This is a genomic window from Pleomorphomonas sp. T1.2MG-36 (assembly GCF_950100655.1).
Classification (GTDB): domain Bacteria; phylum Pseudomonadota; class Alphaproteobacteria; order Rhizobiales; family Pleomorphomonadaceae; genus Pleomorphomonas.
Genome location: NZ_CATNLY010000051.1, coordinates 1 through 226,614 on the forward strand (window position 1 = coordinate 1; position 226,614 = coordinate 226,614).

The following is a 226,614-nucleotide window of genomic DNA, read 5'->3' on the forward strand; positions in this document are numbered from 1 at the left end:
CGTCAAGCTGTGCGGCCAGTCGCCCGGCATCGGCTACGGCGAACTCGGCCCCACCCACCATTCGATCGAGGACCTCGCCTGGCTGAGGCCGCTCGCCAACCTTCTCACCATCGTGCCGTCTGACCCTTGGGAAACCGAGCAGGCCATTCGCTTTGCCGCCGCCCATGAGGGGCCGGTGTTCATCCGCGTCAGCCGCTATCCGGTGCCGGCGCTCGCTCATCGCCTCGATCGCATCGAGCCGGGCAAGGCGGAGGTGATGCGCGAAGGCGCCGACGTCGCCATTCTCGCCAACGGCGTCATGCTGCACAAGGCGCTTGGGGCGGCCCAGGTGCTGGCCGAGAGCGGCGTGTCGGCCCGTGTCGTCAACATGGCCTGGATGAACCCGCTCGACGTCGAGGCGATCGTCGATGCCGCGTCGACCGGCGCGGTGGTCACCGTGGAAGAGGCCAGCGTGCGCGGCGGCCTCGGCGGCGCCGTGGCCGAGACCCTTGCCCTCCACCGGCCCGTTCCGATGGAGATGCTGGGCTTCCCGGGCTTCGTGCCAACAGGATCCGTCGACTTCCTGTTCGATCATTTCGGACTGACCGAAAACGGTATCGCAGACGCCGCCAACCGAGTCCTGAAGCGAAAATCGTGAGGACTTGCGGACATTGGCCGCGTGACGATTTGGCGAAAGACATGAAAGGGAGGTGGCGAGGAAAGACTAGACCGGAGGAATTGTTTTCGATCAAAGCGACTTAACGGAGGAAACAAATGTACGGTAAACTTCTTCTTCAGACTGCTCTTGGTGCATCTCTCTGCGTACTTGCCTCTTCAGCCTTTGCCGAGGGTGGATACGATCAGGGAAACCTGATCAAGCCCGTCGACAAGACTCTGGAAATCGTGTTCATCCCCAAGGTCATCCATCCTTGGTACGACGTGGTCGAGCAGGGCGCCAAGGCGTCCGTCGCGGAATTCGAGAAGCTCGGCGTCAAGGTCAATGTCCGCTTCGACGCGCCGCCGACCGCCGACATCAACGAGCACATCAAGAAGATCGAGAACAATAGCGCCGTGCATCCGGACGGCCTTGCCGTCGCCTGCCTCGACCCGGCGACCGACACCCAGGCCATCAACGATGCCATCGCCGCCGGCATCAAGGTCGCGACCTTCGATACCGATTGTCCCGACAGCAAGCGCATCATGTATGTCGGTCACAACAAGGACGAGCAGGACGGCTACGACCTTGGAAAGTTCCTGGCCGAGCGCGTCGGTGGCAAGGGCAAGGTCGGTATCCTCGCAGGCTCCTTGTCGGCCCCGAACCACAAGGCCCGCGTCGAAGGCTTCAAGAAAGCCATTGCCGAATATCCGGACATGAGCGTCGCTTTCGACCGGCCTGACAACGACAACCTGCAGGCCGCGATCGACCTGACGGAAAATGCCCTGCAAGGCAATCCCGACCTGGTCGGCATGTTCGGCTCCAACGCCTCCGCTCCGGTTGGCGCCGCCCGTGCCGTCGAAACCGCCGGCCTCGTCGGCAAGGTCCACATCGTCGGTATGGACGATCTGCCGGAAGCTATCGAGTTCGTGAAGAAGGGCGTCATCGACGCTCAGAAGGCCCAGCGCCAGTGGGAGATCGGCTACTGGACCGTCAAGTACTTCGTGGCGATGGCCCAGGGCCACACCTTCCCGAAGGAGCACGCGACGGGGTCGCAGCTGATCACCGCTGACTCGCTCAAGTAACGCGTCCTCGGCATTCGACGCAGAGCCGAATGCCATAACAGGATAGCGCGCCAGGAGCGTTCGCCGACCAGATTGAAAGATCTGGTCGGCAAGCAATGCTGCGGCTTCACACGTCGGGCGACCGCTTTTCGGTCAGGCCGTTCAACCTGATCGTCGACTGCTCCTGGGGTGCGCTGTCCGGTTGTCCTGCGGCCGAGGTTTTGTCATGCCCGATCTAACACCCAAGACGCCCGAAGCACGGCGCCCCCTTCTCGAACTTCGTGGGATTCGCAAGGCGTTTCCTGGCGTTCTGGCGCTCGATGACGTCGATCTAGCGGTATTCCCAGGGGCGATTCACAGTCTCGTCGGCGAAAACGGCGCCGGCAAAAGTACGCTGATCAATGTCATGGTCGGCCTTTTCCAGCCGGACGCGGGCGAGATCCGGATCGACGGCGTTGCCGCGCGATTTGGCCGACCGGCCGATGCCCGTGCCCTTGGCATCGGCTTGGTGCCGCAGGAACTCAACCTTGTTCCACATCTCACGGTGATGGAGAACATCCTGCTGGGCACGACGCCGCTGCGCTTCGGCAAAACCGCCGTCGACTGGCGTGCCATGCGCGAGCGTGCCGCGGAGGTTCTGGACCAGATCGGCGAGAGGATGGATCTCGATGCCGAGGCATCGGGCCTGTCGGTCGCCCATCAGCAACTGGTGCAGATCGCCCGCGCGCTTGCCCAGGACGCTCGCATCCTGATCCTGGACGAGCCAACGGCCAGTCTGTCGATCCCCGAGGCCGATCGGTTGCTGACCCTCGTGGAGCAACTGCGCGAGAAGGGCTGCGCCATCATCTACGTCTCCCATCGCTTGCCGGAAGTATTCCGCCTGTCCGACCAGATCACGGTCATGCGCAACGGTCGCAAGGTGACCCTGCTCGATCGGGCCGAGGCCAACGAAGCGGTGCTGGTCCGCCACATGATCGGCCGGGACGCTCAACAGCGCGATCATCGGCCGACGGCCGCCCTGCCGACCGGTCAGCCAGTTCTGGAAGTGTCCGGGCTGACGCGCGCGGGCGAGTTCGAGGGCATCAGCTTTTCCCTGCATCGCGGCGAAATACTCGGCATCGCCGGGTTGATCGGCGCGGGCCGCACGGAGCTTGCGCGCTGTCTCTTCGGTGATACCCGCCGCTCGTCCGGACGCGTGCTGCTCGACGGTCGGCCGATCGAGTTTCTGCATCCAAGCGAGGCAATCAAGCAGGGCATCGCCTACGTTCCTGAAGAGCGCAAGCGCCTCGGCATCTTTCCCGCCCTTGGCGTCGCCGAGAACATGACGCTGCCGATCCTGTCGCGCCTGTCCCGCCTCTTCCAGATCCGCTGGGGGAAGCAGCGCAGCGTCACGGACGAGTTCGTGCGCAAGTTCGCGATCAAGATCTCCAGCCAAGACCAGCTGATCCGAAATCTGTCCGGCGGCAACCAGCAGAAAGTCATCCTCGGGCGGTGGCTCGCCACCGGTTGCCGGGTGCTGCTTCTGGACGAACCGACGCGCGGCATCGACGTCAATGCCAAGTTCGAGATTCACCGGATTCTCAGGGAGCTTGCCGAGGCAGGACTGGCAATCCTGGTCATTTCCTCAGAGTTCGAGGAAGTCATCGGTCTCGCCGACCAGATCATCGTCATGCACGAGGGCAAGCTGAAGGGCCGCATTCCGGCGTCGGAAGCGACCCAGGAAAAGCTTCTCACCCTGTCCGTCGCCTAATCGGCTCATTCATCGTTCGAGGACACCATGGCAATCAACAACAACAGGCCGCCGGAGAAATCGGTTCTGGCGCGCGTCACCGGGATCAAGGAAAGCGGCATCATTCTAGCGATCATCCTCATGGGTTTGGTCATCACGATCGCCAACCCCAACTTCCTGACGCCTTATAATTTCCAGATCGTCGCGCGGCAGGTATCGTTCATCGCCATCGTGGCGGCCGGACAGACGCTGGTGCTGCTGCTCGGTGGCATCGATCTCTCCGTCGGCGCCATTGCCGGCCTGTCGGCCATCCTTGGCGCCATGATGATGACCAGTGGCGGCATCGATCCGTTCCTGTCGATGGGGCTCGCCGTGGTGTTCGGCCTGATGTGCGGCGCCATCAACGGCCTGCTGATCGCCAAGCTGAAACTCAACGCCTTCATCGTCACCCTGGCGACGGGCGAGGTGTTCGCCGGCGCCATCCTGGTTCTGACCAAGGGCTATGCGATCAACGGCATTCCCGAGATCTTCCAGGTGCTCGGCCAGGGCACCATAGGACCGGTTCCTGTTCCTGTTGCCATCATGCTGGTGATCTTCGCGATCTTGGCCTGGGTCACCACCAACACGCCGTTCGGCCGCAGCGTGTTCGCCGTCGGCGGCAACCGCGACGCATCGCGGTTTGCCGGCCTTCATTCGGAACGGATCGAGATCATCGTCTACGCCATCTCCGGTGGCGCCGCGGCGCTGGCCGGAATGATGTTCGTAAGCCGCATGAATGCCGGTCAACCAACCATTGGCGCCAGTTGGCTGATGCCGTCGATCACGGCGGCCATCATCGGCGGAACGTCGTTGAGCGGGGGCGTCGGCACCATGTTCGGCACGCTCTTGGGGGCGCTTTTCATGGCGTTGCTCGGCAACGGCATCGTGCTGATGAACGTGTCGTCCTATTGGGAGCGCGTCATCATCGGCCTGTTCGTCCTGATCGCCGTCATCGTCGATCTGATCCGTCGGCGGGGGAGCGGTGCGCCCTTCTTGCCGCGGTGGATGAACATCCGAAGGCGGAGCTGAGAGGGGCGGCACATCGGAAGGCGTGCGCGCCATGGCGGCGGGCATGCGGCAAGACGAGACAGATCGGCGGGGCGCCAGTTGGCGCCCCGTTCGCTTGTTTGTCAGATCCCCGACTTGCCGTCGGCGCCGATGGTGGCGATGCGCAGCAGGTTGGTCACGCCGGCCGAACCGAAAGGCACGCCAGCGGTGATGATGATGCGGTCGCCGGGCTTGGCGAAGCCTTCCTCGGCGGAGATGCGGCTGGCGCGCTGCACCAGGTCCATCAGCGAGCGGGCGTCGTCGGTCACCACCGAGTGGATGCCCCAGACCAGCGCCAGGCGGCGGGCCATCGAACGGTTGGGCGACAGCGCCAGGATCGGCGTCGACGGCCGCTCGCGGGCAGCCCGCAGGCCGGTGGCGCCGGAGGCGGTGAAGCAGACGAGGGCGGCGATGCCCAGCGTCTCGGCGATCTGGCGGGCCGAGGCGGAAATGGCGTCGGCGGGCGTTGCGTCCGGTTCGCCACGCTGGCCGGCCAGGATCGAGTGGAAGTGCTCGGAAGCCTCGACCTCCTCTGCGACGTGGCTCATGGTCTGAACCGCTTCGACGGGGTAGGCGCCGGCGGCCGATTCGGCCGACAGCATGACCGCATCGGCGCCTTCGAACACGGCGTTGGCGATGTCGGACACCTCGGCGCGGGTCGGCACCGGCGACTGGATCATCGATTCCAGCATCTGGGTGGCGACAACCACCGGCTTGCCGGCCTTGCGCGTGGTGCGGGTGATGCTCTTCTGAACGCTCGGCACCTGCTCGAGCGGCAGCTCGACGCCGAGATCGCCGCGCGCCACCATGATGGCGTCGCTGAGCTCGAGGATCTCGTTGAAGCGCTTGACGGCCTGCGGCTTCTCGATCTTGGCCATGACGCCGCACTTGCCGTCGACGATCTCATGCACTTCCCGAAGGTCGTCCGGCCCTTGCACGAAGGACAGCGCGATCCAGTCGACGTCGGCTTCGAGCGCGGCGGTGAGATCGGCGCGGTCCTTATCGGTCAGCGCCCCGGAGGTGAGCACGGTGTCGGGCAGGCTGACGCCCTTGCGGTCGGAGATCTTGCCGCCGACCTCGACCACGGCAACCGCCAGCTTGCGGTCGTTCTCGACGATGCGCAGCCTGAGGCGGCCGTCGTCGATCAGCAGGCGATGGCCGGGCTCGAGCGCGTCGATGATTTCCGGATGCGGCAGGGTGACGCCGGTGACGTCGCCGTCGAACTTCTCACGATGGAAGGCGAACTTAGCGCCGATCTCCAGGAAGACCGGACCGTTGGCGAAGGTGCCGACGCGCAGCTTGGGGCCCTGGAGATCGGCGAGGATGCCGATCGGACGGCCGGCCTCGGCCTCGACCTCGCGAATGGTCGACACGTAGTAGCGCAGCTTCTCGTGGTTGGTGTGGCTCATGTTGATGCGGAAGCAGTCCGCACCCGCCTGGTGGAGCCGGGCGATCATGTCCTTGTCGGAGGAGGAGGGGCCCAAAGTTGCAAGAATCTTGACCTTGCGGTTTCGTCTCATTTCGCCCCGTTTCCTTTTTGAGTCGGCTGGTAGAGGTGTACGGTCCAGCTGCGTTGCTCGGCAGTGTCGACCTCGAAGAATCCCGTCCGCTCATAGCCCCGGGCGACACAGTTCTCGACGCCGCCGATCGTGAACAACTTGCGCCTCGTACACATGAACGCCTTGCCGCCCCATTCGCCGCCGTGCTGACTGTCGACCGCGTAGAGGTAGTAATAGCGTGAGGTAAGAGCGCCGGAGAGCAGCGTTCCGCATTTCGATCCGCCGATGTTCCACCAGCCTTCGGAGCGCCAGCCGTCCTCGGCCTTGTAGCCGATCGCCACGGAGATGGTGCCGTCGGTCTTGTTGCAGAGCCTGAGATCGGCCTTCGCGGGGGTCGCCGCGGCGAGAGCGAGGAAAGACAGCGCCGCGGCTACAAGCGCCGGCCGCGTCCGTCGTACCGGTCCCTCATGTGCCGCCATCGGTATTCCGCCCGCCAACGATCCTTGTCCGGTGCTCATCGGAGAATGCCCCGCCTTATCGCGTGACCTACGGCAAAATGTCAACGTATAATTACGCAAGGCGCCGCGCCGTCCCGCAGTGTCCGGTCCCCGTTGAACATTAACACGCATCCTCAAAGGCTTACGCTCCAGTCTTTGGTCGCGTCCAAACAACGCGGGTCACGATCGCGGCCGGGCGATCCAGATGCCGCCGAGGATCATCAGGCCGCCCAGCCCCTGGCTCCAGCTTATCGCCTCGCCGAACACCAGGAAGGCAAGGGCGGCGGCGGCGATCACCTCCATGAAAATCACCAACGACGAGAAGGCGGCGGAAAGATAGCCGAGGGCGAAGGCGAGCAGGCCCTGACCGCCGATATGGCTGACATAGGCGAGGGCGGCGAGCGTCGCCACGCCGTAGAGCGAGGAGGGCAGCAGCTTCGGCTCGAAGGCGAAGGCGATGACGCCGAGGCAGAGCGCGGTCACCGCCGTGGCGCCGAAGGTGACGGTGCCGGTCCGGTGTTCGCGGCGTGCCGCCCGGACCGCCAGGAAGTAGGTGCCGAAGCCGAAGGAGGTGCCGATGCCGTAGATGTCGCCGATCAGCTTGTCGGAATCGAGCGTGTAGGACCCGCCGAGCAGCACGGCGCCGCCGAGGATGCAGACGACGACGCCACCCGCCTCGCGCCGACCGACCTTCTCGCCGATGAACAGGCCCGAGAACAGCAGCACCCAGATCGGCGCCATCGACGACAGGAAGGTGGCGTTGGCGATGGACGTGTTGAGGATGGAGAGGTGCCAGAAGAACAGGTCGATGGCGAAGAACAGGCCGGCGAGCCAGATGGCCTTCGAACGGAAGGCGGAGACCAGCGCCTTTGTGCCGCCTTCGCTCGCCGCCCAGATGGCCAGCACCGGCACCGCGAGCGCGACGCGCCAGAAGGCGCTGGCGAAGGGACCGACGTCGGCGAGGCGGACGAAAATCGGCGACACGCCCATGGCGACGGCGCCGAGGCAGAGGGCGAGGAAGGCCACGACCTCACCGGGGCGGGCGGACAGCGGCAACGATTTGGCGACGGACATGAACGGACCTGAAGGCGGCGCCGCCGGGCGGGCCGCGGCGAATGTGCAACGGTCGGCAGGTCGGTGGCGCCAATGGATGGATCTCGACTTTATCCGACCGATAGCAGCATTTAGGATTAATCGCCATGCAGGACCCAACCGACGACGCCCCTTTCACCTTTCTCCCCGGCAACGACGCGGGCGGCCTTCTGATCATCGCCGACCATGCGTCCAATCGGGTGCCGCCGCCCTATGGCGATCTTGGTCTGCCGCCGGCCGAGTTCCAGCGGCACATCGCCTATGACATCGGTACCGAATGGCTGGTTCATCGCCTTGCCGCCTTCACGGGCGCGCCGGCCCTGCTCACCCGCTTCTCGCGCCTCCTGATCGACGCCAACCGCGGCGAGGACGATCCGACGCTGGTGATGCGCCTCTCCGACGGGGCCGTCGTTCCGGGCAACGCCCGCGTCGACGCCGCCGAACGCCAGCGACGCATCGAACGCTTCCATCGCCCCTATCACCTGGCGGTCGCCGGGCAGATCGACCGGATGATCGCCACGGGCGTCGCGCCGGTCATCCTGTCCATCCATTCCTTCACACCGGCCTGGAAGGGCGTTCCCCGTCCCTGGGACATGGCGATCCTCTGGGACCGCGACGACCGCATGGTGGCGCCGGCGCTGGCCGCCTTCCGGGCGCGCGGCCTCGTTGTCGGTGACAACGAGCCCTATGACGGGGCGCTCAGGAACGACACGCTCTATCATCACGGCACGGCGCGCGGTCTTTCCCATCTCCTCGTCGAGGTGCGGCAGGATCACATCGCCAGCGAGGCCGGCGCAAACCACTGGGCCAAGACGATTTTCGAGGTGGTGGCGCCGCTGGCGGCGCGGCCGGAGATGCGCAAGACCGTCTTTTACGGATCGCGGGCCGGCGGACCGGGCGTGTGAACGGACGCTCGAAAACGGTTGACGGACCCATGAAGTTCGGACTTCATGCGCCCCGCACGGGCGGCGGCCCCGCCCGGACCCAATATCAAGATCGGCAGGACAATATCCCATGAGCATGGAATCGGCAGAATCGCAGGGCGGCGTCGCGGCGGGCGAGCTGCGGCAGTTCATCGAGCGCGTCGAGCGCCTCGAGGAAGAGAAGGCGGCGCTGCAGGACGACATCAAGGACGTGATGGCCGAACTCAAGGGCCGCGGCTACGACGTCAAGGCCGTCAGGGCCATCCTGAAGCTCAGGAAGCAGGACCCGGACGAGCGTCAGGAGGCCGAGGCCATCCTCGAACTCTACATGAACGCGCTCGGCATGGTGTGATGATGGGTCGCGGCGGCAAGCAACCTTCCGCCGCGAACGACGGCCGATGGCGAACGGCCCGTTTTCGGCGCCTCCGAGGCGACCTGAAGCGGGTGGCGGGATCCCCGGTTTTGCGCTCTGCGCAATGGCTCTGCCTCTTCTCCGTACTTGACAGGAGACGGGCGTCGGCCTAGCATTCTGTATCGTTTCAAGAAGGCGTCGTGCGCCCGCCGGTAACCGGTGGCGGAGGGCGCCTTCTTCGTGTGGATTTCATGACCGCCCCATCCAGCTCCCCGTCCGTTCCGGCGCCCATTCGGCGCGACCGGCTGACCTGGGCCGCCTATCTGGCGCTCGCCCAGTTCACCTTCTTCCTGAACATCCAGGGCAACATCATCCCCTTCCTGAAGGACGAGTTCGACCTCAGCTATCGGGTGGTGACGCTGCATCCGGCGGCGGTGGCGGCCGGTCTGATCGTGTCGGGGCTGTTCGGCGAGCGACTGACGCGTCGCTATGGCCGGAAGCTGTCGGTGTCGATCGGTCTGGTCGGCATGCTGGTCGGGGCGCTGGCCATCATCGCCGCGCCGCATCCGGCCGTCAGTATTTTCGGCTGCTTCCTGATGGGCGCCGTCGGCTGCCTGATCCTGATCATCGTGCCGACGCTCCTGGCCGAATGGCATGGCGCCAACCGCTCGGTGGCGATCGGCGAGGCCAACGGCATCTCCTATGTCGCCTCGCTGACGGCGGCGATGGCGGTCGGCCTGTTCGCGGCCATCGGGCTCGGATGGCGGGCGGCGCTGCTCCTCGGCGTCGTGCTGGCCGGCCTGCTCATCGTCTTCCTGCGTGGCGTTCCTGTGCCCGAGGCGGCCAAGCCCGTCGCGCCGACCGTGAACGGCAAGCCGGGCGGACGCCTGCCCGTGGTCTACTGGTTCTACTGGCTGACGATCATCGCCTTCGTCGGCGTCGAGCAGTCGGTCCTGGTATGGGCGACCGAGTTCATGACCCGCGTCAAAGGCCTGCCGGTCGCATCGTCGGCGGTGATTGCCGGCGCCTTCTCGTTCGGCATGCTGGTCGGCCGCCTGTCGTCCTCGTTGATCCTGAAGCGGATGACGGCGAGCCTTGCGCTCTATCTGTCGGCCATCGTCACGCTGCCGGCCTTCTTCCTGTTCTGGGGGGCGTCCAGCCTGCCGCTCGCCGTGTTCGGCCTGTTCGCGCTCGGTCTCGGCTGCTCGCTGCAATATCCGCTGACCCTGACCAAGGCGATCGTCACCGCCGGCCCTTATGGGGAGCTGGCAACGGCGCGCGCCTCGCTGGCCAGCGGCCTCTCCATCATGATCATTCCCTGGCTGGTGGGCGCCACGGCCGATCAGGTCGGCCTGTCGGGCGCCATCGCGCTGCTGCCGATCCTCACCGTCGTCGCCGTGGGCTTCCTGTTCGTCGGCGAACGGGTGGTTCGCCGCTGATACCTTTTCCGTCAGGTTTCGACCTTCCGGGCGGAAGCTTATGGAAGCGGAAGCGCCCGACCGGGCGCCGGCCGGTCAGGCCGAAACCCGCTTGAGCTGGATGAGTCCAGATCAAGCGGATCGGGTATGACGTCAGTTGCCGGCAAGGCCGAGCGCCGATTTGATCTCGGGTTCGAGGGTAAGGGCCTTGCCGTCGCCGATCACCGAAAAGCCCTGTCCGGCGCTGGTGAGTCCGGCCGAATAGATCGCCCAGGCAAAGCCCTTGTCGTCGGCGGCGGCGCGCGTCGCCTCGATGAGGGCGATGCGCGAGGCGGGATCGGCGGCATCCTGGAAGATGCCGAATTCGCCCAACAGGATGCGCTCGGCCGGAATTCCGTTCTCGTTGGCCCAGTTGCTGACCCGCTGGAAATCTGCGCCGATGGTGGCCGGGCCGGCCTCGGTGGAGCGATAGGCGTCGAGCGCTTCGCCCACCCCGATGTCGAGTTCCCTTCGGCGTTTCGGATCGGCCACCTGCTTGGCGATTCGGTTCTTCGCGTCTTGCAGAAGCCGCTTGCCTTCGGCGGCGTCGAGGTGGGCGGCCGGATAGGGCAGATGGGTGAGGTAGCGGCCGGGGTCGTCGACCCAGGGCCGGCCGGCGTGGCTGACGGCCATCGGTTCGTAATAGTGGAAGGTCCAGACGATGTTGGGATCGTCGGCGAAAGGGGCCGGGTCGAGGCGCGTCAGCCCGTCGATGAGGCCGCCCCGACCGCCGGTCAGCACCAGCGTCAGCGTCGGCGCCGCCTGACGGGCGGCCGATCTCAGCGCGGCGAGCTGGTCGGGCCAGCGGTCGGTCAGGGCGAGATAGGACCCCCAGTCCTGGTTGGGCTCGTTGATCGGTTCGAGCAGGGTCCGGTCGGGTGGCAGGGCGGCGAGGCGGCCGGCGAGGCGTGTGACGAGGCCGAGATAGCGGTCCCAGAGCAGCGGCGCATGGTCGTCGGTGCCGAGCACATCCTGCAACCCGTCGGGACGCTCCTCGTCGACCGGCAGCAGGTGCATGTCGACGATCACCGTGAAGCCGAGCGCCTGCAAGCGCTCGGTCGCCGCGACGATGCGGCCGATCAGCGGCCCGGCACCGTCGTCGCCCGCCCAGAGCAGGGCGGCGGCGTCGATGTTGAGGCGAACGAAATCGAAGCCCTCGGCCTTGAGGGTGGTGAGTTGCCGGTCGTCGATGCGGCCCATCCAGTCGGGGAAGTTGTCTCGATCGAAGCCGGGCGCCAGAAAGGCGTCGCGGGCGGTCCAGGTCTGCCAGACCTCGAAGTTGATGCCGCGCTTCAGGGCGGGGGTGGCGGCGGCCGGGAGCGCGGCGAGGAGCCCCAGGCAAAGCGCCGTGAGACGGGCGGCAAGGGTGGGGCGGTGCATCGGAACTCCTTCGGGAGGCTGCGCTGGGGGCGGTGGCCGATCATGCCGGGGCGGCGGCGCCGACGCAACGGACCCGTGCGGGAGTTGACGATCTTCCGTCCGGCGCGCCGACGTGAGAGAAGGCAGCCAGAAATCTCATGAACGCTGGCGCGGACCCGCCCGGCACTACCGGTAGACCCATCATGTTTCTCACCCTGGTCGATTTCGTCGGCTGCTTCGCCTTTGCCCTCAGCGGTGGTACGCGCGCCGTGGAGCGGCGGCTCGATCCGTTCGGCATCGTCTTTCTGGCCTTCGTCGCCGCCACCTTCGGCGGCATCATGCGCGATGTGGTGATCGGCGCCGTGCCGCCGGTGGCCTTCGTCACCTGGCACTACTTCGCCATTTCCTGCGCCGCCGGCTTCTGCTGCATCTTCGCCCACCACCTGATCGCGCGTCTTGCCGCGCCAGTGGCGGTGTTCGACGCGCTGGGGCTCGGGCTCTATGTGGTGGTGGGCACGCGCAAGGCCATGGATGCCGGCCTCTCGCCGCTGATGGCGGCCGTGGTCGGCATGATCACCGCCATCGGCGGCGGCATCGGCCGCGATATCCTGGCGGCGCAGACGCCGATGGTTCTGCACAAGGAGATCTACGCGCTGGCGGCGCTGATCGGCGCGCTGGTGGTCTCGGTCGGCGATTATTACCACCTGCCGGGCGTGCCCGTCGCCATCGTCGGCGGTGGCCTGTCCATCCTGCTCCGTCTCGCCGCCATGCGCTGGGACTGGAATCTGCCGCCGCCGGCCGGCCGCACGTAGGCGGGCGGTTCCTCCGGCGACGGCATGTGGAGTGCCGATCCGATCGAATCAGACCGGCGCTCCAGGCTCTTGTTTGTGAAGCATCATCTTCGCGGTCGTCGCTTCACGTCGGCCGGATGATGCTTTCGGCTCCTCAGCCGGTGCGAATGCCGGAGAGGAAGGTATCGACCTCGTTCCGCAGCGTGTCGGACTGGCGGGCGAGATTGTTGGCGGCGGCCAGAACCTGGCTCGCCGCGCCGGACGACTCGGTCGCCGCCTGGGTGATGCCCACCACATTCTGCGACACCTGGTGAGTGCCGATCGACGCCTGGCTGACGTTGCGGGCGATCTCGGCGGTGGCGGCGCCCTGCTGGTCGACGGCGGTGGCGATCGACGTGGCGATGCGGTTGAGGTGCTCGATCACGCCGGTGATGGTGACGATTGCCTCGGCCGACGACTGCGTCGACGACTGGATCTCTCCGATCTGCGACGAAATCTGCGACGTCGCCCGCGACGTCTGATCGGCAAGCTGCTTCACCTCGGCGGCAACGACGGCAAAGCCCTTGCCGGCTTCTCCCGCCCGCGCCGCCTCGATGGTGGCGTTGAGCGCCAGAAGGTTGGTCTGGCTGGCGATGCTGTCGATGAGGTTGACGACTTCGCCGATGCGATTGGCGCTTTCGGCCAGTTCGCGCACCCGCTCGGCCGTCAGCTGGGCATCCTTGCTGGCCTTCGAGGCGACCACGGTGCTCTCGTCGGCCTGGCGCTTGATCTCCGAGATGGAGGTCGCCAGCTCCTCGGCCGCCGCCGCCACGGTCTCGACGTTTGTGGAGGCCTCCTCGGCGGCGCTCGCCACGGTGACCGACTGGCTGGAGACTTCTTCGGCTGCGGCCGACATCGACTGCGCCGCCGCCTGCAACTGCGTCGAGGAGCCGACGACCGTCTCGACGACGCCGCCGACAGCCGTCTCGAACGCGTCGGCCATCTCCTTCATCTCGGCGCGGCGCTGCGTCTCGGCTTCCGCCTTGGCGTGCTCTTGCTCCACGCGCATGCGCTGGTTTTCCTCAAGCCCCTGCTTGAACACGTGGAGCGTCGCCGCCATCGTGCCCACCTCGTCGCCGCGCCCAAGGCCGGGCACGTCGACCGTAAGGTCGCCTTCGGAGATCCGCTGCATGGCCTGGGTGAGGGAGACGACGGGCCGCGACAGGCCGCGCCCGATCAGCACCGAGAGCACCGCTCCGAGCAGCAGTCCGCCGCCGGCAAAACTCCACAGGGTGGTGGTGGTCGAGGCCTGGCTCGCCTCGGTGTTGCTCTTCAATTCGGCTTGCGCGTCCTGGACGGCCGACTGGAAGCCCGCGAACTCGTCTGCGATCTTGGCGACGAAGGTCCGCATTTCTGTGGCCTGTTTCTCGATGTCGGACTCCAGCGCCAGGGACTTGTTGAACCCTTCGACATATTGCGCGATGTGACCGCGAACGGTGCCGAGCCGGCTGGCGAGCGCCGGAGGGGCGACGGCAATGGCCTCGTTCAGCGCGGCGTCGGCGTCCACGAAGGCCTTGAGGGCGTTCTTGTCGGCATCGGCTTCGCTTTTCGCCGTTGCCTTGGTGGCGAAGATGCGGCCGGTGAGGATGAAGCGAAGAGCTCGCTCGGAGTGCGCGGCCACCGGCGATCCCTGGCCTGCGTCGTCGATGATCGCTTCGAGATCGGTGCGGAGCTTCACGCCAAGCGGGTTGAGCGTCTCGGCGGACAGGCCGTTGACGTCGTGGCGGGTCTTGATGAGCGTCGCAAGCAGGCCGTCATAAGTCTCGAAACTGGCCTGCATGGCCTTGAGATGGTCGGTCTGCTCGGCGTCGCCGGTGGCTTTCAGACCGTCCTCGAGCGCGGCCCGCATGGCCGACGCCCGTTCCGTCACGGCGGCGTCTGCGTCGGGCAGTGTCGTGTAGATGACTTCCCGCGCGGCGCGGCGATATTCGAGGAAGGTGGTCTGGATCCTGTTTGCCTTGTCGGTGACATCGATTTGGGTGAACAGGGTTCCGATGACGTCGCCGATGCCCGAAAGGCTTTTGAGCGACATGCCGGCCGTAAAGGCCAGGATCACCAGAATGGCGGAAAAGCCGAGTCCGATGCGTGTGGAGATGTTCACGGATCGTCGGGACCCGGCGGTGTGGGGCTGCGTCTGCATATTCGTCGCTTCCTCCTGTCGGCCATTAGTGAGTCCAACCTCAGGTAGAGCGGCGATTAGTTTCGATTCGCCGCTGTTGGAACCTGCAATATTTCGATTTAGAATGGTTAAAACACTCATAACGCGAAATAATATCTGGTGAAGCGTGTGTATTAGAAGTTTGGAAAATGACCGTTGCTCTTTTATTTCGAACGGCTGGATCCGTAGTAGTTCCAAATTATATTTATAACTAGCTAGAATTGGCCGCAGATCAGCCGAAAATAACAGGCTGTCTATGAGAGAATTTACTTGGTTAAATATTAACTCGTTACTTATTTGATGCTGGTGTGGCCTCTATAGGCATCTTTAACAATGGCAGAATTGTTCTTTTTCCCGCCACATTCAAGTGGGTGGGACACCCATTCGCAACGTTTCCGACCGATAGGGCGCGCGGACAAATTTCGCTCGGCGGCCTGCCCGGCGGCGGGGCGGGCTCCAAGATTTCTGTTCGAGAGGGAGATTCGGGTCCGGAGATTTGGTGCGGCATGAGAGGCCGCTGCGGCTGTCGTCCCGGTGGATCGCGCGGTGGACGCTTCCGGGGCGCGAGCCCGCCTGAGCGCGGATGGCGCCGCCGGACATGCCGTTGCCGTAAACGCACTGAAGGCGCGGACACAAAATGTCCGCGCCTTCAGATGTCGATGCGATGGATGACGAATCCTACGGTGATCGGCTCAGTTGAGGGCCGTCTCGACCTGCCGCGCCGTGCGGGCGACAATCCTGCCGCCCTTCACCACGACGTTCCGATCGGGCAGGTCCAGGATCACGTCGGCGACGCGATGGGTGTCGAGCAGCACCATGTCGGCGCGGGCACCGACGAAGATGCCGTAGTCGGGGATGCGCAGCGCCTTGGCCGCGTTCACCGTCAGCATGTCGAGCACGGTTGCCTGATCGTCGGCGCCGCCGAGATGGCAGGCGGGAAGGGCCAGCGCGGCAATCTGCAGCAAGTCACCAGTGCCGTAGGGCGTGAAGGCATTGCGGATGTTGTTGGTGGCCAGGCAGACGTTGACCCCGCCATCGCGCAGCGCACGGACCGGCGCGATGGTCCGGCGGACGTTTTCCAGATCCTTTCGCCCACCAAGGTGCATGTCCGTCGCCGGCAGGGCCATGACCGAGATGCCGGCGTCTTTTATCAATGCGATGATCTCGCCGCGCCGTTCGTGGGGCACGGCCGCCAGCGCCGTCAGATGGCCAACCGAGACGCGTCCCTGCCAGCCCTCGGCAATGGTCTTTCGCGCCAGGTACTCGATGGACATCGCGTCCGCGTCGTCGCGGAAGTCCTGATGAAAATCGAGGTCCTTGTCGAAGTCCTTTGCCAGGCGGAAGACCCAGTCGATGTGAGCGTTGGCATCGGTGTCGTTGTACGGAATGCCGCCGACCACATCGGCGCCCCGTTTCATCGCCTCCACCATCATCGCGTCGGTGCCCGGGGCCTTGAGGATGCCTTCCTGAGGGAAGGCCACCACCTGGATGTCGATCAGGCCGCGATACTCCTCGCGCAGGGCGAGAACCGTGTCGAAGCCCGTGAAGCCCTGGGCCGGATCGAATTCGGCATGGGCGCGCACGTGCGTCGTGCCGGACGTGATGAGCTTCTTGAGCACCCGACGCGAGCGCGCTTCGATGTCGTCGCGCGTGAAGGTGGGCTTCAGTTCCGCGGTGACGGCGATCGCTTCCATCAGCGTGCCGGAGCGATTGGGCTTGCGGTCCATCACATAGGCCTTCTCCAGATGGAGATGGCTCTCGATCAGGCCCGGTATGAGGACGCGGCCGGCGGCGTCGATGTCTTCCTTGGCAGTGGCGGCGATGCCGGATTTGATCTCGACGATCTTGCCCCCGTCCACGCCGACGTCGGTGAGCTCGGCTGAATCGTCGATGCGAGTGTTGCGAAAGATCAGGTCCATGATGTGTTCACTCCGAGCGTTGATTAGACCATGGCGAAGGAGAGGATGACCAGCACCGCGACGCAGCCCAGGATGTAGGGCGCGTTCCCCTTGGAGACCTGGAGCACCGGGATTCTGAAGCCGGCGGAAAGGGCCTGCATGGTGATGTTGACCAGCGACACCTGGCTGCCGAAGCCGACGCCGATGGTGACGAAGCCCACGGCGAGCGGCGAGAAGCCCAGCGCCACGGCGATCGGCAGAACCAGCGTCAGGATCGAACCGACATAGGCGCCGGCCGGGAAGCCGATGGCGAAGCCGGCAATGACGGCCGCCGGTACGACCAGCGACGTGGGGGCCATGTTGACCAGGCCGGCGATGGTACCGAAGGCGCCGATCTTCTCGATCATGCCGATGAAGACGAGGAACAGGCCGACCTGCAGGAGGCGGGTGAGGATGTAGGAGGAGCCGTCGACCATCGCGTCGACCGATCCGTTCAGCGAGAAGTCGCTGCACAGCCAGACCAGCGCCAAGGTGATGATCGCGTAGCTGATCGGACCAAGCACCGGGATGCCCAGGGCGTTGTTGACGAAGGGGCCGGCAATGACCGCGAACATCAGGAATGCCGCGGGGATGGTCCGCCGCCAAAGCTGGGCGTTGGACATGTCGCGGAATTCTTCCGGCACCTCGCCGTGGAACAGCCCTTTCGCGCGCTTGGTGCCGATGAAGGCGATGGCAACCGCGATCACGACGAAGATCATCGTGTAAGGCTGCATCATCGAGACGTAGTCGGCGACCGGAACGCCGGTGAGCTTGGATACGACCGAAGACTCCAGTGACGCCGGCGACGTGGTGAAACAGGCGGCCGCGGCAATGGACATGCCTGCGATGACGGCGGGAATGGCGCCGACGGCGGCGAAGGCGAGCGGGGCGATGACCATGGCGCTGCCGCCGCCGATGCCCGACATGTAGGTTGCCGCCGCCTGCAGGATGACAATGAAGGCGCCGACATATTCAACCCGGTCGCCGATGTTGCGGCGGACCAGCGTCAGCGCGGAGGCGTAGCCACCGGCCTTGAACACCGCCATGGCGATCGCCGAATTCAGAATGGGCACGGTGATCGACAGCATCTTCGGCACGGTCTCGACGAGCCGCTGGTTGGCTTCGGCGAAGCCGATGTCGCCGATGATCATCGCCATGGCGCCGCCGGCGAGGGCGGCAACCAGCATGTTCACCTGGGCGAACAGCAAGCCGAGAATGAGCAGGATTGGTAGCACACCAATCATCGCGGCAGCGGACGTGGCTGGCGCGCTGCGTGCGACAAAGGCCAGTGCCAGGCACGCAACTACGGCGCCGACAATGATGATCGTGTTACGCCGCGCCCCGTCTGGTGCAGGGGTCGTCGCGGCAGAAGCCGACGGATTGGACATTCTGGTTCCCGTTCGTCTTTGTGGCGCCGGCGAGGTCTGGTCGCGGTGCGCTCAATGATGTGTGGCTCGGACCGGGGTGATGCCGGATGGCCACTCGTGTTCGTAAGCAACGGCTCGCTCTCGTCCCGCAGACGCTCCCGATGGGGAGGTGCCGCGAGCCGCCGGTAAGCCATGGGTGATGATGGTTGGAGCACCAAGTGGCGAAGTTGTCGCCGGGCATAGTCGATATACTCGTGGTCCACGCGAATGATATCGCCCAGTCTGGTCTATGTTTTTTGTATTATCTCCTTCTTCCTCTCTCGGTGCACATCTGACTACTTTATAAAATTGCCGGTTGTACGGTCGATGTGCATCTTTGATGTCCGATAGCCTTCGTTTCGATATCGATCGACGTCAAGTGCGTAAAAATGTTCAACGATTTTTGAGTGGAGCCCCGTATTTGACAGTTTTTCCCGCACGGATACTGGGGGTTCCGTCTGTTGCGCCAAGACGGGCGAACCTGATTGTTGAAAATATTGCGTCAATGGAAGGGTGTCTGGAGCGGCTGCGCATCCAGTTGTGGGGCGGAGGCTCCATGTGAAAGTCAAGTTTGGCCGTGATGTCGACCGTGCCGGCATCTGATGTGGCAAGGTTTCGAGGGCTCGTCCAATGCCTCGATGGTAGAATTACTGATTTAAAAATAATCGAATAGTCGGAGGTCCGCTGATTGAAAGATGGAGACGGAGAGCCCTGTCGTTCGTCGTCATTCAATAGTTTTTTTGGGCCTCTGTGCGCCTCGGTAAATCAAATTTACCTTTCGCGTCAGTCAAATGCCGTGTTGCTGCCGCCTGTTGAGCCAGCCGCCGAGCGCTTTTATGGCAGAGCCCCCGCCAAGATTGTTGCAAAGATTTGGAAAGATCCAGGCCGCCCCGGACCGTATCTTCGAAAGGTCATGTCTTAGGTGACTACATGAAGGGGCGGACCGATGTCCAATCGACCTGCGGCCTCTGCTGAGGCTCAATCGAAAGATAAAATACCATATAAATCAATAGATTGTGCCCTCGGCATGATTTCCGGGCCGGCCAGCTTTGGAAGGGCTGTTTGAGATGCTCTACGCTCAGATAATCAAAGGTAACTTCCAGGATTCAGTTACCTTGATGGTTCTCTCTCGCGACCTCTCGGCTCTACCTGAAGTGAGACGCGTCTCGGTCATGATGGGGACGCCTGCCAACAAGGATGTCTTTCGCGAGACCAACCTGTGGCACGACGTCCTGACGGAGGCCACTCCCAACGATCTGTGTATCGTGGTCGATAGCGAGGCCGCCAATCCCGACGTCGTCGATGCCGTCGCAGATCAGGTGCGCGAGCGCCTTGCGAACCTGGCCAAGGGCCGCCGCAAGGTCAGCTATCCGGTCGCTCGCAGTTGGCGGCGGGCGCGAGAGCTGAACCCGAAGGCGAACATCGCCTTGCTCTCGGTCGCAGGCCAGTACGCATATGGGTTGGCGCGCGATGCCCTTGAGAGCGGGCTGAACGTGATGATCTTCTCGGACAACGTCGACCTGGACCAGGAGCGCGATCTCAAGACCTTCGCTACCCAGCGCGGCTTGTTGGTGATGGGCCCGGATTGCGGCACCGCGATCGTCGATCGTGCCCCGCTGGCCTTTGCCAACCGCGTTCCGGCCGGACCCATCGCGGTTGTCGGTGCCTCAGGTACCGGTATCCAGGAGCTGACCTGTCAGATTGCCCGCCGCGGTTCGGGCGTCTTGCACGCCCTTGGTCTTGGTGGACGCGACCTTTCCGAGGCGATCGGCGGCCTATCCGCCGAGGCAGCGCTCGACCTTGTCGCCGCCGACGAAGCCTCGCGCGTCGTCGCCTTCGTCTCGAAGCCGCCGGCAGATGCCGTGCGGGCGCGACTGATCGAGAAGATGCAGCGGTTGGGCAAGCCGGTCGTCGCTCTCTTCCTTGGGGACCGGCCGAGCCGGCGCGACTTCGGAAACGTCCATCTTGCGCGAACCCTTGACGAGGCGGCGGCGCTGGCGGTCGACCTTGCGGAGGTCGAGGCCCTGGCGGCGACGGTTCCGGCTCCGGTCGGGCAGGGCCTGCGGGGGCTTTACACCGGTGGCACGCTTGCCGGCGAGGCCGCTTTGCTGGCTGCGGAGAGCCTCGACCTCGCTTTGGATGCGGGACATGCCGAAGGCTACATGTTGCGCACCGAACGGCACTCCATCATCGACCTCGGCGACGACATGTACACCCGGGGCCGTCCCCATCCGATGATCGACCCCTATGCCCGCACCGAGATGATCGTTGCGCTGGCGGACGACCCCGATGCCGGCGTGCTGCTGGTGGACGTGGTTCTCGGTTTCGGCGGGCATGCCGATCCCGCTGGGGCGCTGGTCGAAGCCGTCGAGCAGATGCGCGCCGCGCGGGGCGAAGCCTCTCCCGTCGCCGTCGTCGCGACGCTCACGGGTACGGCTGAAGACCCGCAGGACTACGAGGCTCAGGTCAGCAAGCTCAAGGCAGCCGGCATTCTGGTTGCGGGCAGCGTGCGGGTGGCGGTCCTCCTGGCGCTCAGGCTTCTCGCTCCGCAGCAGCCCGCACCGGGGGCAAGCCCGGCGCTGCTGTCGCAGCCCGCGGCCGTCATCAACATCGGACTGCGCAGCTTCGCCGACGACCTGAAGTCGAACGGCGTCGATGTCGTCCATCTGCAATGGGAACCGGTTGCCGAGGGCACCGCGCAGCTGCGGCGTCTCGCCGCGTCCCTTGTCTAATCCGGAGTTTCAACATGTTTGCGACTATCAACGAAGCCAACGCCGCCGTCATTGCGGAGATCCGCAAGGCCCGGCCTCACCTCGTCGACGTTCGTCCGGCCGGCGAGTGCATTCCGGCTCTGGCCGAAGGGCCGGTGCTCATGCATGCCGGCACGGACATCGAATGGTCTGCCATGACCGGCCCGATGAAGGGCGCGGTAATCGGGGCGTGCCTGTTCGAGGGGTGGGTCAAGACCGCGGCGGAAGCGGAGGTCTTCGCTGCCGAGAAAGTTCGTTTCGTGCTCTGTCACGACAACGCGGCGGTCGGTCCGATGGGCGGCATCACGTCGGCCCACATGCCGGTGCTTGTCGTCCGCAACGCCGTCCAGGGCAACGTTGCCTACTGCAATCTCAACGAGGGCATCGGGAAGGTGATGCGCTTCGGCGCTTTTGAGGGCGAGGTGCAGACCCGGCTCGCGTGGATGCGCGACGTGCTGGGGCCGGTGCTCTCAAGTGCCTTGCAGCGCAAGCCCGAGGGCGTCGACCTGACGGCCCTGATGGCCCAGGCCATCACGATGGGCGACGAGTTCCACCAGCGCAACATCGCGGCCTCGGCGCTCCTGATGCGGGCGCTGGCAGCCGACATCGCCGCCACGGACGCGACAAGCGGCGACAAGCAGGACGTCCTGCGCTTCCTTGAACGCACGGATCAGTTTTTCCTCAACGCGGCGATGGCGCATTGCAAGTGCGCCATGGATGCCGGTCACGCTGTCGGCGCCGGCTCCATCGTCACCGCGATGACGCGCAACGGCCGCGACTTCGGAATCCGCGTGGCAGGTCTTGGCGACCGCTGGTTCATCGCGCCGGTCAACACGCCGGTCGGCCTGTTCTTCACCGGCTATTCCCAGGATGATGCCAATCCCGACATGGGCGACAGCGCCATCACGGAAACCTTCGGCATCGGCGGGGCGGCCATGATCGCCGCGCCCGGCGTCACCAGGTTCGTCGGCTCGGGTGGCTTCTCGGACGCGCTTGAGACGTCCGAGGAGATGCGCGAGATCTACGTCGAAAGCAACACGACGCTGCAAATCCCGACGTGGGACTTCCAGGGCGCCTGCCTCGGCCTCGACGTCCGGCGCGTTGTGGAGACCGGCATCACGCCGGTTATCAACACGGGTATCGCCCACCGCCTGCCCGGTATCGGCCAGGTTGGAGCAGGCACGGTGCGGCCGCCGCTTGCCTGTTTCGAGCAGGCTCTGCTTGCCCTCGTTGAGGCACAGGGCAAGTCCGCCTGATCGAGGCGATATCCGGCCGAACCGACGCGCGGCGTTGGTTCGGCCACATTTCTTCGCGCTGGCGGCCGGCTGCGGCCATCGCGCATGTCCCAATCAAAAGCCCGTTTTGCAAGAGGTCGATATGAGCGCGGATATACCTGGCCGCCTGCTGATCGCCATTGGCGGCAATGCCATCCATCCGGAAGGCATTCGTGGCACCCCCGCCGAACAGTCGCAGGAGGCAGCCGCGCTCGGTCGCGCCCTCCTTCCCCTGATGGAGCTTGGTACCGAGCTGGTCATCACCCACGGCAATGGTCCGGTGGTCGGCAAAATCCTGTTGCGCAACACGCTGGCTCGCCATCGCGTCGCGCCGATGACGCTCGATATCTGCGTCGCTCACAGTCAGGGCGGCGTCGCCTACATGCTGATGCAGGCTCTGGAGAACACCCTTCGCGCCGCCGGCAGCCAGCGCGAGGTCGCCTGCCTGCTGACCCAGGTCGAAGTCGACCCCGATGACCCGGCCTTCGCCAACCCGACGAAGCCGATCGGCTATTTCTACAGCGAGGCGGAAGCCATCGCCCTTCGCGACGAACTCGGCTGGGAGATGCGCGAAGACTCCGGGCGCGGCTTCCGCTGTGTCGTGCCCTCGCCCATGCCGCGCCATATCGTCGAAACCGCGCTCATTTCCACGATAGCCGCCTCGGGAGCCGTCGTGATCGCCGGCGGTGGCGGCGGCATTCCGGTGGTGCGCGACGAGACGGGCTTTCGTCATGGCGTCGAGGCCGTTGTCGACAAGGATCGAACCTCCGCCCTGATGGCCAACCTCCTCGGCATCGAGGACCTGATCATCCTGACGTCAGTTCCTCATGTCGCGATCGACTTCGGCAAGCCGACCCAGAGTGCTCTCAAGCGGGTCACCCTCGCCGAAATCCGCCGTCACTATGCCGACGGACAGTTCCCGCCCGGCAGCATGGGCCCCAAAATCGAGGCCGCCATCCAGTTTCTCGAAGGTGGCGGCAAGCGCGTCTTTGTCGGCCGGCTGGAAGACGCGGTTCCGATGCTGCGCGGCGAGACGGGGACGCAAATCGTCATCGACTAGAGCGCGTCTGGCGAGCTTTGGTTCGCCAACTTGCTCTATCTCTTTGTTTTACGCAACTCCGGACGCAAAACCGGTTCCCACTTTTGCTGGAGTTTCTCTAGACCGAGCCTTTTGGGCTGAGACGGCAAACGCGGAGAGGACTGCAATCCCATGCGGACGAGACCCGCAACCGCGATCGGCGAAGCGGCGGCGCACATCCTTTCAGGGACCCGTGAAGGGCGTGTCGCTGCCGTCTTCGAGCGAAGCTTCTATGCCGCCTTTGCCGACGGGCTCGTGTGCATTGGCTCCGCCGAGTTCAGCGTTGGTCCCTCCAGCCTGCTGGCGGTGTTCGACGACATCGGCGCCTGGCGCGACAGGCTTGCTCAGGGAGATCCGGTTACCGTCCGCGATGGCGCAGTCTTTGCGGGCGGCATTGCGGTCGGTTTCTCCGGCCTGATGCCCTGGCGTGCTCCGCCGGTCTCCCCGCTTCGTACGATAGACATCGCCTGTGGCCTCGGCCAGATAGCCGAGGCGGTCGAGCGACGCGAGGCGGTTGGTCTCGGCGTGTTGGTGGGCGCGCTCTGCCATGGCCGGAGCCTGGCACCGAGCGGGATCGATCCGTTCCTCAAACGGTCGATTCCGGTGATCGCCGCCCTCGGCGACTGGGTGGAACGGGCGATGGAAGGCGAGGCCGGTCCGGTGCCGGACCCGACCCCGCTCATCGGTCTCGGACCCGGCCTGACCCCCTCCGGCGATGATTTCATCTCGGGCTTTCTGGTTGCGCTGCGGCGGCTGGGGCGAGGCGCCGTGGCCGACGCGCTGGCGGCCGTCGTCTTGCCCATCGCGGAACGGGCGACCAACACGATCAGCGCCGCGCATCTCACCCACGCGGCGTCGGGGCAGATTTCCGCCTGCCTGATCGAGGTCTTCGACCGGGTCGTCGCCGGCGATGGCTGTGAGGCGCTGCTCGATCAGGTCAGCTCCATCGGGCATACGTCGGGATGGGACTGCCTCGCCGGACTGATCGCGGCGGCGTCGGCGATCGAGCGGGGACGGAGGGTTCGTGAGGCGCTTTGACGCCTCCCTGCCGCCGCGTTAGGCTTGCGATCAGTTGTCTTTCTGCTCGTGCCCGGTCCAGTGAAGGGGTGCGGCGAACAGAGCTTATCGCCATGGAACCCCGTCTTTCCAATCTCGATCTAGAAGCCGTCCGGACGTTCGTCACCGTTGCGCGGCTCAAGAGTTTCTCGGCCGCCGCCCAACAGCTGCATCGCACGACGTCGGCCGTTAGCTACCGCATCAAGACGCTCGAGGGCGGCATTGGCACGCCGCTGTTTGTGCGCACCACCCGGACCGTATCTCTGACGCCGGCGGGCCAGGTCCTCCTGGACAAGGCGGGGCAGATTTTCGAATGGCTCCAGCAGCTACCGGACGAGCTGAGGCAGGTTGGCGAGAACGTCGAGCCGCGCTTCACGCTGGTGGTGAACAACCTTCTCTACGAGTCCGAGGCGGCGGCCCATCTTCTGGTGCATCTCAACCGCACCTTTCCCCACACCGAAATCGAGTTCAGATGCGCCGTCTACATGGGTGTCTGGGACGAGCTTCTGCAGAATGGTCTGCACATGGCGCTCGGCGCGCCGGGGTATCACACCATCAACGACGACTTCGACACCCATCCGCTCGGAGCCGTCCACTGGGTGTTCGTGATGGCGCCCGACCATCCTCTCGCCGACCATGCTGAGCCGCTGTCCAACGACGAGCTGCGGCGTTTCCCGTCCATCAACGTGCAGGATACCTCGACCCGTCTGGCCAAGCGCGTCGCCTGGAGGCTCGCCGGGCAGAAGGAAATGCTGGTTCCCGATCTCAAGACCAAGATCGTCGCCCACATCCAGGGAGCCGGCATCGGCTTCGTGCCGGCCACCTTGGCTCGCGAGCACATCGACGCTGGCCGGCTGGTCGAGCGTCGAGTGGTTCAGGGGCGCTCCCCCTCGCCGTTGTCTCTGGTCTGGCGGCGCAACCACAATGGCCGCGTGGCGACCCATCTGCGCGAGATGCTCCTGACGAAATCGGAATACTTCCCGTTCCTGGCCTCCCTGGTTGCCCCCGACGCGGGATCGCAAGAGGGCGACGAACGGTCGTCGTGAACGGGCGCCGGACGGCGTGGCTTCGCCGATCCCACCCGTCGTCCAGGCGCCAGCGGCGAGGCCGGCGTCGTGCGCGCCGCGTAGCCATGCAATGAAAACAGGAAGCAGAGGGGCGGGCTCGACTCGTTCGTGACGGAACCGCGAAGACGGTCCCCCAAAACGCCAAAGGGCTCAGCGATTGCTCGCTAAGCCCTTGGAAGAAATGGTGGGCGTGACAGGGATCGAACCTGTGACCCCTACGATGTCAACGTAGTGCTCTCCCGCTGAGCTACACGCCCATTTCCGTTTCGCGGGGCCGCCTCATCGGCGGCGTGGGCGGGGATATAGCGTCCTTTCCCTCCCCACGCAAGGGGCTTGAGACGCTTTTCCGAATTCCCCTTCAACCCTTTGACCCGAAACTGTTTTCCTTCCGGAAATCCGCCGATCGCCCTCAGGCGGCCGCCAGCATCTTCTCAACCTCGCGCACGAGATCCTTGAGATGGAAGGGCTTGGACAGCACCTTGGCGTCCTTGGGAGCCTGGCTGTCGGGATTGAGCGCCACCGCAGCGAAGCCGGTGATGAACATGATCTTCAAGTCGGGATCAAGCTCGGTGGCCCGGCGGGCCAGCTCGATGCCGTCCATCTCCGGCATGACGATGTCGGTGAGCAGAAGCGTGAAAGGCTCCTCGCGCAGCCGTTCGTAGGCGCTCCGGCCATTGTCGTAGGAGACGACGTCATAGCCGGCGTTGGCGAGAGCCTTGGCCAGGAAACGGCGCATGTCGTTGTCGTCTTCGGCCAGGAGAATACGGTTCATTTGCAAGTCCGGTCAGATGAGAAGCGGCGGCGGGTCGCGCGATGCTTCAACTATCTCACAAGAGCACCAGCACGGTAAACTTGTGGTTAGCAGGCCGCGTTTCAGGCCGTTCTTCCCTGTGTAGAACTTTTCAGGGGGGCGTTCAAACCCCGTAGTGGAGCGAATTTGACTTTTGGCAGGTCCGTGGGCCGAGGGCGCAAGCGTCCGCTCGGCACCGGCGGGGGGATGGTGGCGCTCCGGCCTCGCCCGGCGCGGCGCTCGGCGTGGCGGGCGGAGCGGTGGGGCAGGCGGCATGGCGCGCCGGCGTTCAGCCACGTTAACAATAGACAGGCTTGGCAAAACAGGGCAGATTCCAGAATCAGGAGTACAAAAGCCCTGTTTTCCGGCTGCCAGCGAGCCGGGTGGCAGGCTCCACGGACTGGAGAGGGATGCGCGTCGTCACCGATTTCCGCTCGGAACCGCCCTTCGAGATTCTGTCCCCCGTGGAGCAGACTCATCCTTTCGTCTTCAACTCGCCGCACTCCGGCACCGCCTATCCGGAAGACTTCCTTGCGGCGAGCCGGCTCGACAGCCGCCGCATCCGTCTGTCCGAGGACGCGCATGTGGACAAGCTGTTCATGCATGCCGTGACGACGGGCGCGCCGCTGCTCCGCGCGCATTTCCCGCGCGCCTATCTCGACGTCAACCGCGAGCCCTACGAGCTCGATCCGCGCATGTTCGACGGGCGCCTGCCGGCCTTCGCCAACGTCCGCTCCATCCGGGTGGCGGGCGGCCTCGGCACGGTGCCGCGCGTCATTTCCGAGAGCGAGGAGATCTATGCCGGTCCGCTGCCGATCGAGGCGGCGCTCGATCGCATCGAAACGCTCTACAAGCCCTATCACGCGGCGCTGACGCGGTTGCTCGCCCAGACGCACGTGCGGTTCGGTCGGGCCGTGCTGATCGACTGCCACTCGATGCCGTCGTCGGTCAGGGGGCAGGATGCCAAGGGGCGGTCCGACTTCGTGCTCGGCGACCGTCATGGCACGTCGGCATCGCGGGCTCTGATCGATCATGCCGCTGGCGCGCTCTCTGCGCTCGGCTACAAGGTAGCGATCAATCGGCCCTATGCCGGTGGCTTCATCACCGAGCACTACGGCCGCCCGGCCAAGGGGCTGCATGCCCTGCAGATCGAGATCAACCGGTCGCTCTACATGGACGAGAAGACGCTCGAACCGCATTCCGGCTTCGTGCGTCTCACCGCCGAGCTCGCCGAGTTCATCGAGGGGCTGACGCGCCTGCCGCTCGAGGTGGTCTGTCCGTCCCCCGGCCGCTTTGCGGCCGAGTGATTTTCCGGAAATTTCGCGGGCAAGCGAAACCGTCCGAGGCGGGGTCGGACACTGTCTTCGAATTTTTTGAAACGTTTTCAGAAAATCACGCCACTGGTGCCACCCGGCCCTGGGGGATAGGCTGAAACAAAAAAGGGGCCGTCGCAAATGCGGCGGCCCAAGTCTTAGGGAGGAAACGCCCAAGGAGGGCGGGCAGCGCGGAAACCCACGCTGCACCCCAATACAATGCCTACTTTCGTCTTACTGGTCAACCCCTCGCGGTAGAAACCTCGCCGTTAACTCGCGTTTTAGTGGGGATGACACCACTGGGTACAAAGAGCGCCGTGGACCGGAAAATTGCATTTCTTTGATTCCAAAAATAAAAACAATGGGATGAACCGGCTGGTAGAAACGAATCGCAACGTTGCCTCCCCTGCCGCATCATGTGGGAAACATATCGGATATGCAGATCACACCTATCTCCAAGGCCTTCTTCGACGCTCTGGCCGACGCGGCTTCAGCGGCGATCCTGCCGCATTTCCGCACCGCGCTTGCCGTCGAGAACAAGCTTGAAGGCGCCTTCGATCCCGTGACGATCGCCGACAAGGCCGGCGAGGTGGCGATGCGCAAGCTGATCGAGACCACCCATCCCGATCACGGCATCCTCGGCGAGGAGTTCGGCAACGTCGGTCTCGACCGCGAGCGGGTGTGGGTGCTCGACCCGGTGGACGGCACGCGGTCGTTCATCGCCGGCATTCCGCTCTGGGGTACCCTGATCGGCCTTCGCGCCGGTGGCCGGGCGGTTCAGGGCATGATGGCGCAGCCCTTCACCGGCGAGCGCTTCTATGGCGACGGCGTCACGGCCACCTACACGGGGCCGGGCGGCGAGCGGCCGCTCAGGACGCGTTCTTGCGCCGACATCTCCGAGGCGACGCTGTTCACCACGTCGCTCCGGCCGTTTTCCGACCGCGAGCGGGAGGCCTACCTTTCGGTCGAGGCGCAGGCGAAGCTCGTGCGCTACAGCGCCGACTGCTACGCCTATTGCATGGTGGCGGCCGGGCAGGTCGACCTCGTCATTGAGGCGGGGCTGCAACCCTACGACATCACGGCGCTGATTCCGGTGATCGAGGGGGCGGGCGGCGTCGTCACGTCGTGGACGGGCGGCAGCGCCGCCGACGGCGGCCGCGTGGTGGCGAGCGGCGACCGGCGCCTGCACGATCAGGTGCTGAAGCTCCTGGCTTCGGGAGTGTCGGGCGCGGCCAACGTGTCGGGCGTCATTCCGACGAGCCGGGGATGAAGGCGTCGAAGGCCGCCCAGAACTGGGCGGCATAGACCTCGCGTTCCATCATGATCTCGTGGCGGGCGCCATGGATCAGGATGTAGGCTGGATTGCGCAGGCGTCTTGCCATGGTCTCGATGGCAAGGCGGCTGACCACCGTATCGGCGCCCGAGTTGACCAGCATCACCGGGGCCGGAACCTTGTCGGCGATGTCGTGGGCCGACAGCAGATCGAACATGCGCGTCGCCGCCGCCACCCAGCCGAGCGTCGGGGCGGCCAGCCGGTAGACGGGTTGGGCGGCCGAGATCGCCTCGTTGATGCGGTAGCGGTCGGGGTCCGAGGTGAGCGGATTGCGCTCGAAGCTTCTTGCCTTGCTCGCCCGGCGACGCTGGCCGGGGATGTAGCGCGGACCGGCGCCACAGTAGACCGCGAGGCGCAGCAGCAGCCGGCGGAAGCCCGGCATGGTCGTCCGTTGCGGCAGGCCGAGCATCGGCGCGGTCAGCACAAGACGGTCGAAGGTGGGGGCGAGGAAACGGCCGGCAGCGAGAAGAATGCCGCCGCCCATCGAATGGCCGACCGCGAAATAGGGCGGCGGACAGTCCGGCAACACGACACGGCGGCGGAAGGCGTTGATGTCGCGCAGGTAATGGCGGAAGGAGCGGACGTGGCCCTTGCCGGGGTCGTCGGTGAGCCGGGTCGATCCGCCCTGGCCGCGCCACTCCATGATCGCCACGGCGAAGCCGCGTTGTCTCAGGCGCTCGACGACGTGGAAATACTTCTCGATCGTCTCCGACCAGCCCGGGAACAGGCAGACGGTGCCCTTGGCGCCGCCGGGCAAGGCAGGCCAGCGGGCGGTGCGCAGGCGCACGCCATCCGACGTCGAAATCATCTCCAGCCGGCAGCCGGAGGGAATCGGATTGTCGGCGAGGTCGAGAAGATCCATGGGCGCTCCCCGGCGACCACACCTGTCGCCGCCGCGCCGTTTCTAGCATGGAGGGGATGGCGGATGCCATCGTCGGAAGACGGTGAAAACGCATTGTCGACGCCTCTTGAAATGCCGTCCGGCCTTACCAAATCAAGGAACGCGGACGCCCCGGACGGGGGTCTGCGGCGACCGGAGGTTCCGCCTCGGAGAGGGGAACAGAAAGCCGGCCGGCCAACCCAAGACTGTCGCTCAACTGGAGGACATCATGCGTAATTTCGACCTTTCTCCGCTCTATCGCTCGACCATCGGCTTCGATCGCCTGTTCTCGCTGCTCGACCAGGTTTCGACCAGCGACGCGTCGGCCCAGTCCTATCCGCCCTACAATATCGAGCGCACCGGCGAGAATGCCTATCGCATCACCATCGCCGTGGCGGGCTTTGCCGAGGATGAGCTGACGATCGAGGCGCGCGAAGCCGTGCTGACGGTCAAGGGCGAGAAGAAGGCGGAAGCCGAGGACAACGGTCGCGAGATGCTCTATCGCGGCATCGCCGCCCGCGCCTTCGAGCGCCGCTTCCAGCTTGCCGATCACGTCGAGGTGAAGGGCGCCTCGCTCGAGCACGGCCTTCTGCACGTCGATCTCGTGCGCGACATTCCCGAAAGCAAGCGGGCGCGCACCATTCCGATCGGCAAGGGTGAGACCCCGCAGATCGAGGCGACCATCAACTGATCGGTCGACGATTAAGCTGATCGGCCTGGCGAGCGGAGACCGCTTCGCTCGCCAAGCGGCCAAATGACGAAGGGCGCCCCGCAAGGGACGCCCTTTTTGCATGTTCGGCCGGTGGTGATGGTTACGATGGCGGTTACTTGCCGAGCGCCTTGAGGAAGTGGTCGACCTCGTGGGCGGCGGTGGCGAACGAGGTGACGAGGCGGACGAGGTCCTCGTCGTCGCGCGGCTTCTCGTCCTCGGACAGGCCGTCCGGATTCCACTCGTGGAACTGTCCGCCGGCTGCCTTCAGGCGGGCGCTGACCGCCTTCGGCCAGATGGCGAACACTTCGTTGGCTTCCGGTTCCCACAGGATGCGGGCGGTGGACAGCTGGCCGATGCCGGTGGCGAGACGCTTGGCCATGGTGTTGGCGTGGAAGGCGTTGTCCAGCCAGTGGCCGCGATCGAAATAGCCCTGGAACTGGGCGGCGACGAAGCGGCTCTTGGAGAACAGCTGGCCGGCGCGCTTCCTGATGTAGCCGAAATCCTCGGCCTTCTTGGTGTTGAAGAAGACGACGGCCTCGGCGCACCAGCAGCCGTTCTTGGTGCCGCCGAAGGACAGCACGTCGACGCCGGCCTTCCAGGTGATGTCGGCCGGCTGGCAGCCGAGGAAGGCGAGGGCATTGGCAAGGCGTGCGCCGTCCATGTGCACCTTGAGGCCATAGGCGTGGGCGACGGCGGCGAGCGCGGTCACTTCCTCCACCGTGTAGACGGTGCCCCATTCGGTCGACTGGCTGAGCGAGACGGCGACCGGCCGGCCGTGATGCACGGCGGCGGGGAAGTAGCGGCCGATCGCCGCTTCGAGCGCGTCCGGCGTCAGCTTGCCGCGGGCGCCGGGAATGCTGACCAGGCGACCGCCCGACAGGAATTCCGGTGCGCCGGCCTCGTCGCAGGCGATGTGCGCCACGTCGTGGCAGAGCACGATGCCGGCCGGCTTCATCACCGAGGCGAGCGACAGCGAGTTGGCCGCCGTGCCGGTTGCTACGAAGAAGACGGAAACGTCGTGCTCGAACACCTCCGAGAACCAGTCGACGGCAACGCGCGTCTGGTCGTCGGCGCCATAGGCGGGAACGGAGCCGTTTCCGGCATTCATGAGGGCATTGGCCACTTGCGCCGAAGCGCCGGCCCAGTTGTCGCTGGCAAAGTACATGGAGCCGAGTTTAGCCTTGTCGAACCCGCGCGACAGCCGCCGAGTTTGCGCACCACCCATGCAGGCCGTTCATGCCGGCGTCAATCCGGATTTCGCCCCCAAATTAATGGGTCAGGATGGTTGACGGGACCGCAAGGTTATGCAAATAACGCATCGCGCATTCGGGACCGCGATAGTTTGGTTCCAAATGAGCGGATTTCGGGGTTCGGGCCTGCTTTTCGGAGGGGAAGAAGGCCAGCGCATTTCTCGAAATCCACCGGCCGCGCTTTTCGCTTGCCTCGCCGAGGCAACGGGTGCAAAGCGCGAAACGGGGGATTTCCGGGGAGGAGTGAGCTTCGGGATCATCTGGCGAAACGGCTATCGAAGCTGTCTCCTTGTTCCGGTTTGACGGGATGGGGACGACGGCTGTCGCTGTCGCGCCGTCCGGCGAAAAGGCCGCGACGTCGTCGCCAAAGAGGACGGGCGGTCCATAGCGCGGTCGCAAGCGGGTATAAGGAACATACCGCTCCTCGCGTGCAGTCGTCCGGAACAGAGACACCCTTCGGCGGGCCGTGGGTCTGCCGCACACTGATGAGGACTTCGCCATGAAGACGCTCGACGAACCGATGCCGCACCTCGCGCCAGCCGCGCCGAATGCCGCAACGAGCGCCACGCGCACGCCGGCCGACGCGATCGCCGATATCCGCGCGAAAGCCGGGGCGGAGGGCCTCTACAGCGCCCAGCACGAGCACGACGCCTGCGGCGTCGGCTTCGTTGCCGACATCAAGGGCCGCAAGAGCCACCAGACCGTGGCCGACGCCCTCTACGTTCTTGAAAACCTCGAGCATCGCGGCGCCGTCGGCGCCGACCCGCTGATGGGCGACGGCGCCGGCATCCTGGTGCAGATCCCGCATCGGTTCTTTGCCGAGGAGTGTCTGAAGCTCGGCTTCGAGCTGCCGGACGCCGGCCGCTATGGCGTTGCCCAGTTTTTCCTGCCGCAGGACGAGGCCGAGCGGACCCGCGCCGTCGAGATCGTCGAGCGGTCGGTGAAGGGCCAGGGGCTTGCCATTCTCGGCTGGCGCACCGTGCCGGTCGACAATTCGGCCCTGTCCGAGGGCGTCAAGGCCACCGAGCCGGTGCATCGCCAGCTGTTCGTCATGCTGCCGGGCACCTCCGACCAGGAGGCGCTGGAGCGCAAGCTCTACATCGCGCGCAAGGTGCTGTCCGGCGACGTCTACGAAGCCGACTGGAACGGCGCGACCAAGCGCGACCAGGACGCCTTCTACGTGGTGTCCTTCTCCTCGCGCACCGTCGTCTACAAGGGCATGTTCCTGTCCTATCAGGTCAAGCGCTACTATCCCGACCTGTCGGACCCCCGGTTCGAGTCGGCGCTGGCGCTCGTCCACCAGCGGTTCTCGACCAACACCTTTCCGTCCTGGAAGCTGGCGCACCCCTATCGCATGGTCGCCCACAACGGCGAGATCAACACTCTGCGCGGCAACGTCAACTGGATGTATGCCCGCCAGGCGACCACCACCTCCAAGGTGCTCGGCGAAGACATCGAGAAGATCTGGCCGATCTCCTACGAGGGCCAGTCGGACACCGCCTGCTTCGACAACGCGCTGGAGTTCCTGCTGCGCGGCGGCTACTCGCTGCCGCATGCGGTGATGACGCTCATCCCCGAGGCCTGGGCCGGCAACGAGAGCATGGATGCCGAGCGCAAGGCGTTCTATGAGTATCACGCCGCGATCATGGAGCCGTGGGACGGACCGGCCGCCGTGGCCTTCACCGACGGTCGCCAGATCGGCGCCACGCTCGACCGCAACGGCCTGCGTCCGGCCCGCTATGTCGTCACCGACGACGACCGGGTGATCCTCGCCTCCGAGAGCGGCACCCTGCCGATCCCCGAGGAGAAGATCGTCCAGAAGTGGCGCCTGCAGCCGGGCAAGATGCTGCTGATCGACCTCGTCGAGGGGCGCATCATCTCCGACGACGAGATCAAGAAGTCGATCTCGACGGCGCAGCCCTATGCCCAGTGGATCGACGACACCCAGCTGGTCCTCGAAGACCTGCCGGCGGTGCGCGCCCGCGCGCCCAAGTCGGCCGAGAACCTCCTCGACCTGCAGCAGGCCTTCGGTTACAGCCAGGAAGACCTCAAGGTGCTGATGGTGCCGATGGCCTCCACCGGCATGGAAGCCACCGGCTCGATGGGCACCGACACGCCGATCTCGGTGCTGTCGTCCAAGTCCAAGCTGCTCTACACCTACTTCAAGCAGAACTTCGCCCAGGTGACCAACCCGCCGATCGATCCGATCCGCGAGGAACTGGTCATGAGCCTCGTCTCGTTCATCGGCCCGCGTCCGAACCTGTTCGACCGGGGCGGCGACGACGCGCACAAGCGGCTTGAAGTGCGTCAGCCGATCCTGACCAACGAGGATCTCGAAAAGATCCGGTCGATCGAGACCATCGAGGACTCCGGCTTCAAGACCATCACCATCGACATCACCTATCCGGCGGCCAACGGTCCCTCCGGCATGCGGCCGGCCCTCGAGGCCATCTGCATCCAGGCCGAGGCGGCGGTTCGCATGTCGGCGGCCGGGCAGGTCTACAACATCATCATCCTCTCCGACCGTGGCGTCGGGGGCGAGCGCATCGCCATTCCGGCGCTGCTCGCCACGGCGGCCGTGCATCACCATCTCATCCGCAAGGGTCTCAGGACCCAGGCCGGTCTGGTGGTGGAATCGGGCGAGCCGCGCGAGGTGCACCACTTCGCCTGTCTCGCCGGCTACGGCGCCGAGGCGATCAACCCGTATCTCGCCTTCGATACGCTGATCGCCATGAAGGACAAGCTGCCCAAGGGGCTGGACGAGCACAAGATCGTCTACAGCTACATCAAGTCGATCGGCAAGGGTCTCCTGAAGATCATGTCGAAGATGGGCATCTCGACCTATCAGTCCTACTGCGGCGCCCAGATCTTCGACGCCGTCGGCCTGTCGTCGCGCTTCGTGCAGAAGTACTTCTTCGGCACGGCGACCCGCATCGAAGGTGTCGGTCTCGACGAGATCGCCAAGGAAACCGTGGCCCGTCATGCTCGCGCCTTCGGCAGCGACCCGACGCTCACCAGCATGCTGGAAGTGGGCGGCGAGTATGCCCAGCGCATGCGCGGCGAGGCACACGTGTGGAATGCTGGCGTCATCGCCGGTCTGCAGCATGCCGTGCGCGCCAACTCCTTCGAGCAGTTCCAGAAGGAATTCTCGGAACCGATCAACGCCCAGAGCGAACAGACGATGACCATCCGCGGTCTGTTCCGCATCAAGTCCGCCGAGGAAATCGGCCGGACGCCGGTGGCGCTGGACGAGGTCGAGCCGGCCCAGGACATTGTGCGCAAGTTCGCCACCGGTGCCATGAGCTACGGCTCGATCAGCCGCGAGGCGCACACCAACCTCGCCATCGCCATGAACCGGATCGGCGGACGCTCGAACACCGGCGAGGGCGGCGAGGAGGCCGATCGCTTCAAGCCGCTGCCCTCGGGTGACAGCCTCAGGTCGGCGATCAAGCAGGTCGCCTCGGGCCGCTTCGGCGTCACCACCGAGTATCTGGTCAACTCCGACCAGATGCAGATCAAGATGGCGCAAGGGGCGAAGCCCGGCGAAGGCGGCCAGCTGCCCGGCCACAAGGTCGACGCGGTCATCGGCAAGGTGCGTCACGCCACCCCCGGCGTGCAGCTCATCTCGCCGCCGCCGCACCATGACATCTACTCGATCGAGGATCTGGCCCAGCTGATCTTCGACCTGAAGAACGTCAACCCGACCGGCGAAGTGTCGGTGAAGCTCGTCTCGGAAGTCGGCGTCGGCACGGTTGCCGCCGGCGTCGCCAAGGCGCGCGCCGATCACATCACCATCTCGGGCTTTGAGGGCGGCACCGGCGCTTCGCCGCTGACCTCCATCAAGCACGCGGGCTCCCCGTGGGAGATCGGTCTCGCCGAAACGCAGCAGACCCTGGTGATCAACGGCCTCCGCAGCCGCGTCGAGCTTCAGGTCGACGGTGGTGTCCGCACCGGCCGCGACGTGGTGGTCGGCGCCCTGCTCGGCGCCGACGGCTTCGGCTTCGCCACTGCGCCGCTGATCGCCTCGGGCTGCCTGATGATGCGCAAGTGCCACCTCAACACCTGCCCGGTCGGCATTGCCACCCAGGATCCGGTGCTCAGGAAGCGTTTCGTCGGCCAGCCGGAACACGTGATCAACTACTTCTTCTTCGTCGCCGAGGAAGTGCGCCGCTATCTCGCTGCGCTCGGCTTCCGCAAGCTCGAGGAACTCACCGGTCGTACCGACATCCTCGACAAGCAGGCCGGCATTGCTCACTGGAAGGCCAAGGGGCTCGACTTCTCGCGCCTGTTCTACCTGCCGAAGGCGGACCCGGCCGAGATGCGCCACACCACGGTGCAGAAGCATCCGATCGATGATATTCTCGACCGGAAGCTGATCGCCGAGGCCATGCCGGCGCTCGAAAGCGGCAAGCCGGTGAAGATCGAGACGGCGGTCATCAACGTCAACCGCTCGGTGGGCGCCATGCTCTCGGGCGAGATCGCCAAGCGCTACGGTCACGTCGGCCTGCCCGACGACACCATCCGCGTGACGCTGACCGGCACCGCCGGCCAGTCGTTCGGCGCCTGGGGCGCCCATGGCCTGACGCTCGATCTGATCGGCGACGGCAACGACTATGTCGGCAAGGGCCTGTCGGGCGGCCGTCTGGTGGTTCGCCCGAGCCCGAAGTCGAAGATCGTGCCGGAGAAGTCGATCATCGTCGGCAACACCGTGCTCTACGGTGCCATCGCCGGTGAGTGCTACTTCCGCGGTGTGGCCGGCGAGCGCTTCGCGGTTCGCAACTCCGGCGCCATCGCCGTCGTCGAAGGCGTGGGCGATCACGGCTGCGAATACATGACAGGCGGTATCGTCGTCGTGCTCGGCAGCACCGGCCGCAACTTCGCGGCCGGCATGTCCGGCGGCATTGCCTACGTGCTCGATGAGGACGGCAGCTTCAACCGGCGCTGCAACATGTCGATGGTCGAGTTCGAGGAGATGGTCGAGGACGAACTGGCGCTGCCGATCGGCGTCGACGGCAAGGTCGACGTTCGCGGCGACATGACGCGCCACGACTGCGAGCGCCTCAGGGCCCTGATCGAACGGCACCATGCCTGGACCGGTTCGCCGCGTGCCAAGGCGATCCTCGACGATTGGGCCGCCTGGCGCGGCAAGTTCGTCAAGGTGATGCCGACCGAGTACCGCAAGGCGCTGGAAGCCATGACGGCGAGCCGCATCGCCGCCGAGTAACCGAGAGGGACGGCCGAAGGGCCGTCCCGCCCCACCGAGACAGGAAAGGGTTCCGATAGATTGCCCCCGCGAGCGGCGCCAAAGGAAGGCGCCCGTGGCCGGCGACAGGACCCCGCAAAGACGAGACGGAGTGAAAGATGGGCAAGGCTACCGGCTTTCTCGAGTTCGAGCGTCAGGAGCTCAAGTACCAGAAGGTGGACGACCGCGTTCGCCACTACAACGAATTCACCGTTCCGCCGCTGGAAAGCGACATGCAGACCCAGGGCGCCCGCTGCATGGAGTGCGGCGTGCCCTACTGCCATCGCGGCTGCCCGGTGAACAACCAGATCCCGGACTGGAACGACCTCGTCTACAACGGCGACTGGGAGACGGCCGCGCGCAATCTCCACTCGACCAACAACTTCCCGGAGTTCACCGGCCGCGTCTGCCCCGCGCCCTGCGAGGCGGCCTGCACGCTGAACCTGTTCGAAGCGCCGGTGACGATCAAGCAGATCGAATACACCATCGCCGAGCGGGCCTGGAAGGATGGCCGGGTGCAGCCGGAGATCGCCAAGGTCAAGACCGGCAAGAAGGTGGCGGTGATCGGTTCGGGTCCGGCCGGCCTTGCCGCCGCCCAGCAGCTCGTCCGCGTCGGCCATGACGTGCACGTCTACGAGAAGAGCGCCCGTGCCGGCGGCCTTCTTCGCTACGGCATTCCCGACTTCAAGCTCGACAAGCATATCGTCGAGCGGCGCGTGCAGCAGATGGTCGCCGAGGGCGTCGTCTTCCACTTCAACGCCCATGTCGGCGTCGACGTGAAGATCGAGGACCTCAAGGCCGAGTATGATGCCATCCTGCTGGCCGGCGGTTCGGAAAAGTCGCGCGATCTGCCGGTGCCCGGCCGCGAGCTCAGGGGCGTTCACTTCGCCATGGAGTTTCTGCCGCAGCAGAACCGCCGCGTCGGCGGCGAGCCGCTCGGCTCCGTCGATCCGATTTCGGCGCTCGGCAAGCGCGTCGTCGTCATCGGCGGCGGCGACACCGGCTCGGACTGCATCGGCACCTCGAACCGCCAGGGCGCGACCGGCGTCGTTCAGCTGGAAATCATGCCGAAGCCGCCGGAGAAGGAAGACAAGCTGCTGACCTGGCCGAACTGGCCGCTGAAGCTCAGGACCTCGTCGAGCCACGAGGAAGGGGCCGAGCGTCTGTTCGGCGTCACCGCCGTGTCCTTCGAGGGCCAGAACGGCGTCGTCAACAAGGTCAACTGCGTCAAGGTCGATGCCAAGTTCCAGCCGATCCCCGGCTCGGAATTCAGCATCGATGCCGATCTGGTGCTGTTCGCCATGGGCTTCGTGCATCCGGTGCACGAGGGCATGATCAACGATCTCGGTGTCGACAAGGACGGCCGTGGCAACGTCAAGGCGACCGAGGTCGACTATCGTACCTCGATCGACAAGGTGTTCGCGGCCGGCGACATGCGGCGCGGCCAGAGCCTCGTCGTCTGGGCGATCCGCGAGGGCCGTCAGGCGGCGCGTGCCATCGACGAGTTCCTGATGGGCGCAAGCGTGCTGCCGCGCTGAGCGAACATTGGCAAGACTGTCAAGCGGCCGGATTCCCAAGGGAGCCCGGCCGTTGTCGTTTGGGGTGAGATTCCGTCAGCCTACTTCAGCGCCGCCGCGTCGAAACGCCCGGCGACCGGTTCCAGCGGCAGGCCCTCGATGACGAGGCGATGGAGGACGGTGCCGGGTTTCGGGGGGGCGAGGTCGGTGGCGGCGATCAGCTTGTCCTCGCCGGAGGCGGCCGGGTCGTTCAACACCAGCACCGGACCGTCCCCCGACACCTGCTGCATCAGGTTGGCCGTGTGGTCGGCGACGTTGAGGGCGGGGCCGAGGCTCTGCTGGACGTAGAAGGCTAGCTTGCGGGCGCCCGAGCGGGTGAACCCGACGCCGTCCTTGAGGCGGAGCTGACGCACCTGTCCGTCGAGATCGGGGCCGCTCGCCACGAAGGCGCCGTTCTGGGAGAAGGGCTCCCAGACGTCGATATAGGTCGCGCCCTTTTCGGCCGCCTCGTCGCGGATGACGCCGTCGATATAGGTGACGTCGTTGGTCGCCTGCTGGCTGGCCACCGGAACGAGACCGACCCAGAGCAGCGGCACGGCGCGCTCGCGGGCGACGCGGGTGAGCTCGTTGAGCCGGGCCTTGTAGATGGTTTCCCAATCGGGGGTGGGAAAGTCCACCGTGCGGTCGGGCAGCTCGATCGGTCGGCCGTCGGCGCGGCCGATCATGGCCACCACGGCCGTCGGTCGCGGCTTGTCGGTCAGGCGCTTTTCAAGGAAGGCCTTCCAATCCATGTCGCCGGTGGCGGCGAGGCCGGCCTCGTCGACGGTCTTGGTCTCGATGCGTACATCCGGCCGGTCGGCATAGGCGACGTCGAGGCCGCGTCCGAGGTCGGCGGCCAGCCGGTCGCCGATCACCAGAACGACGCGCGCGTCGTCGTTCTTGGGGTTCTGCGGCTTGACGACGGCCGCCGGGGGGCGGGCCGCCTTGCGCTGCTGCTGGCCGGGGGGCGGCACCTTGATGACGCGTGCGCCCGGCGGCGGCTGGGCCGGCTGCTGTTCCCCCCATCCGAACAGACGCATCAGGAAGGGCCGGTTGTCGCGTTGCGGCTCGACGACCTGCGTCTGGTTTCCGCGCTGCACGATGACCTGCTGGGCGTGCAGGGGCAGGCCCGCCGCGATCAGCGTGGCGACGACGACAACCGTCAGGGCCTTTGCCCGGCGGAGCGGCATGTGGCGAGCCTCCAGACACCCGTCGCGTCAGCCATCCGGCTGGCTTCAGCCGCCCCGAAGCAGCGTCAGGAGTTCGAGCGACGCGTTGCCTGTGACGGCGAGGCCGCGTTGTGCCTGATAGGCGCGAATGGCGGCGACGGTTTGAGGGCCGACCTTACCATCGATCTTGTCGAGAGGGAATCCGATCGCCTTGAGGCGGGACTGCAACTCGGCGCGGCCGGCTTCGTCGAGCGGCGTGTAGCCGCGCGGCCAGGGGGTGACGAAGGGACCGCCGCCGGCGAGGCGGTCGGCGAGGTGGCCGACGCCGAGGGCGTAGGCGTTGGCGTTGTTGTAGCGCTTGATGGCCTGGAAGTTCCTGAGCGTCAGGAAGGCCGGGCCGCCGGGGCCGGCCGGCAGCAGCAGGGTGGCCTGATCGTCGGGCCGGGGGAAGGCGGCGCCGGAGGCGCGGATGAACCCGCGCGCCGTCCAGTCGGCGAGCGTCGCCGAGCGACCTTCCAGCGAGCTGTCGAAGCCGGGCGGCAGCACCACCTCGTAGCCCCAGGTGGCACCGGGCTGCCAGCCGGACTTCCGGAGATAGTTGGCGGTGGAAGCCAGTGCGTCTGGGACCGAGGTCCAGATGTTGCGCCGTCCGTCGCCGTCGAAGTCGACGGCATAGGTGAGATAGGTGGTGGGAATGAACTGGGTCTGGCCCATGGCGCCGGCCCAGGAGCCGGTCATGTGGCGGGCGTCGACGTCGTGGTGTTCCAGAATGCGCAGGACGGCGTTGAGCTGCTGCCGTCCGTAGGCGGCGCGCGAGCCGCCGCGCCAGCCGAGCGTCGCCAGCGCGCGCACCACGTTCTTCACCTTGGTCGGATCGCGCAGGATGGCGCCGTAGCTGCTTTCCATGCCCCAGATGGCGACGACGATCTCGCGGTTGACGCCGTAGGTTGCCTCGATGCTGTCGAGCAGCGCGCGATGGCGGACCAGCATCTCCCGGCCGGTGGCGATGCGGCTTTCCGCCGCCATGTCGTCGAGATAGTCCCAGATGGCGCGCGAGAATTCGGGTTGGCTCGTCGCCCTGGCGAGCACGTCGTTGTCGGGGCCGACGCCCCCGAAGGCGGCATTGAAGGTGGCGCGCGAGACGCCGCGCGCCTCGGCGGCCGGCCACTGGCTTTCGACGAAGGCGGTGAAGGCGGGCGGGATCGGCCCGTCGGCGAGCGGCGGCAGACCGGATCGGTCGGTGGCGTCGAAGTCGCCGCCGAGGATGGCGCAGGCACCGAGAAGGGCGGCGAGCGTGAGGGCGGCGGCACACCGGACGGCCCGTGATACGTTCGTCATGATGCGCTCCTCTCTTCGGTCTCTGTTGTCTTTTCAGAGACGGGACTTATGGTAAACGATAGGTTAAGTTCCGTAGCGTTTCGTCTGGAGGATCCGCTGGCGGATATTTCTCGAGGGAATTTTCTCGACCGGCCCGACATTTCCAAAATTAAACATTTTTCCGCTATTGATGATCCCGCCCACGCGGCAGACGTCCAGACGTTCGGATCGTCACCAGAGTTGCCGCTCAGGAGTGCTTCATGTCCAAACGCATTCGTAAAGCCGTCTTTCCCGTCGCCGGCCTCGGCACCCGCTTCCTTCCCGCCACCAAGGCCGTGCCGAAGGAGATGATGACCGTCGTCGACCGGCCGGCCCTTCAATATGTCGTCGACGAGGCCAAGGCGGCCGGCATCGAGCATTTCATCTTCGTCACCGGCCGTGGCAAGGAAGTGATCGAGAATCACTTCGACCTCGCCTTCGAGCTTGAGGCGACGCTCGCCGCCCGCAACAAGACGGCCGCCCTCGAAGAGCTGCGCGCCGAGCGGCCGGCCGCCGGCACCACCTCCTTCACGCGCCAGCAGGAGCCGCTCGGTCTCGGCCATGCCGTCTGGTGCGCCCGCGACATCGTCGGCGACGAGCCTTTCGCGGTGCTGTTGCCCGACATGCTGATGAAGCACACGACGCCCTGCCTGAAGAGCATGGTCGATGCCTATCAGGTCAGTGGCGGCAACATCGTCAGCCTCGAGGAGTGCGATCCGGCCCAGACCTCGTCCTACGGCATCGTCGCCCTCGGCAAGACGCTGGCGCCCGACGTCCATGAAGTGACCGACATGGTCGAGAAGCCCAAGCCGGCCGACGCGCCGTCCAACTTCTTCATCTCGGGCCGCTACATCCTGCAGCCGCGCATTTTCGAGCTTCTGGGCAACCAGGAGAAGGGCGCCGGCGGCGAGATCCAGCTTACCGACTCCATGCTGCGCCTTGCCAAGGAACAGCCCTTCAGCGGCGTACGCTTCCGCGGCACCACCTTCGACACCGGCACCAAGCTCGGCTTCCTCAAGGCCAACATCGCCTATGGCAGCGAGCGGACCGATATCGATCCGAACATCGTCAACGAGCTGAAGAGCGTTCTGGGCTGATTTCGAAGCCGCCGAGCCTTCGGCCCTTCGGTTCACGTTCCGTCAGACGCATTCGAGGCGATTGATTGTCGCCTCGAATGCCACTCTCCGTACCCGCTTTGCGCCGAAGCCGCCCTCGGGCGGCTTTTGTGTTTCTGCCTGGGCTCGCGTTCCGTGTTTCGTCACAGCGGCCGTTGCGACAGGGCTAGGCGAAGGCCGAAGCCGACCAACAGCGCGGCGAAGGCCCATCGCTGGAGATGCTGGGCAAGAGGGTACTGGCCAGCCCATCGGCTGAGCGTCGCGCCCGCGCCGGCATAGACGAAATCAAACATGAGGCCGATCGCGACGAGGATCGTTCCCAACACCGCAAACTGCCCCGGCACGCTTCCACTTTCCGGCCTGACGAACTGCGGCAGGAGAACCGAGCAGAACAGCAGCGCCTTGGGATTGAGCAGATTGGTCAGCAGGCCGCGCATTGCGGCGCGCGACCAGGATCGCTCCTCATCGCTGGCCGCCGGCCCGGAGAGGCCCGATGCGGATGACGAAGAGCGGAGGATGTCCAGGCCGAGCCACACGAGATAGGCGGCGCCGGCAACCCGGACCACGTCGAAGGCGGCCGGCATCGTCCTGAGGAGCGCCGCCAGTCCGGCCGCCGCGAGAAGCACGTGGGTCGCGCGAGCCGCGGCCAGCCCGGCCGCGACGGCGAGGGCGTGCGCCCGCCCCCTGAGCAGGCCGGTTTGCAGGATCAGCACCATGTCCGGTCCAGGGACGAGATAGGCGATGGCGAGCGCGCCGGCAAACATCCAGAAATCGACCAGCCCCATGCGTTCCTCCTCGCGCCTTCTCGCCTGAAAGCTAGCGCTTGAAGTCGCGGCATGTCCTTGCGTGTTGCACTTCGGTTGGGAGCCGGATTAGCATGTTGTGCCAAGACAAGATCCGAGGCCTGCCGATCATGCCAACATTGAAGCTTGACGCCATAGATCGCCGGATTCTGGCCGCGCTGCAACGGGACGCGCGTCTCACCAACGTGGAGTTGGCCGAGGAGGTCGGGCTATCGCCGTCGCCGTGCCTGCGCCGGGTTCGAATTCTGGAGAAGGCCGGGGTGATTGGCGGCTATCATGCCGCCCTGGATCGCGGCGGCGTCGGTCTCGACCTGACCGTCTTCGTCGGGATCAAGGTCGAGCGCCATCACGACGATACGGCGGCGGCCTTCATGGACGCCGTGCGCGCCTTGCCCGAGGTCGTGTCCTGCCATCTGGTTTCGGGAGAGTCCGATTTCCTGTTGCAGGTCGTCCTGCCCAATCTCGCCACTTACGAACGCTTCCTGCTCGGCACGCTTCTCAAGCTGCCGGGCGTCAGCGACATACGCAGCAACTTCGCCATCCAGACCGTGAAGGCGCAAGCGCCGCTGCCGCTCGATCATCTGCCGGCGGACGGCGCGTAGCGGGCCACAACGAAAAAGGGGCGCTTCGGGGCGCCCCTTCCTCATGGATGTGTCTCAGCGATGTCGATCAGAACTTCAGCGCCTTGACTTGGCGGACAACCGGCATGGCCTTCACCTTGTCGAGCACTTCGGCCGGCACGTCGCCGTCGACTTCGACGAGACAGATGGCGTCGGCGCCCTGCTCCAGGCGGCCGAGCGCGAAGGTGGCGATGTTGATGCCGGCGTCGCCCAGAAGGCTGGCGAACTTGCCGATGAAGCCCGGCTTGTCCTCGTTGGTGACGTAGATCATCGACGGCGCGAACTCGGCATCCATCTTGATGCCCTTGATCTCGACGATGCGCGGATGGGCATCGGCGAAGACGGTACCGGCGATCGAGCGTTCCTGGCGGTCGGTGGTGAGCGTCAGGCGGATCAGGCTTTCGAAGTTGGCCGAGGCGTTGTTGCGCACCTCGGCGACGGCAATGCCGCGCTCCTTGGCCATCACCGGCGCCGACACCATGTTGACGGACTGCAGGAGCGGCTTCAGCACGCCGGTGATCGCGGCGGCGCTGAGCGCGCGGATGTTCATGCCGGCGACTTCGCCCTCATACTCGATGCGGATCGACTTGAGGCCGGTCTCGGTGAGCTGGCCGGCGAAGGAGCCCAGGAGCTCGGCGAGCTTGACGAAGGGCGTCAGACGCGGCGCTTCCTCGGCGGTGATCGACGGCATGTTGAGGGCGTTGGTGACGGCGCCCTTCATCAGGTAGTCCGACATCTGCTCGGCGACCTGCAAGGCGACGTTCTCCTGCGCTTCCGTGGTGGAGGCGCCGAGATGCGGCGTGCAGACCACCTTGGGATGGCCGAACAGCGGATGGGCGGTGGCCGGCTCGGTCTCGAACACGTCGAGCGCGGCACCGGCGACATGGCCGGAATCGAGCGCGGCCTTGAGGTCGGCCTCGACGATCAGGCCGCCACGGGCGCAGTTGATGATGCGCACGCCCTTCTTCATCTTCAGGATGGCGGAGATGTCGATGATGTTGCGCGTCTTTTCGATCAGCGGCACGTGCAGCGTGATGAAGTCGGCGCGGCGGAACAGGTCGTCGAGCTCGACCTTCTCGACGCCGAGTTCGACGGCGCGTTCGTTGGACAGGAACGGGTCGTAGGCGATGACGCGCATCTTCAGGCCGACGGCGCGGTCGGCGACGATGGAGCCGATGTTGCCGCAGCCGATGACGCCGAGCGTCTTGTTGGTCAGCTCGACACCCATGAAGCGGTTCTTTTCCCACTTGCCGGCGTGCGTCGAGGCATTGGCCTCGGGAAGCTCGCGGGCGAGGGCGAACATCAGGGCGATGGCGTGTTCGGCCGTGGTGATCGAGTTGCCGAAGGGAGTGTTCATGACGATGATGCCGCGCGCCGTGGCGGCGGGCACCTCGACGTTGTCGACGCCGATGCCGGCGCGGCCGATCACCTTGAGATTCTTGGCGTTGGCGAGCAGCTTCTCGGTGACCTTGGTGGTCGACCGGATGGCGAGTCCGTCATAGTTGCCGATGATTTCGGCCAGCTTTTCCTTGTTCTTGCCGAGATCGGGCTGGTAGTCGACTTCGACGCCGTGGTCCTTGAAGATCTGGACGGCGGTGGCGGACAGCTTGTCGGAAATGAGAACGCGAGGAGCCATGGGAGTCATCCTGGTTGGATGGCGCCTGCACCTTGCCCTTGTGCCGCCCCTCGGAAGGGGATGCGGAAAGAGCCCGGTGGCGCCGGATGGAATGTCACTGCGGCTAAAGGGATTTGCCTTCCCGCTTCAGGGGAGGGCAGGGAGGAGGGCAAGCAGGGCTCGCCCTCTCCAAAAGATCCGAGATCAGGCGGCCTTCAGGCCGGCCAGCGCCTTCTGGAAGGCCCAGTCGATCCACGGCGTCAGGGCGGCGACGTCGGCGGTTTCGACGGTGGCGCCGCACCAGATGCGCAGGCCCGGAGGGGCATCGCGGTAGGAGGCGATGTCGAAGGCGACGCCTTCCTTCTCCAGAAGACCGGTCAGCGTCTTGACGAAGGCCTGCTGGCCCTCGACGTCGAGCGCGGCGACCTGCGGGTGGACGAACGACAGGCAGACCGAGGTGTTCGAGCGGATGGCTTCGGTCTTGGCCAGGAAGGCGACCGACGGTGTCTTGGCGACCCAGTCGGCGATGGCCTTGGTGTTGGCGTTGGCGCGGGCGATCAGCGCGTCGAGGCCGCCGATGGCGTCGGCCCACTTCAGCGCGTCGATGTAGTCCTCGACGGCGATCATCGAGGGCGTGTTGATGGTGTCGCCCTTGAAGATGCCTTCGATCAGCTTGCCGCCGGAGGTGAGGCGGAAGATCTTCGGCAGCGGCCAGGCCGGCTTGTAGCTCTCAAGACGCTCGACGGCGCGCGGGGAGAGGATCAGCATGCCGTGACCGCCCTCGCCGCCCAGCACCTTCTGCCAGGAGAAGGTGACGACGTCGAGCTTGTCGAAGGGCAGGGGCTGCGCAAAGGCGGCTGACGTGGCGTCGCAGATGGTGAGGCCCTGGCGGTTCGCCGGGATCGCGTCGCCGTTCGGCACGCGCACGCCGGAGGTGGTGCCGTTCCAGGTGAACACCACGTCGTGGTCGAAATCGACCTTGGCGAAATCGACGATGTCGCCATAGGGCGCCTCGAAGACGCGGGCGTCGAGCTTCAGCTGCTTGACGACGTCGGTCACCCAGCCGGAGCCGAAGGACTCCCAGGCCAGCATGTCGACGGGGCGCTGCCCGAGCAGCGACCACAGCGCCATCTCGACGGCGCCGGTATCGGACGCGGGAACGATGCCGATGCGATAATCGGCGGGCACGCGCAGCACCTTGCGGGTGAGATCAATCGCCTCGGCTAGCTTGGTCTTGCCGATCTTGGCGCGATGGGAGCGGCCGACCGGCGCTCCCGAGAGAGCCTCGACGGTCCAACCTGGGCGCTTGGCGCAGGGGCCGGAGGAAAAACGGGGATTAGCCGGCTTCAAAGCCGGCGCGGCGGTCGCGTCAGTCATGTAACTATCCTTTCAGATAGGTGCTCCTCGGTGGGGAGGAGTGTCCCGCCGCCTGAGCTATCGGAAAGGCCGTGCGTCGTCAAGATGGGCCGAAGCGGCTCGATCAAAGGTGTTGCCAAAAAGACGAACGGCGGGAAATGACTTCCCGCCGTTCGCCGAAACCCGGTTCGTCTGGCTTCAGTTGAGATAGTAACGCAGGCCGACACGCACCTCGTGGGCGGTGATGTCCTTGTAGTCCATGCGGGTGGAAACGCCCTGGCCATCAGTCACATAGCCGGACCTGGCGTCGCCAAGGTTGAGGTAGCGATAGCCGAGGTCGAGGCTGAGGCTGTCGCTGATCGGGTACTCGACACCGGCCATCAGCGCCCAGGCGAAGTTCCACTTGCCGGCGCCATCGGGGTTCTTGCCGCTGGTGGCGTCTTTGGCGGAGCCGTTGATTTCGCTGGTGCGCAGATAGGACGCGCCGATACCGCCGCCGATGTAGGGGATCACGCCGTGGAAGTTGCCGAGGTCCGCGTAGAGGTTGGCAAGCGCGCTGTAGGCCTCGATCTTGACGGTCTGGGTCTCGTAGGCGCCACCGCAAGGCGAAGCCGTCGGGCACCACAGCGAGCCCTTGAACTTGGCGGGCGTCTCGTAGTCGAGCACCACGTCGGACCGGAGATAGTCGTTGAACTTGTAGCCGGCGCCGACGCCGACATCCAAGGCGCCGAGCATCTTCTCGTTGACCATCTGGTCGTAGTTGTTGGTGGTGTACGGCCAGGTGTCCGCCGCACCTGCGCCGCCGCCGTTCTTGTAGCCGCCCCAGCGGTTGTTGCCGAGCGAGCCCTTGGGCGCCTGATACAGCTTGTAGCCGATATCGCCCCGAAGATACCAGCCGCCGACGGCCGCCAGCGGCATCGGTTCGGGCGCTTCGATGATCGGCGGATATTCCACCGGCATGTCGGCCGCGCGGGCGACACCGGAGAGGGCCGTGAGGCCGAACGTCGCAGCCACGGCCAGTGAAAGGTTGATTGTGAGACTGCGCATGGGACGATCCTTCCGCTGAAGCATGATCGCAGGGCGGTTGACCGCCGTTCATCATCGCTTTCGGAGGATTTTTAGAGCAAGTCGGTTAATCTCGACTTAACTACGTTGCTTAACCTTGATGATCGATGAAAAAGATCGATCGACGGCCGGAGCCCATGAAAACGCCCCGGCCGCGTCGTGCGGTCGGGGCGTTTTTCGAAGCGGAACGGGTGTCGGAGATCAGGCGGCGACGTTGCCGATGGCATCGACGATCTCGCCGACGGCCGCCGCGACCAGATCGGCATTGTCGCCTTCGCCCATCACCCGGATCAACGGTTCGGTGCCGGAGGCGCGGACCAGGATGCGCCCGCCGACGCCAAGCCGGCCCTCGGCAGCGGCGATCGCCGCCTTGACGCCCTCGTCCTCCAGCGGCTTGCCGCCCTTGAAGCGAACGTTCCTGAGGAGCTGCGGCACCGGGTCGAATCTGTGGCAGACCTCGCTCACCGGCTTGCCCGAGCGCTTGACGACGGCCAGCACCTGCAAGGCGGCGACGAGGCCGTCACCGGTGGTGGCGTAGTCGGAGAGCACGATATGGCCGGACTGCTCGCCGCCGACGTTGTAGCCGCCGGCGCGCATCGCCTCGACGACGTAGCGGTCGCCGACCTTGGTGCGGACGAGTTCGAGGCCGATGCCCTGGAGATAGCGCTCAAGACCGAGGTTGGACATGACGGTTGCGACGATGCCCGGCCGGGCAAGGCGCCCGTCTTCCTGGAACGAGGCGGCGACGACGGCCATCAGCTGATCGCCGTCGACCACTTGGCCCTTCTCGTCGATGATGATGACGCGGTCGGCGTCGCCGTCGAGCGCGATGCCGATGTCGGCCCTGACCTCGCGCACCTTCTCGGTGATGGTGGCAAGACTGGTCGAACCGCAGTCGCGGTTGATGTTGAGGCCGTTGGGATCGACGCCGAGCGCCACCACTTCGGCGCCCAGTTCCCATAGCACTTCCGGGGCGACCTTGTAGGCGGCGCCATTGGCGCAGTCGACCACCACGCGAAGACCTTCGAAGGACATGTGGCGGCTGAGCGTGCGCTTGGCCGACTCGACGTAGCGGGCGCGTTCGCCATCGACGCGCTTGGCGCGGCCGAGATCGGCGGGGGCGGCGAGGCGGCCGGTGAAGTCGCCCTCCAGCATCTCCTCGATGGCCAGCTCCACCTCGTCGCTGAGCTTGTAGCCGTCAGGGCCGAACAGCTTGATGCCGTTGTCGGCGAAGGGATTGTGCGAGGCGGAGATCATCACGCCGAGGTCGGCCCGGAGGCTGCGCGTCAGCATGGCGACGGCCGGCGTCGGCACCGGGCCGGTCAGGAAGACGTCGACGCCGACGGCGGTGAAGCCGGCGGTCAGGGCCGGCTCGATCATGTAGCCGGAGAGACGGGTGTCCTTGCCGATGACGACGCGATGGCGGTGGTCGCCGCGGTGGAAGGCGAGGCCGGCGGCCATGCCGACCTTGAGGGCGATCTCCGGGGTGATGGGCCAGGTGTTGGCCGTGCCGCGGATGCCATCGGTTCCGAAAAATCTGCGTGCCATGTCGTTCGTCCGCGCTTTCCACATGAAGGGCGCACGTCCGGCGCCTCGGTCTCTTCTGAAGCCCGGATGATAAACGGCCGGTGAACGGAAAAGGGTCAAAAATTGTGAACGACTGTTACGGCTTGGCGCCGCCATCGGCGACGCCTCCCGTCTTCGGCATCCGTGCCGTCAGCGTTCGGTCAGCTTCAGCTCGATGCGGCGGTTCTTGGCGTTGGCCTCGTCGCTGTCGCCCTCTTCGAGCGGCTGGAACTCGCCGAAGCCGGCCGCCACCAGGTGGTTCGGCGAAATGCCCTTGCTGATCAGATACTTGACGACGGATATGGCGCGGGCCGACGAAAGCTCCCAGTTGTCGCGGAAGCGGCCGGTGCCAGACAGCGGACGGGCGTCGGTATGGCCGTCGACGCGCAGCACCCAGGCGATCTCCGGCGGGATCTGCCCTTCGAGCTGCAACACCGCATCGGCCAGCTTGTCGAGTTCGCCACGGCCGGCCGGGTTGACCTCGTCGTTGCCGGAATCGAACAGCACTTCCGACTGGAAGACGAAGCGGTCGCCGACCACGCGGATGTCGGAGCGCTGCGACAGGATTTCCCTCAGGCGCCCGAAGAAGTCGGAGCGATAGCGTGCCAGCTCCTGCACGCGCTGGGCCAGTGCCACGTTGAGACGGCGGCCGAGGTCGGCGATCTTGGCCGAGCTTTCCCGGTCACGCGATTCGGAGGCGTTGAGGGCATCTTCCAGGGCGGCGATCTGTCGCCTCAGCGCGGCGATCTGCTGGTTGAGCAGTTCCACCTGGGCCAGCGCCCGCTGACTGACGCGCTTCTCGTCGGTGAGCTGGGAGGTCAGCGCCTGCACCTTGCTGTCGGCGACGTCGGCCGCGCCCGACTGGTTGGCGATCAGGCCCTGAAGGCTGTCGCGGGCGGCCAGCGCGTCCTTGAGGTTCGACTCCAGCAGCGACACGTTGTCCTGGAGGTCGCGGTTGGAGGCGCGCTCCATGGCGAGCAGTTCGGTCAGCTCGGCGATCTGGGCATTGAGGCGGCCCAGCACGGTGTCCTTGTCGGTGATCTGCTGGCTCAGGAAGAACTGGGCGAGCGAAAAGACCGACAACAGGAAGATGATCGACAGCACCAGCGTGGTGAGCATGTCGACGAAGGCCGGCCAATAGTCCTGCTGGGTCGAAAACCGGCGGCGTCCGAGAGCCATGTCGGTCGAACTCCCGTTCTGTCTTAGCCGCGTTCCGAACGCTCGACGGCGCCGGTCAGGAGTTCGAGCAGCCGGCGGATTTCCTTCTGCTGCTCGCCCTGGCTTTCGGCCCAGGCCCGCACCAGCTGCTGCTCGGCGCGCATGTGCTGGACGAGGCCCTGGATGCCCTCGGCGAGGTTGGCCATCGCCTGGCTGGAGCGACCGCCGGACCCGCCTTCGTGGATCTGCTTGGACAGGTGGTCGAGGGCGCCTCGAAGATCGTCGAGGTTCTTGGCGTCGCGGATGCTGGCGCCCACGTCACCGGCCGAGTCGAGCTCGGCCTGGGTGGACAGCCAGTCTTCGAGGTCGAGGTAGAAGCGGTTCTGCGCCTGCCCGGCCTGAAGATCGAGGAAGCCGACGATCAGCGAGCCGGCAAGACCGAACAGCGAGGACGAGAAGGCGGTGCCCATGCCGCCGAGCGGCGCCTGCAAGCCGCTCTTCAGGTCCTCGAAGATGACGCTAGCCGTGCCCGAGCCGACGTCGAGCCCCTGGATGGTGGCGCCGACCGAGTTCACGGTGGAGATCAGGCCGTAGAAGGTGCCGAGCAGGCCGAGGAAGACCAGGAGGCCAGTCATGTAGCGCGAAATGTCGCGCGCCTCGTCGAGACGGGTGGCGATCGATTCGAGCAGTGAGCGCATGGCCGAGGTGGAAATCGCCCGCTGCCCCAGCCGGTCGCCGAGCAGCGTCGCCATCGGCGCGAGCAGCACCGGCTGCTTGCGCACTTCGAGGCCGGGCTCGCCGTAGCGGTAGGAGTTGACCCAGCGCACCTCGGGGAACAAGCGGATCACCTGCCGGAAAATCAGCAGGATTCCGACAAGGGCCACCGAGAAGATCAACCCGTTGAGGCCGGGGTTGGCCATGAAGGCGGTCTTCAGCTGCCGTGACAGCAGCAGGCCGACGAAGGCGGCTATGACCAGGAACACCGCCATCCGCCAGAGATACACCTGGGGACTGGTGAGCTTTATACCGGACGCGTCTTTGGCCATGGCTCTCGTCGCTTGCTCTATCTGATCGCGGCATACAGTAAACGCGATTTACGGCGAAAAGAGCAAGGCGCACGGCCAGTTCCCCCGAATATTTCGGGGGAAGCCGTCCGCTTCGGGTCGTGTCGCGCCGTCAGGCCTTCTTGAGCGTGGCGAGAAGCTGGGCGTGGATCGCCTCGTTGCCGGCCACCAGCGTGCGGGAGGCGTGCATGTCGTCCTTGCCGGCCTTGTCGGTGACGAAGCCGCCGGCCTCCTTGATCATCAGCCAGCCGGCCGAGGTATCCCACGGATTGAGGTCGTCTTCCCAGAAGCCGTCCAGCTTGCCGGCGGCGACGTAGCAGAGGTCGAGGGCGGCCGAGCCGAGGCGGCGGATGCCGGCGCAATTGGCCATCACCTGCCGGAGCTCATTGAGATAACGGGGGTGATTGCCGCGGCCGAGATGCGGCACGCCGGTGCCGATCACGCAGTCGGGCATTTCGCGGCGGGCGGAAACGCGCAGGCGGCGATCGTTGACGAAGGCGCCGGCGCCGCGCTCGGCGGTGTAGAGCTCGTCGGTGGCCGGGTTGAAGACGACACCGGCGATCGGCACGCCATTGCGCTCCAGCGACAGTGAGATGGAGAAGATCGGAATGGAGTGCAGGAAGTTGGCCGTTCCGTCGAGCGGATCGACCACCCAGCGGTGGTGCTCGTCCTCGCCGGCCACCTCGCCGCGTTCTTCCATCAGGAAGCCGTAGGTGGGACGAACCCGCTTCAGTTCCTCATAGAGCACCTGCTCAGAACGCTTGTCGGCGGCCGAGACGAAATCGCCGGGGCCTTTCATCGACACCTGCAGATTCTCGACCTCGCCGAAATCGCGCGAAAGGCCTCGCCCGGCCTTGCGGACGGCCTGGACCATGACGTTGAGGAGGGCGGAACGAGCCATTTTCGGGGGATCCTTCAGGAAAAACGCTGGCTGCGTAGCCATCACAAACGGCCGCCGAGCGCAAGCCCTAACCGGGCATTCGCTTAAAAGCGATCGCCCGGTTAGGGCTTGTTTGTTGTCTGCCTCCTTCGACGGCGGGCGTCCGGCCCTTATGATTCCGCTCCGCTAGACGCCTTCGAGACGCTTCGTGTCTCGAAGGCCGCTCCGCGCGGCGCCGCTTGGCGCCGGAAAGTGGAGTGTCGCATCAGTCGCCGGCGAGCATTGGGTGCCGGAGGCCGCCGATGGCGGCGTCCGGCTGGTTGGTCAGCGCGTCAGGCGCATGTGGGCGTTCTCGAACGGCTGGCCTTCGTCGTCCTCGGCTCGGCGGGACTGCTCAATGAAGCCCAGGCTTCTGTAGAAGCCGAAGGCTTGGGCGTTGCCCGTGTAGACCTCAAGTTCGAGTTCGCCCTTCAGAGCCAGCGCGTGGGCGACCAGGGCTCGCCCGATGCCGAGGCCTTGACGGTCAGGCGCGACGAAGAGCCCGCCGATGAAGGTGTCGAGCAGGCTGATGAAGCCGACGGGAGCGCCGTCAAGAGAGGCCACCCAGGTCTCGGCGTTGGGAAGATACTTTTGCTCGATGAGGATGCGCTGCTCGCTGAGGCGCTGTTCGCCGATGAAGGCGTGCGCCAGACGGGAAGCCTCGAACCAGATGGCCGAGAGCGCGTGGAGATCCTTGGCCTCGTCATAGGCGCGGATCGACAGATTTTCGATTTTCATGATGTATCCAGAGAAAATGCAACAAAGACAGCGCCGACGCGGGCGCTACGAAAACCGCCTTCGGCGGGTTCAATTGAAGTCTCTGCGCATAAATCTCCTTCTGCTGGGGACAGACATACAACAGGCGTCCGTCCGCTTCAACGATCGCTCGCCGTCAGTTTCCGGCATCGACGCCGGGCAGGGCCGGCGGCTTCTCGGCGGTCTTCTGCGCCTCGGGCGCCAGCGTCTGTTCGAGCCAGTCGTCGACGAGGCCGGCCGCCTTGGCATAGCCGTACCAGTGGCGGGCGGCGTCGAGGTCGCGCGGCAGGCCTTCGCCGACCGCGTACAGGCGGGCAAGACGGCTCTGGGCGACCGGGTTGCCCGCTTCGGCCGCTACCTTGAACCAGGCGGCGGCGATTTTCTGGTCGCGGACGACGCCGGTGCCGTTGAACATCATGATGGCGTATTCGACCTGGGCGGCAAGGTGGCCGGCGCGGGCCGCTTCGCCCATCAGCCGGGCGGCTTCCGTCTCGTTCTTCTCCACGCCCTGGCCCTCGCGGTAGAGGGCGGCCAGCGCGTAGATGGCGTCGATGTTGCCCTCGTCGGCGGCCGCCTTGAACAGGGCGGCGGCGCGGGCGTAGTCGAGGATGCCCGACGACGGATCGATGCACAGCAGGCCGAGCCAGTAGTTGGCCTCGACGACGCCCTTGCCGAGCGCTTCCTCCAGGTAGGTCGCCGCCTTTTTCTTGTCGACCGGCATGCCGACGCCGAGCGCGGCGAGGTTGGCGAGCTCGACGAGCGCCTGCGGATCGCCGTTCCTGGCCGCGAGCTGGTACCAGATGACCGCTTCGTCGGGCTTTTTCGGCAGTCCCAGGCCGTTGGCGTAGAGGTAGCCGATCAGGCTCTGCGCCTTGGCGTCGCCGAGCTTGGCGCGCTCGACGGCGATCTCGAACGCGGTGAGGTAGAAGCCGCGCTGGAAAGCGCCGAAGGCATAGTCGATCTTGTCGCTGTCGGGCAGCGAGGCGAGCAGGTCCGGAACCGCCGACGCGGCGTTGGCCGCCGCCAGAGGTTTCGGCGGGGTCGGCGCGGACTCGACGGCGCCTGCCGGTCCGGCGAGAAGAGCGAGGCCGAACACGGCGGCAAGGCAGGCAGCGCGGACTTCGGGCATCGGCATTGCGCTTCGGCTCAGATGGGAACGTGCGGCAGCGTTAGCGGCCAAGTTGGCCGGCAATGCGGCGGCTACTCGGTGTCGGGCAGCTCGAGCGCGACGCGATCGAGGATGGCATTGGCTTGGGCGATGGCGGCGGCCGGCCCCTCGGGGTGCTCCCAGACGGCGGCGCGGACGGCGACGAAGTCGGCGCCGGTACGGGCGCAGGCTTCGACCGATTCCATCGAACGACCGGACAGCAGCACGCAAGGCGGCTCGAACAGATCTGCCCACCAAGCGCCGAGATCGATGGTCTTGCGGTGCGTTTCCTCGCCTTCCTCAAGGTCGAGCAGGCCGAAGAAGATGTAGTCGGCGCCCGCCTCGCCGGCCTCCATCGCCTCGTGGCGAACGCGGATGTTGCCGGCGCCGACGATGGACTTCGGCTGCAACGCCTCGATCGCCTCCTTCAGCGCCGTCTCGCCGGCTTCGATGTGAATGCCGTCGGCGCGCGCGCGGCCCATGACGCGGCTGTTGCCGAGGACCAGCGCGGCGACGTCGTGCTTCTGGGCGATCGGCACCAGCGTCTCGGCGATGGCCTGAAGGTCGTTCTCCGTCACGGGGTCGGGAGCGATCAGGAGCGAGGCAACGTCGCCGGCAGCCAGCGCCGCTTCGAGCTGGGGCGCAAGGGCGGCGACATCGACGACGCGTGGCGTGATCAGAAACAGGCGGGCGCGCAAGGAAACCTCCGGCAACAAGAAACCCCGTGCCCGGGAAGGGGCACGGGGCGCTTCATATCACAAAGACGTTCAACAAGAACTAGCAGTCCCAGACAGACCTCCTGAAGCCGCGTCAGCGGCTTCCGGCGACAAGCGGCGCCCGCGCGAAGCGCGAAAGCCAAGGCCGGAGGCCGCCGGCGACTGAGGAAGTCAAAACCACTTCCGGCGCCAAGCGGCGCCCGCGCGGAGCGCGAGAGCCAAGGTGACGGATGTCACCGCCGGCGACTGAGGCTTAGCTTTCCAGCGCCTTCACGCCGGGCAGCTCCTTGCCTTCCATCCACTCGAGGAAGGCGCCGCCGGCCGTCGAGATGTAGGTGAAGGTGTCGGCAGCGCCAGCGTGGTTGAGCGCCGAGACGGTATCGCCACCACCGGCGACCGTCAGGAGCTTGCCGGCCTTGGTGGCGGCGGCGGCGTACTGGGCGGCGGCCACGGTGGCCTTGTCGAAGGGCTCGATCTCGAAGGCGCCGAGCGGGCCGTTCCAGACCAGCGTCTTGGCCTTGTCGATGGCGGCCTTGACGGCGTCGATCGACTTCGGACCGGCGTCGAGGATCATGGCGTCGGCCGGAACGGCGTTGACGGACACGACTTCGTTGGCGGCGCCAGCCTTGAACTCACGGGCGATGACGGCGTCGACCGGCAGCACGATCTCGCACTTGGTCTCCTTGGCCTTGGCCAGGATGCGGCGGGCGGTGTCGGCGAGGTCATGCTCGCAGAGCGACTTGCCGACGTTGATGCCCTGGGCGGCCAGGAAGGTGTTGGCCATGCCGCCACCGATCACCAGGATGTCGACCTTGGCGACGAGGTTTTCGAGCAGGTCGATCTTGGTGGAGACCTTGGCACCGCCGACGACGGCGAGCACCGGCCGCTTCGGCGTGCCGAGGGCGGCGCCGAGGGCGGTCAGCTCGGCCTGCATGGTGCGGCCGGCATAGGCCGGAAGCTTGTGGGCGAGGCCTTCGGTGGTGGCGTGGGCCCGGTGGGCGGCCGAGAAGGCGTCGTTGACGTAGATGTCGCCGAGCTTGGCAAGAGCGTCGACCAGCGCCGGGTCGTTCTTCTCTTCGCCCTTGTAGTAGCGGGTGTTCTCAAGCAGCAGGATGTCGCCGTTCGACAGGGCGGCGATGGCCTTCTCGGCGACGTCGCCGATGCAGTCGTCTGCGAAGGCGACGGGCTTGCCGATGGCCTTGGCCAGCGGGGCGACGATCGGCTTCAGGCTGTCCTCGGCCTTGCGCTCGCCCTTCGGGCGGCCGAAGTGGGCCAGCAGGATGACCTTGGCGCCCTTCTTGGCGAGGTCGAGAATGGTGGGGACGATACGGTCGATGCGGGTGGTGTCGGTGACGACGCCATTCTCCATCGGAACGTTCAGGTCGACGCGGACGAGGGCGCGTTTGCCGGCGACGTCGGCGTCATCAATGGTCTTGAAGCTGCTCATGGGGTGGTCCTCGCTTCGTGCGCCGCCACTCCGGTGTGCGCGGGGTCGCGCTTGCGGTGGATGGCGGTCGGCCGCGGTAAGAGCGGTCGAGCCCGCCTCCGGTCAGACCCCATGACGGGGTCCTCCAGAGAGCGGGCTCGGCCTTGTCGGTTTAGATCAGAGGGTCTTGGCGATGGCGACGGCGGTGTCGGCCATGCGGTTGGAGAAGCCCCACTCGTTGTCGTACCAGGAAAGGATACGGACGAGGGTGCCGTTCATGACCTTGGTCTGGTCGAGGTGGAAGATCGACGAATGCGGGTCGTGGTTGAAGTCCGACGACACGTTCGGCTGATCGGTGTAGCCGAGGACGCCCTTGAGCGGGCCGGAGGTCGCGGCGGCCTTGATGGCCTCGTTGATCTCGGCGACCGAGGTGGCGCGCTTGGCATTGAAGACCAGGTCGACGACCGACACGTTGGGGGTCGGCACGCGGATGGCGACGCCGTCGAGCTTGCCCTTGAGTTCCGGCAGCACCAGGCCGACGGCCTTGGCGGCGCCGGTGGAGGTCGGGATCATGGACAGGGCAGCGGCGCGGGCGCGGTAGAGGTCCTTGTGCAGCGTGTCGAGCGTCGGCTGGTCGCCCGTGTAGCTGTGGATCGTCGTCATGAAGCCGGTGTCGATACCGATGACGTCGTTCAGAACCTTGGCGACCGGCGACAGGCAGTTGGTCGTGCACGAGGCGTTCGACAGGACGATGTGGTCCTTGGTGATCTTGTCGTGGTTGACGCCGTAGACGACGGTGAGGTCGGCGCCGTCGGCCGGGGCCGAGACCAGAACGCGCTTGGCGCCGGCCGTCAGATGCATCGACGCCTTGTCCTTGGCGGTGAAGATGCCGGTGCACTCAAGCGCAACGTCGACGCCCAGCTCGCCCCACGGCAGCGTGGTCGGGTCCTTGATGGCGGTGACCTTGATCTTGCCGGTGCCGACGTCGATCCAGTCGGCGCCAGTCGTCACTTCATGCGGGAAGCGGCCGTGAACGCTGTCGAAGCGGATCAGGTGGGCGTTGGTCTCGACCGGACCCAGGTCGTTGATGCCGACGACCTCGATGTCCTTGCGACCGGACTCGACGATCGCGCGCAGAACGTTACGACCGATACGACCAAAGCCGTTGATGGCGACCTTTACTGCCATTGTCTGTCTCCTGATGCTGAGGCGGGCGTCTTCAGGCCCGATCCTCGTTTGGAACGGAGGACGGCCGGCGCTTCCGGACCTTTCCCCCAACTTTCCTCACCCGGTGGGAAAGACGGGAGAGCCCGCCGTTCCCATCGGGCAATGCCGTCAACCCAACTTGACCGAGGCGAGCTCGGCGATGCGGCTCGCGGAGATGCCGAACTTCTCGTAGAGCAGCTCGATCGGAGCGGAGGCGCCGAAGCCGGTCATGCCGACGAAGATGCCGTCCGAACCGATGATCTCGTCCCAGCCCATGCGAAGGGCGGCTTCGACACCGACCTTCACCTTGGCGCCACCGATGACCTCGGCGCGGTAGGCATCGGACTGAGCGCGGAAGTTCTCGAAGCTGGGCACCGAGACGACGCGGGTCGGGTGGCCGGCGGCGTCGAGCAGCTTCTTGGCGTCGAGGGCGATGGCGACCTCGGAGCCGGTGGCGAAGATCGACACTTCCGCCCGACCCTCGGCCGCGGCGACTTCATAGGCGCCCTTGGCGACCTTGTTGTCGGCGCTGACCTCGAAGCGGACCGCCGGCAGGTTCTGGCGCGACAGCGCCAGCGTCGTCGGGCCCTTCTTGTGGGTGAGCGCGAACTCCCAGGCTTCGGCCGTCTCGTAGGCGTCGGCCGGGCGGATCACCGTCATGTTCGGGATGGCGCGCAGCGAGGCCAGATGCTCGATCGGCTGGTGCGTCGGGCCGTCCTCGCCGAGACCGATGGAGTCATGGGTCATGACGTAGACGACGCGCTGGTGCATCAGGGCCGACAGGCGCATGGCCGGACGGGCGTAGTCGGAGAACACCAGGAAGGTGCCGCCGTAAGGGATGAAGCCGCCGTGCAGAGCGATGCCATTCATGGCGGCGCTCATGCCGAACTCGCGGATGCCGTAGTGGATGTAGCTGCCCTTATAGTCGGGCGCCTTCACCGCTTCCTGGCCCTTGGTCTTGGTCAGGTTGGAGCCGGTGAGGTCGGCCGAGCCGCCGGCCATCTCGGGGATGGAACCGTTGACGACTTCGAGGGCCATCTCGGAGGCCTTGCGCGAGGCGACCTTCGGCAGTTCGGCAACCAGCTTGGCCTTGTAGGCAGCCAGGGCGTCGAAGAAGGCGGTCGGCAGGTCGCCGTTGATGCGGCGATCGAACTCGGCGCGCGTCTTGGCGTCGAGGGCGTTGTAGCGGGCGGTCCAGGCGTCGCGGTCCTTGGCGGCACGCTTGCCGGCGGCGCGCCAGTCGGCGAGGATGTTCGCCGGAACCTCGAAGGGCGCGTAGGGCCAGCCGAGCTTCTCGCGGGCGCCGGCGATTTCGGCGGCACCGAGCGGAGCGCCGTGGACGGCGTGGGTGCCGGCCTTGGTGGGCGCGCCGAAGCCGATGGTCGTCTTGGCGGCGATCAGCACCGGCTTGTCGGACGTCTTGGCGCGCTCGAGGGCGGCGAGGATCGCCACGGGATCATGGCCGTCGACGGCCTCGGTGTTCCAGCCGGCGGCGCGGAAGCGGGCCGGGATGTCGCCGCTCTCGGAAACCGAGATGGGTCCATCGATTGAAATACCGTTGTCGTCCCAGATCAGCACGAGCTTGTTGAGCTTGAGGTGGCCGGCCAGCGAGATCGCCTCGTGGCTGATGCCCTCCATCAGGCAGCCGTCACCGGCCAGCACGTAGGTGCGGTGGTCGACGAGGTCGTCGCCGAACTGGGCGTTCAGCATGCGCTCGGCAAGCGCGAAGCCGACCGACATGGCAAGGCCCTGGCCGAGCGGACCGGTGGTGGTCTCGATGCCCTGGGCGTAGCCGTATTCCGGGTGGCCGGCGCACTTGGAGCCCCACTGCCGGAAGGTCTTGAGGTCGTCCATGCTGATGTCCTCGACACCGATCAGGTGGAGGACGGAGTAGAGCAGCATGGAGCCATGGCCGGCCGACAGGATGAAGCGGTCGCGGTCGGGCCAGGTGGGAGCGGCGGCGTCGAACTTCATGACGTCGCCGAAAAGAACAGTGGCGATGTCCGCGGTGCCCATGGGCATGCCGGGGTGGCCGGACTTGGCCTTTTCGACAGCATCCATCGCAAGCGCGCGGATGGCGTTGGCCATATTCTTGTACCGGGCAGAGTCAGTCATTGTTATTTCCTGACAGGATTTGGCCGGAAAACTCCTTGGGCAAGCCAAACGACGGACAAATACGTATCTTCCGGCAGATACGACGCGCCATTACGTCTTTCGGCTAAAGCGGCCGATCAATAGCAGGGCGGTATCATCTGTCAATGACAACAGGCCCCAGCCAAAGCGCTCGCGGGCCAAAAAAGGGGAAAGCTGGTATTTTCCCAGATCGCACCCCCAACGGACCGTTGTCACGTCTTTATCTTTGTGGCAACCAGACCTGAGACACCGTCTTGAAATCCGACTTCAGCGGCCGTCTGGCATGGCTTTCACCCGCTCCGGTTCTCGCAAGCCCTGCCAGTCGATCTCGGAACGCGATTTCAGAACGATCTCTGACAAGCGATGAGTTCTCCGGCCGATCTTCTGTCGACCCGGTGGAGCATCCGGAGGCGGTCATGGCCGGAGTTGCGTCTTTGGACGCGGCCTTTGAAAGGCTCGACCAGGCATTGGGGCGCCTGGAACTTGCGGTGGAGCGGCGGCTAGCCGGCGAGCGCACCATTTCCGGTCTCGAGGACGAGTTGTTCCGTCTCGGGGAGGATCGGTCGCGTCTGGCCGGCGACCTCGACGACGCACTGGCCAAGGCCGGTCGCCTCGAGGACGCCAATCGCGAAGTGTCGCGCCGCCTTGTCGCCGCCATGGAGTCGATCCGCTCCGTTCTCGATACCCACGGAGGCTGATCTCTTGAGCCAGGTGACGGTGACGATTGCCGGCAAGACCTACCGCATGGCCTGCGACGACGGCCAGGAGGAGCATCTCTACGGGCTCGCCAGCCGTCTCGACGCTATCATCAACGAGATCCGTGGCGTGTTCGGGGAAATCGGCGACCAGCGGCTGACCGTGATGAGCGCCATCACCGTGCTCGACCAGCTGTCGGAGACCGAACGGCGCCTCAAGGGGCTTGAGGCAGAGGTGCGCTCGTTGCGCGAGAGCCGCGACGCGCTGCTCGAACGACAGGGCGAGGTGGAGCGCCGCCTTGCCGAGAAGGTGGTCGAGGTCGCCGCCCGCATCGAGGCCGCTGCCGAAAAGATGGTATGAGCGGAAGTCTGCGGCCCGACCTATCGCCGGGGGGATATCGGCTTTCGTCTACTGGTGGCAGAGACGAAATAGAGGCACCCTATTCATTGGAATGGCTTGGCATTTCCCCCGGGGCTCCATGCAGATGATGCAGGGCTGATGCGGCGAAAGCACCGTTGCCTCGCTACGGATAATTCCATATATGGGGCGCGACAGGATTTTTCGGAGGACTTTCATGGCCAGTCACGAGTCGGCAGCAGAAGATCGGGGCATCAGCGCCTGGAAGATGCTGGTGGCGATGGTCGTGCTCCTCCTGGTCGGCATCGGAGCGGTGGCGCTGTTCGGCTACCCCGCTCTCATCGTGATTGCCCTGGCGGGAACGGCCGCAGCACTCATCATGCTGGTGGCCATCTCCGCCGGTCGGTAACGGCTACTGCGATCCGCGCAGCGACTGGGGCGGTGGGCTTTCCTGCCGCCCCTTCTTTTTGCCCGAAGCTATCTTGTTGCCCGAAGCTATCTTGACGTTTTTTGTCGACGTTAGGCTCTTTGCCGGATCGCCGGTCTCGCCTATATAGGGGAGGTGGCGTAGCTGCGCTTCTCGTTAGGAATCAATATCCCCGGGGCCTTAATGATCCTGAAGGGAGCTGTCCCCGCCCAAACCCCTGGGTTTGGGCACACGGCGCCCACCTACGTTGTAGGTTTCCCGGGATCACACTTCCGACGGTCGTTCGCGGGCGCCACACCCTCTTTTCGACCGGCTTCGGCTTTTCAGAGTTCCCGGAGGCGTGCCATTCCCATCGATGCCGATCCTCCCCGTGCTCTCGTCGTCACCGAGAAGGCGCGCGTGCGCGGTCTGGCGCTCACCCGCCGTGACGGGCTCGACGCCGTGGAACGGGCGAGCGGATCGGCGGCCATCGTCGCGTCCGTGCTGGCCCTCGATCTCGCGCCGGGCGCGTCCGTTTCCGCCTTTTTGCCGATCCTGAGCGAAGTCGACCTCACAAAGGCCATCGCCGGACTGGACGGGCGGGGCCATCCGGTCGGCTTGCCGGTGATGGTGGAAAGCGGCCTCGTGTTCCGCCGCGTCCGGCCCGGCGACAGGCTGGTGCCGCTCGGCTTCGGCACGCGCGGCCCAGGCCCCGACGCTCCGGAAATCCTGCCGGACGTTCTGCTGATGCCGCTCACCGCCTTCGACCGCGAGGGTGGGCGCGTCGGCTACGGGCGTGGCTATTACGACCGCGCCGTCGCAGGTTTGCGTGCCGCCGGCCGTTTTCCCCGCTTGATCGGCATTGCCTTCTCGGTGCAGGAAGTGGCGGCGGTGCCCATGGAGCCCCATGACGCGCCGCTCGACATGATCGTCACCGAGCGGGACGTCTTCCGCTTCGCTCCGTGAACGCTAGAGCGCGTCCGGCGAACTTTGGTTCGCCAACGTGCTCTATCTCTTTATTCGTACGCAACTCCGGACGCAAAACCGGTTCCCACTTTTGCTGGAGTTGCTCTAGAGGGCCTGGGGAGTACGCCGGACGATGCGACTGCTGTTCGTGGGTGATGTGGTCGGCCGATCAGGCCGCAATGCCATTTCCGACATCCTGCCCGGTCTCATCGCCGACTACGGCCTCGATCTGGTGGTGGTCAACGGCGAGAACGCCGCCGGCGGCTTCGGCATCACCGAGGAGATCTGCCAGGACTTCCTCGACGCCGGCGCCGACGTGGTGACCACGGGCAACCACGCCTGGGACCAGCGCGAGGCGCTGGTGTTCATCGAACGCCAGCCGCAGCTTCTCCGCCCGGCCAACTATCCGCCGGGAACGCCGGGGCGCGGCGCCACCGTGGCCATCGCCCGCAATGGCGCGCGGGTTCTGGTGGTCAACGTCATGGGTCGCGTCTACATGGATGCGCTCGACGATCCCTTCGCCGCCGCCGACCGCGAGCTCAACGCCTGCCCGCTCGGCAGCATGGTCGATGCCGTGGTGGTGGACATGCACGCCGAGGCGACCAGCGAGAAGCAGGCGATGGGCCATTATCTCGACGGCCGGGCCTCGCTGGTGGTCGGTACCCACACTCACGTGCCGACGGCCGATTACCAGATCTTCGACGGCGGCACGGCCTACCTGTCCGACGCCGGCATGACCGGCGACTACGACAGCGTGCTCGGCATGGAGAAGGACGAGCCGGTCAACCGCTTCCTGCGCAAGATCCCAACGGCCCGCTTCCAGCCGGCGCTGGGCGAGCCGACGCTGTGCGGCGTCGCCGTGGAGGTGAACGATTCCACCGGTCTCGCCGAGGCGATCGAGCCGGTCAGGATCGGCGGCCGTCTTGCCGAGGCACTCCCGACGTTTTGGTAGGAGCCCCGGCTGGATTTAGGGCCAACAAACGCCTATAAGGCGGCCCATTCGTGGATATGTGCCGTGATCGATGGTCCCGGGAGGCGTGTGCATGCGCCCCGCGCCCTTTCGCGGTTCTCTCAGGAGGCACTATGGCCGGTCATTCACAGTTCAAGAATATCATGCACCGCAAGGGCGCTCAGGACGCCAAGCGGTCGAAGATCTTCGCGAAGCTCGCCCGCGAAGTCACGGTGGCGGCCAAGATCGGCGGCCTGGATCCGGCGATGAACGCCCGTCTGCGTCTCGCCATCCTCAACGCCCGCGCCGAGAACATGCCCAAGGACAACATCGACCGGGCGATCAAGAAGGCGGCCGGCGCCGACACGGCCAATTTCGACGAAGTGCGCTACGAGGGCTACGGCCCGGGTGGCACCGCCGTCATCGTCGAAGCGCTGACCGACAATCGCAACCGCACCGCCTCGGTCGTCCGCTCGATCTTCACCAAGGCCGGTGGCGCGCTGGGCGAAACCGGTACGGTCGGCTTCATGTTCGATCGCCTGGGCGAGGTCAGCTATCCGCTCAGCGTCGGCTCCAACGACGCCGTACTGGAGGCCGCCATCGAGGCCGGCGCCGACGATGTCGAGTCCGACGAGGAAGGCCATTTCATCTACTTTGCCTTCGAATCGATGGGCGAAGTGACCAAGGCGCTGGAAGCCACGCTCGGCGCCGCCGCGTCGATCAAGTCGATCTGGAAGCCGAAGACCATGTCGAACCTCGACGAGGAAAAGGCGACGAGCCTGATGAAGATGGTCGATCTGCTGGAAGACGACGACGACGTGCAGAACGTCTACACCAACATGGAAATCTCCGACGAAGTGGCGGCCAAGCTCGCCGGCTGACGCCGATTTCGTTTCCTAGAGCAGCTCCAGCAAAAGTGGGTGCCGGTTTTGCGTCCGGAGCTGCGTCTCAATAACGAGATAGAGTTTTCTGGCGAACCGGAGTTCGCCGGAAAAGCTCTGGGTTTGCGCCCGCCGTCGCCTTCGGGATGACGGCGGGCGTTTTCTTTCCGGCCGCGACGGTGCCGGCGCCGTGCTATTCTGCCGCCGGAGGTGCGAGATGAGCGAAGACGGTCATTCCGGCGGTTGCCAGTGCGGACGGGTGCGTTTCCGGGTCGACGGGCCGCTCGGGCGCGCCAGCATCTGCCATTGCCGCATGTGCCAGAAGGCCTTCGGCTCGTTCTTCGGCCCGCTGGTGTCGGCGCCGAACGATCGCCTCGCCTGGACGCGCGGCGAGCCCTCGTGGTTCCAGAGCTCCAACAAGGTGCGGCGCGGCTTCTGCAACCACTGCGGCACGCCGCTCGCCTACGACTGGGGCGGGCCGGCGCTGGAGCTTTCCATCGGCGCGCTGGACGATCCCGAATCCGTGCCGCCAGTGCTGCAGGTCGGGCTCGAGCATCGGATGAGCTGGTTTGCCCGTCTCGCCGACCTGCCGACGCGGACGGCCGAGGAGCAGGAAAAGGTCGGCCGCTTCCAGGCGGACATCGTCTCCTACCAGCATCCCGACCGGGACACCTGACGCGGAGCGCGCGGTGCCGGCCGTGCCGTCAAGTCTTTGATAAACGGTCATCTTTTCGATATCACGGAAATGTTCACGGCGGAGGGCTAGGCAGCCGGCGCGGCGGTCACTAGAAAAAGCGTGCATATACCCCTACTTTTTGTCGGTCCCCTCTCTGCCCCAGCATCTCCGCCAGGAGCCTTTCATGCCCACACTCTTCGACCCCGTGCGCCTCGGCGCTCTCGAACTCCGCAATCGCATCGTCATGGCGCCGTTGACGCGGGCGCGCGCCACCGCCGACCGCATCCCCACCGACGTGATGCGCGAGTATTACGAGCAGCGGGCGTCGGCCGGCCTCATCCTCACCGAGGCGACTATCGTCACGCCCAAGGGCGCCGGCTATGCCGCGACGCCCGGCATCTACTCCGACGCCCAGGTCGAGGCCTGGAAGCCGATCACCGAGGCGGTGCACCGCAAGGGCGGCAAGATCGTCATGCAGCTCTGGCACGTCGGCCGCATCTCCGATCCGTCGCTGCTCGACGGCGACCTGCCGGTGGCGCCGAGCGCCCTCCAGCCGGCCGGCCACGTCAGCCTGCTCCGGCCGATGCGCCCCTATCCGACGCCACGCGCCCTCGACATCGACGAGTTGCCCGGCATCATCGAGGCCTATCGCAAGGGCGCGGAAAACGCCCGCGAGGCTGGCTTCGACGGCGTCGAGATCCATGGTGCCAACGGCTACCTGCTCGACCAGTTCCTGCAGGACGGGACCAACAAGCGTACCGACGCCTACGGCGGCCCGGTCGAGAATCGCGCCCGGCTGATGCTGGAGGCGGTGGATGCGGCCGTCGGCGTCTGGGGCGCCAGCCGCGTCGGCCTGCACCTCGCCCCGCGCGGCGACAGCCATGACATGAGCGACAGCGACCCGAAGGCCACATTCGGCTATGTCGCCCGCGAAGCCGGCAAGCGCGGCCTCGCCTTCATCTTCACCCGCGAGCACCTTGGCGACGATCGCCTGACGCCGCACCTCAAGGAACAGTTCGGCGGTGCGTTCATCGCCAACGAGGGCTTCACCTTCGATCAGGCGATGGCGGAAGTCGCCGCCGGGCGGGCCGACGCGGTCGCCTGGGGCAAGGAGTTCATCGCCAACCCCGATCTCGTCGAGCGCTTCCGGGCCGGCTCGGTTCGCAACCCGCTGGTGCCCGAGACCATCTATGCCGAGGGGGCGCTCGGCTACACCGATTATCCGGCGCTCGAAACCGTCCCGGCCTGAGGGCTGCCCAATCGGCTGTCATGAAAGCGCCCCGCGGCGAGACCGTCGCGGGGCGTTTGTCGTGTTCGGCGAGGCCGGTCAGGCGTCCTCCGCCTCGCGCCGGGATTGCCGCCGACGATCGCCCTTTCCATGTCCAGACCGTCGGGTTGCAGGATCGTCGAGGTCTTGCGGCGGAGAGCGGCAAGCTCGAAGGCGGGGCGGCGGCGTTCGGTCCAGGGTTGGTGCGGTCGGGTCACGCTTCGATCGGAGGCTGGCTGGGCGGTGCGTCTTCCGTCTGTACAAACCATGAACGCATGGATAGCGTGGCGCCATGACCACTGTCACGCGAATCATCGGCATCGACCCCGGGCTCCGCCATACGGGCTGGGGCGTCATCGACAGCCTCGGCAACTCCGTACGCTTCGTCGCCTCCGGCTCGGTCAACTCCGACGGCGATCTCGACCTCGCGTCGCGGCTCGTTCAGATCCACGATGGGCTCGATGCGGTGCTGCACCAGTACCAGCCGGACGAGGCGGCCATCGAGCAGACCTTCGTCAACAAGGATGCCGGCGCGACGCTGAAGCTCGGCCAGGCGCGTGGCGTCGCGCTTTTGGTGCCGGCCCGGCGCGGCCTGCCGGTCGCCGAATACGCGCCCAACGCGGTGAAGAAGGCGATCGTCGGCGCGGGGCACGCGGAGAAGGGGCAGATCCGCGTCATGGTCAAGGTGCTGATGCCGAAGGCGACTTTCGAGAGCGATGACGCGGCCGACGCGCTGGCCATCGCGTTGACGCATGCCCATCATCGGAGTTCGGTGGTGGGGCGGCTCGCCAAGCTGGCGGCCGGGTGACGAGCGGAGGGCAGGGCAGCATGATCGGCAAGCTCAAGGGCGTGGTGGACAGCTTCGGCGACGACTGGATGATCCTCGACGTTCACGGCGTTGGCTATCAGGTCTATTGCTCGTCGCGGACCTTGCAGCGCCTGCCCAAGGCCGGCGAGGCGGCGACGCTCGCCATCGAGACCATGGTCCGCGAGGACATGATCCGCCTCTACGGCTTTTCCAACGACATCGAGCGCGAGTGGTTTCGCCTGCTGATGACGGTGCAGGGCGTCGGCGCCAAGGTGGCGCTCGCCGTGCTGTCGGTGCTCGATCCCGGCCAGCTCGCCACCGCCATCGCCATGCGCGACCTGACGGCCATCTCGCGGGCGCCGGGCGTCGGCAAGCGCGTGGCCGAGCGCATCGCCACCGAACTCAAGGACAAGGCGCCGGCCTTCGCCGATGCCGACCCGTCGGTGATCCGCGTCGCCGTCGACGTCGCCGAGGCGCGCGTCTCCGGCCCGGTGGCCGAGGCGGTGTCGGCGCTGGTCAACCTCGGCTATGCGCAGTTGCAGGCCGCCGCCGCCGTTCAGGCCGCGGCCAAGTCGATCGGCAGCGAGGCGACCACCACCCAACTGATCCGCCAGGGTCTCAAGGAACTGGCGCGCTGACCCAATGGCGGCGGTCGCCGCTTTCAGTCTACGGACAACCAGGAGGCCATCATGGCCGATGACATCATCACAACGGGCAAGGTCGCGGTGATCACCGGAGCGGCGCGCGGCATCGGCCGGGCGGCGGCGCTGCGGCTCGCCCAAAAGGGCATGAAGCTGGTTCTGGCCGACGTCGTCGGCGGCGAACTGGCCGCCACCGCCTCGGCGGCCAAGGCGGCCGGCAGTCCCGACACCATTGCCGTGCCGACCGACGTCGGCGATGCCTCGGCGGTGGAAGCGCTGGCCGCTGCCGCCTTCGAACGCTTCGGCTGTGTCGACCTCCTGATGAACAATGCCGCCATCGGCGAAGGCGGCGGCGTGCTCGAAAATCCCGACAATTGGCGCAAGCTGATGGACGTCAATTTCTGGGGTGTCGTCAACGGCGTCCAGGCCTTCGTGCCGCGCATGATCGAGGGCGGCAGGCCTGGCTACGTCGTCAACACCGGCTCCAAGCAGGGCATCACCACGCCGCCGGGCAATGCCGCCTACAACACGTCGAAGGCGGCGGTGAAGGTGGTGACCGAGCAACTCGCCCACGAGCTGCGCAGCCGTGGCAGCCGGCTCAGCGCCCACCTGCTGATCCCAGGCTGGACGTTCACCGGCTTGACGGCGTCCGATCCCGCGGCCGAAAAGCCAGCCGGCGCCTGGCATGCGGTGGAGGTGGTGGACTTCATGCTGGCAGGGCTCGCCAAGGGCGATTTCTACATTCTCTGCCCGGACAACGAGACGCCGCGCCGCCTCGACGAGAAGCGCATGGCCTGGGCGATCGGCGACGTCATTCACAACCGCCCGGCGCTGTCGCGCTGGCACCCCGACTTCAAGGACGCCTTCACCCGCTACATCGAGGAATGAGGCCGGCTTCGGAGCCGGTTTCGCGGTTCGGCAAGGGATGGTTTGGGCGATACCGGTCACCGGCAATGCTCCATGGCCGATGGGCAGCGCCCATGGTCGGCCATGGATGGTGATGACTCGCATGAGTCCCGCTGGCTCGCGCTGAACCGGCATGGACTCCGATGAGTCCCTTGCCATCGCTCAGTTGGTGAGCGTCTCGCTGCCCTTCGCCAACACCTCGACGTCGGCGTTCTCGCCCGAGACGACGCTGACCACGCGCTGGAACTGACCGTCCTCGTGGTTGGCGATGACGGTGTAGTCGCCCTCGGCGAGGACGAAGGAGGGGAAGGCGCCGACGCCGGTGGTGACGAGGTCGCCGGCCTGGGTCAGGATCGACCAGCGAGTGTTGGCGATGGCCTCGCCGCCTTCGCTGCTCACGAGCTTAAGCGTGATCTTGGCGGCCTTCTCCGTCAGCGTGATGTCGGTGAGCTTGCCGGCCTTGACGTCGATGTCGGCGGTGGTGCGCGCGTTGGCGTCGCCGTAGTTGGCGATGACGTTGTAGACCTGGGCCGGCAGGCGCACGATCTGGCCGGGGGCGACGTCGAGGGCGACCGCCTTGGGCTCACCATGCGAATCCAGCTCCTGGGCGAAGATGTCGAAGCTGAGGTCGTTGCTGTCGAGCGGCGGGCGGTCCTTGCCGGTCACCGCCGCAAGGCGGACGCCGCCGGCGTTGAGAATGATCGATTCCGCCTTGAGGCCGGTGCCGACCACGACGTGCTCGGTGGTGCCGGCATAGCCGAAGCCGCAATAGACGAAATAGCCGCCCGGTTTCAGCACGAAATCGGCCGAGCCGCCGTGCCGTTCGGCCACCAGCTCGCGGCTGCCGTCCGGACCCTGCGCCTCGCCGAACACCCGCCAGACGACGCCGGCGCCGAGCGGCGGACCGTCGGGCGTGAGGCGGGCCGTCAGCGCTAGCGTCGCCGTCTCGCGCGGCGCGACGGTGGCGAGCGGCTTCGTCTCGACGGCCGGGGCGGTGCTGGGCGCGTAGGGCGTGGCGGCCTCGGGCAGCGGCGCCGTCGAAGGGCTACCGGGCGCCGGCAGAAGATGCAGCGGACCTGATCCGGGCTGCATGAAGCCCGGCATCGGCTCATCGCTGGGGCCTCCGATCGGCGGCGGCTCCTGGGCAAGGGCGGGTGTCGCAACCACGGTTGCCAGGGCGATGGCCACAGCCATCCAACCGTCGCGGGCAACGGTCCACCATGCCATGCGTCGCACTCTCGCGTCAGCCAAGCTCTTCATGGTCGCCAGTTTTGGCCGATCATCGTGTTGATTTCAAGTCCGGGCTCAGGGTTGTGGGCTAGCCCATCGGCGGGTGCTCTCGATCTTGTCGGGACGCGGGTTCGGACGCAAAACAGGTATCCGCTTTTGCTGGACCTGCTCTAGGTATTTCCATGCAGGTCGAACGGAGCTATGCCGGTTCGGCCAACGCAAATCCTTCCGGAGTTCTCCGTTCATGAACGCCACCCTCGACCTGCTGCTCACCCGCCGCTCCGTTCCGGCCCAGATGCTCGCTGCGCCCGGCCCGAGCGCCGACGAGCTGCGGACGCTGCTCACCATCGCCTCGCGGGTGCCCGACCACGGCAAGCTCGCGCCGTGGCGCTTCATCGTCTTCGAGGGCGAGGCGCGGGTCGAGGCCGGGCGGCGGCTGAGCGAGATCGCCGCGGTGCGTCGGCCGGACATATCCGAGGCAAGGCTTGAGGAGGAGCGGCGTCGGTTGTCCATGGCGCCGTTGGTCATCGCGGTGGTCGGCCGGGCGGCCGAGCATGTCAAGATTCCGGTGATCGAGCAGATCTATTCGGCTGGCGCCGTCTGCCTCAACCTGGAGATCGCCGCCCACGCCATGGGGTATGCGGCCTGCTGGCTGACCGACTGGCCGGCCTATGACGCCGAGGCGCGCGCAGCTCTCGGGCTGGCCGAAAGCGAGACCCTCGTCGGCTTCATCCACATCGGCACGCCCACCATCACGCCGACCGATCGGCCGCGCCCGGCGCTGGACGATATCGTCAGCCGCTTCGGCGACTGAGCTCCGGACTGCCAATCGGGTCACCCGGCCGCGCGGCGCCGCAAGATCACAGGCGCCGCGATCGCGCCGACCGACGCCTTGGCGCAGGGACGGGCTTCCGCCCTGGACCTCGAAATGGGGGACGAGATCGGCTTGCCGCGTGGCAGTCCGAATTGCCGGCCCTTGACGTCGTTCGTTGTTCATGTAGGTATACCGACCTACCTACTTTAGAGAGGTGTTGGTCATGAAGTCCGATGGTCAGAGCGCCCGGGAGCGGCTGCTAAACGCGGCGCAGGTGCTGTTCTACAACGACGGCATCGGCGCCACTGGCATCGATGCCATCGTCGAACGGGCCGGCGTGGCCAAGAAGAGCCTCTACAACAACTTCGCCTCCAAGGCCGATCTGGTGAACCAGTATATCGAGGCGCGCCATGCCGAATGGCTGGCGCTCTACGAGGCGCGGCTTGCCGGGGCGTCGAGCCCCAAGGAGGGCGTGCTCGCCGTGTTCGACGCCTACCAGGATCACGCGGAATTCGCCTATGAGCGCGGGTTTCGCGGCTGCGGCCTGCTCAACGCGGCGGCCGAACTGGCGACCGGCGACGCCGGCCGGCAGGCGGTCCGGCGGCACAAGCAGGAGGTCGAGGCCATCCTCGCCGGGCATCTCCACAAGGTGTTGCCCGACGACAGGGCCGCGACGATCGCCAAGCACATCTCCTTCCTGTTGGAAGGGGCGATGGCGAGGGCCGGACTGGACGGCACCGGCGCCAATGTCGCCACCGCCCGTGCGATGGCCTCCGACATGATCGATGCGCTATGAGCGGAACCCCAAGGGATCACCTTCTGGGTGTCGCTGCGGTGCTGTTTGCCTCCATCGTCTGGGGCACCACCGGCACCGCCGCGACGTTCGCTCCTGACGTGGGATCCGCCGCCATCGGCTCGGCGGCCATGGGGCTCGGCGGATTGATGCAGGCCTTGCGCGCTGGCGGCAGCATCGCCCGCTCGCTCCGCCTGCTGATGCGATATCGCGCCCTGCTGCTGCTCGGCGGCGCCTCCGTCGCCGTCTATCCGTTGGCCTTCTACGGATCGATGCGCCTTGCCGGCGTCGCCATCGGAACGGTGGTCACCATCGGGTCGGCGCCGGTGTTCTCGGCACTGATCGAGCTGGCTTTCGACCGAACGCCGCTGACCCGGCGGTGGATGGCCGGCGCGCTGGTCGGTGTCGTCGGCATTGCGCTGCTCGCCTCGGCCAAGGGCCTGCCGGGCGGCCCTGTCGGTGGCGACGTCGTCGTCGCCGGCATCCTCTGCGGTATCGTCGGCGGCCTGACCTATGCCCTCTACTCGTGGGTGGCGCGGCGCCTGATGCTGCGCGGCGTGCCGTCGCCGGCCGCCATGGGGGCGACGTTCGGCATCGGGGGAGTTCTGCTGATGCCGGTGCTGATCGTCACGGGAGGCCCGTTCCTCGCCTCCTGGACCAATCTAGCAGTGGGCGCCTACATGGCCGTCATCCCGATGTTCATGGGCTATGTCGCCTTCGGCTTCGCCCTGGCGCGCATTCCGGCCAGCATGGCGATCACCATCACGCTGGTCGAGCCGGTGATCGCCGCCGTTCTGGCCGTTGCGATCGTCGGCGAGCGGATGCAGCCGTCCGGCTGGCTCGGCGCGCTGCTGGTGATTTCCTGCCTGGTGTTCGTCACGCTGCCGGTGCGACCGCGCGCCGTTCGCCGTGCCGAGGCCGCCGCCGGAGAATGAACGGCAAACGGCGCCGTTTTGGCACGACGCCGAAGACATGGGTCAGATCTCGGCAAGCATCGGCCATCGCTGGAAAACGAAATCGCCGTGCGTCCATCGGGCGCACGGCGATTCGAACCGTTGACCGATCAGCCCCGGGCGAGGCTCGCAAGCGCCGAGAAGCGCGGCGCCGGCTGCGCGATGGCGGCAGCGGGAACGTAGAGGCCGCGCCGGTCGGGAGCCGGCTTGAAGGCGTCGGTGAGGCCGACCACCGTTTCGGCGGCGCCCAGAACCAGATAGCCGTCCGGCGTCATGGTCTTGGCGATGCGGCCGAGGATGTCCACCTTGGTCGTCTGGTCGAAATAGATCAGCACGTTGCGGCAGAAGACGATGTCGAACTGTCCGAAACCGGCGAAGCTTTCGAGCAGATTGAACTTCTTCCATTGCACCATGGAGCGGAGCTGCGGCGCGATGGTCCAGCTTTCGCCCTGCTGGGTGAAGTATTTCAGCAGCAGCTGGATCGGCAGGCCGCGCTGCACCTCGAACTGGGTGTAGGTGCCGGCCTTGGCGCGGTCCAGCACCTCGTTGGAGATGTCGGTGCCGAGGATCTCTATCCGCCAGCCAGCGAGCTTGCTCTCCATCTCCTTGAGGCACATGGCGAGCGTGTAGGGCTCCTGGCCGGTGGAGGCGGCGGCGCACCAGATGCGGATCTTCTTTTGCGATGCGCGAGCCTTCAGAAGCTCCGGCATCATCATCTGGGTGAAATGCTCGAACGGCGTCTTGTCGCGGTAGAAGAAGCTCTCGTTGGTGGTCATCGCCTCGACGACGGCCTCGGCGAGAACCGTTTCGCGCGGCTCCTTCAGCTTGGCGACCAGCGCGGCGATCGACTGCAGACCGGCCTTGCGGGCCACCGGCAGAAGGCGGCTTTCGATGAGATACTGCTTCTCGTTCGACAGGACGAGGCCGGAACGGCTCTTCAGGAACTGACGCAGGTAGTCGTATTCCGCCGGACTCATGGACGGCCTCCGAGCAGGATCTTGGACACCTTCCGGCCGATCTCGTTGAGCGGGAGAACGTCGGAGCACATTCCGGTATGGGCGGCGGCGCCGGGCATGCCCCAGACGACCGACGTTTCCTCATCCTGGGCGATGGCGCTGCCGCCGATCTCGCCGATCTTGCGCACGCCCTCGGCGCCGTCGGACCCCATGCCGGTCAGCACGACGGCCAGCGTCGCGGTGCCGTAGATTTCCGCCACAGACTTGAACAGCGGGTCGACGGCCGGCTTGCAGAAGTTGACCGGCGGTGCGTCGGAGAGCTTGACGATGACGTCGTTGCCGTTCTTGACAAGCAGCATGTGCTTGCCGCCGGGCGCCACGTAGATGTGGCCGGGCTGGATCACCTCGCCGTCGCGACCTTCGCTGGCCGGGCGGCCGGCCGCCTTGGTGATGTGCTCGGCCAGGATGGCGGTGAAGGTCGGCGGCATGTGCTGGGTGATCACCACCGGCACCATGCCGATGGACGACCCGATCTCGCCGAACAGCGTATTGAGTGCCTGCGGGCCGCCCGTGGACGAGCCGATGGCGAGGATGCGCGGACGCACCGAGGAATAGGAGCGGATGGTGAAGCTGGTGGGACGCGAGGCGCGCAACGCGCTCGGCGCGGCGGCGCCCGGCTGCATCGCATTGGTCAGCGACCGCGCCATCGGCCGGCCGCCGGGGATCGCGCCGGGCATGCCGCGCTTCCTGGCGCGCTGTCCGAGGTTGACCACCTTCTCGATGAGCTCGCGGCGGAATTCGGCCGATGTGGTGACGCCGGAGTTGGACTCGGGCTTCGGCACGTAGTCGGCGGCGCCGAGCGACAGGGCCTTCAGCGAGATTTCGGCATTGCGGCGCGTCAGCGTCGAGGCGACCACCACGACGAGGTTCTTCTTCTTCTCGATGAGAAGGGGCAGGGCGGTGAGCCCGTCCATGTCGGGCATCTCGATGTCGAGGATCACGACGTCGGGATTGGACCGGAGGACGTCGTCCACGGCGAGGCGGCCGTTGCGATGGCTGGCCACCACGGCGAGGTTGGGCTCTTCGTCGAGCCAGCGGCCGACGAGGCCGCGAATGACAACGGAGTCGTCGACGACCATCACGCGGATGGGGTCGGTCACGGTTCCGGAAGATGAGGGCGCGCGCGCGATGGCCGACATTAGATCGGGCTCCAATTTCGCATCGATCTGTGAACCGTCAGAGAAGCCCGACTTCCTGGAACTTGGCTTCGACAATTTCCCGATCAAAGGGCTTCATGATGTATTCGTTGGCGCCGGCCCGGATGGCGCGGGCGATGTGGCCCACGTCGTTCTCGGTGGTGCAGAACACCACCTTGGGCGTGTCGCCGCCGTCCAGCTTGCGAAGCTGGGCGAGGAACTCCAGGCCATCCATCACCGGCATGTTCCAGTCGAGCAGGATGGCGTCCGGCATCGTCTCCTGACACTTTTCAAGCGCCTGCTGGCCATCCTCGGCCTCGAGGATGGTGAAGGACAGGTCCTCGAGAATGCGCCGGGCCACCTTGCGGATGACGCTCGAGTCGTCGACCACGAGACAGGTCTTCATTGTTTCACTCCTCACGGCGGTGACGCCGGCTTTCTTGAGCGGTCACGTCAGGCGGCCATGTCGCCCTGCATGCGGCCGAGCACGCGCTCGACATCCAGGATGACCATCAGCTGTCCCGACAGGCGGTGGACACCACCGGAGATTTCGGCCCAGCGACCATCGAGGTTGGCCGGGTTGGCTTCGCGTCCGGAGGCGTCGAGGTTGAGCACCTCACCGACCTCGTCGATGATGAGGCCGTAGGACTCGCCGCGATACTCGATGCCGACGGCCATGATGCCGTGGTTGCCTTCGCGCTGCGGCAGGCCGAGGCGGCGGCGCATGTTGATCGCCGTCACGATGCGGCCACGCAGGTTGAGCACGCCGGCCACTTCCGGGGCCGACAGCGGCACGCGCGTCATGCTCTCCGGCACGAAGACGTCATGCACCTTGTGGATGGGCAGGCCGAACAACTGGCCGCCGATGAACACGGTCACGTACTGGATCTGGCCGGAGTGGCTGTCGTTGGCGGCAGCGCCCGGGGTGTGGCTGGTGGCGGTCATGCTGCAATCCCATAGTCAGCGCTGGTGATTTCCTTGAGGGCGGCGATCAGGCCCGGACGGTCGAACTTGGCGACGTACTCGTCGAAGCCCGACTGGCGGCCGCGCTCGATCGAGGCCGGCGTGCAGAGAGCCGACAGGGCGATGATCGGCGTCTGCCGGAAGCGGGCGTCGCGGCGCAACATCTCGGCGAACTCGAAGCCGTTGACCACCGGCATCTCGATGTCGGAGACGATGACGTCGAAGGTGGCGCCCTCGCCGAGGAGGCGCATGGCCTCGGTGGCCGACGAGCAGACCGTCACGTCGAAGCCGGCAGCCTTCATCACCGGTCCCAGCATGTTGCGGAAGAAGGCGCTGTCGTCGATGAAGAGGAGCTTGCGCGTCAGCGCGGCGGAGGAGATCTCCTTGCGCTTGAACCAGTCCTCGAAGGCCAGCGGCAGGTAGTGGCCGATGTCGAGGATCTCGGTAGCCTTGCCCTTGATCACCGCCGAACCGAGCACGCCCGGCACGTCGGAGCCGACCTGGATGTTGAGCGACTCCTCGACGATGTCGACGATCTCGTCGACGACGAGGCCCATCGAGCGGCCAGCGTCGGAGAACACCAGCATCGGCTGGGTGCCTTCCTCGCGGCGGCGCACTTCGTAGTTCGGGTAGACCAGCGGCATCAGCGAGCCGCGGTACTGCACGAGGTCGCGGCCGTTGGAATGCTCGATCTTCTCGATCTCGAACTCCTCCAGGCGGGTGACCAGCGACAGCGGCACCGCCTTGGGCTCGGGCGAGCCGGCGCGGAACAGCAGCATGGAGATCTTGGCGTCGTTGTCGATACCGCGCGCGGCGTCGGCGTCGGCGTGGTTGTCGAGCGCGTCGGCGGCGACGGCCGTGCCGATGGCGCTGGCAACGCCGTTGGGATCGACGATCATGATCACCGAGCCGTCACCGAGGATGGTGTTGCCGGAGAACATGGTGATGTGGCGCAGCATCTTCGACATCGGCTTGACGACGATTTCCTCCGTGTGGAAGACGCCGTCGACCACCAGGCCGAAGGTGACGTTACCGACCTGCATGACGACGATGAAGCCCTCGTCCTCGCTCTTCTCGGACGACACCTCGACCTTGAGGAGACCGGCGAGCGGCACCAGCGGCAACAGCTTGTTGCGCAGGCGAAGGACCGGGGTGTCCTTGATGCGCTCGATGCGGTGCTCGGAGTTGTTCTGCACGCGCACCAGCTCGACCACGGAGAGCTGCGGGATGGCGAAGCGGTCGCCACAGCTTTCGACGATCAGCGTCGAGACGATGGCCAGCGTCAGCGGGATCTTGATGGTGAAGGTGGTACCCTTGCCCTGCACCGACTTGAGGTCGACGGTGCCGCCGATGGTCTCGATGTTGGTGCGGACGACGTCCATGCCGACGCCGCGGCCGGACACCGACGTCACCTTGGCGGCGGTCGAGAAGCCGGGGGCGAAGATGTACTTGTAGATCTGGCTTTCGGTCATCTTCTCGAGTTCGGCTTCGCTGGCGAGGCCGTTCTCGACGATCTTCTGCTTGATGCGATCGAGGTTGAGGCCGCGACCGTCGTCGGCGATCTCGATGATGATGTGACCGCCCTCGTGATAGGCGGCGAGGCGGATGGTGCCCTTCTCGGTCTTGCCGGACTTGCGGCGATCATCGGGACGCTCGAGGCCATGGTCGGCCGAGTTGCGGACCATGTGGGTGAGCGGGTCCTTGATGAGCTCCAGCACCTGGCGGTCGAGTTCGGTGTCGGCACCGACCATCTCGAGCTCGATCTGCTTGTTCAGTTCCTGGGCTAGATCGCGGACGATGCGGGGCAGCTTCTGCCAGGCGTTGCCGATCGGCTGCATGCGCGTCTTCATGACGCCTTCCTGCAGCTCGGCGGTGACATTGGAAAGGCGCTGCAGCGGCACCTTGAATTCGCTGTCCTCATGACGGCGGACGATCTCCAACAGCTGGTTGCGGGTCAGCACCAGCTCGGAGACCATGGTCATCAGGTGTTCGAGCGTCTCGACGTTGACGCGGATCGACTGGCTGGACACCGAGCCCTTTTCGCTCTTGGCCTCGGCCTCGGCTTCGCCTTCCTCGGCGGACTTGGCCTTGCCCAGCTTGTCGTCGGGGCTGGCCTGCTTCATGCGCGCTTCGATCTCGGCGGCAACGCGGGCAAAGTCGATGCCGACCGGGGCGGGAGCGGGCGCTTCCTCGGCGGCCGGCTCCTCGGCGGTGACTGCCACCTCGACTTCCGTTTCGCGGAAGGCGCGCTCAAGCTCGTCGAGCGACACTTCGCCGGGGCGAAGCTCGCGCTCCAGCACCTGGGCCACCAGCGTGCCGGCGGTTTCCTTCTTGTCCTTCTTGGGCGGTTCCTTGCGGGGGACGGCTTCGGCCATCGACATGGCCTCCAGCAGCGAGATCAGGTCGCGGTCCTCGCCCTTGGGCTCTTCGCCCTCGTTGGCTTCGAGCTCGGCCAGGATGCCCTTGATGCGGTCGATGGTCTGCAGGACGAGGCTGACCGCCTCCTCGGTGACGGCAGCGCCTTCGCGGAACTTGCCCATCAGCGTCTCGGCGGCATGGGCCAGCGCCTCAAGGCGCGGCAGGCCGAGGAAACCGCAGGTTCCCTTGATCGTATGGACGAGGCGGAAGATGTTATCGAGAATGCGGGCGTTGTTCGGCTCTTGCTCGAACTTCACCAATTCCACGTCTACGGTATCGAGCGACTCGTTTGTCTCGGTGAGGAATTCACGCAAAAGGTCGTCCATACTTCACCCCCAGGGAAGGCCGAACCGGAAGCGCCGCATTCCTTTTGGGGCGCTCGCTCTACCAGCCGCTTTGGGAGGAAGTGTCCCGTCAAACTGTTAATATTGATTGAAGTGTCGGCTTCAAACATGTGTTTGCGACGCACATGTCGAAGCACGTCGACATGCGGCACGTGGCATGATCCTCAAGGATATGTCGCGACTATCAGTAATTGTGGAGGCGGTTAACGCTTTATTCAGCTCGCTCGACCGGAAGGGCTGAGGCCGTCGCCTTCGCCTCGAAGATGACGGTGTCGCCATCCTTGGAGATTTCGATGGCAAGACCGGCCTCTCGGGCGAGCGCTCCGGCGTAGTACGGCTGAATGGCGTGGGCATCGACATGGTCGCCGAGATCGCCGGCCAGAAGCTCCGCGACGCGGGGCGGAATGCGCGAGGCGGCGCCGGTGGCCTCGATGCGCTGGACCGGGAAGGGCAGGTCGCCCTCGACGCGGACCACCACCTTGCCGCCACGGGGAATGGCCTGCAGCGAGATGAGCAGCACGTTGAGAAGCAGCTTGACCTGGTTCTTGGGCAGAAGACGGCGGGTGGCCTGCCAGTCGAGGTCGGCCTTTTCGCTTTCCATGTAGCGCTTGGCCACCGTCTCGGCATCGCCGAGGTCGACCTCGGCGCCGACCGAGCCGGCGGCGCCGAAGGCGAGGCGGGCGAACTGCAGCTTGGAGGAGGCGGTGCGGGCGCTCTTGCGGATGAGGTCGAAGGCGAACGCCTTCATTTCCTCGTTGTTTTCCTCGTCGAGAACCTCGAGGCCGTTGGTGATGGCGCCGACCGGCGAGATGATGTCATGGCAGACGCGCGAGCAGAGCAGGGCGGCAAAATCCAGGGCTTCCAGCTTGGCCAGGTCGGACATGGGCGGTTCCATTGGGTTCAGGGCCGACGACGGGCAAGGCCCACCGACGAATCGGGCGATTGTTTGGGCTCATGGATAACGCCCGCTGCCGGTGGTCACAAGCACGGGAAGCCGCCGAACACCGCAAAGATCGATGACATATTGGTAAGGAAAGACCGGTTTGCGGCGGCGTCATGCGCCGACATGCGTCTTTCCGGCCCGGACAGCCGCGCAAAAGACGGGCAAACCCCGCGCCTTCAGTAGGCGAGCACCTTCAGCACTTCGGGCCAGCGGGCGGCGGCGGCGGCGATCATCGCTTCGGGGTCGGCAAGGAACGTCTGCCGTTCGTTCTCGGAAGCGAAGAGATAGAGGCGGTTGCGGTGGATGGCGAACACCGTCGGATTGCCGGGCTGGGCGACGCCGCGCCCCACGGCTGCCAGGGCGTAGCCGCCAAAGCCGGGAATGTAGGCGGCCGGTGAGGCACGGAAGGCGGCGGCGTTGCCTTCGGTGGCGAAATGCCAGTAGGTATCGCCGTAGACGACCTCGTAGTCGGGAAGGCCGGCCATGGCCGCGCCGTTGACGAAGTAGGCCACCGGGTCGTATCCGCCGAGCGACAATCCGGTGTATGGATCGAACACTATCCTTTCGTCTAGTGCGTTTACCGGCTGGCAAGGGATGAGGAGAAACAGCGACAAGACAATGGCGCGGGCGATAAAACTCACCCAATCTTGCCGCTGTGATGTCTGATTCGTCTGTATGCTCATGATGTCACCGGCCGACCCTCGCGTTTCATCTTGGCAGGGCGGGGTGTCGGCGAGGTTAATGTTCGGAAGGTCTCGTCGCTCCGCCATGTCGAGCGGTTGGCGGGCGGGACATGGAGGGAATGCCGATGTCGTTGCGTCTGTCGGCGCTGAAAGCGCTGCCGTTCCTCCTGCTGGCCTTCGTTGTTTCGGCGGCAATGCCCGCCGTCGCCCAGCAGGCTCCGCAGACCTACTCGTCGTCGGAACTGGTGGATACCGGCCACAAGTTCTTTGGCGAAATGTCGAGCGGCCTCGCTTCGGCGATCGAGCGGTCGGCGTCCGAGTATGGCCAGCCCAATGGCTACATCCTTGGCCAGGAAGGCTCGGGCGCCTTTCTCGGCGGACTTCGCTACGGCGAGGGCGTCCTCTACACCCGCAACGCCGGCAACTCGCGTGTCTACTGGCAGGGGCCGAGCTTCGGCATCGACTTCGGCGGCGACGGCGCCCGCACCATGATCCTCGTCTACAATCTGCCCTCGGTGCAGTCGATCTACCAACGGTTCGGGGGCGTCAACGGTTCGGCCTACCTGGTTGGTGGCTTCGGCATCACCGCGCTGCGCCAGGGCGATATCACGCTGGTGCCGGTGCGGACCGGCGTCGGCGCCCGTCTCGGGGTCAACGTCGGCTATCTCAAGTTCACGCCGCAGGCCACCTGGAACCCATTCTGACGGCTTGATGATACGCAATAACGGCTTTCGCCATTTTTTTCGTCATCGGAAAGGCGTGGACGCCGGTCCGCCCTTGACCGTTTCGTTACCAATGCGCGACAAATGGTGGTCTGGGACTGATCTGCCGCGGGATGGCATGACGTGATCGAGACGGTGCTGATCTTTCTGGCGGGGATGTTGACGGCGGGGCTCGGCGCGTTGCTGCTGATGCCGGCGATCAACTCGCGCGCCGTGCGTCTCTATCGGCGTCGGCTCGACCAGCAATTGCCCCGTTCGGTCGCCGAAATGGCGGCGGCCAAGGACGCGATCAGGGCCGAGATGGCGGCGCGCATGGCGCGGGTCGAGGTCGAACTCGACGCGGCGCGGCAGGCGGTTGCCACGGCCCAGCTCCAGAGTTCCAAGGATCGCCATCTGGCCCGGGCGCTTGAAGCGGAAAAGGTCAGTTTCGAGGCGACCATCGCCGACTACGAGAAGCGCCTCGACGAGGCGCACTCCATTGCCCGCTATGCCCACGAGGCGGTGGCGCGGGTCGACGCCGAGCGGCGCGACCTGCAGCGCCAGGTCAGCGTCCGGGCCATGGAGGCCGAAACCAGCCGTGACGAGGCGGAATCGCTCGCGGCCGACATGAAGATGGCGCTGGTCGAGGCCGAAGCGCGTATCGCCGTGTTGTCCGAGACCATCGCCGACCTCACCCACACGCCGCCGCTGATCCATCCGCCGGTCGTTTCCAGCGGACCGGCGGCGCCCGTCATCCATGTGGATTTCGGTGCGAAGACCGAGCGGCAGCCGGAGCGGCAGAGCGCGAAGGGTGGGGAAGAGGACGTTGACGACGAGGCTCGCATCGACGATCTCGCCAACCGCCTGAAGCTGCTGCGCGCCCGCAACGCGGTCGCCCGCCAGCGCATCGAATCGGCGCTGGCCAAGGGAACCGAGCCGTCGGGAGACGCGCCGAAGTCGGGCTCGTCCTGATCCCCCGGATTTTCCGCATCCGTTCGAAAGCGATCTCATACGCGTTCCGCTTGATCCGGACTCCTCCGGCTCAAAACGGGCGGCTCAAGCGGGTTTCGGCCTGACCGGCCGGCGCCCGGTCGGGCGCTTCCGCTTCCGTCAGGTTCCGCCCGAAAGGTCGAAACCCGACGGAAACGGTATCAGCCGGTGCGGTGGCGCACCGGGCGCAGCCGCGCGATCAGGCCGCCGGTGGGGCCGAAGGCGACGGACAGCGCATAGAGGATGCCGGCGGCGACGATGATCGCCGGGCCAGACGGCAGGTTGGCGGCGAAGGAGGCGGTCAGGCCGGCGACCGACGACAATGCGGCGAAGGCCATGGCGAGCGCCGTCATGGCGCCGAGCGAGCGCGTCCAGAAGCGGGCGCTGGCGGCCGGCAGCATCATCAGGCCGACCGACAGCAGCGTGCCGAGCGCCTGGAAGCCGGCGATGAGGTTCAGCACCATCACCAGCATGAAGGCGACGTGGATCGCCGCGCCGCGTCCGCCGACCGCCTTCAGGAAGCCGGGGTCGACGCATTCGAGCACCAGCGGCCGCCACAGGACCGCGAAGGCGACGACGGTGATGGAGGCGACGATGCCGATGAAGATGAGGGCGGTGTCGTCGATGGCCAGCACCGAGCCGAACAGCAGGTGCATCACGTCGACCGCCGAGCCGCGTGCCGAGATCAGGATGACGCCGAGCGCCAGCGACACCAGATAGAGGGTGGCGAGCGAGGCGTCTTCCCGGAGCGGCGTCAGACGGGTGATGGCGCTCGCCAGCAAGGCGATGGCGAGGCCGGCGGCGAGACCGCCCGCCGTCATGGCCCAGAGGTTGAGTCCGGCGAGGAGGTAGCCCGCCGCGACGCCCGGCAGGATGGCGTGGGCCATGGCGTCGCCGGTTAGCGACAGGCGGCGCAGCATCAGGAACACGCCGACCGGCGCGGCGGCCACCGAAAGCACCAGGCAGCCGGCAAGCGCCCTGCGCATGAAGGCGAAGTCGGAGAAGGCGGCGAGAAGATCGACAAGGGTCATCGGGCGGCCTCGGCCTCGCAGTACGGGGCGGCTTCGTCCCAGGCTTCGATGTGGTGGCGGGCGGCGGCGAGGGCCTCGGCCGTCAGCACGTCGTCGGTGTCGCCCTCGGCGATCAGCCGGCGGGCGACGAGCAGCGTTCGGGGAAAGCGCCTGCGTACCAGTTCAAGGTCGTGCAGTACGGCCACCACGGTGCGTCCCTCGGCATTCCAGCGGGCAACCACGTCCATCAGTTCGCCGATGGTGCGGTCGTCGACGGCGGTGAACGGCTCGTCCAGCAGAATCAGCGGTGCATCCTGAAGGGCAAGGCGGGCGAACAGCACGCGCTGAAGCTGGCCGCCGGACAGCGTGTCGAGCGGGCGTTGCTCGAAGCCGACGAGGCCGACGCCGGCCAGCGCCCGCGCCACGTCCTCGTCGTCGTCGCGGCTGAAGCCGCCGAAGGCGCCGCGTCGCTGCCAGAGGCCCATGGCCACGAAGTCGAACACCGGCAGCGGGAAACCGCGGTCGATCTCGGAAAGTTGCGGCAGGTAGGCGATCTCGGTCCGCCGGCAGCCACCGATGGCGATCTCGCCACCGATCGGCCGGATATGCCCGATCGCCGCCTTGAGCAGGGTGGATTTGCCGGCGCCGTTGGGACCGACGACGGCCGTCATGCTGCCGGCGGGAAAGCTGGCCGACAGATGGTGCAGCGCCGGGTGGCCGTCGTAGCCGATGGTGGCGTTCCGGAAGGCCAGCGAGGCGCCGCCGTCCGATCGACCCTGTCGAGCGAAGTCCATTATCGCAGCACCCAACCGATGGTCGCCCAGATGCCGGCGACGAGAATGCCGGCGCCGGCGAGGCGGGCGGCGAGACCGAAACGCAGCACCGACGGCCGTATGACGACGGTGACCGATCGGCCGGCGTCGGTGGACGGGGAGGGCGACGAATGAAGGGGATGTTGCGGCATGGCAGCTCGGCGGCGACGATCAAGGCGGAAACCGTTATAGTATAACGTTACCTCGGTCAACCGCCATCGTTGTCAGTGGCCGCGTACTTTAAAACGCGTCGAGACTGATATGTTCAAATCTTATTTATCGGGCAAGAACACTCATATGCATTCCCTTGTGTAAATGTAATTACGTAAGCGCTTAGGAAACAATTTTCATAGATAGTTCGGTTAATGGAAACTTGTCGGAAGACTTTGCCGGAGATTGGCTATTCGCGCCATATGCGAGGTGCATGCTTGAAGTCTCAGTCATTATTGTTTAGTAGGTATAAAAGGCACACGATTCTCCCAAGGTCGCAGCAAAGTGGTCACTAGCATTCTCCTTTCCTCCGTCCGGCAAAATGCCGGGGAGGCAGCCGACACGGTCGAGCCCGACCTCATGAAAACCTTTCTGCTCGCCTATGAGTCGGTGATCGAGACTCTCCGGCCGAGCATGAAGGTGGCCGGCCTCACCGAGCCGCAATGGCGGGTGCTGCACGAGCTGAGAGCGCGGTCGCCGATGATCGCCTCCGAGCTCGCCGCCAACACCTTCGTCAGGGCGTCGAGCCTGTCGCGCATTCTGCGCGATCTTGAAGCGCGCGACCTGATCGCCAGGGCGCAGCAGTTCGAGGATCTCAGGAAGACGCTGGTGTCGCTCACCGACTATGGCCGCAAGACCATCGCGCCGATCGAGGCGACCTATGCCGAACTCGGCCAGCGCCTCGCCGACGCCGTCGGCCGCGAGGCGGTCGACGCCTGCGCCGCCGCCTGTTCCGGCATCGTCGAGCAGATCGGCGCACAGCCCGGCGACGACTGAAAGCCGTTTCACTGTCGAATTGCGTGATGCACCGCCGGAGGGCGCCGCGTTGGCGGCTCCTCCGGCGGTTTCGTATCATCCCGCTTCCGCTTGAGCTGGATGCAACCAGATCAAGCGGAACGGGTATCAACCCTGAGACTGTGCCGGCGCGGTGACCAGCACCTTGTCGATGCGGCGCCCGTCCATGTCGACGATCTCGAACCGCCAGCCGCGCCAGTCGACGATGTCGCCGGTCGATGGGATGGCCTTGGTCACCGACAGCACGAAGCCGGCCAGCGTTTCGTAGTCGCGCTCGGGGTCGTCGAGACCCTTGCAGTCGATCTTCTCGGCCACGAGGTCCACGCCGAGGTCGGCGTCGATCAGCCAGCTTCCGTCGGCGCGCTGGACGATCTCGCTGAGCTCCTCGTCGGCTTCGCCGCCGAGGTTGCCGACGATGGCGGTCAGGATGTCGGCAGCGGTGACCATGCCCTCGACCGAGCCGTATTCGTCGATCACCATCACCATCTGCAACGGCGAGCGGCGCAGCGTGTCGAGCACGTCGAGGGCCGAGGCGGTGTCGGGCACCATGTCGACCTGACGGATGCGGCTCCGGAGGTCGAGCGCTTCACCCTTCAGGTGCTGGTCGAGAAGATCCTTGGCCTGGATGACGCCCTGCACCATGTCGATCGAGCCGGTGAAAACCGGATAGCGCGAGTGGGACGAGGAGGCGATCGCCTCGACGATGCGCCGGTCGTCCCAGTCGAGATCGATGCCGGTGATGTCGGGGCGCGGGATCATGACGGCGCGGATGGAGCGGTCGCTGAAGCGCATGACGCCGGCCATCAGCTCCTTTTCCTCGGGCTCCAGGATGCCGGAGTTGGTGCCCTCGGCGATCACCGCCTTGATCTCTTCCTCGGTGACGGTGCTTTCTCCGGTTGCCTTCAGGCCAAGGGCGCCGATGATGAGACGGCTGGACCGTTCGAGGACGAAGGCGACCGGCGTGGCGACGAAGGCAACGCCCAGCATTGGTCGGGCCATGATCGAGGCGACCGCCTCGGGGTTGGCGAGCGCGATCTGCTTGGGGACCAGCTCGCCGATCACCAGCGAGAAATAGGTGATCAGGCCGACCACCACGGCGATGGACAGCGCGGAGGCGAAGGCGGTGGGAACGCCTTCGGCAACCAGGAACAGGGCGAAGGGCTCCGACAGGGTGGCGCCGGAATAGGCGCCGGCCAGGATGCCGACCAGGGTGATGCCGATCTGCACCGAGGACAGGAAACGACCGGGATTGGCCGCGAGCTTCAACACCGTCGCGGCGCCCTTCGAGCCCTTGGCGGCCAAAGCCTCGAGGCGCGGGCGGCGGGAGGAAACCACCGCCAGCTCGGACATCGCAAAAAGACCGTTCAATATAAGGAGGATGAAGATAACGCCGATTTCAAAGAGGTAGCCCATGGGGTGCGGGGGTGACCCGGCTGCTCCGTAGCAAGTTGCACGTCGGGGAAAAATACAGGCTGTTCGGTTTTCTCGCTAGAGGCGCGCCCGAAAAGTTGCGACGCCGCCAGCCGGCGAACTCCTGGGAAGGAGCCCGCTGGCGAAGCGCGTCCAAAGCGTCGGCTCCGATGGGAATCCCGCTGCCCATCAAGGTTGCCTTGCGGCGACCGGCTTCGGCTCACCGATGCGCGATACCGGCGTCCGTTTGGGAAGGGCCGGTCTCAGGCGAAGCGAGTTGCGATCCTTCCGATATCGGTGACCTCGACCTCCAGCTCCTGCCCTGGCAGAACCTGTAGCAGTATCGGAGCCAGCGCGCCGGTCGAGACGATGTCCCCGGCGCGGAGTCGGCGATCCCGCTTGATCAGGTCGTTGACAAGCCAGACCGCCGAGGCGACCGGGTCGGCCGGCCGACCATCCGCTTGCGTGTCGAGCACCGTTCTGCCGTCAATCGACGCGCGGATAGCCAGCCTGGCGAGGGTCTGCGGGTCGGGCATGTCGCGGCGTTTGCCGACAAATGTCGCGATATGCAGCGCGAAGTCCGCGATGGCGGCGAGACGGGGCTGGTCCGACAGATGTCCGCGCCGGCCAAGGAGGACGATTGCCGGCTGGCAGGTCAGTGCCGCAGCACAGAACATGTTGCGCGTTACGGGCTGATGATCGTCACCGAGCGGTGCACCCATGGTGAAGACCAGGTCGCACTGAGCGCCGATGATCCCGCTGGGCAGCCGGAACGGATGGTCGGACGCCATGTAGCGGGTGCCGGCGGGGATGGGGCCGTAGATCGGCGCATCGATGCCAAGGCTGCGGCAGACGGCAGGGCTACCGCCGACGATGGCGTACCCGACCGCGTCGTCGGCAAAAGCCGAAATCGCGTCTGCCTGGACCGACAGAGCCTCATCCTCGGTTTGCAGCATGTCGAGCGGTAGGGCAGAAATCGTTCCATTCTGGCGGTTCTTCGCCAGAAGTCTAGCAAGACGTTGCAGTTCTTCCTGAAACATATCCGTGGAACCTCGAGGCGAAAGGGCGCCTGTTCCGATGTCATGTCAAATAAAATATTTCAGTATAAAGACTTTTATATCTCTTCGACGGGTTTTTTTATGGAAAAACTATGCCGAGTGTAGGGCGACGGTCGTCGAAAACAAATGCTCGGCTTTCTAACTTCCTGATGCTGACGGCGTTGGCCCGTGCAAACTCGCCGGCGAGGGCTCGAAAGTGGTGGAGAATGGCCCCCGCCTTCTCCCCGCAACTCCCGGCTCGGCGATCCTGGGCGCCGCATGAGGGCTCTCCAGCACTTCGGCAGACGCGACAGCGAAACGGAAGGATCGAGTAACATGACACCCATCAACGGAGGGATCTCGCTCGGAGGCGTGATAACGGCTCTCATCACGCCATTTCGCGATGATGGCGTCGACCTCAACGCCTTGGCAGACCTCGTGGACTGGCAGATAGGTCAAGGCGTGCAGGGACTCGTTGCCTGCGGCACCACGGCGGAGTCGCCGACGCTGTCGCACTCGGAGTGGAGGGAGGCGATCCGCCTCTGCGCCGACGTTGCCAGAGGGCGCGTTCCGGTGATTGCCGGATCGGGCGTGAACGATACTCGGCGTACCATCGAGCTGACCAACGAGGCCGCCCGCCTTGGGGCCGACGCGGCGCTAGTGGTGACGCCGTACTACAACAGACCGCCCCAGGAAGGCCTGTTCCGGCATTTCGATGCCGTCGCGCGCTCAGTCGATCTCCCGATCATTCTCTACAACGTCCCCGCCCGAACGGCCGTCGATCTCGAGCTCGACACTCTGGAGCGGCTGGCGGAGCGGTCCGGCATCATCGGAATCAAGGATGCGACCGGCGATCTGACGCGGGTGGGCGCCACCTTGGATCGGTTCGGCGATCGCTTTATCCAGCTGTCCGGGCACGACCGGTCCATGTCGGGCTTCGTGGCGGTCGGTGGCAACGGCGCCATTTCCGTCATCTCGAACGTTGCGCCAATGCTGAGTGTGGCGATGATCGACGCAATAGGTCGTGGCGACCTCGCGGAAGCGCGGCGCATTCAGAGGCACCTTCTTCCATTGCAACAGGCGCTCGATCTGGAGGTCAATCCCGGTCCGATCAAGTTCGCGCTTCATTGCCTGCGCGGCTACTCGCCCCACCCGCGCCTTCCATTGGTCGACGTGGAGAGCGCAACGGCACGAGCCATCCGCGAAACCATCGCTCTTGCCGATACGCCGAGCGTCGACAGCTCCGCGGTTCGCCAGACGCCCGTGAGCGCACTGTCCACTGCCGGCTCCCGGCAGCGTAGTCGGCCGTTTATGTCGGCCGTGCGAACCTGAATGAAAATACTATGACATTCCTCCCGACCCAGAATGGAGAACATATCCGAGGATTCGTAGATTTGAGGCGTCGGCGGATAGTCCCGGCGAAGACCACCGAAGAAAATAAGATGCTCGGAAAGGGTTCCAATGATGCCTCCCTATGGTCATTTCCTCTACGCTCAGCAGCGCAAACCGGACGCAGCGAAGCAGCGTCCCGAAGGACAGGCCAAGGCCACCGTCCGGACGAGAAAGCCGTCTGGTGATCTGTGGTCGTTTCTGCAGTTGGTGGCCATGACCATCGTCATCATCGCGGCGGTGTTCGTCCTGACCTCTCTGGGCCGCTGATCGCCCTCGTTTTTGCCCGCAACAGAACAATCGGATCATTGATCATGGCCAGTGCACTTCGACTGCAAGAGCCCGCTCGCCTCAACCATTTCCTGGTTCGGTGCGATAGCCGGGGACGCTGGACGGTTCGCGACGAACGCAATCTCGTTGGCGGAACCTTCGTCAGCGAGGAGGCGGCGATCCATTTTGCCCGCCGCGAAAGCAATTACCTCCCCGGTGCGGTGATCCGTCGGTGAGGAGCCTGTCGCTTCCCTGCGGTCCCCCATGCTGGTGAAATGGGTCAGGTCGATGGCTCTGGCGAGCGACCAGGCCGCCGAGGCCTACCGCGCCCCCTATGCGGGAGAGCAGGCTTTGCCGTCGCCATCGACCAGCAGATGGGTGAAGCCGGCGATGGCCGGCTTGCCGGCCGGCGATAGACTGCCATCGCCGGTGAGGTAGACCGGCAGGCGCAGGGCCGCACCCGCGAGCGCCACGAGGCCGGCAGCGACGGAGCGCGGGGCGTCGATGCCGCCGGGGGCGCCCAGGGCGAAACCGTCGAGATCGATGCCCATGGCGGCGAGCCGGCGCGAGGTGGGCCTGTCGCGGCCGAGCCGGAGCGCGGCCGCCGGGCCGGCGATTTCCAGGATCAGCGACACGGCGCCGTCGGCGAGGCCGAGCTCCGCCTCGGTGACCGACAGCGCCACCGCCATCCGGTCGGCCGGGGCGAAGTCGTCGTCGACCGGGACGAGGATTGCCCGGGCGCCGGCGGTGACGGCGGCGCGGGCAGCGTCGGGATCGGATGTGGCAACCGAGAAGGTGACGCCCGGCGCATCGTCGCCGTCGGCGATCAGCGGCCACAGCAGAGCGGGCCGATTTACCAAGTCTTTTCTGATGTTTCTGCTGAGTAACTGGAAGATGAACGACATTTACCAATCCTTAACCATTCTTGATGAGAATGATTAACAAATGACTAAACGAGGCTGGAGAGCCTCGCCCTCCGATTTGCTGGAGTTCCTGGAGGGCTCTTGCTGGTGAAACGCCCATGAATCCGGTTTTCCAATGGGTCTACGGGACGCCGGCGCAGAAGACGACGGCGCCGCCGACCGCGTCAACAAGCATTTCGGGCCGCATCGAGCAGGCGTTCGACGCGGCAAGCGACACCACCGGCACATCCTTCCAGTATCTCCTCGACACCGCTCAGCGGGAGTCCTCGCTGCAACCGGACGCCAAGGCCTCGACATCGTCGGCCGCCGGCCTGTTCCAGTTCGTCGAGGGCACCTGGCTGCAGACGCTGAAGGAAGAGGGGCCATCGCTGGGGCTCGGACAGTATAGCGCCCAGATCGCCAAGACCGCCAGCGGCCGCTATCAGGTGGCGGACCCGGCCATGCGGGAGAAGATCCTGGCACTGCGCGAGGACCCGGACGTCTCGGCGCTGGTGGCCGGCGCCTTCACCCGCCGCAACGCCCAGTCGCTGCGCGACGATATCGGCCGGGATGCGACGGCGGGCGAGCTCTACATCGCCCACTTCCTCGGGGCCAAGGGCGCCTCCTCGCTGATCGGCGCCGCCGGCAGCGAGCCGACGTCGAGCGCCGCCGACCTGTTCCCGCAGGCCGCCAGATCCAACCCGACCATCTTCTACGACGGCGGGCGCGAACGCACCGTCGCCGAGGTCTACGCCAACCTGACCGGCAAGCATGGCGGCTCGTCGCCGGTTGCCGTCGATGCCGGCCATATCGTCGCCCGGCTGGACAGGCCGGACGAGCCGGTCTCCACCCGCTGGGACCCGGCACTCGGCTATACGGATGCCGAGACCGGCGGCGGCGCGTCGCGGCGCATCGCCGAGGCGGAATCGGCGCTGACCGCGCTCACCTCGACGGACAGCGCCCCCCGTTCCGGCTGGACGGCGACCGAGCCGACCGACGCCTTTTCGGCGATCTACCGCAGCGACGGCACCACCACCGCCAATGCCGCCGCCGCCTTCTGGCAGGGCTTCAGCCTGTCGCCGAACCTGTTCCACACCGCCGTCGCCGACGATGCCGGTGGCCTCTCCACGGCCGCTGCCCAGGCGGCCGACACCAGCGCGGCGCTGAGGGCCAGCCGGCCGGGCCAGATCCTGGATCGCGGCTTCAAGGCGAGCGGACCGCTGGATCTCGCCGCCTTCCTCCACGACAGCTGACGCATTGACCGTTCGCCGCCCAACCGTTCGAACCGTGCCTTTTCTCTCGAAGGCGGCGGCATGATCGACCTTGCCGTCTATGCCGGGCTGTTCCTGGCGGCGCTGATGGCCGCCACCATCCTGCCGTTGCAGTCGGAGGCGGCGCTGGTCGCGCTTCTTGTCGCCGGCGGCCAGCCGGCCTGGCTTCTGGTGGCGGTGGCTGGACTTGGGAACGTGCTCGGGTCGGTCGTCAACTGGCTGATCGGCCGGGGCATCGAGCGGTTTCGGGATCGCCCGTGGTTTCCGGTGAAGCCCTCCGCTCTCGACCGGGCGCAGGGGTGGTACCGGCGCTATGGCAAGTGGTCGCTGCTGTTGAGCTGGGCGCCCGTCGTCGGCGATCCGCTGACCGTGGTGGCCGGTCTGGCGCGCGAACCGCTTCCGATCTTTCTGCTCCTCGTCACCATCGCCAAGCTGGGGCGCTACATGGTGCTGGCGGCGCTGACGCTCAGCGTAACGTGACGGCGCCATTGCCAAATATCATGGTGAACCAATCCTTAAGGGTCGGCATGGGATCATCCTGTAGATGATCGCTGGCGCGTGAGGCCGGCGCTTGAGTGCAACGGGGCAGGGGCATGGGGCGGTTTCGGCTCATCGACTGGATGGACAATGCACCGGCTCCGGCTCGGGCCTCGGCGGTGCCGGCGCTGGTCAGGAGCTACGTCCACGGCGACCTCACGCCCGACGCGCGGGACATGATCGAGGCGGCGCTGACGATCATTGCCGACGATCCGTCGCCCGACGTCCGCCGGGCGTTGGCCGAGGCGCTGTCGATCCACGAGACGGCGCCGCGCCACCTGATCGTGGCGCTATCGCAGGATCTGCCGGCCGTCGCCGAGCCGATCTTTCGCCGTTCGCCCTGCCTGATCGACAGCGAACTCACGGCGGCCGTGGCGCTCGGCACGCCGTCGATCGCCAGGGCCATCGCCAGCCGGCCGTGGATTTCCTTCGAGGTGGCCGACGCCATCGCCGCCGAGGGCGACCGCGAGGCCGTGCTCGCCATGCTCGCCAACCCCGGCGCCGATCTCGACGGCGAAGCCTTCGCCGCCATCGCCGACCGTCTGGGCACCGATGGCGACGTCCGCGAGGCGCTGTTCGCCCGCAGCGACCTGCCGCTCGCCGTGCGGCAATCCCTGATTTCGGCGCTTGGCGAGAAGCTCGGCCGCTTCCTGGTTGGGCGCGCCTGGATCGCGCCCAAGCGGGCGGGCGTGGTGCTGCGCGAGGCCTGCGACAAGGCCACGGTGTTCCTCGCCGGCTCCGCCGACGAAGCCGAACTGTCCGCGCTGGTGGAACATCTCCGGTCGTCGGGCCAGTTGACGACCGCGCTGCTCATCCGCTCGATGTGCGAGGGGCACATCCGTTTTCTCGAAGCGGCACTCGCCCGGCTGTCGGGCCTGCCGGCGCCCCGCGTCTACGCCCTGCTGATGGATGGCCGGGTCGGTGCGCTGCGGGCGCTGTTCACCCGGGCCGGCTTGCCGGAGCGCAGCCACGCCGCCTTTCTCGCGGCGCTGGAGGTCTGGCGCGAGCTGGACTATGACGGCCGCGAGGGCGACAAGCCACGCTTCGGCCGCCGCATGATCGAGCGCATCCTCACCCGCTATCAGGAATTTGCGCCGGGCGAGGTGGACGACATGCTCGCCATGCTGAGGCGGCTTGCCGCAGAAAGTGCTCGCACGGCCGCACGCGAGATCCTGGCCGCCCGGCGCGAGGGCCGGCGGGCCGCCTGATCCGACCTTTTCAGTTCATCCGAGAGCCACCGGCTCCCTGGCTATGACGCCGGGGCCGATGTCCTGTCCGCAGGACTGCCGGAGCCGTACATTTGACTATGGCAAAAGCTCTAGGGAATGGCGACATATGCCTGAAGCATCATCCTTCAGGCGAAAGCCGATCCCGGAACGATGATGCCCTTTGAATCATCACCGAGAGCATCGGCCCGGCTCCATCGGGCCGGCTGCGCTCTGGCGGGCTGGGGGCGGTCGATGCCTCCGGCCCGGTAACGTCGTTTGGAAGGAAAGGCGCTGGCAATGCGGGGTAGGTCGAAGTCCGTCGTGGGGCAGAGTGAAGCCGACAAGCTGATGGATGACGTCCTGGCCTTGCGGGTGGCCGTCCTCGATGAGGCGTCGGGCCTCATCGAGCGCTTCGGCGGTGCCGCCGCCTCTCCGGCGATCGTCAACCTCGCGCATTACCTTTGTCTGCGGCACCACGATCTGCGCGCCATGCAGCGCCGGCTGATGCGGCACGGCCTGTCGTCGCTGGGCGGGCTGGAAAGCCGGACCCTGCCGACCATCGATGCCGTGCTGGCGATGCTCGGCTCACTCACGGGTCGCCCTCCGCCGGCCCCCATGACCGACGAGGCGGAGTTCTTTGCCGGCGAGACGCGCTTGGTGCAGGCCACCGACACCCTGTTCGGGCCGGAGCCGCCCCATCGCCGGGGCCGGATCATGGTGACGCTGCCCACCGAGGCCGCCGGGGACCGGGCGTTTGTCGACGATCTCGCCCGCTACGGCATGGACGTGGCGCGGATAAACTGCGCCCATGACGATCCCGCCACATGGCGGGCCATGGCAGCCAACGCGCGGACGGCCGGCGAAGCGCTCGGGCGGCGGATTTCCGTTCTCATGGACATTGCCGGTCCCAAGATCCGCACCGGAGCGGTGGCCGTGGCCGACGGCCGGCCGCGTCTGCGGATCGGAGATGCCTTCCGCCTATGCGCCGAGGGGGAGCCGCGCCTTGATGCCGATGCATCCTACGCGGCGGGCGTGTCGCTGGCCGAGATGGTCAACCGCCTGACGGTCGGCGACCGCGTGCTCTACAACGACAGCAAGCTCGAAGGCGTCGTCGAGAGCTGCGGCGGCGGCGAGGCGTTGATCCGGGTGCGGCGGGTCAAGGCCGGCGGCTTGCGCCTCAAGCCCGACAAGGGCCTCAACCTGCCGGACACGGCGCTCGGCCTGTCGCCGCTCACCGGCAAGGACCACAGGGACCTGGAGACGGCGATCGAGTGCGCCGACATGATCGGCTACTCCTTCGTCAGCCACCCCGACGACATCGACCTTCTGGAGGGATTGCTGCCGAAGGTCGTGGCCGAGCGTCGCTCGCTCGGTCTGGTGGCCAAGATCGAGCGGCCCGAGGCGGTGCGCAACCTGCCCGACCTGATCGCCAGGGCCAGCGGACGGCGGCCGCTGGGCGTGATGATCGCGCGCGGCGACCTGGCCGCCGAGATCGGATTCGAGCGTCTGGCCGAGATGCAGGAACAGATCCTGTGGGTGTGCGAGGCCGCCGCCGTGCCGGTGATATGGGCCACGCAGGTGCTGGAAAGCCTGGTTCGCGACGGAACGCCGTCACGCGCCGAAATGACCGACGCGGCGATGGCCGCCCGCGCCGAATGCGTCATGCTGAACAAGGGGCCGGCCGTCTGCCTGGGCGTTCAGGTGCTCGACGGTCTGCTGTCGCGGATGGACGAGCACATGTTCAAGAAGACGCCGACGTTGCGGGCGCTGAAGTCCTGGTGATCGCGGGCATGGTGTCGCGGCCGCCGCGGCACCGCGTCGGGCGGGTGCTCACAAATCGCGGATGATGACGCCGTCGTCTTCCTCGTCAATGTGGCCGTGGCGGGCGATATAGGCTTCGGTCACGTCGAGGAGCGTCTGCGTCAGTGCCGAGCCGACGCGGTTCTGCTCGTCCTTGGCGCGCTCGCGGACGATGGCGCGGATGGCGTCGACGTGCTGGTTGACGAGATCGACCGGCGTCAGGGCGCGCTCGGTGATGCGTTCGAGCAGCGCGCACAGGCTGCCGGCGACACGGGTCGCCAGGGGAAAGCCGAGCGTGGTCGACTGGCCCTTGATGTCGTGGACGGCGCGATGGAAGGCGCGCTTCTCCTCGCCCTCGCGATAGTCGGCGGCGGCCCAGGCGTCGCGCGTCGCGAACATCGTCTTGACCTCGTCGAGCATCCAGTCGTCGAAATGCGTCGACAGGATCTGCAACGCCGCCTCGGCGCGCTTCACCGGATCATCGGCCGGCGAGCGACGACGGATCTCCCGCACCTTCTTGCGCAGGTCGTTCTTGGCCTCGATGTATTCGGGAGCGTCGGAAGGCTTGGACATCGGCGTTGATTCCGTCGATTGCACGGCGAGAAACCGCGAGGGGCGATTGTCGTCTTCCTCGCTTAAGGAAACGTAACGGATCTCAAGTCCGGAATTGCTCCGTCAGAACGCGCTCTTCCCAGCCGTGATTACGGTCGAACAGGATGAGGCTGCGCTGGCGCACGTCGGCCTTGACGGCGACGCGCAGCACGTCGCGCACCTCCTGATGATCGGCGGCAACCGAGACCGGCCGCTTCTGGTGTTCCAGCACGTCGATGACGATCGAGCAGCGATCGGGAATGACGGCGCCGCGCCAGCCGCGCGGACGGAAGGCGCTGATCGGCGTCACCGCCAAAAGCGGCACGTGAATCGGCAGGATGGGGCCGTGGGCGGACAGATTGTAGGCGGTCGAGCCGGCCGGCGTCGCCACCAGCACGCCGTCGCAGCTCATCTCCTCGAGACGCACCGTGTCGTCGATGGAGATCCTGAGCTTGGCCGCCTGATACGTCTGCCGCATCATCGACACTTCGTTGAAGGCGTGGGCGAGGTGCGTGTCGCCGAACACCGTCTTCGCCTCCATGGCGAGCGGGTGCAGGGCGGTGACCACCGAATCGACCAGACGCTCCCTGAGACCCTCGACGCGGAACTCGTTCATCAGGAAGCCGACCGAACCGCAGTTGAGCCCGTAGATCGGCTTGTCGGAGTTGATGAAGCGGTGCAGCGTCTGGAGCATCAGCCCGTCGCCGCCGAGCGCCACGATGGCGTCGGCGTCCTCGGCGTCCACGTTGCCGTATTCGGCGATAAGCCGGGTCCTGGCTTCCTGGGCCTCTGGCGTGTCGCTGGCAACGAAGGAAAGGTGCTCGAAGGAAGGGCGTCCGTTATGCGGCATCAGGTCCGTCGCGTCACTCGTCCAGCGGTTCAACCGCTTCGGCCGGCCGCCATCGTCCCCTGCCAAACGCGACATACGGACGATGCGCCCGCCGCAATTGGGGGTCCACTTTCGTAGGATATGATCTAGCATGGCGCCGTTGAAAAGGAAACGTGCCGCGCCGGCCGCGATTCTCGCCGGCCCCGGCAACCTCCGGAAGCTGCGGGAGAAGCCATGTCGAAATCCGTCGACGACCTGCGTATCGTCAGCGTCACCTGTCCGGACGAGGCAACGGCGCTTGCCATCGCCCGACTCGTCGTGGACCGGCGCCTCGCCGCCTGCGCCAACATCGTGCCGGGCGTGCGCAGCATCTATCGCTGGATGGGCGAGATCAGCGAGGACAACGAGGTGCTCCTCACCATGAAGACGCGCGAGGATTTCGTGGAGTCGCTGTTCACGGCTATCGTCGCCAACCATCCCTTCCAGCAGCCGGCCATCGAAGTGGTGGCACTGGCCGGCGCCGGGCGCGGCGTCGCCGCCTGGATCCGGGCGGAGACCGGTGGCGAAAGCAGCACGACGCTGCCGAAGGGTTTCAAATCCGTCGAATAGAACAGGCGACGGACGTGGGGTCGCACGGGGTGTTGCCGGGACGATTTTCCCGGCAAACGAAGCATATTCGGTCTTAAAATCACTCTAGACAAAATTTGCGGCTTGATGACCATGCGGAGAGGGCGGGCGATGCCGGTGCCTTATTCCGCGAGGGCGACATAGATCCAGATCAGAACGGCCGATTGCTCCGGTTCATCCGGGATAACTTTGCGGTGGGGCCCGTTCCGACCCTGCCGGAGATCCGTCTGCACACGGCTGGTCCACGGAGCGGGTTGTGGCGGCTTGCCAAGCGGGACGAGGCTTTCGGTCCGCCTTATTGGGCGCACACCTGGGGTGGCGGCCTGGCGCTGGCAAGGTACCTCCTCGACACTCCCGACATCGTCGCCGGCCGTCGCGTGCTCGACATGGGCGCCGGTTCCGGCGTCGTCGGCATCGCCGCGGCCAGGGCGGGGGCGAGAGACGTCGTGGCGGCCGACATCGATCCCTATGCCATGGCGGCGATAGAGCTCAACGCCGAGACGAACGCCGTCGACGTCCTGCCGCTCCTCGCCGATCCGACGGCGGGTCCGGTTCCGGAGGTCGACGTCGTCCTGGTCGGCGACCTCTACTACGAGCCCGAACTTGCGGTGCGGGTCACCGCCTTTCTCGACAGGTGCCTCGCGTCGAATGTCGGCGTCCTGATCGGCGATCCCTGGCGCGACTTCCTGCCCCGCTCCCGCTTGCGGCTTCTGGCCGAGTATCCGGGGCCGGACTTTTCGGCGATCGGCCGGCGCGAGCGGTCGACGAACGCCGTGTTCTCGTTCGAGCCGCCCGGCCGTCCACCTCAGTAGGGCTCCGCGCGGTGTCGCGCCCGGAGCCCTCGCGGCGTCTATTCCGGGATCATGCCGGCCGTCAGGTTGACGTAGGCGGCCGTCATCGAGCGGGCCTTGTCGGACACCAGGAACGCGGCGGTCTCCGCGACGTCGTCGAGCGTCGGCAGCCGCCCCAGGAAGGTGGTCTGCGCGCCGCCGGCCAGCCACTGGTCGACGGAAAGCCCCATGGCCGCCGCCTTCGGCTGAAAGAGCTCCCGCGTGTAGGATCCGGCGGCCGGCGCGTCCGAGATGGCATGCGGGCCAAGGCAGACGACGCGGATGTTGCGCGGTCCGAGTTCGGCCGCCAGCACGCGCGAGAAGGCCTCGACGCCGGCGCAGGTGACGCTGTAGCCGAGATGGCCCGGAGGCGCCGAACGTCCCGCCGGTGTGGACAGCGTGAGGATGACGCCCTGCCGCGACTTGCCCATGTGGGGCACGACGGCCTTGGTGCTGTTGAACAGCGAGCGCAGGAAGTTGTCGACCGGGCTCATGAAGGTGTCGAGGTCGAGGTCGTCGATGAAGCTGCCCTGATCGTGCATGAAGCTGGTGGCGTTGATGGCGACGTCGATCTCGCCGATGCGCTCGACGAGCGCCTCCACGGCGCGCCGGGTGGCGCCCTCGTCGAGGCAGTCGACGGAGAACACCTCGGCAGTGCCGCCGGCCGACCGTACGGCCTCGGCGGTGACGGCCAGCCTGTGTGCGCCGCGCGCGCCGAGATAGACCTTGGCGCCCTCCGCCGCGAAGGCCTTGGCCATTGCCGTTCCGATGGCGCCGCTGCCACCCATGATGACGATGCGTTTGCCGTTCAGTATCATGTCTGTTCCCCTGGTCGGGACATGCGGCGACCCGATGCGCGCGTTACGGCATCGGCCGTCCGAGGACGTCCCCTATGTTGACTGGATGATCAGCCGGTTTCCGGTAAGGCGCGTTCGCCCGAGGGGCGAGGTCTCCGGAAAGCGGAAAAGGCATGGCCGGCTTGGGCCGCCTTTGTTGATCGCGAGATCGATAGCTGCTATCTGTCAACCGATCGGTTGACATGTAATCTCTAGCCTGTCTCAGAAAGGACGTCAACCATTTGGTTGACGGGTTTCCATGATTTCGACGGAAGAGCGCCTCGACGCGGTGTTTCACGCCTTGTCCAACCGGACGCGGCGGCAGCTGATCGCCGATCTGGCCCGGTGTCCCGCCCGGGTCAACGAGCTGGCCCGCCCCTACGACATGTCCGTCAACGCCATCTCCAAGCATCTTTTCGTGCTGGAGAAGGCCGGGCTGCTGGAACGGCGTCAGGATGGCGGCACGCAGAGCTGTGCGTTGACGCCGTTCGCCCTGTCCGAAGCCAGCCAGTGGATCGAGCACTATCGGCACTACTGGACGAGCCAGCTGGACGGATTGGCCGGCTTCGTCGAAGGACAGGCGGACGAGGAATGAAGGCAACGGAACTCTTCACGTCCCGCGTCGTCAAGGCCGGGCGGGACCGCGTGTTCGCCGCCTGGACCTTACCCAATCTGGTGAAGCAGTGGTGGGGCCCGCCGCCCTATACCTGCCCGCATGCCGAGATCGACCTCCGGGTCGGCGGCACCTACCGGCTGGCCAATCTGGGGCCCGACGGCGAGACGATCTGGATCAGCGGCGTGTTCACCCGCGTCGATGTGCCCACCGCGCTCAGCTACACCTGGAAGCTCAGCACGCGCACGACCGAGCCGTCGCTCGTTCACGTGTCCTTCGTCGATCATCCCGAGGGAACCGAGGTGCGCATCCATCACGAGCGCTTCGCCGATGTCGCCGTGCGCGACGAACATGCGCTGGGCTGGCAAGGATGCATCGGTCGCCTCTGCGAGCTGGCGTTCGACTGAACGAGGCGTCGGGCGGCCTCCGCCAAGGATGGCGGGCGTCAATCGCCCATCCGGGCAACAAAAAACCCCGGCGAGGCCGGGGCGAAGCCGAGCGCGGCGCGAAAAGGGGAAACGCGCCGCAGCTCGCTGGGTTCGATCGTTCAGACCGCTTCCTGGATCTCGTCCGGCTCGCGCAGCACGTAGCCACGGCCCCAGACGGTCTCGATGTAGTTGCGGCCATCGGTGGCATTCGCCAGCTTCTTGCGCAGCTTGCAGATGAACACGTCGATGATCTTCAGTTCCGGCTCGTCCATGCCGCCGTAGAGATGGTTGAGGAACATCTCCTTGGTGAGCGTCGTTCCCTTGCGCAGGGAAAGCAGCTCCAGCATCTGGTATTCCTTGCCGGTCAGATGCACGCGGTTGCCATTGACCTCGACGGTCTTGGTGTCGAGGTTGACCACTAGGTCGCCCGTGACGATGACCGACTGGGCATGACCCTTGGACCGGCGAACGATCGCATGAATGCGGGCGATCAGCTCGTCCTTGTGGAACGGCTTGGTCATGTAGTCGTCGGCGCCGAAGCCGAGACCGCGCACCTTGTCCTCGATGTTGCCCAAACCGGACAGAATGAGGATAGGCGTCTTGACCTTCGACACGCGCAGCGTCCGAAGCACTTCATAACCCGACATGTCCGGCAGGTTGAGATCCAGCAGGATGATATCGTAGTCATAGAGCTTGCCGAGGTCGATGCCTTCCTCGCCAAGATCCGTCGTGTAGACATTGAAGCTCTCGGACTTCAGCATCAATTCGATGCTTTGTGCGGTCGCGCTGTCGTCCTCGATCAGCAAAACTCGCATTCCGTTATCCCCTTTTTCTAGGGCCTCGGGCCCGACCTTCTGTCGGAAGCGTGTCCGGTCTTCCGCCGGACATGGGCTATCGGGGCCAAGGCTAGTACCGAATGGTTAACAAACAATGATTCTCGGCCGCAAGCGTTTTGACGCCAATCCGCCAAAAGTCCGGGCAGGTCATTCAGAATCAACGATAAATTGGCTTCGGTTGTCCTCATGCGACAAATTAAGAAATTTGCCTAAGCGATTCTGCCGACTCCACGAAGATTCCTTGTCCACACCCCGGTCGCCCCACGCCGGTCCTCATCGCACTCTAAGCAAAGTATTAACGCCGGACGTTAACGAAGCGTTACACTCCCCCTGTCGAACCGAATCAATTCGGAAACCTTTTGCCCGGAACACGCCGATGACGCTGGACCGTCTCGCCGCCGAAATCGCCGCTCTTCGCCCGTTGGAGATCTACGGGCGCGTTGCCAGCGTGCAGGGCATGCTGGTCGAGGTGGCCGGACCGGTGCAGGAGATGAGCGTCGGCGCCCGCCTGTCGGTCAGCGGCTTCGGTGGCGCCCAGGTGCCGGTCGAGGTGGTCGGCTTCAACAACGGCAAGGCGCTGTGCCTGCCGTTCGCCTCGATGGAGGGCGTGCGGCTCGGCGCCAAGGCGACCATCGCCACCTCGTCGGCCTCGGTCCGGCCGTCGGAGGGCTGGCTCGGCCGGGTGATCAACGCCTTCGGCGAGCCGATCGACGGCAAGGGGCCGCTGCCCATGGGGCCGAGCGAAATGCCGCTCAGGGCCTCGCCGCCCCAGGCGGCCGAGCGGGCGAGGGTGGGCGAGCCGATCGATCTCGGCGTCCGTGTCCTCAATACCTTTGCCACCTGCTGCCGCGGCCAGCGCATGGGCATCTTCGCCGGCTCGGGCGTCGGCAAGTCGGTGCTGCTGTCCATGCTGGCCCGCTACACCGCCTGCGACGTGTCGGTGATCGGTCTGGTCGGCGAGCGCGGCCGCGAGGTGCAGGAATTCATCGAGGACGACCTCGGCGAGGACGGTCTCGCCCGTTCGGTGGTGGTGGTCGCCACCTCCGACGAGACGGCGCTGATGCGGCGGCAGGCCGCCTACCTGACGCTGACCGTCGCCGAATACTTCCGCGACCAGGGGCAGGACGTGCTCTGCCTGATGGACTCGGTGACGCGCTTTGCCATGGCCCAGCGCGAGATCGGCCTGTCGGCCGGCGAGCCGCCTACGTCCAAAGGATATACGCCGACGGTGTTCGCCGAGCTGCCGCGCCTGCTGGAACGCGCCGGTCCCGGCCCGGTGGGGGGCGGCACCATCACGGGCCTGTTCACCGTTCTGGTCGACGGCGACAATCATAACGAGCCGGTGGCCGATGCCGTGCGCGGCATTCTCGACGGCCATATCGTCATGGAGCGCGCCATCGCCGAGCGCGGCCGCTATCCGGCGGTCAATGTGCTGAAAACGGTATCGCGCACCATGCCCGGCTGCGTCGAACCGGAGATTCGGCCGATGATCCGCGATGCCAAGCGGCTGATGGCCACCTTCGCCGACATGGAGGAACTGATCCGCCTCGGCGCCTATCGGCGCGGAAGCAACCCGGATGTGGACCAGTCGATCGACGTTTCCGCCCCGCTCGAAGCCTTCCTGACGCAGGGAAAGGGTGAATGCACCCGTCGTTACGATGGCTATCGCGATCTTGCTCACCTTTTGGAAAGCACTGTCGGTTTACGATACGAGCATTCCGGGGAGTAATTTGAAATGAAATCTCGCAACAGTCTCATCCGACTCAAGCGGTTTCAGGTCGACGAGAAGCGTCGGCAGGTGATGCAGATCGAGATGATGATCGCCGAGTTCGAGCGCATGGCTACCGAGCTCGACGAGCAGATTCTGGCTGAGCAGAAGCGCAGCGGCATCACCGACATCACCCACTTCGCCTATCCGACCTTCGCCAAGGCGGCGATGGGCCGTCGCGACAATCTCATGGGGTCGGCCAACGATCTCAGGGGACAGCTCGAAGCGGCGCAGGCGGCGCTCAGCGAGGCGGTCGAGGAAATGAAGAAGATCGAGCTTCTGGAAGAGCGCGATCAGATGCGCGAAAAGACGGCCCAGGACGCGGCCGAGCAGGACGCGCTCGACGAAGTGGCGGCCCGCCGCTCCTACCACGCCGGCTGAGCCGAACGGTCGGCACCGTTTCCTTCCCTCATCGCTCCGGAAACACTTCGGGCGGGCATGCCGGGCATGTCCGCCGTTTTGTTATGTGGACTTGTGAAACGGGCCCCCTGTGACGGGCCTCAGGGCGCCTGCCAGCTCGTCGCGACGCCGGCACCGGCGGTGCCCGAAATCTCCACCGTCACGGAAAGCTCGCTCCGCCACATCCTGTCGGGCAGGCTACGGGCGGCGACCACGGTGGTCAGCGCCACCAGCGCGGCGGCGATCCAGCTCAGGAGTTTGGTCTTGCGGGCCATGGCGTGCTGCCGTTCTCGTTTGGCGCAGCCCCTTCTGCGCCATGATGTCACCTTATTGCCGCCGGCTTGAACGAGCGCCGAACCTGCCGTTCATCTGCCGTTCATCGCAGTAAACGATTGGTAAACGCGGTGTTCCTGCCGGAAACGCAAAAAGGAAACGCAAACCAGAAACGTCAACGCCGCCATGAAAGTTCCACGGCGGCGTCAAAAATGTGGCGAAGTCGGGATGGCGTCAGGTGTTGAACTTGAACAGCATGACGTCGCCATCGGCGACGACATATTCCTTGCCTTCGTCGCGGGCCTTGCCGAGTTCCTTGGCCTTCGCCTCGCCATAGGCGATGTAGTCCTCGTAGGCGATGGTCTGGGCGCGAATGAAGCCGCGCTCGAAATCGGTGTGAATGACGCCGGCCGCCTGGGGCGCCTTGGTGCCCTTCACGATCGTCCAGGCGCGGGTCTCTTTCGGACCGACGGTGAAATAGGTGATCAGGCCGAGCAGTTCGTAGCCGGCACGGATCAGCCGGTCGAGACCGGGCTCTTCGAGGCCGAGCGTTTCCAGGAACTCCTTCTGCTCGGCATCGTCGAGCTGGGCCACCTCCGCCTCGATGGCGGCGGAAATGACCACCGCCTTGGCGCCCAGATTCTCGGCCATCTCGAAGACGCGCGCCGTCTGGCTGTTGCCGGTGGCCGCCGCCGCTTCCTCGACATTGCAGACGTAGAGAACGGGCTTGGAGGTCAGGAGGTTGAGGCCGGCGAAGGCGGCTTCGGAGCCCTTGGGGATCGAGGCGGTGCGGGCCGGGCGGCCGTCGCGCAGCGCTTCAAGCGCCAGATCCATCAGCTCGACCTGCTCCTTGATGTCCTTGTCGCCACCCTGGGCACGCTTCCTGAGCGGCACCACGCGACGCTCCAGGCTGTCGAGGTCGGACAGCATCAGCTCGGTTTCCACCGTCTCGGCGTCGCTCACGGGATCGATGCGGCCTTCGACGTGGGTGATGTCGTTGTCCTCGAAGCAACGCAGCACGTGGACGATGGCATCGACCTCGCGGATGTTGCCGAGGAACTGGTTGCCGAGGCCTTCGCCCTTGGAGGCGCCGCGCACCAGGCCGGCGATGTCGACGAAGGTGATGCGGGTCGGCACGATCTGCGCCGACTTGCCCTTCTCGGCCAGCACCGTGAGGCGCGGGTCGGGCACGGCCACCTCGCCGGTGTTCGGCTCGATGGTGCAGAAGGGGTAGTTGGCCGCCTGGGCGGCCGCGGTCTTGGTGAGCGCGTTGAAGAGCGTGGACTTGCCGACGTTGGGCAGGCCGACGATGCCGCACTTGAAACCCATGGTGATCAGGCTTTCGTCTGGAGCGTTGCTGGCCGTGGTGTTAGGGAAGCGCCCCGTCGGCCGTCAAGCAAATTGTCGGGAATGGATCGAGGCTGGTCGTCAGCGCCGGGTCCTCTGGGCGAGCAGGCTCTTGAGGATGGCTGCCATGGCGTTCTTCTCCGGCGGCTTTTCCGGAGCCGGTTCGCCGGCCGGCGCCGGCTTGTCGGCGGCGGCTTCGGGCTTCGGCTTGCGCTCCGGTTTCGGCTCGGTGATGGCGTGGACGCGGTTGGCAAAGGTGGAGTCGGCGCCCTTCACCAACTCGCCGGCGTTGTCGGCGATGGCGTCGAGCAGGCGCACCAGCCAGTCGCGGTCGGCCTTGGCGAAGTCGGACAGCACGTGGGCGTGGACCAGGGCCTTGTCGCCGGGATGGCCGATGCCGAGCCGCATGCGGCGGTAGCCGTCGGTGATCTGCGAGGTGATGGACCGGAGGCCGTTGTGGCCGCCGTGGCCGCCGCCGACCTTCATCCGGAGCTTGCCGGGCGGCAGATCGAGCTCGTCGTGGATGACGACCACGTCGGACGGAGCGAGTTTCAGAAAGCGCACGGCATCGCCCACCGAGCGGCCGCTCTCGTTCATGTAGGTCTGCGGCTTCATCAGGAGCACGCGCTCGCCGTCGATGGTGCCTTCCGACACCTCGGCCTGGAAGTTCTTCCGCCAGGCGGGAAAGCGGTGGCGCGTGTGAATGACGTCGGCCGCCATGAAGCCGATGTTGTGGCGGTTGGACGCATATTTGGCGCCGGGGTTGCCGAGACCGACGAGAATGAGCACGCGCCTCTCCTCAAAAGATCAGGGGTTCCGATCTTCCGACCGGAACCCCGAACATGAGTCGCAAGACCGGATGATCAGGCCTTGGGCGCCGGAGCAGCAGCTTCGGCTTCAGCCGGCGCAGCAGTCTCTTCCGAGGTACCGGCGGCCGAACCGACGATCGCGGCGACAGAGAAGTCGTCATGATCGACCAGCGTCGCGCCTTCCGGCAGCGTCACGGCGGAGATGTGCACGGAGTCGCCGATGTTGAGCGCGCCGATATCGACGGTCAGGTGCTCAGGAATGTTGTTGGCGGAAACCAGCAGCGCCACTTCGTGGGCGGTGATGTTCAGAACGCCACCGCGCTTGAGGCCGGTCGACTTGTCCTGGCCGACGAAGTGCACCGGGACGTTGACGGTCACCTTGGTGTTCTCGGACACGCGGATGAAGTCGACGTGGACCAGGGTGTCGGTCACCGGGTCGAGCTGGTAGTCGCGCGGCAGGGCCTTGATTTCCTTGCCATCGACCTTGAGGGTGACGATGTGCGTCAGGAAGCCACCGGCGTGCAGCTTCAGGAAGGTTTCCTTGGTGTCGACCGCGATCGACAGCGGCGGCTGCTTGTCGCCATAAACGACGGCGGGCGTCTTGCCCTCACGGCGCAGGGCGCGGGCGGACCCCTTTCCCACCCGGTCACGCGGCGAGGCGACGAGCTCGTAGGTCTGAGCCATTTTCTCGTGCTTTCTAATTCGGATTACTGGCGGCTGCGGCCACGCGGCCGATGCCGATCCGGCGCTCCCTCCAGGGGGGTCGGCGCGGATGCGGGCGCTATAGCGGAAACGGCCGGGGAAGGCAAGGGAACGCGGGATTTTCCGAGGCATCTTGCCATCGTCGGGCATCTGGCGCCACCCACCCCGAACTCCGGATCCAACCAAGGACGAGGCTGGATTCCGGCCTCTACCTCCGGTTATATATCTCCCGTTTCGAGTGTTTTCTTTCCAGCAGGACCAATATGAAGATAGTCACTGCAGCCTTCGCGCTTGTCGGTCTGGCGACCCTTGCCTGCCCCGTTCTCGCCGAGGAAGCGCCACTCGTGCCCTCGGACAAGTTCCCGGGCTGGGTGACGAGGACGCGCGATACCGGCACCGTCTTCTTCTATTGCGCAGCGCCGAAGATCTGCGGCGAAGGCTCGATCGTCAGCTTTCACTTCCATGACCTCCCGGCGCCGACCAAGGCCGAGATTCGGGCAAAACAGAAAGAGCCTCGGCTGCCGATCACCTGCAGGAATGCCGGCGCCTACGACACCTGCGAGTACCCGGACGCCATCGACAAGAAAGGGCGGCCGACGCATTGGCGGCCAATGCCCGTTGAAGGCTTCGAGGCCGACTTCTTTCATAGCGGCTTTCTGTCCGCCCACGTGCCGGCCGGCTCGAAAATGCACTTTCTCATCACGCTCAGCAGTTCGGCCGCCAGCTACAAGCTCGCCAAGAAGAACTATGCCATGTTCCAGGCCGATCTGGGCAAGGCGCTCGGCCGGTCGGTGGCCTCTCCGTCGCGCGTCGCGAAGTAGCTCGCTCGACTGACGCGCCCTCGGGTCACTCCGGTCTGGCAAAGCCGATGAAAACGTTTAGGAAGGGCGGGGCCGGCATTTCCACGTGCGGCATGACAGGAGCTGAGCGATGGCGACGGATGGTAAGAGCATGCGGGAGGAGATCCTTCGCGAGCTCACGGAGAACATCCTTCCTTTCTGGCAGAGCCGCATGCGCGACCCGAAGGGCGGCTTCTTCGGCGCCGCCGATTGCAACGGCGTCGTCGACAAGGAGGCGCCGCGCGCCGCCGTGGTTAATGCCCGCATCCTCTGGACCTTCGCCACGGCGACGCGCGTGCTCGGCGCGAACTATGGCGCCACCGCCGACTGGGCGTTCGACGATCTCCGCACCCGCTTCATGGACGGAGAGCACGGCGGCCTCTACTGGCTGGTCGATGCCGAGGGGCGACCGCTGTCCGACCGTAAGCAGATCTATGCCCAGGCCTTCGCCATCTACGCCTTCTCCGAATATGCCCGGGCCACCGGCAACCGCGAAGCCCTGGGGCTGGCGATCGATCTGTTCCGGCTGATCGAGAAGCACGCCGCCGACCGCGAGCGCGGCGGCTACATCGAGGCGCTGGATCGCGCCTGGGGGCCGCTGTCCGACATGCGCCTGTCGGAGAAGGACCTCAACAGCCCGAAGTCGATGAACACGCATCTCCACATCATGGAGGCCTACACCAACCTCCTGAGGATCTGGCGCGATCCGGCGCTGGTGGCGCGGCAGTCCGAGCTGATCGCCATCACGCTCGACCGCATCGTCGACAGCCGCACCGGGCACTTCAGGCTGTTCTTCGACATGGACTGGCGCTCGCTGAACGATCATGTTTCCTACGGCCACGACATCGAGGGCAGTTGGCTCCTCGTCGAGGCGGCCGAGGTGCTGGGCGACGAGGCGCTTCTCACCCGCGCCAGACAGGCCGCCGTGCTGATGGCAGAGCGAACGCTGGCCGAGGGGCGCGACCGCGACGGCAGCCTGCATTACGAGGCGCACGGCGACGGTCGACTGATCGACGGCGACAAGCACTGGTGGCCGCAGGCCGAGGCGCTGGTCGGTTTCCAGAACGCCTGGGAGATGACGGGCAACCTGGCCTTCCACGATGCGGTGCGCGACGTCTGGGCCTTCATCCGCGATCGCGTGGCCGATCGCACGCATGGCGAATGGCACGCCAAGCTGACGCCGGACGGACGGCCCTACACGGCGGCAGAGGACGCCGACGCCTGCCTCGCCGGTCCGTGGAAGTGCCCCTATCACAACGCCCGCGCCTGCTTCGAGATGCTGGCCCGGCTGAAGGGGTGAGCGCGTAGAGAGGCGTGGAAAGCTCGGAGGCTGGATGCTGCCCGAGGTCCTGCGCCTGCGCGCAGGATGGCAGAATTATATAATTATACCCGGCCTACATCAAAACCCGGAATTTTCTCGGATCGATGATATGGAAGTCATCGGATATAAAGTCTCTCAACTTGAGCCATTGGCTTGGTAAAGTTTTCCGGAAGAACACGTTCACCGCATCTACGAAATCGGCGAATCTTTCGTAGTACTTGTTGTGGGTGACCGATGTGTGCATGACGCGCCATAATCGCTCGATCGCGTTGAGATTGGGCGCGTAGGGTGGCAGGAATCTGAGATCAAGCCTTTGTCCGTGCTCGACCATCCATGCCTCAACCTCCTTGGCGTGGTGGTATTTGGCATTGTCGAGGAACACATGGATTTTCCCCGCCCCCGGATAGGCGGAGAGCAGGCGCGAAAACAGGCGAATGGTCGTCTCTGCGTTGACGGTTTCTCCTTCGACAATCTGGCAGAGGCCGCTTTCCAGATTGATGGCGCCATGCAGGTTCAGTCGCTGGCGACCGGCCGTCCGCAAGATGGCAACCGGATCGCCTTTCTTGATCCAGCCATGAGCCGGACGACTCTGGTATTCCGGATGAACCGCATCAAGGAAAACCACCTGGTCATTGGCCCCCAATCGGCTGAGGAGGCGGGAATACTCGGCCACGAACGCTTGTTGCGCTTGCACTGTCGGCAAGCGTGGCAGCGCCTTCGGCTTCTTGTATTCGAACCCGAGACGAGCGAGCAGCTTGATCATCCCGGACCGGCTGTAGGCGATGGAAAACCGTTTCTCGACAAGGGCAATGATCTCGGACGTGCTGATGAACACGCGCGCCATCAGCGCTTTCACCAAGTCTATTTCCTGCGGCGCCGAAAGACGCGGCAGGCTGCCTTTCCAGCCGAAATCCGTCAGACGCCCAACACCGCCCGAAGTCCAGCGTTGATGCCACTGGTAAACAGTGTCGTCGTCAACATAAAGCACCCGCGCCACCTCCGGCACGGCGAGCCCGTCATCCAAAAGAAGGATCGCATGCGCCCGCCGCGCTGGACCATGTTGGCCAGAGGGACGACGAACCAGCGATAGCAAATGCTGGCGTTCTGAAGCGGTCAGGAATTGGCCTCTGATCATCCCGCAATCAGAATCCATCGGAACCTATTCCGCAAGCCTTCCCAGCTATTTGCCGGGATTCTACGGAGTCGGGGTATAAAACAAAAACATAGCCTTCATCCTGCGCGCAAGCGCAGGACCTCGGGCCGGAAGAAGCGCAGGATGGATATCGGGCGCCCAAACCGGGAGCCCGCCAACTAAATGAACAGGCTCGACACCGACTGCTCGGCGGCGGTGCGCGAGATGGCCTCGCCGATCAGCGGGGCGATGGAGATCCAGCGCAGCTTGGGGCTGTTCTCGAAGTCTTCGGTCGGCTGGATGGAGTTGGTGAACACCATTTCCTTCAGCTTCGAAGCGGTGATGCGAGCGATGGCGCCGCCCGTCAGCACGCCGTGCGTGGCATAGGCGGTGACCGACTTGGCGCCCTGGGCGAGCAGCGCTTCGGCGGCGTTGCACAGCGTGCCGCCGGAATCGACGATGTCGTCGACGAGGATGCAGTCGCGACCGCCGACGGCGCCGATGATGTTCATCACCTCGGACTCGCCGGGCCGCTCGCGACGCTTGTCGACGATGGCGAGCGGAGCGTCGATGCGCTTGGCCAGCGCGCGGGCGCGCACCACACCGCCGACGTCCGGCGACACGATCACCACGTTGTCGGTGGCGTAGCGCTCCTTGATGTCGCGCACGAACACCGGCGCGGCGAACAGGTTGTCGGTGGGGATGTCGAAGAAGCCCTGGATCTGGCCGGCATGCAGGTCGAGGGTGAGAACGCGGTCGACGCCGGCGTTGGTGATCAGGTTGGCGACCAGCTTGGCCGAGATCGGCGTGCGGCCCTGCGAGCGACGATCCTGCCGGGCGTAGCCGAAGTAGGGCAGCACGGCGGTGATGCGCTTGGCCGAGGAGCGGCGGAGCGCATCGGTGATGATCAGCAGCTCCATCAGGTTGTCGTTGGCCGGGTAGCTGGTCGACTGGAGGACGAAGACGTCCTCGCCGCGCACGTTCTCGAGGATCTCGACGAAAATCTCCTGGTCGGCGAAGCGGCGGACGGAGGTTTTGGTGAGCGGCTTCTCCAGATAATCGGAGACCTGATCGGCTAGCTTCGGGTTGGAGTTTCCAGCGACAAGTTTCATGAACGTCGACCTCGCGAAAAGACCACGCCGCCCTTCACGAGGACGGCGACCGGCTGGCTGGCTCAGATTTGCGCGCCTTTTAGCAGTGCGGCGGGGACGCGTAAACACGCGATCTCGCAAATGCTGCCATGCTCCCGGTGTTTTGCGCCGACTTACGAACGAGTCAGAGCGTGCCGGCCAGCGGGATGGTCTCGGTGGCGCTTGCCTTGGCGGTCGGAGCGCCGGCAGTCGCCGGGCGCGGCAGACGGTTGATCCAGGCGTAGACGTCCTCGACGGTGCGGGCGGCCACGGTGTCGAGCGCCGTTCCGTCGACGCTGTTCCACGGGTCGTTACCGGCTGCGCCGGCAATCTCGATGCCGGAGAAACGCAGCACGCGATTGCCGCTCTGGTCGATGATGTCCCAGACGTAGGTGACGTTGGTGCCGACGTCGCCGCCGACGGCCGACAGATAGCCCCAGACGTGATAGGTGGCCGAGGGGTCGGTGCGGCGGACGAGGCGCAGGTTGCGCGCCTGGGCGTGCTTGGCGATCGCCCTGGCCAGCTCATCCTGCTTGTTGGTCGGAACGCCCTTGATCTGGTCGAAGGAGAAGGTCGCCATATCGGCCGAAACGGCGGGCACGGCCGGCTGCGTCGCCTCGGGCGGCGCAGGCACCGTCGGACCGGCGACGGCCGCCTTCGGCCGGGCGGGAGCGGTCGACTGGCAGGCGGCGAGCACGGAGGCGAGGGCGATTGCCAGGACAGCGCCCGGCAGCCGGAGCGTTCCGGTACGCTTCGTTCCGCTCAAAAAACCCATCCATCAGCCTCCCGGCAAATCACAGCCGTGTGCCGTTAGAGCATTTTTCGGCTCGTCTGGAAACCGTTTTTGCGTTGTCTATCCCTTGGTTGGAAGCCACGGGACGTCACGGCCCCTCGAGCGCGATGGCGGCGAGGTGGCGGCCGTAGTCGGCCTCGCCGTTCAGCGTCATGCGGCGATAGGAAAAGAAGCGCGCCTCGTCGCCATAGGTGCAAAGGGCGAGGTTGGTGGCGCGGATGCCGGCCCGTTCCAGGCGGAAGATGATGTAGCCGGGCAGGTCGAACATGGCGTGTTCCGTCCGCTTCGACGGGGCGAACCAGCGGTCGATCTCCTCGCCGGCCTCGCGGAAGCGGGCGACGAACTCCGGCCCGACCTCGTAGGCGGCGGCGGAGATGGTCGGCCCGAGGCTGGCCATGATGTCGCCGCGCCGGCTGCCGAGCCCGACCATGGCGTCGATGGTCGCTTCGAGAACGCCGGTGAAGGCGCCCTTCCAGCCGGCATGGGCGGCGCCGACGACACGCGCCTCGGCATCGGCGAACAGCACCGGTCCGCAGTCGGCATGGCTGGTGCCGAGCGCGATGCCCGGCACGCGGGTGACGAGGGCGTCGGCTTCCGGATTGTCCTCGACGGCCCAGGGGTCGGTCACCACCACGACGTCGGGCGAATGCACCTGATAGAGCGTGACCAGCTTGTGGCGCGGCACGCCGATGGCGTCGGCGATGCGGCCGCGGTTCTCGGTGACGTTGGCGCGGGTGTCCTTCGAGCCATAACCGGTGTTGAGGCTGGCGTAGGGCCCGCCCGACACGCCGCCCTCGCGGGTGAACCAGCCATGGCGGATGCCGGGAAGGGCCGAAAGGACGGGCGAGCGGACGATCATCTGGGTAATCCGGAGGAGGGCGTTTGGTGCGGCTTATCTTCCTCAAATGGCGATGCAATCGCGACCATTTTCGGGCGGGGTTTGGGAAAGAGAGTGAAGTTTGGTTAACCTCGCCCGATCCAGGCGTCGGCCAACCTTTGGACGTCCAGGGCTATGCCGGCCAGCAGGTCGAGCGCCGCCCGGTCGTCATGCGCGGCGAAGCGCTCCCATATGGCGTCGACCCGCGCCGGCAGATCGGCCGGCGTGACGGGCAAGGTGCCGGCCAGCCGCAGGGCTCCCTTCTCGTTCATCACGTAGACGCCGTTGATGGCGGCGATCACCTGTGCCGCGCAGGCGAGCGCCCGGAAGATCGAGCCGGCGATGTAGCTCCTGTCGTTGCGCGGAACGGCCTTGGCCGCGTTGCCGGCGGCAAAGCCGATCTCCCAGGAGAACCGCTCGATCAGCGCCCGTCCGAGTGCCGGCGGGTAGGGCCCGAGGCTTTGCTTCATGCGATCCACGGTGGCGTTGCGGTCGGCGAGCGGCAGGCAATGGTGAACCTCGGCCAGCCAGATCGAGGAGGCGAAGCAGTGGGGATGGCCCGGCTGGTAGTCGACGGAGATGATGCCGCGCTTGGCGTCATCGATGACGGCGGCAACGCCGTCGGCATCGCGGAACAGGAGGTCCACCGCCTGTCCGCCGATCTTCAGCCAGCCGCCGCCGACGATCCATCGTCCCCATTCGCCGATTTCGGTGATGGTGGCTTCCTCGGGAGCATCGAGGAAGGGGGCGACGGCGGCGCGCAGGTCGCGCACGTCGAGCGGCGCATCGGCGCGGAAATAGAGGCCGAAGTCGTAGTCCGACTCGGGCGTCGCATCGCCACGGGCGCGCGAGCCGCCCAGCACCACGGCGTCGACGCCGGGCACCGCGGACAGCGCCGGCACGAGAAGGTCGATCAAGGGGTCGGTCATCGGGCGGCTCCCTGGGTATGAGGTGATGTTCGGCCGGGGTTTCGGTCAGAAGCCCGGCAGGGCCAGTGGCGGGTGCGTCACGGCCATCGCCTTGAACAGCGTGCCCATGTCGTCCGGGCCGGCCAGTCGTTCCACGGCGGCGACGATGTTGGCCTGATCCTCGGCGCTGCGGCCGGCGCCGAGGGCGCCCGCCCGTTCGGCGAGGCCCATGGCGAGAAGGAAGTCGCCCTGCGTCACCGGTCCGAGCACGGTGGCGCCCTCGGCGGCGGCCGCACCGGCGAGGCGGTCGAAATCGACGTGGGCGGTGAGGTCGCATTCGCCCGGTTCGCGCAATGGGGCGGCGTAGTGGTGGGCGCGCACCGCTTGCAGCGTTTCGCCGAAGCCGCTCTTCACGTGGCCATAGTCGAAGATCAGCGCCGCGCCGCCGTGCTCGACGAGGCGGTGGGCGAGCGTGCCGACGATCGCCTCGGCCGGGCGGTTGATCTCGGCCACCGCGCCAAGCGGCGTCTCGGCGGCGCCGTCCGGCAGCAGCGCCGGATCCGGGGCGGCGGCGCCGATGCCGAAGGCGAGGTTGCCGTCGTCGTCGAGGCCGACGACGCGCTCGCGCCAGCCGCGTTCGCTCTGGACGAACTGGCGGATCGGCAGGGCGTCGAAGAACTCGTTGGCGACGACGAGGAGCGGCCCGTCCGGCAGGTCGTCGACGCGGTCGTGCCAGATGGGGCTGGCAAGGCCCGTGAGGCCGGCGGCCTGCCGTCGGCGCAGCTCGGGGCTGATCTCGACGAGGTGAACCTCGGCGGCGCGGATGAAGCCGGGGTCGACGCGGCCGGCTCGCAGCAGGTCGGCCATCAGCGTGCCGCGTCCGGGGCCGAGCTCGACCAGCGACAGGCGCGGCGGGCGGCCGAGCGCCTCGTAGGCGGAGACGCACCAGATGCCGATCAGTTCGCCGAACATCTGGCTGATTTCCGGCGCGGTGATGAAGTCGCCCTCGAGGCCGATGGCAGTGCGCGTGGTGTAGTAGCCGTGGTCCGGATCGGACAGGACGAGGCTCATGTAGTCGGCGACGGAGATCGGGCCGACGGCGCCGATCAGCCGGATGATCTTGTCTTCGAGCGCCGTCATGACGATGGCTCCGGCCGCCGGGTCCGGCCGCCGAGCGCCAGGGCGATCAGCGTGATGGCGGCGATGGCGGTGACGATCGACAGGACCATGCCCATGGTCAGGAAGTTGCCGAAGAGGAAGCCGACCTGCGGGTCGGGTTCGCGCACCGTCTCGACCAGCGTGCGGGCGGCGGCGTAGATCAGGCCGAAGATGCCGACGGTGAGGCCCGGCTTCCTGAGGATGCCGGCCTTCCAGATGAGGGGCGTCAGCACGGCGAAGATCAGGAGGCCTTCGAGACCGGCTTCGTAGAGCTGGCTCGGGTGGCGCGGCATGCCGTCGGAGTTGGGGAAGATGAAGGCCCAGGGCACGTCGGTGACGCGGCCGTAGAGTTCGCCGTTGACGAAGTTGGCGAGGCGGCCGAGGAACAGGCCGACCGGCACGGCGGCGGCCGTGAGGTCGAACACCGTCAGGACGTTGAGGCCGCGCCGACGGGCGAACAGATACTGGGCGATGGCGGTGCCGATGAAGCCGCCATGCACCGACATGCCGCCGTGCCAGATTTGCAGGATCTCCCAGGGATTCTCGCGATAGGCCTCGAAATTGTAGAACAGGATGTAGCCGATGCGGCCGCCCAGCACGACGCCGAGCGTCATCCAGACCAGGAGATCGTCGATGTCGGTGGCCTTCGGCCGCTTCAGGCCGTCCCAGAGCCGCTCCTTGTCGACCATGCGGATGATGTACCACCAGCCAAAGATCAGCCCGATGACATAGGCGAGCCCGTACCAGCGAATGGAGATCGGCCCGAACTCCAGAAGAACGGGGCTGATCGGCGGGAAGGGCAGGGCGAAAAGCGGCATCGTGGTCCTTCTGTCGACTGTCGGCGCGGAACCCCCGAGGGTGGTATTTCCCGCGAGCGAGGATTGATGGGCGTTTCCGGCCTCGTCAAGCTTATTCGCGTTGCGGTCGAATCTCTGACGGCCAGCCCGCGCGTTCGAACCCCGAGCGAACGCGCGGGCTCCGCTTCCTAGAGGTTGGACGATTGTGGTCTTGTTTGGGCTTCGGAGGGCGGTTTATAACCGACGCAGTGGTTATCGACCTTCGGACATGCGGCGTGAGCGGCAGATATCCCACGCCATGACAGGACACGGGGATGCCTCGGCCAAAACTTCACTCGGACGTGGAAATCCTCCAGAAGGCGAAGGTCGTTCTGCTGCGCGAGGGGCCGGTCGACTTCACCCTGTCCGACGTCGCCAAGGCCGTCGGCATGTCGCGGGCGGCGCTGATCCAGAGGTTCCAGGACAAGGCGACCATCCATCGCCGGATCATGGAGGAGATGACCGAGGAGGTGAGGGCGTTCTTTGCCGCCTCGCATGCCGAAAGGGACCTCCAGTCGCTTTGGACATTCCTGAAGGACATGATCGAGGGCATGGACGCGGAGGTCGGCAGCGAAGCCTACCTGCTGCTGTTCTGGGGCGACATCATCGATCCCCACCTGCGCGCGCTTGCCCTTGAACGCAACGAGCTGGTTCGCGAGGCCATCGAGCAGCGGTTGCCGCTTCGGCCGCACGATCCCAAGCGCACGTCGGGCTTGATCCAGTCAACCTTGCAGGGGGCCTACATGCGCTGGATGGTGAGCCGAGAGGGAGTCCTCTCGGCCTTCATGCGCGATGAGGTCCGCGACCTCCTGGCCGTCCTCTATCCCGACGAACTCTTCCAGCCGTAGCGGTCCGCTTCGTTCGCGGCCGTCCGGCCATCCCGCGATTTCGCGTTCCCGGTTCCCGTCTTGTATATAACCGACGTGACGGTTATATACAAGTCCCGGCGTATCGGTGGGTCGTGGGCATGGCCCGGACGGGCCAGGCATCGGCGCCGCAACGGGCAGCCCGAAAGGAGGGTGGAATGGTTGAGGCAACACCGGCCCTGGGCCTGACGGCGAGCGAGTTTGCCGCGATCGTCGGCACGGAGCCCTCGGCCGTGGCGTACAGGGACATTTTCACCTGCCATGAAGACCTGCCGCGAGAGCTGCGGCGCTGGGCGAATGAAAGGAACCTTCGGCTGCGCACCCTCGGCAGGATCAAGTCGGAGCGGGGGACGCGGTCGCAGAAGGTGCTGTTCGGCCTTGCGGATGGTTACGCCATCGAGAGCGTGCTCATTCGGCGGCACGACGGGTTCACGGCCTGCATCTCCTCCCAGGTCGGATGCGCCTTCTCCTGCCGGTTCTGTGCCTCGGGTCAGGCCGGGCTCAAGAGGAACCTCGACAAGCACGAGATCGTCGAGCAGGTCGTCCGTCTCGGTCCCAAGGTCAACCGGATCGTCTTCATGGGCATCGGCGAGCCGCTGAACAACTATGAGAACGTCCTCGCCGCCATCCGTATCCTGCGCGATCGCGACGGAATGGACTTTCCGACGACGGGCATCACGATTTCGACCATCGGCATACCGAAAGCGCTCGCCCGGCTGCGCGAGGAGCACCTCGGCATAAACCTGACGGTTTCGCTGCATGCGACCACGCAGGAGGTGCGCGACCGGCTCATTCCCGGCAGCCGCAAGCACGACCTCCGCGAGGTCGTCGAACGGGCGATCTCCTGGGCCGAGCGGCACAACCGCATCGTGACGTTCGTCTATCTCCTGCTGCCGGGCGTGAACGACGGCCGAGACGATGCCGAGCGCCTTGTCCGCATGGTCGTCGGCAAGCCCGCACGGGTCAACCTGATGCGCTGGAACCCGGTCGAGAGCGTCGACCTCGGCCGACCGACGAACCATGGGCTCCATCGGTTCCGGCAGTGTCTGGTTCGAGCCGGCGTGCCGGTGGTGGTGCGCGACACCCAAGGGGCGGACATCGATGCCGCCTGCGGCCAGTTGTGGCTCCGCGATCTTCAGGGCGCAAGAGCGCCGCAGCGGAAGAACTCGCGGTATGATGCCGCGGCGTAGATGCCGAGTCGTTCGTTGGCGTGGCTTCCCGTGGCCTCTTTCCATCTTCCGCTTGAAGCGGAGCCGGCGAGGGGCCAAATAGAGGGTCTGGCCCGCCATTCGGAGACGACTGCCATGACGACCGGCCCGCAGGGACGCATCTACGACGAATTCGCCAAGCTGATGAACGACGCCGCCGGCCTCGCTCAGTCGGCCGGGCGGGAAGTTTCCTCGGCCTTCCGTGCCCAGGGCGAGAAGTTCGCTTCCGAACTCGACCTCGTCCGCCGCGAGGATCTGGAGACGGTGCAGGACATCGCCACGCGCGCGCTGGCCGAAGTGGAGCGGCTCACCGCCCGCGTCGCCGAGCTCGAAAAGCGCCTTTCCCACAACGAGGCGGAAGCCGCCACCGTCGTCGAAGGCCCCGAAGGGCCGTGAGGGCTTCCGTTTTCATGCCCTTCCGGCATATCCTGTCGTCAACATGAGATTCGTGCGCCCCAGTATCTCGGATCGGCGCATGTTGGGTTGCTGCATTCCGGGGCGGTTCCGGCCGCTTCGGTGTTGTCGGTAGGCGCTTTGCGACCACCGGCCAAAAGGTGTCGGCGTCGGCGTTCCCGCCCCGGTGCGGAACAACGAAGGTCGACATCGGTATCGGCACACGCTGTTCCGCAGCGGCAACCCTGGAGGTCATGATGACCCTCATCGACGTGCATCCCGAGCGAACCGCCAATCCCGTGGACGAGATCGAACTCCTCGCCGCGCAGAACGACTGGACGTTCGAGCGCTCCGACGAGGATGAGATCGCCATCTCCATCGCTGGCGACGACACGGATTACAACGTCGCCGTCACCTGGCTCTCCGAGATCGAGGCGCTGCATGTCGCCTGCGCCTTCGACATCAAGGTGCCGGCCCCCCGCCGGAACGAGGTGACCAAGCTCTTGGCGCTGGTCAACGAGCAGCTGTGGATCGGCCATTTCGACATCTGGCAGGCCGAGGGCGTGGTCATGTACCGCAACACGCTGCTGCTCGCCGGCCAGGCCGAGGTGACCAACGAACAGATGGAGGCGCTGATCGAAACGGCGGTCGATACCTGTGAGCGCCATCGGCTCGCCTTCGATTTCGCCGTGCGCGGCGGCCGCAACGCCAAGGACGCGCTCGCCCTGGCGCTGATGGAAACGGTCGGCGAGGCCTGAGCCTTTCCGTCATGAAACGAGCAAGGTCCCGGTCGTGTCATCGGCCGGGACCTTGCTATTTGATGACGCTGCCGCCATCGGCTGACGCAGCCATTCTTGATATGCTAGATGAGCCGCCCTTCGCGAGTTCCTTGAGTCCATGACCGACGATCCCGATCTTGTTCCCGATACCGACGCCGACGACGCCCCGACCGCCGAGCTGCCCGAGCTTGAGGAGGCGGTGGAGGAAGAGGGGGGCGAGATCGACCTGTCGACGGCCGAGACGCGGCGCGGCGTCGAGGTGGTGCAGGCAATGGTGCGCCTGTTGCCCAACAGCCCCGGCGTCTATCGCATGCTGTCGCCGTCGGGCGACGTGCTCTACGTCGGCAAGGCGAAAAGCCTCAAGAAGCGGGTGACCAACTACACGCGGCTCGGTCAGTTGCCGACCCGCATCATCCGCATGGTGCAGGCGACGGCGGCGATGGAATTCGTCGTCACCAAGACCGAGACGGAAGCGCTGCTTCTCGAAGCCAACCTGATCAAGCAGCTCCGTCCGCGCTTCAACGTTCTGCTGCGCGACGACAAGAGCTTTCCCTACATCCTGATCACCGGCGACCACGTGGCGCCCCAGCTCGTCAAGCATCGCGGCGCCCGCTCGCGCAAGGGCAGCTTCTTCGGCCCCTTCGCTTCGGCGTCGGCGGTTACGGCGACCATCAACGCCATGCAGAAGGCCTTCCTGATCCGCACCTGCTCGGATGGCGAGTTCGAGACGCGGACGCGGCCCTGCATGCTCTACCAGATCAAGCGCTGCTCGGCGCCCTGCACCGGCGAGATCGACGCGGCCGGCTATGCCCGGCTCGTCGGCGAGGCCAAGGATTTCCTCTCCGGCAAGAGCCGGCAGATCAAGGAGCAGTTGGCGGTCGAGATGCACACGGCGTCCGAGAACCTCGATTTCGAGCGGGCCGCCCGCTGCCGGGATCGCCTCGCCGCGCTATCCCATGTGCAGAGCCGGCAGGGCATCAACCCGCAGGGCATCGAGGAGGCCGACGTGTTCGCCGTCCATCAGGAGGGCGGGCAGACTTGCGTCGAGGTGTTCTTCTTCCGCACCGGCCAGAACTGGGGCAACCACGCCTTCTTCCCCAAGGCCGGCGGCGCTGAGGCCGGCGAGGCGCTGTCCTCGTTCATCGCCCAGTTCTACGACGACAAGCCGTGTCCGTCGCTGATCCTGGTCAGCCATACCTTCGAGGACATGGCGCTGATGACCGAGGCGCTTTCCGAGAAGGCCGGCCGGCGCGTCGAGGTTCTCAGGCCGCAGCGCGGCGAGAAGAAAGAGGTCGTCGAGCAGGCGGTGCAGAACGCCCGAGAGGCGCTGGCCCGCCGCATGGCCGACACGTCGAGCCAGTTGAAGCTGCTTGAAGGGGTCGGCCGGGTGTTCGGTCTTGCCGAGACGCCGAAGCGCATCGAGGTCTACGACAACGCCCATATCATGGGCTCCAACCCGGTGGGCGGCATGATCGTCGCCGGCCCGGGTGGCTTCGTGAAGAACCAGTATCGCAAGTTCAACATCCGCTCGACCGACATCACGCCGGGCGACGACTTCGGCATGATGCGCGAGGTGATGACGCGGCGCTTTTCCCGCCTGGTCAAAGAGCACGGCAGCCGCGCCGAGGCGCCGCGCGACGAGGACGGTTTCGGGCCGTGGCCGGACCTGGTGCTGATCGACGGCGGCGCCGGCCAGTTGTCGGCGGTGAAATCGATCATCGACGAGCTGGGCATCACCGACATTCCCCTGGTGGGCGTCGCCAAGGGACCGGACCGCGACGCCGGCCGCGAGCGCTTCTTCGTGCCGGGCCGGGCCGACTTCATGCTGCCGACACGCGACCCCATACTCTATTTCATCCAGCGCATGCGCGACGAGGCGCACCGCTTCGCCAACGGCAGCCATGCCGTCAGGCGATCCAAGCAGATTTCCGAAGGCGGCTTGCAGGAGATCCCCGGCGTCGGGCCGACGCGCAAGCGGTCGCTGCTCAACCACTTCGGCACGCTGAAGGAAATCGAGCGGGCGGCGCTCAGCGATCTCGAAAAGGTGCCGGGTGTCTCCGCCGCCACCGCCAAGGCCATCCACGACTATTTCCGCAAGGGCTGAGGCGCGGCGAAGTGGTCGCCCGGCCGTGATACCACCCTCGGCATGTTCCCATATGGATCGTTCCGCCGATCGGGACTACTGTTCCTTCCAACGAACAAAACGCATTGGGGGGTATTCTTGGTCACCACACAGACGCCGGCGATCGACAAGGCGATGGCAGTTTTTGCCTTCCTGGCTGAAAACGGCCGCGCCAGCTTCACCCAGATCCAGAAGGCGACGGGGTTGCCGAAAAGTACTTCGTCGTCTCTGCTGGCATCGCTGCTGGCGCATGGTCTCGTCAGCCTGGAGGACGGCCGCTACGGGCTCGGTCTTCGCTGGTACGAACTCGGCAACAAGGTGGAGGAAGGCCTCGACATCAAGCGCGCCGCCATGGAGCCGCTGACGCAGCTGCGCGACCAGACGCAACTGACCTGCCATCTCGGCGTGCTGGAGGGGCCGTCGGCCATCTACGTTCTGAAGCTCGAAAGCCCGACGGCCATCGTCATCCGCAGTTGGGTCGGCCGGCGCCTGTCGCTGCACAGCTCCGGTCTCGGCAAGGCGCTGCTCGCCTGGCTGCCCGAGGCCAAGCTCAACGCCATACTGCCCGACATCGAGTTCGTCCGGCGCACGGACACCACCATCGTCGGCGTCGACGCTTTCCGCGAGGAACTCGCGGCGACGCGCAAGCGCGGCTGGGCCTTCGACAACGCCGAGGACAACGACGGCGTCTACTGCATCGCCGCGCCGTTGCTGAACGCGGCCGGCGAGGCGACGGGCGCCATCAGCGTGTCCGGCGTGTCGTCCCAGATCAAGCTCGCCAATCTCAACGAGGTGGCGGCCGCCGTTGTTGCCACCGCAAATCGCATCGCCGCCGACTATCGCCACTAGGCGAATCCGGGCAAAAGCAGATCTGCCGGCTGCGGCTCGCAGGCGCGGCGATCCGACTTGCCCGGAGTTTTTCGATGCCGCGCCTCAAGGTTCTCGGTCTGGCCCTGCCGTTGATGCTGGTGATGGCCGGTTGCGCGTCCGTTCCGCTGAAGCAAGGCGGCACGCTGTCGTCCTACGACAGGCTCGGCGAGCCGAAAGGCAGCCTGTCGAAGGCCCGCGTCTACGTGGATGGCACCGGCCTCGCGCCTTTGAAGACGGCGCGGATCATGCCGACGACCTTCGCTTTCGGCGCACTGCCGCGCGTCGCCAACCCGGGGGACCGCGCGCTCGTCGCCAACGCCATCGATCGTGCGCTGTGCGTCGCGCTCAGCGATCGCTACGAGATGGTGCCGGGCGGGCAGGGCGCCGATCTCACCGTGCGGGCGGTGATCACCGACATCGTGCCGACCGACAAGGCGATGGCCGGCGTCTCGGCCGTGGTCTCGCTCGGCACCGATTTCGTCCTGCCGGTGGGCATTCCCCGCTTGCCGGTGGGGCTGGGCGGGCTCGCAGTGGAAGCGGAGGCCTTGGACAGGGCCGGGGTTCAGCGCGCCGCCATGGTCTGGTCGCGGGGCGCGAACTCCATCCAGGACGATCCCCTGGTGTCCGAGGTCGGCGATGCCTATGGCCTGTCGGCGGATTTCGGCAGCGAGTTCGCGCGCATCATGGTGCTCGGCAAGGAGCCGGAAGGATTGGACCTGTCGCTGCCGTCGGGGCAGAGCGTTAGGTCATGGTTCGGCGGCAAGCCCAAGTATCCGGCCTGCGACGCCTTCGGGCGGGCGCCGGGGCTGGCGGGCGTCATCGCCGGCAGGGTCGGTGCGCCGCCGGAATGGACCGACAAGCATACTCAGCCGATCGCGCAGTACTGAGCCTCTTCCATGGTTTCCGGCACGAAAAAGGCCCGCGCGGGGCGGGCCTTCCTTCGTTGTTGCCTGTGATCGGCGCCGGAGTTTTTGCTCCGATCCGCAATGGGGGTTAGCGGATGTAGGCGCCGGCCATCAACGAAGCTGCGTGCTGGGTGTACTGGCGATAGACACCCTTGCGGCTCGAGAAGTCGGGCGCCGTCCAGCCGATCTTGCGCTTGGCGAAGGCGGCTTCGACTTCCTCGGCGGTGGCCGGCTTGCGGTCGAGGCCGACGACGTTGAGCTTGCGCGCCTTGACGTCGATCTCGATCAGGTCGCCGTCCTCGATGAAGGCGATCGGACCGCCGTCGGCGGCTTCCGGCGACACGTGGCCGATGCACGGGCCATGGGTGGCGCCGGAGAAGCGGCCGTCGGTGACGAGAGCCACCGTGCCGTTGAGGCGGCTGTCGAAGACGATGGCGTCGGTGGTCATCAGCATTTCCGGCGCGCCGGAGCCGCGCGGACCCTCGTAGCGGATGATCATGACGTCACCCGGGTCGATGCGGTTGTTGATGATGGCGTCCTGCGCCGCTTCCTCGGAGCCGAACACTTTGGCCGGGCCGGTGTGCTGGTGCATCTTCGGGCTGCAGGCCGAGTACTTGATGACCGCGCCTTCGGGGGCGATGTTGCCCTTGAGGACGGCGATGGCGCCGATCTTGGACTTCTCCGGATCGCGGATCAGGTCGGACCGCTCCAGCTTGAAGTTGGCGAGATAGCCGAGGTTGTTCTCGAAGAAGCCCGACTTCTGCAGCACTTCCAAGTTTTCGCCCAGCGTGCGGCCGGTCACCGTCATGACGTTGAGGTCGAGGTGGTCGCGGATCATCCACTGCACCATCGGGATGCCGCCGGCGAACCACAAGAGCTCGGTGACGTAGCGACCGGACGGCTGGACGTTGGTGAGGTAGGGGATCTCGTGGTTGATGCGGTCGAACACGTCCGGCGTCAGCTCCCAGCCGAGCGCATGGGCGATGGCCGGCAGGTGGATCAGCGCGTTGGTGCTGCCGGAGATGGCGGCGTGCACCTTGATGGCGTTCTCGAAGGCGGCGCGGGTCAGGATCTTGGAGGAGGTGATGCCCTTCTCGGCCAGCACCAGCGCCTGATGGCCGGCCATGCGGGCGTAGCGGGTGATCTCCGACATGGTCGAGGGCGCCAGCGCGTTGCCGGGCAGAGCCATGCCGAGGGCTTCCGACATGCACTGCATGGTGCTGGCGGTACCCATGAACTGGCAGGCGCCGGCCGTCGGGCAGCCGCAGCGCTGCAGGTTCTGGATCTTGTCGACGCCGATCTCGCCCTTCTTGAACTGGGCGGTGGCGCCGCCGAGATCGGACGTCGTCATGTTCGGGGCCGGCCGCATCGAGCCACCGGGCACGTGAACCAGCGGCATGTCGAGGCGGGCGGCGGCGATCAGGTGGGCTGGGATCGACTTGTCGCAGCTCGACAGCAGCACGCCGGCATCATAGGGGACGACCGAGGCATGCAGCTCGACCATGTTGGCGATCATCTCGCGCGAGGCGAGAATGTAGTTCATGCCGTCGTGGCCCTGGCCCCAGCCATCGCAGATGTCGGTGACGTGGTGGCGGACGGCGCGGCCGCCGCTTTCATGGACGCCGAGCATCGCCTCGTAGCCGAGCTTTTCGAGGTGGAAGCTGCCGGGGTGGCTCTCGCCGAAGCAGTCGTCGATCAGCACCTGGGGTTTCTCGGTGTCTTCCACCGAGTAGTTCATGCCGAGCCGGAGGGCATCGAGCTGCGACCACAGGTCGCGGGCGAAGTGACATTTCTGGGACATTTTCTAGCCGTTTCTTCCGAGGCATTTCCGGCGCATGAGACCACCGGAAATGCCTTTTCTCTTTGTTCTGACGCAGTGTGGAGTTCGAAATGCCGGGGGAAGCGTCAGCGCGGGGCTTTCGACGTGACCTTCGGCAGGGTGAAGAGCAGGGCGGAGGCGATGACCAGCGCGGCGATCAGGAAGGACAGACCGACGTCCTTGCTGAAGGTGGTGGTCAGATAGCCGACCAGGAACGGGCCGATGAAGCCGCCGAGGTTGCCGAGCGCATTGATGGTGCCGCGGACACCGCCGACCACGTTGGAGGGGAACAGCAGCGGGGGCAGCGTCCAGAACGGACCGGCATAGGCCTGCAGGAAGAAGCCGCACAGGACGATCATCGCGTAGGACAGCCAGATGTTGCCCTCGAGCATGATCGACAGCGTGAGGCAGATGGCGAAGCCGATCATCGGAATGACGGTGTAGAGGCGGCGGTTCATGGTCTGGTCGCAGCGGTTGGCGATGAAGAACTGGCCGGCGATGCACAGGATGTAGGGCAGGGCCGTCAGGAAGCCGACCGTGGTCATGCCCGAGCCGGTGAGCTGCTTGATGATGACCGGCATCCACAGCGCGAAGCCGTAGAAACCGACCTGGAAGAAGAAGTAGATGGCGACCAGCTTCCACAGGTTGGAGTCACCGGTGACGGTGCGCACCGACACGTTATCGACGACGATGGCCTTGGCCTTGTCCTCGGCGAAACGGGCGTCGAGCCAGGCGCGTTCGCGCGGATCGAGCCACTTGGCCTTGGCGGGCGTGTCGGCAACCATCGGCACCCAGATGAAGAGCAGGGCCAGCGACAGCACGCCTTCGACGACGAACATCTCGCGCCAACCCATCGACTGGATCAGCCAGCCCGACAGCGGGGCGGTGATGATGGAGGCGACGGCGAGGTTCATCTGGAAGAAGGCGATGGCGCGGGCCTTCTCCTCGTTGGGGAACCAGTGACCGATCAGGGCGAGGATGGCCGGATAGACGCCGCCCTCGGCAACGCCGAGCACGAAGCGGATCAGCAGCATCTCGTTCTGCGTGCGCACGAGGCCGGTGAGGGCCGCGACGCCGCCCCAGACGATGATGGTGCCGGCGATGAATGTCTTGGCGCTGAGGCGTTCGGCGATCTGGCCGCCGGGGATCTGAAGGAAGATGTACCCGACGAAGAAGATGCCGGCCGCCAGACCGGCGAACGAGGCGGTCATGCCGAGTTCGGCGCTCATGCCGCCGGCCATGGCGATCGCGATGTTGGTGCGGTCCATGTAGGCGACGATGTAGACGATGATCACCGCCGGGATGATGCGCAGCCAGCGGGCGCGCGGAATGGCCGCCATATCGGATGCAACGGCTTGCATGTTTGTCATTTGCTTCTCACTCCCTTCATCCGCGCTTGCCCAGGCGATTTCCCTCCCCTAGGGCTGCCGGCCTATACGGGCCACTTCGCGCGATATCGGATGGGCACATTGCGTGCCCGGATGGGCTGCCCCGCCGTCTCGTCCTCGGCGGGGCATGGAAAAGGTCCGCCAGCCTGGTCGCTGGCGGCGGGGGGTCAGGGCAGGACGCCGGCGGCCTTGAGGATGGCGGCGAGCTTCTGGGTTTTTTCCGCCGACAGCGGCTGGACCGGCGCCATCACCTCGGTGGAGATGTCGAGGCCGGTGAGGCGGATCGCCTGCTTGATGACGCCGAAGAACGGGCTTTCGAGGTCATAGACCTGCGACAGGCGCGCGAGGCGGCGCTGCAGGGCGAACATGGTCTCGTAGTCCTTGGCGACGAAGGCCTTGTAGATGCCGCAGGTGACGGAGGCCGCGAAGTTGGACGTGGCGGGGATGGCGCCGTTGGCGCCGAGGATCAGCGCGTCCATCATGTATTCGTCGAAGCCGGCGAAGATCACGAAGTCGGGGCGAACAGGGCGCACCACGTTGATCAGCTCGCGCAGGTGGCTGCCGTTGTCGACCGTGTCCTTGATGCCGATGATGTTGGGCACGTCCTTGGCGAGGCGGGTGATCAGCTCGATGTCGAGGTTCTGCTTGGTCAGGGCCGGGAAGTTGTAGAGCAGCACCGGCGTCTTCACCGCTTCGGCGACGGTGCGGAAGTGGTTGTAGATGTAATCGCGGGCGAGCAGGGCATAGTAGGGGTTGACCACCAGGAGGCCGTCGACGCCGAGCTTGTCGGCATGGCGGCCGTATTCGATGGCTTCCGCTGTGCTGGGGCTGGAAATGCCGATCAGCACCGGCACGCGACCGGCCGTGTGGGCCACGACGAACTCCGCCACTTCGAACCGCAGTTCCTTGGGCATGTGGCTGAACTCGCCGCCGCTGCCGAGGAACAGCATGCCGTTGACGCCATCGGCGACCAGCTTGTCGATCAGCTTGGCCATTCCCGCCCTGTCGAGCCGCCCCTCTCCGTCGACGATCGTCGGTACCGGCGGAAAGACGCCCCGAAACTTCTCCAAATTCATCTTCGGCTCCGTGTTCCGTATATAGAACTTAAGTTCTGTATAACGATCATACACGGGGCCATCCAACCATCAACCTGCGGGGCTTGCGGATGGTGATTGGACGTATGTCGCCAATGCGCGCCCTCGATGAAGGCGCGCTCCGGCCGTGCGTTCGGCCGGTTGTGGGGGTGGGGAGTGGAGGCGAGGAGCTAGAGCAGGCTGGCGCCGACGTTGATCGCCAGGGCGAGGACGGCGGTGTTGAAGAAGAAGGCCAGTACCGAGTGGGCGAGCGCCACGCGGCGGATGCGTGGCGAGGCGATGGCGATGTCGGCCGTCTGTGACGCGACGCCGATGGTGAAGGCGAAATAGGCGAAGTCCCAGTAATCGGGCTCTTCGATGCGGTCGGGGAAGATCAGCCCCGGCTTATCTCTGAGATACCCTTCGCGCAAATAATAGTCGTGGGCATAGTGCTGCGCCATGATGGTATGGACGAACAGCCAGCTCATCAGGATGGTGACGGCGGCGATTCCCGCGCGCCACAGGCGGAAGGGGTCCCCGGCGCCGGCCTGCAGAAGCTCGGCGCCGATGGCGGCGAGGCTCGACAGCGTCGCGGCCATCGCCAGCAGGATGATCGTCCACTCGCCCTCGTCGTGGCGGGCGGCGCGCTGCCGCAACTCGTGAACGTCCGAGCGGCTCATCATCGTCCAGGTGGTGGCAAGATAGAGTGCGACGCCGGTATTCCAGCCAACCAGCAGGCGGCTCTGCACCTCGAAGGACGCGGGCGACAGGAGGCCGGCGCCGACGCCGACGACGATGCCGGCGATGAGGCGCGGCCGGATGGTGAATGCATGCAGGCTGCGATGCAGAACGGAGCGGCGGGATGGGGCGGCGGTCATGGAGCCTCACGGGGGCAATCTGTCACCGGCAGCTTGATCCGGGATTCGGCGCGACGCAATCGCGACCTGCTGCCCTGGGGCTCGTCGTTTGTCGCCGTTCCGTGAACAGTGTGTTCTGATAAAGAGGAGGTCTAATCTCATATTAATTGACCTGGATCACGGAGGGGACCGGGCGGCGGGATCAGGCTGCGCCCATTCCGTCCAGGGCATTGGAGATCGAACATGCCGCTTCCGTCCGACACAGACCGCGACCGCCTCATCATTCCGGCGCTCGGGCCGTTCTATGAAACAATCGCCCAGCCGCTGGCCTTCGTCGCCTTGCGCGTCGCGGTGGGGCTGATGCTGGCCATCGAGGGCTGGCCGAAGATCGTGGCGCCGCTCGCCCAGGTCGGCTTCGTCGAGGGCATCGGTTTCCATCCGGGCTGGCTGTGGTCGCCGGTACTGGCCGGCTTGCAATTCTTCGGCGGCATCCTGATCGCCGTCGGCCTGTTTACCCGGGCGGCGGCGTTGGCCAATGGCGTGATGCTGGCGATCACCTGGTGGTTCCACATCACCCATCCCTATGGCGATGCCTTCCTGACGGCGGCCGGCATCGATGCCCTGAAGGCGGGCGGCGATCTGTTCACGCCGGTGGCGACGGCTCGCCTCGCCGACGGCGGCGCCGCCTTCCTCAAGCAGGTGCAAGAGAAGGCCGAGCTGGCCTCGATGTTCTGGACCGGCGGCGTCTTCCTGTTCGCGGCCTTCGGCGGTGGCTGGCTGTCGGTGGACCGGCGCCTCAGGAAGGTGTTCTGACGCGTCAGGAATCCCGTGCGCGGGTCTGCCGAAGCAGCACCTCGCGCATGGCGGCTCGCTCCTCGACGGTGACGCCGGTCAGATCGGCCAGCCAGATGCCATCGGCGGCGAGACGGATGGCGGCGAGCGTCAGGCTGCCGTCGGTTTCGCGGTGGCGCGCCTGCCGGCCCGCCACCCAATCCGCCCAGAGCTGCCGCAAGGGGGGATCGGTCAGCATGGAAATGGCAAGCGCCGCCCAGACGGCGGCGTAGCCTTCCGGCTCGATGGCAAAGACGGAATCGAGATAGGCGCGGGTGAAGGCGCCGTTCGGCTCGGGATCGGCGGCGATCCGCGCATCAAGCTGGCGGTCGAGCGCCTCCAGCAGGTCGGCGAACACGGCGTTGATCAGGGCCTGCTTGCTGGGGAAGTGATGCAGCAAGCCGCCCTTGGTGACGCCGGCCGCCTCGGCGACGGCCTGAACGGTGACGGCGGCGAGGCCGTGCTCGACGGCGAGCTTCGCCGTGTGGTCGAGGAGGGCACGATGGACGATCTCGGGCTGCTTCTTGCGCCGATAGCCGGTCTCCGGAGGGGCCGCTTCCATCTCAATGAACCGTGCTGCGCGACATCGTGTTGAGGACGATGGTGCCTAGCACGATCAGGCTCATGCCGAACAGCGCCCAGGTGTCGAGCGCCTGGCGGAACATCAGGAAGCCGATGGTGGCGGTCAGCACGATGCCGACGCCGCTCCAGATCGCGTAGGCGATGGCGAGCGGGATGACCTTCAGCGCCTGCGCCAGGAAGAAGAAGGCCGCGGCAAAGCAGATGGCCATCCCCAACGTCGGCAACGCCCTGGAGAACTGTTCGCTTTTCTGCAGCAGCGATGACCCGGTCACCTCCGAGACGATGGCAAGCGCGAGAAAGCCGTAGGCGGCGAGGGACGGATTCATTGCGGGCTCCCGGAATTGGTCTGAAAGATACCGAATGGTCGGTTTCTTTTCAAGGGCGGCCCAGCCGCCATTCGAGGCGCGCGCGGTGTGAGGGCTTCACGTCACGGTGATCGCCTAACTCTCGGAGGGACATGGGTCAACCGCGTACCAACCCTTGCCCTCGGGGTGGCATCGTGCAATGTCATGGGCGGATCAACAGATGTCGGCGCTATGAAATTCGTCTGGTCCCTGCCCAATATTCTCACCTATCTCCGTATCGTCGCCGTTCCGGCGGTGGTCGCCGCCTTCTACATCGAAGGCGACGCGGGGCGTTGGCTGGCCTTCGGCCTGTTCGCCGCCGCGTCGATCACCGACTATTTCGACGGCTATCTGGCTCGCCTGTGGAAGCAGCAGTCGACGCTCGGGCGCATGCTCGACCCGATCGCCGACAAGCTTCTGGTGTCGGTCTGCCTTCTGGTGCTCACCTATTACGGCACCGTCGGCGGCTTCTCGCTGTGGGCGGCGGTGATCATCCTGATGCGCGAGATCTTCGTGTCGGGGCTGCGCGAGTTCCTCGCCGACCTCAAGGTCAGCGTGCCCGTCACCCGCCTCGCCAAATGGAAGACGACGCTGCAACTGGTTGCCATCGGCATCCTGCTGCTCGGGCCGACCGGTGACAAGCTGGTGAACGGCATCACCGAGCTCGGCATCGCCATGCTGTGGACGGCGGCGCTGGTGACGCTCTACACCGGTTACGATTATTTCCGCAGCGGCGTCGTCCACCTGATGGAGGCGGGCCATGAGCCGTGAGCCGGTGCTGATCCGCTATTTCGCCTGGGTGCGCGAGCGCATCGGTCTTGCCGAAGAGCGGTTGGTGCTGCCCGAAACCGTGCTGACGGCCGGCGACCTCGTCGGCTGGCTGTCGGAGCGGGGCGAAGCCTATGCCTTCGCCTTCGAGGCGCCCGAGACCATCCGAGTCGCCGTCGACCAGTTGCATATCGAGCAGGACGAGCCGATCGGCGATGCCCGCGAGATCGCCCTGTTCCCGCCGATGACCGGCGGCTGAGCTCATGGCCGCCGCGTCCCCGCGCATCACCGTCCGCGTCGGTCCCGACGATTTCGACGTCGGCGCCGAGATCGACGCCTTGCAAGCCGGCGATCCGGCTGTTGGCGCCGTCACCAGTTTTGTCGGCTATTGCCGCGACGAGGGCGGCCGGCTGGCCGCGCTGGAGCTTGAATACTACCCCGGCATGGCCGAGGCGGAGATCGGCCGCGTGGTGAACGAGGCCGTCGCCCGCTGGCCGCTTCTGGCCGTCACCGTCATCCATCGCGGCGGTCGCATCAGGCCGGGCGAGCGCATCGTGCTGGTCGTCGTCTCCTCGAGCCACCGCGACGCGGCCTTCGCCGCCTGCGACTACGTGATGGACTTCCTCAAGACCCGCGCCCCCTTCTGGAAGAAGGAGCACCCGGCCGACCGCAGCGAAGGCGGCTGGGTGGAGGCAAAGGCCCACGACGATGCGCGGGCCGAGCGGTGGGGCGAGAAGGCCCCCTGATCGCCGTCGACGCGCGGCGCGATATCGGCCTGTTCGCCAATGGCGACAAGCGCCTCTGGCGGTAGGGCGCTCTCCCACATCCATGTTCCCGGTATCTGACGGGGCGGTCGCTTGGCCGTTCTCTTGGTGTCGTGCGCGCCGATGGGACGCTCCGGACTTCGTGCCCCTGGGCTTCGATGAGTGTCGGGGCCGATGTGGCTCGCGACGTCAATAGACCTGCTGCGGGCTCCTCCCGAGGTTTCTTGATGTTTTATCTGATGTTGTTTGAGGTCATTCGGTGGCGTTGAGGTGGGGCGTAGCGGTTCTCGGTCTCTGGGCGGTAGGGCGTGCTGCTTTCTCCCTAAAAAGCAGAAAAATCCATCAAACGGTTCGAATTTCTATATGGGTGCGCTCGTCGCGGGCTGTGCGCGTAGCGGTCGTCCATGATTATTTCTGCGCGAAATGAGCTGCATTGCAACCGATGTGAGTTGTTTTTTGAGATTCATTGAGTTGATTGTTTGATGTTTTTTGTTGCGCTCTTTGCGGTGGGGTGATACGCCGCGTCATGCACAGGCGGCCGCTGTGATGTTGGTGCTACGCAAAATTGACGACCGGGAACGGTCGCAGGAGGATTCAGTGACTAAAAATGCGCGAAGCGACGAGCGCATCGTCGCGGGAGATCACCAGTTCCGCATCGGAGGCAAGGTCGAGGAACTCTACGCCGGTGCCGTGCACTACTGGCGCCTGGAGCGTGACAAGTGGAGCGACATTCTCGACAAGGTCTGCTCCCTGGGCTTCACCGCCATTTCCATCTACATGCCGTGGGAGGTCCACGAGATCGAGCGCGGCAAGTTCGACTTCGGCAGCATCGATCCGCGCAAGGACCTCGACGCCTTTCTGACGCTTGCCGAGTCCAAGGGTCTCAAGATCGTTGCCCGTCCGGGACCGCAGATCAACTCGGAGCTGACCTGGTTCGGCTATCCGTTACGCATCCTGGCCGACCCAGACCTGCAGGCGCAGAACGCCCAGGGTGGACGCACGGTTCTGACCCAGGTGCCCCGGCCCATTCCGGCCGTCAGCTATGCCGTCGACAAGTTCTTCGATGAGACCGGGCTGTGGTACGACGCCATCATGCCGATCCTCAGCCGCCATCAGTATCCGGCCGGCGGCCTGATCTCGGCGCAGGTCGACAACGAGATGGCGTTCTTCTTCAATATCAACGCCTATGCGTCCGACTTCTGCCCGGCGTCGATCAAGCGCTTCCGCGCCTTCCTCGAAGGCAAGTATGGTTCGATCGCCAGTCTCAACGCCGTCTATCACACCAAGCACGCGAGCTTCGCTTCCGTCGACGCGCCGCGCTCGTTCTCGGCGACCACCCGCACCGACCTGCCGGCCTACGTCGACTGGATCGAGTATCGCGAGCGCTACCTGATCGACAGCATGAAGCGGCTTGCCGACATGATGCGCGCACGCGGTCTCGACCGCATCCCGCTGTTCCACAACTATCCGCATCCGCTCGGGCCGGGTGGCGCGGCCAGCGGCATCACGGCGCCTTACAACCTCATGGGGCTCGAGGAGGTCCTCGACTTCGTCGGTTTCGACATCTACTCGCGCAAGGAGCTCTACGAGCACGTCAAGACGGTGACGTCCTATGTCGTCGGCTCGAGCCGCTTCCCCTACATTCCGGAGTTCATCGCCGGTGTCTGGCCCTGGTATCTGCATCCGGGCGACGACAAGGACGAGGCCTTCGTGACCCGGGCGGCCATGATGCACGGCATCAAGGGCTTCAGCCGCTACATGCTGGTCGAGCGCGATCGCTGGCTTGCCTCGCCAATCCGCCGCGACGGCCGTGTTCGCCCGGAAAACGCCGCGGTGTTCTCGTCCACCAACAAGGTGCTGAAGGAACTCGACTTCAAGTCGCTGCGCCGTCAGGCCGACGTGCTGCTTCTTGCCAATCGCGATTATGATCGCCTCGAGGCCGCGAGCGTGCTGATCTCCTACCCAGGCGACTTCCTCGAGTCGCAGATCAGTCTTTCCGAGTACCCGAACTTCATGACCACCTCGGAAGAGACCTTCGGCTTCGAAGAGCCGGTGCAGGCGGTCAAGAACGACTGGTTTGCCGCCTTCTACGAGTCGCTGTCGAAGGGAGGGCAGACGTTCCTGCTGTCCGACACGGCTCTGCCCGCCGAGCGCCTGCCGCGATACAAGGCGGTACTGCTGTCGTCCTTCGAGTTCCTCGGCGCGGCGGTGCAGAAAAAGCTCCTCGACTACGTCAAGGCGGGCGGCACCGTGGTCGTCGGGCCGAAACTGCCCAGCCTCAACGAGCGGTTCGCCTCCGACACGACGCTTCTCGATGCAGCCAATGCGGCCAAGTCGTCGGCGGTCAGCGTCGTGAACCGCAAGGCGGCGACGCGTTACGCGGTCGGCAAGGGAGCGCTGGTCGTGGTGCATGATCTCGCCGACGTCGAGGCCGTCCTGGGCGTCGCTCTCGCCGGCGCGGGTATCGTGCCGGTGTCGAAGAACCACTCCAAGCTCGACGTCACCATCCACCGCGATCCGGCCGTGAACGGCAAGGCCGTCGTCTTTGTCGCCAACCCGACCGCCCAGCCGATCGCCGCCGACATCGGCATCGGGGCGCCGGTTTCAAAGGTGAGCGAGGTCTGGGACGGCAAGCCGGTCGTCGTCACCGACACGGGCTGGAAAGACGATTTCGCGCCCTACACCATCAAAACCTACTTCGTCGAAGCCTGAACGGGAGGACGACATCATGCTTCATGAAAACCCATTGATGGCCGACATCGACGTCGACCACTGGCGCAACCTGCAGTCCCTCCTCCTCGAGTCGGCCAAAGAGAAGCGTCGCATCATCGTCATCCACGAGAGAGGCAAGATCCGGAAGTTCGCCCACTCGGCGAAGGCGGCCATCGTTCGTCCGATCTCCGAGGTTACGGACGCCCACAAGGATGCCGAGGCCATCTACGACGCCAACGTCGCTACCACGGACATGGTGGTGGTGATCGAGCGTTCCGCCTCGGACGCCTACTTCAAGGCGGTCCAGGACGCGTGGACGCCCGCCGACGATATCGACGTCTACGTCCATCGCGCCTTCACGCTGATGGGGCGGTGCCACGACGGCATCGTCGTCTTCCCGGGACCGGCCAACTATCGGCTCGGCCTGCAGTGGCGCCTCGGGGCGAGCTATGCCGAAGTCGAGGCGGCGGTCCAGATCTTCGCCAAGCCGGAAACCTCGGTGGTGTTCGGCGTCTTCGAGGGCGATACGCTCTGGACGACGCTGGTGCTGCACTTCGATGCCGCCCGCAAGATCGACGTGGTCACCACCGTCGACCCGACCGAGCTCAAGGCCGCCGGGAGCCGCGAGGCGGTGGTCGCCGAGGTCACCGAATGGGTCGGCAAGCAGTACGGAGCCGTGTCGCTGGGGCTTTACAGCGACAGGGTCGGCGCCGAACGCTTCCTGAAGGCGATCGACAAACCCAAGGCTCTTGCCGAGTTGCGCCGCACCGATGCCCTGATTGCCAAGCCACTTCCGGCGCCTCTCGCCGCGGTGATCAAGCTGGCGTAGGTCCGGGCAACCCCCGGTCCGTTCACGACAACCGCCCGGGACCGCGACGGCCCCGGACGGGAGGAGCAATCAATCACCAATGGCAGTGGAGGAACATGCCATGTTTTTGAACCGCAGAACCGTAATGACGGCGGCCTTTGCCGCCCTGCTCTCGTCGACCGCTGCGTTGCCGGCATTCGCCGCCGACGCCGATGCCCTGCTTGCCGACTTGGCCGGCAAGGTGCTGAGTCTCGGTCCGAACGGCGAGCAGCCCCAGCCGGCCAGCAGCGTATCCCTGACCGATGAGGAGTTGGCCCAGGTCAAGGCCAAGCACGCGACCGCCGCCATCGTCATGCATTATGCCGGCAACGACTGGTCGCGCGCGCAGATCGACGGCCTCAAGACCCAGTTCGAGGCGATGGGCATCGAGGTTCTGGGCGTGACCGATGCCGGCTTCAAGCCGGAAAAGCAGGTGGCCGACATCGAGACCATGCTGGCCAAGAAGCCCGATATCATCGTCTCCATTCCCACCGATCCCACCGCGACCGCCGTCGCCTACAAGAAGGCCGCTGCCCAGGGCGTCAAGCTCGTGTTCATGGACAACGTTCCGAAGGGTCTCGAAGCCGGCAAGGATTACGTCTCGGTGGTGTCGGCCGACAACTACGGCAACGGCGTCGCCTCGGCCCTGCTGCTCGCCAAGGCGCTCAACGGCAAGGGCAATGTCGGCGTCGTCTACCACGCTGCCGATTTCTTCGTGACCAAGCAGCGCTACGACGGCTTCAAGAAGACCATCGCCGAGAACTTCCCCGACATCAAGATCGTTGCCGAGCAGGGCATCGGCGGGCCGAACTTCTCTGGCGACGCCGAGCGGGTGGCTGGCGCGATGATCACCGCCAACCGCAAGCTCAACGGCATCTGGGCGGTGTGGGACGTGCCGGCCGAGGGCGTGATTTCCGCCATTCGCTCGGTTGGAGCCGACAAGATCGTCATCGCCACCTGCGATCTCGGCGAGAACGTCGCCATCAACATGGCCCAGGACTCCTACGTCAAGGGCCTCGGCGCCCAGCGGCCGTTCGATCAGGGCGTGACGGAAGCGCTGCTGGCCGGTTACGGCCTCATCGGCAAGGCCGCGCCGAACTACGTCGCCTGGTCGGCGCTGCCGGTGTCGAAGGCCAACCTGGAGGAAGCCTGGCAGCAGGTCTACCACAAGCCGCTGCCCGACGACGTCAAGGGCGTCATGGAGTAATTGGATCGCGGGCTACCTCCTGGCCCGTGTTCAGTCCCGCGCCGGTTGGCTCCCCCCGGTCGGCGCGGGATCACCCATGACCCTTACGTTCGATACGCGGAGTTCAGCTCATCATGTCAGCCGGTCCACTGGCTGCCGGATCGCCCCCTTCCCGGCAAGAAAGCGAAAGCGCGAACGACCTCGCCATCGCGATGAAGGGCATCACCAAGACGTTTGGCGGCGTGAAAGCTCTGTCCAACGTCAAACTGGAGGTTCGGCGCGGCGAGATCCACGCCTTGCTCGGCGGCAACGGAGCCGGCAAGTCGACGTTGCTCAAAATCCTGCGCGGTGTCCAGGCGCCGGACGCGGGGACCATCGACGTCAATGGCGTGCGGCTGAGCGAGCATTCGACCGAGGCGTCCCGCCGGGCCGGCATCGCGATGATCTTCCAGGAGATGAGCCTTATCCCGACGCTGACGGCGGCGCAGAACATCTTCCTCAACCGGGAGCCGCGCGGTGTCGCCGGCCTGATCGACGACCGGCAATGCCGCGAACGAGCGAGGCAACTGTTCGAGGAGTTCCATGTCTCCATCGATCCGGACGAGCTCGTCGCCAGCATGAGCGCCGGACAGCGCCAGTTGACGGAGATCGTCAAGGCGATTTCCCAGCGCAGCAAGGTGCTGGTCCTCGACGAGCCGTCATCGGCTCTGACGGAAAGCGAAGTCGACCTGCTGTTCGACATTCTGCGAAAGCTGAAGGCCGACGGCGTCGCCATCATCTACGTGTCGCATCGCATGGAAGAGATCATGCGCATCGCCGACCGCGCCACCATCCTGCGGGACGGACAGTACGTGCTGACGGCGCCGCTCAGCGAGCTCACCCTCGATGCCATCATCTCCCACATCGTCGGCCAGGAAGGTCGCAACCTGTCGATGAGACAGGAGGGGACGGCGGCGGCTGGCGAGGTCATCCTCGAACTGCGCCATGCCTCGGGGCCGAGCAAGCCGATCGACGTCTCGCTCCAAGTGCGGCGCGGCGAGGTCGTCGGCGTCGCCGGCCTGCTGGGCAGCGGTCGCAGCTCGCTTGCCCGTCTCGTCTATGGCGTGACGCCGCTCGTTTCCGGCGAGATGCTGGTCAAGGGCAAACCGGTGCATTTGCGCAAGCCATCCGAAGCCATCGACGCGGGCATCGCCCTCATTCCCGAGAACCGGCTCACCGAGGGACTGGTCGTCACCCATTCGGTGGCCAGCAACATGTGCCTGCCGGTGCTCGACCGGCTCAGCCGCTGGTCGCTGGTGTCGGGGGCGAAGGTGGCCCAGCTCGTCGACCGGCACATCGAATGGCTGCGGGTGAAGACCGACTCGCGCGACGCCTCGATGCTGTCGCTGTCGGGCGGCAACCAGCAAAAGGTGGTGCTGGCCAAGGGGCTGGCAACGCTGCCTGACGTGCTGGTGCTCGATGAGCCCACCGCCGGCATCGACATCGGCAGCAAAACCGAGATCGTGACGCTGATCCGCGACATGGCGGCTGCCGGCAAGGCCGTGCTTCTGATCTCGTCCGAACCGGCGGAACTGATCGCCGCCTCCGACCGCATCGTGGTCATGGCCGACGGCCGTCTCGCCGCCGGAGTCAGCATTGCCGAGATCGTCTCCAGCGACGACACCCCAGTGGAACGCCTTCAGCACGCCCAGCAACGCCTGCAACTGCTGATCCAGAAGGTGAATGCAAATGATTGAGCTTTCCTCCCCCTCGAAACCGGAGCCTTCGGTGCCCATGATGACCTATCTGCTTCGATCCTGGCGGCGCGGCATCATCTACATCGGCTTCGTGGCCATCTTCATCGTGTTCTCGATCACGCTGTCGGACCAGGGCTTCCTCGATCCGGACAACCTGCTCAACATCATCCGTCAGACGGCGATGATCGCGCTGATGGCGGTGAGCATGACCTTCGTGCTGGCGGCCGGTGAAATCGATCTTTCGGTCGGCGCCGTCGCCGGTCTGGCTTCGGTCGTGACCGCCATCGTGATTCACGACTACGGCTTTCTCGGAGGCGTGCTGGCGGGCCTGGCCTCCGGCGTGCTGATCGGCCTCGTCAACGGGCTTCTGACGACGCGCATCGGCATTCCCTCCTTCCTGACTACGCTTGCCACCATGGGCATCGCCACCGGCACCGCGATGTGGATCTCGCAAACGGCGGCTATCCCGATCCTCAATAGCGCCTATTCGTTCGTATTCGGCGGCGGCAACATCGGCACGATTCCCGTCCTGTTCATCTGGGTACTGGTGATCGGCATCGCCGGCCACATCGGCCTCAAGAAGTGTTCGTTCGGTCGCCGTGTCCTCGCCACCGGAGGCAACGAGACGGCGGCTCACTACAGCGGTGTCGACACCCTCAGGATCAAGCTCAGCGTGCTGCTGATGTCATCGACCATGGCGGCGCTGGCGGGCATGCTCTATGCCGGGCGTCTCCAGTCCGGGCGCTATCAGTTCGGCGAAGGCGACGAAATGTCGGTGATCGCGGCGGCTGTGCTCGGCGGCACCAGCCTGATGGGAGGCACGGGCACCATCATCGGCTCCATCGTCGGAGCGCTGATGATCGGCCTTATCAACAACGGCCTCATCCTGTTCGGCCTCGACTACAGCCAGCAGCTCATCGCCCGGGGCGGGATCATCGTTCTTGCGGTGGCCCTCAGCCAGCGCGGCCCGCGCCGTTGACCAGACGGCCGTCGGTGCCGGATAAGGTGCCGACGGCCCATTGCAACCAGAAGCAGGATTTCCATACGGCCCGAATTCCGGTCTTGTCGATCGCCTTTCGACGCGACATCAACAAGGGTGCCGGAATCGTCCTATGCAGCCAGTAACGAGGAGTATGTTCGGGTGAAGCGGGTAACTTTGCGTGACATCGCCTCCGAGGCACAGGTTTCCCTGGCCACGGTGGACCGCGTCCTGAATGGCCGTTCCGGCGTCAGCGAGGACGCCGAGGCCCGCGTGCGAAAGGCCATGGAGGTGCTGCGCTTCAAGAGCCAGACCGTGGAGGCCAGCGCTACCGGCGAACGGGAATATCGCCTGTCCTTCATCATACCGCGCGGCCCCAAGAACACCTTCATGGTGGAGATGCGCAACTACGTCGAGACGCTCGGCGGCAACATGGCGGCGCAGGGTACCCTGCTGTCCGTTTCGGACTATGGCGAGCTCGACGAGAACGAGCTCACCGACGTCCTGGCGGCCGTCAATCCGGAGAGCTGCATGGGCGTCGCCGTGGTGGCGATCGACTCGGTCCCCGTTCGCGAGGCCATAGACAGCCTGGTCCAGAAGGGCGTCGGTGTAGTGACGCTGGTGTCCGACGTCACGCCGTCGAGGCGCTTCCACAGCGTCGGACCCAACAATGTGGGCGCCGGCCGGCTAGCCGGCTCGCTGATCGGCAAGTTCGCTCGCCGCCAGACGGGGTCGGTCGGCCTGATTGGCTCCATGACCCTGCGCGATCAGGCCGATCGCCGCCTTGGCTTCGAGCAGGTGATATCCCGCGAGTACGGCTTCCTGAAGATACTGCCCGTCATCGACGGCCGAGACGACAGCACGGTTACCATCGAGGTGGTCCGCCAGCTGCTGCGCGACCACGACGACCTCATCGGCCTTTACAACATCGGCGCCGGCAATCGCGGCGTTATCGAAGCGCTCGGTGAAAGCGAGCGCAAGGACGATATCGCCGTCGTCGTTCACGAGCTGACGCGCCACGCCCGCCGGGCACTGGTGTCCGGCACCTTCGACGCCGTCATCAACCAGAACTACAAGATCGAGGTCGACTACGCGATCCAGGCGCTCAAGGCCTATGTCGACAGTGACGTCACCGCCCTGCCGCCGCCGGTCCAGCTCGACATCTACATGCGCGACAATCTGCCGTGACGAACGGCCGAGGCGGCCCTGGCCGTCTCGGCACTCCCCGAATGTCCGCTACTCGGCGGAGCCGGCATGGCTCGCCCGGATCAGCTTGGCCGGGTCGCCGAACTTGCCGGCGCGATAATCGGCATAGGCCTCACGGATTTCGTCCTCGCTGTTCATGACGAAGGGGCCGTGCGCCACCAGCGGCGCGTCGATCGGCGTGGCATGGCCGAACAGCAGCACGGCGTCGTCGGCGGCGCCGACGATGAAGCTGTCGTCGTCATCGGTGAGTTCCACCAGGTGGTACTTGTCCACCGACGTGCCGGCGATGTCGACCCGGCCGGAGACGATGTAGAGGAAGACGTGCCGCCCCTTCTCGACCTGGAGGGCAGCCTTGGCACCGGCCTTCAGCTCCACCCAGGACAGGAAGACTTCCGTCAGAGACTTGATCGGGCCGGTGGCGCCGCCGAACTCGCCGGAAACCAGGTGGAGCGTGCCGTTGCCGGCGGCGATCGACAGGGCGGGAATGTCAGCCCGCTGCACGCCGGTGTAGCGTGGCTCGGTCATCTTCAGCGGAGGCGGCAGGTTCACCCAGAGCTGCAGGATTTCCAGCGGCCCGCCTTCGCGTTTGAAGGCCTCCGGCGACAGCTCGGCATGGACGAGGCCCGAACCGGCGGTCATCCATTGCACGCCGCCGGCTTCGATGATGCTCTCGTGGCCGCCGCTGTCGAGGTGCGACAGGCTGCCCTGGAGGATGAAGGTCACTGTCTCGAAGCCGCGATGAGGGTGCGGGCCGAAGGGCAGGCCGCGGTTGCCGGGCGGGTAGATCTGCGGGCCGTGGTGGTTGAGAAACAGGAAGGGATCGACCTGTTCGACGTCAGGTCCCGGCAGCGGCCGGCGGGTGACGAGATCGGCGATGTCGTCGCGGTGGGCAGGGTGGACGGCGAGAACGCTACGCATGAAGGCCCCTTCCAGCTGGCTACGCAGTTCCGCCTAATATAGGCCACAATCGAAAACGGGCAACTCGTCGTGGCACGGGATCGACCCCAGGGACGCGACGCGTGGGGCGCCCACCCGCAAGCCGGCGGATGGAAGCCGTGTTGGCGCCAGAGAAAGCTCTCGGCACACGGCGCGAAGATCGCTATGAGGCAGAAGGGGCGGTGTCCGTTGGCGCTCGGCTCCGAGAACGGCGGGCAGTCCGGCCGACGCGCGCCGGAAGGTGAGGACGATATGCAAGACGTGATGCGGTCCGGCTCGAAGAAAATCGCCTTGAGACTTCTGCCGCTGCTTTGCCTTGGCTATGTGGCCGCCTATCTCGATCGCATCAACGTCAGCTTCGCCGCCCTTCAGCTGAACGAGGATCTCAGCCTGTCGCCGGCCGCCTATGGCCTTGGGGCCGGGCTGTTCTTTGCCGGCTACGTGTTGTTCGAGGTGCCGAGCAACCTCATCCTGCGGCGGGTCGGGGCGAAGCTGTGGATCTCCCGGATCATGATCAGCTGGGGCGTCATCTCCGCGCTGACGGCCTTCGTCCACAACGAGGCGACGTTCTATCTCTGCCGGTTTCTTCTGGGCATTGCCGAGGCGGGCTTTCTGCCGGGCGTCATTCTCTACCTCAATCAATGGCTGCTGCCGAAGGACCGCGCGCGGGCGCTGTCCGTGCTCGCGTCCTCGACGGCGGTGGCCGGGCTGGTGGGCAGTCCGCTGTCGATGTGGCTCCTCGGCATGGATGGCTTGTGGGGTGTGCGCGGCTGGCAGTGGCTGTTCGCCTTGGAAGGCATACCGGCGGTCGTCCTCGGCGTGCTGGTCCTTCTGGTGCTGCCGAACACCCCCATGGCGGCGAAATGGCTGACGGACGGGGAGAAGTCCGCTCTTCAAGGCGCGCTGGACAGGGAAGCGGGATATCTTGCGCTCCACCAGTTCAACCTGCTCGGACGCAGCCTGTTCTGGAAGGCCGGCCTGTTGGGGACCGTCTATTTCTGCATGGTGCTGGGCATGTACGGCGTGGCGTTCTGGATGCCGCAGATCCTGAAGGATGTCCTCGGCGGCACGGACCTGTCGCTGCTCGGCTGGTACAACGCCATCCCGTTCCTGGCGGCGATTGTCGGCATGCTGGCCATCGGCTGGAGCTCCGACCGCCTCGGCGAGCGGAAGCTGCATGTGATCGGCGCGCTCGTGCTGGCATCCGTCGGCTGCGTTCTCGCCGGCATGGCCACCGGACTCGTCGGGACCCTCGTCGCGTTGTCGCTGGCCCTGATCGGGCTCTGGTCGGTGATCGGTCCGTTCTGGGCGTTCACCACGGCGCGCATGGGCGGCCTTGCCGCGGCCGTCGGGGTGGCGCTGATCAACTCGATCGGCAACACCGGTGGCTTCTTCGGCCCCTACATCATGGGGGGATTGAAGAGTGCCACCGCCGACTATCGGGTCGGGCTCTACGTGCTGGCGCTCGTCCTCATCGTCGGCGTGGTCTCGATGGCGCTCGTGCGCGGCGACAAGCCGGCGGCGCAAGTCACCGCGCCGCCGCACCGCTGACGAGAGACATGGACTCGCCGTCCAAGCGGACCTCGGGCGAAGACTATTCCGCCCATTCGGGGGTCGTCGTGAAAGCGATGGTCAGCCAGCGGTCGGGGCCCTCGCCACCAATGGCTTCGCCAATCTGGTCCCGGATCGCGTCCCATTCCTCAAGCCGCCGCGCCGGCCTGTCCGCCGGCACGATGAAGTAGATCTCGATTTGCCGTCCGCGTCCGACTCTTGCGACATAGGAGCGGAATGACGAGAAGCCATGCTCCTCCACGGCCCTTTGCGCGACCCGGTCGACATGCTGCTTGTACTCCGGGGGCGTGACCAGCAAGATGTCCAGCAGCGCCTGCTTGACCGTGCCGATCGGGATGGGGATGACCAGCAGGCACACGGCGCCAAGGACCAGCGGGTCCACGTAAGGTGAGACCCATTCGAGCTCCGTTCCCTGCACGAGCCAGCCAAAGATGAAGGCCAGCAAAAGGGCGCCGGTGAGCGCGGCGGACATCCACCATGCCTTCGCGTCGAGGGCGACGAAGCTCGATTGGAGGGTGCGGTTTGCCCGACCGTTGTAGATCGCCATGCCGACGGCCGTCGTGGCGACTATGACCGCGTAGGCGATCCCCTGGCCAAAGTTCAGCGAGTGCCCGCCTTGCAGGATGCTGCCGACGGCGTTGATCAGCGCGTATATGGCGGTGCCGATCAGCAGCACGCCGTTCAGGCCCAGCACCATCGGCTCGAGATGCCAGAATCCCATCGTGAACCGCTTTGCCAGGCGGTCCCTCAGATTTCCAGCTCCTGACGACCCGACGATCAGGTTTGATACCGTCAATGCCAGCACGGTCATGGAGGCGTCGGTCAGCGAGTAGACGCCATCGAAGATGATGGCCGACGATCCGGAGACGAGACCGAACACCACGCCGACGGACGCCACGAGAAACGTCATCCAGATCGAGAGTTTCAGGATGGACTTCTCGGTCATGTTCATTCCCCTCGCGTGGCGGCTCTACGTGCGGTCAAGACTCTCCCCTGGGATCTCCCAGGAAGAAAGCCTCTAGTTTCCTCCATTTAGGGTTCCGCCAGCGATCTTTCGAGCCCGGCCGACTGGGTTTTTGTATCCATTCAAGTCGGCTCTCGCGCATGTCGTCGAGTGCCGTCGCCGGCTTGCGCCATGTGACTCTGCGCTGGCCGTCAGCGCGTCGTCGGCCAGCGGTCGAGGATGGCGGCGATGCGTTGTTCGAAGCGGGCCACTCGCTCGCGCGGCGGCTTCTCGGCCGAGTGCAGCGACAGCATGTTGAAGCGGGCGCTCCGGGCGCAGGCGCCGAGGATGGCGATGCGCAGGATGCGACGCACCGGCTGCCACAGCACCAGCGTGTCGATCCACCAGGGCGAGCCGAGCGTAGTGATCGCCAGGACGCGGGCCAACTTGAGGCGTGGCTTGATCGGCCCGAAGTTGCTGGAATGGTCGAAGGCGATGCCCGGCGACCAGACGCGGTCGAACCAGCCCTTCAGGATGGCCGGAAAGCCGTACCACCAGGTAGGAAACACCAGCACCAGCGCCTCGGCGTCCGTCAGCCGCGCCGCCTCGCCGGAGACCGCCGTCGCGTCGAACCCGTCGGCGTAGTAGCTCCGGCGCTCGGCCTCGGTGAGCGCGGCGCCGAAACCGCTGCCGTAGAGATCTTCCACGGTCACCTCATGGCCGGCCGCCTCGAGCCGCTCGACGGCAAAGCGGGCCAGCGACCGAGTGAGGCTGTCCGACAGCGGGTGGGCGACGACGACGAGGCACTTCATGGGCGGGACTCGGGAATGGGAGAGGTGTGCGAACTTTGCATGTTCACGCTGCCGCGCCTACCCGATTTCCGAACAGGCCCCGAGTCTTACGGATCCCTGGCCCGTTTCGGCGCGTCATCGCCGCTGATGCCGCAGGTGTGATCGTGCCACCGATTGACAGCGGCTCCGAGCTATTTATCTTGACGTCGAGATAAATGGAGTGATCATGAACCGGCTTTCCGATATCGCCCTCACCGCCCTGGCGCCCCTCGTCTGGGGCAGCACCTATATCGTGACGGTGACCTATTTGCCGGGGCTCGACCCGCTGCTGGTCTCGCTCCTGCGTGCCTTGCCGGCCGGCCTGCTGCTCCTCCTGGTCACCCGGCAATTGCCGACGGGCGTCTGGTGGCCACGCGTCTTCCTGCTCGGCGCGCTCAACTTCTCGTTCTTCTGGTGGATGCTGTTCACCGCCGCCTACCGGCTGCCCGGCGGCGTCGCCGCCACGGTGGGCGCGGTCCAGCCGCTGGTGGTGGTGTTCCTGGCGCGGCTGCTGGTGGGCACGCCGATCATGTCGGTATCGATCGCCGCCGCAGTGGGCGGTGCCTTGGGTGTCGGCCTGCTGATCCTGAAGCCGAGCGCGGCGCTCGACGCCACCGGCATCATGGCGGGCCTCCTCGGCGCCCTGTCCATGGCCTTGGGCACCGTACTGACGCGGCGCTGGCAGCCGCCGGTGCCGCTGCTCACCTTCACCGCCTGGCAACTGACGGCGGGCGGCATCCTGCTGCTGCCGGCCCTCGTCGGCAACATGCCGACGCTCGCCGGTTTCACGACGGACAATCTCATCGGCGTCGCCTACCTCGGCCTGATCGGTGCCGGCCTCACCTATGTCATCTGGTTCCGTGGCATCGCCCGCCTCAACACCAACCTCGTGGCGCAGCTCGGCTTCCTGAGCCCGGTGACGGCGGTGGCCCTCGGCTGGCTGTTCAAGGACGAGACCCTGTCGTTCATGCAATGGCTGGGCATCGCCCTGATCTTCGGCAGCATCTTGCTGGGGCAGAGGGGGGCAAGGCGGGGACGGTAGGCCGGGATTCAGCCGAGCGGGACGATCGTTCCCTGGTGAAACAGCATCTGCCAGCGGCCATCAATCAACGTCCAGATGGAGCTGCGCAATGTGGTTCTTGCCCCTGTTCCGTCGGGGCGGAGACGACTGCTTCGGTAAGTCACGAGGACGACGGTCGTTGAAATGAGGCGGGTTGCGAAATCATCCACGCCCGGAACGAGCGCGGCCTCGCCCATCGGTTCGGTGGCGAGCGCTTCTATGATCGACGCCTTGTCGTAAACGGTTCCCGAACTGCCAAACTCGATGAACGCGTCGGCGAGAAGCGCGCGAACGGCGTCCGGCGAGCGCCGAACCTCGGGGCGGTGCAGCTTTTGTTCAAGCGAACGAAAGAAGTCTGCGTCAGGGGTGGTTGCAGACATGTTCAAAAACTCCATCGCGAGAAAGCGTAGTCGATACTTGCCTCTCGCTAATCAGTTTCGGCTACATTCGAGATGATATACGAAAACACTTCGGGAGGTCTGATTCGTAAACGTAGCCACCGAATCGCTTGTTCCTGTTCCGGGTCGGGGTGATGGCCCAATAACTAGGCTGTTAGTTCCCATATCTATATCTTTCTGAACGGCAAATATATTAATTCCACTTCTTCCTATGACAAAAAGGTCGATGCCGTCGGATTTTATTTCTATGGGATTTGATTTTATTTTAATTTTGCCTCCCATATCGAATATTCTAAATATTTTCTTGCGCATTTTCTCGTCGAATACTTTGTCATATGCAAAGTACGGACTGTCCCACCTGAAATCCTTAACGGTGCATATGAACGTGGGATTTTCTTCGCACCGCGCTGTTCCAGCCATCCCCAGGCAAAGCACAACAAATAACAAGAACCGCATATTTAGGCCTCCGGTCTCCACCGCACCGCACAAGGCGCCAAACGACATACCTCAATCTAGGAGGGTAACTGATTTCGCGGTTGCAGACATGAGTACAAATCGCCAAGTGCATTTTCGGCGGTCGGTAACCGGCAAACGGGGGGCTTGCGGCCGGAGCGAACAAGATCTTCCGCTATAGCGGCGAGGGTGGTCGGTACTCTAACCCTACTTCCCCCACCGCCCGCGCTTCTTGCCCGCCACCGTTCCCGCCGCCGTGCTGGGCGGTGGGCGCTTGGGCGGTTCGCTGCCCATCGGCACTTCGGTGCGGCCGACGGTCATCTCGTCGAGGCTGTTCTTGCGGACGCGGGTTGGTGGCGTGTTGCCGGCCTTGCCGTATTTCTTGCCGCCTCCGAAACCGCCGCCGGCGGCATCGACGTCGCTCTGGCGGGCCATCGGGTCGTCGGCAATGGTCAGTTCCGCCGCTTGCAGCCGCTTCAGTTCGTCGCGCAGGCGGGCCGCTTCCTCGAATTCCAGATCGGCGGCGGCCTTGCGCATCCGCTGCTCCAGATCGGCCATGTAGGCCTTGAGGTTGTGGCCGATCATCTCGCCTTCCTCGGCGAGGCCGGTGTCGACGCGGACGTGGTCCTGCTCGTAGACCGAGTTGAGCACGTCGCCGATCGACCGCTTGACGCTCTCTGGCGTGATGCCATTGGCGACGTTGTAGGCCACCTGTTTCTCGCGGCGACGGTTGGTCTCGGCGATGGCCCTTTCCATCGAGCCGGTGGTCTTGTCGGCGTAGAGGATGACCTTGCCGTCGACGTTACGGGCGGCGCGGCCGATGGTCTGGACCAGCGAGGTCTCCGACCGCAGGAAGCCTTCCTTGTCGGCATCGAGAATGGCGACCAGCGCGCATTCGGGGATGTCGAGGCCCTCGCGCAAGAGGTTGATGCCGACCAGAACGTCGAAGGCGCCGAGGCGCAGGTCGCGCAGGATCCCGATGCGCTCCAGCGTGTCGATGTCGGAGTGCATGTAGCGGACCTTGATGCCCTGCTCGTGCAGATATTCGGTGAGGTCCTCGGCCATGCGCTTGGTCAGCACGGTGACCAGCGTGCGATAGCCGGCGTTGGTCACCTGCCGTACTTCGCCGAGGAGGTCGTCGACCTGGGTGCGGGCCGGACGGATCTCCACCGGCGGGTCGATCAGGCCGGTCGGGCGGATCACCTGCTCGGCGAACACGCCGCCCGACTGGTCGAGCTCCCAGCCGCCGGGGGTGGCGGAGACGCAGACGGTCTGCGGCCGCATGGCGTCCCATTCCTCGAAGCGCAGCGGGCGGTTGTCCATGCAGGAGGGCAGGCGGAAGCCGTATTCGGCCAGCGTCGCCTTGCGCCGGAAGTCGCCGCGATACATGGCGCCGATCTGCGGCACGGTGACGTGGCTTTCGTCGATGAAGACCAGGGCGTTGTCGGGCAGGTATTCGAACAGGGTCGGCGGCGGCTCGCCGGGCGCGCGTCCCGTGAGGTAGCGCGAGTAGTTCTCGATGCCGGCGCAGGAGCCGGTCGCCTCGATCATCTCCATGTCGAAGGTGCAGCGCTGCTCGATGCGCTGCGCTTCCAAGAGGCGGCCGTGGGCGTTCAGCTCTTCGATACGGGCGCGCAGCTCCGCCTTGATCGACTTGATGGCTTGGGCCAGCGTCGGCTTGGGCGTCACATAGTGCGAGTTGGCGTAGATCTTGACGAACTTCATGTCGGCCGACTTGTGGCCGGTCAGCGGGTCGAACTCGGTGATCGATTCCACTTCGTCGCCGAACAGCGAGATGCGCCAGGCGCGGTCCTCCAAGTGGGCCGGGAAGACTTCGATGGTGTCGCCGCGCACCCGGAAGGTGCCGCGGGCGAAGCCGACGTCGGCGCGCTTGTATTGCAGGGCGACGAGGTCGGCGAGAAACTGCCGCTGGTCGATGCGGTTGCCCACCTCCAGGCCGAAGGTCATGGCGGTGTAGGTCTCGACCGAGCCGATACCGTAGATGCAGCTGACCGAGGCGACGATGATGACATCGTCGCGTTCGAGCAGCGAGCGCGTCGCCGAGTGGCGCATGCGATCGATCTGCTCGTTGATGGTCGATTCCTTCTCGATATAGGTGTCGGTGCGCGGAACGTAGGCTTCCGGCTGGAAGTAGTCGTAGTAGGAGACGAAATACTCGACGGCGTTGTCCGGGAAGAAGCTCTTGAACTCGGAGTAAAGCTGGGCGGCCAGCGTCTTGTTCGGGGCGAGGATCAGGGCAGGGCGATTGGTGGCGGCGATGATGTTGGCCACCGTGAAGGTCTTGCCGGAGCCGGTGACGCCCAAGAGCACCTGCGTCTTGTCCTGTTGATCGATGCCGGCCAGCAGGTCGGCGATGGCCGTGGGCTGGTCGCCCTTCGGCTCGTAGGCCGACGACAGGCGGAAGGGAATGCCGCCTTCCGACTTGGGCGGGCGGTCCGGCCGGTGCGGCACCCAGGGCTGGCCGTCGCGGAAGATGTCGCGGCCCTTCTGGATCATCTCCTCCAGCGCCTTCACCGTGGCGGTGACGCCGCCCAGCGGCATCGCCTCGGCCTCCTCCATCGACACCGACATGCCGGCGACGGGGTTGAGGCCACCGGCGGCGCGCGTCTTCGGATCGGTGGAGCCGCCCAGCGAGCCGCCGCGCGACGACTTGCGCGAGGTCAGCTCGGCCTTCGGCTTGCGCTTGCCGGGCTTGGCGATGGTTTCCTCGACGATCCGCGACTCTGACGGCTGGGGCTTGGCGGCGTCGTCGGAGACGTCCTTCAGCCAGTCCGAAAAGGACCCCTTCAACGGCGTTCCCTCGAACGGCGCCTGCGGCATCTCGGAAAAACCGGGTGCCGGATCGGTATCGGGGGCGGAAGCGGGCTTGCGGGGTGCCATGCGCGGACTCATCGGTATCCTCAGCGAACGGACATCTTATCACATGCACTGCGGTCAGAGCGTGGCAGCAGGGCGACAGGTGCCGGCGGCGATTTCCAAGCGGGATGAAGTGTGATTTATGGCGCTTGCGTTGAGACGGGAGTTCGACCGTGAAGAAATTCGTCATCGACCAGGGCAGCGGACGCCTGGGCAACCAGATGATGCAGTTGATGGTGGCCCGCCGCTTGGTCGAGACACTGCCCGATTTCGAGGTCGTCGGCTATCACATGCCGGATTGGCGGCTGTCGAAGCCTGTCATCGTCGGCCATCCTTACGTGCCGCTGCTGGTGCGGGGCGCCAACGTGTCGCTCGACCACGTTCACCGGCTCTGCCGCTCGGGGCTGGCGGCGTCGGTGATGATGCGGTCCATCAAGGTCGATTACCGGCATTTTCTGTCGCGCGAGAATGCGAACACGCTGTTCCAGCCTCTGCCCGAGGAGGACGCGCCGGGCTTCGACGACGCCCATATCGTCATCAACATTCGCGGCGAGGATATCCTGTTCGGCAAGGCCGGCGACTACGGTCCGGTGCCGCTCGCCTACTATCGGTCCATCCTGAACGAGACGGGCAAGAAGCCGGTGTTCATGGGGCAACTGTTCGACGACTACTACAGCAACATGATCCGCGCGGAATTTCCCGATGCGCTGTACGTGCCGCACACGACGCCGATCCGCGATTTCCAGATCATCCGCAATTCGAAGAACATCGTCGTCAGTCCCAGCACCTTCTCCTGGCTGGCCGCCTGGCTGTCGGACGCCAAGCGGATCTACATGCCGCTGGTCGGCGGCTGGAACCCCGAACAGCGGCCGGATGGCAACCTGACGCCGGCCGACGATCCGCGCTTCGTCTACGATCTCTTCCCGCCCCGCAAGTGGAGGGCGACGCCCGAGCAGATCGCGGCGCTGCCGAGCGAGAGCACCTTCCGCCGGGTGACCGTCGCGGAAATCAACGAGATGCGGGATCGCGCCTCGCGCAAGCTCCTGTCGAAGCGCCTGCGCAAGACGACGCAACTCTACCTCTACCTTCTGATTCACCTCGCCGGCCGCGCCTTCGGCTGAGGACGCGGGCGGCTGAAGGCGCGGGTCGTCAGTCGTTGCGGCAGACGCCGTTCACCCACTTGCAGGGCGCGCCGGGCTTGCCGACGGCGCCACCGTATTTCGGCTTGGCTTCGGTCGGTGACGGCGTCGTCATCGGGGCCGCCAGCTGACCCGAACTGGCGGATGATTGACCCGTGGGTCCGGTCTGCGGCGCGGTGGGCTGGGTGACAGTGGCCGGAGGCGTTGCGGGCTGGGCTGCCGGCGGCGTGCCGACAACCATGGGCGGTCGGGCGGCGGTGGGTGGCGGTGCGGCCTGGGGCCTTGCCGGATAGATGTCGACGTCCGGCTGGGGCAGGGGCGGCATCGGCGGGCCGACCACCACGGGCGGGCGGTAGCCGTAGCCCGGCGGCGGTTCGATGTAGACCTCGCCCGGATAGACCTCTGGCGGCGCCCACTCCGGCTCGCGATAGATCGGCGGTGGATTGGCGTAGACCGGCGGCTCGCGATAGATCGGTGGCGGCGTCAGCACCGGCGGTCGCAGGATGCGCTGCTCGGGCGCCCAGTCGCGGACGGTGCCAAGATAGCGCGAGGCAATCCAGCCTCGCGTTTGCCCGTAGCCGACGTCGCACCAGCTGTCATCGTTGAGGCAGCCATAGATCTCGACCGGCGCGCCGGGCGGCAGCACCATGATGGCATAGTACTGCGCGCCCGGACCGGTGCGGAGATTGACGGCGGCCAACACTTCGGCCGGCGCGGCCAGCGCGCCGGCCGCCGAGGAGGTCAGGCCGGCCAGGCAGAACGCCGTGGCCAGACGTCGCATCGACATCGCGTTTCCCCTCGTTGATGGCCTTGCCCTTGCGGGCTTGGCCTCAGTTGTTGTCGGGACAGGCAACGGCGCCCGGCCCGCAGCGGCCGTTCGAAGGCCCGCCTCGACGGTCACGGTCCCAGTCCCGGCGATCCCGGTCGCGGTCCCAGTCCCGACGATCCCGGTCGCGGTCCCGATCCCAGTCCGGACGCGGACGATCGCGATCCCAGTCAGGGCGAGGACGGTCCCGGTCCCAGTCGGGGCGCGGACGGTCCCGGTTCCAATCGGGGCCGGGGCGACCCGGGCGCGGGCGATCTTGATACCACGGCCGCTTGGCATAGTGGTTGTCCCAGTAGCCGAAATTGAAGGTCAGGAACGGCACCGAGGCGGAGGGACGCGGACGATAGGCCGGGCCGCGATAGAAGGTGGAGAGATAGCGCGACGACACCCAGCCGCGCTCGCGGCCGTAGGACACGTCGCACCATGTGTAGCCCTGCAGGCAGCCGTAGAGCTCGACGGGCGCGCCGGCCGGCAACACGACGATCGGGTAATACTCGGTACCCGGACCTGCCCGGAGGTTGACGTTGGCCGTGACGCGGGCGGGCGCCGCCGAGGCCACCACCGGAGCCGCGATGGTCGCGGCGGCGAGCACGGCAATCGACAGTAGGGGTTTCAACATGGCTTTCACTCCTTTGCCGGCAACGCCGATGGCCACTCCTGGGCCGGTCCGGGCGACCGAACATTCAATGATCAACCTTATCTCATCCTTGCTTTGAGCGCGGGCTGAACTGGTCGTTCATGGACCATTCATGTCCGACTCAACGCTCGACACGAAATCTGGGTTGCACATGCGGCAGCAGTGGGACCGCAGACCGGCAATGGCGAATTTCCTTGCCGCAGGGCTGGCATGTGATCTAGCTCTCGCGCCATGAACTACCGTCACGCCTTTCATGCCGGAAACTTCGCCGACGTGCTGAAGCACGCCGTGCTCGCCCGCATCCTCGATTATCTCGGCCGCAAGGACGCCGGCTATCGCGTCATCGACAGCCACGCCGGCATCGGTCTCTACGACCTCGCCGCCGACGAGGCGCTCAGGACGGGCGAATGGGAAGGCGGCGTCGGCCGCATCAGGGCGGCGCGCCTGTCGCCAGCGCTCGCTGATTGGCTCGCCCCCTGGCGGGCGGCCCTCCGTGCCGTCAACGGCGGCGACGATCTTCTGATCTATCCAGGTTCGCCGGCCATCGCCACGGCGCTCGGTCGGCTGCAGGATCGCTATCATTTCAACGAACTGCACCCGCAGGATGCGGCGACGCTCGCTGCCATGTTTGCCGGCGACCGGCGGGTGCGCGTCGGTTCTGAGGACGGCTACGTCACCGTCCGCGCCCAGTTGCCGCCGCACGAGCGGCGGGGCGTGGTGGTGATCGATCCGCCCTTCGAGGAGCCCGGCGAGTTCGATCGCCTCCTGCGCGCCGTCCAGGACGCCCGCAAGCGCTTCGCCACCGGCTGTCTTCTCGTCTGGTACCCGATCAAGGACATTGCCGCCGTCGACGCCTTCCTGAAGGGGGCGGCGGAGGTTGGCTACCCGCGCCTCATCGCCATCGAGCAATGGGTGCGTGAACCGGGTGGCGACGGACCTCTGGCCGGAGCCGGCGTGCTCGTCGCCAACCCACCCTTCACGCTGGCCGACGAGACCGAGGCCATCCTGCCGGAGCTGACGCGCCTTCTCGCCGAGGACGAGGGCGCCGGCGCTCGCGTGCTGAGGCTCGCCGAGGACGGCTGACCGGCAGCCTGTCGGGTGGGGCTTCGAAGGCCACGGGGCGGGAACTGCCCGTCTTTCGAAGGGGGTCGTTACCTCGGTAACAAATTTTCAAGGTGCAGGGCCTACAAGACTTGGCAGACTAGGGCCGGGGCGCGCCGATCGGTTGCGCTTGGCCCGGCGGCTCGCCGGATGCGGGACGCCGACGATGTGCCAGGGCCAGTCTCGCCGCCGGATTCACCGGGGCCGGGCCGGCCAAGCGGAAGCCGCCGCGGCCGACGGTTCCTTCTGAACATGCAATGAAGTCCTCGTGAAAGCGTCTGTACGGGCGCCACACGGGACGTGTTTTTTCAGTGCGGAGAGCCTGCTGAACAAGGCGCGACAAGACACACCGTCTGCGAAAGACAGCCAGATGGGACGATCCCGTGTTCGCATCCTGCTTGCGGGCGAGCCTCGCGCCGAGGTCGATTCCCATGCGCGTGACTTGCTGACGCAAGGGTTCGAGGCGAGACGGGTGGAATCCCTGTCGGCCGGCAGCGCCGGCAAGCAGGATATTGTCGTCGTAGCCGGCAAGTACCAGCCGAGCGTTCACGCGCCGGCTCGGATCGCCGACCTCGTCGGTCCGCTCAAATCCCGCGCCATCCTGTTCCTGAGCGACATGGATCCGCAGAGCTTTTCCGTTTTCGAGCAGGCGGGGTTCTCGTTCATCAACGTCACCACCGACATGAGCGTGAAAAGCCTCGTCGGGCTGATCGCCCAGGTCGACCCGCATGCCGTCTATCAGGCCTCCAAGACGGCGGCCTTGCGGACGTCGGTGTCGAACGGCATCGCCGACGCGGTGGCCGACCTGTTCGGCCGCCTCAGGGCCAACCCCGTGGCCCCGCCGCTGGAGGAATCGGCGCGGCAGCGCCGGGCGATGGACGAACTGATCGGCAAGTCGCCGATGTCGGTGTGGATGGACCTGATCCAGAACTACCACGACGGCACCGCCCAGCACTGCGCGCTCGTCTCCGGATACACGCTCGCCTTCGCGCGGGCGCTCGGCGCCGGCGAGCTGCAGACCGGCCGCCTGTTCGATGCCGCGTTTTTCCACGATGTCGGCAAGGCGATGACGCCGCTCGAAGTCCTCGACAAGCCGGGCGCGCTCGACCCGGACGAGTGGGAGATCATGAAACGGCATGTCGTCCACGGCTACGACATCCTCTCCCGCGACCCGCACACCAGCGGCGAGATCGCCCGCGTCGCCCGCGATCATCACGAGTATCTTGACGGCTCGGGTTACCCTCGGGGGCTCCGTGCCGGCGATATCGACGACATCACCCGCATCATCACCATCTGCGACATCTTCGCGGCCTTGACCGAGAAGCGGGCCTACAAGCCGCCCAAACCGACTGAGGAAGCCTACTCGATCCTGTTGTCGATGGCCGGCACGAAGCTCGATCCGGATCTGGTGCGCGTGTTCGAGAAGGTGGTCGCCGAAAGCGACGGCGGCCAGCGGCCCGTCAAGTCGGCCGCCTGACGGGGCGAGGCACGAGACACAGAAGGGTTGTTCGATCCGACCGGGAAGACGAGATGCTGAACCTCAGGGCGCTCATTGTCGATGATTCCGCGATCGTCCGTGCGCAGTTGCGCACCGAGATCCGGGAGGTCGTGCCGGATTGCCATGTGTTCGAGGTCGAGGGCGTGCTCGAAGCCGGGCGGTTCCTGTTGCGGGGCGTGCCCGACGTCCTGTTTCTCGATCTCAACATGCCCAACATCAACGGCATAGAGCTGTTGAAGAGGTTCGATGCCGTACTCGCCGGTCGCCGCCCGCCCATCGTGGTCTCCATTTCGACCGACACGAGGCCGGCCACCATCGAGGCCTTGAAGGAGCGCGGCGCCTATGCCCTGCTGCCCAAGCCGTTCGACAAGTCGAAGGTGGCGATGCTGCTGCTGCGCATCGTCAAGATGGTTCAGTCGCGCCGCGTGCTGATCGTCGACGACAGCGCCACCGTTCGCTCGGTGGTCAAGCGCATCGTCAAGCACAGCCGGTTCAAGCTCGACGTCGAGGAGGCCGCCAGCGGCGCCGACGCCATCCGCCTGTTTCGGAGCGGCGACTTCGACCTCGCCTTCATCGACGTGGGGATGCCCGGCATCGACGGCCTCGAGGCGGCGGGCGAGATCCTCTACTCGTCCGGCGACGCGCATGTCGTGCTGATGTCCGGCAAGGACGACGAGGCGATCCGCCGGGCGGCATCGCACATCGGCGTGGATTTCTTCCTCAAGAAGCCCTTCTACGCGCGGGATGTCGATGAGGTCCTGCACAGCCTCTACAGCGTGGCCGAAACGGAGTTCGTTGCAACGCGCGAGTCCGAGGTGTTCGACGAGCCCGAGACCAACATTCTGCGGCTGCCCTGACGCCCCTGGAAGGCTGCCTTCGACATCCGGCTTCGGCTTCGCACAAGCTCGTTGAGCAAAGATCACAGGGTAATATTTATCTAGGGTAAATTAAGCATTCTTCTATAAATTCTTGCTAGCGTTAAGGGTCTTTACAGAGGAAGCGATATGAACCGCCTGACAGTAAGTCTCACGCTGAGAATAACCATCGCCGTGCTCGTGGCCGGCATTTTGGTCCAGTTGGGGATCGGTGCCTGGACTTCTTGGCAGAGCACTCGGACGGCGGCTCGCATCGAAACGGTTTCTCGCGCCACGGCGCAGATGTTCCAGGCTCTGCCGAACCTCAGGATCGACCGCAGCAGCACCGTCCGGGCCATCAAGGCCACCGAAGGGCTGGATGGCTTCGTCAAGCAGGTCCGCGATGCCCGGAGCGCCGAGATGCCGGCCATCGAGGCGGCGATCGCCACGCTCGAAGGCGCCGACCTGCCCGACGGCGCGCAGCTCGCCAAGGCGCTTCGCGGCGCCCTCGACACGCTCAAGGCGCTTCAGGCCAAGACCGAGGACGCCTTCAAGCAGGACAAGGCCAGCCGTCAGGCTTCGCTTGCCGACGACTATACCAAGGCCGCCACGGCGATGATCGACCAGCTGTCTTCGGCGTCCTCCCGGATTGCCGAGGAGGTCCGGTTGGCCGATGGGCTGATCGATCGGCTGCTCGACATCAAGGCGCTCGCCTGGGTGATGCGCAACACGGCCGGCGACGCGTCCGGCCTGACCGCCAACGCCCTCGGGCCGATCGGCGTTCCCGACAACGTGCTCGAGACCTATTTCACGCACATGGCGTCCGCCCAGGTGGCGTTCAAGTCCATCAAGGACATGGCGTCCGGCGTCGATCTGCCGCCGGCCTTTGCCGAGGCAGTTGCCGCCGCCGACCGCGACTATTTCACCTCCGGCGCCATCGAGCGGCAGACCAAGCTGCTTCAGACGATCATCGCCGGCGAGAAGGCCGACACCGACACGCTGGGCTGGAGCAACTACAACGCGCCCCGGCTGATGTCCCTGCTCAACGTCGCCAATGTGGCGCTGTCCATCGCCGAGACCAAGGCGGTCGAGGCCAATACGGCGGCGACGCTGTCGCTGTGGACCAACCTCGGCCTGTTCGTCGGCGCGCTGGCGCTGGCCATCGGCATCGCCATCGTGGTGCAGCGGCGCATCATCCATCCGCTCGGCGTCATCGGCGAGCGCATGATGGCGCTGTCGCGGGGCGAGTTCTCGATCGAGGCTCCCTACACGGAGCGCGGCGACGAGATCGGCGCGCTCGGCAAGACCATGGCGGTGTTCCGCGACAGCATGCAGGAGACCGAGAGGCTGCGCGCCGAGAGGGCCGATCAGGAGCGGCTCGACCAGGAGCGTCGCGCCGCGGACATGAACGCGCTGGCGCTGCGTTTCGACGAGGCGGTGGGCGACATCGTCACCATGGTGGCCTCGGCCTCCACCGAGTTGCAACTGTCGGCCAAGTCGCTGACCTCGCTGGCCGACTCGACCCAGAACCAGTCCGCCTCGGTGGCCGCCGCCGCCGAGCAGGCGTCGGCCAACGTCGCCTCCGTGGCGTCGGCGACCGAGGAGTTGTCGTCGTCGGTGTCGGAAATCGCCCGGCAGGTGGAAAGGTCGTCGGAGATCGCCTCGAAGGCGGTGAGCGAGGCCGAACATACCAACGACATGGTCAAGGGGCTGGCCGCGGCGGCCGAAAAGATCGGCGCCGTCGTCGAGCTGATCAACTCGATCGCCGGGCAGACCAATCTCCTGGCGCTCAACGCCACCATCGAGGCGGCGCGGGCCGGCGAGGCGGGCAAGGGATTTGCCGTGGTCGCCGCCGAGGTCAAGCAGCTCGCCGACCAGACCGCCAAGGCGACGGCCGAGATCGGCGCGCAGATCGGCGCCATCCAGACGGCGACGACCGAGGCGGCGGACGCCATCCATGGCATCGGCAACACCATCGAGACCATGAACGACATCGCAAAATCGATCACCGGCGCGGTGGAGGGCCAGAACGCCGCCACGGTGGAGATCGCCCGCAACGTTCAGGAAGCGGCGATCGGAACGGGCACGGTGTCGCATAGCATCACCTCCGTCACCATGGCCGCCAGCGAATCGAGCGGCGCCGCCACCCAGGTGTTGGCCTCGGCTTCCGAGCTGAGCCGCAATGCCGAGCGGCTCCGGCACGAACTGGCAACCTTCCTCGGCTCGATCCGCGCCGCGTAAGCGGGCGGCTTGCCGCTATCCGGCGTCGTCCTCCGGCGAATGCGCCGAGGGGCAGCGCCGGTGCCATTCTCCGGCCCGAGGCGGCCGTGCACGCGGGGCGATCATCATGACGAGTGAAGGCCGGGCGCATTTCCGCGCCATATCGAGCATAACGCTCGGCGTCGCCGATCTCGCCCGCGCCCGCCGCTTCTACGATGCCCTGGGCCTTGTGGCCGACGCGGCATCGAACGACGACTATGTCATCTACACGCTCGACAATCTGAAGCTCTCGCTTTTCCCGAGGTCGCTCCTGGCCGGAGATGCCGAGGTTGCCGACGACGGTCATGGCTTCGACGGCATCACGTTCGCCCACGACTACCCGTCCGAAGCCGCCGTCGACGCGGCGATGGCACATGCGCTCGCGGCCGGCGCGGTGCTGCGTCGACCGGCTCGGACGGTGTTCTGGGGCGGCTATTCGGGCTTCGTCGCCGATCCGGACGGCCACCTGTGGGAGCTGGTGTACAACCCGTTCCTCTGAGAGCGTTGTGCGGAAAAGTGGGAAGCGGTTTTCCGCGAAAACAACGCGACAGCAAGAAGATAGAGCGTGCTGGCGAACCGGGCTTCGCCGGACACGCTCTAGAAAAAGACGCCCCTGCCGAGCCGGCCTCTGTTGCTGGTCGGCTTCAGCATGCCGGGGAAAGGCCACCTTCAACCCCTGAAGCGATCGGCCGAAAAATCAGGTCGACAAGCCAGCGGCCGCGTCTATTCTCGGCTCCCGAAACCGCCCCCGCCCGGGGCGCCGGCCGATGGCCGCTCTCGTGCAGATATCGGGGATCGATCCATGCGCTTTGCCTATGCCTTGCTCGCGCTGAGCTGTTCGACCGTGATGGCCGCCGCCGGAGATCTTCCGGCCTGCGACGACGCCTCGGTTCTCTCCACCCTGTCGGGCCGTCAGGCCTGGGCCGAGGCGCACACCTGGAAGGACGGCGTCACCATCGCCGCGCTCGACCGGATCGGCGAGCGGCGGCTGGTGACGGAGGGCTTCAGCGCCATCGACCGTCGCTATTGCGCCGCCCGCGCCGAGCTCACCTCGGCACGACCGACGGCGCTCTACTACGTGGTGTCGGCGGGCGAGGGCTTCGCCGGCTATGGCTGGAACGTCGAGTTCTGCCTGTCCGGCCACGACCCCTATTACGTCTATGGCGCCGACTGTCAGGTCCTGAAGTGACGGCTGTCGTCCGCCTGCTGCTGTTCTTCGTGGCCTTGTGGCCGGCCATCGCGGCGGCCGACCAGCCCGGCCGGTTCGATTTCTATGTCCTGTCGCTCTCCTGGTCGCCGAGCTATTGCGAGGCCGAGGGTGGCACGCGCGACGATGCGCAGTGCGAGCGTGGCCGCCGCTTCGGCTTCCTGGTGCACGGCCTCTGGCCGCAGCACGAACGCGGCTATCCCGCGGATTGTCCGACGCGCCTTGCCCCCAGCGAGGCCGACATCCGCTCCGTCTCCGACCTGATGCCGGCGCGCGGCCTCGTCCGCCACGAATGGCGCAAGCACGGCGCCTGTTCCGGCCTTTCGCCGGCCGACTATCTCAAGACGGTACGGGCGGCCCGGGAAGCGGTTCGCATTCCCGCCGCCTTTCGGCGGCTCGATAACTATGTCATGGTCTCTCCCGCCGAGGTGGAGGCGGCTTTCGTCGCCGCCAATCCGGGGCTCGGGCCCGATGGCGTCGCCGTTATCTGCGACGGCCGCCGTCTCCGGGAGGTTCGTGTCTGCTTGACGCGAGGCCTCGGTTTTCGCGCCTGCGAGGAGGTCGACAGGCGCGCCTGCCGCGCGAGCCGGGTGGTTCTGCCGCCGGTGAGGTGAGGCGATCGGGGGGGATATGTCGCGGCGGTTGGTTTTTGCAATGGCGTTCCTGGCACTCGCCTTCGGCGCGACGGTTGATGCGTCGGCGGCGATTTCCAAGCGGTTCGGTTCCGTGTCCGTCACCTGCGACGAGGGGCTTCATTGTGCGGCCAGCGTCCAGGCGGCCAACCCGGACAAGGCCAGCGTCTTCGTGCTGCAGCGCTCGCCGGAAAGCCGGGCGCGCTGGACGGTGTCGATCTCGACGCTGGGCGTGCTCGCCGATCGCGACCGCCCCGTGGCGCTCTCCGTCGACAATGGCGTCGACAGCACGCTCTACCCCGGTTCGGATTACGCGCCCTTCGTCCATCCGTCGGACTATTACATCGTGTCGCCCTCGGCGCTCGGGCGCCTGATGCTGCAGATCCAGCGCGGCCACACGCTGCGCTTTTCCTTCATCGACATTACCGGCGCGGCGCATACCGACCGCTTTCCGCTGGCCGGGCTGGCGGATGCGCTCAACGAGATCGATCGCCAGCAGGGCCGCATCCCCGGCGACCGGCGGGCCGGACCGCCAGTGGGGCTGCCAGAGGCGCCGGATGTCGACGTGGCCGCCCATCTTTCGGCGGCGGGCGTGCCGCCACGGCTTCTGGAGCTGCATCTCGCTTCAACCGCCTGCGAAGCGCCCGACGCGGCCGACCTCGCCGGCGCCGAGCCGCTGATCGGGCAGCTCGGCGAGACGGCGACGCTCTACGCCATCCCCTGCTACCGCAACGCCTCGGGCCTCGCCTCCCGCCTCTACCTCGTCGAAAGCGGCGAGATCGGCGGCATGAGCCCGCTCGTCTTCGCCGGCTTCTCCGACCGGCTCGGCTGGTATGGCGTCGACGTGCTGTTCGGCGTCGCCTACGACGCGGCCAGCCGCCGCCTGGACGCCGAGGGCGCCGACGACTACGGCTGCGCCTTCCGCGGCAGCTGGACCTACACCGATACCGCCTTCCGCCTCGATCGTCTGGCGGCCGCCACGAGTTGCGGCGCCTCGCCGTCGGGCTGGAAGGACGTCTACCCGGCACCTTGATCTTGGGACATTTGCCATGGCCGACCTGATCGTTCGCACCTCCCTGACCTCGCCCTTCGGCCGCAAGCCGCGTCTTGCCGCCTTCGTTCTCGGTCTTGCCGAGCGGGTCGAGGTGCAGGTGGCCGACTTCTTCGACGAGACGGACAGCCTCAGGACGCAGAACCCGCTCGGCAAGATTCCGACGCTGGTGCTTGCCGACGGTTCGACGCTGTACGACAGCCGCGTCATTCTCGAGTATTTCGACCACCTCGCCGGTGGCGGTCGCATCATCCCAAGCGAGCCGGCGGCGCGGTTCGCGGCGCTGAAGCTGCAGGCGCTCGGCGATGGCATTCTCGATGCCGGCGTGCTGCGGCGGCTCGAAACGATGTTCCGCGACGAAGCGATGTGGTCGCAGCGCTGGCTCTCCTACCAGTCCGGCAAGATGAACCGGGCGCTCGATGCCCTTGAGGCCGCGCCGCCGTCGGACACGGAGATCCTCGTGGGCGAGATCGCCGTCGCCTGCAGCCTCGGCTTCATCGACTTCCGCCTGGGCGACGACTGGCGGGCCGGCCGGCCGCGCCTCGCCGGCTGGCTGGATCGCTTTGCCGCCCGCTGCCCCGGCTTTGCGGAGACCATGCCGCGCTGAGGCATCGGCGCGGCCGGGGCGCCTGGCGTCACCGCTTGCCCTTCGGTCCGAACTCCTCGATCACGGCGTCGATGAAGCTGCGCAGCTTGACGGTCGGCCGGCGACCGGCGGGGTGGAGGATGTGCATCGGGCGGGCCGGTCCTTCATAGTCCGGTAGCACGCGGACGAGGCGGCCGGCGGCGATCTCGCCGTTCAGTATGCTTTCCGGCCCCAGCGTCACGCCGAAGCCTGCGATGGCCGCATGCAGCAGGGCCTTCCAGTCGTTGCTGCGGAAACGTCCGTTGGCTCTGACCTCCTCCGCCTTGCCGTTGCGGGAGAACAGCCACCGGCAGGGAATGCTCGGCGACCAGTAGCCATAGGCAAGGCAATCGTGCCGTTCCAGGTCGGCCGGCGTCTCCGGCGTGCCGCGCCGGTGGAGATAGGCCGGCGAGGCACAGGCGATCAGCCGGTAGGGCGCCAGCGGATGGGCGACCAGCGAGGTGTCGTCGACCTCGCCGACGCGAATCATCACCTCGAACCCTTCCTCCAGCGGATCGATGAACCGGTCGTTGAGCGTCAGGTCGATCTGCATGCCGGGATAGCGGTCGAGATAGCGGGTGACGAAGGGAGCGAGGCTGAAGGAGCCGAAGGTCACCGGTGCGTTGACCCTCAACATGCCTTCCGGCCGGGACCGCATGTCGAGCGCCAGAGTGTCGGCGGCCTCCGCCTCCGCCAGCACCAGCTTGCAACGGTCGTAGTAGGCCCGCCCGACATCGGTGAGGCTTTGCCGGCGGGTCGTGCGGTGCAACAGGGTGGCGCCGAGGCGGTCCTCGAGAAACACCACGTGTTTGGCGACCATCTGGGGCGACATGCCCATGGCTTCTGCGGCGGAGGCGAAGGAGCCGAGATCGGAGGCCTTCACAAAGACCGCCATGCTGGTCAGCCGATCCATGATTGACCCCTGATAGTGTGGAATGTAGTTCTTCTATGCGTATTTATCGCGATTTCGCGACCAATTAAACCTCCATGCGACGGGGCACATGGAGAACCGGAATGAAGATCGGGATTATCGGCGCGGGCTTTGTCGGCCGCGCCATCGGCAAGCTGGCGGTCCGCTCGGGCCATCAGGTCATGCTCTGCAACTCGCGCGGGCCGGAAACGATGTTCAGCCTGCGCTATGCCGTGGGCGGCGAGGTCGGCACGGTGGAAGAGGCGGCGGCATTCGGCGACGTCGTGGTGCTTGCCATTCCGCTGTCCGCTTACCGCTCGGTGCCGGCCGCGCCGCTGGCGGGCAAGATCGTGATCGACGCCAACAACTACTATCACGAGCGGGACGGGCGCTTTCCCGAACTCGACGCGCAGGCGACGACGACGAGCGAACTGCTGGCCGGGCATCTACCCCGGTCGAGGATCGTCAAGGCCTTCAATGCCATCACCATGATGGATCTCGAAAGCGACGGCAGGCCGGCGGGGGCGCCCGATCGGCGGGCCTTGCCGCTGGCCGGCGACGACGCGGAAGCGAAGGCGGTTGCCGTCAGGCTCTACGAGGAATTTGGTTTCGACGCCGTGGATGCCGGGTCGCTCTCGGAGGGATGGCGGTTCGAACGGGGGAGGCCGGCCTATTGCGTGCGGTTCGGCAAGGCGGACCTTCAGTCAGTTCTCGCCGATACCAGACGCGATGGGCCGCTGCCATAACCCGGGCCGACAAACGAAAAACCCCGGCAGCCGAAGCTGCCGGGGCCATTCCACTGTTCGATCTGAATACAGATCAGAACTTGTAGCCGACGCCGAGCTTGACGGTGTTGCCGTCGAGGTCGCCCTTGCCCGAACCGTAGTCGCGGTTGTTGGTGTCGGTGTAGAGGTATTCGGCGCGGGCCGTGACGTTGGTGGTCAGAGCGGCTTCGATGCCGGCGCCGACCTGATAACCGACGTGGGTGCGGGTCTCGCTGCCGGAGCTGAGCTTCATCTCGCCCTGGCCGACCAGACCGCCGACGGTGCCGTAGACCAGGATATTGTCGAAGGCGTAGCCGGCGCGGCCGCGGACGGCGCCCGTCCAGGTGGCCAGCGGATCGGCGCCACCATAAGCGACTTCGCCTTCACCACCGACGACGATGTTGTTCTGCATCTGGTAGTTGTAACCAGCGAACACGCCACCGACGACGCCGTCATGATCCTTGCCAGCGCCGGCAGCCTGGTTGGCCCAGGTGTAACCGACGTCGGCACCGACGTAGGCGCCGGTCCAGTCGAAGGCGCTGCTGGTCACGGGGGCGGCATAGGGAGCCTGGGGGATCGGCTCGTTGAGGTCGGCGGCGAAAACCGGGGCCGACAGGAGAAGGGCCGAACCGGCGACGGCGCCAAGAAGCAGCTTGCTCATTACTTTCACTCCTTACATCAGGTGCGGTGACACTGGGAGGTTGCCCCGCACGCTTTCCATCTGGCCGTAAGCAATTGCTGCCCGGCTGTTCGATGACCTGAAGATGATGACCAAATGAGGCGATGTCCATGCGAGAATTTGACGAAATCTGGGCAAGACGACGGCGCATTTTGGTTGATGTATTGATGCAACAGTATGGTTACTGATCTGAAACGGTGCATCAATCGAAATTTAATACAGATGAATATTATCACAATTTCGCGATTGGCAGTCACATTCGATTAACCATAAATGTGGCCATTCTGGCAGGGTGGCGCCAGGGCGGAGTGGGCGTTCGCCGAATCGGAGCCTTCGCGAGCCTCGCGCGCTCCGCCTCGGCTTTTCTGACGAGCCGATTTGTGGCAGACCGGAAGCCGTTGGGTCGCCGGTCCCGCGCATGAGGTCGGGGCCGGACGGGGAGATCATCATGCCATTTTCGGAAATCGGTTCGCTCGTGCTCGTCGGCGCCGGCAAGATGGGCGGCGCCATGCTGCACGGCTGGCTCAAGAAGGGGATGAGCCCCAAGACGGTGGCGATCGTCGATCCGCACATCGGTTCCGAAGCCTTCTCGATGCTGATCGAATACTCGATCACGCACTACAAGGACGCCGGCGATATCTCCGAGCCGGCCGACGTGGTGATGCTCGCCGTCAAGCCGCAGCAGATGGGCGAAGCCTTGCCGGCGCTGAAGCGCGTGGTCGGTCCTTCGACGCTGGTGGTGTCGATCGCCGCCGGCACGACGCTGGCCAATCTCGCGGCGGCGATCGGCGACGGGCCGATCATCCGCGTCATGCCGAACACGCCGGCCCAGGTGGGGCAGGGCATGTCGGTGGCCGTCGGCAATGCCGCCGTCACCGAGGCGCATCGACGCGTCGTGACGAGCCTGCTCAACACCGTCGGCAAGTCGGCCTGGATCCAGGACGAGTCGCTGATCGATGCCGTGACCGGCCTGTCGGGCAGCGGGCCCGCCTATGTCTTCCTGCTGGTCGAGGCGATGGCGGCGGCAGGCGAGAAGGCCGGGCTCGCGCCCGATCTTGCCATGCTGCTGGCCCGACAGACCGTTGTCGGCGCCGGGGCGCTGCTGGGTGGCGTGCCGACCGACGCCGCGACGCTGCGGAAGAACGTTACCTCGCCCGGCGGCACCACCGCGGCCGGGCTGGCCGTGCTGATGGGCGAGGAAGGCTGGCAGCCGCTGGTCGACGCGGCCATCGCCGCCGCCGCCCATCGCTCGCGCGAACTGGCGGGCTGAACGGTGAGCGAGATCATCGGCTACGACGACTTCCTGAAAGTCGACATCCGCGTCGGCCGCATCATTGCGGCCGAGGTGTTCAAGGAGGCGCGGCGGCCGGCCTACAAGCTGCGCATCGACTTCGGGCCGGAAATCGGCGAGCGGCGCTCGTCGGCGCAGATCACCGAGAACTATGCGGTGGACAATCTCGTCGGCCGGCTGGTGCTCGCCGTGGTCAACTTCCCGCCCAAGCAGATCGGCCCGATGCGCTCGGAGGTGCTGACGCTGGGCGTGCCGGACGCCAACGGCCACGTGGTGCTGGTGGCGCCGGACAAGGATGCCGTGGTCGGCGGCCGCCTGTACTAAAGACCGCTTGGACATTGCGTCGTGGCGGTCTATGTCCCCATGGATCTTGAATCCATTCAATTTCTTTTGGGGGCCCGCAGTGGACATTCCGCGGATATTCAACATCACCGAAAGCGTCCATCGCATTCATAATCCGATGACGGCCGACAAGCTCGCCACGCTCGGCGCGGCGCTTCGTCTGGAGCCGGGCGCGCGCGTGCTCGATCTCGGCAGCGGCTCGGGCGAGATGCTGTGCACCTGGGCGCGCGATCATGGCATCGTCGGCACCGGCGTCGACCTGAGTCGTCTGTTCACCGAGCAGGCGAAGCGTCGGGCCGTTGAACTCGGCGTCGCCGACAAAGTCGAGTTCATCCATGCCGACGCGGCCGGCCATGTGTCCGCCGAGCCGGTCGACGTGGCGGCCTGTGTCGGCGCCACCTGGATCGCCGGTGGCGTCGGCGGCTGCATCGAGCTTCTGTCGCGCAGCCTGCGTTCCGGCGGCATTATGTTGATTGGCGAGCCCTATTGGCGGCAGCGGCCGGCGACCGACGAGATCGCCAGGGGCTGCCTTGCCCATGCGGTCTCCGACTTCCTCGTGCTGCCGGAGCTCGTCGCGTCCTTCGGCGCCCTCGGCTGCGACGTCGTCGAGATGGTCCTGGCCGATCAGGATGGCTGGGACCGCTACGAGGCGGCCAAATGGCTGACCATGCGCCGCTGGCTCGATGCCAACCCCGACGACGAACTGGCAGGCGAAGTGCGCGCCATGCTCACCTCGGAGCCCGAACGCTACGCCACCTACACGCGGGACTATCTGGGCTGGGGCGTGTTCGCGCTGATGAAGCGCTGAGGGTGGCTCGCTAACCCTCGTCCATCTCCTTCTCGTCAGCCGGCCATGGCCAGGCGTCGCTGGGATGGATCGGGGATCGGGACAGCGGCGATCAGGCGGCGGGTGTAGTCCTGCTCGGGATTTTCGAAGACGGCGCGGCGTGGGCCGTGTTCGACGATCCGGCCGCCGTTCATCACCGCGACGTCGTGCGACATGCGCTCGATGACCGCCATGTCGTGCGAGATGAACAGGTAGGCCAGCCCTTCGGTTTCCTGCAGTTCCAGCATCAGGTCGAGCACCTTGGCCCGGACCGAGACGTCCAGCGCGGCGACGCTCTCGTCGGCGACGATCAGCTTCGGTTTCAGCGACAGGGCGCGGGCGATGCAGATGCGCTGGCGCTGGCCGCCGGAGAACTCGTGCGGATAGCGGCTCGCCACATCCGGCGTCAGGCCGACGCGGCGCAGCAGCTCGGCCACCCGATCGGTCCGGTCCGTCCGGTCGCCGATGCCGTGGATCAGCATCGGCTCGGCAATGGCGGCGCCCACCGTCATGCGGCTGTCGAGGGATGCGTAGGGGTCCTGGAAGATCATCTGGGCAAGGCGCCTGACCGGCCGCATGGCCCGGACGGAGAGATCCATCAGTTCCTCGCCGTCGATGGCGACATAGCCCTCGTAGGGGATGAGGCCGAGCACGGCCTTGCCGGTGGTCGACTTGCCCGAACCGCTCTCGCCGACGAGGCCGAGCGTCCGGCCGGCTCTGAGCTCGAAAGAGACGCCGTCCACAGCGAGCTGCCCGGCCTTGTGGCCGAACAGGCTGGCGCGGGCGCCGTAGGTCACCTTGAGATTGTTGACGGCCAGGACCGGTTGCAGCGACTTTTCGGCCGGCGGCGCCGCCTTGGCCTCGGCGGTGATGGCCGGCGGACCGTCGGTGCCGGCGCGGGCGCCGATGCGGGGAACGGCGGCGATCAGCTCGCGCGTGTAGGTCTCCGTCGGCCGCTCGAAGATGTCGACCGCCGAGCCGATTTCGACGAGGCGGCCGTCCTTCATGACGGCGACCCGGTCGGCCATCTCGGCGACGACGCCCATGTCGTGGGTGATCAGGATGGTGGAGGTGCCGAACTCGCCCTTCAGCTCGCGCATCAGCTTCAGGATCTGCGCCTGAACGGTGACGTCGAGGGCCGTGGTGGGCTCGTCGGCGATCAGCACCTTGGGCCGGCAGGACAGCGCCATGGCGATCATCACCCGCTGGCGCATGCCGCCCGAGAGTTCGTGCGGATACTGGCCGAGGCGCCTTGCCGGCTCGGTGATCTGCACCGCCTCCAGCATGCGCAGCGCCTGGGCGCGGGCGGAGGCCTCGTTGCCGCCCTGGTGGATCAGGATGGGTTCGACCAGCTGCTTGCCGATGGTCATCACCGGATTGAGCGATGTCATCGGCTCCTGGAAGATCATGGCGATGTCGCGGCCGCGCACCTCCCGCATGGCCCGTTCACTGAGGCCGGTGAGGTCGCGGTCGCCGAGCTTGATCGAGCCGGAGACGATGCGCAGCGAGGCGCGCGGCAGAAGCCGCATCACGGACAGCGAGGTGACCGACTTGCCCGACCCGCTTTCGCCGGCAAGACAAAGCGTCTCTCCGGCCGCCAGATCGAAGCTCACGGCGTCGAGCACGCGCTTTGCCCCGCGATCGGTCAGAGCGTCGACGGTCAGTCCGTCGACGCTGAGCACCGGCACTGTCCTGAAGTCTCCGCTCATATCCGTCACGACAGCACGATCCTCGGGAAATAGAAGCTCACCACCACGTTGGGCATGTCGACGATCTCGGAAATGCGCAGATCGCCGGCCACCGAGCAGAGCATGTAGGCGTCGGCCGGAGCGTAGCCGTGCTCCCTGGAGAGGAGATCGATCATCCGGCTGAGCGCCTCGCGCGACGCGGTGAGGAGGTCGGGGCCGACGCCGGTGGTCACCTCGTAGCCGGCGGCGTCGAGATGGCGCGTGACCGGCCCTGGTGTGGTGAAGCGGGGGCTTTCGAGCGTCTGTCCCTTGAGAACGCTCAGCGTTAGCGTGACGTTCATGGCGCTTTCGATGGCGGTGCCGCAGACCTCGCCGTCGCCCTGGGCGGCGTGCGTGTCGCCGACCGAGAACAGGGCGCCTTCGACCTCGACCGGCAGATAGAGCGTGACGCCCGAGGAGAGGTCGCGAATGTCGAGATTGCCGCCGACGCGGCGCGGCGGCACCACCGAGTGGACGCCCGGCTCGGCCGGGGCGACGCCGATGGTGCCGGCGAACGGCTTGAGCGGCACGCTGCCGCCGGGGCCGAACAGCGACGGCGCCATGGTGCCGGGGTCGTATGTCCAGATGTGCAGGGCCGGATCGGTGAACTGGTCGGCCAACAGGCCGAAGCCGGGAATCACCGCCGTCCAGCCGATGCCGGAAGGAACGAACTCGCGAATCTCGACCTTCAGCACGTCGCCGGGCTGGGCGCCTTCGACGTAGACCGGGCCGGTGACCGGGTTGACCTTGGCGAAATCGAGGTTGACCACATCGGCCACCGTCGAACCCGTGCCGAGCTGGCCGCCGGAACTATCAAGGCACTCGAAATGGATGGTCGAGCCGGATTTCGCCACGGCGGCCGGCGTGAAATCGCGGCTCCAGCCATAATGATGATCGCGGCGATGGATGGTGTAGTCGCAGGCAACGCACATGGCGGTTTCTCCCTCGGGCCAGGGAACGGGGGAGGATCAAACCTCCCCCGCGCTGGCGCGGACTTGCGGTCAAGTCCTTGTTATTGCTTCACATAGATGGCGTCGTAGTTGATGACGCGCGTCGGGTCGATGTAGAAGTTGCCCGGCCCGCCCATACGCTTGGACTTGGCGACGACGCGGCGCTCGTTGAACACCGGGATCCACGGCGCGTCGGCCATCAGGTCGGTGAACACCGAGCCCCAGAGCTTGGCGCGCTCGTCCTTCTTGGCCGGATCGGACATCGCATCGGCCGCGATGGCGCGGGCGTCGAGGTCCTTGTTGCAGTACCAGGACCAGTTCCAACCGCCCTGGGTAGCACCGGCGCAGCCGAGAATCGGGCCGTAGAAGTTGGAGGGATCGGGGAAATCGGCGATCCAGGCCATGCCGCCCGACCAGATCATCGGCGCCTCGCCCTCGGTACCACCGGCGGCGATGACGTTGGCATTGGCCAGCGCCTTGATCTCGGCCTTGACGCCGATGGCGGCGAAGTCCTGCTGCAGCGCCTGGGCGATGCGCGGGTTGGGGTCGGTCGAGGAGGCGTAGAGCGCCGTCGTAAAGCCATCGGGGAAGCCGGCTTCGGCAAGCAGCGCCTTGGCCTTCTCGATGTCGTAGGCGTAGCCCTTGAAGTCCTTGTCGTAGCCGGGCATCAGCGGCGGCAGCGGCTGGTTGGCCGGCGTGGCTCTGCCGTTGACGATGCGGGTGATGCGCTCCTTGTTGACGGCCATGTTGAGGGCCTGGCGCACCTTGACGTTGTCGAGCGGCTTGACGCGGGTGTTGAGGGCGACGTAGCCGGTCTGCAACTGCTCGCCATCGACGATGATGTCGGCGGCGTCGGGTCCGTTCTTGATCTCAAGGAACTTCGCCGGGGGAATGCCGTCGCCGGCGATGTCCACCTCGCCCTGCTGCAGGCGCAGGAGCGCCACCAGCGGCTCCTGGCCGACCTCGACGGTGAAGCCGTCGATCTTCGGCGTGTCCTTGACGTAGAAGTTCGGGTTCTTCGCGAACACCAGCTTCTGGCCGATCACCCAATCCTTCAGCACGAAGGCGCCCGAGCCGACCGGCTTCTTGCCGAAGTCCTGGCCTTCCGCCTCGACGACTTCCTTCGGCACGATCGAAGCGAAGTTGATGGCGAGCACATGCAGGAAGGTGGCATCGGGCCGGCTGAGCTTGAAGACGACGGTGCCGTCATCGGGCGTCTCGATGCCGGAAAGACCCTCGGCCTTGCCGCCCGACAGGTCGTCGAAGCCGGCGATGGCGCCGAAGAAACCGGCGCCGGGGCCTTGCGTCTTGGGATTGACGGCGCGTTCGATGGAATACTTGACGTCGGAGGCCACCACTTCGCGGCCGTTGGAGAACTTCACGCCCTTGCGGAGCTTGAAGGTGTAGGTCAGGCCGTCCGGCGTGATCTCGAAGCTCTCGGCCAGCGACGGCACCAGATCGGCCGTGCCGGGGGTGTATTCCATCAGGCGGGAGAACAGGCTCTTGATCATCGACCAGTTCTGCCAGTCGTAGCCGATGGCCGGGTCGAGCGTGGCGATGTCGTCCTTGTAGGTGACGACGATGGTGGCGCCCTTGACGGGCGTCTCGTCGGCGAGCGCGACGAGTGGCGTCAGCGCCATCAGGCCGGCCAGCGCGGTTCTTTGCAGCCAATGTGTCATGCGGGTTCCCCTTTGTCTAAGGTCTGTTGTTTTCGTTGGCTGGGCCGTCAGCCCGGCGTCATCGAGGCCCTGGCGGGCCCGGATTCTTTTCCATGGCCCTAGCGGGCCCGGATTCTGGGGTCGATCAGCGGCGCCACGAGGTCGGCGATCAGGTTGCCGGTCACGATGGCGAGCGAGGAGATGAGCGTGACGCCCATGATGATGGGAATGTCGACCTGCTGGATCGCCTGCCAGGCGAGCTGGCCGATGCCGGGCCAGCCGTAGACGGCTTCGACCACCACCACGCCGCCCATGAACTGGCCGACGTCGATGCCGATCATGGCGACGATCGGCAACAGCGCGTTGGGCACGGCATGGCGCAGGATGACATTGCGTTCGGCGACGCCCTTGGCTCGCGCCGTGCGGACATAGTCCTGGTTGAGCACGTCGATCATCGCCGAGCGCACCATGCGGGCATACCAGCCGGCGCCCAGCACGCCGAGGGTCAGCGCCGGCAGCACGACGTGGTTGAAGGTGCCGAAGCCGGACATGGGGAACCATTGCAGCGTCGCCGCGAAGACGTAGAGCAGCAGCAGGGCGACGACGAACTGCGGGGCCGACACGCCGACGAAGGAGACGGTCATCACCAGCCGGTCGACGAAGCCACCGCGATTGAGAGCGGCGACGGTGCCGAGCGTCAGGCCGATCGCCACCTCGACCAGGATGCCGGAGACCATCAGGATCAGCGTCGCCGGCAGGCGGGCCAGGATCAGCGTCATCACCTCGGTCTTCTGGGTGTAGGAGCGGCCGAAATCGCCCTGCACGAGATTGCCGAGATAATGGATGAACTGGACGATCAGCGGCTGGTCGAGGCCGAGCTCGTGGCGGATGTTGGCGACCGTCTGGGCGGTGGCCGAGCGGCCGGCAAGCTGCACCGCCGGGTCGGCAGGCAAGGCGTAGAGCAGCACGAAGGTGATGGCCGCGACGCCGAACAGGATCATCAGCGCGCCGCCGAGCCGGCGCAGGATCAGCTCGATCATCTCACATCCTCCCGCGCTGGGTCGGGTCCAGGATGTCGCGCAAGGCATCTCCGACCAGATTGAAGGACAGCGCCGTCAGCAGGATGGCGATGCCGGGGAAGATCACCAGCCAGGGCGCCGCCGTGAAGAAGCTCTGGCTTTCGAAGATGATGTTGCCCCAGGAGGGTTCGGGCGGCTGCACGCCAACGCCGAGGAAGGACAGCGTCGCCTCGAGCAGCACAGTGGTGGCGATGCCGAGCGTGCCCCAGACGATGGCGGTCGGCATCAGGTGCGGCAGGATATGGCGGAAGACGATGCGGCCGTGGCCGGCGCCCAGCGACCGTTCGGCCAGGATGAAGTCGCGCTCCACGAGGCCGCGCGTCTCGGTGTAGACGATGCGCGCCACCTGCACCCAGTTGACCATGGCGATCACCATGGCCACGATCCAGAGGCTGGGGTGGAACAGCGCGGCCAGAACGATGGCGAGCAGCAGCGCCGGAAAGGCCATCATCAGGTCGGTGAAGCGCATCAGGGCATTGCCGGCCGGGCCGCGCAGGTAGCCGGCCAGCATGCCGACGCCGAGGCCGATGGCGACGGCCGTGCCGTTGGCGACGACGCCGATGATCAGCGAGGTGCGGGCGCCGAACAGCAGGCGGGTCAGCAGGTCGCGGCCGAGCGTGTCGGTGCCGAGCAGGAAGGCGGCATCGGGGCCGATGGGCGCGCCTTCGAGGGTCAGGCCATCGAACAGCTGCTCGTCGGGGGCGTAGGGGGCGATCAGCGGCGCGGTGAGGGCGCCGACCACCACCAGGAGCACCACGACGAGGCCGAAGACGGCCGTGGGGCGGCGCAGGAATTCACGGGCGATGCGCATCAGCCGGCCTCCGACAGGGGAATGACGCCGGCCAGCATCTCGGCGGCCGTCTGTTCGATGGTGATGCGGCGCTTCATGGCCGCGCGGCGGAGAGAGGCATAGGCCGCTTCCTCGTCGCACTGGACCGCCATCTCGATGGACCTGACGGCGGCGTGCACCAGGGGGCGCATGCGAAGCCGCTCCTCCAAGCGTTCCATGCGGGCGGCCGCCTCGACCGCGCGGGCATGGGCGGCGACGGCCAGCACCAGCGCCGGATAGACGGCGGCGGGCACCACCGGCTTGGGCAGGATGGCCAGCGCGCCTTCCGAGATTGCCCAGGCGACGCGGCCGGGCGCTTCCGATTGCAGCAAGGCGACCATCGGCACCGGCGCCGGCTCGCCCGACCAGGGCAACAGGCCCGACCAGCCCTGATCGGCATCCACCAGCACGATGTCGGCCGGCGTCGCCTCAAGATCCAGCGGCGTCCACTGCACGTGCGCCTCGAGGCCGAGCAGGCCGAGCTGGCGGACGAGGCGGGCGATGCCTTCGTCGGGACGGTGAAGAATGGCGACCTTGCGGCCGACGAGGTCGGGGATCGCGGTCATGACACCACCCTCAGGCCGGACCGGCCGCCTTCGCGCGGCGCCGTCATGTAGGGGTCGGCCACCATGGCTGGGCGGCTGGCGATGATGTCGAAGTCGCCATCGTCGCGGATGCGGCCGAGGTGGAACGGCAGGGCGGCGTGGTTGGTCCGCGGATCGATGCGCATCGGGCCATGCGGCGTTTCGAACAGGCGGGCGTGGACCGCCGCGCGCACGGCGGACGGCTCGTCGCTTCCGGCGGCGCGGACCGCGTCCATCAGCATGTGCGCGGCGACATAGGCGCCTTCGACGAAGGACGAGAGCCGGCGGTCCGTGCCCAGGGTGGCGGCGGCGCGCGCCCGAAAGCGCTCGTTCTCCGGCGTCGCCAGGGTGCCGAAATAGCTGGCGGCCGACAGGTGGCCGGTGGACAGGCCAAGGCCGATCTCGCCGATCTCGGCCTCGGTGAGATCGCAGCTCACCACGGGGCGTACCTCCGGCCGGAAGGCGGGGTCGGCATCGCCGAGCGCCTTGTAGGCCCTCAGGAAGGCATGGCTCGACGGGCCGATCAGATTGTTGAGGATGAAATCGGGGCGGCGGCTCCGGATGTCGACGATCAGCCTGTCGACATCGGTTTCCTCGATGGGCAGGTAGCGCTCGCCCACCACCTCGCCGCCAGCGTCCCGCAAGAGGTCGCGGGCGATGCGGTTCATCTCCCAGCCCCAGACATAGTTGGCGCCGATGAGATAGACCCGCCGGCCCTGCCTCGGCAGCAGATGCTCGAACAGCGGCATCAGGTGCTGGTTGGGGCAGGCGCCGGTGTAGATGACGTTCTCGTTGGCCTCGAAGCCCTCGTAGGGACAGATGTACCAGAGCAGGCCGTCGTGCTTTTCGATGAGCGGGATGACTTCCTTGCGGGCGAGCGAGGTGATGGTTCCGATGATCAGGCGACAGCCGTCGTCGCGCAGCATGGCGCGCGCCTGTTCCAGATAGGCGCGCGGCTCGCCCTCGGGGTTGGCGTAGACCGGCTCGAAGGCAAGCCCGTCGCCGGCCATCTCGCTGGCCTCGGCAAAGGCGAGCGCCGCCCCGTCGCGACAGTCGAGCCCTATGGAGCCATAGGGTCCGGTGCAGGAGAACAGGATACCGACCTTGATCGTACCGACCATCCCAAACCTCAACGCATCGACCAACGCAAAAAACCCCATGACACGATCCGGCTCGCTCGAACGATCGCCGGAAGGTCATGGGGCCATGCTGCCCGCTGCTCTGGAAGAGCTTATGTCATGAGCACGCCACGTGGCAGCTCATCAATTAGGCATGAATGCTAACTGAGCTTCTCGATCGCTGTCAAGGATGGAAAGAACGGCAGTGGTGCTTCATGACGGGGCATTATGCCTCTTTCGGGGGCACGGGCGCGGTTGCCCAGGATTTCACCCCGCTTCGTTCATCTCCTCGACCTGGGCGTATAGCCATTCGACGAAGCGCGTCACCTCGGGCTTCGGCCGGAGGCGGTCGCGGCGGACGAGGTAGAGATTGTCGACGCCGCCGGTGACGATGTTGAACGGCGCCACGAGGCGACCGAGGCCGATGTCGTCACCGATCATGGAGAGGTCGCCGATGGCAAAGCCGCGCCCGGCTTCGGCAGCGCGCAGGGCGGTGTCCATGGTGTCGAAGATCTCGCCGTGCTCGACGTCGAGCGCCTCGTCGCCGAAGGCCCTCTGCACCCAGCGCTTCCAGTCGGCAAAGCCCGAGCCGTGCAGGATCTGGCCGCGACGGATCCGCTCGGGCGGATCGAGATGGGCGACGGTCTGGTAATAGGCTGGCGAGCACACCGGCGTCAGCCGCTCCATCAGGAAGGGCACCAGGTCCTCGGGCTGCCATTGGCGCGACTCATAGAGGATGCCGACGTCGTTCTCGACGTCGCTCGGGTCCATGTTCTCCCACAGCACCGACACCCGTACCGAAAGGTCGGGGTTGGCAGTCTCGAAGCTTCTGAGGCGCGGCAGCAGCCAGCGGGCGCCGAAGGTGGGCGGCGTGCGGACGCGAACGACGCCGGGGCGGGCGCGGATCTGCTCGACGCCGCGCCGCATCGCCTCGAAGGCGGTGCCGAGCGACAGCGCCAGCTGCTCGCCCTCCGGCGACAGCCTCACGCCGCGATGGACGCGGCGGAACAGCTCGACGCGCAGGTCGTCCTCCAGCGCGCGGATCTGCCGGCTGACGGCGCTCTCGGTGACGTTGAGTTCCTCGGCCGCGCGGTTGAGTGCGCCGAGACGGGCGACGCTTTCGAAGGCCTTGAGGGCGTTGAGGCTGGGCAGGCGGCTGACGGCCACGTTCGGCACTCCCAAATCTCGGGTCCGGTTGATTTTCACGCACCGATCGGCGGTGCCGGGATCCTTTGCCAACCGCTATCGACCAAGGGATGAGCGGCCTTTCTCCATCCTGCAAATCCCGTAGGTATCGGCCAGAAAAAGGCGGATTTGTCAGAAATGTGGCAGATTCCCACGCAGTTTCACCTAGAGATCGCTCGCTGGCGTGCGCCGGTTGGGCGCGGTTGGTAAGGATTTGTTTACGGTTAAGTTTTTGGAACGTCAAGCGGGCAAAAAAGGCGTTTGAAGCGGTACGGGCGGATCGTCATATAGAAGCCAAGCGAAGCTCACGGAGTACTATCATGATCTTCTCGATGTCCCTCCGCCAATGGGCCGGCAGCACCTTCAATCCGGGGCAGCTCTATCGGCAGTGGCGCAAGCGCAGCCTGCTCAGGCACGACCTGCAGCGGTTGGTCGAGGATCCGTATCTGCTCGACGACGTCGGCTTCTGCCGCGAGGCCGCCGAGCGTGAGCTCGACCGCGCCGTCTGGGAGCCGGTCGCCAACCTGCGCATGCCGCCGCACAAGCGCGCCGCCTGACGGACCCAAGATCAAAAGCAAAACAAAACGCCCCGGTGCCGACCGCGCCGGGGCGTTTTTAATGCAAGGTGGGTGTTGGTGGGCGGGGGCGTCGAGGCATGCCGGACAGGGCGTCTCGGTGCGACAGTCTTTCCGGCGAACTGGGGTTCGCCGGAAACTCTATCTCGTTGTTGGGACGCGGCTCCGAACGCAGAACCGGAACCCGCTTTTGCTGAAGCTGCTTTAGAACGCCACCTTCAATCCCAGACGTCCGGACGCTGCCATCGAGTCGTCGCTGTACAGGGAGCCGTCGATGCCGCCGTAGATGGCCGTCCGCTCCGAGATCATGGCGTCGAAGCCGACACCGAGGGTCGCGCCGAGCACGTTCTTGTCGCCGGTGTTCGTCACGGTGAACTCATTGCCTTTGAGGTCGGCGCGGACGCGTTCCGATCCCAGGTACTGGGTGTCGCTGAGCGCGGCCGTCGCGGTCAACGCGGCCGGCAGGCCGGAGGGCATGGTCGTCTTGTACTTGAGCTCGACCTGCAGCCGCCCATCGATGGAGTGCGACTGGCGCGCCCCGTAGCTGAGATCCTGCGACGAGCCGTCCTCGTCATAGCCTTCGTAGTAGGCGCCGGTGTAGCGGGTCTTGAAGCTGGGGGTCAGCTGCCAGCCCGGGGCAACCTGATAGCTGCGGCTCACTGCCACTTCCGGCGAGATGTACCAGCCGGTGAAGTCGCCGGAGGCCGTTTCCGTGCCATTGTTGATGCTTCGGCTGGCCATGTTCTCGATGCCGCCGCCGGTGATCGAGGCGTTCCACTGCAGGCCGCCGAGCTCGACGGCGCCATAGAGGCCGAGGAAGCCGGTGTTGCCCCGCATCAAGGACGCGCTGTCACCGGCCGCTGTGCGCACGGTGCCGGCGCCGGCGAAGAAGCCGATGCGATAGTTCTCGAACAGATGATCGACGCCGGAGATGACGCCGACATGCGAGGTGTGGTTCGAGTATTGACCGTCGCTCGACGGCTGGTAGCGCAAGCCGCCGAAAGCGCGTGTCCAGAACAGGTTGCCATAGCCATCCACGGCGGCGTTGTCGCCGAGCATGCGCAGCGCCTTGCCTTCCTGGGTCTCGCGCTTGTCCTCGCCATATTGCAGGGCGGAGATGGTCGATCCGCCGACGCTGACCTGGTCGGGCCGGGCGACGTCGAGCGACAGGATGCTGCCGATGACGTCCGAAACCGACGACGTGTACTGGGTCGCTTCCCGGCTGGCGGCGGGAATGGCGACGACGTTGATGTAGCCGTTGGACGGCAAGTTGGCGTTTTCGAGGATGACGGTCTGGCTGGCGTTGTTCAGCGCAATGACGTTGTGAAGGTCGTCGTAGCGGGCCGCCGCGATGCGGTAGCTGCCGGCGCCGAAGCTCGTCGTGTTGTTCTGGGTCGTGTTGTAGTCAACGTAGCCAGTGAAGGCGGCCGTCGGCGAGATGTTGAGAGTGTTGTTTCCCGCTCCGAAGAAGACGGCTGCGGTTCCGCCCGAGATGCTGCCGGAGGTGCTGACGACGTTCCCGACGGTCGCAAGCTCGACGCCGTAGGTCGAGCCGCTGATCGCGCCGCTGTTGACCAGTTGGCCGCCCCGCATCGTGACTTCCGTGGCGGAGCCCGACAGTGAACCGGTCACGTTGAGCGTGCCGCCATTGACGGTGGTTCCGCCCGTGTAGGTGTTCACGCCCGACAGCGTGAGGTTTCCGGCGTCGAGCTGAACCCGGCCGGCGCCGCTGATGGCGGCCGAGACGACATAGCTGGGATCGGTGAAGTTGAACTCCAGGAGGCCATCGCCGACGCCGAACACGATGCTGCTCGTGTCGAGCGTGCCGGCGGCGGCAGCTGGATCTACCGCCGCGGCGCCGATGTTCAGTGTGCCGTGCGACGTCGCGCTCTCGGCGATCTTGATGGTGCCGGCGCTGATCGTGCCGCCGTTGGAGACGGTTGCGACGCCCGTTCCATCGGAGCCGACGACGAAGCGGTCGGTGGCGGCGATCGACGACCCCGTCCCCGTGACGACGACCGTACCGTTGGAGCCAACCTCGTTGCCGGCATAGAAGCGGTTGCCGATGACCTTGCCGCCGTCGGAGACGGTTATGGTGCCGGTGCCCCAGCGTCCGGCGTTGATGTCGCCGGAAAACTGAGCGCTTGTGACGAGGGTGGTCCAGGTGGACCCGGCGCCGGTGACCGTCATTGAACCGTTGGAGCCGGTGAGATCGCCGACGATGCCCTGGACATCGGTGACCGTCGCACCATCGGAAATCGTCATGGTGCCGATCGCGCCAGTGTCATGGCCGACGATGAGAGCGTTATCCATGGTCCAGGATGAGCCGGTGCCGGTGATGGTGGCCGTGCCGTGCGAGCCACTCGCCGAGCCCACATAGCTCTCCAACCCACTGGTCACCTTGCCGCCGTCGGAAACGGTCAATGTGCCGTTACCTTCGTTGCCGACGTAGAGATAACCGGTATTGGTGAAGCTGGCGCCACTGGTAACGGTCACCGTGCCGCTCGAGTTGGCATTGTGGCCGGCGATCAGCCGATCCGTTCTGAGCGCGGCGCCGTCCGAGACCGTGAGAATGCCCGTTCCGTTGTAGCCGACCGACAGCACGGTACCCGAGCCGCCGGTATTCCACACCGAGCCGACGCCGCTGACCGTAGCCGTGCCGGTGTTGCCGGAGTTGAGGCCGAGCTTTGCGCCTGCGCTTGTCACGGAGGCGCCGGCCGAGACGGTGAGTGTTCCGTTGGCCACTCCCGGATCGCTGATATCGCCGCCGACCGAGAGAGCGCCCGTGTTCCAGGAGGAGCCGGAGCCGCTGACCGTGGCTGTGCTGGTGGAGTGACGGCCGATGACAGCCGCCGCGCTGGTCACGGCGCCGCCGGAGAGAATGTCGAGCTGGGAGGCGCCGAAGTTGCCGACGAAGAGCGTGCCGGTGCTGATCCAGGTCGACCCGGTGCCGGTCACCGTCACCGAGCTGCCGGCAGCGCTCGTCGCCTGACCGATGACGCTGTCGACGCTCGTGACGTCGCCGCCAGCCGAAACGGTCAACGTGCCGACACCGCTGCCACCGACCGTCAGCCGTCCGGTGTTGATCCAGGAGGACGATGCGCCGGTGATCGTCGCTGTTCCAGTCGAATCCGTGCCGGCGGCGAGCACGCCGTTGACATTATGGACCGTGCCGGACGTGACGCTCAAAATGCCTTCTGACGCAGGTTGGGAGCTGCCGCCGGTGCCGGCAAAGCCGACGTAGAGATCCCCGGTCGAGGTGAAGGTGGCGCCACCGGTGAGTTCGAGGCGCCCAAGGCTGCCATAGCCGGAGCCGACATAAGTGGTGCCGGCCTGCACCGACGCCAGGTCGTCGATCGAAAGGATGCCCGTTCCCTCGTTGCCGAGGTAGAGATCGCCGGTGTTGGTCCAGGTGAAGCCGGTTCCGGACAACGAGACCGTGCCGGTCGAACCGGTGTTCCAGCCGAGCGCTGCCGTTGTCGTGTTGAGGGTGCCTTCGATCGTCAGGCTGCCGGTCCCTCCGAGGCCGACCAACAGATTGCTCGCCTGGGCGGCGGTCGACCCGGTGATCGTGGCCGAGGAGCTGCCGATGCGCGCTTCTCTGGTCGGCGTTGGGATGACGTTGTTGTCCCACTCCCAGTTTGAGGCCTTGAACCAATCGTGGTCGGTGTTGCCCGTCCAGTTCAAGGTCGGGTCTGCGCTGGCGGCGCCTCCGCACAGAAGCGCGGAAACCGCCGTCGTCAGCAGGGCGAGGGAAGCGACCTTCTTCGCGGGGGGCTGGAGGTCTCGGGGCTTGGAAATACGTGCCGAATGTCTAGCCATGACCAGCTCACGCGCCTCAAATTGATAAATTCTGTGTCAATTTATCAACTACAGAGCGAGTCTGTGCTTGGCAATCAACATTTGGCATTGGCAATAGGCTCGGGCTGGGCGTGTGCCCGGGCAGCAACGGTCCCCCCTTACGCCGGCAGGCGGATCGTTGCCCTGAGGCCGCCATGCGGGCTCGGGCCGAGCTCGATGTCGCCGCCATGGCTGCGGGCGACGTCGCGGGCGATGGCGAGGCCGAGGCCCGTGCCGGGGACGTCCTGGTTGCGTGCCGCGTCGAGCCGGTAGAAGGGGCGGAACACCGCCTCCAGCTCGTCCTCGGGAATGCCGGGGCCATCGTCCTCGACGATCACCGACAGCCAGCCCTCGCGCCGTTCGCCGGTCACCCAAACTGCCGTGCGCCCGTAGCGGACGGCGTTGCCGACGAGATTGGCGATCAGCCGGCGGAAAGCGGTCGGGCGCAGCGTCAGCAGGCCGTCGCCGCTGAAAGCGAAGTGGATCTGCCGTCCGGCCGGGTCCGCCATCTGGCGCAGGCAGTCCGAAATCGTCGCCTCGACGTCGAGCGGCTGCGGCGCCTCGTCGGCATCGCCCTTGGCGAAATCGACGTAGGCCTCCAGCATCGCTTCCATCTCGGCGACGTCGGCGCTGAGGTCGGCGGTTTCCTCGCCCTCGGGCAGCAGGGCAAGGCCGAGGCGGAAGCGGGTGAGGATGGTCTTGAGGTCGTGGCCGACGCCGGCCAGCATGGTGGTGCGCTGTTCGATCTGGCGCTCGAGGCGCCGACGCATGCCGATGAAGGCGTGGGCGGCCTGCCGCACCTCGCGGGCGCCGGTCGGAGCAAAGCCTTCCACGGGGCGCCCCCGGCCGAAAGCCTCGGCGGCGGCGGCCAGCCGCTCGATCGGCTTGATCTGATTGCGCAGGAAGATCAGCGACACCAGCACCAGGAACAGCGCGGTGCTGACCATCCACACCAGGAAGAAGTGCCAGTTGGCGGCGTAGGCGAGGCTGCGCGGGAACTCCACCTTGAGAACGCCGGCATGGACGACCATCCGCACCTCGATGCGGTTGCCGTCGGGCAGGTCGCGGATCGAAAAGGGCATCGACAGCCGGCGCTTCTGGAGCGCGCCGGCCAGCATGCTGTGGACGATGTCGGCCGAGGCCCGGCGCGTGCGACCGATCTCGCTGGGCGGCAGCACCTCGGCGTTCAGCCCCATGGCCCGGGCGGCCGAGGCGACGGCGTCGATCCTGACCTCATCGGGAATGGCGGTATTGTCGGCGATGTTGGCGAGGCCGAGGATGGAGGCGGCGACGGCATCCGACAGGCGCTGGGTGACCAGCATCCAGTGGCGATCCATGAACACGCCGGTCAGCACGGCGAGCAGGATCAGCATCGGCACGACGACGATCAGCAGCGACCGGCCGAGCAGCCCCTTGGGCAGCGCCCGGTTGATGGCGTGGCCGACGCCGATCCAGACCCGCCGCACCGTCGAGGGGCTGTTGCGGGCGATGAAGTTGCGGACGTGCCGGATGCCGTCATCGAGCCGGTCGAGACCGGCGGCGACGCGACCACGGGGCGTGGTTGGCTCTGGCGTTTCCGACATCTTTTTCACTCGAAGCGCAGGCGGTAGCCGACGCCGCGCACCGTCTGCAGGAACATGGGATTGCCGGGGTCGGTCTCGATCTTGCGGCGCAGGCGGTTGATCTGCACGTCGATGGTGCGTTCGCCCACCTCGCCGGGCTCGCCGGCGAGCGCCTCGCGCGACAGCGTACCGTCGGGGCTGGCGGCGAACTGGCCGAGCAACTGTCGCTCGCGGTCGGTGAGGCGCACCGGCGTCTCGCCGTCGTAGAGCTCCTCGCGCTTGGCGCTGAAGACGAAACGGCCGAAGCGGATCTCCTCGCGGGTGAGCGGCGCCTCGGGCATCGGCCGCCGCCTCAGGATGTTGTTGAGGCGTAAAAGCAGCTCGCGCGGCTCGAAGGGCTTGGTGAGATAGTCGTCGGCGCCGGCTTCGAGGCCGCGAATGCGGTCGGCGCCGTCCGACTTGGCGGTGAGCAGCAGGATCGGCACGTCCTGCTCGGACCGCAGCGACTGGGTTAGGCTGAGGCCGTCTTCCCCCGGCATCATCACGTCGACCACCAGGATGTCGAACTCGATGGCCGAGATCTTGCGCCTGGCCTCGGCGGCGTCGGCGGCGGCGGTGACGCGATAGCCGTGGCCGCCGAGATATTTGGCGAGCAACTGGCGGATGCGGCTGTCGTCGTCGACGACGAGAACGTGGCTGGCGCCGTCGGCGGGGGCAATGGTGGCCATGGCTCAGCCCTCCTCGCCAAGCGCCGCGCCGGGGGCGCGGGCATCGATCATGTTGCCGAGGAAGTCGCGCACGATGGCGCGCGAGCCCGGCGGCAGCGTGGCGAGTGCCCTCACCATGCGGGCATGCTGACGGGCGGAGAGGTCGTTCGCCAGCCGCTCGCCCTTCTCCGAGGCGTAGAGCAGCCGCTCGCGCCGGTCGACCGGGCCGGGCCGCTGCTCGATGTAGCCCTCGTCGATGAGCTGCTTCAGTACGCGGCCGAGGCTCTGCTTGGTGATCTGCAGGATGTCCAGGAGGTCGGAGACGCGCAGGCCGGGGTTGCGCATCACGAAGTAGACGACGCGGTGGTGGGCGCGGCCGTAGCCGATCGCTTCCAGAATATGGTCGGCCTCGCCGACGAAGTCGCGGTAGGCAAAGAACAAAAGCTCGATCAGTTCGAAGTCGAGTCCCTCGGCGCCACCGCCGCCGGGGCGCTCCGTCGCGGGCTTCTCGGACGGATGCGTGGCGTCAAAGGGAAAATTTATGGCAGCCATGTTGACATACTTCGATTCATTTGTTACTAGAATACCCGTCACGACGAAACGATCGTTCGCACGACGCGGTCGCAAGGGACATCCGGCATCCAAGGGATCCATCGATCCGCGAGCATAGCCGCTTGTCGACGCCGAGGCAAAATGTGTCCCGTGCAAGAGGTCGCCCGTCCGTGTCGGGCAAGAGACAAAAGAAAAGTCTGGGAGTTCAAGATGGCCAGTGTCCCCTTTGACAGCCGCGACGGCGTGATCTGGTACGACGGCAAGTTCGTCGACTGGAAGGACGCCAAGGTGCATGTTCTGACCCACGCGCTTCACTATGGCAGCGCCGTGTTCGAAGGCGAGCGCGCCTATGGCGGCGAGGTCTACAAGCTCCGGGAGCACAGCCAGCGCCTGATCGAGTCGGCCGAGATTCTCGGTTTCAAGCTGCCCTACAGCCTCGAAGAGATCGAGGCGGCGACCAACGCCGCGCTTGCCCGTTCGGGTCTCGTCGATGCCTACGTCCGGCCGATCGCCTGGCGCGGCTCGGAGGCCATGGGCGTCTCCGCTCCCAACAATACCATCCACATGGCGATCGCCGTCTGGGAATGGCCGAGCTACTTCAGCCCGGCCGAGAAGCTGAAGGGCATCCGCCTGACCTGGGCGCCCTATCGCCGCCCCGACCCGATGACCATCCCGTGCAAGTCGAAGGCGGCCGGTCTCTACATGATCTGCACCATCTCCAAGCACGCGGCGGAAGCCCAGGGCTATACCGATGCGCTGATGCTCGACTATCGCGGCTATGTGGCGGAATCGACCGGCGCCAACATCGTCTTCGTTCGCGACGGCGAGCTCTACACGCCGGAACCGGATTGCTTCCTCGACAGCATCACGCGCCAGTCGGTGGAGGCGATTGCCGCCCGCCATGGCATCAAGGTCAATCGCCGGCACATCCTGCCGGAGGAGCTGTCGACCTTCACTGAGGCCTTCCTGGTCGGCACCGCCGCCGAGGTGACGCCGATCTCCGAAATCGGCGAGTATCGCTTCAAGCCGGCGAAGATCAGCGAACTCCTGATGCACGCCTATCTCGACGAAGTGCAGCCCAAGAAGGTCGCCGCCGCCGAGTGATCGATCCGCATCGAATGATAGAAGCCCCGCCGCGCGTCCGCACGGCGGGGCGTCGTTTTGAGGCTTCGCATGCCGAGCGTATGTCTCGCACTCTTGGCGAGTTGGCGTCGCTCAGCGGTACCAAGTCGTGCCGACGATCAGCCGCTGGATGGTGAGGATCGTCAGCCCCACGGCGACAGCGACCGCCAGCCAGAAGAGGGTGCCCATGCCTTGGACGTAGAAAAGGAAGGGCAGGGCGACGAGCCAGGGGATCAGAAGGCCGAAAGCGAGCAGGAACAGCAGCCCGCGAGATTTCCGATTGAAGTACAGATAGCCTTTTTCCGCGCCGCAGGCAGGGCAGACGACGTCTTTCTTGGCGACGGGGGTCAGGCAATACGGACAATGCGCCATTTCACGACCAATCTTGAAACTAGAGATACGTGTCATCTTGTCGGAGCGAGTCGCGTGTATTCGCGGTCATGCAACCGGTCCAAGTCGTGCCGGAACCGATCGAACTCAATGCGCCGGGAGATCATGTCCCCGCTGGCCCGTGCGGCCCGCCCATCTTCGGACGCGGCCGGAATGCTGACGACGTGGTCCACACTCGCCTGAAACTGCGTTTCGAGGGCCTCGCCCGCTGGTCGCCGGAGCCTATGGAGCCGGCAAGCCGAACGCGATGGGCGAGGGAGTGGCACGCAGCTCTGGTGTCGCAATCCACCTGGGCGAGCTGCCTGGACAATATGACTCCACGTCTTTCCTCTATTTTCGGGTGCATGGCATCCTCAATATAGTTTTATCGAACAAAGTTGCGGAACAAAATCTGGTCGTTAGAACAAGTTGTCTCGAGAAATGCGTCGCAATATCAACTTACGAAAGTCTGCCAAGGCATGACCTTGGGTAATCGAAGGGAGCTGCTATTGGAGCGTTCCCGAAAATGCGCCTGGGTCGACGTTTGGCGAGCCGGATACTTTCTTCCGGATGGTTTTGGCTGTTATCGGCCCAACTGAAATGCCGGTTGCCGGACGCGATCAGGTTGCGCGCCGAAGGCCGCGCCTCATTATGGCTATATGACAATCCGAGGCCGGCGGGCCGTTTCGAAGATCATGACGAATATCCATTCCAAAGCTATTGGGCCGGAAAGCCAAGCGAAAAAAGTTTCAAAACAAATGCAATGGCAAAACGCCAGGCGACCCTTGCGTCTTCCCGACGCGTCGAATTTATCTTATCCGTATATATGACAGGATAGGGCGTTGCAAGGGCTCGATCACCTTTTGAGTTTCTGTGGAGGCAACGTAACATGGCAGGCAATGGGTGTCATTTGCCTTCATGCTGCCGAACATGTCAGTAAAATCCTTCGGGTGAGGCTCTATACTGTCAGTCCGGTATCGAGTCCTGAACCACGGGCCGGTGAGGCCAAATATGGGGAAGAGCAGCCATGATGCCGTCCGACCCATGGGACAGCGAGACCGCCAGGTCCTACGACACGCCGGGAACGGGCATGTTCGCGCCCGACCTTCTCAAGCAGACCGTCGACCGGCTTGCCGTGCTGGCCGGCGGCGGACGGGCGCTGGAGTTCGCCATCGGAACGGGGCGGGTCGCCGTCCCGCTGCATGAGAGGGGCGTGCCGGTTACCGGCATCGAGCTGTCGACGGCGATGATCGCCGAGCTGCGCACCAAGGCCGACGAGACCGAAATCCCGGTGATCGTCGGCGATATGGCCGTCACCTCGGCGCCGGGCCGGTTCAGCCTCGTCTATCTCGTCTACAACACCATCTCGAACCTTCTGACCCAGCGCGAGCAGGTCGCCGCATTCCGCAACGCGGCGCGGCACCTCGAGGCCGGCGGCTGCTTCGTGGTCGAACTCGGCGTTCCCGACTTGCGCAAGCTGCCGCCGGGCCAGACCGCCGTCGTCTTCGCCGACGAGCCCGGCTACATCGGCCTCGACACCTACGACGTGCTGAACCAGCGTATGGTGTCGCACCACGTCCGCTTCGGCGACGACAGGCAGGCGAACCTGCAGCGCTCCGCCCATCGCTACATCTGGCCGTCCGAACTGGACCTGATGGCGGAGCTGGCCGGCTTCACGCTGGAAGACCGGTCGGCCGACTGGACGGGCGCGCCATTCACCGCCGAGTCCGGCTCGCACGTATCCGTCTACCGGCTTGCCGCGCGCTGATGACTGGTGCGGTCAGCAGCTGAGCGGTCTTGCGCCGCCGGACGAGTTAAACCAAACAACGGCGGGGCGGCGAAAGGCAGTTTTGCCGCGGCGGCTCGGGGAGGTTTGAGTGGAGGCGCTCGAAGGCGGACGCGACGGGCAGATCTGGCGCGACGGCAACACTGTGACGCGGCCGGCCGGCCCGTGGACGCCGACGGTGCATCGCTTCCTCGCCCACATCAGTGCCGCCGGCTTTGTCGGAGCGCCCGTTCCCATCGGCATCACCGAGGCGGGGCAGGAGATCGTGAGCTTCGTCGAGGGGCGCGTCTCAGAGGACTTCCGCGATCCGCTGGTCGGTTCCGAGCGGATGCTTCGGTCGGCGGCCCAGTTGCTGCGCGACTTCCATGCGGCCTCCAGGGGCTTCCTGGAGAGCGACCGCCAGGCGCAGGTCTGGATGCTGGAGCCGAGAGAGCCGCGCGAGATCGTCTGTCACGGCGACTTCGCGCCCTACAACGTTGCCGGCGATGAAGGCGTGGCCGTCGGCCTCATCGACTTCGACACCATTCATCCGGCGCCGGCGCTGTGGGATCTCGCCTATGCCGTTTACCGCTGGGCGCCGCTGTTCTCGTCCGGCCATCAGGGCGGGGTGTTCGCGGTGGAGACGCAGCTGTCGCGGGCACGCATCTTCTGCGACGCCTATGGGGCAACGGCGGACGAGCGGCGCCATCTGCCGGGGATGATCGCCGAGCGCTTGCGGACGCTCGTCGCCTTCATGCGCGGCAGGGCCGAGGCGGGCGACGAGACCTTCGTCGAGGACGTGGAGGCGGGCGAGGCCGCGCTCTATCTCGCCGACATCGCCCATGTGGGCGGGCTCGGGGAGCGGCTCACCGACACCCTTCTGGGGTGAGGGCGGAGTTTTACCTATAGGAAATCTGAAAGCGGCTTTCAGAACTTGCGATTAGGCCGGCGGGGCTGCCGGGCCTATATTGAGGGCGTCAAAGAGATGAGAGAAAGAGGCCGGAAACCCCCGGTCAGGAAAGAAGGAAAACCGAAATGTTCGCCACCCTCAAGCGTGCTGCCAAGGCCCTCCGCGTTCCCAGCCAGGCCGAGCTTGACCTCGCCTACCTGAACGAAGCCGGCGACCGCTACGACCTCGAAGCCCGCGAGCGCAACCTCACCCGCCGCGCGCCGAACCGGGGCCTCGGTCTCTGAGGACAGGACGGTAGCAAGCCGCCACTTTAATACGACGTCGAGCGCTCGATACCTGACCGGTTCGGGCGCTTTGTCGTTACGGCGGCTTGGCAGGTTGTCGAGTAGACGGCGCCGGCCACACCGCACCGGATGGCTATCACCAACCGCCGCCGCCGCCTCCGCCACCACCCGAGCCGGATGAGCCGGAGCCGAACGAAGAGCTGTCTTGGCTGGCCACTGAGTGAGAATGTCGAGGACTGATGTCAAAATCTGTGTCTGTCAGGCCAAATGAGTTATATCGCCACCAGCTTTGGCTATAGCTGTTTGCTCCCATGCCGGCATGGCTCTCCTGCCACTCCTCGTATGTACGCAGCCATGGCTTGTGAGCGCCGAGGACGATGGCGTAAGGCAGCAAGCTTTCAAAATGGGACGATGACATGAGCGGTATGCCATTTTTGGTTTCTCTGCGCTTTAAGCTCAACGTCAGGTATTTTTGGAGCCCCTCAATTTGATCCTTGATGTCTCGTCCTCGTTCCGTTGCTTTCCCCATAAGGAAAACAAGACATGAAGCGATCACTAAAAATCCATATATCAGGATCAGTTCTGTCGATTCCTTTGGTTTTGAGTTGTTTATAAAAACAAAGAGAACACCAAGCACCATTGGTGTGATAATTATATATGATATGTAGTTTATATATTTCCCAGACGTTATAGGCTTAATCTTGAAGAGGTCTTTTATTGAATCTGTAATTGGCCTTATCAGGCTTTTTACGAAATAAGTAATCAACACACCAATTATTATTGGCGAGTATATTATTATTGGCTGGTGTGTTATGGATATTGATGCGATGACTGATGTGAATATTATTGCGATTCCGATTTTTATAAGGCCTTTATTTCTTATATTGAAACTCTCGGTTTCTGTGTCTTGAATCAATTTTTTCTGTGACTCGACTATCAAGCGTAAGCAATATATATTTTCTTTGCTTATTTCTAGGTATCCACCTTCTTTATCAATCCTTTGAATTATCATAGACTGGTCGTACGACAGTTTCCGGGGCGATTTGTTCGTCCTTTTGACGCCGGCGCCGTTGTCGAATTCTGTGATCGCCAAATATCCATTTGCCGCCAAGTCTATGAGGGATGCGGAGAAAGCAGCGTAACCGGAGTCCGGAAAGCCGCCATCTCGGATGTACCCGATCACGCCTGGAGATAAGCCTTCCGGCGGCGTCCATCTCAATGGCGTCGGGCCCTTTGCGGGGTCTTTTCCGTAGTGAAACCACAGAGCGAAAAGCACGAGGAGCGCCACGGCAAGAACACTCCCGCCGGCTAACGCGGTTTTCCCATCCCACCACCAAAAGGCAGGCTTCTGCACAGGCCTCGGCTGTGAAATGACGCCCTTGGGTATCTTGATGTCGATCGTCAGTCCTTCGCCGACCGACAGGCCGCGTGTCATGGCAAATGACGCGGTGGTGCCCGAAAGCTGTGCTGTGGCATCCTTCCCGCGCGCGCCGCGCGGCCCGGTGTAGACCGTCGCATCCTCAGGCTTGGCGTCGCCGGGCAAGGATACCGTCGCGGTGGCGTTTTCTATGGGAAACAGCCAGCCGTTTCCTGTCACATTCCAAACCAGGTTGTCGTAGGTGTCGTGAAATCTGACCTGAGTGTCGGTGCGATACCTGATCCGATAGGTGTGGTCGCCCGGTTGAACCACTTGGCTTTTGGCGCCGATATAGATGCGCGTTCCGCCGGAGACGGCCTGTCGCGACCAATCGTCTGGTCGGCCGTCGCGCTCGACCGAGACAATCCGGAATGCGGCTTCGTCGCCCTCGGACCAGGAAAACGGGAAATCTCGATAAATGCCGTGGCGAATCCTGTCGCCCATCGCGCGAACGGTGATGGTCTCGGTGACGTCGAGCTCGCCGCTGGCCTCCAGCTGGATGGCGGCATCGAAGGACTTGATGACTTCCTGCGCGGTTGCCACCCTTGGCGATAGTCCGAGCACGGCAAGAAAGACGATCACGGCGTGGCGAAACATGTCGGCGTTCTCGGCAAGGATCGGTTCGAAAGATGACGACTTCGAGTTGTACTCGGCCGCTCCGCCGGGCGTAAGACTGCATCTCTCCTGACCAGGGTTCTTGCGCCTCCTTGGGCCGGTTCGGACGCTTGGTCGCATTTGTCGCTTGCTCCGGACCATAGAAAGGCCGCGCCATCCCGGGGGACGACGCGGCCTGTCGTTGTCAGTTTGACCGGGGCGATCAGATCGAGCGCGCCACCTCGTAGGCATCCCAGATCGCGTACATGATGTTGGAGACTTGGCGGGCGTCGCCGAAGCTGTAGACTTCGGGAACGAGGTTGCGGACCTTGTCGTAGAGGCTGCGCTCGGAGCGATAGCCGATGGCGACGATGGCGCTGTCGGCCGGCACGATGGTCTCCTTGTCGCCGCTCTTCACCTTGAAGCCGCCCTTGACCGGTTCGGCCACATGGCTCGACGTCATGATGTCGATCTTCTTGTAGATCAGGAGGTCGTGCAGCATGTCGTGGTTGGCGTGGCAGAGCGGGCCGGCCAGCGCCAGGATCGTCGGCGCCAGTTCGACGATGGTCACCTTCTTGCCCTGGTCGTGCAGCCATAGCGCCGTTTCGCAGCCGACGAGGCCGGCGCCGATGACGATGGTGCTGTCGCCGGCCGGCTTGACGCCGTTGAGCACGTCCTCGGCGGTGTAGACGTTGTCGGCGTCGCCGATGCTGAGCCGCTTGGGCTGCGAGCCGGTGGCGACGATCAGCACGTCGGGCTTGGCGAGCCGCACCGTCTCCTCGGTCACTTCCTTGTTGAAGATCACCGGCACCTTGAGTTCGCGCAGCTCGCGCTCGTACCAGCGGATCAGGTCGTGGTCGTCTTCCTTGAAGTCGGGCACGCCGCCGGGGATGACGACGCCGCCGAGACGGTCGGACTTCTCGTAGAGGGTCACGACATGGCCGCGCAGCGTGGCGACGCGGGCTGCCTCCATGCCGGCGATGCCGCCGCCGACGATCATCACCGACCTCTTCTCGAGCGCGGCGCTGAGGCCGTATTCCGCTTCGCGGCCGCAGGCCGGGTTCACGGCGCAGGAGATCTGCGAGTACTTGGCAAGCCGGCCCATGCAGCCTTCCTGGCAGGAGAGGCAAGGACGGATGCGGTCGATCTTCTCGGCGCGCACCTTGTTCGGCAACTGCGGATCGGCGAGCAGCGGCCGGGCGAGGCCGACGAAGTCGGTCTTGCCGGAGACGATGGCGGCGGCGGCGAGATCGGGGTTGTCCATGCGGCCGGCGGTGATCACCGGCACCTTCAGCACCTCTTTCAGGATCCTGTTGTAGGGCAGGTAGAGGCCCTTGTCCTGGTACATGGGCGGATGGCTCCAGTACCAGCTGTCGTAGGAGCCGACGTCGCCGTTGAAGGCGTCGTAGCCGGCCGCTTCCAAGAGCTTGGCCGCCTCGATGCCCTCGGGAATGTCGCGGCCCATCTCGACGAACTCCTCGCCCGGCAGGCCGCCGCTCTTCCAATCCTTGATGAAGCTCTTGATGGAGTAACGCAGCGACACCGGATAGTCGGCGCCGCAGCGTTCCTTGATCGCCTCAACGATCTCCACGGCGAAGCGCAGGCGGTTCTCCAGGCTGCCGCCATATTCGTCAGTGCGCTGGTTGAACATGGAGATGGCGAACTGGTCGAGCAGATAGCCCTCGTGGACCGCGTGGATCTCGATGCCGTCGAAGCCGGCGCGCTGGGCGACCTCCGCGCTGTCGGCGAACTTGCGGACGTAGGTCTTGATCTCTTCGATGGTCAGTTCGCGGCAGGTCACGCCCTCGATCCAGCGGTGCGGGATCGGCGACGGGGCGACGGCCGTCCGGCCGACGATCGACGGCATCGACACGCGGCCGAAGCCAGCCGAGAGTTGCAGGAAGATGCGCGCGTCATAGGCGTGCACCCGCTCGGTCAAGATCTTGCCGGTCTTGACGAAGTTGAGCGGGTTCAGCGTCGGGCAGGGCATCGAGGGCAGGGCGCACTTCTCGATCTCGTTTTCCACCATGGTGACGCCGGTCATCAGCAAGCCGGCGCCGCCCTTGGCGCGCTCGACGTAATACTCGACGCCGCGATAGTTGTAGGTGCCGTCGGCGTCGCACAATCCGCCGGGCCCCATCGGCTCCATGACATAGCGATTCTTGATTTCGAGGCTGCCGATCTTCATCGGCTCGAACAAGATCTCGTGGTTCTCTTTCATGGGACTGTTCGCGGCTCGTGTCCGCGCCTTCGGTTGCTGGCAAACGCCCTCTGCCCGGCCGGGCAGCTCGGCATCACCCTAGAGCCGGCGTTGCCATCTCTACAAAGACTTGATAGGGCTGCGCTCCATACTCAGGAGATATGTACGCAATGGAGCTGAGGCATCTTCGCTACTTCGTAGCCGTCGCCGACGAGGGGAGTGTCAGCGCCGCCGCCAGGACGCGGCTGCACACGGCCCAGCCGTCGCTCAGCCGCCAACTCAAGGATCTTGAACGGGAATTGGGTGTCGAGCTGTTCGACCGCCGGGTGCGGGGCGTGGTTCTGACACGGCCCGGCCGGCTGTTTCTCGGTCATGTCCGGCAGGTGTTGAAGCAGCTCGACGACGCCGTCGACGTCGTGCGAAACGCGCCGATGACGATCCGCGTCGGTATTATCCCGGGGCTCGAAACCTTCGTGCTTCCCGAGTTCCGGCGGCTGGCGCGCGAGATTGCCGGCGAGGTGGACATCGAGGTGACGAGCGCTCCATCCACCGCGCTCATCCAAGATCTGAAGGACGGCAATCTGGATCTCGCCTTTGCCCGCCCCTCGGTCACCGACATCGACCTGCATTTCGAGCCGATCGATCATCACCGCATCAGCGTCTTTCTTCAGACCGGCCATCCCCTGACGCGGCGGGATATGCTGTCCTTCTCGGATCTGGTCGGCCACACCTACATTGCTGTCAATCAGCGCGTCGCGCCGTTTCTGCGCGGCGAGATCGACATCTGGGGCCAGCTGCGTGGGCTTGCCCTGTCCCCGACCCATGTCGCCGGTGACATCGCCTCGACCTTTTCGCTGATCATGGCCACCGACGGCTTCTCGCTGATGCCCGATTACGCCGAGCGCCTGATGCCGGCGACGCTGTCGATGCGGCCGCTGGCCGACGGGCCGGAGCCGTTGACGCTGGCCATCGCCTACCGGCCACTGCTGGCCTCGCCGGTCCAGTCGCTGGTGTCCACCGTGGCAAACGCATGGCCGCACGACCGAAGCCGGTGACGGCTTTGGGCATAGAGAAACTGAAGGGCGCCTTCAGAACTTGCGATTAGGTCGCGACGGCTGGCGGGCCTATATTGAGGGCATCAAAGAGAGAAGAGAAAAGAGGCCGGAAACCTCCGGTCTAGGAAAGGAAAAACCGAAATGTTCGCCACCCTCAAGCGCGCTGCCAAGGCTCTCCACCTTCCCACCCAGATCGAGCGCGACATGGCCTACCTCAACGAGGCCGGCGACCGGTACGACCTAGAGGCCCGCGAGCGGAACCTCAACAACCGCACCCGCCGTGGTTTCGGTCTCTGAGGACTGAACGGCAACAAGCCGACATATGGATACGACGTCGAGCGCTCGAGACCTGACCGGTTCGGGCGCTTTGTCGTTTCCGGTCCGATCTCTCCCCACCCCAAATGAAAAACGGCTCCCCTCGCGGGAAGCCGTCTTGCTGTCTGCTTGGTCGATGCTCAGTTCGCGAAGACCACGGTGCTCTTGAACTGGGGCTCGTTGTCGCGGGCGGCGGGGTCGAAGGTCGTCACGACGCGGTAACCTTCGGACCCATGGGTGCCGACGACGGCGCCGGACTTCAGCGTCTGCTCGGCCGCCGCGTAGCGGGCGGCGTCGGCCTTGGCGGCAGCGGCGTTGGCCGAGTCCTTGATGAGCACGGCGCTCTTGAACTGGGGTTCGTTGTCACGGGCGGCCGGGTCGAAGTTGGTCACGACGCTGTAGCCTTCCGAACCGTGGGTACCGATGACGGCGCCGGACTTCAGGGTCTGGCCGGCTTCGGCATAGCGGGCGGCGTCTGCCTTGGCAGCGGCGGCGTTGGCGCCATTGTCGCTGACGACAGTGACGAACTGGGGCTCATTGGTGTCGGCGCCCGGGTTGTACTGAACGAGCGAGGCGGCGCTGGCGATCGAGGGCAGCAGGACCGAGGCGAGGGCGAGGGAAGCGAGGAGGGAGGTCTTCATTTTCAATACTCCGAAAGACATAAATGTCTGATTTGTTTCATGGTCTGGCAGCGGTGGAGATCATTGGAGGTCAGTGTCCGCTGCCGATGACCGTGATTTAAGCCGCATTCGATCACGCGCAAATGGGCGCCCGATGACAGTTGCGGGCTGCGGATTTGACAATGGATCGCAAAAGCGTGTTGAGGGGCGTGAACGCCACGTACCGCAGCCAGCAGTAAGGGAATTCACGTTCCTGATTGTTTCATGTTATGAACGATTTGCCGGCGGCTGGGGGACATGAGAATCCCTGGCGCCGGTCCATCCTGAAGGGGCATATTATGAAGTTTGCATTTATGGTCGGGGCGCTTATTGCCGCGTTGCCGACGCTGGCCATGGCTGGCGAGAAGGTCGACATGGCCGAGCTCACCTGCAAGCAGTTTCTGGCCGACGAGGAAGGCATTCTGCCGACGGTGGTCTGGATCGACGGCTATCTCAGCCACCAGAGCGGCAATACCGTGATCGACATGGATGAGCTGGTCGCCAACGTGAAGCAGATCGCCGGCGATTGCGCCAACCAGCCCGACATGAAGATCATGGAGCTGGTGCCGGAGGACGAATAGGCGCCGGTTGCCGGCTGAGCCTATTGGAGGACCGCTTCCGGCACAGGCCGGCGGCGGTCCTTTTTCATTTGGCGGGGGAGGGCAGCGCCGGGCCGGGCGCTGCGGGGTCGGCCGATGTCGGCGTGGTGGCGGCCAGCTCGGCGTCGATGCCGGAGAGAAGCGCCACGATGTTGGCGGTGTTGCGCCCGAGGTCGTAGTAGCCGATCTGGCTGCGCGAGTAGACGTAGAGGAAGGACCCGCCGCCGCGGGCCGGCGTCACCATCACCGACAGCGTCGAGGGCATGCGCAGGAGCGGCGAGTAGACGATCATCCGGAAGCGGGTGTTGACCGGATTGGCGCCGACCTCCCGCACCTTGCCGGGCAGGCGCTTGGCGGCTGCTTCCGCCACCGTGAACAGGGCCTCGGGCGGCAGGCTGTAACGGCGCGTTTCGATGTCGGGGATGCCCTTCCTGCAGTCGTCGGCCGGGCAGGCGAGGCTATCGTTGAGCTTGCCGGTGCGCGAAGGCACCGAGAAATCATAGGGACCGAGGTCGGCCGGACCGAACACCGCGTCCCAGCTGGCTTCCCGACCGTAGGTGTAGAAGGCCAGCACCAGGAGCAGGAACGCGCCAAAAAGGGCCGCGAGCACCAAACCGAGGAAACGCAAAGGGGACATTGGATACCGGGGTCACGAGCGCGAGCGATCCCAGCTTTTAACCCGATTGAACAGGGCGCGCCAGAGGTCGGCCGAAACCGTCAGCCAGCCGGCGAGAACGGCCATGACCACGATCATGGCGAGGCTGTCGGACCGGTCGGGGGCCGGGGCCGGCGCAATGGCGTAGCTCATGTCGCGCGGCAGCGCCTTGACGTAGGGAACGGGGTCGCCGACCGGGCGGATGGCGCCGGTCTCGACATCCAGCGTGGCGATGGCCGGCGCGACTTCGGCCGCCCTGACCGGACTGAGGCTGGCGCACAGGAGCGTCACCGCCAGGATCAGCGAGGCGGCGACGGCAACGACGATGGAAGCGCCCGCCCCGACCGAAAGCTCGTGGTGCGCGGTGGCTGCGTTGAAGGGGGTGTCGTCGATCCTGTCGGTCATCTCTCTCGTCCTTGCCGCTTATCGCTTCGGCTCCGAACCGGGCCTCCGGTCAGTGCCTTTCGATGGGCAAGAGATGCCTTGCGAATGGGTCGCGCCGATGCCGGGATTGAGGTGGGTGACGGGAGATGTCGTGGCGATTTCGTGGCGGGGTTAACACTTGAACGGTGGAGGGTTGGTGGAGAAGATCGGCCCTTTGGGAAAATGAAGTTCTTTCAATTGGTTAAATGGCGGGTGCCAAGCCATCCGGTTAACGGCGGGTAAACGCGAAAGATCGCATTTTCAGCGTTGCCGCCATCATCGAGGTGCAACTCCGTTCGCTGCCGTCGTTCGTCCCCGGTTTGGGAGGCGTTGCATTTCGCAAGGATATGGTTGTACGATACAACCATATCAACGGAGCCCGCAGATGAGTCCAGATCCGGCCGTCGTCGAAGACATCCGCACCCTGTCGCGACGGATGGTGCGCGCCTGGGGCTTCATGGGTGGCACCTTCGCCGGCACCGATCTGTCGCCATCCTCCGTGCATGCGCTGATCGAGATCGAGGTGGGCGGCCTCACGGCGCGCGAGCTCGGCATGCGCCTGCGGTTGGAGAAATCCAGCGTCAGCCGTCTGCTCCGCAAGCTGGTGGCGCTGGGTGCCGTGAAAGAGACGCCCGACGAGGCCGACGGCCGCGTCAAGCTGCTGTCGCTGACCGCCGAGGGGCGGTCGCGCGTCGCCGCCATTCACGCGTTTGCCCGCCGGCAGGTCGCAGAGGCGCTGGGTCGGCTCGGGGCCGGCGAGGAGCGCGCGGTGCTCGACGGACTGCGTCTCTACAGCGCGGCGCTCGAAGGCGGGCCGGACGTCCAGCCGGTGGCGATCGTTCCCGGCTATCGGCCGGGTCTTGTGGCCCGCATCACCGACATGCACATGCGCTACTACGCGCGCGAGCATGGGCTGGGGCGCCGCTTCGAAACCCTGGTGGCCGGCGGGCTCGCCGAGTTCTGCGACCGCCTGGACAATCCGCAGAATGCGATCTGGACCGCGCAGATGGGCGGCGAGATCGTCGGCTCGCTGGCGATCGACGGCGAGGACATGGGCGCCGGCATCGCCCACCTGCGCTGGTTCGTCGTCGCCGACGGCCTGCGGGGCAGTGGAGCGGGAAAGCGGCTGCTCGATGCCGCGATGGCCTTTGCCGACGGGCACGGCTTCGCCGAAACCCGCCTCTCGACCTTCGCCGGGCTCGATGCCGCCCGCCACCTCTACGAGTCGCGCGGCTTCGAGCTGGCCGAAGAGAAGATCGGCGCTCAATGGGGCAGGGAACTGGTGGAGCAGCGCTTCATTCGGCGCCCCAAATGAAAAGGGGATCGGAGCCGAAGCTCCGATCCCCGATGATCTGACCGAACCTTTGTCGCTTACGACAGCGAGGCGGCGAAGCGCTGGATGCGGGCGCAGGCTTCCTCGAGATCCTTGGTGGCGGTGGCGTAGGAGATGCGGAAGTTGGGGCCGAGGCCGAAGGCCGAACCCTGCACCACCGCCACGCCTTCCTGCTCCAGGAGCTCGGTGACGAAGTCGTCGTCGGAGGCGAGCACCTTGCCGGCCGCCGTCTTCTTGCCGATCAGGCCGGCGCAGGACGGGTAGACGTAGAAAGCGCCTTCCGGCGTCGGGCAGTGGATGCCCTTGGCCTGGTTCAGCATGGACACCACGAGGTCGCGGCGCTCCTTGAACACCTTGTTGTTCTCGGCGATGAAGTGCTGCGGGCCGGTGAGGGCCTCGAGCGCCGCATATTGCGAGATCGACGAGGGGTTGGAGGTCGACTGCGACTGGATCGTGGCGATGGCCTTGATCAGGGCGGCCGGGCCTGCGGCATAACCGATACGCCAGCCGGTCATGCAATAGGCCTTGGACACGCCGTTGACGGTGAGCGTACGCTCCTGTAGCGCCGGCTCGATCTGGGCCGGCGTGGCGAACACGAAGTCGTCGTAGACGAGGTGCTCGTAAATGTCGTCGGTCATGATCCAGACATGCGGATGGCGGACGAGCACGTCGGTCAGCGCCTTCAGCTCCGCGCGGGTGTAGGCGGCGCCCGACGGGTTGGACGGCGAGTTGAAGATGAACCACTTCGTCTTCGGGGTGATCGCCTTCTCAAGCGCCTCGGCGGTCAGCTTGAAGTTGGTTTCGATCGATGCCTCGACGAAGGTCGGGGTGCCGCCGGCCAAGAGCACCATGTCCGGGTAGCTCACCCAGTAGGGGGCGGGGATCAGCACCTCGTCGCCGGGGTTCACCGTCGCCATCAGCGCGTTGTAGAGAACCTGCTTGCCGCCGGTGCCGACCGTGATCTCGGCCGGCTTGTAGACGAGGCCGTTCTCGCGCTTGAACTTGTCGACGATGGCCGTCTTCAGCTCTGGAATGCCGTCGACCGCCGTGTATTTCGTCTTGCCGTCACGGATCGCCTTGATGGCGGCTTCCTTGATGTTGTCCGGAGTATCGAAATCCGGCTCGCCAGCACCAAGGCCGATGACGTCGCGACCGGCAGCCTTGAGCTCACGCGCCTTGTTGGTGACGGCGATGGTGGCAGAGGGCTTCACGCGGGCGAGCGACTGGGCAAGGAAAGACATTGAAGGACGTCTCCGAACGCTGAGGGAGTCAATCGTATCGGTTTAAATACGACCCTCTTGCTCTATTGCGGCGCGCGCGCACGCGCAAGGTCAAACCTTGCCGATGCCGGCATTTCCGGTTCCCGTGATGGAACCCGGCACGCGTGGAGGAGGATGGTTCGGCGGCGCGCATTGAGCGGCGCAAAAAAAAGCCGGGCACGAGGCCCGGCTATAAAGTTTTGGAATGCGGATCGCAGGGACGATACCGCACCTTCCAGAGGGGAACAGCTGAAGATTCGCTTTCGCCGGGAGGATGGCGAGGGAACCAACACATCAGCTGAGGTCTATATGCACCCGCACCCGGTGCAAAACAAGAAGGCAAACTGCAAATCTGCTATGCAATATCCCGGTTATTTTGCCCAAACTGTAACATCATCGTGAAGTCTTTACGGTTCATTGGTGTTTTCCGTTAAGGGAAAACGCGAGTATTGCGCGGAGCGCACAACGATACGTTGGAAGGACAGCCGACCAAGTGTCGGCTGCCGCCGGGCAGACCTCGTCAGGGGCTTCTCAATAGGACCAGCGCTGGGCCTTCGACACCAGGAAGTCGCGGAAGGCGTGGACGCGCGCCGAGTTCCTGAGTTCGTCCGGATAGACGAAATAGGTGTCGTAGGACAGCAGGTCGACCTCGGGAATCAGCTGCTGAAGCCCCGAGTCCTCCTCGACCAGATAGTCGGGAAGCAGGGCGATGCCGACGCCGCGCTGTACCGAATGCTTGATGGCGACGAGGTTGTTGACCCTGAGGGCGGGCAGGCGCGGATTGTCGTAGGGACGGCCGACGCTTTCGAGCCAGTTCATGTCCCTGAGATAGTTGGGCGCGGCGACGCCGAAGGTGATGATCCGGTGTTCGTCGAGATCCTCGATGGTCTTCGGGCTGCCGAAGCGCTTGATGTAGGCGGGCGAAGCGAACAGGTGGAAGTGCACCGTGAACAGCTTGCGCTGGATGAGGTCGGGCTGCGTTGGCTGGCGCAGGCGGATGGCGACGTCGGCCTGCCGCATGGCGAGGTCGAGCTCGTCGTCGTTGAGGATGAGCTGCAGCTGGACGTCGGGGTAAAGGTCGACGAACTCGTCGACGCGCGAGGTGAGCCAGGTGGAGCCGATGCCGACGGTGGTGGTGACGCGCAGCGAGCCCGAGGGGCGTTCGCGGCTGTCGGTCAGCCGGCCCTGCACGTCTTCGAGCTTCAGGAGCACGTCATGGGCGGCGCGATAGAGCAGCTCGCCCTGTTCGGTGAGGATGAGGCCGCGGGCATGGCGGTGGAACAGCGGCACGCCGAGATCCTGCTCCAGGGCGCTGACCTGACGACTGACGGCGGACTGGCTCATGTTCAGCGTGTCGCCGGCGTGGGTGAAGCTCCCGGCGTGGGCGGCGGCGTGGAATATTCTGAGCTTGTCCCAATCCATCGCTACCCCCTTTGCCGCCCCCTTGATGGCGCTGGCCGCTGTCGGCCATCGCTTGCTCGCGTCGGGCAATGGCCGGTCTAGCGGGCCGGCCTTGCCCCGTCCTTGTTCTAGAGCAACGCGCGTTCCGGCGAACGCAAATCGTTGCTCCAGTTCCTTTTTGTCGCATTGCTTTTGCGGAAAACCGGTTCCCGCTTTTCCGCACAATGCTCTAGGGCGCATCCGGCGAGCCGTGGTTCGCCAATGCGCTCTATCTTCTTGTTTCTCGCAACTCCGGACGCAAAACCGGTTCCCGCTTTTGCTGGTGTTGCTCTAGCACATCCGCCTGCCCGAAAAGTTTGGCGACTTTTCGAACAAGCTCGTTATTTCTTCCTATTGCACTCACTTACCCGAAAAGTATGAAAACTTTTCGGGCTCGCGCTTCTACCTTGGCGCATCCTCGCGTCGGCGCAAGCCCTGAATTGCGTCGCCCCGCCAGTTGGTTACGCAACCTTGGTATCAGTTTCGAGGGCGCCGACATAGCGCTCGGCCTCCAGCGCGGCCATGCAGCCCATGCCCGCCGCCGTCACTGCCTGGCGGAAATGCTCGTCGGTGACGTCGCCGGCCGCGAAGACGCCGGGCACCGAGGTGGCCGTCGAATCGGGCGCCGTCCAGATGTAGCCCGACGACTTCATCCGAACCTGACCGGTGAACAGCGAGGTGGCCGGTGCATGGCCGATGGCCACGAACAGGCCGTCGGCGGCGATGTCGCGGGTGTCGCCGGCGACGACGTTCTTCAGGCGGACGCCGGTGACGGACGGCGGGAAGCCCTCCTTGCCCAGCACCTCGTCGACGACGCTGTTCCAGACGACCTCGATCTTCGGATGGTTGAACAGGCGGTTCTGCATCACCCGCTCGGCGCGGAAGGCCTCGCGGCGATGCACCACGGTGACCTTCTCGGCATGGTGGGTGAGGTAGAGCGCCTCCTCGACGGCGGTGTTGCCGCCACCGACCACCACGACCTGTTTGCCGCGGTAGAAGAAGCCGTCGCAGGTGGCGCAGGCCGATACGCCGAAGCCCTGGAACTTCTGCTCCGACGGCAGGCCGAGCCAGCGGGCCTGGGCGCCGGTGGCGATGATCAGCGCGTCGGTGGAATAGGTGTCGCCGGAATCGCAGGTCAGCTGGAACGGCCGCTTGGAGAGATCGACCGAGGTGACGATGTCGGAGACCAGCCGGGTGCCCATGTGCTCGGCCTGTGTGCGCATCTGCTCCATTAGCCAGGGGCCCTGGATGGCGTCGGCGAAGCCAGGGTAGTTCTCGACGTCGGTGGTGATGGTGAGCTGGCCGCCCTGCTGCAGGCCGGCGATCAGGATCGGCTCCAGCATGGCGCGGGCGGCGTAGATGGCGGCGGTGTAGCCGGCCGGGCCGGAACCGATGATCAGGACCTTGGTGTGGGTGTGCGTCATGCTCGTCTCGTTTCGTTCGCCGACCCCGCGAGGCGGGGGCAGGGCGCCGGTCGGCGGCGTCCGGAATCGAACGAATGGTAGGTGCCCGGCCCCCCGGTTTCAAGGCGGCGGGTCGCTGGCGGGCCTCGCCGCGGTGCGTCGTCCCCTGCCGAATGGCCGGTAGCCCCGAGCGGCGCCCTTATAATATGTGTTCGTGCGCCTGAAAGATGCTTTCGCGGCGGCGACCGGAACGGTATGTTCCGGACCGAAGCGAGGGCCTTGGGAGCCCTCCCGGAGGATGCGACATGAAGGCCCGTCTCGACGCCATCGACTGGAAGATCCTGCGCGAATTGCAGGCCGACGGGCGCATGACCAACGTGGAGCTGGCAAGCCGCGTAGGCATCTCCGCGCCGCCCTGCCTCCGCCGCGTGCGGGCGCTGGAGGAAGCCGGCGTCATCCAGGGCTACCGCGCCCTGATCGACGAGAAGACGCTGGGCTTCGACGTGACGCTGTTCGCCTTCATCTCGCTCGCCTCGCAGTCGGAAGCGGAAATCCTCGCCTTCGAGGCGCGGGTGAAAAACTGGCCGCTGGTGCGCGAGAGCTGGATGCAGTCGGGCGAGATCGACTTCATCCTGAAATGCGTCGCCCCCGACCTCAAGACCTGTCAGAATTTCGTGATCGAGCAACTGACGGCGACGCCCAACGTCGGCCAGGTGCGCACCAGCCTGACGCTCAGGCAGATCAAGAACGAGCCGGTGGTGGTGTAGGTCGGCGGCCGGACGGATGGCGGGGCAGCCTTTGGCGGCGCCCGGTGCGGTGAGGCCCGCGGTTGACAGGCGGCGCCGGGCGTAGCATGTCCCGTCGGCTTGTGTGTTCTTGCATCCGGCAACCGGGAACGCGCGGCTTTGCGGGCGGATGCCTCGGCCCGGGGACGGGCCAGACCTGGAGTGTGCACTTGGACTTCCTGAAGGGCCGGTTTGCCAGCTTTCTCGGACCGGAGCAGAAGCTCGGGCCGCTGGTGCGCCTTTTCCGCTCCAACTTCCGTCCCTATGCCGGGCGCTACGCCTATGCGCTGTCGATGATGCTGATCGCCTCGGCGGCGACGGCGGGCAGCGCCTACATCATCAAGGAGATCATCAACAAGATCTTCATCGACAAGAGCGAGGGGCTGGTCTTCACCATCGCCGGCATCATCGTCGGCATCTATCTCGTCAAGGGCGTCGCCACCTATCTGTCGTCGGTGACGCTGACCAAGATCGGCAACAGCATGGTGGCGCGGCTGCAGCGGCAGCTCTACGACGCCGTGCTCCGGCAGGACATCGCCTTCTTCCAGAGCCACGCGCTCGGCGACATCATGGTGCGCATCTCGCAGAACGCGGGGGCGGCGCGGCAGGCGATCGACCTCATCGTGATGAGCCTCGGCCGCGACCTGTTCACGCTGATCTCGCTCGTCGCCGTGATGATCATCCAGAACCCGACGATGTCGCTCCTGTCGCTGGCGATCGCGCCACCCTCCATCTACGGCATCACCTACCTGCTCAAGAAGGTGCGGACGGCGGCGCGCAAGGAGGTGATGACTTCGGCGCAGATCGTCACCATCGTGCAGGAGAGCGTGCAGGGCATCCGCGTGGTCAAATCCTTCGGCCTGGAAGACCGGCTGCGCGCCGCCTTCAACGTGGCGACGACCAACGTCGAGAAGCTCAGCAACCGCATCGCCACGCTGGGCGCCCGCTCCAGCCCGCTGATGGAGACGCTGGGGGGCTTTGCCATCGCCTTCGTGGTGATGTTCGGCGGCTACCAGATCGTCCACTACAATGCCGACCCGGGCGCCTTCTTCTCCTTCATCACGGCGCTGCTGCTCGCCTACGAGCCGGCCAAGCGCCTCGCCCGCTTCAATCTCGACCTCGAGAAGGCGCTGGTGGGCGTGCGCATGATGTACGAGGTGATGGACCTGGTGCCCGAGCTGCAATCGGCGCCGGATGCGGTGGAGGCGAAGTTTGCCAGCGCCGCGGTGACGCTCGACAACGTCGACTTCGCCTATGGCGAGGCGCCGGTGCTGCGCGGCCTCAGCCTGACGGCGCCGGAGAACTCGGTGGTGGCGCTGGTCGGCCCCTCGGGCGCCGGCAAATCGACGGTGTTCTCGCTGGTGGAGCGCTTCTATGACCCGACGGCTGGCGCCGTGCTGATCAACGGCACCGACATCCGCCGCTTCACCGTCGAATCGTTGCGCCGGCACGTGGCGCTGGTGACGCAGGACACCTTCCTGTTCGCCGGTACCGTGGCGGCCAACATCGCCGACGGTCGGCCGGAGGCGAGCCGCGAGGAGATCGAGGCGGCGGCGCGCGACGCCAACGCCTACGACTTCATCATGGCCATGCCCGGCGGTTTCGACGCGCTGGTCGGCGAAGGCGGCGGCAACCTGTCGGGCGGCCAGCGCCAGCGCATCGCCATCGCCCGCGCCATCCTCCGGCAGGCGCCGATCCTGCTGCTCGACGAGGCGACCTCGGCGCTCGATGCCCAGGCCGAACGCGACATCCAGGAAGCGCTCGCCCGCCTGATGAAGGGCCGCACCACTTTCGTAATCGCCCACCGCCTTGCCACCGTCCGCGATGCCGATATCATCTACGTCATGGACAAGGGCGAGGTGGTGCAAAAGGGCACCCACGAGGAACTGATGGCCGAGGGCGGGCTTTATGCACACCTGAGGGCGCTGCAGTTCCGGGAGGGGGGAGGGCCAAGTCTTTCCGGAGTCGCTGATGCTTCCCGGGCCTGATGTGCTAGATGCGCAGTCTCATGTTCAGGTGTCGGTTTCGTTAGAGAGCCGGGAAGGTTGCCCCACCATCGGCGATGAACGTTCAGCGGGGGCGGCTGCTCTATCATGATGACAGCCCAAATTCCCGTGTAAGGAGTTAAGCGAATGCCGGTGGACAAGAAGGTGGCCCTGGTTACTGGTGTGACCGGTCAAGATGGGGCCTATCTCGCGCAACTCCTGCTGGACAAGGGGTACACCGTCCACGGTATCAAGCGGCGATCGTCGTCCTTCAACACGGGACGTATCGAGGGCATTTACCAGGACCCGCACGTCGAGGACGCCCGCTTTCATCTCCACTACGGCGACATGACGGACTCGACCAACCTGATCCGCATCGTTCAGGAAACGCAGCCCGACGAGATCTACAATCTCGCGGCGCAGTCGCATGTGCAGGTCTCCTTCGAGACGCCAGAGTACACGGCTCAGGCCGACGGCATCGGCACGCTTCGGCTTCTCGAAGCCATCCGTATTCTCGGCATGGAGCGAAAGACGCGCTTCTATCAGGCGTCGACCTCCGAGCTTTACGGTCTGGTGCAGGAAGTTCCGCAGCGTGAGACAACGCCCTTCTATCCTCGCTCGCCTTATGCCGCCGCCAAGCTTTATGCCTACTGGATCGTCGTCAACTACCGCGAAGCCTATGGCCTGCATGCGTCGAACGGCATCCTGTTCAACCACGAAAGTCCGCTTCGGGGCGAGACCTTCGTCACGCGCAAGATCAGCCGCGCGGCGGCCGCCATCCGGCTGGGCAAGCAGGAAAAGCTTTATCTCGGCAACCTCAGCGCCAAGCGAGACTGGGGCCACGCTCGGGAGTATGTGCGCGGCATGTGGTTGATGCTGCAGCAAGACCGGCCGGACGACTACGTGCTCGCCACCGGCGCGACCACGGAAGTTCGCCAGTTCGTTACCTGGGCCTTCGAGGATGTCGGCATTCACCTCGAGTGGCGCGGCGAGGGCATTGAGGAGAAGGGCATCGATAGCCTCTCCGGCAAGGTGATCGTTGAGGTCGATCCGCGTTACTTCCGCCCGACGGAGGTCGAACTCCTCATCGGTGACCCGACCAAGGCGCAGACCAAACTCGGCTGGAAACATGAGACGAGCGTTCGCGATCTCTGCCGCGAGATGGTCAACGAAGATCTCAAGGTGATGCAGACTGCCACCGTGATGAAGGAGGCCTGAGATGGCCTCGTACGATCTCAAGGGCAAGAAAGTCTGGGTGGCCGGCCATCGCGGAATGGTCGGTTCGGCCATCGTCCGCCGCCTCGCCTCGGAACATTGCGAGACACTGGCGGCCGATCGCAGCGAACTCGACCTCAAGGATCAGTCCGCGGTGCGTGCCTGGGTCGATCGGCACAAGCCCGACGCAGTGTTCGTGGCGGCGGCCAAGGTAGGGGGTATCCTCGCCAACGACACCTATCCGGCTGATTTCCTCTACGACAACCTGATCATCGAGGCCAATGTCATCGAGGCATCCTTCCGGGCCGGCGTCGAGAAGTTGTGCTTCCTGGGCTCGTCCTGCATCTACCCGAAGTTAGCGCCGCAGCCGATCGTCGAGAGCGCGCTACTCACCGGCGAATTGGAGCCGACCAACGAGTGGTATGCGATCGCCAAGATCGCCGGCATTAAGCTCTGCCAAGCCTACCGCAAGCAGCACGGCGTCGATTTCATCTCGGCCATGCCAACCAACCTCTACGGCCCCGGCGACAACTTCGACCTCAACTCCAGCCACGTGATGCCGGCACTGATCCGCAAGGCGCACGAGGCGAAGGTTCGGGGCGATAAGGAGATCACCGTCTGGGGTACCGGCAAACCGCTTCGCGAGTTCCTGCATGTCGACGACTGCGCCGATGCTTGCGTTCACCTGATGAAGGTCTACTCCGAAGCGGAGCATGTAAATGTTGGGTCCGGCGAGGACCTGTCGATCTTGGATCTGACCAGACTCGTGTGCGAGACGGTGGGCTTCAAAGGCGACATCGTTCAAGACCTGAGCAAGCCGGATGGAACGCCAAGGAAACTGATGAGCATAAAGAAGATCGTGGAGACCGGCTGGCGAGCCAGGATACCCCTCGCGGGGGGGATTGCATCAACGTACGCTTGGTTTTTGAAAAACGGTCTCTAGTCGGCCATGCGTGCAGCGTTCGTCACCAACATTGCGATAGGCTCGGTCTGGAGTCGGGACTTATGCAAAGGCTTGCGCGTTCTCTATGTAAACACGGAGCACTGCGAACTGCTCGTCCGACAACCCTCCATAAGCGACGCAGCGCTCCGGTATTATCATCTATCTGGCGTACAAGGGGGAGGTGACATAGCAGAGTTCCCGGCACTACCTAGATCAGCTCCGGCAAAAGTAGGTACGGGTTATGCCTCCGGAGCTGGACCTCTACAAGGGGACGCAGCCATTCTGGCAAGCCGGGTTCGTAGGCAAAACTCTAGCAGAAGGAGTCCCGCTCTATGGGTGCTCTAGAGACCCTGGGTTTTGCGGTGGGAGTGAGGGGTCTATTCCTTGCCTGACAATAAGCGCCGGTGGCCCGGATCGACTTTGGGGTGGTATCCATGTATGAAATAAGGCAAAACTTTCGCGGGCATGCAATGAATAACCTGATTACTATTTGCTCAAAAGCAGACGTGGACACTTGGATGCATTGCGCGCCTTTGATTTTAGAGAGAATAGAATCTGATCGCTATATACTAATCGTTCCGGATCGGGAGATCCCGATTTTTAAGTTCTGCACACCAGAGAGATTTGAGATTATTCCTGAATCCAGGCTGTCGTCCGCCTTTCATCAGAAATTGAAGAATTCTATCCCTTCCTCAAATAGCAACAGGTTTGGCTGGTATCTTCAGCAATTCCTAAAGATCTCCGCGCTAATTGATTGTTCTGATGACGAGATATCTCTGATATGGGATGCGGATACACTTCCTTTGCGCTCTTTGGTGTTTGAATCAAAAGAGAGAGACCTTCTTTTCTTTCGGGGACGTGAAGAGCATAAGCCATACTTCGATTGTATTAAGTCCCTTCTGGGGCTTGAGAAGATTGTTTCGTCTTCTTTTGTGGCCCAGTGTTTTCCAATTCGAGGAAGATGGATTAAGGATTTTGTTGCAGAGGTCGAGGAACGATTTGGAAAAGCTTGGTATGATGCTCTAATTGACGTCATTGATTTCAGCGAGAGCTCCGGATTTAGTGAGTATGAGACTCTGGGTACATATATCTCGCACCGCTACCCAGATCAGTTTCGCTTTGTAGACAAACCTTGGTGTCGTCGAGGCTATAAAGCCATTGGCGATATCTCAAACATAGATAGTGTGATAGCAAAGCTGATTCTCTACAGGTATGATTACATCTCCTTTGAGAAATGGGACAAGGAGAATCAGGCGACGAGAATGAACATACCGCCGTCAGCCTTCGGGATTAATAAATTTCTCACCTCTTTGAAATGGGGTCGGAAAAATAGAAAACGACGGCCACAAGTTCGAGGAGTGGATGAGTTCCTTCGCTGGTTTTTTAGCAAAGACGGAAACAAGCATATTGTGCAGGTCGGCGCAAATGACGGCCTACAAAGCGATCCTTTGAGGCCGTATCTTGTATCTCCCGGCGAGTATACAGCTACACTTATCGAGCCAATTCCATATTACGTCGATAGACTTAAGCAGCTTTACTCCAACCGAGATGATATACGAATAGAGAAGTGCGCGGTCGGTGATAAGATCGGTGAGATGACGCTATACTATATACCGCCGGAGATCGCAGATCAAATGAATGGAGAGGGACCGGAGAATAATTGGGCCCATGGTCAGGGCTCCTTTGATCGGAGTATTATAGATTATTGGATTCGCCGTAACTCTTTTCGAGGGGAAGAATACAGAAGAAAAATCGACTTTTTCATCTCAAAAATAACAAGCGAGACTGTTCCGGTCAGATGTGTCTCAGACTTTCAGGTTTCGTCGGGGGAGATGTTGCTCTGCGTTGATGCTCAAGGCTTTGAAATGTCTGTTCTACGCGGAGTTGACTGGTCATCGCCTCCGTCTTTTATCATGTTTGAAGATGATCGAGAAGGGGACGGTGGCGTTGCAGACTTTCTGCGATCAAAAGACTACTCGTATGTCTGCGGCCATCATGATAAAGTTTATGTTTGGCTTGGCTAGTAAGTTCAGCGACTAGTCCTTGGGTGACTCCTGTTAATGCACCCCAGATAATAGGATATCTAAGGAGCGGCTTATGTACCCAGTAGACTTGTGTATCATCGCATCTCGACGTCCTGATTTGCTTTCCCTTACGCTATCTGGGTTCTCAAGTCGTGTATTTTCGAACATGATCATTGATCGAGTCTTTGTTAACATCGATCCAATTTTCGGCGGTGATCTTGAGCACTCGCAGTGCATCCACGCCGTACTTCAGCATTTTCCTACGGCGAAGATTTTTGAGCCTAACGTCCCAAATTTCTGCGCTGCAGTACGGCGCGTATGGGGCGCCACCGAAGGTAGATTTGTGTTTCATCTCGAGGATGATTGGGTCCCCCTATATAGCATGGGGGATGAGTTATTTGAGAAATTCGATGTCGCGGGCGTTGCTCAGGTTTCCTTTCATACTATAGATCGACGTTGGGATATAAGACGTAAAGGAAATTTTCATCACTCGAGAGTATATCGCAAGATATTAGGCGTAAAAATGCCCACTAATCGTTATTTCCCGAGATTTTCTACTGCTCCGTCTCTTCTTATGGGCGATTTTGCGCGCGCTTGCGCGCTTCGTATGATAGATGCTTATGACCCAGAGAAGCAATTTTACTCAGGTGTCAATGTTTCTCTTCAGGATTATGTAAGTCCGTATAAAAACTATATATATTCTATTGATGGGATGCCTGTAATTCGCGATTTGGGAAGGGAGTGGTCTGCAAAACGTGGTATCGTGAAGCATGTTGCGGATAGTAAGTCTATATGGTTCGGGCAGGATGTGTGACACTGCCATTTGTTTATAGGCCTAGTGTTCGTTTTTTTGAGAATTGTCCAAGTAATTCATAGTTTATTACGTTATAGGGGAACGAATTGTTGCTGTGTGTTGAAGGGGCATTGTTTTGTGGTTTAGTGATCGGCGCTCAACGAATGATATGCGGTGGAAGCAGGTATGAAGGGGTACGTAATAAATCTTGATAGATCCAATGATCGTTTACAATCCTTCAATGCCCGTGCAGCGGAGGTGGGGCTTGTTTTTGAGCGGTTTCCTGCGGTAGATGGGCAAACACTAGATGAAGAGTTGTTGAATCGGTTGGGGCGACTCTCTCGGCAATGGAGTCCATTGACAAAAGCTGAGATCGCGACGTTTTTGTCGCATCGAGGGGTGTGGCAGATAATCTCCGAAAGGGATGATAAGTGGGCATTAGTCGTCGAGGACGACGTAGTTTTCGCTTCGGATTCTGCGAACGCACTAGACGCAATGGGTTGGATTCCGCAGAGTATTAATTTAGTTAAAGTTGAAACAATGTTCACTCGTATCGAGCTGTCAGCTCAGGTGCTCGGGCGTCGTGGTGGATATAAGTTACGCCTTCTTAAGGAGAACCATAACGGTACTGCGGGATATCTACTTAGTAAGGAAGGTGCTTGTTTTTTGCTTGACTGGTCGCGTGAAAGATGTGAGCCGGTCGATCGGTTGATGTTCCATCCGTCTCAGCTCGCCGGTAGCGGTTTCTTGATCGCACAGCTGACCCCTGCGTTGTGTGTTCAAGATTTTCATTTTCTCAGCAAACAAGAGCAAGAGGCCGCGATCAGTACGATAGGTCCGGTTCGGAACCGAAGAACTCTAGGGGTTAGGGATATGCGTCCGCGTAGGAGGTTTTGGCGGATGATCGTTCGTAGTGTGCGGGACATTAGACGCTTTTGTCTCCGAGCATTACGTATATCGGTGTTCGAACGAGTTGAAATGCCATCTCCTCACTCGCGAGGCGGATCAAAACCACTGTCTCATTGAGCAATCTAGCGGCTGTTTTTCGATGATAGTAACCAGTATTCATGGCGGACTTGGTAACCAGATGTTTCAGTACGCTGCCGGTAGGAGGGCTGCGCTTTCTTGTGGTGTTCCTCTCGGAATTGATCTTACAGCAATGGATCGCTATAGGAAGCGCTCTTATGGTCTGGATCAGTTTACGTTGGCACCAGACGCACAACCAGTTGATGGGGATGCCTTTTCTAAAGGAAAAGGAGTTGTTCGTCTTTGGCGAAAGTTGCGTAATCAATATCGCGACCGCAAAGAAACTGGGTTCGCCTTTGATCCGGAAATTCTCAATTTGCGGCCTCCTGTGCGCCTTGTGGGGTATTGGCAGAGCGAAAAGTATTTTTCAGACGTCAGTCATGTAATACGTGCTGATTTTCAGCTAGCGCGACCAATGACGGGCCGACGACTTCAGATTCTTCATGAAATTAAGTCGTGTGAGTCAATCTCCGTACACGTAAGGCGGGGAGACTATGTCTCGGTTCCCAAAAACGCTGAAATTTTCGGAACCTGTTCTTCAAGCTGGTACGAGCGCGCAGTTTCTATCGCCTGTGAAGGGGTCAGTAGTCCGGTTTTTTTCGTCTTTTCTGACGATCTTCATTGGGCGACGGAGAACTTAGTATTACCCGGTAGAGCTGTCTGGGTAGAGCGTTCGGACGATGGTCGCGATGCTGAGGATCTCCATCTTATGTCTGCTTGCGGATCACACGTGATCGCTAATTCTTCATTCAGCTGGTGGGGGGCATGGTTGGATCACCGCGGGGAGTCGCGGGTCGTAGCTCCTGCGAGATGGTTCCTGTCGAATGAGCTGGATGCGCGGGACTTGATTCCCGACCGCTGGATTCGCATTTGAGAGTGTCTTGCGTGATCTGGATATGGGATGGCGTTCGTTGCCGCTTCTGCTTGGGGGGCTGATTTCAAGCCCATATCCGCTCCCGAACAATGCCCGTCGCACGCTGTTTAGGGCGCGCTACTTCTAGGGGTGTTCCTGTTTCCTGAAACTGCGTTAACATACGGTTATGTAACGAACTTCCTTGGGGGCGCATGATGCGTGTCGATAATCAACAAGCCCATCACGACTGGATACAAGCAAAGCTACGGGAAATGCACGCAGGGCGTAGCATACTGGATGTTGGGGCCGGTGAGTGCGCTTACAAGCCTGCCTGTTCGCATTTATCCTATACATCACAGGATCTGTCTATTTACGACGGCGCGGGCGACACCAAGGGTTTGCAGACGGGGGCATGGGATTTTTCAAATATAGATATTAGATGCGATATTCTAGATATACCTGAGAATGTGAAGTATGACATCATTTTATGTACTGAGGTTCTGGAGCATGTTCCGGACCCAGTTCGCGTTCTCGAAAAGATTGACCGAGTTCTCGCGCCTGGCGGCGATATTATTCTTACGGCTCCTTTTTGCTCTCTGACGCACTTCGCGCCTTACCACTATTCGACGGGTTTTTCTCAATACTTCTATCGATACCACCTCGGAAGATTGAACTATGAAATTGTCGAGCTCGCGCCAAACGGGGGGTTTTTTGACTATTTATATCAGGAGCTCGGTCGGGTTCCATCCGTCAAACACAAACACCTTGGTGGCAAGCTTAGTTTTTGGAGCCGGAGACGCCGAAGGGGTGCGCTCCGCTTCATAGAGACTCTTGTCGAAGAAGACATGAAAGCCGGCAGGCCATCCAGCGAACTGCTTACGATGGGGTGGCATGTTCATGCTCGCAAGCAATGACTCCGACGTGTCTATTGCGTCTACTTGGTAAGGTTCTGTTGAACAAAGAGGCTGGGGAGGCCGTCAGTCTCCTACTCGCCAAGTTGAAAAGGTCGGTGCTTCGGGGCACTTCCCAAATGCCTCATCGATTGATTAAGACACTCATGCGCTGCGATTTGGAAGGCGTTTAAATTCTGGCCCAACTTGTCAGCGGATTGCGTTGCCTATAGGCTTCTGGGATGTGTATTGGTAGTGGAATCGTAGATTTTTGAGGGGGGGCAGGTGGTCAATGTCTCGATGAAACTTGGACTTGTTTCTAAGTATCTAAGTTCTACATTTCGTTCTTTTGTTCTATTTCTGAAATTGCTCAGGAATGAGTTAGTTAGTTCCGTATACACTAGATTTCGATGCTGTGGACTCGCGCCATTTCGAAACTTGTTAGAAGGGTGCCCAAACAGAAATTTTCTGTGTATCGTTGCTTTTAATTTGCCTTGGTCGATAAGTTTGATGATTCGAGCGTGTCGGCTCTATTTGCCGGAATGGCAGATTGTTATCTTTGATAATTCGAGTAATCCTCAGGCACGTTTGGAAATTCAAAATACTTGCCGTTCTGAGAACGTTCCATACCTCAGTCTGCCTTGGAATCTCGAGTGGAGCCCAAATAGATCTCATGCTATTGCGTTGAATTGGATTTACTATAATATAGTTAAGCCATGTCACCCGGAGAACTTCGGTTTTCTAGATCATGATTGCTTTCCTTTCTCCCATAATGGAATTTTAGATCATATCTCTAATCAGCCAGTGTATGGGTTTCATCGTCCGTCTAGCGTCGCGCCTGGGGCCTGGAGTCTTTGGGCTGGCTATATGTTTTTCAATTTTAAATTGGTTTCAAGATATAGACTTGACTTTAACCATGATCAGGCTAGGAACCTCGATACTGGCGGGCGTAATTGGGTAAAGCTCTATCGCTATCTCAACGAAGAGCATCTTGTTCAGGCCTATAATGGCGAGCGGAAGGTTTGCTCACTCAACGGAAGCCAAGTCTATCGCGTTCAATGCATCGACCATGCATTTCTTCATATTGGTGGCGCATCATATCGCGATCATGGAGAGGTTGCAGAAGATTATATCCCTACAATACGGTCGCTTGTGGAAAATAGTTTGCGTTGTTGACGATCTGCGTGCAACTGTCTGTGGGAAGTATTCATGTTGAAGTGTAATCCTTTTTCGGCGGATTTTGCTGGTTGGCTTTTTATCGCTCTCGACCTGATCGCCGCTATTCCGGTGATCCTCGGGGAGGAGTTCTCATTTAGGTCGTTGGGTTACTAAAGCGCACCCCCACCGCCCGATACATCCCCTCCAGCGAATGCCGCTCCACCGCCCGACTGCGCCGCCCTCCCGGCGTCGGCTCGGCTCTCGGTGCACCCGCCAGCGCCTTCGCCAGCTCCTCCGCATCCTTCGGCGGCACCAGCGTCACGCCTGCCAGCCCTGCCGTGCATTCCGGGATGCCGCCGATGGGGCAGGAGATGATGGGGAGGTCGACGGCCATGGCTTGGAGGACGGCTTGGGGGATGCCTTCGTTGGCGTAGCTTGGCAGCACGAAGACGTCGAGGGCGCGCAGCCAGGGGACGACGTCGGACTGGCGGCCGGCCATGGTGACGCGGTCGGCGAGGTTGAGCTCGGTGATCTTGGTCTTGAGGTTGTTTTCCTGCGGGCCGTCGCCGACGATCACCAGGCGGCTGTTCGGCACGTTGGCCGCCGCGAAAGCGTCGAGAAGGTAGGCGTGGCCCTTCCAAGAGCGCAGCGTGGCAACGATGCCGAAGATGAAGGCGTCTTCCGGCAGGCCGAGGGCGCGGCGCGCCTCGCGGCTGTCGCCCGGCGAGAAGCGGTCGGTGTCGATGCCAGTCGGCACCGAGGCGACGCGCTCTTTCGGCAGGAAGCCGTCGGCGGTGAGCTGCTCGACGATGGCCTCGCCAGTGGTCATCACGAAGTCGCAGCCGTGGCGGTAGATCCAGCGGCTGGCGAAGTTGCGCGGCACGTTGGCCGAGATATGCCGGGTGCGCACCACGCGTGGCCGGGGCTTGAGGCCGAGGCGGGCGAGCGCTACCACCCAGGAATCGATCGACGAATGGGTGTTGACCACATCCGGCCGCATGTCGGCGAGAAGGCGCCGCATGGCGCGCACGGCGCCAAGACCCTTGCTCCTCAGCGGCATGGCGACTGTCGGCATGCCATAGGCCGGCGCCGCCTTCAGGATCTCGGAGCTGGCATTGGCGGCGATGGTCACTGTGTGGCCGTGCTTGATGAACACGGCGGCCTCGGTCAGCACGCGGATCTCCTGGCCGCCCCAGCCTTCGGACGCCTCGGTGTGCAGGATGGTGATCGGTCGATCGGTCATTGGAATTCCCGGTAAAGGTCGCGCCAGCGGTCCGTGGCGGCGGTGAGGTCGAAGCGGGTGGCGAGCGTTCGCGCCTTGCGGGCCCTTGCCGGCAGATCGACGATCACCTCGGCGAGCGCGGCGGCGAGGTCGCCCGGATCGCGGCTGGCGACGGCACCGGCGCCGGTTGCCGCGATATGCGAGGCGATGCCGGTGTCGGGCGTTACCACGGCCGGCAGGCCGGCGGCGAGTGCTTCCAGTGCCGCGTTGGGCATTGGGTCGTAGAGCGAGGGTAGGGCGAAAAGGTCGGCGGCGGCGTAGACCGGCCTGACGTCGTCGAGGCCACCGAGGAGGCGCACCCGGTCGCCGAGGCCGAGCCGGGTGACGCGCTCGGCCAGCGCCTTGGCCCGGCGGTCGCGGCCGGCAATCAGCAGATGGGCGTCGGCAAGGCTGTGCGCGCGCAGCGCTTCGACGAGCTTGAAGGCGCCCTTTCGTTCGAAGCCGGAGCCGACGAAGGCGATCACCGGGGCGCCGTCCGGCAGGCCGAAGCCGCGGCGCGCCACGGCCCTCTCATCGGCGGTAGCAGGCCGGAAGCGGTCGAGGTCGACGCCATTCTCGATGACGCGGAGGCGCTGCTCGGGCACCTTCAGCCACGCGCGCAGCTCGTCGGCGACGAGGTCGCTGTTGGCGACGAACAGCGTGTGTCCGTCGGCCACCATGCGGCGCTCGGTGTCCATCACCAGACGATGCATGGGGTCGAACTTGAGGGCCAGGGCGCCGAGCGGGCCGCGCTCGCGGCCGAGCCGGTCGACCCAGGCGGCGTGGACGCCGTCGCCGGCCCGGAAGATGTCGGCGCCAACCAGCCGCTCGTGGCTCTGCACGAGATCGAAGCCGCCTCCGGCGATGAGGTCGGCCACCTCGTTCTGGAAGTGCCGGTTGCGGCCGGCGCGGGTGAGGCCGCCGCGCGCCACCTGTCGCCGCTCGAGGCCGGGCGCGTCGCCGCCGGCCCAGTCCTCGGCGATCACCGTCACGCTCTCGCCGGCCGAGATCAGCGCGCCGGCAGCGGTCAGGATGAAGCGCTCGGCACCGCCGTGCGGATCGAATCGCTTGCGGATGATGGCGAGCCGCATCGCTCAGCGCTCCCAGCCGACGGCGAGATAGCGCCAGAAGGTCTCCTGCGCCTTGGTGGCGGCGGCGGCGAAGCCGCGCGCGCCGTCGAGAAAGCCGGCCTGCAGGATGTAGTGCTTGAAGAAGGCGAAGATGCAGCGGACGATGGCCGGGCCGAGGCCGCCGCGCTTGCCGCGGGCGCGGCGCACGCTGGCCGAGGCCAGGGCATAGCGGCGCTGCTTGTCGAGCACTTCGTCGATGCCGCGATAGCTGAGGTGATCCATGGCGGCGGTGAGGTCGGCCACCTTGCCGTCGACCATCAGGCTCTCGTGGACGATGTCGGTCGAGAAGCGGGCGCGGTCGCGGCGGGCAAGGCGCAGCACGCGATCGGGCGACCAGCCGCCATGGCGCATGACCTGGCCGAGGAACTGGTTGCGGCGGTCGATGCGATAGCCGTCGGCGGCCGGCGCGGCGATAGCGGCGCGGATCTCCGTGGCGAGGTCGGGCGGAATGCGCTCGTCGGCGTCGATCGACAGCACCCAGTCGCCGGTGGCGAGGTCGAGCGCCCGCTGCTTCTGCGGCCCGAAGCCGGGGAAGTCGGGCGTCTCCAGCAGCGTGGCGCCGGCGGCGCGGGCGATCTCCTGCGTGCCGTCGCGGCTGCCGGAATCCACCACCACGATCTCCTGGCAGAAGGCGAGCGAGGCGAGGCAGTCCGGCAGGTCGCGCGCTTCGTCCTTGACGATCAGGATGGCGCTGAGGCGGGGAGCGGTCATGGCGCGTCTCCCAGGAGACTGTGGAGGCTTTGCAGCACGCGCGACGGCGGCAGGCTGTCGACGCAGGGCTGCACGGTGCCGGGCGGAACAAGCGGGCAGTCGCGTTTGCGGCAGGGCGCGCAGGGTACCGTCGCTTCCAGCACAATGGCGCGGCGGCCGGCGACGCCGGTGAGGCCCGGCTTGGTGCTGAGGAAGAGGGCGACCGTCGGTCGGTCGAGCGCGGCGGCGAGGTGGGTGAGGCCGGTGTCGCAGCCGATCACCGCCGTGGCGCGGCCGATCAGGCCGGCCACCTCGCCGAGCGGAGCACGCGGGATCAGCTCGGTGCCGGGCGCGCCGGCAACGATGGCGCGGGCGGTGGCTTCCTCGCTGGCGTCGGCATAGGTCACCTGCGGCCGCAGCCCTCGTCTGGCGAGTGCATTGGCCAGCTCGATCCAGCTTGCCGTCGACCAGCGCTTGCTCGCCCATGTGGTGCCGTGCAGCAGGACGATGGTGGGATTGGGTTCGCCGGACCCTCCGGCGATGCCGTAGTCGAGGGTGGCGAGGTCCGGCTCGTAGCCGAGGATGGCGCCGAACAGCAGGCGCAGTCGGTCGATGGCGTGGCGGTCGCGCGGGACCGCGTGGCGCTCGCCATAGAGGCAGGTCGCCAGCGGCTCGCGGGCGCTCGCCGCGTCGAGCCCGGCGACCCGCGCGTCGGCGAAGCGGGCGACCAGCGCGCTCTTGATGAGGCTCTGGGCGTCGATGACGAGGTCGTAGCGCTCGGCGCGGATCGACCGGATCAAGGCGCGGGCGGCGCGCCAGCTATCGGCCTTGAACGGCGCCTTGCGCCAGGCGCGCAGGCGGATCTCATGGACGTGGCGGACGCCGGGATGCAGGCGGACCAGCGGCGCGAAGGCCGCCTCGACGCACCAGTCGACGACGACGTCCGGCCGTGCCTTCAGCGCATCGGTCAGCGCCGGCAGGGCGTGGACGACGTCGCCCATCGACGACATCTTGACGATCAGCACCTTCATGCGGGTTGCGCCAGCAGGCGATCGGCGGCCTCCGAGACCAGCGCGAGGTCGAGCTTTTTCAGGCAGTCGAGGTGGCCGAGCGGGCATTCGCGCTTGTGGCAGGGCGAGCAGGCCAGGTGCAGCGAGATGAGCTCGCGCCGGTCGGTGAGCGGCGGCGTGTTGTCGTAGGAGGTGGAGCCGTAGACGCCGACCACCGGCACGCCGACGGCGGCGGCGACATGCATCAGGCCGCTGTCGTTGGCGACCGCGATTCGGGCGGCACCCAAGAGGTCGATGGCGTCTTCGAGCCGGGTTTGGCCGGTGAGGTCGATCGCCTCGGGCACCAGCGCGGTGATCGCCGCGCCCACCTCCCGGTCCTTGGCCGAGCCGAGCAGGATGGTCTTGAGGCCGCGCTCGGCGAAGTGGTGGGCGAGGCCGGCGTATTTGTCCTCGGGCCAGCGCTTGGCCGGGCCGAATTCGGCGCCGGGCATCAGGGCGGCATAGCCGCCGGCTTTCAGCCCGTGGGTGGCGAAAAGGGCGCTCTGGTTGGCGGTGTCGATGGAGAGATGCGGCTGCCGGAAGGCGCCGCCGCCGGCCAGAAGATGGAACATCTCCGCCGTGCGGCGCTTGCGCTCCTTGGGAAGCGGCACGATGGCGTTGAGAAGGCCGTAGCGCATCTCACGCAGAAAGCCGACGCGGGTGGGAATGCCGGCGAAGAAGGGCGCCAGCGCCGATTTCCAGCTGCCGGGCAGCACGTAGGCGCGCCCGTAGCGGCCGCTGAGGGACCGGCCGACCTTGAAGCGGTCGGCAAGGCCGAACTCGCCGGGCTTGAAGGGCGCGTCGATGCGGTCGCGCGCTTCCGGCATGCGGCTGATCAGCGGCGCCGCCCAGGCCGGCGCCATCACGTCGATCGGCGCGGCCGGGTAGAGTTCTTTCAGTGCCGACAGAAGGCACTGGGCCATGACCATGTCGCCGACCCAGCGCGGTCCGATCACGAGGATGCCTTCAGCCATTCCATATACTCTTTCACCCCGGTCGCCACGTCGCGGAAAGCACCGTTGTAGCCCGCGCCGCGCAGCCGGCTGAGGTCGGCCTCGGTGAAGCTCTGGTAGCGCCCCTTGAGGTGCTCGGGGAAGGGAATGAACTCGATGGCGCCCTGGCCGAGCGCGCCGATCACCGCCTCGGCGACGGCCCGGAAGGGCTCGGCCCGGCCGGTGCCGCAGTTGAAGATGCCCGACACGCCGCGCTTCCAGCACCAGAGATTGACGTCGGCGACATCGGCGACATGCACGAAGTCGCGCCGCTGCTCGCCGGGGCCGTAGCCGCCATAGGCGTCGAACAGCTTGGGGTTTTCGCCGGCCTTGACCTGGTTGAACAGGTGGAAGGCCACCGAGGCCATGCTGCCCTTGTGGCCCTCGCGTGGGCCGTAGACGTTGAAATAGCGCAGGCCGACCACCGGCGAGTGATCGGTGGCGGTGAAGACGTTGCGCCGCACATAGTCATCGAACAGCTTCTTGGAATAGCCGTAGACGTTGAGCGTGCGCTCGAACTCCGGCTCCTCGCGGAAGGTGTCGCCGCCGCCATAGGTGGCCGCCGAGGAGGCGTAGAGAAACGGGATCTTGTTGCGCAGTGAGTAATGAAGCAGCGCCTTGGAGTAGGCGTAGTTCACCTCCATCACGAACTTGCCGTTCCACTCGGTGGTCGCCGAACAGGCGCCCTGGTGGAAGATGGCGTCGATCTCGATCACCTCGTCGCGCTCGATGCGGGCAAGGAAGGTGTCCTTGTCCTCGTAGTCGGCGATGGCGAGGTCGGCGAGATTGCGGAACTTGGTGCCGTCGGTCAGGTCGTCGACGACGAGGATGTCGCTCCGCCCCTCGGCATTGAGAGCGGCAACGATGTTGCTGCCGATCATTCCGGCGCCGCCGGTAACGATGATCATGCGGTTGTCCTCAGCAGGGCGGCCCCTCGGGGCGCGGTCGGAAAATCTGGTAACACTTTTCGGTCCGATGCTCTAGAAGATGTGCGACTGTCCCAAGAGGAGCCTCGCAAGCGCTGAAATGCCCGACGCCGGTCTTTCCTATCATGCCGCCGTATCGAAGTTTTCCGCGCTGACCGTGCTGGTGGCCGGCGACTTCATGCTCGATCGCTTCGTTCACGGCAAGGTCAACCGGGTGTCGCCGGAGGCCCCCATTCCGGTGCTGAGCCACGGCCGCGACGACGTCATGCTGGGCGGTGCCGGCAACGTGGTGGCCAACGTCGCCGCGCTCGGCGGGCGAGCCGTGCCGGTGACGGTGATCGGCGACGACGAGGCCGGCGCGCAGCTCAGACGCCTGTTCGACGCCCGCCGCATCGACCATGACAGGATCATCTCCAGCGCCGCGCGCAGTACGACGCGCAAGACGCGCTTCGTGGCGCAACAACAGCAGCTTCTCCGCTTCGACGAGGAGGTGGTGTCGCCGCTCACGGCGGCCGACCGCGCTTCGGTGCTCGCCGCCTTCGCCGCCGAACTGCCGCGTGCCGACATCGTCATCCTCTCCGACTACGGCAAGGGCGCGCTGGCGGACGGCGTTGCCGCCGAGCTGATCGCGCTCTGTCGCGCCGCCGGCAAGCAAGTGCTGGTCGACCCCAAGGGCAAGGACTACGGCATCTATCGCGGCGCCACCGCCGTGACGCCCAACCGCAAGGAGCTCGGCGAAGCCACCGGCCTTCCCACCGGCTCGGATGCCGAGGTCGAGGCGGCCGGGCGCCTGTTGCGCGAGACCTGTGCGCTCGACTTCGTGCTCGCCACCCGCAGCGAGGAAGGCATGAGCGTCGTCGAGGCGGGGCGGACGCTGCACATGCCGACCAAGGCGCGCGCGGTGTTCGACGTGTCCGGCGCCGGCGACACGGTGATCGCCACCTTCGCACTGGCGCTCGCCGCAGGCTGCGCCACCGGCATGGCGGCCGAGATCGCCAACGCGGCGGCCGGCATCGTCGTCGGCAAGCCCGGCACCGCCCAGACGGATCCGGACGAATTGCTCGGGAGTCTTTCGGCGGCAGGCCGCTCGGATGGCCCGGCGGATCGCGACGCCATCACGCGCCTCGCCGCCGCCTGGCGAGCGGAAGGCCTCAGGGTCGGCTTCACCAACGGCTGCTTTGACATCCTGCACGTCGGCCACGTCGCCCAGCTCGAAGACGCCAAGTCGCGCTGCGACCGGCTGATCGTCGGCCTCAATACCGATGCCTCGGTGAAGCGCAACAAGGGCGAGGGGCGTCCCGTCAACAGCGAGGACGACCGGGCGCGGCTGCTCCTGGCGCTGAAGGCGGTGGATGCGGTGGTGCTGTTCGACGAGGAAACGCCGCTCGACCTCATCAAGGCGGTGATGCCGGACCTGCTGGTCAAGGGCGCCGACTACACGATCGACCGGGTGGTGGGCGCCGATTTCGTTCTGGGCCGAGGCGGCAAGGTGCATCTGTCGCCGATCGTTGCCGGGCGCTCGACCACGGCGACGCTAAAGAAGATCGTTTCGCTGGGATAGAGAGGGATAGGTCGCATGGCCGGACTGCAGGACTACCTTGAGACGTCCATCGAGGGGCTGGCGGCGCTGAGGGCGCATGATCTTTCCGGCGCCATCGATCGGGCGATCGACATCATCGTCGCGGCGCTGTCCGCCGGCAAGCCGATGCTGGTCTGCGGCAATGGAGGCTCGGCCGCCGACGCCCAGCACATCGCCGGCGAACTGGTCGGCCGGTTCTTGAGGGAACGCAAGGCCTACAACGTCATCGCCTTGGGCACCGACACCTCGGTGGTGACGGCCTGGAGCAACGACTATTCCTTCGAAAGCCTGTTCGCCCGCCAGGTGGAGGCGCATGGCTGCAAGGGGGCGGTGCTGCTGGCCATCTCGACGTCGGGCAACTCCAAGAACGTGCTCGCCGCCGCCGAGGTGGCACGCCAACAGGGCATGACGGTGATCGCGCTGACCGGCGAGGGCGGCGGCAAGCTCAAGCCGCTGGCCGACGTGCTGCTCGACGTGCCCTCCCGCTTCACGCCGGTGATCCAGCAGGGCCATCTCTGCCTCTACCACTATCTCTGTGGCGCCATCGAGGAACGCCTCGTGGGGATGGCATGAGCCGCCGGGCCGTCAACGACCCGCGGCTGTCGGGCGCCGATCCGGGCCTTTGGGTCGAGGTGGCGGAAGACGCGGCACGCTTTGCCGGTCGTCCCGCGCTGTTCCTCGACCGCGACGGCGTCATCAACGAGGATACCGGCTATCCCTCGCGGCCGGAGCACATCCGCATTCTCGAGGAGATCGTCGAGCCGATCCGGCGGGCCAATGCCTTGGGATGGCCGGTGGTGGTGGTCACCAACCAGTCGGGCGTGGCGCAGGGCCTGTTCGGCTGGGACGATTTCGCCGACGTCACCGCCCATATCGACGCGGAGCTGGCGACGCGCGGCGCCCGGCTCGATCTGGTGCTGGCCTGCGGCTATTACGGCAACGGCCGGCCGCCGCTCAATGTCGCCGATCACGCCATGCGCAAGCCGAACTCGGGCATGTTCGTCGAGGCGGGGCGGCTGACCGGGCTCGATTTCAAGCGTTCGCTGATGGTCGGCGATCGGGATAGCGATTTCCAGGCGGCGATCGGCGCCGGGCTGTCGCGGCTGTTCTCGCCGGCGCCCGACTACATCGGCCTGCGCCTGGCACCGACGGCCGAGCCGGTGCGGCCGCTCGCCGAGGCGGCGGAGCTGATCGGTTGAGCCGCTATCAGTCGCCGAACAGCCGCATGCGGTAGCGCAGCAGGGAGAAGTTGAAGCGCGCCGCGTAGGAGAGATCCGACAAGCGGACGCGCAGGCTGGACGCGACGGTTTTCTGCCATACCGAATGCGCGCCGCTGCCGTCGTCGGCCGGGACGTAGCTTTTCTTGAGGCTGTGCGACTTGCGCCACAGCGTGCCGATGTCGGTGACATCGGCCGGGTCGCCCGGCTTGCCGTGGAAGGCGATCCTCGGCAGGTTGTCGGCTCCGCCAAAGAACAGCCCGCGAATCTGCTTTTCCGGGTCGGCCTGGTCGTTCATCCGGCTCGCAAGGTCATGGGCGGCGCTGCCGGTCATGAAGAACGGGTTGAGCGAGAACTCGCCGGTGGATGGCGGCGGCGCATAGCGGCGCAGGTAGAGGCGAACGATGTCCGCCTCGCCGCCCAGGATCAGGCGGGACACGCGGTCGACGTCGACCGGCCGGTTGAGGAACCAGTCGTCTTCGAGATGGAGGAAGTAGGGCGCGTCGACCTGGCTCCACACCCATTTCACCGCGCGGGCGAATCCGCCGGTTTCCGGCGTGTTGACCTGCGCTTGGCCGCGACTGTCGAAGGCGTTCAGCAGGCGCACCACATCGTCGCGCGAGGCGGTATCCGAGCCGAGCGGGTCGACGTTGGCGATGATGTGGATGCCGTCATAACGGCAGAAGCAACGCTTGGCGAAACTGCGCAGCGTCAGTTTCAGCACTTCGGGCCGCGTGATCGCGGTGATGCAAACGGTCAGGTCTCGCAAGGCCACCCCAGACGCCCCTTGTGGCAACGAGGCGGACCATAGCCGAGGCTTCCGGCGTTTGCACTCCCTTGTTCAGGGCGGTGGAAAAGTGGCGCGTCCCGACGATCGCATGGGGGACGCGCCGTTCTCGTCAGCGGAAGACGACGTCCAGGATCTCATATCCTCTCGCGCCACCTGGCGCGGCAACTTCGATCTGGTCGCCGACCGACTTGCCGATCAGGGCGCGGGCGATGGGGGAGGAGATGGAGATGCGGCCGCCCTTCACGTCGGCTTCGGCATCGCCGACGATCTGGTAGGTCTTTTCTTCCTCGGTGTCTTCGTCGACGAGCTTCACCGTGGCGCCGAATTTCACCGTCTTGCCGGTGAGTTTGGCGACGTCGATGATCTCGGCGCGCGACAACATGTCCTCGAGCTCGGAGATGCGGCCCTCGTTGTGGCTCTGCTGCTCCTTGGCGGCATGGTATTCGGCGTTTTCGGAGAGGTCGCCATGGGCACGCGCTTCGGCGATCGCCGCGATGATGCGAGGCCGCTCTTCGGATTTGCGCCGCTGCAGCTCGCTCTCCAGAGCGGCATGTCCGCCGGCGGTCATCGGGACTTTGTCCATCGGTCTCAAGGCCTTTCAAAAAATCACAGCGCCCGGCGCCAAGGGCACCGGGCCGCGATGTTTCCTGTGTTGCCGTGGTAAAGCTCCTCCCGGAACCCTCGGCAACTCTGTGATACGGGTACGTCGCCCTACACAACCGCTTTTAGGAGGAGTTTGCAACTCCTCCGGCGGCTGGCATGGCGACGCGCCAATTCCGTCCTACCCGGCTTTGCCGAAGTAGGATTGTAGCGGACGAACCTCGCGAACGCCCGAGGACCAAGCCCCGATTCCGCGCGCCGCCGCGATCGACCCCGCCAAGGTGGTATAATACGGGACTTTCTGCAAGAGGGCAGCGCGGCGCAATGAACGACTATCGGCCAGCGCCTGGGCGCCGTCGGTCGTGTTGAACACCAGTTGCACCTCGCCGTTGTTGATGGCGTCGACGCAATGCGGCCGGCCCTCGCGCACTTTCTTGGTGAGAACGGCGGGAATGCCGTGCTCGACGAGGTACTCGTGCGTGCCGGCGGTGGCGATCACCTTGAAGCCGATTTCGACGAGGCCGCGCACCGAATCGAGGATGCGAGGCTTGTCGGAGTCGCGCATGGAGACGAACAGCGTACCGGCGGTCGGCACCTTGACGCCGGAGCCCAACTGGGCCTTGGCGAAGGCGACCGAGAAGTTGCGGTCGAGGCCCATCACCTCCCCGGTCGAGCGCATCTCCGGGCCGAGCACCGTGTCGACGCCGGGGAAGCGGGCGAACGGGAACACCGCTTCCTTCACCGCCACGTGGCCGAGCTTCTCCTCCTTGAGGGAGAAGCCATCCAGCATCTCGCCGGCCATGACGCGGGCGGCGATCTTGGCCACCGGCTTGCCGATGGTCTTGGCCACGAAGGGCACCGTGCGCGAGGCGCGCGGGTTGACCTCGAGGATGTAGATGGCGCCGTCTTTCACCGCATACTGGACGTTCATCAGGCCGACGACGTCGAGCGCCAGGGCGAGCTGGCGGGTCTGGCGCTTCAGTTCCTCGACGGTGGCGGCCGGCAGCGAGTAGGTCGGCAGCGAGCAGGCCGAGTCGCCCGAGTGGATGCCGGCCTCCTCGATGTGCTCCATCACGCCGGCGACGAACACGTCCTTGCCGTCGGAGAGGGCGTCGACGTCCACCTCGATGGCGTCCGAGAGGTAGCGGTCGAACAGCAGCGGGCTCTTGCCGAGCACCATGTTGATCTGGCCGGTCTTGTCGTTGGGGTACTGCGCCTTGACGTCGGCCGGCACCAGGGCCGGCAGCGTGCCGGAGAGGTAGGCGTCGAAGCCCGCCTCGTCGCGGATGATCTCCATGGCGCGGCCGCCGAGGACGTAGGAGGGGCGGACCACCAGCGGGAACTTCAGCTCGCCCGCCACGAGGCGCGACTGCTCGATGGAGTAGGCGATGCCGTTCTTGGGCTGCTTGAGGCCGAGCTTGTCGAGCAGGCGCTTGAAGCGGTCGCGGTCCTCGGCAAGGTCGATGGCGTCGGGCGATGTGCCGAGGATGGGGATGCCGGCCCGCTCCAGCGTGTCGGCGAGCTTCAGCGGCGTCTGGCCGCCGAACTGGACGATGACGCCGTGCAGCGTGCCGTTCTGCTGCTCGACGCGCAGGATTTCGAGAACGTCCTCGCCGGTCAGCGGCTCGAAATAGAGGCGGTCGGAGGTGTCGTAGTCGGTCGACACGGTCTCCGGGTTGCAGTTGACCATGATGGTCTCGTAGCCGGCGTCGCCGAGCGCGAAGCAGGCGTGGCAGCAGCAATAGTCGAACTCGATGCCCTGACCGATTCGGTTGGGGCCGCCGCCGAGAATGACTACCTTCTTGCGGTCGGAGGGCTGCGCCTCGTCGGCCGGCTTGCCGGCGAAGGGCATCTCGTAGGTCGAATACATGTAGGCCGTCGGCGAGGCGAACTCGGCGGCGCAGGTGTCGATGCGCTTGTAGACCGGGTGGACGGCGAGCGTCTCGCGCAGCGCCTTCACCTCTTCCACAGGCCGGTGGGCGAGCTCGGCAAGGCGAGCGTCGGAGAAGCCCATGGCCTTCAGGCGCGTCAGCCAGCCGGCCGTCTCGGGCAGGCCGTTCTTGCGGATCTTGGCCTCGGTTTCGACGATGCCGTGAATCTCGCGCAGGAACCACGGGTCGATGTGGGAGATGTCGTAGATCTCGTCGAGCGTGAAGCCGCGCCGCATCGCCTCGGCCACCTGGCGCAGCCGGTCGGGCGTCGGCGTGCCCAGGGCGGCGCGGAGGGCGCCGCGCTCGTCGTCCTCGGGAACCTCGATCTCGTTGAGGCCGGTGAGGCCCGTTTCGAGGCCGCGCAAGGCCTTCTGCAGCGATTCCTGGAAGGTGCGGCCGATGGCCATCACCTCGCCGACCGACTTCATGGCGGTGGTGAGATTGGGCTCGGCGCCGGGGAACTTCTCGAAGGCGAAACGCGGGATCTTGGTGACGACGTAGTCGATGGTCGGCTCGAAGGCGGCCGGCGTGGCGCCGCCGGTGATGTCGTTGGCGAGCTCGTCCAGCGTGTAGCCGACGGCGAGGCGGGCGGCGACCTTGGCGATCGGGAAGCCGGTGGCCTTGGAGGCCAGCGCCGAGGAACGCGACACGCGCGGGTTCATCTCGATGACGATCATCCGGCCGTCGGCCGGGTTGACGGCGAACTGCACGTTGGAGCCGCCGGTCTCGACGCCGATCTCGCGCAGCACCGCACAGGCGGCGTTGCGCATGATCTGGTATTCCTTGTCGGTCAGCGTCAGCGCCGGCGCCACGGTGATCGAATCGCCGGTGTGCACGCCCATCGGGTCGATGTTCTCGATGGAGCAGATGATGATGCAGTTGTCGTCCTTGTCGCGGACGACCTCCATCTCGAACTCCTTCCAACCGAGCACCGATTCCTCGACCAGCACCTCGTTGGTGGGCGAAGCCTCGACGCCGGACATGACGAGGTCGTAGAGCTCCTCGATGGTGTAGGCGATGCCGCCGCCGGTGCCGCCCATGGTGAACGACGGGCGGATGATGGCCGGCAGGCCGGTCACCTTGTAGGCCTTCAGCGCGTTGAGGCGGGCGGTGAGGTTGTACTCCTCGCGCCGGGCCTTCTCGTCGGCGGCCCATTCGCCCTCGAAGGCGGCCAGCGCCTTGGCGCGACCCTCGTCCTCGGGGTGGGCGGCGAGCACGGCGGCGCGGCGGGCGTCGTGCTCGGCACGGAACTGCTGCTTGAGGGCCGAGGTGTTGACGAAGGCGGCCTTCGGCGTGTCGAGGCCGATGCGCGTCATCGCCTCGCGGAACAGCTCGCGGTCCTCGGCCTTGTCGATCGCCTCGGCGGTGGCGCCGATCATCTCGACGCCGTGCTTGTCGAGCACGCCCATCTTCTTCAGCGACAGCGCGGTGTTGAGCGCCGTCTGGCCGCCCATGGTGGGCAGCAGGGCAAGCCGGTCGTTCGGCCGCTCGGCCCGTTCGCGTTCGATGATGCGCGCCACCATCTCCGGCGTGATCGGCTCGATGTAGGTGGCGTCCGCCATCTCCGGATCGGTCATGATGGTGGCCGGGTTGGAGTTGACGAGGACTATGCGGTAGCCTTCCGCTTTCAAGGCCTTGCAGGCCTGTGTACCCGAGTAGTCGAACTCGCAGGCCTGACCGATGACGATCGGGCCGGCGCCGATGATGAGGATGGTGTCGATATCGGTGCGTCTGGGCATCTTCACTCGCGTGTAAACGCGACCGGTGCGCGGGGCACCGACCGGGGCGGGCAGCAAGAAGGGTGATCGTCGTTCGGACCGTTGCCGGGCTTATAAATGAAAAGAGCGCGGTCGCAAACCCCGCTCCGGTTCGAATTGGCGGCTTTGTTGGGCAGGTTTGCGATTGGTGCCCGCCGATGGGGCGGGCGACGCGGGAGGGACCGTTGAAGACAGCCATCTGGACCGTCCGGCGCCTCGGCGCCGACGACGTGGAGGCGTTCCGCCGCGTTCGCCTGGAAGCGTTGCGCGAGGAGCCCGTGGCCTATGCCAGCAGCCACGCGGACTGGGCCGCTCTCTCCGACGAGGAGTGGCGGGACCGGATGGTCGAACCCGTTGTCGCCGCCTTCCTCAGCGACGAGCCGGTGGGACTGGCCGGGCTGATGCGGCAGCGACCGAGCAAGATGGTTCACCGCGCCAGCATCGTCATGGTCTACGTGCGCAGGAGCCTGCGCGGGACCGGCCTGGCCGACGAACTCATCGACGCCGTGATCGACGAGGCGCGCGCCTTGGGCATCGTCCAGCTGGAGCTTTCCGTCACCGCCGAGAACCGGGCGGCAGTGCGCTTCTACGAGCGCAAGGGCTTCGTCACGATCGGCCGCATTCCCGGCGCCCTGATGCACGAGGGGCGGGAAATGGACGACCTCATGATGGCGCGGCGCATCGGGTGATTGCTGGGAGACATGGGAAGTATAAGGCTGTCATCCTCGCGCAGGCGAGGACCTCGGGCAGGACGTAACTCCCCGGCCGATATCGCGCTCCAGATGCTACGGGAGCCTGATACATCCGTAGGGAACTTCTCGTCCTGAGGTCCACCTTGCATTCGCACGCGAATGCAAGCGGCCTTCGCGAGGATGACAATTAATTGATATAAAACAGTCGGATAAGTAGGTGCTTGCCAGGCTCCCCTTCATATCCCACCGTCCTCCTCTGCGAAGGCAGAGGATCTCGGGCAGGATAAAGCTCTCTGGCCGATATCGCCGCTGATCGCCTAACTCGCCGCCTTCGGCTCGCCTGCGTCCTGGCCGTCGAAATCGCGGATGCCCTGGCTGATGGCCCAGCAGGCAAGGCGCACGTGCTTGGGGATCGGCACCCGCCGACCGCCTCGCTCGCCCCGCTCATAGTACTGGATCATTCTCCGCTTGAGGCCGAGGTGTTGCGCCGCCTCGTCCTGCGTCAGGCCCTGGCGCTGTCGCCAGGCGCGAAACGTCTCTGCGTTCATGCCGCTTTCACATCCTCACAACCCGAAGGAGAAAGTGCATCAAGCCGGGCGATTTGTCCACCGCGCCAAAAGCCAAGCCGGCAAGGAATCGCCACGCCCGTCCTGCTGTCCCATCCTGCTGCCCCATCCTGCTGCCATGAAACGACAGTGGGCGGCCTTAGGTTCCATGTCGGGAAACCGGAGGCCCTATATGGACGTCCTCGAAGACTTCATCATCCGCGCCAAGGCGGCCACCTATGCCGGCGACGGCGCGCCGGCCGTCAGTTGCCGGCCCGGATCGCACGACCTCTCCTTCGAGGATGGCGATTTCCATTATCTCGACAGCTACTTCGGCGGCACCGACTTCTCGGGCCAGGAGGTTGTCTGGCAGGGCGGCCGGCCCGTATGGGCCATGAGCTACCACGGCCGGGTGCTGCGCGACGACCTGATCACCGGGGCCGAGGCCGGCGCCACCATCAAGGCGGCGCTGACGGCGCTCTACGGCGAGCATCGTTTCCTCGGCGGCTTCCGCTTCCGCCGCGACGGCCACGACTACATCGACATCGTCGACGGCGACCATCGCGCCTTCTTCGGCTTCGAGGAGATCCGGGTGCGCGATATCCGCGCCTACGGGTTGCGCTATTTCGGCGGCCTGATCCGGGATTGAAAGACGCCCGCCGGCCCGGCCGTTGTCGGCAGGGTCGGCGGGCGGCTTTGGCGATCCGGTGCGACCGGTCCTATCTCACGAACCCGGCGGCCTCAGGCAGGGCCAGCGACAGCGCGGGAATGAAGGTGACCACGAACAGCACGGCGATCAGGACCAGGAAGTAGAGCAGCAGCGGCTTGAACACCTCCTCGATCTTGAGTTTGGCTATTCGACAGCCGACGAACAGGATGGGCCCGACCGGTGGCGTGATGGTGCCGATGCTCAGGTTGAACACCATGATGACGCCGAAGTGCACGGGGTCGAAGCCGAGCGAGGTGGCGATCGGCAGGAAGATCGGCGCGAAGATCAGGATGGCCGGGGTCGGGTCCATGACGCAGCCCAGAAGCAGCATGATGACGTTCATCATCACCATGATGAGGATGGGGTCGTCGGTGAAGCCGAGCAGCGACGTGGCGATGATGTTGGGGATCTTGGCGTAGGCCATGATCCAGCCCATCACGGCCGAGATGCCGATCATGAAGATGATCATGCCGGTGGTCTTGGCGGTGTCGAGCAGGAAGCCCGGGATCATCTGAACCGTGATGGTCCGGTAGGCGAAGGACAGGGCCAGGACGTAGACGACGGCGATGCAGCTGGCTTCCGTCGGGGTGAAGATGCCGGAGATGATGCCGCCGACGATCAGCACGATCAGGAACAGCGCCGGCAAGGCCTCGATGGTCACCCGGAAGTTCTCGCTGAACTTGCCCATGCCCAGCGCCCGGTGCCCGGCCCGGCGCGCATAGATGAGCGCCGGGATGATGCAGGCCAGACCCCAGAGGATGCCGGGGATGTAGCCGGCGAGGAACAGGGCGGCGACCGAGGTGCCGCCGCTCGCCAGCGAGTAGATGATGAAGGTGTTGCTGGGCGGGATGAGCATGCCGGAGGGCGCGGAGGCGATGTTGGCCGCGGCCGCCGCCGCCGGATCGTAGCCGTCGGCCTTCTGCTGCGGGCCGATGGCGCCGCCGATCGCCGCCGCGGCGGCGACGCCGGAGCCGCTGATCGAGCCGAACAGCATGTTGGCGACGATGTTGGTCTGCATCAGCGCGCCGGGAATGAAGCCGATCAGCGCCTTGGCGAAGTTGATCAATCTTCGGGCGATGCCGCCGTTGGTCATGATGATGCCGGCGAGCACGAAGAAGGGGATCGCCAGCAGCGAGAAGCTGTTGACGCCGGTGAAGACGCGCTGGGCCGCCGTGATCGCCATGCGGTCGAAGGTGAAGATGGTGGCCATGGCCAGGACGGAGCCGATGCCCATGCTGATGCTGATCGGCACGCCGATGGCGAGGAGGATCGGAATGCTGATCAGCATGATCAGCCCGATGTCTGCGGCATTCGCCATGGCTCAACCCTCCTGCTGCGGGCGGTCGCCCGACATGACGCCCGCCAGCCGGCGGAGAT

The 226,614-nt window shown here is 65.3% G+C and carries 211 protein-coding genes, 1 tRNA gene and 1 other RNA gene (1 of these 213 only partly in view); 109 read left to right on the forward strand and 104 right to left on the reverse strand.

Translation table 11 applies throughout. The features are described 5' to 3' along the window. The 4 genes from QQZ18_RS19270 to QQZ18_RS19285 form a co-directional block, all read left to right on the forward strand. Positions 1–637 (forward strand): transketolase family protein (locus QQZ18_RS19270; protein ID WP_284542590.1); only part of this gene is annotated, 637 nt, incomplete at its 5' end. Between the two features lie 116 nt (positions 638–753). Then, positions 754–1,719, forward strand: a complete 966-nt coding sequence (locus QQZ18_RS19275; RefSeq protein ID WP_284542591.1) for a substrate-binding domain-containing protein — start codon at positions 754–756, stop codon at positions 1,717–1,719. Between the two features lie 205 nt (positions 1,720–1,924). Next, positions 1,925–3,448: a sugar ABC transporter ATP-binding protein gene (locus QQZ18_RS19280; RefSeq protein WP_284542592.1), complete on the forward strand. Its 1,524-nt coding sequence runs from the start codon at positions 1,925–1,927 to the stop codon at positions 3,446–3,448. Positions 3,449–3,475: 27 nt separating this feature from the next. Continuing rightward, on the forward strand, positions 3,476–4,495 hold the full coding sequence (locus QQZ18_RS19285; protein ID WP_284542593.1) for an ABC transporter permease: 1,020 nt from the start codon (positions 3,476–3,478) through the stop codon (positions 4,493–4,495). Between the two features lie 101 nt (positions 4,496–4,596). Here QQZ18_RS19285 and pyk read toward each other — a convergent pair whose 3' ends face one another. The 3 genes from pyk to QQZ18_RS19300 all read right to left on the reverse strand — a co-directional run bounded on the left by pyk (position 4,597) and on the right by QQZ18_RS19300 (position 7,583). Beyond that, on the reverse strand, positions 4,597–6,033 hold the full coding sequence (pyk, locus tag QQZ18_RS19290) for a pyruvate kinase (protein WP_284542594.1): 1,437 nt from the start codon (positions 6,031–6,033) through the stop codon (positions 4,597–4,599). Beyond that, on the reverse strand, positions 6,030–6,491 hold the full coding sequence (locus QQZ18_RS19295; RefSeq protein WP_284542595.1) for a DUF1036 domain-containing protein: 462 nt from the start codon (positions 6,489–6,491) through the stop codon (positions 6,030–6,032). Before QQZ18_RS19295 ends, pyk begins: the two co-directional genes overlap by 4 nt. Positions 6,492–6,689: 198 nt before the next feature. Then, positions 6,690–7,583 carry a DMT family transporter gene (locus QQZ18_RS19300; protein WP_284542596.1) on the reverse strand — a complete coding sequence of 298 codons (894 nt, stop codon included), beginning with the start codon at positions 7,581–7,583 and terminating at the stop codon, positions 6,690–6,692. Positions 7,584–7,708: 125 nt separating this feature from the next. Between QQZ18_RS19300 and QQZ18_RS19305 the strand changes: the two genes are divergently transcribed. The 3 genes from QQZ18_RS19305 to QQZ18_RS19315 all read left to right on the forward strand — a co-directional run bounded on the left by QQZ18_RS19305 (position 7,709) and on the right by QQZ18_RS19315 (position 10,315). Next, positions 7,709–8,506 (forward strand): N-formylglutamate amidohydrolase, encoded by a 798-nt coding sequence (locus tag QQZ18_RS19305; protein WP_284542597.1) that lies wholly within the window; start codon positions 7,709–7,711, stop codon positions 8,504–8,506. Between the two features lie 115 nt (positions 8,507–8,621). Then, complete coding sequence (locus QQZ18_RS19310; protein ID WP_051228978.1) at positions 8,622–8,876, forward strand: DUF2312 domain-containing protein; 255 nt, start codon at positions 8,622–8,624, stop codon at positions 8,874–8,876. Positions 8,877–9,127: 251 nt separating this feature from the next. Then, the gene (locus QQZ18_RS19315; RefSeq protein WP_284542598.1) at positions 9,128–10,315 is read left to right on the forward strand and encodes an MFS transporter; all 1,188 of its coding nucleotides are present in this window, start codon (positions 9,128–9,130) and stop codon (positions 10,313–10,315) included. Positions 10,316–10,447: 132 nt separating this feature from the next. On the opposite strand, the gene QQZ18_RS19320 is transcribed toward QQZ18_RS19315, so the two are convergent. Next, complete coding sequence (locus tag QQZ18_RS19320) at positions 10,448–11,713, reverse strand: glycoside hydrolase family 5 protein (protein WP_284542600.1); 1,266 nt, start codon at positions 11,711–11,713, stop codon at positions 10,448–10,450. A gap of 182 nt (positions 11,714–11,895) precedes the next feature. On the opposite strand from QQZ18_RS19320, the gene QQZ18_RS19325 reads away from it, so the two are divergent. Continuing rightward, complete coding sequence (locus QQZ18_RS19325; RefSeq protein WP_284542601.1) at positions 11,896–12,504, forward strand: trimeric intracellular cation channel family protein; 609 nt, start codon at positions 11,896–11,898, stop codon at positions 12,502–12,504. 133 nt (positions 12,505–12,637) lie between these two features. On the opposite strand, the gene QQZ18_RS19330 is transcribed toward QQZ18_RS19325, so the two are convergent. The 3 genes from QQZ18_RS19330 to QQZ18_RS19340 all read right to left on the reverse strand — a co-directional run bounded on the left by QQZ18_RS19330 (position 12,638) and on the right by QQZ18_RS19340 (position 17,852). Further along, a complete protein-coding gene (locus tag QQZ18_RS19330) occupies positions 12,638–14,623 on the reverse strand; it encodes a HAMP domain-containing methyl-accepting chemotaxis protein (protein ID WP_284542602.1) in 1,986 nt (661 codons plus the stop codon). A gap of 749 nt (positions 14,624–15,372) precedes the next feature. Continuing rightward, a complete protein-coding gene (locus QQZ18_RS19335; protein ID WP_284542603.1) occupies positions 15,373–16,599 on the reverse strand; it encodes an amidohydrolase family protein in 1,227 nt (408 codons plus the stop codon). A gap of 23 nt (positions 16,600–16,622) precedes the next feature. Beyond that, on the reverse strand, positions 16,623–17,852 hold the full coding sequence (locus QQZ18_RS19340; RefSeq protein ID WP_284542604.1) for a hypothetical protein: 1,230 nt from the start codon (positions 17,850–17,852) through the stop codon (positions 16,623–16,625). A 1,238-nt stretch (positions 17,853–19,090) separates the two neighbouring features. On the opposite strand from QQZ18_RS19340, the gene fdrA reads away from it, so the two are divergent. From fdrA to allS, 5 genes are all read left to right on the forward strand, one after another. Next, positions 19,091–20,755 (forward strand): acyl-CoA synthetase FdrA, encoded by a 1,665-nt coding sequence (fdrA, locus tag QQZ18_RS19345; RefSeq protein ID WP_284542605.1) that lies wholly within the window; start codon positions 19,091–19,093, stop codon positions 20,753–20,755. 14 nt (positions 20,756–20,769) lie between these two features. Next, entirely contained in the window at positions 20,770–22,029 is a 1,260-nt protein-coding gene (locus QQZ18_RS19350; RefSeq protein ID WP_284542606.1) for a DUF1116 domain-containing protein, read from the forward strand. 121 nt (positions 22,030–22,150) lie between these two features. Further along, positions 22,151–23,107: a carbamate kinase gene (locus tag QQZ18_RS19355; protein ID WP_284542607.1), complete on the forward strand. Its 957-nt coding sequence runs from the start codon at positions 22,151–22,153 to the stop codon at positions 23,105–23,107. 150 nt (positions 23,108–23,257) lie between these two features. Further along, positions 23,258–24,163 (forward strand): DUF2877 domain-containing protein, encoded by a 906-nt coding sequence (locus tag QQZ18_RS19360; RefSeq protein WP_284542608.1) that lies wholly within the window; start codon positions 23,258–23,260, stop codon positions 24,161–24,163. A gap of 92 nt (positions 24,164–24,255) precedes the next feature. After that, positions 24,256–25,227, forward strand: coding sequence for an HTH-type transcriptional activator AllS (gene allS, locus QQZ18_RS19365; protein WP_284542609.1), 972 nt, complete (start codon positions 24,256–24,258; stop codon positions 25,225–25,227). 203 nt (positions 25,228–25,430) lie between these two features. On the opposite strand, the gene QQZ18_RS19370 is transcribed toward allS, so the two are convergent. Together QQZ18_RS19370 and cpdR are read right to left on the reverse strand one after the other, a co-directional pair. Further along, positions 25,431–25,505, reverse strand: a tRNA-Val gene (locus tag QQZ18_RS19370). A 152-nt stretch (positions 25,506–25,657) separates the two neighbouring features. Then, positions 25,658–26,020 (reverse strand): cell cycle two-component system response regulator CpdR, encoded by a 363-nt coding sequence (cpdR, locus tag QQZ18_RS19375; RefSeq protein WP_026783912.1) that lies wholly within the window; start codon positions 26,018–26,020, stop codon positions 25,658–25,660. 428 nt (positions 26,021–26,448) lie between these two features. Between cpdR and QQZ18_RS19380 the strand changes: the two genes are divergently transcribed. Together QQZ18_RS19380 and hisN are read left to right on the forward strand one after the other, a co-directional pair. Continuing rightward, positions 26,449–27,345, forward strand: coding sequence for an N-formylglutamate amidohydrolase (locus QQZ18_RS19380; protein WP_284542610.1), 897 nt, complete (start codon positions 26,449–26,451; stop codon positions 27,343–27,345). A gap of 442 nt (positions 27,346–27,787) precedes the next feature. Then, positions 27,788–28,621 carry a histidinol-phosphatase gene (gene hisN, locus QQZ18_RS19385; RefSeq protein WP_284542611.1) on the forward strand — a complete coding sequence of 278 codons (834 nt, stop codon included), beginning with the start codon at positions 27,788–27,790 and terminating at the stop codon, positions 28,619–28,621. Here hisN and QQZ18_RS19390 read toward each other — a convergent pair. Next, entirely contained in the window at positions 28,599–29,546 is a 948-nt protein-coding gene (locus tag QQZ18_RS19390) for an alpha/beta fold hydrolase (RefSeq protein WP_284542612.1), read from the reverse strand. The genes hisN and QQZ18_RS19390 overlap by 23 nt on opposite strands. A 247-nt stretch (positions 29,547–29,793) precedes the next feature. Here QQZ18_RS19390 and QQZ18_RS19395 point away from each other — a divergent pair, with 247 nt between their 5' ends. Further along, positions 29,794–30,255: an Hsp20 family protein gene (locus QQZ18_RS19395; protein ID WP_284542613.1), complete on the forward strand. Its 462-nt coding sequence runs from the start codon at positions 29,794–29,796 to the stop codon at positions 30,253–30,255. Positions 30,256–30,388: 133 nt separating this feature from the next. Here QQZ18_RS19395 and QQZ18_RS19400 read toward each other — a convergent pair whose 3' ends face one another. Beyond that, entirely contained in the window at positions 30,389–31,501 is a 1,113-nt protein-coding gene (locus QQZ18_RS19400; RefSeq protein WP_342398934.1) for a threonine aldolase family protein, read from the reverse strand. A gap of 524 nt (positions 31,502–32,025) precedes the next feature. On the opposite strand from QQZ18_RS19400, the gene gltB reads away from it, so the two are divergent. Further along, positions 32,026–36,750 carry a glutamate synthase large subunit gene (gene gltB, locus QQZ18_RS19405; RefSeq protein ID WP_284542614.1) on the forward strand — a complete coding sequence of 1,575 codons (4,725 nt, stop codon included), beginning with the start codon at positions 32,026–32,028 and terminating at the stop codon, positions 36,748–36,750. 137 nt (positions 36,751–36,887) lie between these two features. Then, positions 36,888–38,306 carry a glutamate synthase subunit beta gene (locus tag QQZ18_RS19410; protein WP_284542615.1) on the forward strand — a complete coding sequence of 473 codons (1,419 nt, stop codon included), beginning with the start codon at positions 36,888–36,890 and terminating at the stop codon, positions 38,304–38,306. Between the two features lie 80 nt (positions 38,307–38,386). Here the strand turns inward: QQZ18_RS19410 and QQZ18_RS19415 are convergent, their stop codons facing one another. Next, entirely contained in the window at positions 38,387–39,514 is a 1,128-nt protein-coding gene (locus QQZ18_RS19415) for an SGNH/GDSL hydrolase family protein (protein WP_284542616.1), read from the reverse strand. Positions 39,515–39,559: 45 nt separating this feature from the next. Continuing rightward, positions 39,560–40,831 (reverse strand): lytic murein transglycosylase, encoded by a 1,272-nt coding sequence (locus QQZ18_RS19420; protein ID WP_284542617.1) that lies wholly within the window; start codon positions 40,829–40,831, stop codon positions 39,560–39,562. Positions 40,832–41,070: 239 nt separating this feature from the next. On the opposite strand from QQZ18_RS19420, the gene galU reads away from it, so the two are divergent. After that, complete coding sequence (gene galU, locus QQZ18_RS19425; RefSeq protein ID WP_284542618.1) at positions 41,071–41,946, forward strand: UTP--glucose-1-phosphate uridylyltransferase GalU; 876 nt, start codon at positions 41,071–41,073, stop codon at positions 41,944–41,946. Between the two features lie 161 nt (positions 41,947–42,107). On the opposite strand, the gene QQZ18_RS19430 is transcribed toward galU, so the two are convergent. After that, a complete protein-coding gene (locus QQZ18_RS19430) occupies positions 42,108–42,749 on the reverse strand; it encodes a LysE family translocator (protein WP_284542619.1) in 642 nt (213 codons plus the stop codon). 128 nt (positions 42,750–42,877) lie between these two features. On the opposite strand from QQZ18_RS19430, the gene QQZ18_RS19435 reads away from it, so the two are divergent. Then, entirely contained in the window at positions 42,878–43,369 is a 492-nt protein-coding gene (locus tag QQZ18_RS19435) for an Lrp/AsnC family transcriptional regulator (protein ID WP_284542954.1), read from the forward strand. A 67-nt stretch (positions 43,370–43,436) separates the two neighbouring features. Here QQZ18_RS19435 and serA read toward each other — a convergent pair whose 3' ends face one another. The 13 genes from serA to tkt form a co-directional block, all read right to left on the reverse strand. Further along, a complete protein-coding gene (gene serA / locus QQZ18_RS19440) occupies positions 43,437–45,023 on the reverse strand; it encodes a phosphoglycerate dehydrogenase (protein WP_446728686.1) in 1,587 nt (528 codons plus the stop codon). A gap of 183 nt (positions 45,024–45,206) precedes the next feature. Continuing rightward, positions 45,207–46,379 (reverse strand): phosphoserine transaminase, encoded by a 1,173-nt coding sequence (locus QQZ18_RS19445; protein ID WP_284542621.1) that lies wholly within the window; start codon positions 46,377–46,379, stop codon positions 45,207–45,209. A 177-nt stretch (positions 46,380–46,556) separates the two neighbouring features. After that, positions 46,557–47,405, reverse strand: coding sequence for an outer membrane protein (locus tag QQZ18_RS19450; protein WP_284542622.1), 849 nt, complete (start codon positions 47,403–47,405; stop codon positions 46,557–46,559). 219 nt (positions 47,406–47,624) lie between these two features. After that, a complete protein-coding gene (glmM, locus tag QQZ18_RS19455; RefSeq protein ID WP_284542623.1) occupies positions 47,625–48,971 on the reverse strand; it encodes a phosphoglucosamine mutase in 1,347 nt (448 codons plus the stop codon). A 168-nt stretch (positions 48,972–49,139) separates the two neighbouring features. After that, on the reverse strand, positions 49,140–50,168 hold the full coding sequence (locus tag QQZ18_RS19460; RefSeq protein ID WP_284542624.1) for a peptidoglycan -binding protein: 1,029 nt from the start codon (positions 50,166–50,168) through the stop codon (positions 49,140–49,142). A gap of 23 nt (positions 50,169–50,191) precedes the next feature. After that, positions 50,192–51,193, reverse strand: coding sequence for a flagellar motor protein MotA (locus QQZ18_RS19465; RefSeq protein ID WP_284542625.1), 1,002 nt, complete (start codon positions 51,191–51,193; stop codon positions 50,192–50,194). 130 nt (positions 51,194–51,323) lie between these two features. Next, entirely contained in the window at positions 51,324–52,112 is a 789-nt protein-coding gene (locus tag QQZ18_RS19470) for an inositol monophosphatase family protein (RefSeq protein ID WP_284542626.1), read from the reverse strand. Between the two features lie 303 nt (positions 52,113–52,415). After that, positions 52,416–52,868, reverse strand: coding sequence for a GNAT family N-acetyltransferase (locus QQZ18_RS19475; RefSeq protein WP_284542627.1), 453 nt, complete (start codon positions 52,866–52,868; stop codon positions 52,416–52,418). Positions 52,869–53,022: 154 nt separating this feature from the next. Further along, on the reverse strand, positions 53,023–54,015 hold the full coding sequence (locus QQZ18_RS19480) for a tetratricopeptide repeat protein (RefSeq protein ID WP_284542628.1): 993 nt from the start codon (positions 54,013–54,015) through the stop codon (positions 53,023–53,025). Positions 54,016–54,086: 71 nt separating this feature from the next. Then, positions 54,087–54,731 carry a thiamine phosphate synthase gene (locus QQZ18_RS19485; RefSeq protein ID WP_284542629.1) on the reverse strand — a complete coding sequence of 215 codons (645 nt, stop codon included), beginning with the start codon at positions 54,729–54,731 and terminating at the stop codon, positions 54,087–54,089. Between the two features lie 271 nt (positions 54,732–55,002). Then, entirely contained in the window at positions 55,003–56,196 is a 1,194-nt protein-coding gene (locus QQZ18_RS19490) for a phosphoglycerate kinase (RefSeq protein WP_284542630.1), read from the reverse strand. A 156-nt stretch (positions 56,197–56,352) separates the two neighbouring features. Then, on the reverse strand, positions 56,353–57,363 hold the full coding sequence (gap, locus tag QQZ18_RS19495) for a type I glyceraldehyde-3-phosphate dehydrogenase (protein ID WP_284539690.1): 1,011 nt from the start codon (positions 57,361–57,363) through the stop codon (positions 56,353–56,355). Between the two features lie 147 nt (positions 57,364–57,510). After that, a complete protein-coding gene (gene tkt, locus QQZ18_RS19500; RefSeq protein ID WP_446728687.1) occupies positions 57,511–59,544 on the reverse strand; it encodes a transketolase in 2,034 nt (677 codons plus the stop codon). 386 nt (positions 59,545–59,930) lie between these two features. Between tkt and QQZ18_RS19505 the strand changes: the two genes are divergently transcribed. The 12 genes from QQZ18_RS19505 (at position 59,931) to QQZ18_RS19560 (ending at position 68,049) form a co-directional block, all read left to right on the forward strand. Then, a complete protein-coding gene (locus QQZ18_RS19505; RefSeq protein WP_026792132.1) occupies positions 59,931–60,212 on the forward strand; it encodes a DUF4164 domain-containing protein in 282 nt (93 codons plus the stop codon). 4 nt (positions 60,213–60,216) lie between these two features. Then, the gene (locus QQZ18_RS19510) at positions 60,217–60,570 is read left to right on the forward strand and encodes a cell division protein ZapA (RefSeq protein ID WP_284542632.1); all 354 of its coding nucleotides are present in this window, start codon (positions 60,217–60,219) and stop codon (positions 60,568–60,570) included. 214 nt (positions 60,571–60,784) lie between these two features. Next, positions 60,785–60,976, forward strand: coding sequence for a hypothetical protein (locus tag QQZ18_RS19515; protein ID WP_284542634.1), 192 nt, complete (start codon positions 60,785–60,787; stop codon positions 60,974–60,976). A 156-nt stretch (positions 60,977–61,132) separates the two neighbouring features. After that, positions 61,133–61,290: non-coding RNA, 6S RNA (ssrS, locus tag QQZ18_RS19520), on the forward strand. Positions 61,291–61,393: 103 nt separating this feature from the next. Then, positions 61,394–61,939, forward strand: a complete 546-nt coding sequence (locus tag QQZ18_RS19525; protein ID WP_284542635.1) for a 5-formyltetrahydrofolate cyclo-ligase — start codon at positions 61,394–61,396, stop codon at positions 61,937–61,939. Between the two features lie 133 nt (positions 61,940–62,072). Continuing rightward, complete coding sequence (locus QQZ18_RS19530; RefSeq protein ID WP_284542637.1) at positions 62,073–62,891, forward strand: TIGR00282 family metallophosphoesterase; 819 nt, start codon at positions 62,073–62,075, stop codon at positions 62,889–62,891. A gap of 131 nt (positions 62,892–63,022) precedes the next feature. After that, on the forward strand, positions 63,023–63,769 hold the full coding sequence (locus QQZ18_RS19535) for a YebC/PmpR family DNA-binding transcriptional regulator (RefSeq protein ID WP_284542638.1): 747 nt from the start codon (positions 63,023–63,025) through the stop codon (positions 63,767–63,769). Between the two features lie 217 nt (positions 63,770–63,986). After that, the gene (locus QQZ18_RS19540) at positions 63,987–64,445 is read left to right on the forward strand and encodes a GFA family protein (protein WP_284542639.1); all 459 of its coding nucleotides are present in this window, start codon (positions 63,987–63,989) and stop codon (positions 64,443–64,445) included. A gap of 184 nt (positions 64,446–64,629) precedes the next feature. Beyond that, complete coding sequence (locus QQZ18_RS19545; protein WP_284542640.1) at positions 64,630–65,694, forward strand: alkene reductase; 1,065 nt, start codon at positions 64,630–64,632, stop codon at positions 65,692–65,694. 310 nt (positions 65,695–66,004) lie between these two features. Next, entirely contained in the window at positions 66,005–66,520 is a 516-nt protein-coding gene (gene ruvC, locus QQZ18_RS19550; protein ID WP_284542642.1) for a crossover junction endodeoxyribonuclease RuvC, read from the forward strand. Positions 66,521–66,540: 20 nt separating this feature from the next. After that, positions 66,541–67,158 (forward strand): Holliday junction branch migration protein RuvA, encoded by a 618-nt coding sequence (ruvA, locus tag QQZ18_RS19555; protein WP_284542643.1) that lies wholly within the window; start codon positions 66,541–66,543, stop codon positions 67,156–67,158. A 51-nt stretch (positions 67,159–67,209) separates the two neighbouring features. Then, positions 67,210–68,049 carry an SDR family NAD(P)-dependent oxidoreductase gene (locus QQZ18_RS19560; RefSeq protein ID WP_284542644.1) on the forward strand — a complete coding sequence of 280 codons (840 nt, stop codon included), beginning with the start codon at positions 67,210–67,212 and terminating at the stop codon, positions 68,047–68,049. A gap of 180 nt (positions 68,050–68,229) precedes the next feature. On the opposite strand, the gene QQZ18_RS19565 is transcribed toward QQZ18_RS19560, so the two are convergent. Further along, the gene (locus QQZ18_RS19565) at positions 68,230–69,294 is read right to left on the reverse strand and encodes a hypothetical protein (protein WP_284542645.1); all 1,065 of its coding nucleotides are present in this window, start codon (positions 69,292–69,294) and stop codon (positions 68,230–68,232) included. Positions 69,295–69,541: 247 nt separating this feature from the next. Here QQZ18_RS19565 and QQZ18_RS19570 point away from each other — a divergent pair, with 247 nt between their 5' ends. The 3 genes from QQZ18_RS19570 (at position 69,542) to QQZ18_RS19580 (ending at position 71,839) form a co-directional block, all read left to right on the forward strand. Next, complete coding sequence (locus tag QQZ18_RS19570) at positions 69,542–70,111, forward strand: nitroreductase family protein (RefSeq protein ID WP_284542646.1); 570 nt, start codon at positions 69,542–69,544, stop codon at positions 70,109–70,111. 223 nt (positions 70,112–70,334) lie between these two features. Beyond that, a complete protein-coding gene (locus tag QQZ18_RS19575) occupies positions 70,335–70,907 on the forward strand; it encodes a TetR/AcrR family transcriptional regulator (protein WP_284542647.1) in 573 nt (190 codons plus the stop codon). Further along, positions 70,904–71,839: a DMT family transporter gene (locus QQZ18_RS19580; RefSeq protein ID WP_284542648.1), complete on the forward strand. Its 936-nt coding sequence runs from the start codon at positions 70,904–70,906 to the stop codon at positions 71,837–71,839. Before QQZ18_RS19575 ends, QQZ18_RS19580 begins: the two co-directional genes overlap by 4 nt. Positions 71,840–71,967: 128 nt before the next feature. Here the strand turns inward: QQZ18_RS19580 and QQZ18_RS19585 are convergent, their stop codons facing one another. From QQZ18_RS19585 to QQZ18_RS19615, 7 genes are all read right to left on the reverse strand, one after another. Beyond that, positions 71,968–72,834: a CheR family methyltransferase gene (locus QQZ18_RS19585; protein ID WP_284542649.1), complete on the reverse strand. Its 867-nt coding sequence runs from the start codon at positions 72,832–72,834 to the stop codon at positions 71,968–71,970. Continuing rightward, a complete protein-coding gene (locus QQZ18_RS19590; protein ID WP_284542650.1) occupies positions 72,831–74,012 on the reverse strand; it encodes a protein-glutamate methylesterase/protein-glutamine glutaminase in 1,182 nt (393 codons plus the stop codon). The genes QQZ18_RS19585 and QQZ18_RS19590 overlap by 4 nt, the downstream gene beginning before the upstream one ends. 37 nt (positions 74,013–74,049) lie before the next feature. After that, positions 74,050–74,415, reverse strand: a complete 366-nt coding sequence (locus QQZ18_RS19595) for a response regulator (RefSeq protein ID WP_101290277.1) — start codon at positions 74,413–74,415, stop codon at positions 74,050–74,052. A 47-nt stretch (positions 74,416–74,462) separates the two neighbouring features. Beyond that, complete coding sequence (locus tag QQZ18_RS19600) at positions 74,463–74,954, reverse strand: chemotaxis protein CheW (protein WP_284542652.1); 492 nt, start codon at positions 74,952–74,954, stop codon at positions 74,463–74,465. Next, positions 74,951–77,716 carry a hybrid sensor histidine kinase/response regulator gene (locus QQZ18_RS19605; RefSeq protein WP_284542653.1) on the reverse strand — a complete coding sequence of 922 codons (2,766 nt, stop codon included), beginning with the start codon at positions 77,714–77,716 and terminating at the stop codon, positions 74,951–74,953. Before QQZ18_RS19605 ends, QQZ18_RS19600 begins: the two co-directional genes overlap by 4 nt. Before the next feature lie 229 nt (positions 77,717–77,945). Beyond that, positions 77,946–78,617, reverse strand: coding sequence for a histidine phosphotransferase ChpT (chpT, locus tag QQZ18_RS19610; RefSeq protein WP_284542654.1), 672 nt, complete (start codon positions 78,615–78,617; stop codon positions 77,946–77,948). Between the two features lie 236 nt (positions 78,618–78,853). Next, positions 78,854–79,234 (reverse strand): YHS domain-containing (seleno)protein, encoded by a 381-nt coding sequence (locus tag QQZ18_RS19615; protein WP_284542655.1) that lies wholly within the window; start codon positions 79,232–79,234, stop codon positions 78,854–78,856. A 245-nt stretch (positions 79,235–79,479) separates the two neighbouring features. On the opposite strand from QQZ18_RS19615, the gene QQZ18_RS19620 reads away from it, so the two are divergent. Both QQZ18_RS19620 and QQZ18_RS19625 read left to right on the forward strand, forming a co-directional pair. Beyond that, positions 79,480–80,064 carry a DUF1134 domain-containing protein gene (locus tag QQZ18_RS19620; RefSeq protein WP_284542656.1) on the forward strand — a complete coding sequence of 195 codons (585 nt, stop codon included), beginning with the start codon at positions 79,480–79,482 and terminating at the stop codon, positions 80,062–80,064. Between the two features lie 141 nt (positions 80,065–80,205). After that, the gene (locus QQZ18_RS19625) at positions 80,206–81,033 is read left to right on the forward strand and encodes a hypothetical protein (RefSeq protein WP_284542657.1); all 828 of its coding nucleotides are present in this window, start codon (positions 80,206–80,208) and stop codon (positions 81,031–81,033) included. 179 nt (positions 81,034–81,212) lie between these two features. Here QQZ18_RS19625 and QQZ18_RS19630 read toward each other — a convergent pair whose 3' ends face one another. From QQZ18_RS19630 to QQZ18_RS19640, 3 genes are read right to left on the reverse strand one after another with little or no spacing between them, the layout of a single operon-like run. Continuing rightward, a complete protein-coding gene (locus QQZ18_RS19630) occupies positions 81,213–82,082 on the reverse strand; it encodes a metal ABC transporter permease (RefSeq protein WP_284542658.1) in 870 nt (289 codons plus the stop codon). After that, positions 82,079–82,855: a metal ABC transporter ATP-binding protein gene (locus QQZ18_RS19635; protein WP_284542659.1), complete on the reverse strand. Its 777-nt coding sequence runs from the start codon at positions 82,853–82,855 to the stop codon at positions 82,079–82,081. Before QQZ18_RS19635 ends, QQZ18_RS19630 begins: the two co-directional genes overlap by 4 nt. Further along, positions 82,855–83,025 (reverse strand): hypothetical protein, encoded by a 171-nt coding sequence (locus QQZ18_RS19640; RefSeq protein ID WP_284542660.1) that lies wholly within the window; start codon positions 83,023–83,025, stop codon positions 82,855–82,857. The genes QQZ18_RS19635 and QQZ18_RS19640 overlap by 1 nt, the downstream gene beginning before the upstream one ends. Positions 83,026–83,443: 418 nt before the next feature. On the opposite strand from QQZ18_RS19640, the gene QQZ18_RS19645 reads away from it, so the two are divergent. After that, complete coding sequence (locus QQZ18_RS19645) at positions 83,444–83,860, forward strand: MarR family transcriptional regulator (protein WP_284542661.1); 417 nt, start codon at positions 83,444–83,446, stop codon at positions 83,858–83,860. Between the two features lie 126 nt (positions 83,861–83,986). Here QQZ18_RS19645 and QQZ18_RS19650 read toward each other — a convergent pair whose 3' ends face one another. Together QQZ18_RS19650 and QQZ18_RS19655 are read right to left on the reverse strand one after the other, a co-directional pair. After that, positions 83,987–85,291, reverse strand: a complete 1,305-nt coding sequence (locus QQZ18_RS19650; RefSeq protein WP_284542662.1) for a hemolysin family protein — start codon at positions 85,289–85,291, stop codon at positions 83,987–83,989. A 260-nt stretch (positions 85,292–85,551) separates the two neighbouring features. Next, a complete protein-coding gene (locus QQZ18_RS19655; RefSeq protein ID WP_284542663.1) occupies positions 85,552–86,328 on the reverse strand; it encodes a 2-keto-4-pentenoate hydratase in 777 nt (258 codons plus the stop codon). A gap of 333 nt (positions 86,329–86,661) precedes the next feature. Between QQZ18_RS19655 and dapA the strand changes: the two genes are divergently transcribed. The 3 genes from dapA (at position 86,662) to QQZ18_RS19670 (ending at position 88,220) form a co-directional block, all read left to right on the forward strand. Further along, positions 86,662–87,657: a 4-hydroxy-tetrahydrodipicolinate synthase gene (gene dapA / locus QQZ18_RS19660; RefSeq protein WP_284542664.1), complete on the forward strand. Its 996-nt coding sequence runs from the start codon at positions 86,662–86,664 to the stop codon at positions 87,655–87,657. 129 nt (positions 87,658–87,786) lie between these two features. After that, positions 87,787–87,984: a hypothetical protein gene (locus QQZ18_RS19665; RefSeq protein WP_284542665.1), complete on the forward strand. Its 198-nt coding sequence runs from the start codon at positions 87,787–87,789 to the stop codon at positions 87,982–87,984. A 44-nt stretch (positions 87,985–88,028) separates the two neighbouring features. Then, a complete protein-coding gene (locus QQZ18_RS19670) occupies positions 88,029–88,220 on the forward strand; it encodes a hypothetical protein (protein ID WP_284542666.1) in 192 nt (63 codons plus the stop codon). 96 nt (positions 88,221–88,316) lie between these two features. On the opposite strand, the gene QQZ18_RS19675 is transcribed toward QQZ18_RS19670, so the two are convergent. Beyond that, positions 88,317–88,844 carry a hypothetical protein gene (locus QQZ18_RS19675; protein WP_284542667.1) on the reverse strand — a complete coding sequence of 176 codons (528 nt, stop codon included), beginning with the start codon at positions 88,842–88,844 and terminating at the stop codon, positions 88,317–88,319. Positions 88,845–89,005: 161 nt separating this feature from the next. Here QQZ18_RS19675 and QQZ18_RS19680 point away from each other — a divergent pair, with 161 nt between their 5' ends. The 4 genes from QQZ18_RS19680 to QQZ18_RS19695 all read left to right on the forward strand — a co-directional run bounded on the left by QQZ18_RS19680 (position 89,006) and on the right by QQZ18_RS19695 (position 93,684). Next, positions 89,006–90,139: a lytic transglycosylase domain-containing protein gene (locus QQZ18_RS19680; protein WP_284542668.1), complete on the forward strand. Its 1,134-nt coding sequence runs from the start codon at positions 89,006–89,008 to the stop codon at positions 90,137–90,139. 60 nt (positions 90,140–90,199) lie between these two features. Beyond that, the gene (locus QQZ18_RS19685) at positions 90,200–90,637 is read left to right on the forward strand and encodes a YqaA family protein (RefSeq protein WP_284542669.1); all 438 of its coding nucleotides are present in this window, start codon (positions 90,200–90,202) and stop codon (positions 90,635–90,637) included. A gap of 113 nt (positions 90,638–90,750) precedes the next feature. After that, positions 90,751–91,902 carry a DUF2336 domain-containing protein gene (locus tag QQZ18_RS19690; RefSeq protein ID WP_284542670.1) on the forward strand — a complete coding sequence of 384 codons (1,152 nt, stop codon included), beginning with the start codon at positions 90,751–90,753 and terminating at the stop codon, positions 91,900–91,902. Positions 91,903–92,250: 348 nt separating this feature from the next. Next, positions 92,251–93,684: a pyruvate kinase gene (locus QQZ18_RS19695; RefSeq protein ID WP_446728694.1), complete on the forward strand. Its 1,434-nt coding sequence runs from the start codon at positions 92,251–92,253 to the stop codon at positions 93,682–93,684. 48 nt (positions 93,685–93,732) lie between these two features. Here QQZ18_RS19695 and QQZ18_RS19700 read toward each other — a convergent pair whose 3' ends face one another. Together QQZ18_RS19700 and QQZ18_RS19705 are read right to left on the reverse strand one after the other, a co-directional pair. Further along, entirely contained in the window at positions 93,733–94,275 is a 543-nt protein-coding gene (locus QQZ18_RS19700) for an Hpt domain-containing protein (RefSeq protein WP_284542672.1), read from the reverse strand. Between the two features lie 82 nt (positions 94,276–94,357). Further along, the gene (locus QQZ18_RS19705; protein WP_284542673.1) at positions 94,358–95,143 is read right to left on the reverse strand and encodes an NAD kinase; all 786 of its coding nucleotides are present in this window, start codon (positions 95,141–95,143) and stop codon (positions 94,358–94,360) included. Positions 95,144–95,356: 213 nt separating this feature from the next. Between QQZ18_RS19705 and cutA the strand changes: the two genes are divergently transcribed. Both cutA and QQZ18_RS19715 read left to right on the forward strand, forming a co-directional pair. Further along, complete coding sequence (gene cutA, locus QQZ18_RS19710) at positions 95,357–95,731, forward strand: divalent-cation tolerance protein CutA (RefSeq protein WP_284542674.1); 375 nt, start codon at positions 95,357–95,359, stop codon at positions 95,729–95,731. Between the two features lie 212 nt (positions 95,732–95,943). Continuing rightward, complete coding sequence (locus tag QQZ18_RS19715; protein WP_342398935.1) at positions 95,944–96,561, forward strand: class I SAM-dependent methyltransferase; 618 nt, start codon at positions 95,944–95,946, stop codon at positions 96,559–96,561. 38 nt (positions 96,562–96,599) lie between these two features. Here QQZ18_RS19715 and QQZ18_RS19720 read toward each other — a convergent pair whose 3' ends face one another. Beyond that, positions 96,600–97,397 carry an SDR family NAD(P)-dependent oxidoreductase gene (locus QQZ18_RS19720; protein ID WP_284542675.1) on the reverse strand — a complete coding sequence of 266 codons (798 nt, stop codon included), beginning with the start codon at positions 97,395–97,397 and terminating at the stop codon, positions 96,600–96,602. Positions 97,398–97,674: 277 nt separating this feature from the next. On the opposite strand from QQZ18_RS19720, the gene QQZ18_RS19725 reads away from it, so the two are divergent. Together QQZ18_RS19725 and QQZ18_RS19730 are read left to right on the forward strand one after the other, a co-directional pair. Next, positions 97,675–98,010, forward strand: a complete 336-nt coding sequence (locus tag QQZ18_RS19725) for an ArsR/SmtB family transcription factor (RefSeq protein ID WP_284542676.1) — start codon at positions 97,675–97,677, stop codon at positions 98,008–98,010. Beyond that, positions 98,007–98,435, forward strand: a complete 429-nt coding sequence (locus QQZ18_RS19730; RefSeq protein WP_284542677.1) for an SRPBCC family protein — start codon at positions 98,007–98,009, stop codon at positions 98,433–98,435. Before QQZ18_RS19725 ends, QQZ18_RS19730 begins: the two co-directional genes overlap by 4 nt. Positions 98,436–98,575: 140 nt before the next feature. On the opposite strand, the gene ctrA is transcribed toward QQZ18_RS19730, so the two are convergent. Continuing rightward, positions 98,576–99,271, reverse strand: coding sequence for a response regulator transcription factor CtrA (ctrA, locus tag QQZ18_RS19735; protein ID WP_026792093.1), 696 nt, complete (start codon positions 99,269–99,271; stop codon positions 98,576–98,578). 403 nt (positions 99,272–99,674) lie between these two features. Between ctrA and fliI the strand changes: the two genes are divergently transcribed. Further along, positions 99,675–101,021, forward strand: a complete 1,347-nt coding sequence (gene fliI, locus QQZ18_RS19740; protein ID WP_284542957.1) for a flagellar protein export ATPase FliI — start codon at positions 99,675–99,677, stop codon at positions 101,019–101,021. Between the two features lie 6 nt (positions 101,022–101,027). After that, complete coding sequence (fliJ, locus tag QQZ18_RS19745; protein WP_284542678.1) at positions 101,028–101,441, forward strand: flagellar export protein FliJ; 414 nt, start codon at positions 101,028–101,030, stop codon at positions 101,439–101,441. A 119-nt stretch (positions 101,442–101,560) separates the two neighbouring features. Here the strand turns inward: fliJ and QQZ18_RS19750 are convergent, their stop codons facing one another. The 4 genes from QQZ18_RS19750 to QQZ18_RS19765 all read right to left on the reverse strand — a co-directional run bounded on the left by QQZ18_RS19750 (position 101,561) and on the right by QQZ18_RS19765 (position 104,572). Continuing rightward, a complete protein-coding gene (locus QQZ18_RS19750) occupies positions 101,561–101,734 on the reverse strand; it encodes a hypothetical protein (RefSeq protein WP_284542679.1) in 174 nt (57 codons plus the stop codon). Between the two features lie 232 nt (positions 101,735–101,966). Next, positions 101,967–103,061 (reverse strand): redox-regulated ATPase YchF, encoded by a 1,095-nt coding sequence (ychF, locus tag QQZ18_RS19755; protein ID WP_284542680.1) that lies wholly within the window; start codon positions 103,059–103,061, stop codon positions 101,967–101,969. 99 nt (positions 103,062–103,160) lie between these two features. Continuing rightward, on the reverse strand, positions 103,161–103,868 hold the full coding sequence (gene pth, locus QQZ18_RS19760) for an aminoacyl-tRNA hydrolase (RefSeq protein WP_284542681.1): 708 nt from the start codon (positions 103,866–103,868) through the stop codon (positions 103,161–103,163). A gap of 74 nt (positions 103,869–103,942) precedes the next feature. Next, the gene (locus tag QQZ18_RS19765) at positions 103,943–104,572 is read right to left on the reverse strand and encodes a 50S ribosomal protein L25/general stress protein Ctc (RefSeq protein ID WP_284542682.1); all 630 of its coding nucleotides are present in this window, start codon (positions 104,570–104,572) and stop codon (positions 103,943–103,945) included. Positions 104,573–104,853: 281 nt separating this feature from the next. Between QQZ18_RS19765 and QQZ18_RS19770 the strand changes: the two genes are divergently transcribed. Together QQZ18_RS19770 and QQZ18_RS19775 are read left to right on the forward strand one after the other, a co-directional pair. Further along, positions 104,854–105,411: a hypothetical protein gene (locus QQZ18_RS19770; protein WP_284542683.1), complete on the forward strand. Its 558-nt coding sequence runs from the start codon at positions 104,854–104,856 to the stop codon at positions 105,409–105,411. A gap of 109 nt (positions 105,412–105,520) precedes the next feature. Next, the gene (locus tag QQZ18_RS19775; protein WP_284542684.1) at positions 105,521–106,729 is read left to right on the forward strand and encodes an AGE family epimerase/isomerase; all 1,209 of its coding nucleotides are present in this window, start codon (positions 105,521–105,523) and stop codon (positions 106,727–106,729) included. Between the two features lie 94 nt (positions 106,730–106,823). Here the strand turns inward: QQZ18_RS19775 and QQZ18_RS19780 are convergent, their stop codons facing one another. The 7 genes from QQZ18_RS19780 to lgt all read right to left on the reverse strand — a co-directional run bounded on the left by QQZ18_RS19780 (position 106,824) and on the right by lgt (position 113,566). Beyond that, positions 106,824–107,903 carry an IS630 family transposase gene (locus tag QQZ18_RS19780; protein ID WP_284542685.1) on the reverse strand — a complete coding sequence of 360 codons (1,080 nt, stop codon included), beginning with the start codon at positions 107,901–107,903 and terminating at the stop codon, positions 106,824–106,826. Between the two features lie 158 nt (positions 107,904–108,061). Continuing rightward, on the reverse strand, positions 108,062–108,994 hold the full coding sequence (locus QQZ18_RS19785; RefSeq protein WP_284542686.1) for a ribose-phosphate pyrophosphokinase: 933 nt from the start codon (positions 108,992–108,994) through the stop codon (positions 108,062–108,064). Positions 108,995–109,157: 163 nt separating this feature from the next. Next, the gene (locus QQZ18_RS19790) at positions 109,158–109,787 is read right to left on the reverse strand and encodes a hypothetical protein (RefSeq protein WP_284542687.1); all 630 of its coding nucleotides are present in this window, start codon (positions 109,785–109,787) and stop codon (positions 109,158–109,160) included. A gap of 106 nt (positions 109,788–109,893) precedes the next feature. Further along, the gene (gene pgeF / locus QQZ18_RS19795; protein ID WP_284542688.1) at positions 109,894–110,664 is read right to left on the reverse strand and encodes a peptidoglycan editing factor PgeF; all 771 of its coding nucleotides are present in this window, start codon (positions 110,662–110,664) and stop codon (positions 109,894–109,896) included. 104 nt (positions 110,665–110,768) lie between these two features. Continuing rightward, on the reverse strand, positions 110,769–111,611 hold the full coding sequence (locus tag QQZ18_RS19800; protein WP_284542689.1) for a nucleotidyltransferase domain-containing protein: 843 nt from the start codon (positions 111,609–111,611) through the stop codon (positions 110,769–110,771). Between the two features lie 45 nt (positions 111,612–111,656). Continuing rightward, on the reverse strand, positions 111,657–112,730 hold the full coding sequence (locus QQZ18_RS19805; protein ID WP_284542690.1) for a class I SAM-dependent methyltransferase: 1,074 nt from the start codon (positions 112,728–112,730) through the stop codon (positions 111,657–111,659). Further along, positions 112,727–113,566 (reverse strand): prolipoprotein diacylglyceryl transferase, encoded by an 840-nt coding sequence (gene lgt / locus QQZ18_RS19810; RefSeq protein WP_284542692.1) that lies wholly within the window; start codon positions 113,564–113,566, stop codon positions 112,727–112,729. The genes QQZ18_RS19805 and lgt overlap by 4 nt, the downstream gene beginning before the upstream one ends. A 293-nt stretch (positions 113,567–113,859) precedes the next feature. Here lgt and QQZ18_RS19815 point away from each other — a divergent pair, with 293 nt between their 5' ends. From QQZ18_RS19815 to QQZ18_RS19845, 7 genes are all read left to right on the forward strand, one after another. Then, entirely contained in the window at positions 113,860–114,432 is a 573-nt protein-coding gene (locus QQZ18_RS19815) for a TetR/AcrR family transcriptional regulator (RefSeq protein WP_284542693.1), read from the forward strand. Positions 114,433–114,608: 176 nt separating this feature from the next. Then, complete coding sequence (gene rlmN / locus QQZ18_RS19820; RefSeq protein ID WP_284542694.1) at positions 114,609–115,640, forward strand: 23S rRNA (adenine(2503)-C(2))-methyltransferase RlmN; 1,032 nt, start codon at positions 114,609–114,611, stop codon at positions 115,638–115,640. Positions 115,641–115,754: 114 nt separating this feature from the next. After that, complete coding sequence (locus tag QQZ18_RS19825) at positions 115,755–116,054, forward strand: accessory factor UbiK family protein (RefSeq protein ID WP_284542695.1); 300 nt, start codon at positions 115,755–115,757, stop codon at positions 116,052–116,054. Between the two features lie 251 nt (positions 116,055–116,305). Then, entirely contained in the window at positions 116,306–116,809 is a 504-nt protein-coding gene (locus tag QQZ18_RS19830) for a YbjN domain-containing protein (protein ID WP_446728688.1), read from the forward strand. A 139-nt stretch (positions 116,810–116,948) separates the two neighbouring features. Next, positions 116,949–118,934: an excinuclease ABC subunit UvrC gene (uvrC, locus tag QQZ18_RS19835; protein WP_284542696.1), complete on the forward strand. Its 1,986-nt coding sequence runs from the start codon at positions 116,949–116,951 to the stop codon at positions 118,932–118,934. 117 nt (positions 118,935–119,051) lie between these two features. Continuing rightward, positions 119,052–119,801 carry an IclR family transcriptional regulator gene (locus QQZ18_RS19840; RefSeq protein WP_284542698.1) on the forward strand — a complete coding sequence of 250 codons (750 nt, stop codon included), beginning with the start codon at positions 119,052–119,054 and terminating at the stop codon, positions 119,799–119,801. Between the two features lie 74 nt (positions 119,802–119,875). After that, entirely contained in the window at positions 119,876–120,709 is an 834-nt protein-coding gene (locus QQZ18_RS19845) for a DUF3313 domain-containing protein (protein ID WP_284542699.1), read from the forward strand. A gap of 106 nt (positions 120,710–120,815) precedes the next feature. On the opposite strand, the gene ilvD is transcribed toward QQZ18_RS19845, so the two are convergent. The 4 genes from ilvD to QQZ18_RS19865 form a co-directional block, all read right to left on the reverse strand. Further along, the gene (ilvD, locus tag QQZ18_RS19850) at positions 120,816–122,528 is read right to left on the reverse strand and encodes a dihydroxy-acid dehydratase (RefSeq protein WP_284542700.1); all 1,713 of its coding nucleotides are present in this window, start codon (positions 122,526–122,528) and stop codon (positions 120,816–120,818) included. 104 nt (positions 122,529–122,632) lie between these two features. Further along, a complete protein-coding gene (locus QQZ18_RS19855; protein WP_284542701.1) occupies positions 122,633–123,916 on the reverse strand; it encodes an MFS transporter in 1,284 nt (427 codons plus the stop codon). A gap of 185 nt (positions 123,917–124,101) precedes the next feature. Continuing rightward, entirely contained in the window at positions 124,102–125,010 is a 909-nt protein-coding gene (locus QQZ18_RS19860) for a dihydrodipicolinate synthase family protein (protein WP_284542702.1), read from the reverse strand. A 188-nt stretch (positions 125,011–125,198) separates the two neighbouring features. Then, positions 125,199–125,885, reverse strand: coding sequence for a DUF1345 domain-containing protein (locus tag QQZ18_RS19865; protein WP_284542703.1), 687 nt, complete (start codon positions 125,883–125,885; stop codon positions 125,199–125,201). A 222-nt stretch (positions 125,886–126,107) separates the two neighbouring features. Between QQZ18_RS19865 and QQZ18_RS19870 the strand changes: the two genes are divergently transcribed. Continuing rightward, the gene (locus tag QQZ18_RS19870) at positions 126,108–126,677 is read left to right on the forward strand and encodes a DoxX family protein (RefSeq protein WP_284542704.1); all 570 of its coding nucleotides are present in this window, start codon (positions 126,108–126,110) and stop codon (positions 126,675–126,677) included. Between the two features lie 4 nt (positions 126,678–126,681). On the opposite strand, the gene QQZ18_RS19875 is transcribed toward QQZ18_RS19870, so the two are convergent. Continuing rightward, entirely contained in the window at positions 126,682–127,257 is a 576-nt protein-coding gene (locus QQZ18_RS19875) for a TetR/AcrR family transcriptional regulator (protein ID WP_284542705.1), read from the reverse strand. Position 127,258: 1 nt separating this feature from the next. After that, positions 127,259–127,603, reverse strand: a complete 345-nt coding sequence (locus tag QQZ18_RS19880) for a DMT family transporter (RefSeq protein WP_284542706.1) — start codon at positions 127,601–127,603, stop codon at positions 127,259–127,261. A 210-nt stretch (positions 127,604–127,813) separates the two neighbouring features. On the opposite strand from QQZ18_RS19880, the gene pgsA reads away from it, so the two are divergent. The 9 genes from pgsA to QQZ18_RS19925 all read left to right on the forward strand — a co-directional run bounded on the left by pgsA (position 127,814) and on the right by QQZ18_RS19925 (position 137,801). Further along, complete coding sequence (gene pgsA, locus QQZ18_RS19885) at positions 127,814–128,392, forward strand: CDP-diacylglycerol--glycerol-3-phosphate 3-phosphatidyltransferase (protein ID WP_284542707.1); 579 nt, start codon at positions 127,814–127,816, stop codon at positions 128,390–128,392. Positions 128,393–128,396: 4 nt separating this feature from the next. Beyond that, positions 128,397–128,648: a molybdopterin converting factor subunit 1 gene (gene moaD, locus QQZ18_RS19890; protein WP_284542959.1), complete on the forward strand. Its 252-nt coding sequence runs from the start codon at positions 128,397–128,399 to the stop codon at positions 128,646–128,648. Positions 128,649–128,652: 4 nt separating this feature from the next. Next, positions 128,653–129,135 (forward strand): molybdenum cofactor biosynthesis protein MoaE, encoded by a 483-nt coding sequence (locus QQZ18_RS19895; RefSeq protein WP_284542708.1) that lies wholly within the window; start codon positions 128,653–128,655, stop codon positions 129,133–129,135. Positions 129,136–129,750: 615 nt separating this feature from the next. Next, positions 129,751–131,865 carry a beta-galactosidase gene (locus tag QQZ18_RS19900; protein WP_284542709.1) on the forward strand — a complete coding sequence of 705 codons (2,115 nt, stop codon included), beginning with the start codon at positions 129,751–129,753 and terminating at the stop codon, positions 131,863–131,865. Between the two features lie 16 nt (positions 131,866–131,881). Next, positions 131,882–132,694 (forward strand): hypothetical protein, encoded by an 813-nt coding sequence (locus tag QQZ18_RS19905; protein WP_284542710.1) that lies wholly within the window; start codon positions 131,882–131,884, stop codon positions 132,692–132,694. Between the two features lie 100 nt (positions 132,695–132,794). Next, positions 132,795–133,919, forward strand: a complete 1,125-nt coding sequence (locus QQZ18_RS19910) for a substrate-binding domain-containing protein (protein ID WP_284542711.1) — start codon at positions 132,795–132,797, stop codon at positions 133,917–133,919. A gap of 113 nt (positions 133,920–134,032) precedes the next feature. Next, positions 134,033–135,634 carry a sugar ABC transporter ATP-binding protein gene (locus QQZ18_RS19915; RefSeq protein WP_284542713.1) on the forward strand — a complete coding sequence of 534 codons (1,602 nt, stop codon included), beginning with the start codon at positions 134,033–134,035 and terminating at the stop codon, positions 135,632–135,634. Between the two features lie 37 nt (positions 135,635–135,671). Then, entirely contained in the window at positions 135,672–136,613 is a 942-nt protein-coding gene (locus QQZ18_RS19920; protein WP_284542714.1) for an ABC transporter permease, read from the forward strand. Between the two features lie 162 nt (positions 136,614–136,775). Then, the gene (locus QQZ18_RS19925; RefSeq protein ID WP_284542715.1) at positions 136,776–137,801 is read left to right on the forward strand and encodes a LacI family DNA-binding transcriptional regulator; all 1,026 of its coding nucleotides are present in this window, start codon (positions 136,776–136,778) and stop codon (positions 137,799–137,801) included. 48 nt (positions 137,802–137,849) lie between these two features. Here QQZ18_RS19925 and QQZ18_RS19930 read toward each other — a convergent pair whose 3' ends face one another. Then, on the reverse strand, positions 137,850–138,737 hold the full coding sequence (locus QQZ18_RS19930; RefSeq protein ID WP_284542716.1) for a pirin family protein: 888 nt from the start codon (positions 138,735–138,737) through the stop codon (positions 137,850–137,852). 270 nt (positions 138,738–139,007) lie between these two features. Between QQZ18_RS19930 and QQZ18_RS19935 the strand changes: the two genes are divergently transcribed. Further along, positions 139,008–140,306 (forward strand): MFS transporter, encoded by a 1,299-nt coding sequence (locus tag QQZ18_RS19935; protein WP_284542718.1) that lies wholly within the window; start codon positions 139,008–139,010, stop codon positions 140,304–140,306. Positions 140,307–140,349: 43 nt separating this feature from the next. On the opposite strand, the gene QQZ18_RS19940 is transcribed toward QQZ18_RS19935, so the two are convergent. Continuing rightward, positions 140,350–141,273, reverse strand: coding sequence for a cation diffusion facilitator family transporter (locus QQZ18_RS19940; RefSeq protein ID WP_284542719.1), 924 nt, complete (start codon positions 141,271–141,273; stop codon positions 140,350–140,352). 209 nt (positions 141,274–141,482) lie between these two features. Continuing rightward, positions 141,483–142,082 carry an NAD(P)H-dependent oxidoreductase gene (locus QQZ18_RS19945; protein WP_284542721.1) on the reverse strand — a complete coding sequence of 200 codons (600 nt, stop codon included), beginning with the start codon at positions 142,080–142,082 and terminating at the stop codon, positions 141,483–141,485. Between the two features lie 205 nt (positions 142,083–142,287). Between QQZ18_RS19945 and QQZ18_RS19950 the strand changes: the two genes are divergently transcribed. Further along, on the forward strand, positions 142,288–143,142 hold the full coding sequence (locus QQZ18_RS19950; RefSeq protein ID WP_284542723.1) for a DMT family transporter: 855 nt from the start codon (positions 142,288–142,290) through the stop codon (positions 143,140–143,142). Positions 143,143–143,150: 8 nt separating this feature from the next. On the opposite strand, the gene QQZ18_RS19955 is transcribed toward QQZ18_RS19950, so the two are convergent. Next, positions 143,151–143,555 (reverse strand): nuclear transport factor 2 family protein, encoded by a 405-nt coding sequence (locus QQZ18_RS19955; RefSeq protein ID WP_284542725.1) that lies wholly within the window; start codon positions 143,553–143,555, stop codon positions 143,151–143,153. Between the two features lie 663 nt (positions 143,556–144,218). Next, positions 144,219–146,912, reverse strand: coding sequence for an excinuclease ABC subunit UvrB (gene uvrB, locus QQZ18_RS19960; protein WP_342398936.1), 2,694 nt, complete (start codon positions 146,910–146,912; stop codon positions 144,219–144,221). A 149-nt stretch (positions 146,913–147,061) separates the two neighbouring features. Here uvrB and QQZ18_RS19965 point away from each other — a divergent pair, with 149 nt between their 5' ends. Next, positions 147,062–148,009: a hypothetical protein gene (locus QQZ18_RS19965; protein ID WP_284542726.1), complete on the forward strand. Its 948-nt coding sequence runs from the start codon at positions 147,062–147,064 to the stop codon at positions 148,007–148,009. A gap of 28 nt (positions 148,010–148,037) precedes the next feature. Here the strand turns inward: QQZ18_RS19965 and QQZ18_RS19970 are convergent, their stop codons facing one another. Both QQZ18_RS19970 and QQZ18_RS19975 read right to left on the reverse strand, forming a co-directional pair. Further along, a complete protein-coding gene (locus QQZ18_RS19970; RefSeq protein ID WP_284542728.1) occupies positions 148,038–148,814 on the reverse strand; it encodes an SH3 domain-containing protein in 777 nt (258 codons plus the stop codon). A 43-nt stretch (positions 148,815–148,857) separates the two neighbouring features. Then, the gene (locus QQZ18_RS19975) at positions 148,858–149,472 is read right to left on the reverse strand and encodes an SH3 domain-containing protein (RefSeq protein WP_284542729.1); all 615 of its coding nucleotides are present in this window, start codon (positions 149,470–149,472) and stop codon (positions 148,858–148,860) included. A gap of 249 nt (positions 149,473–149,721) precedes the next feature. Between QQZ18_RS19975 and QQZ18_RS19980 the strand changes: the two genes are divergently transcribed. The 9 genes from QQZ18_RS19980 to QQZ18_RS20020 all read left to right on the forward strand — a co-directional run bounded on the left by QQZ18_RS19980 (position 149,722) and on the right by QQZ18_RS20020 (position 158,699). After that, positions 149,722–150,573 carry a 23S rRNA (adenine(2030)-N(6))-methyltransferase RlmJ gene (locus QQZ18_RS19980; protein WP_284542730.1) on the forward strand — a complete coding sequence of 284 codons (852 nt, stop codon included), beginning with the start codon at positions 149,722–149,724 and terminating at the stop codon, positions 150,571–150,573. A 388-nt stretch (positions 150,574–150,961) separates the two neighbouring features. After that, positions 150,962–152,068: an HD-GYP domain-containing protein gene (locus tag QQZ18_RS19985; RefSeq protein ID WP_284542731.1), complete on the forward strand. Its 1,107-nt coding sequence runs from the start codon at positions 150,962–150,964 to the stop codon at positions 152,066–152,068. Between the two features lie 53 nt (positions 152,069–152,121). Then, positions 152,122–152,946 (forward strand): response regulator, encoded by an 825-nt coding sequence (locus tag QQZ18_RS19990; RefSeq protein ID WP_284542732.1) that lies wholly within the window; start codon positions 152,122–152,124, stop codon positions 152,944–152,946. Positions 152,947–153,093: 147 nt separating this feature from the next. Continuing rightward, the gene (locus QQZ18_RS19995; RefSeq protein ID WP_284542734.1) at positions 153,094–155,184 is read left to right on the forward strand and encodes a methyl-accepting chemotaxis protein; all 2,091 of its coding nucleotides are present in this window, start codon (positions 153,094–153,096) and stop codon (positions 155,182–155,184) included. Between the two features lie 106 nt (positions 155,185–155,290). Further along, entirely contained in the window at positions 155,291–155,701 is a 411-nt protein-coding gene (locus QQZ18_RS20000) for a VOC family protein (protein WP_284542735.1), read from the forward strand. Between the two features lie 303 nt (positions 155,702–156,004). Next, positions 156,005–156,391 carry a hypothetical protein gene (locus tag QQZ18_RS20005; RefSeq protein WP_284542736.1) on the forward strand — a complete coding sequence of 129 codons (387 nt, stop codon included), beginning with the start codon at positions 156,005–156,007 and terminating at the stop codon, positions 156,389–156,391. Next, positions 156,388–157,023 carry a ribonuclease T2 gene (locus tag QQZ18_RS20010; RefSeq protein WP_284542737.1) on the forward strand — a complete coding sequence of 212 codons (636 nt, stop codon included), beginning with the start codon at positions 156,388–156,390 and terminating at the stop codon, positions 157,021–157,023. The genes QQZ18_RS20005 and QQZ18_RS20010 overlap by 4 nt, the downstream gene beginning before the upstream one ends. 40 nt (positions 157,024–157,063) lie before the next feature. Further along, positions 157,064–158,074: a DUF1176 domain-containing protein gene (locus QQZ18_RS20015; RefSeq protein WP_284542738.1), complete on the forward strand. Its 1,011-nt coding sequence runs from the start codon at positions 157,064–157,066 to the stop codon at positions 158,072–158,074. 16 nt (positions 158,075–158,090) lie between these two features. Then, entirely contained in the window at positions 158,091–158,699 is a 609-nt protein-coding gene (locus QQZ18_RS20020) for a glutathione S-transferase family protein (RefSeq protein ID WP_284542740.1), read from the forward strand. 28 nt (positions 158,700–158,727) lie between these two features. On the opposite strand, the gene QQZ18_RS20025 is transcribed toward QQZ18_RS20020, so the two are convergent. Next, positions 158,728–159,630: a LysR family transcriptional regulator gene (locus tag QQZ18_RS20025; protein ID WP_284542741.1), complete on the reverse strand. Its 903-nt coding sequence runs from the start codon at positions 159,628–159,630 to the stop codon at positions 158,728–158,730. A gap of 74 nt (positions 159,631–159,704) precedes the next feature. On the opposite strand from QQZ18_RS20025, the gene QQZ18_RS20030 reads away from it, so the two are divergent. Beyond that, positions 159,705–160,373, forward strand: a complete 669-nt coding sequence (locus tag QQZ18_RS20030; RefSeq protein ID WP_342398937.1) for an NADPH-dependent F420 reductase — start codon at positions 159,705–159,707, stop codon at positions 160,371–160,373. A 73-nt stretch (positions 160,374–160,446) separates the two neighbouring features. Here the strand turns inward: QQZ18_RS20030 and QQZ18_RS20035 are convergent, their stop codons facing one another. After that, the gene (locus QQZ18_RS20035; RefSeq protein ID WP_284542744.1) at positions 160,447–161,052 is read right to left on the reverse strand and encodes an outer membrane protein; all 606 of its coding nucleotides are present in this window, start codon (positions 161,050–161,052) and stop codon (positions 160,447–160,449) included. A 466-nt stretch (positions 161,053–161,518) separates the two neighbouring features. Here QQZ18_RS20035 and proC point away from each other — a divergent pair, with 466 nt between their 5' ends. The 3 genes from proC (at position 161,519) to QQZ18_RS20050 (ending at position 163,511) form a co-directional block, all read left to right on the forward strand. Continuing rightward, a complete protein-coding gene (proC, locus tag QQZ18_RS20040) occupies positions 161,519–162,340 on the forward strand; it encodes a pyrroline-5-carboxylate reductase (RefSeq protein WP_284542745.1) in 822 nt (273 codons plus the stop codon). Between the two features lie 3 nt (positions 162,341–162,343). Then, positions 162,344–162,685, forward strand: coding sequence for a tRNA-binding protein (locus QQZ18_RS20045; protein WP_284542746.1), 342 nt, complete (start codon positions 162,344–162,346; stop codon positions 162,683–162,685). A 79-nt stretch (positions 162,686–162,764) separates the two neighbouring features. Then, positions 162,765–163,511 carry an SAM-dependent methyltransferase gene (locus tag QQZ18_RS20050; RefSeq protein WP_284542747.1) on the forward strand — a complete coding sequence of 249 codons (747 nt, stop codon included), beginning with the start codon at positions 162,765–162,767 and terminating at the stop codon, positions 163,509–163,511. A 35-nt stretch (positions 163,512–163,546) separates the two neighbouring features. On the opposite strand, the gene QQZ18_RS20055 is transcribed toward QQZ18_RS20050, so the two are convergent. From QQZ18_RS20055 to QQZ18_RS20090, 8 genes are all read right to left on the reverse strand, one after another. Further along, positions 163,547–165,238: an ABC transporter ATP-binding protein gene (locus QQZ18_RS20055; RefSeq protein WP_284542960.1), complete on the reverse strand. Its 1,692-nt coding sequence runs from the start codon at positions 165,236–165,238 to the stop codon at positions 163,547–163,549. A gap of 5 nt (positions 165,239–165,243) precedes the next feature. Beyond that, the gene (locus QQZ18_RS20060; protein WP_284542748.1) at positions 165,244–166,188 is read right to left on the reverse strand and encodes an acetamidase/formamidase family protein; all 945 of its coding nucleotides are present in this window, start codon (positions 166,186–166,188) and stop codon (positions 165,244–165,246) included. A gap of 80 nt (positions 166,189–166,268) precedes the next feature. Beyond that, positions 166,269–167,885, reverse strand: a complete 1,617-nt coding sequence (locus tag QQZ18_RS20065; RefSeq protein WP_284542749.1) for an ABC transporter substrate-binding protein — start codon at positions 167,883–167,885, stop codon at positions 166,269–166,271. A 98-nt stretch (positions 167,886–167,983) separates the two neighbouring features. Further along, positions 167,984–168,904: an ABC transporter permease gene (locus tag QQZ18_RS20070; RefSeq protein WP_284542750.1), complete on the reverse strand. Its 921-nt coding sequence runs from the start codon at positions 168,902–168,904 to the stop codon at positions 167,984–167,986. A gap of 1 nt (position 168,905) precedes the next feature. Beyond that, positions 168,906–169,754 (reverse strand): ABC transporter permease, encoded by an 849-nt coding sequence (locus QQZ18_RS20075; RefSeq protein WP_284542751.1) that lies wholly within the window; start codon positions 169,752–169,754, stop codon positions 168,906–168,908. Further along, positions 169,754–170,338, reverse strand: a complete 585-nt coding sequence (locus tag QQZ18_RS20080) for an ANTAR domain-containing response regulator (protein ID WP_284542752.1) — start codon at positions 170,336–170,338, stop codon at positions 169,754–169,756. The genes QQZ18_RS20075 and QQZ18_RS20080 overlap by 1 nt, the downstream gene beginning before the upstream one ends. Further along, a complete protein-coding gene (locus tag QQZ18_RS20085; RefSeq protein ID WP_284542753.1) occupies positions 170,335–171,477 on the reverse strand; it encodes a transporter substrate-binding domain-containing protein in 1,143 nt (380 codons plus the stop codon). Before QQZ18_RS20085 ends, QQZ18_RS20080 begins: the two co-directional genes overlap by 4 nt. A 264-nt stretch (positions 171,478–171,741) precedes the next feature. Beyond that, positions 171,742–172,641: a LysR substrate-binding domain-containing protein gene (locus QQZ18_RS20090; protein WP_284542754.1), complete on the reverse strand. Its 900-nt coding sequence runs from the start codon at positions 172,639–172,641 to the stop codon at positions 171,742–171,744. Between the two features lie 338 nt (positions 172,642–172,979). On the opposite strand from QQZ18_RS20090, the gene QQZ18_RS20095 reads away from it, so the two are divergent. Then, positions 172,980–173,216, forward strand: a complete 237-nt coding sequence (locus QQZ18_RS20095; protein WP_284542755.1) for a hypothetical protein — start codon at positions 172,980–172,982, stop codon at positions 173,214–173,216. Positions 173,217–173,438: 222 nt separating this feature from the next. On the opposite strand, the gene QQZ18_RS20100 is transcribed toward QQZ18_RS20095, so the two are convergent. From QQZ18_RS20100 to QQZ18_RS20115, 4 genes are all read right to left on the reverse strand, one after another. Further along, positions 173,439–177,056, reverse strand: coding sequence for an autotransporter domain-containing protein (locus QQZ18_RS20100; RefSeq protein WP_284542756.1), 3,618 nt, complete (start codon positions 177,054–177,056; stop codon positions 173,439–173,441). Between the two features lie 137 nt (positions 177,057–177,193). After that, positions 177,194–178,657, reverse strand: coding sequence for an ATP-binding protein (locus tag QQZ18_RS20105; RefSeq protein WP_284542757.1), 1,464 nt, complete (start codon positions 178,655–178,657; stop codon positions 177,194–177,196). A gap of 5 nt (positions 178,658–178,662) precedes the next feature. Next, the gene (locus tag QQZ18_RS20110) at positions 178,663–179,364 is read right to left on the reverse strand and encodes a response regulator (RefSeq protein WP_284542759.1); all 702 of its coding nucleotides are present in this window, start codon (positions 179,362–179,364) and stop codon (positions 178,663–178,665) included. 3 nt (positions 179,365–179,367) lie between these two features. Continuing rightward, positions 179,368–179,895, reverse strand: coding sequence for a MarR family winged helix-turn-helix transcriptional regulator (locus QQZ18_RS20115; protein ID WP_284542760.1), 528 nt, complete (start codon positions 179,893–179,895; stop codon positions 179,368–179,370). A gap of 210 nt (positions 179,896–180,105) precedes the next feature. Between QQZ18_RS20115 and QQZ18_RS20120 the strand changes: the two genes are divergently transcribed. Continuing rightward, a complete protein-coding gene (locus tag QQZ18_RS20120) occupies positions 180,106–180,999 on the forward strand; it encodes a branched-chain amino acid aminotransferase (protein ID WP_284542761.1) in 894 nt (297 codons plus the stop codon). Positions 181,000–181,110: 111 nt separating this feature from the next. Here QQZ18_RS20120 and QQZ18_RS20125 read toward each other — a convergent pair whose 3' ends face one another. After that, complete coding sequence (locus QQZ18_RS20125) at positions 181,111–181,389, reverse strand: hypothetical protein (RefSeq protein WP_284542762.1); 279 nt, start codon at positions 181,387–181,389, stop codon at positions 181,111–181,113. A 1,024-nt stretch (positions 181,390–182,413) separates the two neighbouring features. Between QQZ18_RS20125 and QQZ18_RS20130 the strand changes: the two genes are divergently transcribed. The 3 genes from QQZ18_RS20130 to QQZ18_RS20140 all read left to right on the forward strand — a co-directional run bounded on the left by QQZ18_RS20130 (position 182,414) and on the right by QQZ18_RS20140 (position 184,345). Then, on the forward strand, positions 182,414–183,154 hold the full coding sequence (locus QQZ18_RS20130; RefSeq protein ID WP_284542763.1) for a class I SAM-dependent methyltransferase: 741 nt from the start codon (positions 182,414–182,416) through the stop codon (positions 183,152–183,154). Between the two features lie 109 nt (positions 183,155–183,263). Beyond that, positions 183,264–184,040 carry a phosphotransferase enzyme family protein gene (locus QQZ18_RS20135; RefSeq protein ID WP_284542764.1) on the forward strand — a complete coding sequence of 259 codons (777 nt, stop codon included), beginning with the start codon at positions 183,264–183,266 and terminating at the stop codon, positions 184,038–184,040. A gap of 146 nt (positions 184,041–184,186) precedes the next feature. Beyond that, positions 184,187–184,345: a DUF3563 domain-containing protein gene (locus QQZ18_RS20140; protein ID WP_284542765.1), complete on the forward strand. Its 159-nt coding sequence runs from the start codon at positions 184,187–184,189 to the stop codon at positions 184,343–184,345. A 136-nt stretch (positions 184,346–184,481) separates the two neighbouring features. On the opposite strand, the gene QQZ18_RS20145 is transcribed toward QQZ18_RS20140, so the two are convergent. Together QQZ18_RS20145 and QQZ18_RS20150 are read right to left on the reverse strand one after the other, a co-directional pair. Next, positions 184,482–186,497, reverse strand: a complete 2,016-nt coding sequence (locus QQZ18_RS20145) for a DUF2207 domain-containing protein (RefSeq protein WP_284542766.1) — start codon at positions 186,495–186,497, stop codon at positions 184,482–184,484. Positions 186,498–186,579: 82 nt separating this feature from the next. Then, on the reverse strand, positions 186,580–188,577 hold the full coding sequence (locus QQZ18_RS20150; protein ID WP_284542768.1) for an oxidoreductase: 1,998 nt from the start codon (positions 188,575–188,577) through the stop codon (positions 186,580–186,582). Between the two features lie 149 nt (positions 188,578–188,726). Here QQZ18_RS20150 and QQZ18_RS20155 point away from each other — a divergent pair, with 149 nt between their 5' ends. Both QQZ18_RS20155 and QQZ18_RS20160 read left to right on the forward strand, forming a co-directional pair. Next, positions 188,727–189,611 carry a LysR family transcriptional regulator gene (locus tag QQZ18_RS20155; protein WP_284542769.1) on the forward strand — a complete coding sequence of 295 codons (885 nt, stop codon included), beginning with the start codon at positions 188,727–188,729 and terminating at the stop codon, positions 189,609–189,611. A gap of 141 nt (positions 189,612–189,752) precedes the next feature. Continuing rightward, complete coding sequence (locus QQZ18_RS20160) at positions 189,753–189,908, forward strand: DUF3563 domain-containing protein (RefSeq protein WP_284542770.1); 156 nt, start codon at positions 189,753–189,755, stop codon at positions 189,906–189,908. Between the two features lie 158 nt (positions 189,909–190,066). On the opposite strand, the gene QQZ18_RS20165 is transcribed toward QQZ18_RS20160, so the two are convergent. Then, on the reverse strand, positions 190,067–190,567 hold the full coding sequence (locus QQZ18_RS20165) for a hypothetical protein (protein ID WP_284542771.1): 501 nt from the start codon (positions 190,565–190,567) through the stop codon (positions 190,067–190,069). A 317-nt stretch (positions 190,568–190,884) separates the two neighbouring features. Here QQZ18_RS20165 and QQZ18_RS20170 point away from each other — a divergent pair, with 317 nt between their 5' ends. Beyond that, positions 190,885–191,166: an HdeA/HdeB family chaperone gene (locus QQZ18_RS20170; protein WP_284542772.1), complete on the forward strand. Its 282-nt coding sequence runs from the start codon at positions 190,885–190,887 to the stop codon at positions 191,164–191,166. 64 nt (positions 191,167–191,230) lie between these two features. Here the strand turns inward: QQZ18_RS20170 and QQZ18_RS20175 are convergent, their stop codons facing one another. Beyond that, positions 191,231–191,821 carry a DUF1499 domain-containing protein gene (locus QQZ18_RS20175; protein ID WP_284542773.1) on the reverse strand — a complete coding sequence of 197 codons (591 nt, stop codon included), beginning with the start codon at positions 191,819–191,821 and terminating at the stop codon, positions 191,231–191,233. A 12-nt stretch (positions 191,822–191,833) separates the two neighbouring features. Next, the gene (locus tag QQZ18_RS20180; protein WP_284542775.1) at positions 191,834–192,244 is read right to left on the reverse strand and encodes a hypothetical protein; all 411 of its coding nucleotides are present in this window, start codon (positions 192,242–192,244) and stop codon (positions 191,834–191,836) included. A 403-nt stretch (positions 192,245–192,647) separates the two neighbouring features. On the opposite strand from QQZ18_RS20180, the gene QQZ18_RS20185 reads away from it, so the two are divergent. Beyond that, entirely contained in the window at positions 192,648–193,577 is a 930-nt protein-coding gene (locus tag QQZ18_RS20185) for a bifunctional helix-turn-helix transcriptional regulator/GNAT family N-acetyltransferase (protein WP_284542776.1), read from the forward strand. 56 nt (positions 193,578–193,633) lie between these two features. Here the strand turns inward: QQZ18_RS20185 and QQZ18_RS20190 are convergent, their stop codons facing one another. The 3 genes from QQZ18_RS20190 to trxB all read right to left on the reverse strand — a co-directional run bounded on the left by QQZ18_RS20190 (position 193,634) and on the right by trxB (position 197,718). Then, positions 193,634–194,836: a pyridoxal phosphate-dependent aminotransferase gene (locus tag QQZ18_RS20190; RefSeq protein ID WP_284542777.1), complete on the reverse strand. Its 1,203-nt coding sequence runs from the start codon at positions 194,834–194,836 to the stop codon at positions 193,634–193,636. A gap of 549 nt (positions 194,837–195,385) precedes the next feature. Then, positions 195,386–196,276, reverse strand: coding sequence for a LysR family transcriptional regulator (locus tag QQZ18_RS20195; protein ID WP_251729890.1), 891 nt, complete (start codon positions 196,274–196,276; stop codon positions 195,386–195,388). 479 nt (positions 196,277–196,755) lie between these two features. Next, positions 196,756–197,718, reverse strand: a complete 963-nt coding sequence (trxB, locus tag QQZ18_RS20200; RefSeq protein ID WP_284542778.1) for a thioredoxin-disulfide reductase — start codon at positions 197,716–197,718, stop codon at positions 196,756–196,758. A 284-nt stretch (positions 197,719–198,002) separates the two neighbouring features. Between trxB and QQZ18_RS20205 the strand changes: the two genes are divergently transcribed. The 9 genes from QQZ18_RS20205 to QQZ18_RS20240 all read left to right on the forward strand — a co-directional run bounded on the left by QQZ18_RS20205 (position 198,003) and on the right by QQZ18_RS20240 (position 208,235). Next, positions 198,003–198,464, forward strand: a complete 462-nt coding sequence (locus tag QQZ18_RS20205; RefSeq protein ID WP_284542779.1) for an Lrp/AsnC family transcriptional regulator — start codon at positions 198,003–198,005, stop codon at positions 198,462–198,464. A gap of 188 nt (positions 198,465–198,652) precedes the next feature. Beyond that, positions 198,653–200,470 (forward strand): ABC transporter ATP-binding protein, encoded by a 1,818-nt coding sequence (locus QQZ18_RS20210; RefSeq protein WP_284542784.1) that lies wholly within the window; start codon positions 198,653–198,655, stop codon positions 200,468–200,470. Positions 200,471–200,614: 144 nt separating this feature from the next. Further along, entirely contained in the window at positions 200,615–201,685 is a 1,071-nt protein-coding gene (gene gmd / locus QQZ18_RS20215; RefSeq protein WP_284542785.1) for a GDP-mannose 4,6-dehydratase, read from the forward strand. A gap of 1 nt (position 201,686) precedes the next feature. Then, positions 201,687–202,625: a GDP-L-fucose synthase gene (gene fcl / locus QQZ18_RS20220; RefSeq protein WP_284542786.1), complete on the forward strand. Its 939-nt coding sequence runs from the start codon at positions 201,687–201,689 to the stop codon at positions 202,623–202,625. A gap of 434 nt (positions 202,626–203,059) precedes the next feature. After that, positions 203,060–204,649 carry a DUF6492 family protein gene (locus QQZ18_RS20225; RefSeq protein WP_284542787.1) on the forward strand — a complete coding sequence of 530 codons (1,590 nt, stop codon included), beginning with the start codon at positions 203,060–203,062 and terminating at the stop codon, positions 204,647–204,649. A 73-nt stretch (positions 204,650–204,722) separates the two neighbouring features. Then, positions 204,723–205,463, forward strand: a complete 741-nt coding sequence (locus QQZ18_RS20230; protein ID WP_284542788.1) for a hypothetical protein — start codon at positions 204,723–204,725, stop codon at positions 205,461–205,463. Between the two features lie 165 nt (positions 205,464–205,628). After that, entirely contained in the window at positions 205,629–206,468 is an 840-nt protein-coding gene (locus tag QQZ18_RS23840) for a glycosyltransferase family 25 protein (protein ID WP_446728689.1), read from the forward strand. 61 nt (positions 206,469–206,529) lie between these two features. Beyond that, entirely contained in the window at positions 206,530–207,342 is an 813-nt protein-coding gene (locus QQZ18_RS20235; RefSeq protein WP_284542789.1) for an alpha-1,2-fucosyltransferase, read from the forward strand. Positions 207,343–207,533: 191 nt separating this feature from the next. Further along, entirely contained in the window at positions 207,534–208,235 is a 702-nt protein-coding gene (locus tag QQZ18_RS20240; protein ID WP_284542790.1) for a class I SAM-dependent methyltransferase, read from the forward strand. A 1,288-nt stretch (positions 208,236–209,523) separates the two neighbouring features. Here QQZ18_RS20240 and QQZ18_RS20245 read toward each other — a convergent pair. The 6 genes from QQZ18_RS20245 to rfaD are packed head-to-tail and all read right to left on the reverse strand — an operon-like array spanning position 209,524 to position 215,399. Continuing rightward, positions 209,524–210,612, reverse strand: a complete 1,089-nt coding sequence (locus tag QQZ18_RS20245; RefSeq protein WP_284542791.1) for a glycosyltransferase family 4 protein — start codon at positions 210,610–210,612, stop codon at positions 209,524–209,526. Beyond that, a complete protein-coding gene (locus QQZ18_RS20250) occupies positions 210,609–211,721 on the reverse strand; it encodes a glycosyltransferase family 4 protein (RefSeq protein WP_284542792.1) in 1,113 nt (370 codons plus the stop codon). Before QQZ18_RS20250 ends, QQZ18_RS20245 begins: the two co-directional genes overlap by 4 nt. Positions 211,722–211,724: 3 nt before the next feature. After that, positions 211,725–212,471 carry a glycosyltransferase family 2 protein gene (locus QQZ18_RS20255; RefSeq protein ID WP_284542793.1) on the reverse strand — a complete coding sequence of 249 codons (747 nt, stop codon included), beginning with the start codon at positions 212,469–212,471 and terminating at the stop codon, positions 211,725–211,727. Then, complete coding sequence (gene waaC, locus QQZ18_RS20260; protein ID WP_284542794.1) at positions 212,468–213,481, reverse strand: lipopolysaccharide heptosyltransferase I; 1,014 nt, start codon at positions 213,479–213,481, stop codon at positions 212,468–212,470. Before waaC ends, QQZ18_RS20255 begins: the two co-directional genes overlap by 4 nt. Next, entirely contained in the window at positions 213,478–214,473 is a 996-nt protein-coding gene (waaF, locus tag QQZ18_RS20265) for a lipopolysaccharide heptosyltransferase II (RefSeq protein WP_284542795.1), read from the reverse strand. Before waaF ends, waaC begins: the two co-directional genes overlap by 4 nt. Continuing rightward, positions 214,452–215,399 carry an ADP-glyceromanno-heptose 6-epimerase gene (gene rfaD, locus QQZ18_RS20270; RefSeq protein ID WP_284542796.1) on the reverse strand — a complete coding sequence of 316 codons (948 nt, stop codon included), beginning with the start codon at positions 215,397–215,399 and terminating at the stop codon, positions 214,452–214,454. Before rfaD ends, waaF begins: the two co-directional genes overlap by 22 nt. Positions 215,400–215,517: 118 nt before the next feature. Between rfaD and rfaE1 the strand changes: the two genes are divergently transcribed. The 3 genes from rfaE1 to QQZ18_RS20285 are packed head-to-tail and all read left to right on the forward strand — an operon-like array spanning position 215,518 to position 218,195. After that, the gene (gene rfaE1, locus QQZ18_RS20275) at positions 215,518–216,978 is read left to right on the forward strand and encodes a D-glycero-beta-D-manno-heptose-7-phosphate kinase (protein WP_284542797.1); all 1,461 of its coding nucleotides are present in this window, start codon (positions 215,518–215,520) and stop codon (positions 216,976–216,978) included. A 15-nt stretch (positions 216,979–216,993) separates the two neighbouring features. Next, entirely contained in the window at positions 216,994–217,569 is a 576-nt protein-coding gene (locus QQZ18_RS20280; protein ID WP_284542798.1) for a D-sedoheptulose-7-phosphate isomerase, read from the forward strand. Continuing rightward, positions 217,566–218,195: a D-glycero-alpha-D-manno-heptose-1,7-bisphosphate 7-phosphatase gene (locus QQZ18_RS20285; protein WP_284542799.1), complete on the forward strand. Its 630-nt coding sequence runs from the start codon at positions 217,566–217,568 to the stop codon at positions 218,193–218,195. Before QQZ18_RS20280 ends, QQZ18_RS20285 begins: the two co-directional genes overlap by 4 nt. Positions 218,196–218,202: 7 nt before the next feature. On the opposite strand, the gene QQZ18_RS20290 is transcribed toward QQZ18_RS20285, so the two are convergent. The 3 genes from QQZ18_RS20290 to carB all read right to left on the reverse strand — a co-directional run bounded on the left by QQZ18_RS20290 (position 218,203) and on the right by carB (position 223,273). Continuing rightward, positions 218,203–218,982 carry a glycosyltransferase family 2 protein gene (locus QQZ18_RS20290; protein ID WP_284542800.1) on the reverse strand — a complete coding sequence of 260 codons (780 nt, stop codon included), beginning with the start codon at positions 218,980–218,982 and terminating at the stop codon, positions 218,203–218,205. A gap of 130 nt (positions 218,983–219,112) precedes the next feature. Further along, complete coding sequence (gene greA / locus QQZ18_RS20295) at positions 219,113–219,586, reverse strand: transcription elongation factor GreA (protein ID WP_284542801.1); 474 nt, start codon at positions 219,584–219,586, stop codon at positions 219,113–219,115. Positions 219,587–219,784: 198 nt separating this feature from the next. After that, positions 219,785–223,273 (reverse strand): carbamoyl-phosphate synthase large subunit, encoded by a 3,489-nt coding sequence (gene carB, locus QQZ18_RS20300; RefSeq protein WP_284542802.1) that lies wholly within the window; start codon positions 223,271–223,273, stop codon positions 219,785–219,787. 203 nt (positions 223,274–223,476) lie between these two features. Between carB and QQZ18_RS20305 the strand changes: the two genes are divergently transcribed. Then, positions 223,477–223,980 (forward strand): GNAT family N-acetyltransferase, encoded by a 504-nt coding sequence (locus tag QQZ18_RS20305; protein WP_284542803.1) that lies wholly within the window; start codon positions 223,477–223,479, stop codon positions 223,978–223,980. Positions 223,981–224,300: 320 nt separating this feature from the next. Here QQZ18_RS20305 and QQZ18_RS20310 read toward each other — a convergent pair whose 3' ends face one another. Continuing rightward, entirely contained in the window at positions 224,301–224,531 is a 231-nt protein-coding gene (locus tag QQZ18_RS20310; protein WP_284542804.1) for a helix-turn-helix domain-containing protein, read from the reverse strand. Positions 224,532–224,721: 190 nt separating this feature from the next. Here QQZ18_RS20310 and QQZ18_RS20315 point away from each other — a divergent pair, with 190 nt between their 5' ends. Further along, the gene (locus QQZ18_RS20315; protein WP_284542805.1) at positions 224,722–225,177 is read left to right on the forward strand and encodes a DUF5680 domain-containing protein; all 456 of its coding nucleotides are present in this window, start codon (positions 224,722–224,724) and stop codon (positions 225,175–225,177) included. Between the two features lie 70 nt (positions 225,178–225,247). Here the strand turns inward: QQZ18_RS20315 and QQZ18_RS20320 are convergent, their stop codons facing one another. Then, positions 225,248–226,555: a TRAP transporter large permease gene (locus QQZ18_RS20320; RefSeq protein WP_284542806.1), complete on the reverse strand. Its 1,308-nt coding sequence runs from the start codon at positions 226,553–226,555 to the stop codon at positions 225,248–225,250. A gap of 3 nt (positions 226,556–226,558) precedes the next feature. Continuing rightward, positions 226,559–226,614, reverse strand: partial view of a TRAP transporter small permease gene (locus QQZ18_RS20325; RefSeq protein WP_284542807.1) — the 3' end only. 454 nt of this gene lie beyond the right edge of the window; the window shows 56 of its 510 coding nt (coding positions 455–510); its start codon lies beyond the right edge, outside the window; it ends in the stop codon at positions 226,559–226,561.

Coding starts and splice junctions, on each gene's coding strand:
- QQZ18_RS20175 (WP_284542773.1), bottom strand. CDS start 191,821: ATGTCCCCTTTGCGTTTCCTCGGTTTGGTGCTCGCGGCCCTTTTTGGC.
- QQZ18_RS19870 (WP_284542704.1), top strand. CDS start 126,108: ATGCCGCTTCCGTCCGACACAGACCGCGACCGCCTCATCATTCCGGCG.
- QQZ18_RS19295 (WP_284542595.1), bottom strand. CDS start 6,491: ATGGCGGCACATGAGGGACCGGTACGACGGACGCGGCCGGCGCTTGTA.
- QQZ18_RS19595 (WP_101290277.1), bottom strand. CDS start 74,415: ATGAAGACCTGTCTCGTGGTCGACGACTCGAGCGTCATCCGCAAGGTG.
- QQZ18_RS20120 (WP_284542761.1), top strand. CDS start 180,106: ATGGCCAGTGTCCCCTTTGACAGCCGCGACGGCGTGATCTGGTACGAC.
- QQZ18_RS19700 (WP_284542672.1), bottom strand. CDS start 94,275: ATGTCCAAGCCTTCCGACGCTCCCGAATACATCGAGGCCAAGAACGAC.
- dapA (WP_284542664.1), top strand. CDS start 86,662: ATGACACCCATCAACGGAGGGATCTCGCTCGGAGGCGTGATAACGGCT.
- pyk (WP_284542594.1), bottom strand. CDS start 6,033: ATGAGACGAAACCGCAAGGTCAAGATTCTTGCAACTTTGGGCCCCTCC.
- QQZ18_RS19895 (WP_284542708.1), top strand. CDS start 128,653: ATGGCCGCCGCGTCCCCGCGCATCACCGTCCGCGTCGGTCCCGACGAT.
- QQZ18_RS19320 (WP_284542600.1), bottom strand. CDS start 11,713: ATGCACCGCCCCACCCTTGCCGCCCGTCTCACGGCGCTTTGCCTGGGG.
- QQZ18_RS23840 (WP_446728689.1), top strand. CDS start 205,629: ATGAAGGGGTACGTAATAAATCTTGATAGATCCAATGATCGTTTACAA.
- QQZ18_RS20000 (WP_284542735.1), top strand. CDS start 155,291: ATGACGAGTGAAGGCCGGGCGCATTTCCGCGCCATATCGAGCATAACG.
- QQZ18_RS19995 (WP_284542734.1), top strand. CDS start 153,094: ATGAACCGCCTGACAGTAAGTCTCACGCTGAGAATAACCATCGCCGTG.
- QQZ18_RS19470 (WP_284542626.1), bottom strand. CDS start 52,112: ATGGCTCGTTCCGCCCTCCTCAACGTCATGGTCCAGGCCGTCCGCAAG.
- QQZ18_RS19905 (WP_284542710.1), top strand. CDS start 131,882: ATGCTTCATGAAAACCCATTGATGGCCGACATCGACGTCGACCACTGG.
- QQZ18_RS19640 (WP_284542660.1), bottom strand. CDS start 83,025: ATGCCGCAACATCCCCTTCATTCGTCGCCCTCCCCGTCCACCGACGCC.
- cpdR (WP_026783912.1), bottom strand. CDS start 26,020: ATGAACCGTATTCTCCTGGCCGAAGACGACAACGACATGCGCCGTTTC.
- QQZ18_RS19830 (WP_446728688.1), top strand. CDS start 116,306: ATGATGACCCTCATCGACGTGCATCCCGAGCGAACCGCCAATCCCGTG.
- QQZ18_RS19780 (WP_284542685.1), bottom strand. CDS start 107,903: ATGGATTCTGATTGCGGGATGATCAGAGGCCAATTCCTGACCGCTTCA.
- QQZ18_RS20080 (WP_284542752.1), bottom strand. CDS start 170,338: ATGACCGCGATCCCCGACCTCGTCGGCCGCAAGGTCGCCATTCTTCAC.
- lgt (WP_284542692.1), bottom strand. CDS start 113,566: ATGCCGCTTTTCGCCCTGCCCTTCCCGCCGATCAGCCCCGTTCTTCTG.
- QQZ18_RS19325 (WP_284542601.1), top strand. CDS start 11,896: ATGTTTCTCACCCTGGTCGATTTCGTCGGCTGCTTCGCCTTTGCCCTC.
- QQZ18_RS19435 (WP_284542954.1), top strand. CDS start 42,878: ATGCCAACATTGAAGCTTGACGCCATAGATCGCCGGATTCTGGCCGCG.
- QQZ18_RS19770 (WP_284542683.1), top strand. CDS start 104,854: ATGAAGATAGTCACTGCAGCCTTCGCGCTTGTCGGTCTGGCGACCCTT.
- QQZ18_RS20240 (WP_284542790.1), top strand. CDS start 207,534: ATGATGCGTGTCGATAATCAACAAGCCCATCACGACTGGATACAAGCA.
- QQZ18_RS19620 (WP_284542656.1), top strand. CDS start 79,480: ATGCCGATGTCGTTGCGTCTGTCGGCGCTGAAAGCGCTGCCGTTCCTC.
- QQZ18_RS19415 (WP_284542616.1), bottom strand. CDS start 39,514: ATGCCGCTCCGCCGGGCAAAGGCCCTGACGGTTGTCGTCGTCGCCACG.
- QQZ18_RS20230 (WP_284542788.1), top strand. CDS start 204,723: ATGTACCCAGTAGACTTGTGTATCATCGCATCTCGACGTCCTGATTTG.
- QQZ18_RS20185 (WP_284542776.1), top strand. CDS start 192,648: ATGAGTCCAGATCCGGCCGTCGTCGAAGACATCCGCACCCTGTCGCGA.
- QQZ18_RS19915 (WP_284542713.1), top strand. CDS start 134,033: ATGTCAGCCGGTCCACTGGCTGCCGGATCGCCCCCTTCCCGGCAAGAA.
- QQZ18_RS19805 (WP_284542690.1), bottom strand. CDS start 112,730: ATGACGGCGCTCGAAGACAAGATCATCCGGCTGATCGGCGCCGTCGGC.
- QQZ18_RS19630 (WP_284542658.1), bottom strand. CDS start 82,082: ATGACCCTTGTCGATCTTCTCGCCGCCTTCTCCGACTTCGCCTTCATG.
- QQZ18_RS19530 (WP_284542637.1), top strand. CDS start 62,073: ATGCGACTGCTGTTCGTGGGTGATGTGGTCGGCCGATCAGGCCGCAAT.
- greA (WP_284542801.1), bottom strand. CDS start 219,586: ATGGACAAAGTCCCGATGACCGCCGGCGGACATGCCGCTCTGGAGAGC.
- QQZ18_RS19280 (WP_284542592.1), top strand. CDS start 1,925: ATGCCCGATCTAACACCCAAGACGCCCGAAGCACGGCGCCCCCTTCTC.
- QQZ18_RS20125 (WP_284542762.1), bottom strand. CDS start 181,389: ATGGCGCATTGTCCGTATTGCCTGACCCCCGTCGCCAAGAAAGACGTC.
- gltB (WP_284542614.1), top strand. CDS start 32,026: ATGAAGACGCTCGACGAACCGATGCCGCACCTCGCGCCAGCCGCGCCG.
- QQZ18_RS20025 (WP_284542741.1), bottom strand. CDS start 159,630: ATGGATCGGCTGACCAGCATGGCGGTCTTTGTGAAGGCCTCCGATCTC.
- QQZ18_RS19690 (WP_284542670.1), top strand. CDS start 90,751: ATGGGGCGGTTTCGGCTCATCGACTGGATGGACAATGCACCGGCTCCG.
- waaC (WP_284542794.1), bottom strand. CDS start 213,481: ATGAAGGTGCTGATCGTCAAGATGTCGTCGATGGGCGACGTCGTCCAC.
- QQZ18_RS19650 (WP_284542662.1), bottom strand. CDS start 85,291: ATGGGCTACCTCTTTGAAATCGGCGTTATCTTCATCCTCCTTATATTG.
- QQZ18_RS20075 (WP_284542751.1), bottom strand. CDS start 169,754: ATGCGCATCGCCCGTGAATTCCTGCGCCGCCCCACGGCCGTCTTCGGC.
- QQZ18_RS20190 (WP_284542777.1), bottom strand. CDS start 194,836: ATGTCTTTCCTTGCCCAGTCGCTCGCCCGCGTGAAGCCCTCTGCCACC.
- QQZ18_RS19930 (WP_284542716.1), bottom strand. CDS start 138,737: ATGCGTAGCGTTCTCGCCGTCCACCCTGCCCACCGCGACGACATCGCC.
- QQZ18_RS19410 (WP_284542615.1), top strand. CDS start 36,888: ATGGGCAAGGCTACCGGCTTTCTCGAGTTCGAGCGTCAGGAGCTCAAG.
- fdrA (WP_284542605.1), top strand. CDS start 19,091: ATGCTCTACGCTCAGATAATCAAAGGTAACTTCCAGGATTCAGTTACC.
- QQZ18_RS19720 (WP_284542675.1), bottom strand. CDS start 97,397: ATGATACTGAACGGCAAACGCATCGTCATCATGGGTGGCAGCGGCGCC.
- QQZ18_RS20145 (WP_284542766.1), bottom strand. CDS start 186,497: ATGCGACCAAGCGTCCGAACCGGCCCAAGGAGGCGCAAGAACCCTGGT.
- QQZ18_RS20235 (WP_284542789.1), top strand. CDS start 206,530: ATGTTTCAGTACGCTGCCGGTAGGAGGGCTGCGCTTTCTTGTGGTGTT.
- QQZ18_RS19865 (WP_284542703.1), bottom strand. CDS start 125,885: ATGACCGCCGCCCCATCCCGCCGCTCCGTTCTGCATCGCAGCCTGCAT.
- QQZ18_RS19765 (WP_284542682.1), bottom strand. CDS start 104,572: ATGGCTCAGACCTACGAGCTCGTCGCCTCGCCGCGTGACCGGGTGGGA.
- QQZ18_RS20285 (WP_284542799.1), top strand. CDS start 217,566: ATGAGCCGCCGGGCCGTCAACGACCCGCGGCTGTCGGGCGCCGATCCG.
- QQZ18_RS19635 (WP_284542659.1), bottom strand. CDS start 82,855: ATGGACTTCGCTCGACAGGGTCGATCGGACGGCGGCGCCTCGCTGGCC.
- QQZ18_RS19705 (WP_284542673.1), bottom strand. CDS start 95,143: ATGCCGCATAACGGACGCCCTTCCTTCGAGCACCTTTCCTTCGTTGCC.
- QQZ18_RS19390 (WP_284542612.1), bottom strand. CDS start 29,546: ATGGATCTTCTCGACCTCGCCGACAATCCGATTCCCTCCGGCTGCCGG.
- QQZ18_RS19490 (WP_284542630.1), bottom strand. CDS start 56,196: ATGAGCAGCTTCAAGACCATTGATGACGCCGACGTCGCCGGCAAACGC.
- QQZ18_RS19855 (WP_284542701.1), bottom strand. CDS start 123,916: ATGACAAACATGCAAGCCGTTGCATCCGATATGGCGGCCATTCCGCGC.
- QQZ18_RS19400 (WP_342398934.1), bottom strand. CDS start 31,501: ATGGGTGGTGCGCAAACTCGGCGGCTGTCGCGCGGGTTCGACAAGGCT.
- cutA (WP_284542674.1), top strand. CDS start 95,357: ATGTCGAAATCCGTCGACGACCTGCGTATCGTCAGCGTCACCTGTCCG.
- QQZ18_RS20070 (WP_284542750.1), bottom strand. CDS start 168,904: ATGATCGAGCTGATCCTGCGCCGGCTCGGCGGCGCGCTGATGATCCTG.
- fliJ (WP_284542678.1), top strand. CDS start 101,028: ATGAAATCTCGCAACAGTCTCATCCGACTCAAGCGGTTTCAGGTCGAC.
- gap (WP_284539690.1), bottom strand. CDS start 57,363: ATGGCAGTAAAGGTCGCCATCAACGGCTTTGGTCGTATCGGTCGTAAC.
- QQZ18_RS19920 (WP_284542714.1), top strand. CDS start 135,672: ATGATGACCTATCTGCTTCGATCCTGGCGGCGCGGCATCATCTACATC.
- QQZ18_RS19585 (WP_284542649.1), bottom strand. CDS start 72,834: ATGAGTCCGGCGGAATACGACTACCTGCGTCAGTTCCTGAAGAGCCGT.
- QQZ18_RS20170 (WP_284542772.1), top strand. CDS start 190,885: ATGAAGTTTGCATTTATGGTCGGGGCGCTTATTGCCGCGTTGCCGACG.
- QQZ18_RS19940 (WP_284542719.1), bottom strand. CDS start 141,273: ATGACCGAGAAGTCCATCCTGAAACTCTCGATCTGGATGACGTTTCTC.
- QQZ18_RS20030 (WP_342398937.1), top strand. CDS start 159,705: ATGCGACGGGGCACATGGAGAACCGGAATGAAGATCGGGATTATCGGC.
- QQZ18_RS19540 (WP_284542639.1), top strand. CDS start 63,987: ATGAGCGAAGACGGTCATTCCGGCGGTTGCCAGTGCGGACGGGTGCGT.
- QQZ18_RS19790 (WP_284542687.1), bottom strand. CDS start 109,787: ATGGGTTTTTTGAGCGGAACGAAGCGTACCGGAACGCTCCGGCTGCCG.
- fcl (WP_284542786.1), top strand. CDS start 201,687: ATGGCCTCGTACGATCTCAAGGGCAAGAAAGTCTGGGTGGCCGGCCAT.
- QQZ18_RS19730 (WP_284542677.1), top strand. CDS start 98,007: ATGAAGGCAACGGAACTCTTCACGTCCCGCGTCGTCAAGGCCGGGCGG.
- QQZ18_RS20015 (WP_284542738.1), top strand. CDS start 157,064: ATGGCGTTCCTGGCACTCGCCTTCGGCGCGACGGTTGATGCGTCGGCG.
- QQZ18_RS20095 (WP_284542755.1), top strand. CDS start 172,980: ATGATCTTCTCGATGTCCCTCCGCCAATGGGCCGGCAGCACCTTCAAT.
- QQZ18_RS19430 (WP_284542619.1), bottom strand. CDS start 42,749: ATGGGGCTGGTCGATTTCTGGATGTTTGCCGGCGCGCTCGCCATCGCC.
- gmd (WP_284542785.1), top strand. CDS start 200,615: ATGCCGGTGGACAAGAAGGTGGCCCTGGTTACTGGTGTGACCGGTCAA.
- QQZ18_RS19975 (WP_284542729.1), bottom strand. CDS start 149,472: ATGTTGAAACCCCTACTGTCGATTGCCGTGCTCGCCGCCGCGACCATC.
- QQZ18_RS19360 (WP_284542608.1), top strand. CDS start 23,258: ATGCGGACGAGACCCGCAACCGCGATCGGCGAAGCGGCGGCGCACATC.
- QQZ18_RS19970 (WP_284542728.1), bottom strand. CDS start 148,814: ATGTCGATGCGACGTCTGGCCACGGCGTTCTGCCTGGCCGGCCTGACC.
- carB (WP_284542802.1), bottom strand. CDS start 223,273: ATGCCCAGACGCACCGATATCGACACCATCCTCATCATCGGCGCCGGC.
- QQZ18_RS19395 (WP_284542613.1), top strand. CDS start 29,794: ATGCGTAATTTCGACCTTTCTCCGCTCTATCGCTCGACCATCGGCTTC.
- QQZ18_RS19725 (WP_284542676.1), top strand. CDS start 97,675: ATGATTTCGACGGAAGAGCGCCTCGACGCGGTGTTTCACGCCTTGTCC.
- QQZ18_RS19950 (WP_284542723.1), top strand. CDS start 142,288: ATGAACCGGCTTTCCGATATCGCCCTCACCGCCCTGGCGCCCCTCGTC.
- QQZ18_RS19335 (WP_284542603.1), bottom strand. CDS start 16,599: ATGGACCTGATCTTTCGCAACACTCGCATCGACGATTCAGCCGAGCTC.
- waaF (WP_284542795.1), bottom strand. CDS start 214,473: ATGGCTGAAGGCATCCTCGTGATCGGACCGCGCTGGGTCGGCGACATG.
- QQZ18_RS19315 (WP_284542598.1), top strand. CDS start 9,128: ATGACCGCCCCATCCAGCTCCCCGTCCGTTCCGGCGCCCATTCGGCGC.
- QQZ18_RS19670 (WP_284542666.1), top strand. CDS start 88,029: ATGGCCAGTGCACTTCGACTGCAAGAGCCCGCTCGCCTCAACCATTTC.
- QQZ18_RS19380 (WP_284542610.1), top strand. CDS start 26,449: ATGCGCGTCGTCACCGATTTCCGCTCGGAACCGCCCTTCGAGATTCTG.
- QQZ18_RS19570 (WP_284542646.1), top strand. CDS start 69,542: ATGAACGCCACCCTCGACCTGCTGCTCACCCGCCGCTCCGTTCCGGCC.
- QQZ18_RS19350 (WP_284542606.1), top strand. CDS start 20,770: ATGTTTGCGACTATCAACGAAGCCAACGCCGCCGTCATTGCGGAGATC.
- QQZ18_RS19875 (WP_284542705.1), bottom strand. CDS start 127,257: ATGGAAGCGGCCCCTCCGGAGACCGGCTATCGGCGCAAGAAGCAGCCC.
- QQZ18_RS19985 (WP_284542731.1), top strand. CDS start 150,962: ATGGGACGATCCCGTGTTCGCATCCTGCTTGCGGGCGAGCCTCGCGCC.
- proC (WP_284542745.1), top strand. CDS start 161,519: ATGCCATTTTCGGAAATCGGTTCGCTCGTGCTCGTCGGCGCCGGCAAG.
- QQZ18_RS19775 (WP_284542684.1), top strand. CDS start 105,521: ATGGCGACGGATGGTAAGAGCATGCGGGAGGAGATCCTTCGCGAGCTC.
- QQZ18_RS20085 (WP_284542753.1), bottom strand. CDS start 171,477: ATGGTCGGTACGATCAAGGTCGGTATCCTGTTCTCCTGCACCGGACCC.
- QQZ18_RS20205 (WP_284542779.1), top strand. CDS start 198,003: ATGAAGGCCCGTCTCGACGCCATCGACTGGAAGATCCTGCGCGAATTG.
- QQZ18_RS19665 (WP_284542665.1), top strand. CDS start 87,787: ATGATGCCTCCCTATGGTCATTTCCTCTACGCTCAGCAGCGCAAACCG.
- QQZ18_RS19275 (WP_284542591.1), top strand. CDS start 754: ATGTACGGTAAACTTCTTCTTCAGACTGCTCTTGGTGCATCTCTCTGC.
- ruvA (WP_284542643.1), top strand. CDS start 66,541: ATGATCGGCAAGCTCAAGGGCGTGGTGGACAGCTTCGGCGACGACTGG.
- QQZ18_RS20195 (WP_251729890.1), bottom strand. CDS start 196,276: ATGGATTGGGACAAGCTCAGAATATTCCACGCCGCCGCCCACGCCGGG.
- QQZ18_RS19945 (WP_284542721.1), bottom strand. CDS start 142,082: ATGAAGTGCCTCGTCGTCGTCGCCCACCCGCTGTCGGACAGCCTCACT.
- QQZ18_RS19845 (WP_284542699.1), top strand. CDS start 119,876: ATGCCGCGCCTCAAGGTTCTCGGTCTGGCCCTGCCGTTGATGCTGGTG.
- QQZ18_RS20225 (WP_284542787.1), top strand. CDS start 203,060: ATGTATGAAATAAGGCAAAACTTTCGCGGGCATGCAATGAATAACCTG.
- serA (WP_446728686.1), bottom strand. CDS start 45,023: ATGGCTCCTCGCGTTCTCATTTCCGACAAGCTGTCCGCCACCGCCGTC.
- QQZ18_RS19680 (WP_284542668.1), top strand. CDS start 89,006: ATGAATCCGGTTTTCCAATGGGTCTACGGGACGCCGGCGCAGAAGACG.
- QQZ18_RS19575 (WP_284542647.1), top strand. CDS start 70,335: ATGAAGTCCGATGGTCAGAGCGCCCGGGAGCGGCTGCTAAACGCGGCG.
- QQZ18_RS19815 (WP_284542693.1), top strand. CDS start 113,860: ATGCCTCGGCCAAAACTTCACTCGGACGTGGAAATCCTCCAGAAGGCG.
- QQZ18_RS19605 (WP_284542653.1), bottom strand. CDS start 77,716: ATGGACGACCTTTTGCGTGAATTCCTCACCGAGACAAACGAGTCGCTC.
- QQZ18_RS19480 (WP_284542628.1), bottom strand. CDS start 54,015: ATGCCCGAAGTCCGCGCTGCCTGCCTTGCCGCCGTGTTCGGCCTCGCT.
- QQZ18_RS19645 (WP_284542661.1), top strand. CDS start 83,444: ATGAAAACCTTTCTGCTCGCCTATGAGTCGGTGATCGAGACTCTCCGG.
- rfaE1 (WP_284542797.1), top strand. CDS start 215,518: ATGCCCGACGCCGGTCTTTCCTATCATGCCGCCGTATCGAAGTTTTCC.
- QQZ18_RS19655 (WP_284542663.1), bottom strand. CDS start 86,328: ATGTTTCAGGAAGAACTGCAACGTCTTGCTAGACTTCTGGCGAAGAAC.
- QQZ18_RS19515 (WP_284542634.1), top strand. CDS start 60,785: ATGGCCAGTCACGAGTCGGCAGCAGAAGATCGGGGCATCAGCGCCTGG.
- QQZ18_RS19990 (WP_284542732.1), top strand. CDS start 152,122: ATGCTGAACCTCAGGGCGCTCATTGTCGATGATTCCGCGATCGTCCGT.
- QQZ18_RS19475 (WP_284542627.1), bottom strand. CDS start 52,868: ATGAAAATCGAAAATCTGTCGATCCGCGCCTATGACGAGGCCAAGGAT.
- QQZ18_RS20060 (WP_284542748.1), bottom strand. CDS start 166,188: ATGTGCGTTGCCTGCGACTACACCATCCATCGCCGCGATCATCATTAT.
- trxB (WP_284542778.1), bottom strand. CDS start 197,718: ATGACGCACACCCACACCAAGGTCCTGATCATCGGTTCCGGCCCGGCC.
- QQZ18_RS19880 (WP_284542706.1), bottom strand. CDS start 127,603: ATGAATCCGTCCCTCGCCGCCTACGGCTTTCTCGCGCTTGCCATCGTC.
- QQZ18_RS19300 (WP_284542596.1), bottom strand. CDS start 7,583: ATGTCCGTCGCCAAATCGTTGCCGCTGTCCGCCCGCCCCGGTGAGGTC.
- QQZ18_RS19580 (WP_284542648.1), top strand. CDS start 70,904: ATGAGCGGAACCCCAAGGGATCACCTTCTGGGTGTCGCTGCGGTGCTG.
- QQZ18_RS19750 (WP_284542679.1), bottom strand. CDS start 101,734: ATGGCCCGCAAGACCAAACTCCTGAGCTGGATCGCCGCCGCGCTGGTG.
- QQZ18_RS19980 (WP_284542730.1), top strand. CDS start 149,722: ATGAACTACCGTCACGCCTTTCATGCCGGAAACTTCGCCGACGTGCTG.
- QQZ18_RS19460 (WP_284542624.1), bottom strand. CDS start 50,168: ATGGCTCTCGGACGCCGCCGGTTTTCGACCCAGCAGGACTATTGGCCG.
- QQZ18_RS20250 (WP_284542792.1), bottom strand. CDS start 211,721: ATGCGGCTCGCCATCATCCGCAAGCGATTCGATCCGCACGGCGGTGCC.
- ctrA (WP_026792093.1), bottom strand. CDS start 99,271: ATGCGAGTTTTGCTGATCGAGGACGACAGCGCGACCGCACAAAGCATC.
- QQZ18_RS19465 (WP_284542625.1), bottom strand. CDS start 51,193: ATGGCCAAAGACGCGTCCGGTATAAAGCTCACCAGTCCCCAGGTGTAT.
- QQZ18_RS20140 (WP_284542765.1), top strand. CDS start 184,187: ATGTTCGCCACCCTCAAGCGTGCTGCCAAGGCCCTCCGCGTTCCCAGC.
- ychF (WP_284542680.1), bottom strand. CDS start 103,061: ATGGGTTTCAAGTGCGGCATCGTCGGCCTGCCCAACGTCGGCAAGTCC.
- rfaD (WP_284542796.1), bottom strand. CDS start 215,399: ATGATCATCGTTACCGGCGGCGCCGGAATGATCGGCAGCAACATCGTT.
- ruvC (WP_284542642.1), top strand. CDS start 66,005: ATGACCACTGTCACGCGAATCATCGGCATCGACCCCGGGCTCCGCCAT.
- QQZ18_RS20110 (WP_284542759.1), bottom strand. CDS start 179,364: ATGGCCACCATTGCCCCCGCCGACGGCGCCAGCCACGTTCTCGTCGTC.
- QQZ18_RS19545 (WP_284542640.1), top strand. CDS start 64,630: ATGCCCACACTCTTCGACCCCGTGCGCCTCGGCGCTCTCGAACTCCGC.
- QQZ18_RS19355 (WP_284542607.1), top strand. CDS start 22,151: ATGAGCGCGGATATACCTGGCCGCCTGCTGATCGCCATTGGCGGCAAT.
- QQZ18_RS19565 (WP_284542645.1), bottom strand. CDS start 69,294: ATGGCATGGTGGACCGTTGCCCGCGACGGTTGGATGGCTGTGGCCATC.
- QQZ18_RS20005 (WP_284542736.1), top strand. CDS start 156,005: ATGCGCTTTGCCTATGCCTTGCTCGCGCTGAGCTGTTCGACCGTGATG.
- QQZ18_RS19590 (WP_284542650.1), bottom strand. CDS start 74,012: ATGTCGGCCATCGCGCGCGCGCCCTCATCTTCCGGAACCGTGACCGAC.
- QQZ18_RS20130 (WP_284542763.1), top strand. CDS start 182,414: ATGATGCCGTCCGACCCATGGGACAGCGAGACCGCCAGGTCCTACGAC.
- QQZ18_RS19910 (WP_284542711.1), top strand. CDS start 132,795: ATGTTTTTGAACCGCAGAACCGTAATGACGGCGGCCTTTGCCGCCCTG.
- hisN (WP_284542611.1), top strand. CDS start 27,788: ATGCAGATCACACCTATCTCCAAGGCCTTCTTCGACGCTCTGGCCGAC.
- QQZ18_RS20165 (WP_284542771.1), bottom strand. CDS start 190,567: ATGAAGACCTCCCTCCTCGCTTCCCTCGCCCTCGCCTCGGTCCTGCTG.
- allS (WP_284542609.1), top strand. CDS start 24,256: ATGGAACCCCGTCTTTCCAATCTCGATCTAGAAGCCGTCCGGACGTTC.
- QQZ18_RS20160 (WP_284542770.1), top strand. CDS start 189,753: ATGTTCGCCACCCTCAAGCGCGCTGCCAAGGCTCTCCACCTTCCCACC.
- QQZ18_RS19450 (WP_284542622.1), bottom strand. CDS start 47,405: ATGCGCAGTCTCACAATCAACCTTTCACTGGCCGTGGCTGCGACGTTC.
- QQZ18_RS20245 (WP_284542791.1), bottom strand. CDS start 210,612: ATGACCGATCGACCGATCACCATCCTGCACACCGAGGCGTCCGAAGGC.
- QQZ18_RS20065 (WP_284542749.1), bottom strand. CDS start 167,885: ATGACACATTGGCTGCAAAGAACCGCGCTGGCCGGCCTGATGGCGCTG.
- QQZ18_RS19560 (WP_284542644.1), top strand. CDS start 67,210: ATGGCCGATGACATCATCACAACGGGCAAGGTCGCGGTGATCACCGGA.
- QQZ18_RS19785 (WP_284542686.1), bottom strand. CDS start 108,994: ATGAAACTTGTCGCTGGAAACTCCAACCCGAAGCTAGCCGATCAGGTC.
- QQZ18_RS19600 (WP_284542652.1), bottom strand. CDS start 74,954: ATGACCGCCACCAGCCACACCCCGGGCGCTGCCGCCAACGACAGCCAC.
- ilvD (WP_284542700.1), bottom strand. CDS start 122,528: ATGTCCCAGAAATGTCACTTCGCCCGCGACCTGTGGTCGCAGCTCGAT.
- QQZ18_RS20020 (WP_284542740.1), top strand. CDS start 158,091: ATGGCCGACCTGATCGTTCGCACCTCCCTGACCTCGCCCTTCGGCCGC.
- QQZ18_RS19685 (WP_284542669.1), top strand. CDS start 90,200: ATGATCGACCTTGCCGTCTATGCCGGGCTGTTCCTGGCGGCGCTGATG.
- QQZ18_RS20180 (WP_284542775.1), bottom strand. CDS start 192,244: ATGACCGACAGGATCGACGACACCCCCTTCAACGCAGCCACCGCGCAC.
- QQZ18_RS20315 (WP_284542805.1), top strand. CDS start 224,722: ATGGACGTCCTCGAAGACTTCATCATCCGCGCCAAGGCGGCCACCTAT.
- QQZ18_RS20115 (WP_284542760.1), bottom strand. CDS start 179,895: ATGGCTGCCATAAATTTTCCCTTTGACGCCACGCATCCGTCCGAGAAG.
- QQZ18_RS20280 (WP_284542798.1), top strand. CDS start 216,994: ATGGCCGGACTGCAGGACTACCTTGAGACGTCCATCGAGGGGCTGGCG.
- QQZ18_RS20320 (WP_284542806.1), bottom strand. CDS start 226,555: ATGGCGAATGCCGCAGACATCGGGCTGATCATGCTGATCAGCATTCCG.
- QQZ18_RS19305 (WP_284542597.1), top strand. CDS start 7,709: ATGCAGGACCCAACCGACGACGCCCCTTTCACCTTTCTCCCCGGCAAC.
- QQZ18_RS19420 (WP_284542617.1), bottom strand. CDS start 40,831: ATGACGAACGTATCACGGGCCGTCCGGTGTGCCGCCGCCCTCACGCTC.
- QQZ18_RS20155 (WP_284542769.1), top strand. CDS start 188,727: ATGGAGCTGAGGCATCTTCGCTACTTCGTAGCCGTCGCCGACGAGGGG.
- QQZ18_RS20055 (WP_284542960.1), bottom strand. CDS start 165,238: ATGAGCGGAGACTTCAGGACAGTGCCGGTGCTCAGCGTCGACGGACTG.
- QQZ18_RS20150 (WP_284542768.1), bottom strand. CDS start 188,577: ATGAAAGAGAACCACGAGATCTTGTTCGAGCCGATGAAGATCGGCAGC.
- QQZ18_RS20105 (WP_284542757.1), bottom strand. CDS start 178,657: ATGTCGGAAACGCCAGAGCCAACCACGCCCCGTGGTCGCGTCGCCGCC.
- QQZ18_RS19955 (WP_284542725.1), bottom strand. CDS start 143,555: ATGGAGTTTTTGAACATGTCTGCAACCACCCCTGACGCAGACTTCTTT.
- QQZ18_RS20100 (WP_284542756.1), bottom strand. CDS start 177,056: ATGGCTAGACATTCGGCACGTATTTCCAAGCCCCGAGACCTCCAGCCC.
- QQZ18_RS19310 (WP_051228978.1), top strand. CDS start 8,622: ATGGAATCGGCAGAATCGCAGGGCGGCGTCGCGGCGGGCGAGCTGCGG.
- QQZ18_RS19800 (WP_284542689.1), bottom strand. CDS start 111,611: ATGACCGACCCCTTGATCGACCTTCTCGTGCCGGCGCTGTCCGCGGTG.
- glmM (WP_284542623.1), bottom strand. CDS start 48,971: ATGGCACGCAGATTTTTCGGAACCGATGGCATCCGCGGCACGGCCAAC.
- rlmN (WP_284542694.1), top strand. CDS start 114,609: ATGGTTGAGGCAACACCGGCCCTGGGCCTGACGGCGAGCGAGTTTGCC.
- QQZ18_RS19505 (WP_026792132.1), top strand. CDS start 59,931: ATGGCCGGAGTTGCGTCTTTGGACGCGGCCTTTGAAAGGCTCGACCAG.
- QQZ18_RS19445 (WP_284542621.1), bottom strand. CDS start 46,379: ATGACTGACGCGACCGCCGCGCCGGCTTTGAAGCCGGCTAATCCCCGT.
- QQZ18_RS19935 (WP_284542718.1), top strand. CDS start 139,008: ATGCAAGACGTGATGCGGTCCGGCTCGAAGAAAATCGCCTTGAGACTT.
- QQZ18_RS19825 (WP_284542695.1), top strand. CDS start 115,755: ATGACGACCGGCCCGCAGGGACGCATCTACGACGAATTCGCCAAGCTG.
- QQZ18_RS20310 (WP_284542804.1), bottom strand. CDS start 224,531: ATGAACGCAGAGACGTTTCGCGCCTGGCGACAGCGCCAGGGCCTGACG.
- QQZ18_RS20255 (WP_284542793.1), bottom strand. CDS start 212,471: ATGACCGCTCCCCGCCTCAGCGCCATCCTGATCGTCAAGGACGAAGCG.
- pgsA (WP_284542707.1), top strand. CDS start 127,814: ATGAAATTCGTCTGGTCCCTGCCCAATATTCTCACCTATCTCCGTATC.
- pgeF (WP_284542688.1), bottom strand. CDS start 110,664: ATGATCGTCCGCTCGCCCGTCCTTTCGGCCCTTCCCGGCATCCGCCAT.
- uvrB (WP_342398936.1), bottom strand. CDS start 146,912: ATGGCACCCCGCAAGCCCGCTTCCGCCCCCGATACCGATCCGGCACCC.
- QQZ18_RS19860 (WP_284542702.1), bottom strand. CDS start 125,010: ATGAATTTGGAGAAGTTTCGGGGCGTCTTTCCGCCGGTACCGACGATC.
- QQZ18_RS19695 (WP_446728694.1), top strand. CDS start 92,251: ATGGATGACGTCCTGGCCTTGCGGGTGGCCGTCCTCGATGAGGCGTCG.
- QQZ18_RS19535 (WP_284542638.1), top strand. CDS start 63,023: ATGGCCGGTCATTCACAGTTCAAGAATATCATGCACCGCAAGGGCGCT.
- QQZ18_RS20035 (WP_284542744.1), bottom strand. CDS start 161,052: ATGAGCAAGCTGCTTCTTGGCGCCGTCGCCGGTTCGGCCCTTCTCCTG.
- QQZ18_RS19285 (WP_284542593.1), top strand. CDS start 3,476: ATGGCAATCAACAACAACAGGCCGCCGGAGAAATCGGTTCTGGCGCGC.
- chpT (WP_284542654.1), bottom strand. CDS start 78,617: ATGTCCGACCTGGCCAAGCTGGAAGCCCTGGATTTTGCCGCCCTGCTC.
- uvrC (WP_284542696.1), top strand. CDS start 116,949: ATGACCGACGATCCCGATCTTGTTCCCGATACCGACGCCGACGACGCC.
- galU (WP_284542618.1), top strand. CDS start 41,071: ATGTCCAAACGCATTCGTAAAGCCGTCTTTCCCGTCGCCGGCCTCGGC.